This is a genomic window from Streptomyces abikoensis (assembly GCF_014648775.1).
Lineage (GTDB): Bacteria > Actinomycetota > Actinomycetes > Streptomycetales > Streptomycetaceae > Streptomyces > Streptomyces abikoensis.
Genome location: NZ_BMRT01000008.1, coordinates 1 through 226,481, shown reverse-complemented (window position 1 = coordinate 226,481; position 226,481 = coordinate 1). Strand labels below are relative to the sequence as shown.

Genomic DNA, 226,481 nt, shown 5'->3' with positions numbered 1-226,481 from the left:
ATCTCCATCCCCACGGTCAAGGTCACCCCGCCGCTGGTGGAGCGGCTGGGCCAGGTGCTCAGCCACCACCGGGGCTCCACCGAGGTGCGGATCAAGCTCCAGGGCGCCCGCAAGACGACCGTCCTCCGGCTCGACCGCCACCGGGTGACACCTGATCCGGCACTCTTCGGCGACCTGAAGCAGCTGCTCGGCCCGTCCTGCCTGGCCGGCTGAGCCATTGCGCGCGGATGAGGGGCGCGCCCGCTATCGGCGGGCGCGCCCCTCAAGCGCGTCCAAGCGCCGGTTCAGTTGTGACCGAACCGCTTCTGCTTGTTCTTGCGGGCCAGATCGCCCGGGGTGACCTGCGACGACCGCTGCTGGCTCTGCGCCTCCATCGACGACTTCTGGGCCTCCTGCTGGCCGCGCTCCGCGGCGCTGGTCTTCTGCTGGCTCCGGTCCTGCTTCTTGTTCTTCGCCATGCTGCTGTGCCTCCGGATCGGGGTGACGACCCCCCACGGCTCACCCTTGCACGCCCCCACGAAGGACGCATTTCGGGTCATTACCTTCGGTGACAGGGTTACTTCTCCGCCGCCGCCCGTATCCGCCACGCCGAAGATCCAGTTCGGACTGATAACCCCCGCGCGGTCGGGCAGACTCCTGGCAAACCGAGGAGACCGGGGCACGGCCGTGCCGGGGGACGACCGCACTTCCGAACTCAGACATCTGAACTCACGGAAAGAGGGTGGAACGTGGACCGCTGCGTCGTCCTGGTGGACGCCGGCTATCTGCTGGGCGCCGCCGCGAGCCTGCTGGCGGGGGAGCCCGCCAGGTCGCGCATCACCGTCGACCACGCGACCCTCATCCAGGGGCTGCGCGAGCGCGCCGAAGCCGACACCCAGCGTCCGCTGCTGCGGATCTACTGGTTCGACGGCGCCCCCGACCGGGTGCCCCAGCCCGAGCACCGGCGGCTGCGCGTCATGTCCCGCGTGACGGTCCGGCTGGGCGCCCTGACCCGCAGCGACGGCCGCTGGGCCCAGAAGGGCGTGGACGCGGCCATGCACGCCGAGCTCACCGAGCTCGCCCGCAACCGCGCCTGCTCGGACATCGTGCTCGTCACCGGCGACGGCGACCTCCTGCCCGGCCTGATGTCCGCCAAGGAACACGGCGTCGCCGTCCACCTGTGGGCCGTGCAGGCCGCCGACGGCGACTACAACCAGTCCGAGGACCTCGTCGCCGAGGCCGACGAGCGCCGCGTCCTGGACCGCACCTGGATCACCCGCGCCGTACGGCCCAAGGAGCTCACCGGCCCCTGCGCCCCGCCGCCCGCGCCCCGGCCCGAGATCGCGGCGATCCTCTCCGCGCCCCTGCCCGAGACCGCCGCGGCGGCCGCCGCGGCCGCGGCCGCCTCCGGGCACGGCGGGGAGAACCGCCCGGCCGCCGAGCGCAACGGCACCCGGCCCGCGACGACGGCCCCGGCGGGCGGCAACGACTCCCCCGCCACGCGCGGCGTGCCCACCCCGAAGGACCTCGCCGGTCTGGGGCGCGGCCCGGCGGGCACCCCGGCCCAGCCGGCCGGCGCCGCCGTGCCGGGCTCCGGCCCGTCCCCGGCCAACGGGCAGTCGGGCGCCGGGGTGACGCCCAACGCGACCCTGCGCTGGTCCTCCGACAAGGGCTGGATCGACCGCGGCGGCACGGGCAACGGCCTGGGCGAGTCCCCCGAGACGGCCTCCCTGCCCATGCTCGCCCAGCTGACCAGCGCCGAGCAGCGCTGGGCAGACCGCGAGGAGGACATCACCACCGTCGGCGGCGACCCGTTCGAGGTCGGCCAGGTCTTCGCCCGCCGCTGGGCCGAGCGCCTGACCGACTCCGTCCACCTCCAGCACCTGTCCACCGAATACCCGCGCATCCCCCACCGCATCGACGGCGAGCTCCTGCGCTACGCCGCCCGCTTCGGGCTCCTCGCCCACAAGGACGATCAGATCGACGAGCACGACCGTTACGCGATCCGGGCGGGCTTCTGGCGCGAGATCGACGCCCGGACGGCGGCGGAACACGCGCAGGCGGGGGACTGACCCGGCGGCCGGCGGCGTTCGGCTTTCGCCGGCACCCCAAAGCGAGCCGCGGGCGCCGGGGCGCGTACCCTCATAGCTCGTGAGAACGGTCGGGAAACAGGCGGAGCGTGCCGCGGGCGCCACGGTGTGCACCGTGCGGGGGCTCGTCAAGACCTACCCGGCCGCGCGCGGCCGCCGCGGCCGCCCGGGCCCGGATCCGGTCCGGGCCACCGACGGCATCGACCTCGACATCCGGCGCGGTGAGATCTTCGGACTGCTCGGCCCCAACGGCGCCGGCAAGACCACGCTCGTCCGCCAGCTCACCGGACTGCTCCGCCCCGACGCCGGCAGCGTCGACCTCCTCGGCCACGACCTCGTCCGCCACCCCGAGCGCGCCGCGCGCCTCGTCGGCTACCTCGGCCAGGAGTCGACCGCGCTGGACGAGCTGACCGTGTCCCTGGCCGCCGAGACCACCGGCCGGCTGCGCGGCCTGGACCTGCGCACGGCCCGCGCCGAGCGGGACGCCGTCCTCGACGAGCTGGGCCTCGCGCCCCTCGCCGACCGCCCGCTGAAGAAGCTCTCCGGCGGCCAGCGCCGCCTCGCCTGCTTCGCCGCCGCGCTGGTCGGCGACCGCCCCCTGCTCGTCCTGGACGAGCCGACCACCGGCATGGACCCCGTGGCCCGCCGGGCCGTGTGGGCCGCCGTGGACCGGCGCCGCGCCGAGCGCGGCACCACCGTGCTGCTCGTCACCCACAACGTCATCGAGGCCGAGACCGTGCTGGACCGGGTCGCGGTCCTGGAGCACGGGCGGATCATCGCCTGTGACACCCCGTCGGGGCTCAAGGAGCTCGTCGGCGACGAGGTGCGCGTCGACCTGGTCTGGCGCACCGAGCCGCCGCTGGACGTGCCCGAGGTCGCAGCGCTGCGCGACGCCGCCCTGGAGACCGGCCGCCGCTGGTCGCTGCGGCTCGGCCCGGCGGAGGCGCGCGCCGCCGTCGCCGCGGTGACCGGCGGTCCCGCCTTCGCCGCGCTGGACGACTTCACGCTCGCCACGCCGAGCCTGGAGGACGTCTACCTCGCCCTCGGCGGCGGCCGGGCGCAGGGGCTGGTGAAGGCGTGACGAGGTCCGTAGCGAACAGGAGCTGTGCCGCGTGAGTGCCGTATCCGCAGAGGCGGTGTCCGGGACGGTCCGGGGAAGGGGCGGGGAGCGGCCCGGGGCCGGGGCCGAGGACGGCGCCGCCGCCCCGCTCGCGCCCGGGGCGCGGCTGCTGCCCGCGCTGGCGGCCGTCTACCGGGCGCAGCTCTCGCGCGCCCGCGTGGCGCGGATCCCGCTGCTGTTCGTGGCGACGTTCCAGTCCGTCGGCATCATGGTGATGATGCGCGGCGTCGTCGACGGCGGCGACGAGGCGCGGTCCGTCGTGGCCGGCTCCAGCGTCCTGGTCGTGGCGTTCGTCGCGCTCAACCTCCTCGCCCAGTACTTCGGCCAGTTGCGCGCCGGCGGCGGCCTCGACCACTACGCGACGCTGCCGGTGCCGCCCGCGGCGGTCGTGCTGGGGGCGGCCGGGGCGTACGCGTCCTTCACCGCGCCCGGCACCCTCGTCACGGCGGTGGTGGGCAGCGTGCTGTTCAAGCTGCCGATGGCGCACCTGTGGGTGCTGGCGGCCGTGATCCCCGTCTCGGGCGCGGCCCTCGCCGGACTGGGCGCCGCCCTGGGGCTGCTCGCACCGCGCCAGGAGCTCGCCACGCTGGGCGGCCAGCTGGGCATGTCGGCGGCGCTGCTGCTGGGCGTGCTGCCGGCCGCGCACATGCCGGCGCCGATCGCGTTCGCGCGGGATCTGCTGCCGTCGACCTACGGCGTGGAGGCGCTCGCGCGGTCCTTCGACGCGCGCCCGGACTGGCTGCTGGTGGTGGCCGACCTCGGGGTGTGCGCGGCCGTCGGCGTCGTGTCGCTGGCCGTGGCCACCTGGGCCTACCGCCGGGCGGCGGTGCGGTGACGCGCCGCACCGACCCTCCTGGCGCCGGGGTGCCCACGCCGACCTGGCACGATGGCGGGGTGACCGCACCGCTGACTCCGCAGGACGACTCCTCCTCCGAGGGCCCGAGCCCCGAGCACGCCCCCGACCGGCAGGACGGCCAGGACGACCAGGCCGGCCAGGCCGACCCGGCGCGGGAGCAGGCCCGGGCGGAGGCGCGCGCCGAGCTGCGGCAGGGCGCGGTGATCCTCGCGGCGGTGACGCTGGCCGGTGTGCTGCTGGGCCTGCTGTGGGTGTGGCTGGCGCCCCGGGTGCCGCTGATCTCCGACGGCAAGGCCGTCTACCTGAAGAACACCGAGGGCGAGCAGGCCATCGGCGCGGACGGCTGGTTCGGCCTGCTGGGGCTGGGCTTCGGCGTGCTGAGCGCGGCCGTGGTGTTCCTCTTCCGCCGCGCCGGCGGCATCGCGATCGTCGTGGGCCTGGCCGTCGGCTCGCTGCTGGCCTCGCTGGTCGCCTGGCGGCTCGGCATCCGGCTCGGCCCCACCGGCGACGTGGCCGCGCACGCCCTGGCCGTGGGCAAGGGCGTCGTCTTCGACGCGCCGCTGCGGCTGGGGGCGAAGGGGATGCTGCTGGCGTGGCCGCTGGCCGCGATGGCCACGCACCTGGGCCTGACGGCCCTGTTCGGCCCGAGGGACCCGGAACCGCCGGTGGTTCCCCACTGGCCGGAGCGGTAGCCCCGGCCCCGCTGATCAGCCCGTCCGGCGTTTGAGGACCGGGGGTCCGGGGGCGGAGCCCCCGGGAAACGGGAAGGGGCGGGACCGGGGTAAAACCCCTGCTACGCCGGCCTACGGCCGTGGTTGGCGCGGCCCTTCCTCAGCCGCCAACGACGCTTCCGCGTGCGCTTCGACATCGGGCGTCCCCTCCCGTAGTGGACCGCTCGCGTGGCGGTCCCCTTCGGTCGTAACGACGGCGCGGACCGCCGTCAAGGGCGCGCGATCGCCGCCACCACCGCCCCCGTGAGCGCCGCCAGATCCTCCGGCGCGAGCTCGACCTCCAGCCCCCGCCTCCCCGCCGACACACAGATCGTGGCGTGCGCCCGCGCGGACGCGTCCAGCGCGGTCGGGAGGCGCTTGCGCTGCCCGAGCGGGGAGATGCCGCCCCGGACGTACCCGGTCGTGCGCTCCGCGGCGGCCGGGTCGGCCATCGCGGCGCGCTTGCCGCCGACGGCCGTGGCGAGCGCCTTGAGGTCGAGCGAGCCCGACACCGGCACGACCGCCACGGTCAGCGCGCCGTCGACCTCCGCGACGAGGGTCTTGAAGACCCGCCCGGGCTCCACCCCCAGCGCCTGCGCGGCCTCCTCGCCGTAGGAGGGGGTGGCCGGGTCGTGCTCGTAGGCGTGGACGGTGAAGGCGGCGCCGGCCTTCTCCAGGGCGACGATCGCGGGCGTCGAGCCCGCGCCCTGCCGTTTGCCGTTCTTCTTCGCCAAAACCTCGTCCTGTCGATCAGTTGGGGCTGGTGGGCCGCCGGGTGAGCTCGACGGCGGGCAGGGAGGGGAGCTTGCCCATGACGGCCGTCTCGGCGCGCAGCAGCCGCAGCTCGTCCGCGAGCCGCGAGGCGGTGTCGGGCGCCTGGAGCAGCCGCTGCTTGGCCGGGGTGTCCAGCACGGCGGCCGCCGCGACCAGGTAGGACAGCACCCGGGGCTCGCCCGGCAGCTCCGCGCGGCCCGCGAGCGAGGCGTCGTTCGCCCCGGCCAGCCGCTTCTGGTAGGCGCGGAAGGCCCGGACGACGCCCGAGGCGAGCGCCCCGGCGCCCTCGCCCTGCCGCTCCTCGACGTGCTCGATCTCGGCGGTGAGGTACGGGCCCGAGGCGTCGACGGACAGCAGCCGGAAACGGGTCGTGCCGGTGGCGAGGACCTCGTAGGAGCCGTTGGGGCGCTTGCGGATGGTGGCCGCGTCCGCGACGCAGCCCATGGCGAAGAAGGACGCCATCGGGTCGGGGCCGAAGCCGGAGGCGGGGCCCGGCTCGGGGCGGGCCTCCTCCGGCAGGCCCGGGGCGCTGGGGGCCACCTCGTGGCCGTCGCGGATGGCGACGACGCCGAAGCGGCGCGGTGTGTCCTCGGGCAGCTCCGCCAGGTCACGCATCAGCGTGCGGTACCGCCGCTCGAAGACGTTCAGCGGGAGCACGAGGCCCGGGAACAGCACCGAGTTCAGCGGGAACAGGGGAAGGCGCTCGGTGGTCACGGGCCGTAAGCCTAATGGCCGGGCGGCCCGGTGGAGCGGGGATTTCACCGGGGGCGGAGCGCCCCCGGCCGTCGGCTCACTGCCGGCTCACTGTCGGCGCAGCAGCCGGGAGGCGCCCGCCGCGACCGTGGTGGCGAGGATCCAGCCGAGCAGGGTGAGGGCCGCGACGACCCACTGGGCGGCGCCGGCGGGCCGCCACGCGGTGCCCTGGCCGAGGTCGATGACGGGCAGCAGCAGGTCCAGGGAGTACAGCTCGGGGTTCCAGACCGGGCCCTCGCCCTCCTTGACCGGCGGCAGCGGCCGGTAGGAGAAGTAGCAGGCGCCGATCGCCCACAGCACGGCCATCCACACGGCGGCCCGGCCCGGCCGGTAGCCGTAGGCCACCGTCCAGTCCTGGAGGTGGCCCCAGGCCCGGCCCGCCGGGGGCAGCGTCTCGCGTCTGCGGCGCTGCTTGGCGAGGAGGACCTCCCGGGCGTCGGCGTCCTCGCCGCTGGCGCGCAGGGCGCCCGCCAGCCGCTCGTAGGGCTCCGGCGCGTACTCGGGGGTGGCCGCCGCCACCCAGTCCAGGCGGCGGGCGAGGGGGAAGGAGCCCATCGGGATCAGGTTCTCGTAGGTGAAGCCGGCCATGGCCAGCCCGCCGGGGCCGGGCCAGCTGTCGAAGCGGTCGACCAGGTTGACCACGCGCGCCCCGGACAGCACCACCCGGCCGCGCTGCTGCCGCTCCCCGAGGAAGCGCAGCTCGGGCGTCTGCACCCGGCGCAGCGACAGCTCCTGGTCGGACTCCATCACGAAGCGGGCCTCGCTGAGGTCCACGGCGTCGCCGAACCGCCCGTCGTCCAACCGCGCCCCGCCCAGGCACTCGAAGCGCCGCTGCCGGGCGTTCTGCTCGGGCACGGAGGTGGCGATGCCGAACGGGGGAGTGGCGCCGCTGGTGTAGCGGGCGTAGCCGAGACCCGCCGAGGTCAGGTAGAGGGTGCGCTCGACCTTCAGCTGCGGGGCGTTGAGCGCGCGGCGGCCGAAGGGGTTGTTGAGGGTGGAGCCGCGCAGGCTCAGCGAGGCGCCGATCGTCGCGCCGCGCATGCTCAGCTCGCCGTGGGAGCGCATCATCTCGGCCTGGAGGTCCTGCCCCACGGTCATCCCGTCGGCGGCGATGGACAGCCCGCGCCGGTCGCGGCGCACCACCAGCTGGTTGAGCAGCAGGTCCGTGCCGATGTGGGCGTCCGTCAGCCGGATGCCGTGCTGGACGACGCAGCGCGGCAGGTGGAGATCGCCCTCGGTGCGGATCCGGGCGGCTTCCACCCGGGGGATGGCGCAGCCGACCAGGCGGAGGGTGGAGAAGGTGCTCTCGGGCAGCAGCAGCTGCTGTTCGAACCGGCAGTTGTGGAGCTCGACGTAGGGGGTGACGGTGCCGCCGGAGAGGTCCAGGGTGCCGGTGACCTGTACGCCGTTGAGCTTGAGCGCGGCGACCCGGCCGGGGTGCGGCGGCGGCCCGCTGAGCAGCAGCAGGGCCACGACCCGGGCGCGGACGGTGCGCTCGGGGCCCCAGGGGTGCTGCCCGCTGGGGTCGTTGAGCTCGGGGCGCGGGCCGCGCAGGTCGAGGGTGGCGCCCTTGCGGAAGGCCTCCCACATGTCCCGCTCGGCGGTGGTCAGCTCGAGATCGGCGGGCGGTGCGCCCACGGCTCCCTCGGTCACGGTCTCCCCCCTCTCGCGGCCTCTTCCGGCCCGAACGTCTTCCATGGCGACGCGCGTACGTTCGTAAGCGCCCCGCGTACCCGCCCCATTCCCGCCGGGTGACCGTTCGAACACCGGCGGTGAGTGGCGATTGTCCGTCCACCGTCAGCCAAAGATCAACTCATTGGCGGCATATCACTGGGTGGTACGGGGAGCGGTGCGACAGGACGGGTCTGAGACAATTGACGGCGTGATCTCCCGAATCGATCTGCGCGGCGACGCCTTCCCCGTGAACGGCATCGACCGCGACCTGCTGCCCCGTGCCGAGCTCGACGTCGAGGCCGCCCTGGAAAAGGTGCGGCCCATCTGCGACGACGTGCATCATCGCGGCACCGCGGCCCTGATCGACTACGCGGAGCGCTTCGACGGAGTGAAGATCGACCGGGTGCGGGTCCCCGCCGAGGCGATCGCCAAGGCCCTGGAGGAGCTCGACCCGGCCGTGCGCGCCGCGCTGGAGGAGTCCATCCGCCGCGCCCGCCTCGTCCACCGCGAGCAGCGCCGCACCGACACCACCGTCCAGGTCGTGCCCGGCGGCACGGTCACCGAGCGCTGGGTGCCCGTCCGGCGCGTCGGCCTCTACGTCCCCGGCGGCCGGTCCGTCTACCCCTCGTCCGTCGTGATGAACGTCGTCCCGGCCCAGGAGGCCGGCGTCGGCTCCATGGCCGTCGCCTCCCCGCCCCAGGCCGACTTCGGCGGCCTGCCGCACCCCACGATCCTGGCCGCCTGCGCGCTGCTGGGCGTCGACGAGGTGTACGCGGCCGGCGGCGCCCAGGCTGTCGCCATGTTCGCCTACGGCACCGACGAGTGCCCCCGGGCCGACATGGTCACCGGCCCCGGCAACATCTGGGTCGCCGCCGCCAAGCGGCTGCTCAAGGGCCGCATCGGCATCGACGCCGAGGCCGGCCCCACCGAGATCGCCGTCCTCGCCGACGCCACCGCCGACCCGGCGCACGTCGCCGCCGACCTCATCAGCCAGGCCGAGCACGACCCGCTGGCCGCCTCCGTCCTCGTCACCGACTCCGAGGAGCTCGCGGACGCGGTCGAGAAGGAGCTCGCGGTCCAGGTAGCCGCCACCAAGCACGTGGAGGACCGGATCCTCCCCGCGCTCGGCGGCCGCCAGTCCGGCATCGTGCTGGTCGACGGCATCGAGCAGGGCCTGGAGGTCGTGGACGCCTACGCCGCCGAGCACCTGGAGATCCAGACCGCCGACGCCGCCGCCGTGGCCGCCCGCGTCCGCAACGCCGGCGCGATCTTCGTCGGCGCGTACTCCCCGGTGTCCCTGGGCGACTACGCCGCGGGCTCCAACCACGTCCTGCCCACCGGCGGCTGCGCCTGCCACTCCTCCGGGCTGTCCGTGCAGTCCTTCCTGCGCGGCATCCACGTCGTGGACTACTCCCGCGAGGCGTTGGCCGACGTCGCGGGCCACGTGGTGACGCTCGCCGAGGCCGAGGACCTGCCCGCCCACGGCGCGGCGGTCAAGGCGAGGTTCGACTGGAAGGTTCCGGAAGGCAAGTGACCGGCATCGACGATCTCCCCATCCGGGACGAACTGCGCGGCAAGTCCCCGTACGGCGCCCCCCAGCTCGACGTGCCCGTACGCCTGAACACCAACGAGAACCCCTACCCCCTCCCCGAGCCCCTCGTGGCCCGGATCGCCGAGCGCGTCGCCGAGGCCGCCCGGCACCTCAACCGCTACCCCGACCGGGACGCGGTCGAGCTCCGCACCGAGCTCGCCAAGTACCTCACCCGCACCACGGGTCACGAGGTCACCATGGGACACGTCTGGGCCGCCAACGGCTCCAACGAGGTCCTCCAGCAGCTGCTCCAGACCTTCGGCGGACCCGGCCGCTCGGCCATGGGCTTCGAGCCCTCGTACTCGATGCACGCCCTGATCTCCCGGGGCACCGGCACCGGCTGGATCTCCGGCCCGCGGCGCGCCGATTTCACCATCGACGTCGACGCCGCAGTGGCCGCCATCGCCGAGCACCGGCCCGAGGTCGTCTTCATCTGCTCGCCGAACAACCCCACGGGCACGGCGGTCGACGAGGAGACGGTCCTGCGGCTGTACGAGGCCGCCCAGGCGGCCCGCCCGTCGCTGGTCGTCGTCGACGAGGCGTACGGCGAGTTCAGCCACCGCCCCTCGCTGCTGCCGCTGATCGAGGGCCGCCCGCACCTCGTCGTCTCCCGCACCATGTCCAAGGCCTTCGGCGCCGCCGGGCTGCGCCTCGGCTACCTCGCCGCGCACCCCGCCGTGGTCGACGCCGTCCAGCTCGTCCGGCTGCCGTACCACCTCTCGGCCGTCACCCAGGCCACGGCGCTCGCCGCCCTGGAGCACACGGACACGCTGCTCGGCTACGTCGAACAGCTCAAGGCCGAACGCGACCGCATCGTCACCGAGCTGCGCGCCATGGGCTGCGAGGTGACCGATTCCGACGCCAACTTCGTCCAGTTCGGGCGGTTCGACGACAGCCACGCCGCATGGCGGGCCATCCTCGACCACGGGGTCCTCGTACGGGACAACGGCGTCCCGGGGTGGCTGCGGGTGACCGCGGGCACCCCGGCCGAGAACGACGCGTTCCTGGACGCGGTCCGCGCCATTCGCAAGGAGAACAACACATGCTGAACTTTCCGGGGGAGGACCCCCGGGCCCCCAAGCGCGTCGGCCGCGTCGAGCGCACCACCAAGGAGACCTCCGTCCTGGTCGAGATAGACCTCGACGGCACCGGGCAGGTCGACGTGTCGACCGGGGTCGGCTTCTTCGACCACATGCTCGACCAGCTCGGCCGCCACGGCCTCTTCGACCTCACCGTCAAGACCGACGGCGACCTCCACATCGACACCCACCACACCATCGAGGACACCGCCCTCGCGCTGGGCGCCGCCTTCAAGCAGGCCCTCGGCGACAAGGTGGGCATCTACCGCTTCGGCAACTGCACCGTGCCCCTGGACGAGTCCCTCGCCCAGGTCACCGTCGACCTCTCCGGCCGCCCCTACCTCGTGCACACCGAGCCCGAGAACATGGCGCCGATGATCGGCTCGTACGACACGACGATGACCCGGCACATCCTGGAGTCCTTCGTCGCCCAGGCGCAGATCGCCCTCCACGTCCACGTCCCGTACGGGCGCAACGCCCACCACATCGTGGAGTGCCAGTTCAAGGCCCTCGCCCGGGCCCTGCGCTACGCCAGCGAGCGCGACCCGCGCGCGGCCGGGATCCTCCCGTCGACGAAGGGCGCCCTCTGACCGTGAACGGCACCTCCACCGCGCTCATCCTCGTCGGCCTGTTCCTGGTCGGCGGCATCTACTCGTTCGTCAAGCAGGGCATGCCCAAGGGCGTGATCGTGCTGCTCGGCATAGGCGCGGCCATGTCCCTGGCCGCCGGCGTGCTGCGTATCGAAGGACTCTGGTCATGAGCACCCCGAAGAAGGTCGTCGTCTTCGACTACGGCTTCGGCAACGTCCGCTCCGCCGAGCGGGCCCTCGCCCACGTCGGCGCCGACGTGGAGATCACCCGCGACTTCGACACGGCCATGAACGCCGACGGGCTCCTCGTCCCCGGCGTCGGCGCGTTCGACGCCTGCATGCGCGGGCTGCGCTCCGCGCGCGGCGACTGGATCGTCGGACGCCGGCTGTCCGGCGGCCGTCCCGTCATGGGCATCTGCGTCGGCATGCAGATCCTCTTCGAGCGCGGCATCGAGCACGGCGTCGAGACCGAGGGCCTCGACGAGTGGCCCGGCACGGTCGAGCCGCTCAAGGCCGACGTCGTCCCCCACATGGGCTGGAACACCGTCACCCCGGCCGAGGGCTCCGCGCTCTTCGCCGGCCTCGACGCGGACACCCGCTACTACTTCGTGCACTCCTACGCCGTGCGCGAGTGGAAGCTGGAGGTCGGCAACGCCAACATCCGCGCCCCCAAGGTCACCTGGGCCACCCACGGCGAGCCGTTCGTCGCCGCCGTGGAGAACGGCCCCCTGTGGGCCACCCAGTTCCACCCCGAGAAGTCCGGCGACGCCGGAGCGGTTCTGCTCCGCAACTGGCTGGACACGCTGTGACCGCAGCACCCCGCCGTCGCCGTGCCGACGGCCGTGACACCCGGCCGGCTCCCTCATCCGTAAGGTCCACTTCATGACCCACCGCCTCGAACTCCTGCCCGCCGTCGACGTCCGCGGCGGTCAGGCCGTCCGTCTCGTCCATGGCGAGTCCGGCTCCGAGACGTCGTACGGCGACCCGCTTGCCGCCGCTCAGACCTGGCAGCGCGCGGGCGCCGAGTGGCTCCACCTCGTCGACCTGGACGCCGCCTTCGGCACCGGCGACAACCGTGCGCAGGTGGCCGAGGTCGCCCGCTCGATGGACATCAAGGTCGAGCTGTCCGGCGGCATCCGCGACGACGCCTCGCTCGCCGCCGCCCTCGCCACCGGCTGCACCCGCGTCAACCTCGGCACCGCCGCCCTGGAGACCCCCGAGTGGGTCGCCAAGGTCATCGCCGAGCACGGCGACCGCATCGCGGTCGGCCTGGACGTCCGCGGCACCACCCTCCGCGGCCGCGGCTGGACCCGCGACGGCGGCGACCTCTACGAGACCCTCGCCCGCCTCGACTCCGAGGGCTGCGCCCGCTACGTCGTCACCGACATCGCCAAGGACGGCACCCTCCAGGGCCCCAACCTGGAGCTCCTGAAGAACGTCTGCGCCGTCACCGACCGTCCGGTCGTGGCCTCCGGTGGCGTCTCCTCTCTTGACGATCTGCGCGCGATCGCCACCCTGGTACCGGAGGGCGTCGAAGGAGCGATCGTCGGAAAGGCCCTCTACGCCAAGGCGTTCACCTTGGAAGAGGCCCTGGAGGCAGTGTCCGTATGAGCGATACCCCGGCCCGGCGGCACGTCCAGACGAACAGTCCTTGGGAAGCGGAGATCGGCTTCGCACGTGCCGTCGCGGCCGGGGACCGGGTGCACGTCGCGGGGACGATGCCGCTGGTGAACGGCGTCCTCCACGGCGAGGGCGACCCCTATGTCCAGGCCCGCACGGCCTTCGGCAACGCGCTCGCCGCGCTGAAGGAGTTCGGCCTCGGCACGGACTCCGTCGTCCGCACCCGGATGTATCTCACCCACGCGCGGGACGTGGACGCGGTCGGCCGCGCCCACAAGGAGCTCTTCGACGCCGTCCGGCCCGCCGCGACCATGGTCGTGGTCTCCGGCTTCGTCGACTCCCGCGTGCTGGTCGAAGTAGAAGTAGAAGCTTTCAGAGGAGCAACGGCGTGACCCTCGCGGTCCGAGTCATCCCCTGCCTGGACGTGGACAACGGCCGGGTCGTCAAGGGCGTCAATTTCCAGAACCTGCGCGACGCGGGCGACCCCGTCGAAATGGCCAGGATCTACGGCCAGGAGGGCGCCGACGAGCTGACCTTCCTCGACATCACGGCCTCCTCCGGCAACCGCGAGACCACCTACGACGTGGTGCGCCGCACCGCCGAGCAGGTCTTCATCCCGCTGACGGTCGGCGGCGGCGTCCGCACCGCCGAGGACGTCGACAAGCTGCTGCGCGCCGGCGCCGACAAGGTCGGCGTCAACACCGCCGCCATCGAACGGCCGGAGCTCATCCGCGAGATCGCCGAGCGCTTCGGCCGCCAGGTCCTCGTCCTGTCGGTGGACGCCCGCCGCACGGCCTCCGGCTCCTTCGAGGTCACCACCCACGGCGGGCGCCGTGGCACCGGCATGGACGCCGTGGAGTGGGCCCACCGCGCCGCCGAGCTGGGCGCCGGCGAGATCCTGCTGAACTCCATGGACGCCGACGGCACCAAGGACGGATACGACACGGAGATGATCACCGCCGTGCGCCGTCACGTCACCGTCCCCGTCATCGCCAGCGGTGGCGCGGGCCGCCTGGAGCACTTCGCCCCGGCGGTCGAGGCGGGCGCGGACGCGGTCCTGGCCGCGTCGGTCTTCCACTTCGGCGACCTGCGCATCGGCGACGTCAAGGAAGCCCTGAAGGGCGCCGGGCACGCTGTGCGCTAGCCGCGCGTGGGTCCGGGGGCTCCGCCCCCGGACCTACGCCCGGATCAGCAGGAAGATCGCCCCCACCACCAACGCCAACGCGATCGCCGCCACCCCGTACACCACCCGGTGCGCCCGCAGCACCGGCAGGTAGTGGTCCACCGCGTACGCCCCCGGCCCGGTCAGCGCCAGCGCCGCCGCGCTCACGGCCACCAGCAGCGTGAACTCCACCCCGCTGGGCAGCAGGAATCCGCCCTCCCAGGTCACCCCCAGCGCGTTGACCATCGTTCCCAGCACCGCCGCCGCGGCCAGCGGTGTGAGCAGCCCCAGGAACAGCCCGGCCCCGCCGAGCGACTCGCTCAGCCCGGCGATCACGGCCATCGCCTTCGGCGCCGGATAACCGGCCTGCTTGAAGTACTGGGCCGTGCCGTCGACGCCCGCCCCGTCGAACCACCCGAAAAGCTTCTGCGTACCGTGCGTGACCATGATGATCCCGAGCATCATGCGCAGCAGCAGAAGGCCCCAGGAGTAACCGGCCAGCGCTGACGACGGCTGGTCACGCCCCTGCCCGGCGAAGACGTGCGTCGTTCTGCTCCGAAAAGCCATGATCGGCACCTTCTTCCACCCTCGGTACCAGTGTCACCCCGGGCCACGGGGGTCCGCCATACGTCAGGAGGAGCGCGGGCGCCAGTCGACGGCCGCGCGTCGCTACAGCCCCAGCGACGCCGCCTTCAGCTTGGCGATCGCCGTGTCCTCGCCCGCCAGCTCCACCCGCGCCGCGTCCTGCCGGCCGAAGGCGAACAGCAGCAGCTCACCGGGCTCCCCGGTGACCGTCACGACGGGCGCGCCCTTCTGGGCGACCGCCGTCCGGCCGTCGGGGCGCCGCAGCACCAGGCCCACCGGCGACTTCCGGCCGACCAGCCGGGCGGTGCGCTCCAGCCGGCTCCACAGCGCGTCCGCGAAGACGGGGTCCGGCTCGCGGGGCGTCCAGTCCGGCTGGGCCCGGCGCACGTCCTCGGTGTGGACGAAGAACTCCACGGTGTTGGCCGCCTCGTCGATCTGCTTGAGGGCGAACGGCGAGGTGCGCGGCGGACCGGTGCGGATGAGCTGGATCAGCTCCTCGTACGGCTTGGCCGCGAATTCCGCCTGCACCCGCTCCAGCCGGCCGGCCAGTGGCTTGATCACGACCCCGGCGGCGGCGTCGGGCCGCCGCTCGCGCACCACGGTGTGGGCGGCGAGGTCGCGGGCCCGCCAGCCCTCGCAGAGGGTGGGGGCGTCGGGGCCGACCGTCTCCAACAGGTCGGCGAGGAGCAGACGTTCGCGCTGCGCGTGGGTTGACATGGCGTCAGCCTACGACGCGGGGGACAATGGGGCCATGACCGGCAACACCCGCCCCCTGTCCAACCTCGACCCCGCCATCGCCGCCCGGCTCAAGCGGAGCGTCGACGGCCTGATCCCCGCCATCGCCCAGCAGTACGACACCGGCGAGGTGCTCATGCTCGGCTGGATGGACGACGAGGCCCTCCACCGCACGCTCACCACCGGCCGCTGCACGTACTGGAGCCGCAGCCGCCAGGAGTACTGGGTCAAGGGCGACACCTCGGGGCACGTGCAGCACGTCAAGTCCGTCGCCCTGGACTGCGACGCGGACACGATCCTGGTCAAGGTCGACCAGGTCGGCCCGGCCTGCCACACCGGCACCCGGACGTGTTTCGACGCGGACCTGCTGCCCCTGGACCGCTGACCCCGCGCAGCCAGTAGGCTCCGCGCCATGGCTGCCACGTCCGCACACGCTTCCCACGGCCCCGGCGGAGCCGACGGGGATGTCACCCCCGACGCGGGGACCTTCCGCACGCTCGCGAAGGACCGCCGGGTCATCCCCGTCACCCGCCGTTTCCTCGCCGACGGCGACACGCCCGTGGGCCTCTACCGCAAGCTCGCCGCCGAACGGCCCGGCACGTTCCTGCTGGAGTCCGCCGAGAACGGCCGCACCTGGTCCCGTTACTCCTTCGTCGGCGTCCGCAGCGCGGCCACCCTGACCGTGCGCGACGGCGAGGCCCACTGGCTGGGCACCCCGCCCGTGGGCGTGCCGACCGACGGGGACCCGCTGGCCGCCCTGCGGGCCACCGTGGCGACGCTCCACACCCCCCGCGACCTCATCGAGGGCGAGGGGCTGCCGCCCTTCACCGGCGGCATGGTCGGCTACCTGGGCTACGACATCGTCCGCCGCCTGGAGAAGATCGGCGAGCACGGCGAGGACACCCTCGGACTGCCCGAGCTGACCATGCTCCTCACCTCGGACCTCGCCGTCCTCGACCACTGGAACGGCACGGTCCTGCTGATCGCCAACGCGATCAACCACGACAACCGCGAGACCGGCATCGACGAGGCGTACGCCGACGCCGTCGCCCGCCTCGACGCCATGGCCGCCGACCTCCGCCGCTCCGTGGACACCCGGCCCACCGCCCTGCCGGCCTCCGAGCTGCCCGAGTACACCGCCCGCTGGGGCGGCCCGGACTTCATGGCGGCCGTCGAGGACATCAAGGAGCGCATCCGCGCGGGGGAGGCCTTCCAGGTCGTGCCCTCGCAGCGGTTCGAGACCCCCTGCACGGCCTCCGCCCTCGACGTCTACCGGGTGCTGCGGGCCACCAACCCCAGCCCGTACATGTACCTGTTCCGCTTCCCGGACGGCGACGGGGGCGCGTTCGACGTGGTCGGCTCCAGCCCCGAGGCGCTGGTGAAGGTCCGGGACGGGCACGCGCTGGTGCACCCCATCGCCGGCACCCGCCCGCGCGGCGCCACCCCGCAGGAGGACGCGGCCCTGGCCGAGGAGCTGCTGGCCGACCCCAAGGAGCGCGCCGAGCACCTGATGCTCGTCGACCTCGGCCGCAACGACCTGGGCCGCGTCTGCGAGCCCGGCAGCGTCGAGGTCGTCGACTTCATGTCGATCGAGCGCTACAGCCATGTGATGCACATCGTCTCCACCGTCACGGGCCGGCTCGCCCCGGGGCGCACGGCCTTCGACGTCCTCACGGCCTGCTTCCCGGCCGGCACCCTCTCCGGCGCGCCCAAGCCGCGCGCCATGCAGATCATCGAGGAGCTGGAGCCGGCCCGCCGGGGCCTGTACGGGGGCTGCGTCGGCTACCTGGACTTCGCCGGGGACTCCGACACCGCCATCGCCATCCGCACCGCCCTCCTCCGCGACGGCACCGCCTACGTCCAGGCCGGCGCCGGCATCGTCGCCGACTCCGACCCGGCGGCGGAAGACGCCGAATGCCGCCACAAGGCCGGCGCGGTCCTGCGAGCGGTCCACACGGCGAACCGCCTGTAGGTGTGTGCGGGCAATCGTTCCGCAGGGCTGGGGGCACCTCCCAGCGGTAGCTGGGGGAGGGTGGGCGCACACACCCACGGCCCGCACCCGCCCACCGGCCCGTGCCCCCGACAAGGGATAGTGGTACCCGTGACCGCAGCAGTACCCAATCCCCGCACGGGCCGCCGCACCCTGGCCGCCGCCCTCCTCATGGGCGCCCTGGGCCCCGCCCTGGTCCTCCTGGCCACCGGCCGCACCTGGTCCGAGGGCACCGCCGCCGCCGAGCGCGGCATCAGCATGGCCCAGCAGGCCAGCGGCCAGGAGGTCACCGCCCTGCCCGGCGCCCTGGCGGTCGTCGGCCTCGCCGCGCTCGTCGCCGTCTTCGCCGTGCGCGGCGCGGCCCGCCGCTTCGTCGCCGGGCTGCTCGTGCTGAGCGGCGCCGGAGTGGTGGGCGCGTCGGTCACCGGGCTGAGCGACACCACCGCCCTGGAGGAGAAGGCCGCCAAGGTCGCGGGCCTGACCCGGGCCTCCATCGCCGACGTCGGGCACACCGCCTGGCCGTGGGTCGCCGTCGCCGGCGGCGTCCTGCTCCTCCTCGCGGGGCTGCTCGCCCTGCGCTTCGGGCCGCAGTGGCCCGCCATGTCCGGCCGCTACGAGCGCGGCGACGCGCCCGCCCCGCGCCGTGCCAAGGCCCCCGCCGACCCGGAGCGGCCCGAGGAGCTGTGGAAGGCCCTCGACCGGGGCGAGGACCCCACGGGCGGCCCCGCACGATGACACGCCCGGCCGGACGCCAACCCCGGCGCACGGCCGCCCGGCACGTCGGGGACAATGGCCCCAGCGATCTCCGCGCCCCCGGGCGCGCCACAGCAACGAGGAGTCAACTCATGTCGGGTACCGACCACGGACACACCCCGGCCGCCTGGACCGGTGTCACCATCGCCTTCATCGGCTTCTGCATCGCGGGCGCGTTCGTCGTCATGGCCAAGCCCGTCGGTTTCTGGGCCGGCATGGTCGTGGTGGTCCTCGGCGGCGTCGTCGGTGGGGTCATGCGGATGATGGGCATGGGCCAGTCCCCCAAGAAGGCCCCGCAGACCGCCGGGACCGGGGCCTGATCCGTCCCGTCCCTTCGGCGCCGAGGCGCGGCCCGGGCTCGTGCGGGGTACCCCGTACGGATGTCCTGAGCTGCGCCTTCGTGCTACCGGGCGGAAACTGCCCGGTATGACGCCCGAGTCCCTCCCGCGCCGCCTCGCCGCGCCGCTCGGCGTCGCCGCCGGGCTGGGCGCGGCCGTCACCCGGGTGGCCGTGGTGGACCCCAACCGTCCCGGCTCCTATCCGGCCTGCCCGCTGCTGCGCTGGACGGGCCTGTACTGCCCGGGCTGCGGCGGGCTCCGCGGCCTCCACGCGCTGGCCCACGGCGACCTCGGCACGGCGCTCGGCGCGAACGCCCTGGCGGTCGCCGGGTACGCCGCCTTCGCCGTGCTCTGGACGCTGTGGCTGGTCCGGGCGGCCCGGACGGGCGGGGGCATGCCCGTCGCGTTCCGGCCGGAACACGTCTGGGCGCTGGCCGGGATCGTGCTGCTGTTCACGGTCGTACGCAATCTGCCGTGCGGCTCGGCACTCGTGCCGTAGATCCCACCCGTCAGCCGTACGTTCGGTGACGGACCGGTTCCGCCGACGGCGCCGACCGCCAGGGACCGCAACGGACCGGCGCTGACCGGTAGGGATCGCTGTGGATCGACGCGGTCCGGTACGGACCGATCCTGATCGTTCGCGTACGGTGTACGTAACGTGAACACCGCGCGCGAACCCCGCACCACGCACCGTGCGCACCGGAGGGCGCCCCTCCGGTCGTCCGATGGGCGGGATGCGCGTCAACCGGATGCGAAACCTTCGCCCTCCGGCAAGTACCATCGCAATTGCCTGATGTGGTGAAGTCGTGCCGCACCAGACCTGACCAGCCGATTCCGGAAGGGGGCCGCTCGCGTGAGTGTGCTCGACGAGATCATCGACGGAGTCCGCGCGGACCTCGCGGAGCGGCAGGCGCGCGTCAGCCTCGACGATCTCAAGGAGCGCGCGGCCAAGGCCCCCCAGGCCAAGGACGGCGCGGCCGCCCTCGGCGGCGAGAACGTCAGCGTGATCTGCGAGGTCAAGCGGTCCAGCCCCTCCAAGGGCGCCCTCGCCGCCATCGCCGACCCGGCCGGCCTCGCCGCGGACTACGAGGCGGGCGGCGCGTCCGTCATCAGCGTCCTCACCGAGCAGCGCCGCTTCGGCGGCTCGCTCGCCGACCTGGAGGCCGTCCGCGCCCGGGTCGACATCCCGATCCTGCGCAAGGACTTCATCGTCACGGCCTACCAGCTGTGGGAGGCCCGCGCCTACGGCGCCGACCTGGCCCTGCTGATCGTCGCCGCGCTGGAGCAGGAGGCCCTCGTCTCCCTCATCGAGCGGGCCGAGTCCATCGGGCTCACCCCGCTGGTCGAGGTGCACGACGAGGAGGAGGTCCAGCGCGCCGTCGACGCCGGGGCCCGCATCATCGGCGTCAACGCCCGCAACCTCAAGACCCTCGAGGTGGACCGGGGCACCTTCGCCCGGGTGGCCCCCGAGATCCCCGACGGCATCATCAAGATCGCCGAGTCCGGCGTCCGCGGCCCCCACGACCTGATCGCCTACGCCAACGACGGCGCCGACGCCGTCCTCGTGGGCGAGTCCCTGGTCACCGGCCGCGACCCCCGGACGGCCGTGGCCGACCTGGTCGCCGCCGGCGCCCACCCCGCCCTCCGCCACGGACGGGGCTGACGAGCACGATGACCACCGGCCGCGCACGCCGCACGGGACCGGGCCGACGCCCGGCCCCCCTCGGCGTGCCCGCGGCCGGGGCCGGGCGGCCGGGCCAGGGCCCGGACTCCCCGCAACACTCCTACGCCGGGCTCGCGCGGGGCTGCCGCCCCCGCGGCTGCCGGGCGCCCGCGCGCCGCGTGCGCGGCCGCCGGGTGCGGTACCACATCGGCTGTGAGCCGGGTCAGATCAACGGGATGCGATGGCGTCGCGGCGTCCGGCCGTAACCTTCCGTCATCACCGGGCAGCGCGCCCGTAAGCGCGCCCCGCCCGGAACTTCCGCACATCCCAGGAGTGCTCACATGTCCTCCGGCTTCTTCGTACCCGACCCCGAGGGCCAGGTGCCGAACGCGTCCGGCTACTTCGGCGCCTTCGGCGGCAAGTTCATCCCCGAGGCCCTCGTCGCCGCCGTCGACCAGGTCGCCGCCGAGTACGACAAGGCCAAGGCCGACCCGGCCTTCGCCGCCGAGCTCGACGACCTGATGGTCAACTACGCGGGCCGCCCCAGCCCGCTCACCGAGGTGCCGCGCTTCGCCGAACACGCGGGCGGCGCCCGTGTCTTCGTCAAGCGCGAGGACCTCAACCACACCGGCTCCCACAAGATCAACAACGTGCTGGGCCAGGCGCTGCTCACCAAGCGCATGGGCAAGAGCCGTGTCATCGCCGAGACCGGCGCGGGCCAGCACGGCGTGGCGACGGCCACCGCCTGCGCCCTCTTCGGCCTGGAGTGCACCATCTACATGGGCGAGGTCGACACGCAGCGGCAGGCGCTCAACGTCGCCCGGATGCGGATGCTCGGCGCCGAGGTCGTCTCCGTGAAGTCCGGCAGCCGCACGCTGAAGGACGCCATCAACGAGGCCTTCCGCGACTGGGTCGCCAACGTCGACCGCACCCACTACCTCTTCGGCACGGTCGCGGGGCCCCACCCCTTCCCGGCCCTGGTCCGCGACTTCCACCGCGTCATCGGCGTCGAGGCCCGCCGCCAGATCCTCGAGCGCGCCGGCCGGCTCCCCGACGCCGCCGTCGCGTGCGTGGGCGGCGGCTCCAACGCCATCGGCCTCTTCCACGCCTTCCTGCCCGACGAGGGCGTCCGGCTGATCGGCTGCGAACCCGGCGGCCACGGCGTCGAGACCGGCGAGCACGCCGCCACCCTCACCGAGGGCACCCCCGGCATCCTCCACGGCTCGCGCTCCTACGTCCTGCAGGACGAGGACGGCCAGATCACCGAGCCGTACTCGATCTCCGCCGGCCTGGACTACCCCGGCATCGGCCCCGAGCACTCCTACCTCAAGGACATCGGCCGCGCCGAGTACCGGGCCGTCACCGACGCCCAGGCCATGGAGGCGCTGCGGCTCCTCTCACGCACCGAGGGCATCATCCCGGCCATCGAGAGCGCCCACGCGCTCGCGGGCGCGCTGGAGATCGGCCGCGAGCTGGGCGAGGACGGCCTGATCCTGGTGAACCTCTCCGGGCGGGGCGACAAGGACATGGACACCGCGGCCCGCTACTTCGGGCTGTACGACACCGCGGACGCTGCCGAGGGGGCCAAGTGATGGCGGGCAACATCGAACTCCTGAACTCGGTCCTGGCCGCGGCCAAGTCCGAGAACCGCGCCGCGCTCGTGGGCTACCTCCCGGCCGGCTTCCCGACCGTCGCCGACGGCGTCCGAGCCGTCACGGCGATGCTCGACGGCGGCTGCGACATCGTCGAGGTCGGGCTGCCGCACAGCGACCCGGTCCTGGACGGGCCGGTCATCCAGACCGCCGACGACATCGCCCTGCGCGGCGGCATCAAGATCAAGGACGTCATCCGCACGGTCAAGGAGGCGCACGAGATCACGGGCGCCCCCGTCCTCGTCATGACCTACTGGAACCCGGTCGACGCCTACGGCGTGGAGCGCTTCGCCGCCGACCTGGCGGCCGCCGGGGGAGCGGGCTGCATCCTCCCCGACCTGCCGGTCGAGGAGTCCGAGACCTGGCGCAAGGCCGCCGAACAGCACGGCCTGGCCACGGTGTTCGTCGTCGCCCCGAGCAGCCGCGACGAACGCCTCGCCAAGATCACGGCGGCGGGCAGCGGCTTCGTCTACGCCGCCTCGCTGATGGGCGTCACGGGCACCCGCGAGTCGGTGGGCCGCGAGGCCCAGGACCTGGTGCGCCGCACCCGGGCCGTCACCGAACTGCCGGTCTGCGTCGGCCTCGGCGTCTCCAACGCCACACAGGCCGAGGAGGTCGCCCAGTTCGCCGACGGCGTCATCGTCGGCTCGGCGTTCGTCAAGTGCCTGCTGGACGCGCCGGACCTGGAGTCCGGCATCGCGGCGGTCCGCTCCCTGGCGGGCGAACTGGCGGAGGGCGTACGCAAGCGCGCGTAACTCTTTTGAAGGAAACGGCGACCGGGGGCGCGTATGACCGCGCCCCCGGTTCGTTGTACGGGAATGTGAGCCAGAAGAACAGCGACGGTAAGCGCAGCGCCCGCGAACGGCTGCAGGAACAGCGCCGGAAGGAAGAGTCCCGCGCCAAGCGCAAGCGGACCCTGATCGCGGTCGTCGCGGTGGCCGCCGTCCTGGGCGCCGGCGTGGGCATCGCGGCGCTGGTGGCGGGCTCCGGCGGCGGCAAGGACAACAAGCGCAAGACCGCCGGCCCCCTCCTCGCCCCCCAGGGCGCCATCGGCAAGGACAGCCTCGCCATCCCCGTCGGCAACCAGGCCGCCAAGGCGAACCTGGTCGTCTTCGAGGACTTCCGCTGCCCCGGCTGCGGCCAGTTCGAGAACGGCTTCCGCGACACCCTCCACGACCTGGAGGGCAAGGGCGAGCTGAAGGCCGAGTACACCCTGGTCACCCTCATCGACAAGAACCTCGGCGGCTCCGGCTCCCTCTACGCCGCCAACGCGGCGGCCTGCGCTCAGGACGCCGGGAAGTTCCTCCCGTACCACGACGAGCTCTACAAGAGCCAGCCACCGGAGACGGTCGACGCCTACGGCAAGAAGGCCAAACTGCTGGAGATCGCGAACAAGGTCCCGGGCCTGAACACCGCGTCGTTCCAGAAGTGCGTCGAGGACGGCCCCCACAACAGCTGGGTCCAGAAGTCCCAGGACACCTTCAGCAAGTCCGGCCACCGCGGCACCCCCACGGTCATCCTCAACGGCAAGAGCCTCTACGACGACCCGACGCACCCCCTGACGCCCCAGAAGCTGCGGGAGCTGGTGACGGCGGCACAGAAGGGGTAGCGACGACCGGCCGCCGGAGTCGCTCGTTCCGCACGCCTCTACAGTTCTCCTCTGACCTGATGGAACGTTGGACAGAGAGCGTGCGGTGACCCGAAGACCGTCTGAGAAGAGCACCCCTCCCCAGTACCCCGAAGGCTGGCGCACCGGGCCCGCGTGGCGGGAGCTGGACGGGCGGGCCGCCCGCAGGCGACGGATACTCGGCGGCGCCGGCGCCGCCCTGGCCGTCGCCGTGGGGGCCGTGGTCGTGGTCGATCCCGGTGGGGTCCGGTCCCGGATACCCGGCGACTGGGGCAGGAAGAAGGAGACGACGACGGTGGCGGCGGACACCGTCACTCTCGACCACCCCTTCGCCGGGTCGCCGGCCGAGGAGTACGCCGACGGGGCGGCGGGGATTGTCATCCCCGAGGCGGCGGCCGTGGGGGAGTCGTCCAAGGAGCAGGTCGCCTCGGCGCTGAAGCTGACCAAGGACTTCCTCGTCGCCGCCAACCTCGACCCCGCGACGCTGCGCGGCGAGCGACCGGCCGCCGCGCTGGGGCTGATCGAGCCGGGGGACGATCTGATCGGCAAGATGAACGCCTCGCTGAGCAAGCCCGGCAAGGAGAACGACCCGCTCGCCTTCTTCAGCCGCTTCGACCCGAACCAGGTCCGCCTGGTGGGCGACATCGTCAAGACGCGCGGCCGGATGACCTTCGCCGAGCGCGAGGGCGGCGTCGTCACCGTCCACGCCGACTACACCTTCGTCTACCCCCTGACGAAGAAGGACAAGAAGTCCCGGCAGATCGCGCGCACCATCGTGCGCCGGGTCCTGGACGTCGAGGTTCCCGATCCCGCCCGCTTCCGGGTGGAACCCGGCAAGCTGGTCGTGCGCCGCCACGTGATGGACATCGGCAACACCACCTGTGAGATCCACGACGGATTCATCCACCCGGAATTCCCCCGGATCACCCGCCATGGTGACGGGCGGGACGGGTCGGAGCGGTCCGGGCCCGCCGTCGACCCCTACGACAGCAGCCGCGACCTGGGAAACCGTCACGACGAGTGCGGAACGGTCACCCGGACGTAGGCGTCCGGGCGCGGAGTCGCCCCGGTGTTACGCAGACGTTCCCCGGGTGGGGTGCCACCTGTGCGTTCCGGCAAGGTAGCGTCGGGGGTGCCATGAATCTCGCATACATCCCCAGCCCCTCGACCGGTGTCGTCCACCTCGGACCGATCCCGCTGCGCGGCTATGCCTTCTGCATCATCATCGGCGTCTTCGTCGCCGTCTGGCTCGGCAACAAGCGCTGGATCGCACGGGGCGGCCGGTCCGGGACGATCGCCGACATCGCCGTGTGGGCGGTGCCCTTCGGGCTCGTCGGCGGGCGGCTGTATCACGTGATCACGGACTACGAGCTGTACTTCGGCCCCGGCCGGGACTGGGTCGGCGCGTTCAAGATCTGGGAGGGCGGCCTCGGCATCTGGGGCGCCATCGCCCTCGGTGCCGTCGGCGCCTGGATCGGCTGCCGCCGGCGCGGGATCCCGCTGCCCGCGTACGCGGACGCCATCGCGCCCGGTATCGCCGTGGCGCAGGCCATCGGTCGCTGGGGCAACTGGTTCAACCAGGAGCTCTACGGCCGGCCGACCGATCTGCCCTGGGCGCTGAAGATCGACCCGGACCCGGCGATCGGCCGGATCGGCGGCACGTACCACCCGACGTTCCTGTACGAGTCGCTGTGGTGCCTCGGCGTCGCGGCCCTCGTGATCTGGGCCGACCGGAAGTTCAAGCTGGGGCACGGGCGGGCGTTCGCGGTCTACGTCGCCGCGTACACCGTCGGCCGGTTCTGGACCGAGTACCTGCGGGTCGACACGGCCCACCACTTCCTGGGCCTGCGGCTCAACGGCTGGACCGCCATCCTGGTCTTCCTCGCCGCCGTCGCCTACTTCGTGATCTCCTCGAAGCGGGTCCCCGGGCGGGAGCTCGTCGTCGAGCCCGGTGCGGCCGAGGACGACGCCACGGATGCCGTCGCGGATGCCGTCGCGGATGCCGCTGCGGACGCCTCCGAGGGTGCGTCCGAGGAGGGTGCCTCCGAGGGCGGTGCGTCGGGTGCGTCCTCCAAGACCGACCTCACCAAGCCCGCCTCCGGCGCCGACAAGCGCTGACAGCCAAGCGCTGACACCCACGCGCGTCACCTCAGCCCCCTGCGGCCCTCGCCGCAGGGGGCTTTTTGGTAAAGCCGCAGGTCAGCGAGGTAAGTTCGGCCTTCCTTGCTAGCGGATCATGCCCATTCGTGCGTACCTTCGACTCGTACGCGATACGCGAGAGGGAACGCGGGCGGGCCGTCCGCGTCCCTGGGGAAGGGAGCATCTGGAGACATGGCTGTCCTCGATACGGCCGCGGCAACGCACATAGCCCACCGCGACAATCACACCCACCGTGATGTGAACGGCGGCTGGCTGCGGCCCGCCGTGTTCGGGGCCATGGACGGACTGGTCTCCAACGTGGCCCTGATGACGGGCGTGGCCGGTGGCACCGCCTCGTCCAGCGCCATCGTGATCGCCGGCATGGCCGGGCTCGCGGCCGGCGCGTTCTCCATGGCCGCCGGTGAGTACACCTCCGTCGCCTCGCAGCGCGAGCTGGTCCTCGCCGAGCTGGACGTGGAGCGGCGCGAGCTGCGCAAGCACCCGGCGGACGAGCTGGAGGAGCTGGCCGCGCTCTACGAGTCGCGCGGCGTCGAGCCCGCGCTGGCCCGTGAGGTCGCCCGGCAGCTGTCGAAGGACCCGGAGCAGGCGCTGGAGATCCACGCCCGCGAGGAGCTCGGCATCGACCCGTCCGACCTGCCCTCGCCCCTCGTCGCCGCCGTCTCGTCGTTCGGCTCGTTCGCGCTGGGCGCCCTGCTGCCGCTGCTGCCGTACCTGCTCGGGGCCACCGAGCTGTGGCCCGCCGTGCTGCTCGCGCTCGTGGGGCTGTTCGCCTGCGGCGCGGTCGTCGCCCGGGTGACGGCGCGGACGTGGTGGTTCAGCGGGCTCCGGCAGCTGCTCCTCGGCGGTGCCGCGGCGGGTGTGACGTATCTCCTCGGTATTGCCTTCGGGACCGCCGTCGGGTAATTCTTATGCGCGCTGCCGTATAACGTGCGTGTTTCTCCCCGGTTTCATTTCCCCGGGGGCAGGGCACAATCCGGTAGCGCTGCGGGCAATGCCGCCCGTGCCGCACCACTTCTCGGGCGCGGCCGGGCCTGGCGATCCCAGGGAGCCCGGAGCGCCGCCCGAGTCCAGCCGGTGTCCACATGATGGACCACCCCTTCCGCTCTTCGAGAAGCGACCCATCATGTAAGCCTGAACAACCTTCTTCCGCGAGGGCCAACGTCGTCCCTCGGCACATGCGTCACGACATGACTGCCAGACGACGACGGGAGCGCCGATGCGCCACGCATCCCACCCCGCCCACCAGGGGATGTACGACCCGCGGAACGAGCACGACGCCTGTGGCGTGGGCTTTGTCGCGACTCTCACCGGCGAGGCGAGCCATGGGCTCATCGAGCAGGCGCTCACCGTCCTGCGCAACATGGAGCACCGCGGCGCCACCGGATCCGACCCCGACACCGGGGACGGCGCCGGCATCCTGATGCAGATCCCCGACGCGTTCCTCCGGGAAAGCGTCGAGAGCGTCGAGGGCTTCACGCTCCCCGCCGCCGGCGCCTACGCCGTCGGCATCGCCTTCCTCCCGGCCGACGAGCCGGCAGCGGCCACCGCCGTCTCGCGCATCGAGACGATCGCCGCCGAGGAGGGCCTGACCGTCCTCGGCTGGCGCACCGTCCCCGTCACCCCCGAGCTGCTCGGCGCCGACGCCCGCGCCACGATGCCCGCCTTCCGGCAACTGTTCGTCACGGACGGCGTCAACGAGGACCTCGCCCTCGACCGCAAGGCCTTCGCCCTGCGCAAGCGCTCCGAGCGCGAGGCGGGCGTCTACTTCCCCTCGCTCTCCGCCCGCACCATCGTCTACAAGGGCATGCTCACCACCGGGCAGCTCGAGCCGTTCTTCCCGGACCTCTCCGACCGGCGCTGCGCCACCGCCATCGCGCTCGTCCACTCGCGGTTCTCCACCAACACCTTCCCGAGCTGGCCGCTCGCCCACCCCTACCGCTTCGTCGCCCACAACGGAGAGATCAACACCGTCAAGGGCAACCGCAACTGGATGCGCGCCCGCGAATCCCAGCTGGCCAGCGACCTCTTCGGGGACAAGCCGCTGGAACGGACCTTCCCCGTCTGCACCCCCGGCGCCTCCGACTCCGCCTCCTTCGACGAGGTCCTGGAGCTGCTCCACCTCGGCGGCCGCTCGCTCCCGCACAGCGTGCTGATGATGATCCCCGAGGCCTGGGAGAACCACGCCTCCATGGACCCCGCCCGGCGCGCCTTCTACCAGTACCACTCCACCCTCATGGAGCCCTGGGACGGCCCGGCCTGCGTCACCTTCACCGACGGCACCGTCGTCGGCGCCGTCCTGGACCGCAACGGCCTGCGCCCCGGGCGCTACTGGGTCACCGACGACGGACTCGTCGTGTTCTCCTCCGAGGTCGGCGTCCTCGACATCGACCCCGCCAAGGTCGTCCGCAAGGGCCGCCTCCAGCCCGGCAAGATGTTCCTCGTCGACACCGAGGCCCACCGCGTCATCGAGGACGACGAGATCAAGGCCGCCCTCGCCGCCGAACAGCCCTACCAGGAGTGGCTGGAGGCCGGCCTCATCGACCTCGCCGACCTCCCCGAGCGCGAGCACATCGTCCACACCCACGCCTCCGTCACCCGCCGCCAGCAGACCTTCGGCTACACCGAGGAGGAGCTGCGCGTCATCCTCGCCCCGATGGCCAAGTCCGGTGCCGAGCCCATCGGTTCCATGGGCACGGACTCGCCGATCGCCGCGCTCTCCGAGCGGCCGCGGCTGCTCTTCGACTACTTCACCCAGCTCTTCGCGCAGGTCACCAACCCCCCGCTGGACGCCATCCGCGAGGAGCTCGTCACCTCGCTGATCTCCTCCCTCGGACCGCAGCGCAATCTGCTGGACCCCACCGCCGCGTCCTGCCGCAGCGTCACCCTGCCCTTCCCCGTCATCGACAACGACGAGCTCGCCAAGCTCATCCACATCAACGCAGACGGCGACATGCCGGGCCTCAAGGCCGCCACGCTCTCCGGCCTCTACCGCGTCGCCGGGGGCGGCGAGGCGCTCGCCGCCCGCCTCGCGGCCATGTGCGCCGAGGCCGACGCGGCCATCGAGAACGGCGCCCGGCTCATCGTGCTCTCCGACCGGCACTCCGACGCCGAGCACGCCCCCATCCCCTCCCTGCTGCTCACCTCGGCCATCCACCACCACCTCATCCGCACCAAGCAGCGCACCCAGGTGGGCCTGCTGGTCGAGGCCGGTGACGTCCGCGAGGTCCACCACGTCGCGCTGCTCATCGGTTACGGCGCGGCGGCCGTGAACCCGTACCTGGCGATGGAGTCCGTCGAGGACCTCGTCCGCGCCGGGACGTTCCTGCCGGACATCGCCCCCGAGGACGCCATCCGCAACCTCATCAAGGCGCTGGGCAAGGGCGTCCTGAAGGTCATGTCCAAGATGGGCATCTCCACCGTCGCCTCCTACCGGGGCGCCCAGGTCTTCGAGGCCGTCGGCCTGGAGGAGTCCTTCGTCGACGCCTACTTCCACGGCACCGCCACCAAGATCGGCGGCGCCGGCCTGGACGTCGTCGCCCGCGAGGTCGCCGCACGCCACGCCAAGGCCTACCCCGCCACCGGCATCCCCGCCACCCACCGCCGCCTCGACATAGGCGGCGAGTACCAGTGGCGCCGCGAGGGCGAGCCCCACCTCTTCGACCCCGAGACCGTCTTCCGGCTCCAGCACTCCACCCGCGCCCGCCGCTACGACATCTTCAAGCAGTACACGCGGCGCGTGGACGAGCAGTCCGAGCGGCTGATGACCCTGCGCGGACTGTTCTCCTTCAAGAGCGACCGCCCCTCGATCCCCCTCGACGAGGTCGAGCCCGTCAGCGAGATCGTCAAGCGCTTCTCCACCGGCGCCATGTCCTACGGCTCCATCTCCCAGGAGGCCCACGAGACCCTCGCCATCGCCATGAACCGGCTGGGCGCCAAGTCCAACACCGGTGAGGGCGGCGAGGACCCCGACCGCCTCTACGACCCCGCGCGCCGCTCCAGCATCAAGCAGGTGGCCTCCGGCCGCTTCGGCGTCACCAGCGAATACCTCGTCCACGCCGACGACATCCAGATCAAGATGGCCCAGGGCGCCAAGCCCGGCGAGGGCGGCCAGCTGCCCGGCCACAAGGTCTACCCCTGGGTCGCGAAGACCCGCCACTCCACCCCCGGCGTCGGACTGATCTCGCCGCCCCCGCACCACGACATCTACTCCATCGAGGACCTCGCCCAGCTCATCCACGACCTCAAGAACGCCAACCCCGCCGCCCGCATCCATGTGAAGCTGGTCTCCGAGGTCGGCGTCGGCACGGTCGCGGCGGGCGTCTCCAAGGCCCACGCCGACGTCGTGCTGATCTCCGGCCACGACGGCGGCACCGGCGCCTCCCCGCTCACCTCCCTCAAGCACGCGGGCGGCCCCTGGGAGCTCGGCCTCGCCGAGACCCAGCAGACCCTGCTCCTCAACGGCCTGCGCGACCGCATCGTCGTCCAGACCGACGGCCAGCTCAAGACCGGCCGCGACGTCGTGATCGCCGCCCTCCTCGGCGCCGAGGAGTTCGGCTTCGCCACCGCCCCCCTCGTCGTCTCCGGCTGCGTCATGATGCGCGTCTGCCACCTGGACACCTGCCCCGTCGGCATCGCCACCCAGAATCCCGTCCTGCGCGAACGGTTCAGCGGCAAGGCCGAATTCGTCGTCAACTTCTTCGAGTTCATCGCCGAGGAGGTCCGCGAGCTCCTCGCCGAACTGGGCTTCCGCACCCTTCAGGAAGCCGTCGGCCAGGTCGAGCTCCTCGACACCGCCCGCGCCGTCGGCCACTGGAAGGCCCAGGGCCTGGACCTGTCCCCGCTCCTCCACGTCCCCGACCTGCCCGCCGGCGCCGTGCGCCACCACACCACTCCCCAGGACCACGGCCTGGCCAAGGCGCTCGACAACCAGCTGATCAAGCTGGCCGCCGACGCCCTGAACACCGTCGGCGACGAGGCCCCCCAGCCCGTCCGCGCCCAGGTGGCCATCCGCAACGTCAACCGGACCGTCGGCACCATGCTCGGTCACGAGGTCACCAAGAAGTACGGCGGCGCGGGCCTGCCCGACGACACCATCGACATCACCTTCACCGGCTCCGCCGGCCAGTCCTTCGGCGCCTTCCTGCCGCGCGGCGTCACCCTGCGCCTGGAGGGCGACGCCAACGACTACGTCGGCAAGGGCCTCTCCGGCGGCCGTGTCGTCGTCCGCCCCGACCGGGGCGCCGACCACCTCGCCGAGTACTCCACCATCGCCGGCAACACCCTCGCCTACGGCGCCACCGGCGGCGAGATGTTCCTGCGCGGCAGCGTCGGCGAGCGCTTCTGCGTCCGCAACTCCGGCGCCACCGTCGTCTCCGAGGGCGTCGGCGACCACGGCTGCGAGTACATGACCGGCGGCCGCGCCGTCGTCCTCGGCCCCACCGGCCGCAACTTCGCGGCAGGCATGTCCGGCGGCGTCGCCTACGTCATCGACCTCGACCCGCGCAACGTCAACAAGGAACTGGCCGGAGCCGTCGAACCCCTCGACGACGCCGACCGCCGGTGGCTGCACGACGTGGTGCGCCGCCACCACGAGGAGACCGCCTCCACCGTCGCGGCCGGCCTCCTCGCCGACTGGGACACGGCGGCGAACCGCTTCCGCAAGGTCCTGCCCACCACCTACAAGGCAGTGCTCGCCGCCAAGGACGCCGCCGAGCTGGCCGGTCTGACCGAGACCGAGACCCACGAGAAGATGATGGAGGCGGCGACCCATGGCTGACCCGAAGGGCTTTCTGACCACCGACCGCGTCCTCGCCCGCACCCGCCCCACCACGGAACGGGTCCGCGACTGGAACGAGGTCTACGTCCCCGGCTCCCTCCTGCCCGTCATCAGCAAGCAGGCCGGCCGCTGCATGGACTGCGGCATCCCGTTCTGCCACAACGGCTGCCCCCTCGGGAACCTCATCCCCGAGTGGAACGACTACGCCTACCGCGACGACTGGCAGGCCGCCTCCGAACGGCTCCACGCCACCAACAACTTCCCCGAGTTCACCGGCCGCCTCTGCCCCGCCCCCTGCGAGTCCGCCTGCGTGCTCGGCATCAACCAGGCGCCCGTCACCATCAAGAACGTCGAAGTCACCATCATCGACAAGGCCTGGGAATCCGGCGACGTCACCCCCCAGCCGCCCGAGCGGCTCTCCGGCAAGACCGTCGCCGTCATCGGCTCCGGCCCCGCCGGCCTCGCCGCCGCCCAGCAGCTCACCCGCGCCGGCCACACCGTCGCCGTCTACGAGCGCGCCGACCGCGTCGGCGGCCTGCTCCGCTACGGCATCCCCGAGTTCAAGATGGAGAAGCGGCACATCAACCGGCGCATCGAGCAGATGCGCGCGGAGGGCACCAAGTTCCGCACCGAGGTGGAGATCGGGCGCGACATCGACGCGGCCAAGCTGCGCCGGCGCTACGACGCCGTCGTCATCGCCGCCGGCGCCACCACCTCCCGCGACCTGCCCGTGCCCGGCCGCGACCTCAAGGGCGTCCACTTCGCCATGGAGTACCTGCCCATGGCGAACAAGGTGCAGGAGGGCGACCTGACGGTCTCCCCGATCACCGCCGAGGGCAAGCACGTCGTCGTCATCGGCGGCGGCGACACCGGAGCCGACTGCGTCGGCACCGCCCACCGGCAGGGCGCGGCCTCCGTCACCCAGCTGGAGATCATGCCCCGGCCGGGCGAGGAGCGGAACGCGAACCAGCCCTGGCCGACCTTCCCCATGCTCTACAAGGTCACCTCGGCGCACGAGGAGGGCGGCGAGCGCGTCTACTCCGTCTCCACCACGCGCTTCGAGGGCGACGAGGACGGCAACGTCCAGTGGCTCCACCTCGTGGAGGTCGAGTTCACCGACGGCAAGCTCCAGCAGAAGCCCGGCACCGAACGTCGCATCCCGGCCCAGCTCGTCACCCTCGCGATGGGTTTCACGGGAACGGACCGGCAGAACGGTCTCGTCGAACAGTTCGGCCTCGAACTGGACGACCGGGGGAACATCGCACGCGACGCGGACTACGCCACCAACGTGCCGGGCGTCTTCGTCGCCGGTGACGCCGGCCGGGGCCAGTCCCTCATCGTCTGGGCGATCGCGGAAGGACGCTCCGCCGCGCGCGGCGTCGACCGCTACCTGACGGGTTCCAGCACGCTGCCCGCGCCGGTCCTCCCGACCGACCGCGCGCTGACGGTGTAACGGAACCGCACACCGGACGGGCTGACGAAGGGGTCAGCCCGTCCGGCGTTTGAGGACACAGCCCAGTGGCCCGTCCGGTCATTCCGCTGTTGCCGTCACTCCGCCGGCTCCGCCGCGATGTCGCTGAACACCACCCGGGCGTCCTCCGTGTACGCCCCGATGCTGCCCCGCAAGTAGGGGCGCTCCTTGTCCTCGTAGGCGACCAGGCCCTTGCCGTCGACGCTCACCTCCAGGTGCGCGCCGCGCTGGGCCACCTTCACCCCCGTCCACCGGCCGATTGGGAAGCCCTCCGCGCCCGTGGCCAGAAATCGCTGGCCACCGGGGTACGCCGGATCACGCTTGCCCAGCTCCCAGCCGTTGGGCTTGAGGGTGATGTAGTAGAAGTGCTCCGGGTCCGTGTACGCCCACACCAGCCACGGCACTTCCCAGGGATTGGGCTTGGGGGTGCGCAGCTGGGCGACCGTGCGCATCCGGGCCTGGAGGTTCATTTCCCCGTACTCCGCGGTCGACACGATCAGCCCGGCGTGGGTCTCGCCGGGCTCCCGCGAGGGCTTGGGGGAGAGGGCCAGGCCGTCGTGGCGGCCGATGTTCTCGCCGTGGCCGTCGAAGACCGACCGCCACGGGCCGTGGACCGATCCCTCGGCCCACGGCCGGGCCGGCTCGCCGTCCTCGCCGCCCCAGATCGCGTTCACCGCGAAGGCGAGCGCCGCCACCGCGGCGGCGCCGAACAGGGCGAGGGCGAGGAGCCGGTGAACTCTCGTCATGCCGTCGAGTATGACCCCGGACCGCCGGGCTGGGGGACGACCAGCGGCTCCGGCGTGGGCGCCGCACCGGCGTCCGCGCCGAAGTCCTCGGCCAGCTGGGCCACGATGCGCTCGGTGGCGAGCCCGTCCCCGAAGGGGTTACCGGCCTTCGCCATCCGCGCGTACGCCTCCTCGTCGTCCAGCAGCCGCGTCGCGGCCTCCAGGATGGCCTGCGGTTCGGTGCCCACGAGCCGGGCCGCGCCCGCCTCCACCGCCTCGGGCCGCTCGGTGGTCGTACGCAGCACCAGGGTGGGCTTGCCGAGGGTGGGGGCCTCCTCCTGGATGCCGCCGGAGTCGGTCAGGACGAGGTCGCAGCCGGCGAGCGTGGCGGAGAAGTCCACGTAGCCCAGCGGCTCGACGATCCGGACGGCCGGGTGGTCGGACAGCTCCGGCAGCAGGGCCTCGCGGACGGCGGGGCTCTTGTGGAGCGGCAGGACGATCTCCACGTCGCCCCGGTCGGCGAGGCGGCGCAGGGTGCGGCCCATGGCGCGCATCTTGTCGCCCTGGTTCTCCCGGCGGTGGAGGGTGACCAGGACGTGCCGCAGGTCGCTGTGGAAGAGGTCGCGGCCGTTGCCCTGGTCCAGCACCCACAGCAGGTTGTCGATGACGGTGTTGCCGGTGACGAACACCTCGGCGGCCGGTACCCCTTCCGCGGTGAGGTGGCCGGCCGCCCGGGTCGTGGGGGCGAAGTGCCAGCGCGCCATGCGGCCTATGAGCCGGCGGTTGAGCTCCTCGGGGAAGGGGTTGTCCAGCACTCCGGTGCGCAGCCCGGCCTCCACGTGGGCGACGGGGATGTGCTCGTAGAAGGCGGCGAGGGCGCCGGTGAGGGCGGAGGTGGTGTCGCCCTGGACGACGACGAGGTCGGGCCGGTGGGCGCGGACGACGTCGCCGAGGCCGTCCACCAGCCGGGCGGTGAGCTTGGAGAGTTCCTGCCGGTCGCGCATCACGTCGAGCTCGACGCTCGCGGGGACCTGGAGGAGCTCCAGCATCTGGTGGAGCATCTCGCGGTGCTGGCCGGTGGTGACGACGACGGGTTCGAAGAGCGGGGAGGCGGCCATGGCGCGGGCCACGGGCGCGAGCTTGATGGCTTCAGGCCGTGTGCCCAGGACGAGCATGGCGCGCACAGGCGTGGTGATGACGTTCGGGGACATGGTTCTCCCTCGGAAGGTGCGTGCTTGACCGATGAGTGGAGATGAGTGGAGGAGCCGGCGCGCGTCAGGTGCGCGCGGTCTTGAGCCAGGTCTGCTTGCCCGTGAGCATGCGCCACAGGCCCCACCAGCCGGCCGCGAACCAGATGTAGCCGTAGATGACGAAGAGGTGGGAGAGGAGGACGGCGCGGACGAGTCCGAGCCCCCGCTCGCGTCGTGAGTAGACCCAGCCGTAGGCGTACGCCGCGGTGAAGGACAGGACGTACGGGCCGATGATCCACATGGGGGACACCAGCGGGCGTCCGGCCTCGACCGAGCCGACGACCGTGCCGCCGACCGCGACGACGAAGGACAGCGGCAGCAGCGAGGTGAGCAGGATCAGCACCGGGCTGGAGAGGTGGTAGAGCAGGTCGACGGCGGCTTTGGTGGGCACCTCGCGCAGGATCATGGGGACCAGCCCGGCGGACTGGAGGTGCCCCTGGAACCAGCGGGAGCGCTGGCGCACCAGCCGGCGGACGTCGAGTACGGCCTGCTGGCTGACCGCGGCGGTGGTGCAGTGGTGATTGGTCCAGCCACGGGCGATCAGGCGCACTCCGAGATCGAGGTCCTCGGTCAGGGAGTCGCTCCAGGGGCCGTTGCCGTCCTTCATCAGGGTGTCGAGGGCGGCGAGCCGCATGAACTGGCCGTTGCCACCCATGCCGACGCTGCCGAAGTAGCGCCGGGCGGTCTGGAAGATGTCGCCGTAGATGACGAATTCCATGTCCTGGAGCCGGGCCAGGACGCCCTGGTGACGGTTGTACATCCGCACGCCGACCTGGGTGGCGCCGGTGCGCGGGTCGTCGAAGTAGGGGTCGACCGCCTGGACGATGTGGGGGTCGAGGCGGCCGTCGGCGTCCACGACGCAGACGATGACGTCGGACGGGTCGCGATCGGCGAGGATGCCGGATTCCCGCAGGTGGCGGATGCCCGCGTTGAGGGCGGCACCCTTGCCCTTGCGGGCGTTGGGCAGGTGCCGCTGGAGGAGTTTGACCCGGTCGGGGTCGGCGGAGCGGGCGATCTCGGCGGTGCGGTCGTCGGAGGCGTCGTCGATGACGAGGGCCATGAAGTTCCCGGCCGGCAGCGAGGTGATCCGGGCCAGGCTCTCGGCGAGCACCTTTTCCTCGTTCAGACAGGCGAGGAGAAAGATGTAGAGGCGTTCGGCCCGGGGGCCGCGGTCACGGCGCACCCGTTGTCTGGACAGGACGAACAGGGTGGAGTTGTAGCAGCCGGCCATCACGATGATGGCGATGCTGGACCAGAGAAGAACCTCCGTGATCATGAACGTTCACCGGAGTTCCGGAGAACGAACCAGAATTTTGCCGAAAGAAGTGCTGCGGCTATCGCGCAGTAGAGCAGGAATCCGGCACCGGCCGCTTCCTGCAGTCCCCTGGCAAAGGGTATGCCCGGTAGAACTTCTGGGGCTGCCGTCAGTCCGGCCATGGGCAGGACTGTCCCCAGAGCGGGTTTTCCGTACATGAGATCCCCCCGGATTGCGCCTCGTTCGTCGTGCCGAGGCGTGCGCAGGGAAGGTATCAGATGACTAGCAGCAATTAACCCTTCATGGTGAGAGATGTTGAATCGGAACAGAGAATTCTGTGGACCAACCGGTAGTTATGCCTGATCGCGTGGCGCATGTGACTGGTGGGATTGAAGGTCTGCACCAATTGGGCTGTCACTAATTGCACGGTCTGGACCATCGATGTCTATTGACACTCCTCTAACGGGGCACAAGAATCAGCCAACTGTCGGTACTTCACATCCGCGCGCACGCGTCATCGTCGGCGACGCCCCGGGTGAAGGACCGGCCAATAGCCGGCAAAGGCTGGTCAATCAGGGGGGAACAACAATGAAAAACAAGCGGGGGAGAGCACGGCTTTCCCGGGTGCCGCTCGTCCTGTCCGTCATCGCCGCCCTGCTGGGCGGTTTCGCTCTGTCGACGGGGGCCGAGGCCGCGATAGGCGGCGGCGGTGGCGGGAAGCCCCGCCCCTCCTACGGCCTCAAGGGCGTCGACAAGGCATCGCTCTCCGGGGCCAGCACCAACGACCTCAAGGCGTGGGTCGCCGCCCGGCTCGCGAACGACCGCAAGCGCCGCGCCCACACGCTCACCATCACTCCGGCCAAGGCCCCGGCGACGACGACCGTCAAGACGGCCTCCGTCCAGAGCCTCGCCGCCGCGGCCGGCCCCTCGGCCCTCGTCCTCTACGACAACACCGGGCCCTACGGCTACCTCGGTGAGCTCTACGCGATGGCGATCGCCAACCTCTCGGGCCACTTCGGCACCGTCACCTCCAAGCCCGTCTCCGCGTACACGGCGGGCATGGTGGAGCAGTACACCGCCACCGTGTACATCGGCTCGACGTACTACGGCGGGACGATCCCGGACGCCGTCCCGGCCGCCTTCTACCAGGACGCGCTGAAGACCAGTAAGCCCATCGACTGGATCGGCGACAACATCTGGAACATGGCCAACGCCGTGGGCATCGAGACCTTCAAGCAGAAGTACGGCTGGGACCCCACCAACTCGTACTTCGACAACGGGGGCGGCGTCGGCAACATCACCCAGGTCGCGTACAAGAACCAGACGCTGACCCGGAAGATCCCCACGGGCTACGACGGCGGTGTGCTCCACCCGGCCCTCTCCGGCGCCGGCTACCCGCAGGTCACCACCCTCGCCACGGCCACGGACGCCAACACCGGGGCCACCAGCCCCTGGGCGATCCGCACGGGCAACCTCACCTACGTCGGGGAGATCCCCTTCACCTACGTCTCCGAGTCGGACCGTGTGATCGTCTTCGAGGACCTCCTCTTCGACGCGCTCGCCCCGGCCACCGCCGAGCGCCACCGGGCGTTCATACGGCTGGAGGACATCAGCCCCAAGTCGGACCCGACGGAGCTGCGGGCGATGGCCGACTACCTGGCCTCGCAGAACATCCCCTACGGGATCAACGTCATCCCCGTCTACACCGACCCCAAGGGCGTCTACAACAACGGCAAGGCCGAGACGATCAGCCTGGCGCAGGCCCCGCAGGTCGTCTCCGCGCTCAAGTACATGCTCCAGCACGGCGCCGTCCTGATGAACCACGGCTACACCCACCAGTACAGCAACGTCAACAACCCCTACACCGGCGTCACGGGCGACGACTTCGAGTTCTTCCGCGCCCATGTCGACGCCAGCGACAACGTCATCTACGACGGGCCGCCCGCCGAGGACAACGCGATCTGGGCCCAGAGCCGGGTCACCTCGGCCCTCGCCGCCTTCACCGCCGCGGGCTTCCCCAAGCCCACCCTCTGGACGACCCCGCACTACGCCGCCTCGGCCGCGGACTACAAGGTCTTCGGGCAGAACTACACGGCACGGCTGGAGCGTTCGCTGTACTTCGCCGGAACGCTCAGCGGCGGAACGGTGAACCCCGCTCGATACATCGGCCAGTTCTTCCCGTACTCGGTCAAGGACGTCTACGGTACGACCGTGCTCCCCGAGAACATCGGGAACTACGAGCCCGTGCCCTACAACAACCACCCGGCACGGCTCCCCGCCGACCTGATCGCCTCCGCCAAGGCCAATCTGGCGGTCCGCGACGGAGTGGCCAGCTTCTTCTACCACCCCTACTACGCCGTGGACCCGCTGAAGCAGACGGTCGAGGGCATCAAGGCCCTGGGCTACACCTTCGTCGGCCCGACGGCCCTCGCTCAGTGAACAGGAGCACCGCTTAAGTGAACGTGATGAGGAGGACGGCCGCCGCCCTGGCGACGGCGGCCGTCCTCCTCGTCGCCGGATGCTCGTCGTCCGGCGGCGAGGACCCCAGCCCCGGCCCCTCCGCGAGCGACCGGAACGGCCGGCCCGACGACAGGAAGGTGAGCGGGTTGCGGGGCATGACGCTCCCCTCGTGGAACACCGACGACTACTCCCGCCCCCAGGCGGAAACGTATCTTCGGCAGATCGCCGCCACCGGCACCCGGTGGGTGACCTTCACCCCCACCTGGTACCAGGACCGCGTCACCGACTCGGCCATGCGCACCACCGGCGAGACGGCGAGCGACGACAGCCTGCGGCACATCATCCGGCTCGCGCACGACGCCGGGCTGAAGACCATGGTCAAGCCCCATGTCGACCTGACCAAGGGCGGCGACCGCGCCGAGATCAAGCCCAAGGACCGGGACGCCTGGTTCACGGCGTACGGACGCTTCATCACCCACTACGCCCAACTGGCCGCCGACAACGGTGTCGAGCAGCTCTCGGTCGGCACCGAGCTCGCGGGCACCTCGCAGGACGGCGAGCACTGGGGGAGGACCATCGCCGCGATCCGCGAGCACTACAAGGGCCCGCTGACGTACGCCGCCAACTACGACGAGTACCAGAAGATCCCCTTCTGGAAGGACCTCGACGTCATCGGCATCGACGCCTACTGGCCGCTGGCCGACAAGGCCACCACCGACGCGGCCCGGCTGCGGGACGCCTGGCGGCCCATCGTGGACGAGCTCGCCGCGTTCTCGGACCGGCAGCACCGGAAGATCCTCTTCACCGAGGCCGGCTACGTCAGCCAGCGCGGCACGACCACGGCCCCGTACTCCTGGACCGTCAGCAAGCGCGACGGCGAGGCCGAGCAGGCGGCCGCCTACGAGGCCCTGTTCGCCGCCTTCGACGGCAAGCCCTGGTGGGCGGGTGTGTGCTGGTGGATGTGGGACGACTGGCCGGACAGCGGCGAGACCGCGAAACGGCTGGCGTACACGCCGCACGGAAAGCCGGCGGAGAAGGTCCTGAAGAAGTGGTGGGGCGGACGATAACAGCGGGGGTCCGGGGGCGCGGCCCCCGGAAAACCTATGTGTCGCACTCCAGCTCCGTACGGCACAACCCGCACCGCGCCCGCACGTGCCCCCGCACCGGCACCCGGATCCGCTGACAGCACGTGGGGCAGTCGAAGACGACCTTCGAGGGCTCCGCGCCCTCGAAGGCGTACCCCGCCTCCGCCGAGGCGGCCCGGGCGCGCCGGTCCCGCGCGTACCGGTGGCGTCCCAGCCGCCCCGCCGCCGCCAGTGGCGGCCGCCGTTCGTCGCGGCGGGCCCGCTCGCGCCCCCGGGTGTACGCCTCGTACGCCTGCGGGCTGGTGAACCACGGCGAGGGGTCCTCGCCGAAGACCAGTGCCCGTTTGGCCAGCACGTACCCGAACTCCTCCGGCGTGAGGTAGCCGAGCTTCTGCGTGGCGGCCGACGACTCGCGGTACGCGTCCAGCAGCAGCCACCCCGCCCCCAGGTACGCGGCGACGGTGTCGGTGAGGATCTCGTTGTCCCGGGTGCCGGGGAACTCGAGGCCGAGCCGGTGGAGATAGACGTGGGTGACCTCGTGGGAGAGGGCGGCGCCGATGTCCCTGCGGTGCTCCTTGAAGCGGGAGTTGAGCTCGATGAAGTACTCGGGCCCGGCCGCCAGCTCGACGCTCCCGGCGTGCCGCATGTCGCGGAAGCTGACGATCATCCGGGCGTCCGGCAGCCGCAGGTGCCGCACCATCTCGCGGGCCACCCGCTGCACGCCGAGGTACGGGTCCTCGTCGTCGGCGAAGGCCACGTCCACCGGGAGGACGCTGGCGGCGAAGGCGTGGACGCCGTCGTAGGAGAGCCGCCGGTAGAGCGCCGTGATCGCCGAGCGCACGGTCTCGGCGTGCGGGAATCCGTGCTGGATCGCGATGCCGTCCGAGCCCACGCGTGACCACCCCCTGAGGTTGGCACTGCCCTTCCACTGTAGGGGCGGAACCGGGGCCTCGACTGTCCGAAAAGGCGGCTAGGTCGCAGCCGTCCCCCGGCCCGATAATCGCAACGCGCATTGTCATGAGCCCAACAAGGCCAGGGAGGGTCGTCCGGACCCGACGGGCCCGGCACCCCACCGCCCCCCGGCCCGCTCATCCGCGCGATGCGCACAACCTCCCACGAAAGGAAGAGCGTTGCGCAACCACCTCAAGACGCTCAGGAGATGCACGGCCGCCGGCGCGGTCGCCCTCGCCGCGCTCAGCCTCCAGCCCGGCACCGCCCAGGCGGATCCCGGCCCCGGCGTCGTCGGCGGCGTCCGCGCCGCGCAGGGCGAGTTCCCGTGGATGGTGCGGCTGTCCATGGGCTGCGGCGGCGCCCTCTACACCCGCCAGATCGTCCTCACCGCGGCCCACTGCGTCAGCGGCAGCGGCGCCAACACCTCGATCACCGCCACCTCGGGCGTCGTCGACCTGCAGTCCTCCCAGGCCGTCAAGGTCAAGTCCACCCAGGTCCTCCAGGCCCCCGGCTACAACGGCAAGGGCAAGGACTGGGCACTGATCAAACTCGCCAAGCCCCTCGACCTGCCCACCCTCAAGATCGCCGGCACCACCGCCTACAACCAGGGCACCTTCACCGTCGCCGGCTGGGGCGCCGACCGCGAGGGCGGCAGCCAGCAGCGCTTCCTGCTCAAGGCCGACGTGCCCTACGTCGACGACGGCACCTGCCAGGGCGCCTACGGCGACAGCCTCACCCTCGGCGAGGAGATCTGCGCCGGCTTCATGGACACCGGCGGCGTGGACACCTGCCAGGGCGACTCCGGCGGCCCCATGTTCCGCAAGGACGACGGCGGCGCCTGGATCCAGGTCGGCATCGTCAGCTGGGGCAACGGCTGCGCCCGCCCCGGCTACCCCGGCGTCTACACCGAGGTGAGCACCTTCGCCCCGGACATCGCCTCCGCCGCCGCGAGCCTCGGCGGCTGAACGGCCGACTGAACGGGCGGGCCGGGCGGTCGGCCGGGTGCCCGGCCCGGCGGCCCGGTCCGCCGACCGGCCGGGCCCCCGGCGCACCGGTGCCCGCACCGCGCGCCCGGCCCGTACCACGCGAACCGCGCCCCGACCGTCCCACCCGGCCGGTACCGCGCGGTCCTCACCCGTACGCGCGGCCCTCCGCACCCGGACGGACCAGCGCCGGCGCGGGTTCCGGCGGGCGCCCCCGACCCCGCCGAGCCGCACTTCGGGATGACACGGGAGGGTCCCCGTCATCCTTTCGGCCGAGACGAGAATGGTCGGACAGTCGAGGTGTGGGGCGGATAAACGTCCGTAACGTAGGGACGCGGCCGCCGGGCACCGGCGGCCGACCGAGCCGCCCGCCATGGAAAGGCACCCCGTGTCCGTCAAGTCCCGCCTCGCCGCCGCCACCGTCCTCGCCGCCGCCGTCGCGGCCGTGGCGTACCCGGCGGCGACCGCCGTCGCGGCGGACCGGGACGGCGACGTCATCGTCGTGGGCAAGCCCGCCGACGCCGCCCCCGCCGTGGCACCCGTACCCGCGCCCCCCGCCGCCGGCACGCCCGGCCGCGCCGACCACGACACCCGCCCGGGCCGCCCCGGCGCCACCGTCCGCCAGGTGCTCCTCCCCGACGGCAGCCGGGCCCGGCTGACCTCCGGCGACGGCCCCGCCAGCGTCACCGTCACCCACGGCGGACAGCGCCACACCATCGACGCGAGCCGCCCCTCGGCCGAGCTCGACCGGATCCACCTGCGGATCATCGGCGCCGACACCACCCACCCCACCCTGCGCGCCCAGCTGGAGGGCAGCCGGCTGCCCAACTACTACGACTTCGCCTCCGGCTCCCTGCGCCACACCCTCGACGGCACCGACCTCGACCGCCTCGCCGCCACCGGCGACACGATCAAGGACTACCGCAAGGCCCCCGCCGCCGGGCACACCACCCACGCCGCCCACCCCGGCGACGCCCGGGCCAAGACCTCACAGTCCTCCCAGTCCTCCCGCGACGTCCACGTCAAGGGCCGGGCACACGCCAAGCCGCCCCACGACACCTCCGGCAACCCCGTCAAGCGCGTCGTCGAGGCCGGCCAGGTCATCAAGGCCAGCCACGACGCCGGCGAGGTCGGCACCCCCGTGATCGTCGGCGGCATCGCCCTGCTGGCCGCCGGCGGCGCCTACGGCGTCCGCGTCGCGCTGCGCCGCAACGGCCGCAGCGCCGACTGACCGGACCGCGTCGATACGGACACCCGCCGGCCGGGCCGGAGGCGCTGCGGTTGCGGCGCCCCCGCACCCCCGGTGACATGGAGGGACCCGGCAGCGCGGCCACGGCTCCCCGAGCGACACCCGTGGCGACGGCGCCATGGCTTCTTCCGAGGCTTCCGAGGAGCGAGGGCACAGTATGTCGACCAGCGTGGTCATCGCGGACGACCAGGAGATGGTCCGCACCGGGTTCCGGATGATCCTGGAGAGCCAGCCCGACATCGAGGTCGTCGCCGACGTCGTCGACGGCGAGGCCGCCCTGGCGGCCGTCGAGGAGCACGACCCCGACGTCCTCCTCCTCGACATCCGCATGCCCAAAGTGGACGGGCTGGAGGTCACCCGCCGGCTGTCCGCGCGCGCCGCCGGGCACCCCGACCGCGCGCAGCGCCCCCGCATCGTCATCGTCACCACCTTCGACCTCGACGAATACGTCCACACCGCGCTGCGCAACGGCGCCTCCGGCTTCCTGCTGAAGGACGCCAGCCCCGCCATGCTCGTCGAGGCCGTCCACGCCGCCGCCGTGGGCGACTCCCTGATCTCCCCGGCGATCACCGTCCGGCTGCTGCGCGACATGGCCCCCGGCGGCACGGGCACACCCTCCACAGCCCGGCGGCCCTCCGAACCCCTCACCGACCGCGAGGCCGACGTCGTGCGCTGCCTCGCCCGCGGCGCCACCAACGCCGAGATCGCCGCCGAACTGTTCGTCTCCCTGTCCACGGTCAAGACCCACCTGGCCAACGTGCAGCTCAAGCTCGACGCCAGGAACCGCGTCGAGATCGCCGCCTGGGCCTGGGAGAGCGGGCTGGCCACGGGCGGCACATGAGCAGATGGGCCGGATGGGCCGTCCGGTACCCCCGGCGGGCCACAGTCGCCAAGGCCGCCCTGGGGACGGTCCTGCTCGGCCTCGTCGCCTTCGAGGGCAGCAGGCTGGCCAGCCAGCCGAGCACCCCGCACGCCGTCGTCCTCGCCTCCGGCGTCCTCGTCTGCCTCTGCGCCGTCCCCTACGGCTGGATCCCGCTGACCGTCCGCGCGAGCGTCGCGGTCACCGTCTCCCTCACCGCCTCCGCCGTCCTGATGATCGGCCGGCACCCCCGGATCGTCTGGGGCATGGGCGAGGACGTCGCCCTGCTCGTGCTGCTCACCGTCGTCGTCAGCCGCGCCACCGCCCGTGCCGCGGGCGTCCTCGGGCCGCTGCTCGCCGTCGCGATCGTCGCCGCGCCCATGCGCGACCTCAACCCCCAGTGGTTCACCGCGATCTTCTCCCTGCTGCTGGTGGTCGTCGGCACCTACTCGCTGCTGCTGCGCGGCCACGCCCGCCAGCGCGTCCGCGACCTGGCCGCCGTCCGCACCGCCGAACGGCTCGAACTCGCCCGCGAACTCCACGACCTCGTCGCCCACCACGTCACGGGCATCGCGGTGCAGGCCCAGGCCGCCCGCTTCACCGCCCTGGAGGGCCCCGCGGCGGCCGACGCCTTCCAGCGCATCGAGACGTCGGCGGGCGAGGCGCTGGGCGCCATGCGCCGCCTGGTCGGCGTGCTGCGCGAGGGGGAGGCCGAGACCGAGCCCGTCGCCGGGCTGCCGGAGGTCCGCGCCCTGACCGAGGACTTCGCCCGGACGGGCCCGCCCGTCGCCCTGTACATCGAGCGGGGCATGGAGAACTGGATCCCGGGCGAGGTCGCGGCGGGCGTCCACCGCGTCGTCCGCGAGTCCCTCACCAACATCCGCAAGCACGCCGCCGACGCCACGGCCGTACGGATCGGGGTGCGCGGCGTCCCCTCGGGCGTCGAACTGCGCATCGCGGACGACGGCGGGCGGGGCGCGCAACTGCCGGAGAAGGCCCGGGGCGGCGGCTTCGGGCTCGTCGGGCTGGCCGAGCGCGCCAAGGCGATGGGCGGCTCGCTGAAGGCCGGTCCGGCGCCGGAGGGCGGCTGGCAGGTGACGGCGCTGTTCCCGGTGGACCGGGCGGGGCGGGCCGGGCAGGCCGGGCAGGCGTGACGTTCGTGCGTTCGCCGGGGGCTCAATCCGCCGACGGCGCAAAGGCTGGGGCCTTCGCGTGGCGCGCGCCTAGCGTGACCGTATGACGGAGACGAAGATCGAAACCTCTCAAGTGACCCCCGATATCTGGATGATGACGTTCACCGTGGGCCAGGCGTACGCGGTGCGCCTGCCGGGCGCGGAGGGCTGGGCGCTGGTGGACACGGGGCTGCCGGGGCACGCGGAGCGCGTGCTGGACGAGCTGGCGAAGCTGGGCGCCCGCCCGCAGGACGTCCGGGACATCGTGCTGACCCACTCCCACCTGGACCACATGGGCTCGGCGGCCGAGCTGGCCGAGGCCACGGGGGCGAGGGTGCTGGCGGGCGCGGGGGACGCGGCCGTGATCCGGGGCGAGGTGCCGGAGCCGCCGCCGGTGTTCGAGGAGTGGGAGATACCGCTGTTCGAGTCCGTGCAGGAGGGCCTCGTGGGCGTGCCGGCGCCGCGGCCGTGCCGGGTGGACCGGGAGCTGGGGGAGGGGGACGTCCTGGACTGGGGCGAGGAGGTCCGGGTCGTGCCGGTGCCGGGTCACACGGAAGGCAGCACGGCCCTGCACCTGACGCGCTCCGGGGTGCTGTTCACGGGTGACACCATCGCCAACGTGGGGCAGCTGATGATGGGCGTCTTCAACGTCGACCGGCCGCGGGCCGTCGCCTCCTTCCGCCGTCAGTCGACGCTGGGAGTTCGAACGGCCTGTTTCGGCCATGGCACGCCGATCGTGGGCGGTGCGGGGGAGGCCCTGAAGGCCGTGGCCGACAAGCTGACGGCGTAGCACGGCTCAAAGCCGAGCGGGGACGCCCGAAGGCGCCCCCGCTCGTCACCCGTTCGTGGGTCAGATCTTCCAGATCTGGTCGGACCAGGCCGGGTTGCAGTCGTGCTGGGCGGCCGGGGAGCCGTTGTCCTGGCCGTTGGCGTAGACGACCAGGCAGCGCTTGCTGTAGGTGTTGCGGATCTGGTAACCGCCGCTCGCGACCGGCACGAGGTCCCACACCTGGTCGGACCAGGCGGAGTTGCAGTCGTGCTGGGCGGCGGGGGAGCCGTTGTCCTGGCCGTTGGCGTAGACGACGAGGCAGCGCTTGCTGAGCGAGTTGCGGATCTGGTAGCCGCCGGTCGCGACGGACTCCAGCTCCCACACCTGGTCGCCGTAGGCGGGGTTGCAGTCGTACTGCGTGGCCGGGGCGCCGTTGTCCGGCGTCCGCCAGGACACCACCAGGCAGCGCTTGCTGAAGTCGTTCATCAGGGACGCGGTCTTCAGCCGGGCCTGCCGGACCCACGGGCCGAGGTCGTCCACGCGGGTCTCGGTGACGCCCTTGCGGGTCTCGGTGGAGCCGAGGCAGCCGGTCTGCCAGGAGGCGGTGCTGATGGCCGTCAGCTCGGCGCGGCCGTCCTTCTCCCGGAACGCCGGGCCGCCGCTGTCGCCCTTGCAGACGCTCGCGTCGGCCGGGGCCTTGGCGGCGAGGCCGATCGTGGTGCCCTGGACCGACGCGACGGTGAAGGCGGCCGAGTGGAGCCGGGAGGGCACCCACTCGTCCTTCGTCCGGCCGTAACCGGTGACGCGCAGCGCCTCGCCCTGGGCGGGCGCGGTCGCGCCGATGGCGATCGGGGCGACGTCGGTGACGGGCTCGGCGAGCTTGGCCAGGACGACGTCGCGGTCGTCGCGGGTGAGCAGCTCGGTGACCGCCACCGTGCGGCCCTTGTCGGTGCCGAGGTCGGTACGGCCGACGGTCACCGTGGTCTTGAGCTTCGGCGCCCCGGCGGTGGGCTTGGTGGCGCCGTCGGCGAAGCAGCCCGCCGCGGTCATCACCCAGCGCTGGTCCACCAGCGCGCCCGAGCAGCTCCGCTTGCCGTCGCCGATGTCCACCTTCGCGGTGAACGCGTAGGCGCCGTCGGCGACCGGGTCGCCGACGACGGCGTGCGCCGGCGCCGAGGTGAGCAGGCCGGCCGCGAGGGCGGCGGGGAGGAGAGCCGTGAGCCACGCGGCGCGCGGACGTCTGCCAGACATCATCTCGAGGTCCTTAGAGGTGCGAAGTGCGGGAGAAGCTGGCACGGTCCGGACGGCCGGAACGATGATCCCAGAAGTGGATCAAGCTCGGCTAGCCACCGGAAACAAGTGATATGGCGCATTCCTTATCCCCGGGGCCGACCTCGGGCCGACCTCGGGACGGCCCCGGGACGTCTCAGGACGGCACCACTCCCGGCTGCCCGTAGCAGAGGCAGAAGGGATGCCCGGCAGGGTCTCCGAACGCTCCAGAACCACCGTTCTGGAGGACCCCGGTCATGGCGGTAACGAAGCAGGTCAGCGCGGACAGGAAGCCCTTGCGCTCCAGCGAGGGTATGACGCTTCCTTCTCAGGCCAGCGCGGGCGGGCGTTCGACTCGCTCGAAGGTGTCCATGGACACCGACACGCAGACCGGTCCGGCCGGGCGATCGACTCACCAGACCTCCGGCATGGAGACCCTTGCCCGCCTCAGAGGCGTACGCGCCGTGCGCCTGTCCGTGCTGACCGACGAGACGACTTCCCCGGAGCGGCAGCGCGAGGCTGACGACCTTGCCGCTGCCGCTCTCGGCATCGACTTCGACGGACGCGAGGCTGTCGACCTGGACGTGAGCGCGTCCAAGGTGGGGCCGTTCGACCGACCGGAGCTGGGCGCGTGGCTCGCGCGACCGGACGAGTTCGACGCCATCGTGTGGTGGCGCTTCGACCGTGCTATCCGCTCCATGAGCGACATGCACGACTTGGCGAAGTGGGCCAAGCAGCACCGCAAGATGCTGGTCTTCGCCGAGGGGATAGGCGGGGGTCGACTGGTCTTCGACTTTCGGAATGCCATGGACCCGACCGCAGAACTCATGATGATGATGCTTGCCTTCGCGGCTCAGGTGGAGTCGGCGAGCATCCGTGATCGCGTGTTGGGTGCTCAGGCAGCCATGCGAAAGATGGCGTACCGCTGGAAGGGCGGGCGGCCGTCGTACGGATACATGATCGTTCCCATGCCCAAGGAGCATGGAGCGGGTAAGACCCTGGTTCCTGATCCTGACGCGGTAAAGGTTATTGAGCGGATTATCCGGGACCTTCTTTCAGGCATGACGATCACGAAGCTTTGCCAGGATCTCAGGGCGGATAAGGTTCCGACTCCGCGTGATCACTGGTCTCTGAAGGCAGGGCGTAAGACCGGGGGAAAGACTGGCGGCGCCAAGGGGGAGACGACTGTCAGGGATAAATTCTGCTGGGTGCCCTCGGTGATCCGTAAGGTACTCACCTCTCCGGCATTGCTCGGATGGAAGCTGCATGACAACAAGCCTGTTCGGGACAGTGAAGGCGCGCCGATCATGGCGACCGAACATCCGATCCTTACACGCGAAGAATTTGATGCGATCGGCAAGCTCTTTGAAGACCGAAAGATCGGGCCGCATGATCGCGTGGATCAGAAGTCCAAGCTGTTGCGTGTCATCCATTGTGCGGGTTGTGGAAGTCGCATGTATCACATGTCCAACAAGCGAGGGGGTGTGCAGCGCGAGAGCTACAAGTGCACGGCACACCTCACGGGGATCGTGTGCCCCGCGCCTGTTGCCATTCGGGCTGACTGGGTCGAAGAGTATGTAGAGCGCGAGTTCTTGTCCCTGATCGGGGATCTCCAGACGCAAAAGACGATCGTCACGCCTGGATATGACCCTGCCCCTGAAATCTCCGCCACGTTGGCTGAGTTCAACGCGCATCAGGAGGAGAAGGGGCGACAGAGGTCGGCAGCGGCAAAGCGTGCGTGGCAGGAGCGAGCGGAGGCGTTGGATAACCGGCTCGCAGTGCTGGAGAGCACCCCGGCGCGCCCGGAGAAGCGGGAATCGGTACCGACTGGGCGCACGATCCGTGAAGTCTGGGCAGACTCAGATGATCAGCAGAGGCGGCACCTTCTCCTTGAGGCAGGGGCGCGATTGCTGATCAAGAAGGGGACGCGGGGTGGCTGGCGACGGCTGGACGAGTCCCGCGTGTCTTTCGCTCTGGGCAATGGCTTCTTCCGTGAAGCCGCCGATGCCCTCATAGCGCTTCGTGAGGAACTTGCCTATGAGACTCGGCCAGACGTACCTACCGCGCGTGGCACAGGTCTGCGGTTGGCGGAGATGGCTGACTTTGAGGCGGCTGCATAGCCGCTGAGGCGTCGAACAGGCCCCGTCGACTCCCTATGTCGGCGGGGCTTCTCCATGCCCGTGAGCCGGGGCCTGGAAGCCCTCGTGCTCTATCGGGAGGGGCGGGCAATCGACTCGCTCTAGGGGTGTGGCATGGCGGGCGTGTCACTCGCTCTCTCCTCACTGAGGGAAGGCAACCCGCTCCCTAGACCCAGGGAGAGGGCAGGGCTCACCACCTACTCAAGTTAGTAGGTGGTGAGCCGGTGTCCCCCTGTCCCCTTCTGTCCCGCCTATAGACCGGCCAACACCAAGCAACGAGAGAGGGCACAGGCCCAATGACGATTACTCACAATCAGGCGCTCCGGCGTGTTGCCGAGCGGCTGAATGCTCCGCGCCCGGAGGGGGAGAAGTGGTCAACGGACTTCTTCCCACACCATCGCGATGTGCTGCTGAACTACCTTGCCCGACAGGGACGTTCTGGCGACTACGGCAGCCACTACGAGGACCTTGCCGACCCACACGCCGTGCACGTCCCCGGATGTGCTGAGCGGTCCGTATCCGCACTGCTGGACGCCGTTGCCGACACAGGGCTACCCGTGGCCGTCGAGGCGAAGCCGGGGAAGCCCCCGCGCTTCGGGTTGGGCGGCAAGCACGCCACAGCGGGGCTCATGGACCTTCGCGGCGTCGTCCTGGCCCTTGTGGTCGAGTACGCGGAGAACGGCCGTCAGGCGCCCGCTGAGCTGGTCTACGCGGCAAGCCGGATCAGCATGTCTGGAACGCATACCGGGGGTGTGGCGTACCGATTCGGCAAGGCACTCAAGCAGGTGGTCCGCGCGTGACCGACTCCCTTACGGACGTGCTCAAGGCTCAGGCCAAGGTGACCGCCGGCGGCGCTGAAGCCCTCACTCAGACTGAGGCAGCACTTCGGCGCTTCGTGTGGTTCCCCGAGCCCCGGCATTTCGACGTGGTGACCCTCTGGACGGCGTACACGCACCTCCTCACGCGCTGCCCTGATCTCCCCATTGCCCCGCGACTCGGTTTCTTCTCCGGATCACCTGGCAGTGGGAAGACACGCGCTCTGGAAATCCTTAGCTGTCTTGCTGCTAACGGTCAGGATGTGGGCTCACTGTCTGCGGCTTCCATGCTCCGCATCATCAGTGCGGCGGCGTCGGCAGATGAACCGGGCGAATACCCGGTGACCCTGTTCCCGGATGAGCTTGACCGCACCTACTCCGCGAACTCTGCTGGAAACCAGGATGACTTGACCATCATCTTGAACTCTGGTTACAAGCGCGGGGCGGTGGTCGTGCGAGCACATAAAGACAAGCAACAGGAGGTGATCCGTTACCCGTGCTTCGGGCCGGTCGCATTCGCCGGACTTGCCACGGCCCGACTCCCGGACGCACTGCTGACGCGGACTTTTGTGGTTCACACGAAGCGCGCCCGTAGCGAGGAACGGCCTGACTCGTTTCTTCCCGTGGCGCACGGCGGCCAATTGGAGAAAGTCCGCACTGCGCTTGCGGATTGGGCGGCACAGACAGCAGTGCGTATCACCGATCCGACAGACATGCTTGCGGTATTGCTGGACGAGCGGATTACCAGCGTCACGGACGGGCGCGACCATGAGATTTGGTCCTGCCTGTTTCTGACTGCCGTCCTCGCGGGTGGGGTCTGGCCTGAGCGCTGCCTGGCGGCGATTGAGGCAGCCAAGGAGGACGCTGCGGAGCGAGTAGATGGCTCAGCTTCCGCGCGACTCCTTACGGCGCTCAGGCTGCATCATGCGGCCCGTCCAGCTCATGTCTGGCCGGTCGCCATCAGCAAGGACGATATTGCCTCTGCCGCAATCGATTTGGACCCGCTGACCTTCCAGCGTTTCAGCGGACCCGACGAGCTACGTGCCGAAGACGTTGCCGCCCTTTTGCGTGAGCACGGGCTCAAACAGGTTCGCGTCCGGACGGCACACGGCCGCTCGTACGGCTACCGCTGGTCGGCCCTTGCGGATGCGTGGGAACGCGCCTTGCCGCCGCTTGTGGCTGAGTACGACGAAGAGCACGAAGGCGAAGAGCCGGAAGAGAAGACCGGGTCGCTCTTCCGTCAGTAGGCGGGACCGGCCGGGACACAGGGACGCGGAGCAAAAACAGCAGGCTAACGCCTTGCCCCGCGTCCCTTTCCCATGCTCTGTCCTGCTCCGCAACCAGGACCCGACGAGAGGAAAATGACTTTGCCCAACACAGAGATCCAGAGGCGGACCGCTCCGCACGCCGTGTCGCTCCGAAGTTTCGGGGGCGTGAACACGATCAGCGGTTACGCAATCCGATTCAACGAGCTGAGCCACGACCTAGGGGGATTTCGGGAGCGAATCTCTCCGTCCGCGTGGAACCCGGCGACGGCCCGTAATGACGTACTGGCCACGTTCAACCACAGCGTTGACAACGTGCTCGGGCGTCGCAGTTCGGGAACGCTTCGCCTTACCGCTGACTCGGAAGGCGTGCGGTATGAGATCGATATCCCGAATACTCAGGCTGGCCACGACGTAGCGGAATTGATCAAGCGTGGTGATGTGGTCGGTAGCTCATTCACCTTCCGCGTCAATCCGGGAGGCCAGGAACGGGCAAGTGACGACGACCCGGAAACCGGCCTGCCCATTCGTGTCGTGACGTCGATGACCGTTTACGAACTCGGACCTGTCACGAATCCCGCCTACCCGACTACGACGGCGGGCGCTCGCGCGCTTGATGCCCTGTACCCAATTGAAAGTGAGTCCCGTATGACCAGTGCCTCTATCCGTACTGCTGACGGCTTCCTGCCGGTGAACCGGCGTCAGATCCCGGACGGGTCTCAGTGGACGGCCACAGAACCGGCTGCGCTGTGGGCCAACATGATTGGCCCGAAGTCCCGGTTCCTGGCCAATATCCCATCGTCCAACAAACTGCCCATGCGTGAGGCTGCGATGATGCTTCCGGCTATCAAGACAGGCGATGGCGGCTACGTGGACGCCCACACCCCGATTCCAGATCCGGGCACGGATATCACGTCTCGGACTTCCCGGTCAGTCAAGTTCGGCGCCCTTGAGCGCGCATCCTCGGAGGTACTTCAGGACGCACGCCCGGATCTTGTAGCCGGTATCAACCAGTCCCTTGCCGCCGCCCTGGCTCGCGGAATCGACAAGGGCCTGTTTAACGGCGCCGGTCCGGCCGACCCGAACGACAACCGGCGCGTGATCGGTCTGCTTGCTCAAGGCGATACGAAGCACATTGCCCCGTCTGTGGCTGAGATCAGTGCGGCTCTTGAGCGTATGGAAGCGACCGGCGCAGAGGCCACGACCCTTTGGGTTGATCCGATTGCGGCAAAGTCTCTTCGTGCCGAAGTGCCCGCCACTGAGTGGCCCAAGGGAATTTATGGCCTGACGCCGGTTGTTTCGCAGTACCTCCCCGCCAACACGGCGGTTGTTGCAGATGCTTCCCGAATATTTGTCGGGCTGCGCAGTGACATTTCCATTGCCGCCTCTCGCGTTGCGCCGGGAGCTTTCGGTGAAGACCGCGCGCTCTTCCGTGCACTTGCCCGCGTCGCTGGCGTATGGGTGCAGGAAGCGGGGTCAGTTCAGATTCTGAGCGCCACCCTGCCCGACAACACCCCCGACCTTATGGTGTTCGCGGACAAGGCAGAGCTTGATCTAAATCACCCGACGGTGCTTGCCGATGAGGCTGCCAAGCACGCCGCCGAACTTGAAGCACGGCAGGCGGGGGTCCAGAAGTGAGGGGGGAGTCTGAAGAGGGGGGCACCCCGAAAAAGTGGAGTGCCGTTCTCGTCGGGCACCTTCGTTGGCTTGGCCGTTCGCCTGAGCGCGAGCCGGAGATCATCGCGGCGTGTGCTCGTCTCGCCCGACTGAGAACAGATGTGCTTCGCTGCGAACCATGTGATGCGTTCGGGCCGTCCAAGGCGGTCGGGGTTGGGTGGCGAACACCAATTCAGCGCGGCGGGAAGCGCACCCGGGAAAACCTGAGAGTGATGTGCCGGGGCTGCTGGATTGAGTCAGGCCGGACTGACTGGCTCGCGGTCCCCACGGGCGCACGTCTCCATGAGCGGACGACGCCGAACAATTTGCCCATCCAAGTGATCGAGCTCTGACGGCCGGCTCGCAGGGAAGGGGTAACCGCTCCAAAAGTTCGCAGCGGGCACCTTCCCCGATCCCGGCCCCAGCTCGCCTTTCGTGTCCGTCCCGGACACGAGAAATCCAAAGTGTCCGCCGAACCACAGGAGAAAATTGAAGAGACGATGCGCTCACGCGCCATGCGACGTGGAACTACCCGCCGATGCCGACCAGCGGACCCGTTATTGCGGCGACGCGCACCGGAAGGCGGCGGCACGCGCCCGGAAGGCTGCCGACAGAACGGCCGCGACAAAGCCCGAGACGGCCCCCGAGGGCGACAGGGAGCGTTATGAGGACCTTCGGGCCGTGTGGGGCGCCCTGGTAGCCCAGATCGCCAGGGACGGGGTTCTTGTGCCAGGTAGCGCCGGGGCGCCGGTCGCCCATCCGGGCCTCCGCTTCCTGGCCCAGCTCGATGCCGCCCTGTCGGCCCATGAGCGAGCAACAGACGCCGGAGACATCGACCCTCTTGCCGCCATGAGGGCAGCCGCCCGCGCTGCCGTAGAGGAGTCTCGCCGTGTCGGAGTCCTTGCACGAACGCCAACGTCGCTGGGCGGACAACTTGCCGCCTCTGAGTGACGAACTGCGGGAACTGGCTTGCCTGTTGGGTGGCGGAGAGACCCGGAGGATCGGCGTGCACCCGCTGTGGCCGCTCTTCTCGGAGCTGTTCCGCGCTGAGGCCGGGTGCGACCCTGACCCGACTGCCCTGGGCGTCATCTGCGGTTGCCCAGAGCACTTCTGACCACTGCCCCCGACGACTGCCCGCGCTGGGCTGCCGTCGGGGGCTCTTTGCGTTGGGCGCGAACCCGGGCTATCCCCGATTAGGGACGGCAGGCGTTACCTCATTCCCCGGGCGACCGGTTGTACTCGGCCATTGTGGGCTTAGAGGTTGAGGCGTCCTTGAAGGTCAGTTCCCATGGGCCAGTGTTCACGTCGAAGTCCTTGCCGAAGCCGACCCACTTACCGCTCATCTTCCGGCCCGTAGGTTCGACAAGGAGCTGAATAGCCCCGTGGTAGACGGCCCCGGCGTAGTAGCCATCCCGTGCCGTTTCCTCGCGCCACGTTCCCGTGACTACGTTTCCTTCAACGGTCAGGTCGAGCGTCAGCGGAGAATTCGGGTTCGAAGAGCCTTCCGGCAGCGAGCGCGCCGTCAGCTTGTTGCCGTGCTGGAGTACCACTACATAGTGCTCTCCGATGAAGTCGGATTCCCGCCCCGACGAGTGGTACTCGTATCGGGACAGCCAGATGCCGGACAGGGTTCCGTGATCGTTGTGCTTGGTCATGGGGGCGATACCTCCTGGGGCTGTTGCGGCTCGCGCCTTCGCCGCCTCTCGCTGTTCTGGTTCACGACCGTTCAGCACGGCTGACTCTGCCGCTCGTGCGTTCGGCCCCGGTGGGGCGAACCCTAAAGCCTCGATCGGTAGACCTGTTACGCGCTCCAGGGCCCTGGCGTAGACGGGGCGGGGATTGAGGACCTTCCCTGACTCCCATCGCTGAACGTTGCGTTTGGCGCAGTCGTTCGGTTCACCTGATTCCTTCCCCGCCTGACGTATGGCGAGAGCTAGATCATCTTGCGACATGCGCAGGCTGATCCTGACGGCGCGAAGGATCGTGTTGGGTTCGGCCACGCCTTCGACAGTAGGGCGCTGGGCGACAGTTGGTCACCGGTTTTGACCGATGAATGACGCCGGTATGACGCCTTGACGGTCGCCGCGCTGCCCATGCGACCGGCGGTACACCTGTGGCACTGACGGGGGCAACGCCCGAAGGGATTGGCCTGCATGAGCACACGTGCCGTGATCACACACGCTGATTGGACCGTTCGGCCCGACCCTGAGCCGGACGCGAAGCCCCACACCTACGCCCAGGAGTGCGAGGTGTGTGGCGAGGGCTCCCCCCGGAGCACCGGCCAGGAGGCTGGTTCGGTCTGGATCTTGGAGCACGTCAGGGCCAACCCGTCGCACCACTCCTACACGCAGATCGTCAAGCGCCCGTTCCACGCGTGGATGAGGTAGCCGTGATTCGACGCGCAGTCCTCAGATGGGCCGGTGCGATCTGGGCCACGACGGTCGTCGTCTCCGTCGCCCTGGTGATCCCGCTTGCGATCATCAGCAATCCGTACCACCGGTGAGCCCGCCGCGATGGCTGAGGCGGCAAATACACGCAACCGAAAAGGAGAGTGCAGTGGTGAACGCAACCCTTGTTCGTCCGGCTCCCGAGAGGGTGTCCGAGCGTGCACGAGAGATTCTCTCGGCAATTGAGGCCGACCCGGAGTTCGAGCGTCTGCGCACCGGGTGCGCCAAGTACGACAAGGACTGGCAGAGCTTCACGGGCTATGCGCTCGTCGACGGCTTCGACGTCGAGAAGGACACCGTTCCGCTGTTCCCGGAAGCCCTCCGGGCAATGGCGATCAAGTCGGCCGTCTACGAGATGACGGATGGCGACGAGTACGCGGCAGAGATTCCCGTCTCCGTCCCCGTGGATGAGATGATCCACGCCCTTGCCGCTCAGTTCACCGTGCTGAGCCGTGTTCAGGAGCGGACTGGGATCAAGTTCGTTCACGCCACGGACCGCGAGGAAATCGGCGGCTGGGACCACGGCGACTACACGCACCAGGTCTACCGGGCCGCATGGGGGCCGGTGAACGAGCGGTTCTGGATCGGCAAGGACGAGACCGAGAAGCGGCGCGCTGCCGCCATCAAGAAGTATGAGCCGCTGGGCATCTTCGAGGGTGGACGCAGGTTCGCCCCCGGCTTCGCTACGGCGAGCTAGCTGAGAGCGCGGCGCAGCGTCGTGATGACGTCCACTTCGGGGAAGGTACGGGGAATCTCGGTGGTGGCTTGCTCGATCAGCAATTCGAGCACTCCCGGCGCTGCGCTGTGCATCACGTCGCGCAGATACGAATCCAGTTCGGCAACGTCGCCAGGCAACGCAAGCTTCGTGGCCACGGGCAAGCCATCGGTCTTGTATCTCCCCGCAGGGATGCCCACCTTCTCCGGATGCACGCACACGGGCACACCACCAGTGGTGTACCGGTGCCCGTCGTCGGGCCTGAACGGGCAGTCGCGCGAGGGCCGTTCGAACACGTCGAAGGCTCCGAGGGGGAAGCGGCGTGACGGGCAGATCCCGCATGCCGGGTGCTCGTCGCTGGTGACGTAAGCCTCAGCCATGGCACCGAAGCCTAGGCCCCTGGCCGCCCCGCTCGTGCGTTTCTCCCCCGAGGCGCATGGGCGGGGCTTCTTGCTGCCGTCGACCGCCCGGTACCGTAGAACGGTAAGTCGAGAGCGTTCGGGTCGGAGAACACGACGAACCCCCGTTCCCGCCCACCGCTGTCGTGCAGGAACGTCGCACCGAGCGCGAGAACCTCCCGCTGGGCGCGCTCCACGTCCGCGCGGGTGTCGACGTCGAAGTCCAGGTGCATCTGCTGCGGATGCGCCGGATCCGGCCACCGGGGCGGGACGTACGCGCTCTCCACCCGCTGGAAGGCGATCCGCTGCCGCGTGGCCGGATCGGTCAGCCACACCCAGCCGGGGTCGCTGTCGTCGGCCTCCACCCGCCAGCCGAGCACGGCGGAGTAGAAGCGCGCCAGGGCGAGCGGATCGGGACAGTCGACGACGACACACTGCAATTTCGCGATCATGAAGCCATGATGCCGCGCCGCCCGTGGAATTCCACAGCGTCTTCTCGATAGTCCAAGACGACAACAGGCTTTGTCCATGGTCACCTTCGCCCCTGCCGTCACACAGTGACGGCGTGACCGTAGAAGCCACAGGCCCCAGCCGTCGCGCCGTCGTCGTCACCGCCGCCGCCCTCGCGGGCGCCGGCGCGTTCCCGGCCCGCGCCACGGCCCGCGGCACCGAGGCCCTCCTGCGCTCCGAGACCCTGGACGTACGCGTCGATACGGCCTTCCCCCGGATCGTCTCCTACACCGACCGCGCCACCGGCGCCGTCCTCCACGGCCAGGAGGACCCCGTCACCTCCCTGCTCGTCGACGAGACCGAGCACACCCCGCACGTCACCGCGTCCCTCACCGCCGACCGCGCCGCGTACACCCTCACCCTCCCCGCCGGCACCCGGATCGACGTCGAGATCCACGTCCACGGCTCCCGCGTCGACTGGCGCGTCACCCGTATCACCGAGGCCCCCGGACTCCCCGTCGGCACCCTGCGAATCCCCGGCCTCGCCTTCCTCTCCGTCCGCAGCACCCAGCCCGGCGCGGAACTCCTCGCCGCCCGCCTCCAGCTGGACGCCGCCAAGAGCGGCGACACCCACATCCGCCCCACCCCCACCACACCGCCCGACGCCACGCCCACCGGCTGCGCCTACGCCGTCGTCGCCACCGGCGAACTCGGCGGCGGCATCGAGACGAACACCGTCCACGACCGGCCCGACGCCGCCACCGCCTGGGAGAACGGCCGCTTCCGCCGACAGGTCCTCACCCGCGACGGCTACACCAAGGCACAGATCACCTGCGGCCAGTGGACCCACCGCGCCGCCGGCGCCCCTGTTCACGACACCGAGCCCCTGCCGTACGTCCACGTCGTCGTCACCCGCGACCGCAACGGCGACGGACACGCCGACTGGCAGGACGCGGCCATCGCCACGCGCGACATCATGACCGACCCGCTCGGCGCCGACGAGCAGCACCTGCGCGTCGTCCCCCACATTCCCTTCAACTTCGCCAGCCAGGCCACCAACCCGTTCCTCGCCGTCCTCGACGACGTCAAACGGATCCACCTCGCCACCGACGGACTGCGGCAGTTCACCCTCCTGAAGGGCTACCAATCCGAGGGCCACGACTCCGCCCACCCCGACTACGGCGGCAACTACAACACCCGCGCCGGCGGTCTCACCGACCTCAACACCCTGCTGCGTGCGGGAAAGCGCTGGAACAGCGACTTCGCCGTCCACGTCAACACCACCGAGTCCTACCCCGTCGCCCACGCCTTCTCCGAGACGCTCGTCGACCGGAACAACCCCCAATGGGACTGGCTCGACCAGTCCTACCGCATCGACCCCCGCCGCGACCTGCTCTCCGGCGACATCGTCCGCCGCTTCCGCCGGCTGCGCGAGGAGACCGACCCGGCACTCGACACCCTCTACATCGACGTCTTCCGCGAATCCGGCTGGACCTCCGACCGCCTCCAGCGCGAACTGCGCGCCCAGGGCTGGCGGATCACCACCGAATGGGGGCACGGACTCGAACGCTCCAGCCTCTGGTCCCACTGGGCCACCGAGACCGACTACGGACCCGACACCTCACGCGGCGTCAACTCCCGGCTCATCCGCTTCCTCCGCCACCACCAGAAGGACGTCTTCGCCGACAAATGGCCCCTCCTGGGCACCGCCCGCCTCGGCACCTTCGCAGGCTGGCAGGGCAAGACCGACTGGACGGCCTTCCACCGCCTGATCTGGACCCACAACCTCCCCGCCAAATACCTCCAGGCACACCCGATCCTCACCTGGACCGACCACGAGATCACCTTCGCCGGCCCGGCCAGGACCTCCGTCTCGGACACCGACGGCACCAGGACGATCACCACCGACGGACGCGTCGTCCTCCGCGGCGACACCTACCTCCTGCCCTGGGAACCCCGCCGCGCCACCGACCCCGGCAGGCTCTACCACTACAACCCGCACGGCGGCACCACCACCTGGACCCTGCCCCGCGCCTGGTCCCGGCTGCGCACCGTCGCCCTCCACCGCCTCACCGACCGGGGCCGCGCCGACACCCTCCGGCTGCCCGTACGGGACGGCCGCGTCACCCTCCGGGCCGCCCCCGACCAGCCCTACGTCCTGACCCGCCCGGACGAACGCCCGCGCCGCCGCGACCCCCGCTGGGGCGAGGGCACCCCGCTGCGCGACCCGTCCTTCACCTCCGGCACCCTCGACGCCTGGCGGGCCAGCGGCCCCGCCCGCGTCGAGCGCAGCGCCCTCGGCGACTGGGAACTGGTGATCGGCGCGGGGGAGGCGGCCACCGTCGGCCAGCGGCTCGCCCGGCTGCGGCCCGGTACCTACGCGGCGTCCGTCCAGGTCGAGGTCGGCGCGGTCGCGGGGGAGCGGCGCCGGGCCGCGCTGAGCGTCCGCACGGCCGACGGGATCACCGCGACGAACTGGACGGACACCTCCACGGCCGTCAACTTCGTGGCCGCCGACCGCAAACACGGCACCCGCTTCCAGCGGATGTTCACCTGGTTCACCGTGCCGGAGGGCGGCGGGCCCGTCACCCTCGCCCTGACCGCCGGCCCCGGGCGCGCGCGGGTGCGGTTCGACGCCGTCCGCGTCGTACCCGGCCGCAGGGCCGACACCGAGGGCGCCCTCGTCCTCGAGGACTTCGAGAACGTGCCCCAGGGCTGGGGCCCCTTCGTCAAGGGGGACGCCGGCGGGGCCACCGACCCGCGCACCCACATCGCCCAGCGGCACGCGCCCTACACCCAGCGCGGCTGGAACGGCAAGGCCGTGGACGACGTCATAGACGGCACGCAGTCGCTGAAGTCGCGCGGTGAGAACCCCGGGGTGGTCTACCGCACCGTCCCCCACACCGTGCGCTTCGCGGCGGGGCGCCGTTACCGGGTGTCCTTCCGCTACGAGAACGAGCGGGCGGGCCAGTACGCATGGGTGACGGCCGTCGACGAACCGGGAGCGCGCGAACTGGTCCGTACGCCCCTGTCCGTCGCCGTGCGACCGGCCACGTTCTCATACGAGTTCACGGCACCGGAGACGGGTGAGGCGTGGGTGGGACTGCGGAAAGTGGGGGACAACGGGACTGCTGAGTTCTGCCTGGACCGCTTCATCGTGCAGTTAGTAGGGCAATAAACCACCACGGGGTTCCGTCCCGTTGGCCACCGTCATCGGCCGGTGACCAGCGGGACGCACGCTCAGCCCCCGTCGTGGCCGGGCACTCCGCCCAGCCGGACCTCCGGCTCGCCCGGCCCCTCCAGCTCCAGCACCAGCACCTCGTTCGCCCCCTCGCGCAACACCGGCCCCGGAACGTACAGCGGACGACGCGGACCCCGGTCCCAGTAACGCCCCAGACAGAAACCGTTGACCCACACGAACCCCCGTACCCAGCCGGGCACCTCCAGCACCGCGTCCCCCACCCCCACCACCCACAACGTCCCCCCGTACAGCCCCGGCCCCCCACCCGGCCCCGCCCGCCACGGCACCCGCGCCGACGCCCCGGCCTCCTCCAGCGCCGCCAGCCGCAGCCCCCGCGCCCGCACCCCGTGCACATACTGCCGCTCGTGCAGCAGCCCGCCCGTGACGCCCTTGGCCTCCCCGAGCCGCGGCCCGTAATTGACCCGGCCCAGCGACTCCACCCACAGCTCCACCACGGCCGGCCCCGCCACCTCACCGATCAGCACCGGATCCCGGGCGCCCTCGACCACCGCCACCCGCGCCCCGTCCACGAGGACCGTCGCCAGATCGCGCAGCCCCAGCACCCACAACGGGGACGCCTTCCGGGGCCCCGGGACCTCGAAGCGGTACCGCACCAGCCCCCGGTCCACCCCCAGGTCCTCGAACACCGGCGGCAGAGCCGTCTCGCTCTCCACGCCCCCCAGCGCGTCCACGACCCCGTCCAACGGCACCCACCGCTCCAGCCGCCCCACCACCGCGGCGCCCAGCACCGGCGGCGCCGGCGGCGGCTCCGGCACCGGCCCCGCCGCCCCGGCCGCCCCCTCGCGGAAAGCGGCCAGCACCTCACGGAACGCCCAGAACTTCGCCGTCGCCCGCCCGTACTCGTCCACCGGCGCGTCGTAGTCGTACGACGTCACCGTCGGCAACAACGCGCCGAGATGATCCTCACCGGCCCGGTTCGCCCCCGCCCAGCCACCGAAACTCGTCCCCCCGTGCGCCATGTACAGATTCACCGACGCCCCGCACTCCAGGACCTCCCGCAGCGCCCCCGCCGCCTCCTCCGCCCCGCGCACGGCCTCCTCCGCGCCCCAGTGCGTGAACCAGCCGCACCAGAACTCCATGCACATCAACGGACCACCCGGCCGGAACCGCCGCAGCACCCCGAACGCCTCACGCGCCCCCGAACCGAAATTCACCGTCGCCAGAACGCCGGGCACCGAACCGCCCGACAGCATGTGCTCCTCCGGACCGTCCGACGTCACCAGCGGAACCGTCACCCCCGACGCCTTCCACCGTTGGACGAGCCACCGCAGATAAACCCGGTCGCTGCCGTACGACCCGTACTCGTTCTCCACCTGCAGCAGCACCACCGGACCGCCCCGGTCCACCTGCCGCCCCACCACCTGCTCCGCCACCCCGGCCAGCCAGCCGTCCACCGCCCGCAGGAACCCCTCGTCCCGCGTCCGCACCCGCGCCCCCAGCCCCCCGGTCACCCACGCCGGCAGCCCACCGTTCTCCCACTCCGCGCAGATGTACGGACCCGGCCGCACGATCGCGAACATCCCCGCCGCCGCCACCGCGTCCAGGAACCGCCCCAACGGCCCCATGTCCACCGGCCCACCCTCGACCGGAGCATGCCAATTCCAGGGGACGTACGTCTCCACGCACGTCAACCCCATCGCCCGCAGCATCCCCAGCCGATGCGCCCACAGCCCCTCGTGCACCCGGAAGTAATGCAGCGCCCCCGACAACAGCCGCACCGGCCGCCCGTCGAGCTCGAAATCCCCGTCCCCCACCACGAACCGCGGCACGAGCCCCGCCTCCCCACACACCGCCCGGACAGCGCGAACGCCGACCATCCTCGCCCTCTGGCGGCGGCGAAGGCCATGGACAAAGATCAGCCCTGATTGGACACCCGGACACCGGACACCCCACACCCGGAGACGGGACACCCGGCAGCCGCGGAGGGCGGACACGCGTGTACCACACCTGGATGCGCTACTTCACGCCCGGACCGGTCCACCACCGGCTCGGCCTCGTCTGCCTCGGCGTCGGCCTCCAGCACGGCGCCCTCCCCACCGTCGGCCCCCGCACCCTCGACCACCACGTCGCCGTCGTCATCAGCGCGGGCACCGGCTGGTACCGCACCCCCGACCACCGCCTGACCACCATCACCGCCCCCGCCCTCATCCAGCTCCTCCCCGGCGTCCCCCACCACTACGGCGCCTCCCCCGGACCCGGCTGGGACGAAAGCTTCGTCGACTTCACCGGCCCCGCCGTCACCGCCTACACCGAACTCGGCTACATCGACCCCGACCGCCCCGTCCTCCCCCTCACCGACACCACCGCCGCCCGCGCCGCCGTCACCCGCATCGCCCGCGCCGCCCGCCGAGGCAACCCCCACCTCGAAGTCGAGACCTCCGCCGCCGTCCACGAACTCCTCGTCGCCCTGCGCCGCTCCCGCGCCGACACCACCGGCGACACCGACCCCCTCCTCCACGCCCTCGCCCGCGACGCCTTCCTCCCCCTGACCGTCGCCCAGCACGCCGCCCGCCACGGCATGACCCCCGCCGAACTGCGCACCGCCGTCCGCCGCGGCGCCGGATGCAGCCCCAAGGACTACCTCCTCGGCATCCGCCTCGGCCGCGCCAAGGAACTCCTCGCCGCCACCGAGCTCCCCGTCGCCGCCGTCGCCCGCCGCGTCGGCTACACCGACCCCGCCTACTTCAGCCGCCTCTTCACCCGAAGGGTGGGCACCGCCCCCGTCCGCTTCCGCGAACGCCAGGGCCGAGCCGTACCGGGCGGCTGGAGCAGCACCGTCCCCGATCCGGAGCACCCACCGGTCATCGGACCACGCCCGTCCGCATAGGGTCGTCACCGTGGAGAAGAACAACAACGTCATCGACGAGTCCGTACGCGCCGAGCTGAGCCGGCTGCGCGACAGCATCGACAACATCGACGCGGCGGTGATCCACATGCTCGCCGAACGGTTCAAGTGCACCCAGCAGGTCGGTCACCTCAAGGCCGAGCACAAGATGCCGCCCGCCGACCCCTCCCGCGAGGCCCGCCAGATCGCCCGGCTGCGCGAGCTCGCCGAGAACGCCAAGCTCGACCCGGCCTTCGCCGAGAAGTTCCTGAACTTCATCATCGCCGAGGTCATCCGCCACCACGAGACCATCGCCCGCGCCTGACCCGAAGGCCCCCTCGGGCCCAGCCGGGCCCCCGGACGCGTGGGGCGGCCCGGCCCCCGGGGACCACAAAAAGCCGCCCCCGGAGACGACAAAAGGCTCCCGCGCCCCTCCAGGGGCACGGGAGCCTCAAGGCCTATGGCTGGCTCCGCCGCCGTCAGCCGCGCGCTTCGCCCGCCGCGTCCGACGCCTTCGCCGTGCGCAGCTCGTCCAGGTAACGGTCGACGACGCCGCTCTGCCGGGCGTAGTCCGCCATCGGCTCGCCGACGATCCGGCCCGCCAGCTCCGTGGCCAGCGCGCCCACCTGCTCGCGCAGCTCGGCCTCGGCCACCGCGCGCTCGGCGTCGATCACCGCGTGACCCGCGGAGATGATCTCCTCGCGCTGACGCTGACCCTCGGCACGCAGCTCCGCGATGATCGCGTTGCCCTGCTCGAGGGACTCCTGGCGCAGCCGGGCGGCCTCGTGACGGGCCTCCGCCAGCAGCTCCTGGTACTCGGCGTGGACCCGCGCCGCCTCGGCGCGCGTCTCCTCCGCCTCGTCCATCCGGCCGTCGGTGGCCTGCTCGCGCTCGACGAGGACCTTGTTGATCCGGGGAAGGATCGCCTTCGCCATCACGGCGAAGACGAGGAAGAACAGCACCAGGCCCAGAACGAGCGGGGCGAGGTCGGGCTTCAGGGGCCCTACGTCGAGAGCGAAAGTCATGGCCATGGTGTGCACATTACCTTGCGGCGCCGCCCCGCCCCGCCCCCGACCCTGCCGAACACCGCCCGAGGCCCCCCGCCCGGCCCCGCCCCCCACACCCCAACTCGCCCCCGCCACAAGGCCAGGGCACCCAATACCCACCATCGGGCGAAACCTCCCGCACCCCGGGTCACGGCACGTGTACAGCCGGTAGCTTGGCCGGTCGGTGCTGCCCGTGCCCGTTTGACACTCGTGGAAGGCCACTCGCCCCGATGACCACCCCCCAGACCCCCGCATCCGCCCCCGACCAACCCCTGGACCTCGTGGGCATCGGCATCGGCCCCTTCAACCTCTCCCTCGCCGCCCTCGCCCATCCCCTCACCGACCTCCGCGTCGCCTTCTACGACCAGAACCCCGCCTTCCACTGGCACCCCGGCCTGCTCATCGACGGCACCACCCTCCAGGTCCCCTACCTCGCCGACCTCGTCACCCTCGCCGACCCCACCAGCCCCTGGTCCTTCCTGAACTACCTCAGGACCCGAGAGCGCCTCTACCCCTTCTACTTCTCCGAGCGCCAGCACATCCACCGCGCCGAATACGACGCCTACTGCCGCTGGGTCAGCCAGAACCTCCCCGGCCTCCACTTCAACCACCACATCGACGCCGTCCGCTGGAACCCCGAACGCGTCCTCTTCGAGATCGACTACACCCAGCTCGACCCCGAAGGCGAAGCCGACGCCCTCGGCCGCGCCTACACCCGCAACCTCGTCCTCGGCGTCGGCACCGCCCCCTACATCCCCGAACCGCTGCGCCCCCTCGCCGAAGCCCCCAACGTCCCCGTCACCCACTCCGCCGACTACCTCGACCACCGCGACAAGATCCTCGACGCCGAACACATCACCGTGATCGGCTCCGGCCAGTCCGGCGCCGAGATCTTCCTCGACCTCCTCCGCCGCCGCCCCGAAGGCCGCGAACGCCTCCACTGGCTCGCCCGCACCCCGGCCTTCGCCCCCATGGAATACAGCAAGCTCGGCCTGGAGCACTTCACCCCCGACTACACCCACTACTTCCGCGCCCTGCCCGAACCCGTCCGCGACCAGGTCCTGCCCCAGCAATGGCAGCTCCACCAGGGCATCGACCGCCACACCATCGCCGACATCCAGGACGAGCTCTACCGCCGCAGCCTCCACGGCGGCTGGCCCGACGCCGTCCTCACCCCCGGAGTCTTCGTCCGCACCGCCGGCCGCGTCGGCACCACCCGCGTCGAACTCCACCTCGAACACACCCAGCAGGGCAGCCGCTCCCGCCTCACCACCGACGCCGTCGTCCTCGCCACCGGCTACCGCGAACGCCGCGTCGACACCCTCCTCGCCGCCCTCGACCCCTACATCCGCCGCGACTCCAACGGCCGCGCCCGCGTCGACGAACACCACCGGCTCGTCCTCGACCCCTCCGTCAAGGGCGCCATCCACGTCCAGAACGCCGAAACCCACACCCACGGCGTCGGCGCCCCCGACCTCGGCCTCGCCGCCTGGCGCAGCGCCGTCATCCTCAACGCCCTCATCGGCCGCACGGCATACCCCCTGCCCCACCGCACCGCCTTCACCACCTTCGGCCTGGAGCCGCGGACCCAGCCACGGCCCCAGCACGCCGTCGGCGGCACCGGTTCAGGCGCCACCGGCCCAGGCGCCACCGGTTCAGGCGGTACCGGCTCAGAAAACCGGCACACCATCCCGCGTCAGCTTCCAGTCCACTGACGCGAACGCCCCCACATCAATGGAACCCTTGGCCTTCACCCAGCCGATGATCGTGTTACGGATCTCCTCGGAATTCGCCCACAGCTGCTTCGACCGCGCGACATGCGGGAAATTCCCACCACCACTCGCCCGGTAATTGTTCACCGCCAGCACGAACTCCGCCGCGTCATCGATCGGCTTCCCCCGGAACGACAGATTCACAATCCGCGAACCCGGCTCCTTCGCGATGTCGATCTCATACGAGAGACCACTCACCACGTCATAGTTGTAATCCGGAATCGACTCGGCGTTCGTCAGCTTCGCCGGGTCGACCGGAGCACCGGGAGCCGTCCGCACGTAATAGCGCGCCGAGAACTCCAGATACGCCCGCAACTGCGCACCGGTCAACAGCCGGGCCTCCAGCGTGTTCTCGAACGGATACAGCCCCGCCACCTCGCGAATCGTCACCTTCCCCGCCGGCACCGACGCCGTCCGCGAGAAACACGACGCCTGCGACAGAACGGGGAGCGAGGCATAGGTAGTGCCCGCCAGAGCCGCCTTCACCGTCTCCGCCTGCACATGATTGATGAAATCGATGATCGGCGTGTCCTTGTACGCCGCCTCCGCCGCGCTCATCACCGCCGACGACGTACCGATCACCTGATTCACATACGCCACGACCTTCCGGTGCTCCTTGACCAGAAGACCCGTGATCCGGCGGTCCTCCGCCACGGTGTTGGAATTCAGCACCTTCGCCGAAACCGACTCCACCTGCCAGCGGCCCCGCTCCCACACCAGACCGAAGTCGAACAACGTCAACCGCTGCCCCCACTTCAGCGGCTCCGAAAGCACCACCTGCTTACCGGACTCCTTGTTCGTCACCCGGTACTCGGGAATCTCCGTGTGCGCGTGCCCCACCAGAATCGCGTCGATACCCGGCACCCGCTCCGCCACCAGCGCCGCGGCGTTCTCCACATACGGCAACTGATCACCGTACGACGACGTACCACTCGAACCCGAATGCGCCGCCACGATCACCACGTCCGCACCCATGGACCGCAGCTTCGGCACCCACTTCGCCGCCTGCTCCTCCAGCCCCGGGAACACCATCTTCCCCTGCACATTCGCCTTGTCCCAGATCGCGATCCCCGGATTGGTCAGACCCAGAATCGCCACCCGCACATCACGACCGTGCGGAGTGCACACCCGCTTGATCACATACGGACGGAACGCCGGCCGCAGCGACTTGGCGTCCAGCGCGTTCGCCGCCAGCAGCGGAAAATCACACTGCTCCTCGAACTTCCGCAGCGTCGGAATACCGTAATTGAACTCATGGTTGCCGACCGCCGCCGCGTCGTACCCGATCGCGTTCATCGCCCGCGCCATCGGATGCACCGGGCCACCCGCACCCGTGATCGGATCCACCTTGGCGTAGTAGTACGACAACTGGGTGCCCTGAATCGTGTCACCCGCGTCGATCAGCAGAGTGTTCCGCCGACCCTTCTCGGCCCGCACCTGCCCCACCAGCGTCGAAATCTTGGCAAGACCGACGTCATTGTGCGCCTTGTCGTCGAACTCGGCATCCGTGAAGTAATCCCAGTTGAAGACATTGCCGTGCAGGTCGGTCGTCCCCATCACGGTCAACGCGTACCGCTTCTTCCGGCGAGCACCCCCGTCCCCGGCGAGCCCCTCCGCCGCGGCCGGCACGGCCCCCACGGCCCCCGCCAACGCCACACCGGCGCCCGTCACGGCCGTACGCTCCAGGAAATTCCTACGGTTGAGCGGCATATGTTCTGTTCTCCCCATTCATATCCAGAACCAACGCGCGTAGATTCTGACCCACCCCCCACGCCCACCAACACCCTCAACCCCCTGCGATCCCCATCACCACGCGCCATCCCTCCCCACCCCCACCCCCGCCTGAGACGCTGACCCCATGACCGACCTCCCCTACGGAACCCCCGACGCCCCCCGCGTCGCCGTCCGAGGCGAAGCCCGCCTCGAAGTCGACCCCGAGATCGCCGGCATCGGCATCACCGTCAACGCCCGCGGCACCGACCGCCGCAACGCCCTCCAGGACCTCACCCGCCGCAACAACCAGGTCCTCGACCTCCTCAAGTCCTACGGCGACGGCGTCGAGAAGACCGAGACCGGAACCTTCAGCATCACCCCCCAGCTCACCGACAAGGGCCGCCACGAACGCGTCCGCGCCTACCACGGCCACGTCCGCATCACCGCCACCCTCGCCGACTTCACCGCCCTCGGCGAACTCGCCACCCGCCTCGCCGAACTCGACCTCACCAGCGTCGACGGCCCCTGGTGGAGCCTCCGCCCCGACTCGCCCGCCCACGGCGAAGCCCGCCGGCAAGCCGTCCGCGAAGCCGTCCAGCGCGCCCGCGAATACGCCGCCGCCCTCGGCGCCGAACTCGCCGCCGTCGTCGAGATCGCCGACATCGGCGCCGAGAACACCGTCCCGGCCATGCCCGTCGCCCCCGGCGGCATGATGCGCTCGGCCGGCTACGGCGGAGCACCCACCCCGCCGCCCGCGCTCGACCTCCAACCCCAGCGCCAGACCGTCTACGCCAGCGTCAACGCCCGCTTTACGATGACCCGCCCGACGCTCTGAGGGGTGTGCCGGCGGTGCATGGCGGTGCATGGGGGTGCTCATCAGAGCACCCCCATGCACGTTTCACAAGGTGTCAACAAGCTTTTACCGAAAGGTCGTTGGCCAGTTGCGGAGGGCCAATTCTCTACCCACCGGTAGGTCATAAGGTCGTGCCATGCGCCGAGCGAAAATCGTCTGCACCCTTGGGCCCGCCACCGACTCGTACGAGCAGATCAAGGCACTCGTGGAAGCCGGCATGGACGTAGCCCGCTTCAACCTGAGCCACGGCACGTACGCCGACCACGAAGCGCGCTACCAGCGGGTACGCAAGGCAGCGGAGGAAACCGGCCGCAACGTCGCCGTACTCGCCGACCTTCAAGGCCCGAAGATCCGCCTGGGCCGATTCCGCGAAGGCCCCGTACTCCTTGAACGCGGCGACGAATTCACCATCACCGTCGAAGACGTCGAAGGCGACCGCCACCAGTGCGGCACCACCTACAGCGGCCTCGCCTCCGACGTCGCCAAGGGCGAACGCATCCTCGTCGACGACGGACGCGTCACCCTCGAAGTCGTCCAGGTCACCGGCCCCCGCGTCAAGACCCTCGTCCTCGAAGGCGGCATGGTCTCCGACCACAAGGGCCTCAACCTCCCCGGCGTCGCCGTCTCCGTCCCCGCCCTCTCCGAAAAGGACGTCGACGACCTCCGCTGGGCCATCAGGACCGGCGCCGACATCATCGCCCTCTCCTTCGTCCGCAGCGCGAGCGACATCGAGGACGCCCACCGCGTCATGGCCGAGGAAGGCCGCCACCTCCCCGTCATCGCCAAGATCGAAAAGCCCCAGGCCGTCGACAACCTCGACGGCATCGTCGCCGCCTTCGACGGCATCATGGTCGCCCGCGGCGACCTCGGCGTCGAAATGCCCCTGGAATCCGTCCCCATCGTCCAGAAGCGCGCCATCAAACTCGCCAAGCGCAACGCCAAGCCGGTCATCGTCGCCACGCAGATGCTCGACTCGATGATCGAGGCCTCCCGCCCCACGCGCGCCGAGGCCTCCGACGTCGCCAACGCCGTCATCGACGGCACGGACGCGGTGATGCTCAGCGGCGAGACGAGCGTCGGGAAGTACCCCGTCGAGACGGTCCGCACGATGGGGCGCATCGTCATCGCGGCGGAGGAGGACATCCTGGCGAAGGGCCTCCCACCACTGACCGAGCGCAGCAAGCCCCGGACGCAAGGCGGCGCCGTCGCCCGCGCGGCGGCCGAAATGGGCGACTTCCTCGGCGCGACGTTCCTTGTGGCCTTCACTCAATCCGGTGATACGGCTCGCCGGCTTTCGCGCTACCGCTCGCCGATTCCGCTCCTGGCGTTCACGCCGGAACCGGCGACTCGGGCGATGCTCAACCTGACGTGGGGCGTGGAGACGTTCCTCGGCCCGGTGGTCGAGACGACGGACGAGATGGTCGACCAGGTGGACGAGTACCTGCTGAGGATCGGGCGCTGCCGCCAGGGCGACATGGTCATCATCACGGCGGGCTCCCCGCCGGGCATGGCGGGGACCACGAACCTGGTGCGGGTGCACCACATCGGGGAGGACGACGCGCCGAAGGAGTAGGGGTCAGTATTTCGGGCCTATGTGGGCGTCCATGAGGGCGACGGAGTCTTTGCGGGCGACGGAGACGTTGAAGGGGTCGCTGCCACGCGCCAGCACGGTCCACTCGACGCCGACCTGCGTGAGAGTGTCGCAGTACAACTGACGGATGTCGTCGGACTTGTTGGCGAACACGTACCTCGGGTACTCGTAGCGTTTGGGCACCCCGCCCACGATGCGTGTGGTCCAGTTGGTGATGCGGCAGCCGTCGGAGTGGATGAGCCCGCGCAGGAACTCCCACGGGTGAGTGTCCACGATGCTCTGCTGCCAGGCCTCCAGCTCGATCCGTCGTTCATGCTTCTTGCCGGGGCCGTGCTGGGGGAACATGCACCACAGGTGTTTCGAGTAGACCTTCACGTTGTGGCAGCCGATCCTTCGGACTCGGCACACCGAGTTGTCGGGGAAGACGGCTTCCATCGCCGTATGGCACGCGTCCATCAGCCCCGGCCACGTGTCACCGCAGGTGATCATCAAGCTGGGTACTCGGTGCTGCGAGTACTGGACGATGTGCCCGTCGCCCAGATACAGCCCCAGAAGGTATGAGTAGGCGGCTTCGTCGAGATCGCGGCCGTCGCATCGTGGGCAACTGGATCTGTGGGGGCCTGGGCAGTCCCCGCGTCTGGATCGGTCCACGTGGAGCCAGTAGCTGACCGTGCCCGGCGGGACGCCGAGTCGTCTTGCGACTTCCGCATTGGTGACGCCGGAGGCGATGAGATCGAGTGCTCTCTGGCGCGTCGCGGCGCCGTGAAACTTCATGCCCTCACTGTGCGTGACAGGAGCTTCGCTGTGTGGCGATTCTGTGAAGGTTCACGCGATGGTGAAAGTCCGCTTTGCGGACCTATGGTGCCCGGTGTGGGATTCGAACCCACATGCCCAAAGGGCACGAGTGTTTGAGACTCGCGTGTCTGACCAGTTCCACCAACCGGGCGGGTTGCTCGGACACAATACCGCGTGCGCGGGGGAAGCCGCTGCTAGGTAGGCTCGTAGAGCAGCACCTGCCCGTACCAAGGAGACCCGTGACCGCCGCCGAGCCCACGCCGCCCGTCGACGACGAGCCGCAGCACACCCCTCCGCACGTCACCCGTGTCGTGATCGCCGAGGACGAGGCCCTGATCCGTCTCGACCTCAAGGAGATGCTCGAGGAAGAGGGCTACTCCGTCGTCGGTGAGGCGGGCGACGGTGAGACCGCCGTGGCGCTGGCCCGCGAGCACAAGCCGGATCTGGTGATCCTCGATGTGAAGATGCCCGTCCTCGACGGGATCTCCGCCGCCGAGCGGATCGCGTCCGAGTCGATCGCCCCCGTGCTGATGCTCACCGCCTTCTCGCAGCGCGACCTCGTGGAGCGGGCCCGGGACGCCGGGGCCATGGCCTACCTCGTGAAGCCGTTCAGCAAGAGCGACGTCGTGCCCGCCATCGAGATGGCGGTCTCCCGCTTCACCGAGATGAAGGCGCTGGAGCAGGAGGTCGCCGACCTCGCGCAGCGGCTGGAGACGCGGAAGCTGGTGGACCGGGCGAAGAGCATTCTGCAGACGCAGTACGGGCTGACCGAGCCCGCCGCGTTCCGGTGGATCCAGAAGACGTCGATGGACCGCCGGCTGTCCATGCAGCAGGTGGCCGAGGCGGTCATCGAGGACGCCCGGGAGAAGAAGGCGGCCAAGGAGCAGTAGGCCTCAATGCCCATGCGGAAGGGCCCGTGTCCGGTAGACCGGACGCGGGCCCTTCCGCATGCCTGCGCGCGATCAGTCCTCGCCCAGGTACGCCTTGCGCACCGACTCGTCGTGGAGCAGCTCGGCCCCCGTCCCGGAGAGGACGATGCGGCCGGTTTCCATGACGTGCCCCCGGTCGGCGAGACCCAGCGCGGCCTGGGCGTTCTGTTCGACGAGGAGGATCGTCGTACCGCTCGCCTTGAGCTCGGCGATGGTGTCCATGATCTTCTGCATCACGATCGGGGAGAGGCCCATGGAGGGCTCGTCGAGCATGAGGAGCTTGGGGCGGGACATCAGGGCGCGTCCCATCGCCAGCATCTGTTGTTCGCCGCCGGAGAGGGTGCCGGCCGCTTGGCGGGCGCGTTCGCCGAGGATCGGGAAGAGCTCGTAGACATGCCGGATGTCGTGGGCGATGCCGTCGCCGTCCTTGCGGAGGAACGCTCCGAGCTGGAGGTTCTCGGCGATGGTGAGGCGGGGGAAGATGTGGCGGCCTTCGGGGGAGTGGGCGAGGCCGAGGGCGACGACGCGGTGGGCGGGGATGCCGTGGAGGGGGCGGCCGTCGAAGCGGATGGTGCCGGAGCGGGGGGTGAGGAGGCCGGAGAGGGTGCGGAGGGTGGTGGTCTTGCCGGCTCCGTTGGTGCCGATGAGGGTGACGATCTGGCCGGTGTCGACGGTGAACGAGATGCCTTTGACGGCTTCGATCTTGCCGTAGGCGACGTGGAGGTCCTCGACTTCGAGGAGGGCGGTCATCGGTCGGTCTCCTCTGCGGCGTGGGCTTCGGCCGCCTGTACTTCCGCGGCTTCGGCCTCGCCCGGTGCGCCGTCGAAGGGGGTGCCGAGGTAGGCGGCGATGACGCGTTCGTCGCGTTGGACGGTTTCCGGTGTGCCTTCGACGAGTTTCTCGCCTTGTACCAGCACGGCCACGTGGTCGCAGAGGTTGAAGATGAAGCGCATGTCGTGCTCGATGACGAGGACGGCGGTGCCCTGGTCGCGGATGGCGAGGACGAGTCCTTCGGTGTCGCGGGTCTCCTGGGGGTTCATTCCGGCGGTGGGTTCGTCGAGGAGGAGCAGGCCGGGGTCGCTGGCGAGGGCGCGGGCTATTTCGAGTCTGCGTTGTTCGCCGTAGGGGAGGTTGCGGGCGAGGTGGTCGCGTTTGGCGGCGAGTCCGGTGAATGCGAGGAGTTCCGTGGCGCGGTCCTCGGAGGCCTTTTCGGCGCGGCGGAAGGCGGGGCCGCGGAGGAGGGCGGAGAGGAGGCCTTCTTTGGTGCGGGTGTGGCGGCCGACGAGGACGTTTTCGAGGACGGTCATATTGGCGAAGAGGCGGATGTTCTGGAAGGTGCGGGCGATGCCGGCCTGGGTGACGAGGTGGGGTTTGGGCGGGAGGACGGTGTCGCGGAAGGTGACGGTGCCTTCGGTGGGGGTGTAGAGGCCGGTGAGGCAGTTGAAGAAGGTGGTTTTTCCGGCGCCGTTGGGGCCGATGAGCCCGACGATCTGACCTTCTCGGACGGTGAGGTCGACGGCTCGTACGGCGGTGAGTCCGCCGAAGCGCATGGTGACGCCGGTGGCGGTGAGCACGGGGGCCGTGGTGGCGGTCGTGGTCGTCATGGTGGTTATGCCTCCGCCTTGGTGAGCCGTATGCCGTTGCCGTCGGCGCCCGGGCCCGGGTCGGTCGAGGCTTCGTGGAACTCCAGCTGCCGGCGGCGGTTGGGGATGATTCCTTCGGGCCGGAAGCGCATGAGGAGGATGAGGGCGAGGCCGAAGGCGAGGAGTTGGTAGTCCTGGAGGAACTGGAGTTTGGCGGGGATGAGGTAGAGCAGCGCGGCGCCGAGGAGGGGGCCGGTGATGGTGCCCATGCCGCCGAGGATGACGGCGGCCAGCAGGAACGCGGAGTTGGGCGGTACGGGTCCGGCGAAGACGTATTGCTCGGGGACGACCGTGTAGGCGACGTGGGCCTGCACGGTGCCGGCGAGTCCGGCGAGGGTGGCGCCGAGGGCGAAGGCGATGAGTTTGAGGCGGAAGCCGTTGATGCCCATGGCGGTGGCGGCGGTTTCGTCCTCGCGGATGGCGACCCAGGCGCGGCCGATGCGGGAGTTTCCGGCGCGGCTGAAGACGAGGACGACGAGGGCGGTGAAGAAGAGCATCAGGAGGTAGTAGTTGGCGAAGGGGGTGAGGGTGAGGCTGCCGAGGGAGTGTTTGGTGCCGAAGTCGTAGCCGAGGATGACGAGGTCGGGGATGTTGGGGATGCCGTTGGGGCCGTTGGTGAGTGAGGGGCCGGATTCTCCGTTGAGGTTGCCGACGGTGATGCGGAAGATCTCGCCGAAGCCGAGGGTGACGATGGCGAGGTAGTCGCCGCGGAGCCGGAGGGTGGGGGCGCCGATGACGACGCCGAAGACGAGTGAGGCGGCGGCGCCGGTGAGGACGGCGGCCCAGAAGGGGAAGTGGATGTGGAGGGTGGAGGCGGTGGAGCCGGAGACGAGGGCGGCGGTGTAGGCGCCGACGCCGAGGAATGCCACGTAGCCGAGGTCGAGGAGGCCGGCGAGGCCGACGACGACGTTCAGGCCGAGGGCGACGGTGGCGAAGATGAGGATGTTGACGATGATGAGGGTGTATTCGTCGGTGTCCTGGGTGAGGGGGAAGAGGACGGCGGTGACGAGGGCCGCGGTGAGGGTGACGCGGCGGTGCCGGTGGGTGAGGGTGGTGAGCCGGGCGCCCAGTCCGCCGGCGAAGAGGGCGGCGGTGGTGAAGCCGGTGAGCAGGAGGAAGCCGGTGAAGAGTTCGCCGTAGGCGGTGCCGATGCCGTAGGTGAGGACGCGGAGGGCGAGTCCGAACACGGCGGCGATGACGGCGATTTCGGCCCATGCGGGGAGGGCGCGGGCCGGCGGTAGGGGGCGTGCGGGGGTGTGGGGGAGGGCGAGGGCGCCGGTGAGGGTGGTGAGGGCGGCTGCTCCGGCGAGGTAGCCGCCGGGTTCGAGGTTGACGAGTCCGCCGAGGCGGGCGGCGATGGCGATGAGGGTGTACCAGGTGGTGGCCAGGGTGCCGGCGGCCAGGAGGAGGGTGGCGGTGTGGCGGCCGGAGGGGTTGAGCCAGCGGAGGCCGGGGAGGCCGGTTGGGGCGGCAGTGGCGAGGACTTGGGTCAGGGTGAGCGCCGCGCCGGTGAGGGTGAGGATCTGGAGGCCGCCGGGGTAGCCGGTGACGGTGAGGTTGCCGGGGAAGGCGCGGGTCCAGGTCCAGGGGAGGAAGGTGGAGAGGAGGGTGAGGAGGGCCCCGCAGGCCGTGAGGATCTGGGCGGTGGTGGCGGGCAGCGGGATGAGGGGAAGACCGAGCCGGGGGACGGCGCGGTGGCCGGTGCCGGTGCCGGCGTCGATCCGGTGGTGTTGTGGGGTCATGGTTCTCACGCCCGATCCGCGACGCGTTCGCCGAGCAGTCCTTGTGGCCGCACGAGGAGGACGACGATGAGCAGGACGAAGGCCCAGACGTCCTTCCAGCCTCCGCCGCCGAGTTGCTGCATTCCGGGGATGTGCTGGATGTAGGTGGTGGAGGCGGTCTCGGCGATGCCGAGGACGACGCCGCCGAGCATGGCGCCGTAGATGTTGCCGATGCCGCCGAGGACGGCGGCGGTGAAGGCCTTGAGGCCGAGGATGAAGCCCATCTCGAAGTTGATCTGTCCGGCGCGGAGTCCTTGGGCGACGGCGGCGACGGCCGCGAAGGCGCCGCCGATGGCGAAGGCGAGGACGATGATCCGGTCGGTGTCGATGCCCATGAGCCGGGCGGTGTCGGGGTCCTGGGCGGTGGCCTGCATGGCGCGTCCGGTGCGGCTCTTGGCGACGAAGAGGCCGAGGGCGAGCATGCACAGGGGTGCGGCGACGAGGACGAAGACGTCGTCGCGCTGGAGGTGGACATTGCCGGTGAGTTCGAAGGCGTCGCCGTGGAACTGCGGGAAGCTGCGGGATTTCTTGGCGTCGGGGTAGAAGGCCCAGACGAGTTGCTGGAGGGCGATGGACAGGCCGATCGCGGTGATGAGGGGGGCGAGGCGGGGGGCGTCGCGGAGGGGGCGGTAGGCGAAGCGTTCGGCGGCGGTGGCGACGGCGACGGAGGTGAGGGCGCCGCCGAGGAGCATGAGGGGGAGGGCGGCGGTGAGGGGGACGGTGTCGGGGAGCCAGAGCCGGACGGTGAGGGCGCCGAAGCCTCCGATCATGACGATCTCGCCGTGGGCGAAGTTGATGAGCTGGACGATGCCGTAGACCATCGTGTAGCCGATGGCGATGAGGCCGTAGAGCGTTCCGAGGGCGAGTCCGCTGACCAGTGTCTGCGGCAGTTCGTGCACCGCGTGCCTCCCCGTGGGGTGTGTGGGCGGTGCCGCGCGAGGGGTGCGCGGGTGCGGGTGCCTTCGCGCGGGTGGCCCGGTCAGTCCTGGAAGGTGGCGCTCTTGAGGGATTTCCAGGTCTCGCCTACGACCTGGTAGACGGTGAGCTGTTTGTTGGTGGTGTCGCCGTACTGGTCGAAGGAGACCTTTCCGGTGACGCCGTCGAAGGAGACCTTGGCCATGGCGTCCCGGACTTTGTCGCGGGCGTCGGCGGGGAGTTTGCCGTTGTTGTCCTCGACGGTTTTCTTGACGGCCTGGACGATGGCCCAGGCGGCGTCGTAGGAGTATCCGCCGTAGGTGGCGTAGGCGTCCTTGTAGCCGGCGTCCTTGTAGCCCTGGACGAATTTCTTGGCGGAGTCGAGTTCTTCGACGGGGTAGCCGACGGAGGTGGCGAGGTCGCCGTCGTTGGGTTCGCCGGAGGCGGTGATGAAGCCGGGGTTGTAGATGCCGTCGCCGCCCATGAGGGGGATGCGGGCGCCGGCCTTCTTGACCTGGTCGGAGAGGAGGCCGGCTTCGGGGAACTGGCCGCCGAAGTAGACGGCGTCGGCTCCGGAGTTCTTGATCTTGTTGGCGATGCCGGAGAAGTCGGTCTCCTTGACGGTGAGGTGGTCGGTGCCGGCGATCTCGCCGCCGAGGCGTTTGAATTCCTCGGCGAAGATGGTGGCGAGGCCGACTCCGTAGGTCTGTTTGTCGTCGACGACGAAGGCCTTTTTCTTCTTGGCTTCCTTGTAGAGGTGCTGGGCGGCGAAGCGGCCCTGGATGATGTCGGTGGTGGCGGTGCGGAAGTAGGTCTTGAAGGGACGGTTCTTCTCGCCCTTGGCCCAGTTGTCGCCCTGGGTGAGGGCGGGGTTGGTGTTGGCGGGGGAGACCAGGGTGAGGCCGGCTTTCTCGAAGACGCCCTGCATGGACTGGGCGACGCCGGAGTTCATGGGGCCGACGACGCCGAGGACGTCCTTGTCGGCGGCGAGTTTGGCGGCGTTCTGCTGTCCGGTGCCGGGGACGGCCTGGTCGTCGAGGGCGGTGGTCCGGAAGGTGACGCCCTTGACCTCGTTGTTCTTGTTGGCGGTGCGTACGGCGAGGTCGACGGAGTTCTTGATGCCCTGCCCGAAGGGGGAGAGCGAGCCGGTCAGCGGGGCGTCGACGCCGATGGTCACGGTGGTCTTCGCGCCGCCGTCGCCGGAGCCGTTGTCCTTGCCGTCGCCGGCGTCGCGTGATCCGCAGGCGGTGAGGGCGAGGGCTCCGGTGGTGAGCGCGGCGGTGAGGATGGTGAGGGAGCGGTGGCGCACGCTGGGTCCTTTCCCTGGCGCGGTGGCCTCTGGAGAGGTGCCGTGTCACTCGCCGGGCGGCTTGGGGCGCGGGGTGGGAAGGTGCTGTGCGGGATGGCTGCGGTGTGCTGGACGAACGGCCCGGCGGTCACGATGTGCCGCGACTGTAGGGGGTGGGCGCGGGGATCGGGCAGAGGTGACGACGAGGCTGTGACTTTCTTGTTATGACGGAGATCACACTCCGCTTTTCGGTCGTCGTCGGGTGTCCGGGTGCGCGACGGCCGGCCGCGGGGTTCCGCGGCCGGCCGTCGTCAAGGGTGGGGTGCGTCTCTCGGCGGGCGGTCAGCCGGCCGTCTGCTCGCGGATGACGCAGGTGAGGCGGGCGGAGCAGACGCGGCGGTCCTGCTCGTCGGTGATGGCGATCTCGTAGGTGGCGGAGGTGCGGCCGCGGTGGACGGGGGTGGCGACGCCGGTGACGAGGCCGGAGCGGACGCCGCGGTGGTGGGTGCAGTTGAGGTCGACGCCGACGGCGATCCGGGCGGGTCCGCCGTGGAGCATGGCGCCCACCGAACCCAGGGTCTCGGCGAGGACGGCGGAGGCGCCGCCGTGCAGCAGGCCGTAGGGCTGGGTGTTGCCCTCGACGGGCATGGTGCCGACGACGCGTTCGGGGGAGGCCTCGACGACGGTGACGCTCATCCGCTCGCCCAGGTGGCCGGCGGAGAACAGGGCGTTGAGGTCGAGCCCGCTGTCGGCCCACTGGTCGAGGATGTCCTGCGGGAACGTGGTCTTGCTGTGCTCGCCCATGTGCTGCGGCTCCGATCGCCCGTGGTCATTGTGTTGTGAACGTTTTTTCAGCCGGACCGTCCTGTCGTCAACTGCCGTTAACGCCCGTGGACGCGGCCGCCGGTTCGAGCCGGATGACGACGGACTTGCTGGCGGGCGTGTTGCTGGTGTCGGCGGTGTGGTCGAGCGGGACGAGCACGTTCGTCTCGGGGTAGTAGGCGGCCGCGCAGCCGCGCGTGGTGGGGTAGTGGACGACGCGGAAGCCGGGCGCGCGGCGTTCGGTGCCGTCGGTCCACTCGCTGACGAGGTCGGCGTACGCCCCGTCGTCGAGGCCGTGCTCGCGGGCGTCGTCGGGGTGGAGGAGGACGACGCGGCGGCCGTTCTTGATGCCGCGGTAGCGGTCGTCGAGGCCGTAGATGGTGGTGTTGTACTGGTCGTGCGAGCGCAGGGTCTGCAGCAGCAGCCGTCCTTCGGGCACCCGCGGGTACTCGACGGGGGTGGCGCTGAAGTTGGCCTTGCCGGTCGCGGTGGGGAAGCGGCGGGCGTCGCGGGGGGCGTGGGGGAGGGTGAAGCCGCCGGGGCGGGCGACGCGGGCGTTGAAGTCCTCGAAGCCGGGGATGACGCGGGCGATGCGGTCGCGGATCGTCGCGTAGTCGCGTTCGAAGTCTTCCCAGGGCGTGGGGCTGGCCTCGCCGAGGGTGCGGCGGGCCAGGCGGCAGACGATGGCGGGCTCGGAGAGGAGCTGGGGGCTCGCGGGTTCGAGGCGGCCGCGGGAGGCGTGGACCATGCCCATGGAGTCCTCGACGGTGACGAACTGGTCGCCGGTGTGCTGGCGGTCGCGTTCGGTGCGGCCGAGGGTGGGGAGGATCAGGGCGCGGGCGCCGGTGATCACGTGGGAGCGGTTGAGCTTGGTGGAGACGTGCACGGTGAGCCGGGCGCGCCGGACGGCGGCTTCCGTGACGTCGGTGTCGGGTGTGGCGGCGACGAAGTTGCCGCCCATGGCGAAGAAGACCTTGGCCTGTCCGTCGCGCAGGGCGCGGATGGCGCGGACGACGTCGAGGCCGTGTTCGCGCGGCGGGGTGAAGCCGAATTCCTTCTCGAGGGCGTCGAGGAAGGCGGGGGCGGGGCGTTCGAAGATGCCCATGGTGCGGTCGCCCTGGACGTTGCTGTGGCCGCGGACGGGGCAGACGCCGGCGCCGGGGCGGCCGATGTTGCCGCGCAGGAGGAGGAAGTTGACGACTTCCTTGATGGTGGGGACGGCGTGCTTGTGCTGGGTGAGGCCCATGGCCCAGCAGACGATGACGCGCCGGGAGTCCAGGACCATGCGCAGGGCGGTTTCGATCTCCTCGCGGCGCAGACCGGTGGCGCGGAGGGTCTCGTCCCAGTCGGCGGTGCGGGCGGCGTGGGCGAATTCCTCGAAGCCGTGGGTGTGCTCGTCGACGAAGGCGGTGTCGACGGCGCCTTCGGTCTCCAGGATCAGGCGGTTGAGGAGGCGGAAGAGGGCCTGGTCGCCGCCGAGGCGGATCTGGAGGAAGAGGTCGGTGAGGGCGGTGCCGCCGGCGGCGAGGCCGCGGGCGTTCTGGGGGTTCTTGAAGCGTTCCAGGCCCGCTTCGGGGAGCGGGTTGACGGTGATGATCCGGGTGCCGCCGCGCTTGGCCTTCTCCAGGGCGCTGAGCATGCGGGGGTGGTTGGTGCCGGGGTTCTGGCCGGCGACGATGATCAGGTCGGCCTTGTAAAGGTCGTCCAGCAGGACGCTGCCCTTGCCGATGCCGATGGTCTCGGTGAGGGCGGAGCCGGAGGACTCGTGGCACATGTTGGAGCAGTCCGGCAGGTTGTTGGTGCCGAACTCGCGGGCGAAGAGCTGGTAGAGGAAGGCGGCTTCGTTGCTGGTGCGGCCGGAGGTGTAGAAGACGGCTTCGTCGGGGGTGGCGAGGGCCTGGAGTTCCTCGGCGACGATGTCGAAGGCGCGTTCCCAGGTGACGGGTTCGTAGGTGGTGGCGCCCTCGGCGAGGTACATGGGGTGGGTGAGGCGGCCCTGCTGGCCGAGCCAGTAGCCGCTGCGCTCGGCGAGGTCGGCGACGGGGTGGGCGGCGAAGAAGGCCGGGGTGACGCGGCGGAGGGTGGCTTCCTCGGCGACGGCCTTGGCGCCGTTCTCGCAGAATTCGGCGGCGTGGCGCTTGTCGGGCTCGGGCCAGGCGCAGCCGGGGCAGTCGAAGCCGTTCTTCTGGTTGACCTTGAGGAGGGTCAGGGCGGTGCGGCGGACGCCCATCTGCTCGTGGGCCATGCGCAGCGAGTGGGCGATGGCGGGAAGCCCGGCGGCGGCGTGCTGCGGGGCGGTGACGCTGGGTGCGTCCTGTACGGGGTCGCCGGTGGGCGGCTTGCCTGCCATCTCGCTCTCCCTTGAGCGGTCGGTGGATCTTGGGACGTGCGTACGGGCCGATCCTGTCACGGGGCCGGGACGGTGGCGGTGGTGAGGGTGACCGGTGTGCGGGGCGGTCGGGATTGTCAGTGGGGCGTGGCAGGATCGGGGGCGTGGCATCCAAGGCATCGAATACCCCGACCGAAGCGAACGACCCGACCGGCGACGCCGGGGGAGGCCGTCCCCGTCTGCTGTTGATGGACGGGCACTCCATGGCGTACCGGGCGTTCTTCGCGCTGCCCGCCGAGAACTTCACGACGTCTGCCGGTCAGACGACGAACGCGGTGTACGGCTTCGCGTCGATGCTGGCCAATACGCTGCGTGATGAGCGGCCCACGCATTTCGCGGTGGCGTTCGACGTGTCGCGGAAGACGTGGCGCTCGGAGGAGTTCCCCGAGTACAAGGCGACGCGTTCGGCGACGCCGGACGAGTTCAAGGGTCAGGTGAAGCTGATCGGTGAGCTGCTGGACGCGATGAACGTGCGGCGTTTCGCCGTGGACGGCTTCGAGGCCGACGACGTCATCGCCACGCTGGCGACGGAGGCGGAGGCCGAGGGCTTCGAGGTCTCGATCGTCACGGGCGACCGCGATTCCTTCCAGCTGATCACCGACGCGGTCACGGTGCTGTACCCGACGAAGGGCGTCTCGGAGCTGACGCGCTTCACTCCGGAGAAGGTCCAGGAGAAGTACGGGCTGTCCCCGTCGCAGTATCCGGACTTCGCGGCGCTGCGCGGCGACCCGTCGGACAATCTGCCGGGCATCCCGGGTGTCGGTGAGAAGACGGCCGCGAAGTGGATCAACCAGTTCGGTTCGTTCGCGGAGCTCGTCGAGCGGGTGGACGAGGTCAAGGGCAAGGCCGGGCAGAATCTGCGCGACCATCTGGAGGCGGTCAAGCTCAACCGCCGGCTGACCGAGATGGTGCGGGACGTGGCGCTGTCCACGCATCCGGACGATCTGGAGCGCCGGGCCTACGACCGGAACGCTCTGGTGGCGTTCCTGGAGGGCCTGGAGATCCGTAACCAGGGTCTGCGGGACCGGCTGCTGGCGGCCGACCCGGGCGCCGACGCGGCCGAGGAGCCGGCTCCGGAGGCGGGCGCCGAGGTCGACGGCGTGGTGCTGGGCACGGGTGCCCTGGCCCCGTGGCTGGCCGAGCACGGTGCGGGCCCGCTGGGTGTGGCGATCACGGATTCGTGGGCGAAGGGCAGTGGCCGGGTCGCGGAGATCGCGCTGGCGACGGGCGAGGGCCCGGCCGCGTGGTTCGACCCGGCGGAGCTGGACGAGGCCGACGAGCGGGCGTTCGCCGAGTGGTGCGCGGATCCGGCGCGTCCGAAGGTGATGCACGACGCGAAGGCCGTGATGCGGGTCTTCGCCGATCACGGCTGGTCGGTCGAGGGCGTGACGATGGACACGGCGCTGGCCGCGTACCTGGTCAAGCCGGGGCGCCGGTCGTTCGCGCTGGACGCGCTGTCGGTGGAGTACCTGGGGCGCGAGCTGGCGACGGCCGCGGCCGGTGACGGCCAGCTGGCCTTCGGGGCCGACGAGCAGGCCGAGGCGGACGCGCTGATGGGCCGGGCCCGTACCGTTCTGGATCTGGGCGGCGCGTTCGCCGGGCGGGTCGAGGAGGTGGGCGCGGCGCGGCTGCTGGCCGATGTGGAGCTGCCGACGAGTGCCGTGCTGTCCGCCTGTGAGCGGGCGGGCATCGCCGCAGACCGGGGCTGGCTGGAGCGCATGGAGCAGCAGTTCGCCGCGGCCGTGCAGCAGGCGGTGGAGTCGGCGCATCTGGCGGCGGGCCGCGAGTTCAACCTGGGCTCGCCCAAGCAGCTGCAGGAGGTCCTCTTCGGTGAGCTGGGCCTGCCGAAGACGAAGAAGACCAAGACGGGCTTCACCACGGACGCGGACGCGCTGGCCTGGCTCGCCGCGCAGACGGACAACGAGCTGCCGGTGATCATGCTGCGGCACCGTGAGCAGTCCAAGCTGCGGTCCACGGTCGAGGGCCTGATCAAGGCGATCGCCGCCGACGGCCGGATCCACACCACGTTCAACCAGACCGTGGCGGCCACGGGCCGGCTGTCCTCCACCGACCCCAACCTCCAGAACATCCCGGTGCGGACGGACGAGGGCCGGGCCATCCGCCGGGGCTTCGTGGTCGGCGAGGGCTTCGAGTCGCTGATGACCGCCGACTACAGCCAGATCGAGCTGCGGGTGATGGCCCACCTCTCGGAGGACGAGGGCCTGATCGAGGCGTTCACCTCCGGTGAGGACCTCCACACGACGGTCGCCTCCCAGGTGTTCGGCGTCGCCAAGAGCGAGGTCGATCCCGAGATGCGCCGGAAGATCAAGGCGATGTCGTACGGCCTGGCGTACGGGCTGTCGGCGTTCGGGCTCTCGCAGCAGCTGAACATCATGCCGGACGAGGCGCGTCGTCTGATGGACACGTTCTTCGAGCGGTTCGGCGGTGTGCGCGACTACCTCCAGCGCGTCGTGGAGGAGGCCCGTGCCACGGGCTACACCGAGACGATGCTGGGCCGGCGCCGGTACCTGCCGGATCTCAACAGCGACAACCGGCAGCGGCGCGAGATGGCCGAGCGGATGGCGCTGAACGCCCCGATCCAGGGCACGGCCGCCGATATCGTCAAGATCGCGATGCTGCGGGTGGCCGAGGCCCTGGCGGCGGAGAAGCTCACCTCCCGGATGCTGCTCCAGGTGCACGACGAAATCGTGCTGGAGATCGCGCCGGGGGAGCGGGAGAAGGTCGAGGAGCTGGTCCGTCGTGAGATGGCCGGCGCCGTCGAGCTGCGCGCCCCGCTGGACGTGTCGGTGGGCGTCGGCGGGGACTGGGAGTCCGCCGCGCACTGACGCCCGCGCGTACGGCGTTGTTCTCTTCCGCGCCGGGCGTTGCTACCGTGCCCCCTCACCTGACGTCTCGTCAGGTGAGGGGAATCCGCCGGGAGGCTCCGCATGCGCGCACTGGCCGCCGCGGCCATCGGACTGGCCGCGGCCCTCGCCCTCGTCCTCGCCGTCACGGCCGTCGGCCCGCCCCGGGGCGAGACCTCCCCCGAGCCCCTGCTCACCTCCGCCCCCGCCCGCCCCTAGCGGAGCGGCCGCCATGCGCCGACGGGCGAGCCTCGTACTGCTGGCCTTCGCGGTCTTCTGCGCCGCGCTGTCACCCCTGCTGCGCTGGTACGCCTTCCCCCGCCTCGCCAAGGTCCCGGCCGGCCAGTACCGGACCGTCGTCATGGAGGCCGAGAACGCCACCCTCATCGACTACGGCACCCTCAAGCCCCGCACCGTCCCCCGCCTCACCGTGGTCCAGACCCTCAAGGGCAACGTCGAGAAGGCCCGGGAGGTCGGCGCCGAGACCGGCCGCGACGTCGTCGTCTGGGACACCCTCTCCTACGCCGCCGGCCCCGACGGCGCCATGGTCTCCATGATCCCCGAGCGGTACGTCTTCGACGCCCACAGCCAGGAACCCGTCCACGCGGGCGGCGAACACGTCGACGGCACCCCGGTGCGCCGCGACGGCATCGAGTTCAAATGGCCGTTCCTCGTCGAGAAACGCGACTACCGCTACTTCGACCTGATGACCCGCACCTCCGCGCCCATCCACTACAAGGGCACCCGCGTCTTCCACGGCCTGGACGTCTACTACTTCGAGCAGACGATCCCCTGGACGAAGGTGCCCCTGCCCAGGAAGCTGCCGCTCGGCATCAGCCCCGACACCGTCCGCCGGCTCGGCCTGGAACGCTGGTACACCACCCGGCGCATGTTCTGGATCGACCCCGTCACCGGCGCCCCCGTCAACGGCGAGGAGATCCACAGCGAGGAGATGCGCTGGACCGGCGACCCCGGCAAGGAACCGATCCCCGCCTTCTCCGGCCATGTGAAGATGCGCCCCGACTACGTCGACTCGACCGTCGCCCTCGTGGCCTCCCAACGGCAGCTGGTCCTCCTGCTCACCAGCTACCTCCCCTGGGGTCTCCTCGCCCTCGGCGGCGTCCTGCTCGCGCTCTCCCTCGCCCTGGAGGCCCGAGATCGGCGTGCGGTCGCGGCGGACCGGGCACACGATGGAGGGAAACCCGAACGGGTGACCCCGGAAGGGGTCGCCTGAGCAGAGGAGGCCCGCCGTGAAGGATTCCCCGGAGGACGCGTCCACCCCGTCCCGCCCCAGCCGGCTCTACACCGGCGGCGAGCGGCCCTTCGATCCCGAGGACCTCGTCATGGCCTCCGGCCACGACGTGACCCCCGAACGCGTCGAGGCGGCCAGGCGCCACATAGAGGAAAAGGGAGCCGCCGCCCTGGAGCGGTACCTCCCCTGACGACGGAGCCGGCGGACGGGACGCACCACGAAGCGGACGGGACGCACCACGCACGGCCACCCGCGAGGCGACGCGCTGGCGCCTAGCGCCTGGCGTTGGCGCGCCGCGTCGCGGTGGCCGTGGCCGGGTCCTCCGGCCAGGGGTGCCGCGGATACCGGCCGCGCAGCTCGGCCCGTACGGACCGGTAGCCGTCCCGCCAGAACGACGCCAGATCCGCGGTGACCGCCGCCGGACGCCCCGCCGGGGACAGCAGATGGACGAGCACGGGCACCCGCCCTCCCGCGACCCGGGGCGTCTCGTGCAGCCCGAAGAGCTCCTGGAGCTTGACCGCCAGCACGGGCTGCTCACCGCCGTAGTCCACCCGGATCCGTGAGCCGCTCGGCACCTCGATGCGCTCCGGCGCCAGCTCGGCCAGCCGCACGGCGTCACCGCTCGCCCACGGCAGCAGCCGCTCCAGCGCCGACCCCGCGTCCAGCCGCTCCAGGTCCGCGCGCCTGCGGGCCCGGTCCAGCTCCACGCCCAGCCATTCGTCCGCCCGCGCCAGCAGCGCCTCGTCGGACACGTCCGGCCACGGCTCGCCCAGCTCACGGCGGAGGAACGCCAGCCGCTGCCGCAGCGCCGCCGCCTCCGCGCCCCACCGCAGCAGCCCCAGGCCCTCGCGGCGCAGCCCCTCCAGCAGCGCCGCCCGCACCAGCCCCCGGTCCGGCGCGCCCAGCACGCTCGCGGTCAGCTCCACCGCGCCCAGCCGGGCCACGCGGCGCGCCACGACGTCGCGCCGCTCCTCCGACCAGCGCACCTCCTCGCCCTCGTCGAGCAGCGACCCGGCGGCGGCCCGCGCCGTCTCCTCGTCGATCACCGCGCCCAGCCGCACCCGCGCCGACGCGGCGGCGACGGGCCGGTCCGCGACGGCCACCGCGAGCCAGGGCGCGGTGCGCAGCCGGGACCCCTCACCCAGCTCGGCGCCGGTGCCGGACACCATCAGGTACGAGGCCCCGCCGCGCAGCCGCGCCACCCGCTCGGGGAACGCGAGCGCGGCGATCAGGCCGGCGACGGCGTCGTCGCTGTCCACACGGGACGCGGCCGCGGCGGGCTCCCCGGAGACGCCCCGCAGCGCGCTCTCCAGCCTGCGCGCCTCCACGCGCCAGCGGGCGCCGTAGGCGTCGTTCCCGCGCCGGGCGGAGCGCCACGCCGACGCCAGATCGTCCCCGTACTCCCTCGGCGGTTCCTCGCTCAGCAGTGCCACGACCTCCGCCGCCCGGCGTGCGCCGACCTCGCGCGCGCCGTCCAGCAGGGCGCGTGCGAGCCGGGGGTGCACACCCAGGCGCGCCATGCGCCGGCCCCGGTCGGTGGGCCGCCCGTCGGCGTCCACCGCGCCCGTGGCCGCCAGCACCGACCGCGCGGCCGCCAGGGCGCCGGCCGGCGGGGCGTCGAGCAGCGCGAGGCCGCTCGCGTCGGGATCGCCCCAGCAGGCGGCCTGCAGGGCGAACGCCGTCAGGTCCGCCACCGTGATCTCCGCCGCCGGGAACGCGGGCAGCCGCGTCTCGTCCGCCTCCGTCCAGCAGCGGTACACCGCCCCCGGGGCCTCGCGCCCCGCGCGGCCCGCCCGCTGGCGGCCGGACGCGCGGGACGCCCGTACGGTCGTCAGCGCGCTCAGCCCCCGGGCGTGGTCCGTGCGCGGCTCCCGGGCCAGCCCGGCGTCCACGACGACCCGTACGCCCGGCACGGTCAGGCTCGACTCGGCCACCGAGGTCGCCAGCACCACGCGCCGCGTCCCGGTGCCACCGGCCAGCACCGCGTCCTGCACGGCGGCCGGGGCCCGCCCGTGCACCTGGAGCACCTCGGCCCCGCCGGGCGCCCCGCCCAGCAGCCCCGCCACCCGGCCGATCTCGCCCACGCCCGGGAGGAAGCAGAGCACGTCGCCCTCCCGCTCGCGCAGCGCCCGCCGCACCACGGCGGCCACGTGCTCCAGCAGCACCGGATCCACGCGCATGCCGTGCGGCGGCCGTATCGCGCGCTCCGGCGGCGCCCACACCACCTCCACGGGGTGCGACACGCCCGCCGCCTCCACCACCGGCGCGCCGCCCAGCAGCCGCGCCCAGCCCTCGGCGTCCGTCGTCGCCGACGCCGCCACCAGCCGCAGCTCCGGGCGCAGCGCGGCCCGGACGTCCAGGAGGAAGGCGGCGGCGGTGTCGGCGTCCAGATGGCGTTCGTGGCACTCGTCGAGCACGACGACGTCGACACCGGCGAGCTCGGGGTCGCGCTGGAGGCGCTGGAGCAGGACACCGGTGGTGACGACCTCCACCACGGTCGAGGGCCCGGCCCGGCGCTCGCCGCGCACGGTGAAGCCGACCTTCCCGCCGACCTCCTCGCCCAGCAGCCACGCCATCCGCCGCGCGGCGGCGCGCGCGGCGATCCGGCGGGGCTCGGCGACCAGGACGCGGCGCACGGGCCCGGAGCCGGTCAGCCCCGCCAGCGCGAGCGGTACGAGCGTCGTCTTCCCGGTCCCGGGCGGCGCGCACAGCACGGCCGCACCGTGCCCGTCCAGCGCCTCCCCGAGCGCGGGGAGCACGGACCGCACGGGCAGCTGAGCAAGAGCGTCATCACGGATCACGCCCCAAGTCTCACCCACCTACCGAGACGCCCTGTAAGGGGCGCGAGGAACTGCGCGACAAGCCACAGACGGCCGGCAGCCGACAACCCGCCGTCCCCGGAAGCCGCCCGCAGGGTCAGTCGTCCCGCTCACACACGAAGATCGCCGTCCCCGGGATCACATGCCCCCGCAGCGGGGACCAGCCACCCCACTCCTGCTGGTTCCACGCGGGCCACTCCGGCTCGACCAGGTCGACCAGCCGGAAGCCCGCGGCCACGACATCCCGCACCCGGTCCCCGACCGTCCGGTGGTGCTCCACGTACACCGCCCGGCCCGTCTCGTCCTGCTCCACGTACGGCGTGCGGTCGAAGTAGGACGCGGCGACGGACAGCCCCTCGGGCCCGGGCTCGTCCGGGAACGCCCAGCGGATGGGGTGGGTCACCGAGAACACCCAGCGGCCCCCCGGCCGCAGCACCCGCCGCACCTCGCGCATCAGCCGCACCGGGTCGGCGACGAACGGCACCGCGCCGTACGCGGAGCAGGCCAGGTCGAAGGAGCCGTCCGCGAAGGGCAGGGCGCAGGCGTCGGCCTCCACGAGGGGGAAGTCCGCGCCGATCCGCAGGGCGTGCTGGAGCTGCCGGTGGGAGAGGTCGAGGGCGACCGGGCGGGCGCCCCGCGCGGCCAGCCAGCGCGAGCACTGGGCGGCGCCGGCGCCGATCTCCAGGACGTCGCGGCCCCTGAGCGATTGCGCCGGGCCCAGCAGGGCGGCCTCCGCCTCGTCGAGGCCCTCCGGCCCCCAGACGAAGCGGTCGTCGCCGAGGAAGCCGCCGTGCTCGTTCTGGTACTCGTCGGCGTTCCGGTCCCACCAGCCGCGACTGGCCCGGCTGCTCTCGGCCTCGCCGGTCTCACGGCGGGTGGCCTCGGGCTCGTATTCTTGGATCATCTGATCATCCCGGCGGTCGCGCCTGGGCCGTGTGCCGGCCGGCGGTGGGGTGGTCGGTCGGTGGTGCGCGGCGGGCTCGGAGGCGGGTCGACGCGGCACGGGGACCCGATCTTCGCAGGTTCCCTTCCGGAGCGTGACGCCAAGGGGTCGGCGGGGCCGCCCGGGGGTGGCGCGCCGGGGCGCTTCGGGACCCCCGTGGCCTCGCACAACCCGAGTTGTGCCGGATTTGCCGCGATTCGTCCCGGGTGTGCGCCTTCGCGCATTGACCGTGTCCGGCTGCCCCCGTATGCTACAAGTTGCGCTGCGAGCCTGCGCGCCTCAGACGGAGCAGGTCGCGCTCGCACTTGTTGTATGTCCCCTCGGTTGTCGAGGCGCTCCCGGTTCCGCCGGGTCAAAAGCTCTTCACGGAGAGTGCGCCTCCAAGGCTGTCCGGCTTCGGCAGTGTGATACGGGCTCTCGGCGTAGCAGTACCTACGACTTCAATGTCCGTACCGGAGCCCTTTCCCACATGACGAGCAGCACCGAGACCACCGCCACCACCCCGCAGGTTGCGGTCAACGACATCGGTAACGAGGAAGCCTTCCTCGCCGCGATCGACGAGACGATCAAGTACTTCAACGACGGCGACATCGTCGACGGCGTCATCGTGAAGGTCGACCGGGACGAGGTCCTGCTCGACATCGGTTACAAGACCGAGGGTGTCATCCCCTCCCGCGAGCTCTCGATCAAGCACGACGTCGACCCGAACGAGGTCGTCAAGGTCGGCGACGAGATCGAGGCCCTGGTTCTCCAGAAGGAGGACAAGGAAGGTCGCCTGATCCTCTCGAAGAAGCGCGCCCAGTACGAGCGCGCCTGGGGCACCATCGAGAAGATCAAGGAAGAGGACGGCATCGTCACCGGTACCGTCATCGAGGTCGTCAAGGGTGGTCTCATCCTCGACATCGGCCTCCGTGGCTTCCTGCCGGCCTCCCTGGTCGAGATGCGTCGTGTCCGCGACCTCCAGCCCTACGTGGGCAAGGAGCTCGAGGCCAAGATCATCGAGCTGGACAAGAACCGCAACAACGTGGTCCTGTCCCGCCGCGCCTGGCTGGAGCAGACCCAGAGCGAGGTCCGCCAGACCTTCCTCACCACCCTCCAGAAGGGTCAGGTGCGCTCCGGCGTCGTCTCCTCCATCGTCAACTTCGGTGCCTTCGTGGACCTGGGCGGCGTCGACGGTCTCGTCCACGTCTCCGAGCTGTCCTGGAAGCACATCGACCACCCGTCCGAGGTCGTCGAGGTCGGCCAGGAGGTCACGGTCGAGGTCCTGGACGTCGACATGGACCGCGAGCGCGTCTCCCTGTCGCTCAAGGCCACCCAGGAAGACCCGTGGCAGCAGTTCGCCCGGACCCACCAGATCGGTCAGGTCGTCCCGGGTAAGGTCACCAAGCTCGTTCCGTTCGGTGCGTTCGTCCGCGTCGACGAGGGCATCGAGGGCCTGGTCCACATCTCCGAGCTGGCCGAGCGCCACGTGGAGATCCCGGAGCAGGTCGTCCAGGTCAACGACGAGATCTTCGTCAAGGTCATCGACATCGACCTCGAGCGTCGTCGCATCAGCCTCTCGCTGAAGCAGGCCAACGAGTCCTTCGGTGCCGACCCGTCCGTGGTCGAGTTCGACCCGACCCTGTACGGCATGGCCGCGTCCTACGACGACCAGGGCAACTACATCTACCCCGAGGGCTTCGACCCCGAGGCCAACGACTGGCTGCCGGGTTACGAGAAGCAGCGCGAGGAGTGGGAGCGCCAGTACGCCGAGGCGCAGCAGCGCTTCGAGCAGCACCAGGCGCAGGTCATCAAGTCCCGCGAGGCGGACGCCGAGGCTGCCGCCGCCGGCGACCAGGCCGCTGCCCAGGCCGCTCCGGCCGGTGGCTCGTACTCCTCGGAGTCGGCCGACACCTCCGGCGCCCTGGCGTCGGACGAGGCTCTCGCCGCCCTGCGCGAGAAGCTCGCCGGCGGCCAGAGCTGAGGCTCTGACCGACCGCGCTCAGCTGAATAGCTGACCGATGTAAGGCCCGCTCTCCTTGGAGAGCGGGCCTTACGCGCGTCTGCCGCCCCTTTTTCACCCCCGTGCTCCGGCCCGGACGGGAATGGTCGCGGTCCCCAAGAACGTTCTCCCTCAAGGAACATGAGGAGGAACGGTCACCGTGTTGGATCCGCAGGGTTTGTACGAATGGGAGCCCAAGGGGCTCGCCGTCGCCGACCTGGCTCTTGCCCAGGACACGGCCGGACTGGTCATGCTCTACCACTTCGAGGGCTACATCGACGCCGGTGAGACGGGCGAGCTGATCGTCAAGCGGCTGCTGGGCGACCTGCCGCACCAGGTCGTGGCCCGCTTCGACCACGACCGGCTCATCGACTACCGCGCGCGGCGCCCCCTGCTGACGTTCCAGCGCGACCGCTGGACCGCCTACGAGACGCCGAAGCTGGAGCTGTACCTGGTGCAGGACGCCACGGGCGCCCCGTTCCTCCTGCTCACCGGCCCCGAGCCGGACGTGGAGTGGGAGCGCTTCGCCGCCGCCGTACGCCTGCTCGTGGAGCGGCTCGGCGTACGGCTGTCCGTCAACTTCCACGGCATCCCCATGGGCGTCCCCCACACCCGGCCCGTCGGCATCACCCCGCACGGCAACCGCACCGACCTGATGCCCGGACACCGCAGCTACTTCGACGAGGCCCAGGTGCCCGGCAGCGCCGAGTCGTTCGTCGAGTACCGCCTCGCGGAGGCCGGCCACGACGTCCTGGGCGTCGCCGCCCACGTCCCGCACTACGTCGCCCGCTCGTCCTACCCCGACGCGGCGCTGACGGCCCTGGAGGCGGTCACCGCCGCCACGGGGCTCGTCCTGCCCGACGCCGCGCACGCCCTGCGCACCGCGGCGCACCGCACCCAGGAGGAGATCGAGCGCCAGCTCGGCGAGGGCGACGAAGAGCTGATCACGCTCGTCCGGGGCCTTGAGCACCAGTACGACGCGGTGGCCGGGGCCGAGACCCGGGGCAACCTCGTCGCCGAGCCGGTCGAACTGCCCTCCGCCGATGAACTGGGCGCCGAATTCGAGCGTTTCCTCGCCGACAGGGAGGGCGACGGCGGCCGCTGACACCTCGCCCGATAGCGTGGGCCCATGCTGAAGGTGGGCCTCACGGGCGGGATCGGCGCGGGCAAGAGCGAGGTGTCTCGGCTCCTCGCGTCGTACGGAGCGGTCGTCGTCGACTCGGACCGCATCGCGCGGGAAGTGGTGGAGCCGGGCACGCCCGGACTGGCGGCGGTCGTCGCCGAGTTCGGCCCCGGCGTCCTCACCCCGGAAGGCGCTCTCGACCGGCCCGCGCTGGGCGCGATCGTCTTCGCCGACAAGGGCAGGCTCGCCGCCCTCAACGCCATCGTGCACCCCCTCGTGCGCGCCCGCTCGGCCGAGCTGGAGGCCGCCGCCGGCCCGGACGCCGTCGTCGTCCACGACGTGCCCCTCCTCGCCGAGAACGGGCTCGCCCCCCTCTACGACCTGGTGGTCGTCATCGACGCCGGCACCGAGACCCGGCTGGACCGGCTCGTCCGGCTGCGCGGCATGACCCCCGACGAGGCCCGCGCCCGGATGGCGGCCCAGGCCACCCGCGAGGAGCGACTGGCCGTCGCGGACCTGGTCATCGACAACGACGGCCCGCTGGAGGCGCTGGAGCCCCAGGTCAGGGCCGTCTGGGAGCAACTGCGCGAGCGGGCGGCGACGCACTCCGACTGAGTCGTTCACCAGATCGGGTGAGACCGTGCGCGCCCCGCCGGTAGGCGACGGCGCCCGGTGAGCCCTTGGTACGGGCCTTCCGGGCCCGTACCCCGCGGCCGGTGGCCGCGCGTACCGCGTCGGCACCCCTCTGCGCGTCCTCTCCGCGTCGCTAGCGTGTCGCCTCGAACGGCGTCACCGCGCGGCTGCTCCGAGGGGGAACGACGACCATGGCCATGCCGGAACTGCTCGGCGCGAGCCCCTTCGCGCCCACTCCCCGGCCGAGGCTCAAGACCCGCCTCGGCGGGGTCTGCCTCGTCGCGGCCGGACTGCTGCTCATGGAGTTCACCGCCACGTCCGCGGTGAAGGCCGCCGGCTACGCGGACCACCAGGGGACCATGACCATCGGCCACTGCCGGGTCACCCGGCAGGGCAGCGGCCACGAAGGCACCAGCTGCGACGGCGTGTTCCGCCCCCTGGACGGTGGCGCCGTGCGCACGGACGCGGAGATCGACGGCTCGTACGTTCCCGGTGAGCGGGTGAAGGTGTACCGGGAATGGGGCTCCTACTCGCTCGTCAGCGCGCGTGCGTTCTGGGGGTGGCTGATCCTGCTCTTCACGGCGCTTCCCGTCATGGCCCACGGGGTCCTGATCACCGTCGCCGGATTCCACCCCAGGACCGCCGGCCAGTTCAAGGCGGTCCGGGAAATGCTGCGCAGGGCCATGGTGGCCGAACACGTCCGGTGGCTGCGCCGGGTGGGAGGCGTGGGCATGCTGGCCTGCTTCCTGCTCGCGTGCGTATCGCCGTGACGCCCGTTCGGGCCTCCGAGTTCTTTTAGACCTACGAGGTCATTCCGACCTCCGAGTTCATTGCGAAAGGGAAAGGGCTGCCGTGTCCGGACGACTTCGGGTGGAGACGGAACGGTTGGCGGAATTCTCCCGGCAGGTGGGCCGGGGCGCGGAGGACGCCTCGGAAATGACCGCCTACACCAGGGGATTCACCTCGTTCGACTTCATGGAACACGGGCTGCTGGGATTACTCGCGGGGCAGCACACCGACGTACGGGACACCGTCCTGCGCACGCTCGACCGGCTGACCGCCGTGCTCCGGGAATCGGCGCGGGAACTGGACGCCGCCGCCTCGTACTACCGGCGCACCGACCTCGGAGTCGCCGCCGAGACGGACGCGGCCTACGGCCGGGCGAGGCGCTGACCCGGACATGGACTCCGCCGACATGGTCTTCGCCGACGTGGCCGAGCCGACCCGCCACCTCACCCCGCCCCAAAAGCCCGCGGAGTTCGTCCATCCACTGAAACCCGTCAACGACGTCGGGGATTTCCTCAGCCCGGCCGGATGGTTCCTGAAACTGGCCGAGCTGATGGTGCCGGGCGACCCGGTGGAATACGCGAAGCACGCCCTCGCCGGGGACTGGGAGTCGTACGCGCGCTGCGCCGACGTCTGGCGGAACCTGGGCCGTTCCTGCGACGACCTCGCCCGGAACCTCGGCTCCGGCACCGGCGCCGTCCGCGCGACCTGGCAGGGGAACGCGGCCGACGCCGCGCACGGCTACTTCGACGCCCTGCGCAAGAACCTGGAGGACGCGCGGGACGCCCTGTACGCGATCGACGACGAATACCGGGAGATCGCCCGCTCGGTGGCGTACACCGGCGAGGCCGTCGCCGCGTGCGTCAGCGCGATCCTCGACGCGCTCATCACCGTCTCCATCGCCGTCGCGGCCTCCGCCGCCTCCGGATGGACCGGATGGGGCGCCGCGATGGGGTACGCGCTCGGCGCCGCCGAGGCGAAGACCATCCTCGCGGAATGGGCCGCGATGACCAATCTCCTCAACGCGGCGCAGGTGGCCATGAACGTCAGCTGTGCGGCGATCGGGCGGACCGGTGGCGAGATCGCGGCCTCGCTCGGTGCCTTTCCGCTGCCGCGTACGGGTTACGACCACCCGGCCGTCTGACGCCGGAACAAAAAGAGGGGCCGGGCGATGCCGGAACAGCACGTCGGATTCGAGGAGTTCGTGACCCCAGGGCGTGATCGGGCCCGGGCCCGCGTCGTCCACGAGGCGCTCCGGCACCTCGCCGACGGCAGCGGTGGTGAGGTCCTGCGGGAGATGGCCCAGGAGGTGCTCTCCGGCCGGATGCGCCTCCACGAGGCGGTACGGGTGGGCGCGTACTCGGAAGCGCTCACCGAGAGCGTGGAGACCGCCCGGGCGGCCTGGGAACGCCTCTCGCCGGAGGAGCGGGAGCGGGGGACGGCCGAGGCCCGCCGCTTCCTGGCGGCCCGCGCCGAGCCGCCGGGCCCGTCGTGAGGCTCGCGCGGCCGCGGAGGGCTAGGGAGCTGCGGAGGGCTAGGGCTGCCGTTTTCCCTCTCCGGGGTGGTTTGTGTTCCTGACGGCCTCATACGGCGGGACGTCCCGGCCGGGCTGGTAGTGCGGCCCCTGCCGGATGTGCCGGATGATCACGACCAGGTCGATCACGGTCACGAGCATCACCACCCCGCACGCGATCGCCCACCCCGGCCGCCCCGCCAGCGCGAAGAACGCCGTCCCGGCGGCCGTCCACACCAGCCCGAAGGACGCCAGCCCGAACCGCAGCCGCAGCGGGCTGCGCGCCGTCATCGGTTCGTTGCCCGTACGCATGGCGCACCATCTCCCGCTTCCAGGATCCCTCGGGGGCGGGCCTCAGAACAGCGGCTCCGGAAGGACGCCCTCCAGCGACAGCAGGACCCGCTTGGCCTCCAGGCCGGGGCCGAAGCCGCCCAGGCCGCCGTCGCTCCCGATGACGCGGTGGCAGGGGACGACGATGGGCAGCGGATTGCTTCCCATGGCCGTGCCCACCGCGCGGGCCGCGCCGGGGTCGCCCAGGCGGATGGCGAGGTCCTGGTAGGCGACGACGGTGCCGTAGGGGACGTGGGCGAGGAGCTCGCGCAGGGTGCGGCGGTTGAAGCCGGAGGTGAGGGACCAGTCCAGGGGCACGGAGAAGGCGCGGAGGCGGCCCGCGAAGTAGTCCCGGAGCTGGTCCGCGGCCTCGGCGAGGACGTCGTGGCAGGCGGAGGGCGGAGTCGCGGGGGCGGCGCCCAGGTGCCGTTCCAGCTCGGACAGGGTCCGCTCGGTCCTGCCGGCGTCGGCGTGGAAGACGACGGTCAGCAGGCCGTCCGGGGTCGCGGCGAGGCCCAGGGGACCCACGGGCGAGTCGGTCGTCGACCAGGCCCAGGCCCGGGGGCCGGGCGGCAGGGGGCGCTCGGAGTCCGTCACGCCCTCCAGCCTAGAGCGTGGCGGGGCGCCCCCTGCCGGGGCCCCGGCCCTCGGACGGCGGCGTCTCAGACGGCGTCGTCCAGGGGCGCGTCCTCGTCGGCGGAGGCGTCGGCCGGGTCCGGGCCGGGCCGGTCGTCGTCGTTCAGGAAGGACGGGTCGTCCGCGTCGTCGTCCAGGGCGGCCGCGATGACGTGGGGGGCGTTGGTGATGACGCCGTCCACGCCCATCCGGGCCAGGCCGACCGCCTTGTCCTCGTCGTCGACGGTCCACGCGCAGACCTCGAGCCGCCGCCCGTGCGGGCCCTTGAGGGCGTGGGCCGCGTCGAGCCACTCGGCGGTGATCCGGGTGTGGTCCGGGTTGATCTGGTCGGCGAACGCGGCGTACGAGGGGAGGTCGGCGGCCTTCGGGGCGCCCAGGAAGCCCTTCTTGAGGTCGGGGCGGAGCTTGTGCAGCGTCTTCAGGGACGGCGCGCTGAAGCTCTGGACGACCAGTGCCTCGTCGATGTGCCGCCGGTCCAGCCAGCCGGAGCGGCGCAGCTCGGCCACTATCTGCCGCTCGATCCCCGGGTAGAGCTCCGGGGCCTTCACCTCCAGCAGCAGCTTCTGGTGGTTGTCGTCGACCCGGCGCAGATAGCGGTCGAGCGTGGGCACCCGCTCGCCGGTGAAACGGCTGTCGTACCAGCTGCCGGCGTCCAGCTTCTCGATCTCGTCGAGCGTGAAGTCCGCGACCTTCCAGGGAGCGCGTCCGGGGAAGCGCCGCTTGGCGTCCGTGGTGCGGTCCAGGGTGGTGTCGTGCATGACGATCAGGGCGCCGTCCTTGGTGCGCTGGACGTCGTTCTCCACCCAGACGGTGCCCAGCCGGGCCGCTCTGTCGATCGAGGCCAGGGTGTTCTCCGGCGCCTCGACGGGCACCCCGCGGTGACCGATGACGACGGGCGCGGCCGGGCCCTCGGCGGCGGTGGGCGCGGGTGCCGCGGCGACCCCGGGGGCGGGCACGCAGGCGAGCGTCGAGAGGGACAGACCGGCGAGCACACCGGTCACGGCGGAGGCGATGCGGATGCGCATGGGGGCTCCTCGCGGCGTCCGGGGCCGGGACGCCCGTCGCGCCACCGGCCCTCGCGTACGGAACGTCGTACCTGGTGCACGGAAAGTGGTACAGCAAACGTCTACGTGATCGCGAGCGCGGGGGCAGCCGGAGCCGGAGAGCCTTTGCCCACATTTCGCCCGGCGTTCGCCCCGTGACCGGCGGGAAAACGGGGGCGGCGGGCCGGGGGCGAGGCCGTTGTCAGTGGTGGGCCGTACGGTGGTCTCATGCGGCCCGTATCCAAGATCGAACGCAAGGTGGCGCCCTTCGAGGTCGTCAGCCCCTTCCAGCCCAGCGGTGACCAGCCGACGGCCATCGCGGAGCTGGAGCGGCGCATCCGCGCGGGTGAGAAGGACGTCGTCCTCCTCGGCGCGACCGGCACCGGCAAGTCGGCCACCACCGCGTGGATGATCGAGAAGCTGCAGCGGCCCACGCTCGTCATGGCGCCCAACAAGACCCTCGCGGCGCAGCTCGCCAACGAGTTCCGCGAGCTCCTGCCCAACAACGCCGTCGAATACTTCGTGTCGTACTACGACTACTACCAGCCCGAGGCGTACGTCCCGCAGTCGGACACCTACATCGAGAAGGACTCCTCGATCAACGAGGAGGTCGAGCGGCTGCGCCACTCCGCGACCAACTCGCTGCTCACCCGGCGCGACGTCATCGTCGTGGCATCGGTCTCCTGCATCTACGGCCTGGGCACGCCGCAGGAGTACGTGGACCGCATGGTGCCGCTGAAGGTCGGCCAGGAGATCGATCGCGACACGCTGCTGCGCCGCTTCGTCGAGATCCAGTACACGCGCAACGACCTGGCCTTCACCCGGGGCACCTTCCGCGTGCGCGGCGACACCATCGAGATCTTCCCGGTCTACGAGGAACTGGCCGTCCGCATCGAGATGTTCGGCGACGAGATCGAGGCGCTCTCCACGCTCCACCCGCTCACCGGCGAGGTCATCTCCGACGACCAGGAGCTCTACGTCTTCCCCGCCAGCCACTACATCGCCGGCGCGGAGCGGATGGAGAAGGCCATCGCGGGCATCGAGCGCGAGCTGGAGGAGCGCCTGGCCCAGCTGGAGAAGCAGGGCAAGCTCCTGGAGGCCCAGCGGCTGCGGATGCGCACCACCTACGACATCGAGATGATGCGCCAGGTCGGCTCCTGCTCGGGCATCGAGAACTACTCGCTCCACATGGACGACCGCGAGCCCGGCTCCCCGCCCAACACCCTCCTCGACTACTTCCCCGAGGACTTCCTCCTCGTCATCGACGAGTCGCACGTCACCGTCCCGCAGATCGGCGCGATGTACGAGGGCGACGCGTCCCGCAAGCGCACGCTCGTCGAGCACGGCTTCCGCCTGCCCTCCGCCATGGACAACCGCCCGCTGAAGTGGGAGGAGTTCACCGAGCGCATCGGCCAGACCGTCTACCTCTCCGCGACGCCCGGCCCCTACGAGCTCTCGCGCGGCGACGGCTTCGTCGAGCAGATCATCCGTCCCACCGGTCTCGTCGACCCCGAGGTCGTCGTCAAGCCGACCGAGGGCCAGATCGACGACCTGGTCCACGAGATCCGCACCCGCACCGAGCGCGACGAGCGCGTCCTCGTGACCACCCTCACCAAGAAGATGGCCGAGGACCTCACCGACTACTTCCTGGAGCTCGGCATCCAGGTGCGCTACCTCCACAGCGACGTCGACACGCTGCGCCGCGTCGAGCTGCTGCGCGAGCTGCGCGCCGGCGAGTTCGACGTCCTGGTCGGCATCAACCTGCTGCGCGAGGGCCTCGACCTGCCCGAGGTGTCGCTGGTGGCCATCCTCGACGCCGACAAGGAGGGCTTCCTGCGCTCCGGGACGTCCCTGATCCAGACGATCGGCCGCGCGGCGCGCAATGTCTCCGGACAGGTCCATATGTACGCCGACAAGATCACTCCCGCGATGGAGAAGGCCATCGACGAGACCAACCGCCGCCGCGAGAAGCAGATCGCCTACAACAAGGAGCGGGGCATCGACCCGCAGCCGCTCCGCAAGAAGATCGGTGACATCGTCGCCTCCCTCGCCCGCGAGGAGCTCGACACCGAGGAGCTGCTGGGCACGGGCTACCGCAAGGCCGGCAAGGACCAGGCGAAGGCCCCCGTCCCGACGGCTCCGGCCGGCAAGGGGAAGAGCAAGGCCAAGGGCAAGGCCGGCAAGGCGGGCAAGGCCGAGGCGGCGGTGCTCACGGACCGCCCCGCCACGGAACTGGCCCAGCTCATCGAGGACATGACCGACCGTATGCGCGCCGCCGCGGCGGAGCTCCAGTTCGAGGTCGCGGCGCGGCTGCGCGACGAGGTGGGCGAGCTGAAGAAGGAGCTGCGACAGATGCGCGAGGCGGGGCTGGCCTGACGAGCCGACCGGCCCGGCGAGGGGTGCGACAGCATAGCCCAGCCTGTCCGACCTGGTACGGAGCATGTTGCAAGACCGCCACAAACCCTTCCCGGAGGCGTACGCGACCGGCGCGTGTGCATAGGGTCGTATGTGAAGACGGCCGTACGGAACACGTGCGGCCACGGGGGCACAGCCAACGAGAGAGGGACTGCGCGTGACGGTCAACTTGTCCAAGGGCCAGGGCATCAGCCTTCAGAAGGCCGACGGGGGCACCCTGACCGCGGTGCGGATGGGGCTGGGCTGGCAGGCGGCCCCCCGCCGCGGGCTGTTCGGGACGCGGACGAAGGAGATCGACCTCGACGCCTCGGCGGTGCTCTTCGCCGACAAGCAGCCGGTCGACGTGGCCTTCTTCCAGCAGCTCGTCAGCAAGGACGGCTCGGTGCGCCACACCGGCGACAACCTTGTCGGCGGCGCGGGCCAGGGCGGTGACGACGAGTCGATCCTCGTCGACCTCCAGCGCGTCCCGGTGCACGTCAACCAGATCGTGTTCACGGTGAACTCGTTCACCGGCCAGACCTTCGCCGAGGTCCGCAACGCCTTCTGCCGCCTGGTCGACGAGACCACCGGCCAGGAGCTGGCCCGCTACACCCTGGACGGCGGCGGCCCGTACACCGCGCAGATCATGGCCAAGGTCCACCGCGCGGGCAACGGCTGGCAGATGACGGCCATCGGCACCCCGGCCAACGGCCGGACGTTCCAGGACCTGCTGGCGGAGATCCAGGCCGTCCTGTGACCGCCCCCGGCGGACGCGGGCGGCACGACACGATGAGCACGGCATAGGACGAGCACGACACGGGGGGAAACGGCGATGACGGCCGAGCTGGTGCGGGGGCAGAACCACCCGCTGCCCGGTACGCGACTGGAGATCCGGGTCTCGGCGGGCCACCCGGTGGTGGCGGGCGCGACGCTCGGTGACGCGGACGGCAGGGTGACCGACGCCCAGTGGGTCGCGCACCCCGCCTCGCCGCGTCTTCCCGGGCTGGAGGTGTCCGGGCAGGCCGCCGCCGAGCACCGGCTGGCGGTCGACCTGGACGCCGTCCCGGAGGCCGCCCACCGGCTCGCCGTGGTGCTCGCCCTCCCGTCCGTGGCCTCGGCCCCGGCGCGCTTCGGCGCGATCGCGTCCCCCTTCCTCGCCGTGACGGACACGGACGGCACGGAGATCGCCAGCTACACGGTCACCGGACTGGACGCCGAGTCGGCGGTCGTCGCCCTCGAGCTCTACCGCCGGCAGGGCGCGTGGAAGGTGCGCGCGGTCGGCCAGGGGTACGCGGGAGGACTGGCCGCGATGCTCCACGACCAGGGTCTGCCGGACGCGGCGGAGTTGGCCGCCGGCATCGAGGAGGCGGTCGCCCGGGGCATGGCCCGTGCGGTCCAGGCACCGCTTGTCCAGGCGACCTCGGCCCGGGGGGAGGGCGCGCGTGCGGAGTCGGTCCGCGCGGAGTCCGGTCAGGACGAGGCCGCTCGTGGCGGGACCGCTCGCGCCGAGGCCGCCCGCGCGGAGTTCGCGCACGCCGAGCACGCTCGCGTCGAATCCGGTCAGGCCGAACCCGCTCGCGTCGAGCCCGCTCAGGTCGAGCCCGCGCCCGGCGACGGCGGGGCCGGGGCGGCCGACGAGCCGGGGCGGGACGACGCGGCCGGGGCGGGTGCCGTACCCGAGTCCGCCGCCACGCAGGACCGGGCAGCGGTAGGGGCCCAGGCGGCCCCGGCCTCCTCCGGGCCCATCGACTACCGGCATCCACGCCGCCGGAGCGGCCCGCAGGCCCCGGCGGCGGACCCGGAACAGCCGTCCTCGGCGCCGCGCGAACCGGCACCGGCACCGGCACCGGCATCGACACCGGCACCGGCATCGACACCAGCCGCTCCGGCCGACGGGCCGGGAGCGTCCGGGCCCGTCGCGGGCGACGCGACCGGCTGGTCCATGGACGAGCGGCTCTACAACCAGGTCTGGGGCATGTTCGAGGACCTGACCCGGACGGTCGCCGCCTACCGCAGCGCGGTCGACTTCGCGGAGTCCCGCCTGGAGCGCGAGCTGGACCAGGTCCTCTCCGACCCCGCCACCCGCGTCGGCCCCGCGGCGGACACGGCCCGTGAGGAGGCCCGCGCCCGCCACGCCGAGCTGGTCGACCAGGCGCGGGCCGTGCTCGACCGGGACCTCGCCCAGCTCGTCGCGGAGGCCGAGGTCGTCGAGCACGCCCTGCCGCCCGCCTACGCCCGCTGGGACAGCCCCGTCTGGCAGGGCTACCAGGTGCCGCTGTCGGCCCCGATGGCGCTGCGACTGGGCGATCTGCACCTGCCGGAGCGCCCCGGCCTGCGCATCCCCATGCTGGTGCGGCTGCCGCTGGAGCGCGGCCTGTGGATCGACGCCGGCCGGGCCGGCGGCCCGGACGCGGGCATGCCCGACTCGGCCGAACTGCGCAGGCTGGCCGTGGACTGCGCGGTCGCGCACGCCGTGCGGCTGCTGGCCGTCCACCCCGTGGGCGACTACACCCTCCACGTCATCGACCCGGCCGGCGCGGCGGGCCCGGCCCTGGCGCCGCTCCTGGAGAGCGGGGCGCTGAAGGAGCCGCCGCCCACCGGGGCGCACGGCGTGTCGGACGTGCTGGCGCGTCTGACACGCCGGGTCGACCTGGTGCAGATGGCGGTGCGCAACCGCGCCCTGGACTCGCTGCCCCCGGACCTCGACACGGGCGAGCAGCTCCTGATCGTCAACGACTTCCCGCACGGCTTCGACGACCGCGCCGTCACCCAGCTGCGCTACCTGGCGGACGAGGGGCCGTCCGTGGGCGTCCACCTGCTGATGGTGGCCGACCGGGACGACGCGCGGGCCTACGGGCCCGTCCTCGACCCGCTGTGGCGCTCGCTGCTGAGGGTCACGCCGGTGCCGGACGACCACCTCGCCGACCCGTGGGTGGGGCACGCCTGGACGTACGAGCCGTCGCGGGTGCCCGCGGGGAGCGATGTCGTCCGGCAGGTGCTCCGCCAGGTCGGCCAGTCGCGGCGCGCGTACGGCATCTGACCCTCTCTAACCGGGCTCTGACCTGCAGATTTGGTTGTCTCTTTACTATTCCTTGGCTCTTCCTGTACTGTTCTGAGGACTGCCGTACGCCCGTACGACGTGCCGGAGGAACAGTGGACGTCTCCTTGACCCTGTGGGTGCTGACCGTCCTCGGTCTGTGCGCCCTCGTCGCCGCCGACTTCTTCATCGGGGGCCGCAAGCCCCATGAGGTCTCCCTCAAGGAGGCCGGGGTCTGGACGGCGGTCTGGATGGTCCTGGCCGGGCTCTTCGGGCTGGGGCTCCTGGTCTTCGGGGGCGGGCAGCCCGCCGGCGAGTTCTTCGCGGGCTTCATCACCGAGAAGTCCCTGAGCGTCGACAACCTCTTCGTCTTCGTCCTGATCATGGCGAAGTTCTCGGTGCCGTCGATCTATCAGCAGCGAGTGCTCATGGTCGGCGTGCTCATCGCCCTGGTGCTGCGGGCCGTCTTCATCGGCGCCGGCGCCGCGATCATCGCCAACTTCTCCTGGATCTTCTATCTCTTCGGCGCCTTCCTGATCTGGACGGCCTGGAAGCTGATCCAGGAGGCGCGGGGCGGCGAGGAGGAGGAAGAGTTCGAGGAGAACCGCTTCCTGAAGCTGGTCGAGCGCCGCTTCCCCTCCACCGACCGCTACCACGGCACCAAGCTGTTCATCGTGGAGAACGGCAAGCGGCTGATGACCCCGATGCTGATCGTGATGCTGGCGATCGGTACGACGGACGTGCTCTTCGCCCTCGACTCCATACCGGCGATCTTCGGCCTCACCCAGGACCCGTACATCGTCTTCACCGCCAACGCCTTCGCGCTCATGGGCCTGCGGCAGCTGTACTTCCTGATAGGCGGGCTGCTGAGGAAGCTGGTCCACCTCTCCTACGGCCTGTCCGTGATCCTCGGCTTCATCGGCGTCAAGCTGGTGCTGCACGCCCTGCACGAGAGCGGCGTCGCGGTCCCCGAGATCAGCATCCCTGTCTCGCTCGGCGTCATCTGCGCGGTGCTGGTCGTCACCACGATCACCAGCCTGCGCGCCTCGGCCAAGGAGTCGGCGGAGATACCGGAGGCCCGCTCCCCGGAGGGGGAGCGGGACAAGGAGAGCGCCCGCGCCTGACGGCCGGGACGGGACCGGGCCGAAACGGGTCAGGCCGGGGCGGGGTCGGTGGCCGGGCGGGAGGCGATCGTGGCGGGTCGGGTCTCGGGCAGCAGCACGAAGCAGCCCAGGCTCAGCAGGGCGATGCCGGTGAGATAGGCGGCGACGCCCCAGGGCGGCCCGCCCGAGCCGGCGGTCGCCGTCGCCACCAGCGGGGTGATGGCCCCGCCGAGCACTCCGGCGAGGTTGTAGCCGACGGAGGCGCCGGTGCAGCGCACTCTGGCGTCGTAGAGCTCGGGCACATAGGCGCCGACCACGCCGAAGGCGGTGATGAAGGCCAGCATCGCGACGACGAAGCCCAGCAGCATCAGCGCGGGGCGGCCGGTGCGCAGCAGGGCCATGAGGGGGAACATCCACAGGGCCACGGCGGTGCAGCCGGTCAGGCACAGGGTGCGGCGGCCGAAGCGGTCGCCGAGGAGGGCGACGACGGGGGTGGCCGCGCCGGAGACGGCGACCGACGCCATGACGCAGCCGAGCATGAGCGTGCGGTCGACGCCGAGGCGCTCGGTGCCGTACGACAGGGACCAGGTGGTGACCGTGTAGAAGACGGAATAGCCGATGGACAGGCCGCCGGCGGTGAGCAGGACGAGCCGCCAGTGGCCGCGGACGACCTCGGCGAAGGGGAGGGCCGCGCGGCTCTCGTTCTGGGCGAGGGCCTGGAAGTCGGGGGTTTCCGCCAGTTGGGTGCGCAGCAGTAGGCCGGCCGCGGCCAGGACGCCCGCCGCCCAGAACGGCACGCGCCAGCCCCAGGACAGGAAGAGGTCGTCGGGGAGGGTGGCCGAAAGTGCCAGGGTGATGCCGTTGGCCAGCAGGAATCCCACGGACGGGCCGGTCTGGGGGAAGCTCGACCACAGCGCGCGGCGGTGGGCGGGGGCGTGTTCGACGGCGAGCAGTACGGCGCCGCCCCATTCGCCGCCGACTCCCAGGCCCTGGAGGAAGCGCAGCACGAGCAGGAGCAGCGGGGCGGCCATGCCGATCCGCTGGTAGGTGGGGACGAAGCCGACGGCGACGGTCGCGAGGCCCGTCAGCAGCAGGGAGAAGACGAGTACGGGGCGGCGGCCCAGCCGGTCGCCGATGTGGCCGAAGAGCACCGAGCCCAGCGGGCGGGCGATGAAGCCGACGCCGAAGGTGCCGAAGGCGGCGAGGGTGCCGACGAGGGGGGAGACGGTGGGGAAGAACAGCGGGCCCAGGACGAGGGCGGCCGCGGTGCCGTAGGCGAAGAAGTCGTAGAACTCGATGGTGGTTCCGACCATGGACGCCGCCGCGAGGCGGAGCAGGGCCGGGGGGCGGTCGCGATTCATGTACTGCCCAACTTCCCCCGGGGGCGGGGGAAACGGGGCGTGCGGGGGCGTTGCCGGGGGCGCACCGGAAGGGCGCCGTCCGCCTGGTGTGCGGACGGCGCGCTACCGGCGGTCCGTCATCGGCGGCGGGCCCGGCCGCCGGGCGTCACCAGCCGCGCTCGCGCCACTCCGCGAGGTGCGGGCGCTCGGCGCCGAGGGTGGTGTCGTTGCCGTGGCCCGGGTAGACCCAGGTCTCGTCCGAGAGCTCGCCGAAGATCTTGGTCTCGACGTCGTGGAGGAGGCTGGCGAACGCCTTGGGGTCGTCGTGGGTGTTGCCCACGCCGCCGGGGAAGAGGCAGTCGCCGGTGAACACGTGGGCGTGGCCGTGCGGGTCGTCGTAGACCAGCGCGATGCTGCCCGGGGTGTGACCGACCAGGTGGCGGGCCGTCAGCTCCACCCGTCCGACGCGGATGACGTCCCCGTCGTCGACGAGCACGTCGGTCGGCACCGGAATGCCCTCGGCGTCCTCACGGCCGGCGTAGGTACGGGCGCCGGTGGCGTCCACGACCTCGCGCAGCGCGCCCCAGTGGTCGGCGTGCTGATGGGTGGTCACCACGGAGGCGATACCGCTGTCGCCGATCAGGGTGAGCAGGGTGTGGGGCTCGGCGGCGGCGTCGATCAGCAACTGCTCGTCCGTCGCGCGGCAGCGCAGCAGATAAGCGTTGTTGTTCATGGGTCCGACCGCGACCTTGGAGATCATCAGATCGGCCAACTCGTGTACGTCCGCAGGTCCGCCGACCTCTACCGCTCCGCTGTACATCATGGTCGACAGCCTATAGCGCGGGCAGAACGGGCAGCGGAGCGCCACCTGTTTCGAGTTCCGCGCCGTCCCGGCGGCCCGCCAGCCAGCCCAGCAGTGCGGGGGCCGTGCCGGTCACGGTGAGGGGTTCGCCCTCCGCGCGGCCGGAGGTCCAGGTGCCGCCGTCGGTGGAGACCAGCCGGAGCGCCGGGACGTCGGGGTTGCCGGAGAAGCGGTCCGCGAGGAAGCCGATCTCGCGGGTGGTGAAGCCGGCGGGCAGGTCCTCCAGCTCGTAGCCGATGCCGAGGTCGATGTGGTGGAGCTCGACCTCGATCAGCCGGCGGAAGGGGACGTTGGCGGCGGTGTCGGTCACGCCGTTGCGCAGGGTGACGGTGCGGTTCCAGTCGGCGGGGGCGTTCGCCGTGTCCAGGAAGCGGGCGGCCGCCGACCGCAGGTCGTCGAGCTGGACGGTCAGCTCGCGGGGCGCGCCGTCGTCGATGTCGGCGTCACGGGCCTCGGCGCTCGCGTACATGGGACGGCCCTCCAGCACGTTCACCAGAGCGTCCGCGTTGCGCGCGAGATGGGCCAGGACGTGGCCCCGGGTCCAGCCGGGCAGCCGTGACGCCTGGGCCACGGCGGCGTTGTCCAGCGTGCCGGCGGCGGTGAGCAGCCGGTCGGTCGCCTCACGTACAGCGTTCAGGTCGTGCACATGATCAGTCATGGCGCCGACGATAGCCCCGCCATTCCTTCGGGTGAAGGAGGTCGATCCGGCCCGTAAATCGAATGTGCGTGCTATAGGCTCGTGGGTGGCATCGCTGACGACTTTCGTGCGGCCCCTGGTTGTCAGACCTCCCCCGTACTCTGGATCGGGGGCGAGGATCAGCCCCCTTCAGCTCTCCAGAGCCGACTCTCAAGAAAGGTGCCGACTGGCGTGGCAGACCGTCTCATCGTCCGTGGCGCTCGCGAGCACAACCTCAAGAACGTCTCGCTCGACCTTCCGCGCGACTCCCTGATCGTCTTCACCGGACTCTCGGGGTCGGGCAAGTCCTCCCTCGCGTTCGACACGATCTTCGCCGAGGGGCAGCGCCGCTACGTGGAGTCGCTCTCCTCCTACGCCCGGCAGTTCCTCGGGCAGATGGACAAGCCCGATGTGGACTTCATCGAGGGCCTCTCCCCGGCGGTCTCCATCGACCAGAAGTCGACCTCGCGCAACCCGCGCTCGACGGTCGGCACCATCACCGAGGTCTACGACTACCTCCGGCTGCTCTTCGCCCGGATCGGCAAGCCCCACTGCCCGGAGTGCGCGCGCCCCATCTCCCGGCAGTCGCCCCAGGCGATCGTGGACCGGGTGCTGGAGCTGCCCGAGGGCAGCCGCTTCCAGGTGCTCTCGCCGCTGGTGCGCGAGCGCAAGGGCGAGTTCGTCGATCTCTTCTCCGACCTGCAGACCAAGGGCTACAGCCGGGCCCGGGTCGACGGGCAGACGATCCAGCTCACCGACCCGCCGAAGCTGAAGAAGCAGGAGAAGCACACCATCGAGGTGGTCGTCGACCGCCTCACCGTCAAGGACAGCGCCAAGCGCCGGCTGACCGACTCCGTCGAGACCGCGCTGGGCCTCTCCGGCGGCATGGTCGTCCTCGACTTCGTCGACCTCGCCGAGGACGATCCCGAGCGTGAGCGGATGTTCTCCGAGCACCTCTACTGCCCGTACGACGATCTGTCCTTCGAGGAGCTGGAGCCGCGCTCCTTCTCCTTCAACTCGCCCTTCGGCGCCTGCCCCGAGTGCACCGGCATCGGCACGCGCATGGAGGTCGACCCCGAGCTGATCGTCCCCGACGAGGACAAGTCCCTCGACGAGGGCGCCATCAGCCCCTGGTCGCACGGCCACACCAAGGACTACTTCGGCCGACTGGTCGGCGCGCTCGCCGACGCGCTGGGCTTCCGCACCGACATCCCCTGGGCCGGGCTGCCCCAGCGGGCCAAGAAGGCCCTGCTCCACGGCCACAAGACCCAGATCGAGGTGCGCTACCGCAACCGCTACGGCCGCGAGCGCGCCTACACCACCGCCTTCGAGGGCGCGGTGCCGTTCGTCAAGCGGCGCCACTCCGAGGCGGAGAGCGACACCAGCCGTGAGCGCTTCGAGGGCTACATGCGCGAGGTGCACTGCCCCACGTGTGAGGGCACGCGGCTCAAGCCCATCGTCCTCGCGGTCACCGTGCAGGGCCGGTCCATCGCGGAGGTCTCCGCGATGTCGATCAGCGAGTGCGCGGACTTCCTGCGCGACATGAAGCTCACCGGCCGTGAGAAGAAGATCGCCGAGCGGGTGCTCAAGGAGGTCAACGAGCGCCTGAAGTTCCTCGTCGACGTCGGCCTGGACTACCTCTCGCTCAACCGCGCCGCAGGCACCCTCTCCGGCGGCGAGGCCCAGCGCATCCGGCTGGCCACGCAGATCGGCTCCGGCCTCGTCGGCGTGCTCTACGTCCTGGACGAGCCCTCCATCGGCCTCCACCAGCGCGACAACCACCGGCTGATCGAGACCCTCGTCCGCCTGCGCGACATGGGCAACACCCTGATCGTCGTCGAGCACGACGAGGACACCATCAAGGTCGCCGACTGGGTCGTCGACATCGGCCCCGGCGCCGGTGAGCACGGCGGCAAGGTCGTCCACAGCGGACCCCTCAAGGAGCTGCTGGCCACCGAGGCGTCGATGACCGGCCAGTACCTGTCCGGCAAGAGGTCCATCGCCCTCCCCGACGTCCGCCGCCCCGTGGACCCCGGCCGCAAGCTCACCGTGCGCGGCGCCCGGGAGAACAACCTGCGCGACATCGACGTGTCGTTCCCCCTGGGCGTGCTCACGGCCGTCACCGGTGTCTCCGGCTCCGGCAAGTCGACGCTCGTCAACGACATCCTCTACACCCACCTGGCACGCGAACTGAACGCCGCCCGGGCGGTTCCGGGCCGGCACACCCGCGTGGAGGGCGACGACCTCGTCGACAAGGTCGTCCACGTCGACCAGTCGCCCATCGGCCGTACGCCGCGCTCGAACCCCGCCACGTACACCGGCGTCTTCGATCACGTCCGCAAGCTCTTCGCGGAGACGATGGAGGCCAAGGTCCGCGGCTACCTGCCCGGCCGCTTCTCCTTCAACGTCAAGGGCGGCCGCTGCGAGAACTGCGCGGGCGACGGCACCATCAAGATCGAGATGAACTTCCTGCCGGACGTGTACGTGCCGTGCGAGGTCTGCCACGGCGCGCGCTACAACCGGGAGACCCTGGAGGTCCACTACAAGGGCAAGTCCATCGCCGAGGTGCTGGACATGCCCATCGAGGAGGCCCTCGAGTTCTTCGAGGCCGTCCCGACGATCGCCCGCCACCTGCGCACGCTCCACGAGGTGGGGCTCGGCTACGTCCGCCTGGGGCAGTCGGCGCCGACGCTCTCCGGCGGCGAGGCCCAGCGCGTCAAGCTCGCCAGCGAGCTGCAGAAGCGGTCGACGGGACGGACGGTGTACGTCCTGGACGAGCCGACGACCGGTCTGCACTTCGAGGACATCAGCAAGCTGATCAGCGTGCTGTCCGGGCTGGTCGACAAGGGCAACACGGTCATCGTCATCGAGCACAACCTCGACGTGATCAAGACCGCCGACTGGGTTGTCGACATGGGCCCCGAGGGCGGCTCCGGCGGTGGCCTCGTCGTCGCGGAGGGCACGCCCGAGGAGGTGGCGGCGGTACCGGCCAGCCACACGGGCAAGTTCCTGCGCGACATGCTGGGGGATCGCGTGAGTGACGCGTCGGTGCCGGCGCGGAAGACCGCGAAGCGGGCGCCTGCGAAGAAGACGGTGGCGGCGAAGGCCGCTGCCGCGAAGAAGACGGTCTCGGCGAGGACGACGGCCGCTACCGCGAAGAAGACCGCGGCCCGTAAGAAGGGCTGAGGCGGTTCGGCACCGCCGGGCTCCCCGGCGGTGGCCGATCGCCGTCGCGGCGGGGTGGGGTGCCCCAGTCCCGCCCCTTCCCGTTTCCCGGGGCTCCGCCCCGGACCCCGGGGGCTGGGGCTTGCCCCCAGGAAACGGTGAAAGGGCGGGACCGGGGCATCCCACCCCCGCCGGTATCGTCGCTACGTCGCACCGCCCCCGTACCACCGCTGGAGCTCCCCATGACATCCCCCTCGGCTTCCTCCGCCTCCTCCGCGTCCCGTCGTACCGTGCTGCGCGGAGCCGCTCTGGTGGGGGCCGCCGGGGTCGGCGCCGCCGCCTGCTCCGGGGGTACGGGTGCCAAGGGGCCGGCCACCCCCACCGCGCCCGTCGACCTGGGGGCGGCCGGTGAGATCCCCGCCGGTGGCGCGCGGCTCTACCGGGAGCAGAAGCTCGTCGTCTCGCGGTCCGCCGAGGGGGAGTACAAGGCGTTCAGCGCGGTGTGCACCCACGCGGGCTGCGTCGTCACCAAGGTCGAGAACGGGAAGATCAGCTGCCCCTGCCACGGCAGCACGTTCGACGCCGCCACCGGCAAGGTCCTCCAGGGCCCGGCCGGCGCGCCCCTGCCCGCCGTCCCCGTCAAGGCCGACGGCGGCAAGCTGATCGCCGGTCCCTCCGCCTGAGCGAGCCCCTCCGCCCGAGCCCCGGGCCGTTACGACCAGTCCCAGGCGATCCCCACTATCCCCGGCCGGACCCCCTGCTCCACCAGGTGCACCTCCCGGTGCCGTCCCGCCAGGGTCAGTTCCTGCTGACCGGAGCGCGGCGCCCCCGCCGCGCTCTGGCTGAAGCGGCGGCACCGCACCGGCAGCGCGGCCTCGTCGAAGCGGACCCGCAGCACGTACTGCCCGCCCGCGAAGCTGAACCCCCGCACGTACTCGCCGCTCGGGCCGCCCGTGCCGTCGTCGAAGCCGTAGCCGAAGACGTGGGTGTCCCCGGCGCGCAGCCGGGCGTCGAAGAGCAGCTCCGCGACGAGGACGCCCGCCGTCGCGTGCCACCGGACCCGGCCCACCCGGCAGTTCTCCCCGGCCCTTACGGTCATCCGGCCGGGGTCGCAGCCCTCGTCGCCGTGGTGGATGGCCACATAGCGGTCCACGCCGTCGCGGTGCGCCCGCACCACGTGGTGCGAGTCGCGGGCGCGCATCTCGCGGCCCGCGCCGATGGACACCCGCTCCAGATGGCAGACGGTGTGGAGGCCGCCGTCCTCCGGCGACTCCAGCTCCGCCAGCAGCCGCTCCAGGGCCCGGGACTCCTCCACCAGCGAGCGGTACGAACGCGCGGCCGGCCGGTCCGGCGCGGTGCCCGACGGCGCCGGGGCGGCGAGTAACCCGGTCAGGGCCCGTTCCGGCAGGTCGAGCACGTCCTCCAGCAGCCGTACGGCCCGCAGGGACTCCGGTCGCCGGGGTCTGCGGAGGCCCTGCTGCCAGTAACTCAGGGTCGTCACCCCCACCTTGACCCCGCGCTGCGCCAGCCGGTGCTGCACCCGGTGCAGTGCCAGCCCGCGCACCGACAGCGCCGTGCGCAGCGCCAGGTGGAAGGGGCCCGATCGCAGCGCCCGGGCCAGCTCGCTCTCGGCGACGCCCGCGCTGGTGCGCGCTGTGCTGGTGCGCGTCATTCCGTTTGCTCCTCTGTCCGCGCTCTCCCGCTGTGAAGTCCGCTGTGAAGCCCCCGTGCGCCTGTGAATATTCACGATCGGCAGGTGCCTCGGACGTGCCTCGGCGTGCGGCTTTCCTACTGGACGGCCACGGGCCGTTCACATCCGGCGGGATTCGTTCACATCCGGGCCTCAGGCCGTATTGAAGCCGGTTGACCAGCCCCCGACAACACCCGATGCTCCTCACACGCGTCCGGACGCGCTCCTCCATCAGCACCCCCCACCCCACGGGAGGAACGCGAAATGTCCCGTGCTTCGGCATCGGCAACCATAGAAAAGCCCCGCATACGCGGCAGACGGCTGTCCCTGACGGCCTTGTTCGCCGCCGTCCTGTTCGCCGTCCCCACCACGGCGAGCGCGGCGACCGGTGAACAGCACGCGCTGCGGGCGACGAACAGACTGAACATCGGCATGCAGGCCCAGCAGAAGACCAACTGGTGCTGGGCCGCCTCCGGCAACACCATCGCCACCTGGTTCGGCCGCAACTACAGCCAGAACCAGTTCTGCAACGCCGCCTTCAACCGCGCCCAGGGCTCCACGTGCCCCAACAACCAGGCCACGCTGGGCAATGTGCAGAACGCCCTCGACTGGGCGGGCATCAACGAGGGCCGGTACGTCAACGGCTGGCTGCGCTACCCGACCGTCAAGTCCGAGATCGACGCGGGCCGTCCGGTCGAGACCCGCATCCAGTGGCAGTCCGGCGGCGGCCACATGCACGTCATCTACGGGTACGACGACGCGAACAGCATGGTCTACTGGGGCGACCCCTGGCCCTCCAGCAACCGCTACAACTGGGCGTCGCACAACTGGTACGTGAACAACAACCAGTTCTCCTGGACCCATTCGCTCTACGGGATCGGGGCGTGAGGGCCATGACCGACCGGTACACATCGAGGAACGCCGCCCGCGTGGCCGCCGCCGGCGCCCTGACCGCCGCGCTGCTGGGCCTCGCCCCGCTCGCCCACGCCGCGCCGCCCCCGGCCGTCCCCGCGCCGCCGTCGGCCGCCGGGGTCGCCGAGGCCCACGACGCGGCCGCCGCGCCCGGCACCCTGGCCACGCTCTCCCGCTTCTTCGCCCGGGACGGCGCGAACCGGGACGGCGCGCCCGCGAAGACCGGCCGGCTCGCGAAGACGGACGCGCGTCCGAGGATCGACGGGGCGACCGTCCCCGTCTACACGCTCGACCCGGAGTTCGTGGCGGGCAAGGAAGGCGCCCCGATCGCGCGGCTGGACTTCCTCGCCAGCACCGCCGTCTCGGCCGACGGGCAGAAGGCGTCGGTGTGGACCGCGCGCACCGGGAACACCTGGAGCGTCGTCAACATCGCCACCGGCGACGACGAGACCCGCTACGCGGCCGCCGGCGCCCGCAAGCTCAGCGGCGGCACGGTCTTCCGCGAGCCGCAGATCAACGCCTGGTACGTCCAGCGCGGCGACCGCGTCCTGCCGCTCGACGAGGACGCCGTGCGGGCGGTCGGCGAGCAGGGCACCACGGTCGGCGCCTACCGGGACCGGGTGCGCAAGGCCTACGGCGCCAAGCTGCCGGGCTCGGCCTACGACAGGAAGGGCGTGGCCGGCGGTTACGACGCGAACGGCGACGCGGCGTCCGTCGCACCGGGGACCGATGCGGACCGGTCGGTGACCGCGGCACCGGAAGGTGACGGCGGCTTCCCGATCGCGGCCCCCGCCGCGACGGCCGGCGGGGCGGCGGCCCTGGCCCTCGGGCTGGGAGCCGTGGCGGTGCGCAGGCACAGGCTGCGGCGCCGCTGACGGCACCCCCCACGGGGTCCGTCCCCCGCTTCCGCTCCGGCCCCGGCGGCCACCACCGCCGGGGCCGGAGTCGTGCCCGTTCCCGGGCCGCCGCCGGACGGTGGAGTTGTCAGTGCCCGCAAGTAGGGTGTGTGACATGGCCGACCCCAGCAGCTACCGACCCAAGCCGGGACAGATCCCCGACTCGCCGGGGGTGTACAAGTTCCGCGACGAGCACGGCCGGGTGATCTACGTCGGGAAGGCGAAGAGCCTCCGCCAGCGGCTCTCGTCGTACTTCCAGGACCTCGCCGGACTCCACCCGCGCACCCGCACCATGGTCACCACGGCCGCCTCCGTGGAGTGGACGGTGGTCTCCACCGAGGTCGAGGCGCTCCAGCTGGAGTACTCCTGGATCAAGGAGTACGACCCCCGCTTCAACGTGAAGTACCGGGACGACAAGAGCTACCCCTCCCTCGCGGTCACGCTCAACGAGGAGTTCCCCCGCGTCCAGGTCATGCGCGGCCCCAAGAAGAAGGGCGTGCGCTACTTCGGCCCCTACGCCCACGCCTGGGCCATCCGGGAGACCGTCGACCTGATGCTGCGCGTCTTCCCCGTGCGCACGTGCTCCGCCGGGGTGTTCAAGCGCTCCCACCAGATCGGCCGCCCCTGCCTCCTCGGCTACATCGGCAAGTGCTCCGCCCCCTGCGTCGGCCGCGTCACCCCCGAGGAGCACCGCGAACTGGCCGAAGAATTCTGCGACTTCATGGCCGGGCGTACCGGCGCGTACATCCGCCGTTTGGAACAGCGGATGCATGATGCCGCCGAGGAGATGGAGTACGAGAAGGCCGCCCGGCTGCGGGACGACATAGAGGCGCTCCGCCGCGCCCTGGAGAAGAACGCCGTCGTCCTGGCCGACGCCACCGACGCCGACCTGATCGCGGTCGCCGAGGACGAGCTCGAAGCGGCCGTGCAGATCTTCCATGTGCGCGGCGGCCGGGTGCGCGGCCAGCGCGGCTGGGTCACCGACAAGGTCGAGGCCGTCGACACGGCGGGCCTCGTCGAGCACGCCCTCCAGCAGCTCTACGGCGAGGAGAGCGGCGACGCCGTCCCCAAGGAGGTCCTCGTCCCCGCCCTGCCGGATCCGGTGGAGCCCGTCGCCCAGTGGCTGACCGGCCGCCGCGGCTCCCGCGTGGACCTGCGCATCCCCCAGCGCGGCGACAAGAAGGACCTGATGGCCACCGTCCAGCGCAACGCCCAGCAGGCGCTCGCGCTGCACAAGACCAAGCGCGCCTCCGACCTCACCACCCGCTCCCGGGCCCTGGAGGAGATCACCGAGGCCCTCGGTCTGGACTCGGCGCCGCTGCGCATCGAGTGCTTCGACATCTCCCACCTCCAGGGACAGGACGTCGTGGCGTCCATGGTCGTCTTCGAGGACGGCCTGGCCCGCAAGAGCGAGTACCGCCGCTTCCAGATCAAGGGCTTCGAGGGCCAGGACGACGTCCGCTCGATGCACGAGGTCGTGAGCCGCCGCTTCCGCCGCTATCTGCGGGAGAGCCTGAAGACGGGGGAGTGGGCCGAGGAGGCCCCGGGCGACGAGCCCGGCGGCGAGGTCCCCGCCGAGAACGGCGACCGGCCCAAGCGCTTCGCCTACCCGCCGCAGCTCGTCGTGGTCGACGGCGGGCAGCCGCAGGTGGCCGCCGCCCAGCGGGCGCTGGACGAGCTCGGGGTCACCGACGTGGCCGTGTGCGGTCTCGCCAAGCGGCTGGAGGAGGTCTGGCTGCCCGGCGAGGACGACCCGGTCGTCCTGCCCCGCACCAGCGAGGGCCTCTACCTCCTGCAGCGCGTGCGCGACGAGGCCCACCGCTTCGCGATCGCCTACCAGCGCGGCAAGCGCTCCAGAAGCATGAAGGCCGGACCGCTGGATACGGTCCCCGGCCTGGGCGAGACCCGCAAACAGGCGCTGCTCAAGCACTTCGGCTCGGTCAAGCGGCTGCGCGCCGCGACGGTCGAGGAGATCTGCGCGGCGCCCGGCATCGGCCGCAAGACGGCCGAGACCGTCGCCGCGGCGCTGGCCGCGACGGCACCACCCGCCCCGGCCGTCAACACGGCCACGGGCGAGATCATGGACGACGCGGAGGAATGATGGACCTGACCGCACAGGACGGACCCGGCGGAGCGCGCCCGGACCGGCGCGGTCCGTCGTCCGGGCCGCACGCCCGGGAAGGCCTCAGTATGGAAGGGAAGACGACGCCGGTGGCGCCGTCGGCAGAACGGGGGAAGACAGAATGAACGTGACCGACCGGGACGGAGCACAGGTGAGTACGGGCACGACGGTGGACGCGACCGGCGAGACGGCGGGCATCCCCGAGCTGGTCATCATTTCCGGCATGTCGGGGGCGGGCCGCAGCACCGCCGCCAAGTGTCTGGAGGACCTCGGCTGGTTCGTCGTGGACAACCTGCCGCCCGCCCTGATCCCCACCATGGTGGACCTCGGCGCCCGCTCCCAGGGCAATGTGGCCCGCATCGCCGTCGTCGTGGACGTCCGCGGCCGGCGCTTCTTCGACAACCTCCGCGAATCGCTCGCCGACCTGGAGGCCAAGAAGGTCAAGCGCCGGGTGATCTTCCTGGAGGCGTCCGACGACGCCCTGGTGCGCCGCTTCGAGTCCGTGCGCCGCCCGCACCCCCTCCAGGGCTCGGGCCGCATCGTCGACGGCATCGCCGCCGAGCGCGACCTGCTGCGCGAGCTGCGCGGCGACGCCGACCTCGTCATCGACACCTCCAGCCTCAACGTCCACGAGCTGCGCGCCAAGCTGGACGCCCAGTTCGCCGGCGAGGAGGAGCCGGAGCTGCGGGCCACCGTCATGTCCTTCGGCTACAAGTACGGCCTGCCCGTCGACGCCGACCTCGTCGTCGACTGCCGCTTCCTCCCCAACCCCCACTGGGTGCCCGAGCTGCGCCCCTTCACCGGCCTCAACGAGGAGGTGTCCGGCTACGTCTTCAACCAGCCCGGCGCCAAGGAGTTCCTCGACCGCTACACCGAGCTCCTCCAGCTCATCGCCGCCGGCTACCGCCGCGAGGGCAAGCGCTATGTGACGATCGCGGTCGGCTGCACCGGCGGCAAGCACCGCTCCGTCGCCATGTCCGAGAAGCTCGCCCATCGTCTCGTCTCGGAGGGTGTCGAGACCGTCGTCGTCCACCGGGACATGGGGCGCGAGTGACCGGCCGGACCTTCCGGATGCGTCGCGTCCGCAAGCTGGTGCCCGGCCGCGCGAGCGGCCGGGCCGAGCGCCGTGCCTACCGGGGCGCCCAGCCCAAGGTCGTCGCCCTCGGCGGCGGCCACGGCCTGTCGGCCTCCCTCGCCGCGCTGCGCCGGATCACCGGCGATCTGACCGCCGTCGTCACCGTCGCCGACGACGGCGGCTCCAGCGGCCGGCTCCGTGACGAGCTGGGCGTGCTGCCCCCCGGCGATCTCCGCAAGGCCCTCGCGGCGCTCTGCGGCGACGACGACTGGGGGCAGACCTGGGCCCGGGTGGTCAAGCACCGCTTCGAGAGCCGGGGCGAGCTCCACGGCCACGCCGTGGGCAATCTGCTGATCGTCGCCCTCTGGGAGCAGCTGGGCGACCACGTCCAGGCGCTGGACCTGGTCGGCAAGCTGCTGGGCGCCCACGGCCGGGTGCTGCCGATGTCGGCGGTCCCGCTGGAGCTCCAGGCGCTGGTCAAGGGCCACGATCCGGCCGCCCCCGACGACATCACCACCGTGTGCGGCCAGGCCACCGTGGCGCTCACCCCGGGCGAGGTGCAGTCCGTGCACGTCGTCCCGGAGGACCCGCCGGCGGTGCCCGAGGCCGTGGCGGCCGTGCTGGACGCGGACTGGGTGGTGCTCGGCCCGGGCTCCTGGTTCTCCTCCGTCATCCCCCACCTGCTGGTGCCCGAGCTGCTGGAGGCGCTCCAGGAGACCAAGGCCCGCCGGGTGCTCTCGCTGAACCTCGCCCCGCAACCCGGGGAAACCGATGGCTTCTCCCCGCAGCGTCATTTGGAGGTTTTGGCCCGACACGCCCCTAAACTCGCCCTGGACGTGGTGCTGGCCGACGAGGCCGCCGTGCCCGACCGGGACAGCCTCGAGGACGCCGCCAAGCGGCTCGGGGCCACGGTCGAGCTGGCGCCGGTCGCCTCGCCCGACGGCTCCCCGACGCACGACCCGGAGCTGTTGGCCGCCGCGTACGACCGTATTTTTCGGATGCATGGAAGGATCGGCCCATGGCGATGACGGCAGCGGTGAAGGACGAAATCTCCCGGCTCCCCGTCACCCGGACCTGCTGCCGGAAAGCAGAGGTCTCGGCGGTCCTGCGTTTCGCCGGCGGGCTGCACCTGGTCAGCGGGCGCATCGTGATCGAGGCGGAGCTGGACACCGGGATCGCGGCCCGGCGGCTCCGCAAGGACATCCTGGAGATCTTCGGGCACGCCTCCGACCTGGTGGTCATGGCCCCGGGCGGGCTCCGCAGAGGCAGCCGGTACGTGGTGCGGGTGGTGGCGGGCGGTGACCAGCTGGCGCGCCAGACCGGCCTGGTCGACGGCCGCGGCCGGCCGATCCGCGGGCTGCCCCCGCAGGTCGTCTCCGGGGCCACCTGTGACGCCGAGGCCGCCTGGCGCGGCGCCTTCCTGGCCCATGGCTCCCTCACCGAGCCCGGCCGGTCCTCCTCCCTGGAGGTGACCTGCCCCGGCCCGGAGGCGGCGCTGGCGCTGGTGGGCGCGGCCCGCCGGCTCCAGATCGCGGCCAAGGCCCGCGAGGTGCGCGGTGTGGACCGGGTCGTCGTCCGCGACGGCGACGCGATCGGCGCGCTGCTGACCCGGCTCGGCGCCCATGAGTCCGTGCTGGCCTGGGAGGAGCGGCGGATGCGCCGCGAGGTGCGGGCCACCGCCAACCGGCTGGCCAATTTCGACGACGCCAACCTGCGCCGCTCGGCGCGGGCCGCCGTCGCCGCGGGCGCCCGGGTGCAGCGGGCGCTGGAGATCCTCGGCGAGGAGGTCCCCGAGCACCTCGCGGCCGCCGGCCGGCTGCGGATGGAGCACAAGCAGGCCTCCCTGGAGGAGCTCGGCGCGCTCGCCGACCCGCCGCTGACCAAGGACGCCGTCGCCGGCCGGATCCGCCGGCTGCTGGCCATGGCCGACAAGCGCGCCCAGGACCTGGGCATCCCCGGCACCGAGTCGAACCTCTCCGACCTGTCGGACCTGTCGGAGGAGATGGCCGAGGGCATGGTCGGCTGAGCCGATGAACCGCCGGAGGGGCCGCGTGAGCGGCCCCTCCGGCGTATGGGCGGCGCAAAACGCGCCGTTGACATGGCCATGAGGTCCCTAGAACCCTGGCGTCCGCACTGACGTGGCAGACAACGGCAAGGGGGGCTCATGAGACGCAAAACGAGACCGATCGTCGCGGTGGCTTCGCTGTTGCTGGGCGGCCTCGCGGCGGCACCCTCGGCGTACGCACAACCGGCCGCCGACACCCTGACCGCGTGGACCGCCCGGGTCACCGGCGCGCAGGTCCCGCTCCTCCTCCGGGCCGGCGTCGACGGCCATGAACTGGGCCGGCGCGTGGCCGGCGGCGAGAAGGCGCCCGTCGAGGTCGTCCTCACCGCCGCACAGGCCGGGGAGCTGCGCCGCCAGGGCGTCGACATCACCGAGAAGCGCGTGCGCGGCCGGCAGGGCCTGGGCGCCACGGGCGACGGGGTCTTCCGCCCGTACAGCGGGAAGAACGGCCTCCAGCAGGAGATCACCGACACCGCCCGCACCCACCCCGGCCTCACCAAGGTCGTCAGCATCGGCAAGACCGTACGCGGCCAGGACATCCTCGCCCTCAAGGTCGCCAAGGACGCCACCGCGCGCCACGACGGCGACCGGCCCGCCGTGCTCTACCTGTCCAACCAGCACGCCCGCGAGTGGATCACCCCGGAGATGACCCGGCGGCTGATGCACCACTACCTCGACCGCTACGGCAAGGACGACCGGATCACGAAGCTCGTGGACTCCACCGAACTGTGGTTCGTCCTCTCCGCCAACCCCGACGGCTACGACTACACCTTCCAGAGCCCGGCCACCCGGCTGTGGCGCAAGAACCTCCGCGACAACGACGGCGACGGAAAGATCACTCCGGCGGACGGCGTCGACCTCAACCGCAACTTCCCCTACAAGTGGGGCTACGACAACGAGGGTTCGTCCCCGCGCCCGGCCTCCGGGACGTACCGCGGGCCCGCCGCCGCCTCCGAACCGGAGACCAAGGCGCTGGACTCCTTCGAGAAGGAACACCGCTTCACCTACGCCATCAACTACCACTCCGCCGCCGAACTCCTGCTCTACGGCGTCGGTTGGCAAGTGGCCACGCCCACTCCCGACGACGTCCTCTACAGGGCGCTCGCCGGCACCCCCGAGAAGTCCGCGATACCCGGCTACCGGCCCCAGGTCTCCTCGGAGCTCTACACCACCAACGGCGAGGCGGACGGCCACGCGGCCAACGTCAACGGCACCATGATGTTCACCCCGGAGATGTCGACCTGCGAGACCGCCTCGGCGGTCGACCCCAACGACCGCTGGGACCCGGCCGACTGCCGCTCCTCCTTCAACTTCCCCGACGACGAGAAGCTGATCCAGCAGGAGTTCAGCAAGAACATCCCCTTCGCCCTCTCCGTCGCCGAGTCCGCGCACCACGCCGACCGCCCCTCCTCCTCGGTCGGCCTCGACGCCCCCGACCTCACCCCGCACGCCTTCACCGCGTCCCACGCCCGTGACGGCGAGCAGACCGTCGCCGTCACCGCCCGCAAGAGCCTCACCGGCATCCGCGCCCACTACAGCGTCGACGGCGAGCCCGAGACCACCGTGCCCGTCAAGGCATGGGACGGCGGCGACCGCTACGGCGGCGAGGACAACCTCCGCTTCGACCAGTACCGCGCCACCCTCCAGGGCGCCCACGCGGGCTCCACCGTCCGCGTCCGGTTCAGCGGACAGACCCGCGACGGGCACGGGACCACCAGCGAGTCGTTCACCTTCACCGTGGCCGACACCCCGCGCGCCGACACCCTCGTCGTCACGGACGAAGGCCCCGGCGGCGCCTCCCGGCACGCCCCGGACTACGTCAAGGCCCTCACCGACAACGGCCGCAAGGCCACCGTCTGGGACGTCGCCACCCAGGGCGCGCCGCCCGCGCTGGGCGTGCTCAGCCACTACGACACCGTCCTGTGGAACTCCGGGGACGCCCGCCCCGACGGCGCGACCCTCCTCGCCGTGCGCGACTTCGTCAACGAGGGCGGCAAACTGATCGCCGCGGGCACCAAGGCGGGCGGCGAGTCCCGGGTCGGCGACGCCGACACCGACGACTTCGCCCAGTACTACCTGGGCGCCGGCGCCCGCACCTCGTTCGACCGGGCCACGCGCTTCACCGGCGCCGGAGAGCTCACGGGCACCACGGCCGCCCTCGGTACCGGCGGGAGCCCGCTGGCGCTCGCCGGGGCCTACCGCCCGATCTCCGACGAGTTGCCGCCCGACACCTTCCCGCAGTTCCGCACCGCCGCGGCCGGTGAGTACCGCTCACCGGTGACGCAGGGTGACGGATCGGAGGTGCGGGTCGGCGGTGCCGCGGCCCTCACCACCCGGGACACCGTCCTGCTGGGCTTCGGTCTTGAACACGTGTCCGACCCGCGCGAGCGGGCCGGGCTGATCGGTGCCGCACTGCGCGCCATCGGCGGTTGACCTGCAGCTGAGCGCGATTGGGCACGACTGAGCGCGCCTGACGGCCCCCGCCGCCAATGTCACGTACCTCCCCTGTTAGAGGTAGGGTCGGTGATGGTCGGGGACATCCCAATACAGCCGCCGGGCAGTCCCGGCACACCAACGAGGAGATCGGTTCGTGACGATCCGCGTAGGCATCAACGGCTTTGGCCGTATCGGTCGTAACTACTTCCGCGCGCTCCTGGAGCAGGGTGCGGACATCGAGATCGTCGGTGTCAACGACCTGACCGACAACGCCACCCTGGTGCACCTGCTGAAGTACGACTCGATCCTGGGTCGCCTCAAGCAGGAGGTCAGCCACACCGACGACACGATCACCGTCGGCGACATGACCTTCAAGACGATGGCCGAGCGCGACCCGGCAGCGCTGCCGTGGGGCGAGCTGGGCGCCGACATCGTCATCGAGTCCACCGGCATCTTCACCAAGCGTGAGGACGCGGCCAAGCACCTGGCCGCCGGCGCGAAGAAGGTCCTCATCTCGGCTCCGGCCAAGAACGAGGACATCACCATCGTGATGGGCGTCAACCAGGACAAGTACGACGCGGCCAACCACCACGTCATCTCCAACGCCTCCTGCACCACCAACTGCGTGGCGCCGATGGCCAAGGTTCTCGACGAGAACTTCGGCATCGTCAAGGGCATGATGACGACGGTCCACGCGTACACCAACGACCAGCGCATCCTGGACTTCCCGCACTCCGACCTGCGCCGCGCCCGCGCCGCCGCGGAGAACATCATCCCGACCTCGACGGGTGCCGCCAAGGCCACCGCCCTGGTCCTCCCGCAGCTCAAGGGCAAGCTGGACGGCATCGCCATGCGCGTCCCGGTCCCGACCGGCTCGGTCACCGACCTGGTCCTCGAGCTCGACCGCGAGACCAGCAAGGAAGAGATCAACGCCGCCTTCCAGAAGGCCGCCGAGGGTCAGCTCAAGGGCATCCTCGACTACACCGAGGACGCGATCGTCTCCTCCGACATCGTGAACTGGCCGGCCTCCTGCACCTTCGACTCCTCCCTGACCATGGTCCAGGGCAAGCAGGTCAAGGTCGTCGGCTGGTACGACAACGAGTGGGGCTACTCCAACCGCCTGGTGGACCTGACGGTCTTCGTCGGCGGCCAGCTCTGACCTTCGCCTGACCGGCAGTCCGCACTACTGTCACCAGGCACCGAGTGTGGGGATGGGGCTCGCACGACGCGACGACGCGTCGTACGGGCCCCGTCTTATGACTAACGAAGTCACGGAGTCACTGCATGAAGACGATCGATGAACTGATCGAAGGCGGCATCGAGGGGAAGCGGGTCTTCGTCCGCGCCGACCTGAACGTGCCGCTCGAGGGCAGCACCATCACCGATGACGGCCGCATCCGCGCCGTCGCGCCGACGATCGCCAAGCTCGCCGCCGCGGGCGCCAAGGTGATCGTCGCCTCCCACCTGGGCCGTCCCAAGGGCGCCCCGGAGGACCGCTTCTCCCTCGCCCCGGCCGCGAAGCGGCTCGGCGAGATCCTGGGCAAGAGTGTCTCGTTCGCCACCGACACGGTCGGTGACAGCGCGAAGGCCACCGTCGCCGCACTGGCGAACGGCGAGGTCACGCTGCTGGAGAACCTCCGTTTCAACGCGGGCGAGACCAGCAAGGACGACGCCGAGCGCGGCGCCTTCGCCGACGAGCTCGCGTCGCTCGCCGACCTCTACGTCGGCGACGGCTTCGGTGCCGTGCACCGCAAGCACGCCTCGGTCTTCGACCTCCCCAAGCGGCTCCCGCACGCCGCCGGCGACCTGATCGCCACCGAGGTCGGCGTCCTGAAGAAGCTCACCGACGAGGTTCAGCGGCCCTACGTGGTCGTGCTGGGCGGCGCCAAGGTCTCCGACAAGCTGGGTGTCATCGACAACCTGCTGAAGAAGGCCGACCGCATCCTCATCGGCGGCGGCATGTCGTACACCTTCCTGGCCGCCAAGGGCCACGAGGTCGGCATCTCGCTGCTCCAGGAGGACCAGAAGGGCACGTGCCTGGAGTACCTGGCGGAGGCCGAGAAGCGGGGCGTGGAATTCGTCCTGCCGGTCGACGTGCTGGTCTCGGCCGACTTCCCCGACCTGAAGACGAAGGCCCCGGCCAACCCCGAGGTCGTCGCCACGGACGCCATGCCCGCCGACAAGGAGGGCCTGGACATCGGCCCGAAGACGCGTGAGCTCTACGCGGCCAAGCTGGCCGACGCGGGCACCGTCTTCTGGAACGGCCCGATGGGCGTCTTCGAGCACCCCGACTACGCCAACGGCACCAAGGCCGTCGCCCAGGCCCTGCTGGACTCGGACGGCTTCACCGTCGTCGGTGGTGGCGACTCGGCCGCGGCCGTGCGCATCCTGGGCTTCGACGAGAACGCTTTCGGCCACATTTCGACCGGTGGCGGCGCCAGCCTCGAGTACCTCGAGGGCAAGACGCTCCCCGGCCTCGCCGCACTGGAGGACTGAACCACCGTGAGTGCACGCACCCCGCTGATGGCGGGCAACTGGAAGATGAACCTCAACCACCTCGAGGCCATCGCCCACGTCCAGAAGCTCGCCTTCACCCTCGCGGACAAGGACTACGAGGCCGTTGACGTGGCCGTCCTGCCGCCCTTCACCGACCTCCGCTCGGTGCAGACCCTGGTCGACGGCGACAAGCTGAAGATCATGTACGGCGCCCAGGACATCTCGGCGTACGACTCCGGCGCGTACACCGGTGAGATCTCCGGTGGCATGCTCGCCAAGCTCAAGTGCTCCTTCGTCGCGGTGGGCCACTCCGAGCGCCGCCAGTACCACGGCGAGTCGGACGAGCTCTGCAACGCCAAGGTGAAGGCCGCCTTCAAGCACGGCATCACCCCGATCCTCTGCGTCGGCGAGGGCCTGGACGTCCGCAAGGCGGGCAACCAGGTCGCCTACACCCTGGCGCAGGTCGAGGGCGGCCTCGCGGACATCCCGGCCGAGCAGGCCGCGACGATCGTGATCGCCTACGAGCCCGTCTGGGCCATCGGCACCGGCGAGGTCGCCACGCCCGAGGACGCCCAGGAGGTCTGCGGTGCCATTCGCGGCCGTCTGGCCGAGCTGTACGACCAGGAGCTGGCCGACAAGGTCCGCATCCAGTACGGCGGCTCCGTGAAGTCCGGCAACATCGCCGCGATCATGGCGCAGCCGGATGTCGACGGCGCCCTGATCGGCGGGGCCTCGCTCGACGCGGACGAGTTCGTCAAGATCGTCCGCTTCGCCGACCAGTAGCGGCTATGACGGCGGCCCCCCGCCGTCGTACCCTGTCGGGGCCGGGACCGGCGTGAACGCGCCGCTGCCCGGCCCCACACGCGTTTTCCATCCAGTCAGTCCGAGAGAGTTGGTCCAGCCGTGGTCATCGGGTTCTCGATCGCCCTCATCGTCTTCAGCTTGCTGCTGATGATGCTGGTGCTCATGCACAAGGGGAAGGGCGGCGGCCTGTCCGACATGTTCGGCGGCGGCATGCAGTCCTCCGTCGGCGGTTCCTCGGTCGCCGAGCGCAACCTCGACCGGATCACCATCGTGATCGGTCTGCTCTGGTTCGCGTGCATCGTCACGCTGGGCGTGCTGATGAAGGTCGGCAGCTGACGCTCCGTCGCGGACGCGGCCTATGATTGAGGGCGCGTCCTCGCGGCCGGGCTGTAACTCCTGCCACTGGACGCGCGTTGGGCCTTACGTAGACTGAGGCGCCCGCAGCGGAGCGGACTGTCGACCCCGCGGCGCAGCCGCTGTTCGGCACAGTGCAGCACCATCACGCAGGGAGTTACGACCGTGGCAAGTGGCAACGCGATCCGAGGAAGCCGGGTCGGGGCGGGGCCCATGGGAGAGGCGGAGCGGGGCGAATCGGCACCCCGACTGCGGATCTCCTTCTGGTGCTCCAACGGGCACGAGACGCAGCCGAGCTTCGCCAGCGACGCCCAGGTGCCCGACACCTGGGACTGCCCCCGCTGTGGCTTCCCGGCCGGCCAGGACCGGGACAATCCACCGGACCCGCCGCGCACGGAGCCGTACAAGACCCACCTCGCCTATGTGCGCGAACGGCGCAGCGACGCCGACGGCGAGGCCATCCTCGCCGAGGCGCTCGCCAAGCTCCGTGGGGAGATCTAGAGCGACGAAAGCGGCCCGGCCGGACACCTGTGGAAGGTGTCCGGCCGGGCCGCTCGTCGTTTGCGCCGGGAATCGACGGCTGATCAATTAGGTTGGAGACAGCGGGGAAATTACGAGGAGAAGTGGACCGATGTCCGAGATGAACGCAGAGAGCCGCACCAGGCTGGACCGCACTCCCGAGTGGAACGCGCTCGCCAAGCACCGTGACGAGCTGGGGGAGGTGCACCTGCGCGAGCTGTTCGCCGACGACCCGGGCCGGGCCGACAAGTACACCGTCTCCGTCGGCGACCTCCACCTCGACTACTCGAAGCACCTGGTCACCGACGAGACCCTGCGGCTGCTGCGCGAACTGGCGGCGTCGGCCGACGTCGCCGGCCTGCGGGACGCGATGTTCCGCGGCGAGCGGATCAACACCACCGAGGACCGCGCGGTGCTCCACACCGCCCTGCGCGCACCGGAGTCGGCCGTCATCGAGGTCGACGGCGAGAACGTCGTGCCCGCCGTGCACGCGGTCCTGCGGAAGATGCAGATCTTCACCGACCGGGTCCGTTCGGGTGAGTGGAAGGGCCACACCGGAAAGCGCATCAAGAACGTCGTCAACATCGGCATCGGCGGATCCGACCTCGGACCGGCGATGGCTTTCGAGGCGCTGCGCGCCTACACCGCCCGCGACATGACGTTCCGTTTCGTCTCCAACGTGGACGGCGCCGACCTCCACGAGGCTGTCCGCGACCTCGACGCCGCCGAGACGCTCTTCATCGTGGCCTCCAAGACCTTCACCACGATCGAGACCATCACCAACGCCACCTCCGCGCGGAACTGGCTCCTCACCGAGCTGCGCGCCGGCGAGGACGCGGTCGCCAAGCACTTCGTCGCGCTGTCCACGAACGCGGAGAAGGTCGCCGACTTCGGCATCGACACCGCCAACATGTTCGAGTTCTGGGACTGGGTCGGCGGTCGTTACTCGTACGACTCCGCCATCGGCCTCTCCCTGATGCTCGCCATCGGCGGCGACCGCTTCCGCGAGATGCTGGCCGGCTTCCACCTGGTCGACGAGCACTTCCGGTGCGCGCCGCCGGAGGAGAACGCACCGCTGCTGCTCGGCCTGCTGGGCGTCTGGTACGGCAACTTCCACGGCGCGCAGTCGCACGCGGTGCTGCCCTACAGCCACTACCTGTCGAAGTTCGCGGCCTACCTCCAGCAGCTGGACATGGAGTCCAACGGCAAGTCGGTGGACCGTGACGGACAGCCCGTCAGCTGGGAGACCGGCCCGGTCGTCTGGGGCACCCCGGGCACCAACGGCCAGCACGCGTATTACCAGTTGATCCACCAGGGCACGAAGCTCATCCCGGCGGACCTGATCGGCTTCGCCCGGCCGGTGGACGACCTCCAGCCCGGTCTGGTCGCCCAGCACGACCTGCTGATGGCCAACCTCTTCGCCCAGGGCCAGGCCCTCGCCTTCGGCAAGACCCCCGAGGAGGTCGCGGCGGAGGGCGTCCCGGCGGAGCTCGTCCCCCACAAGACGTTCAAGGGCAACCACCCGACGACGACGATCCTCGCGAGCGAGCTGACGCCGTCGGTGCTCGGTCAGCTCATCGCGCTGTACGAGCACAAGGTCTTCGTCCAGGGCGCGATCTGGAACATCGACTCCTTCGACCAGTGGGGCGTCGAGCTCGGCAAGGTCCTCGCGAAGCGGGTGGAGCCGGCGCTGACGGAGGGCACGGACGTGCCCGGTCTCGACGCGTCGACGGCGTCGCTGGTTTCGCGGTACCGCGAGCTTCGCGGGCGCTGACGGCCCCCGGCCGAGGCCGGTTCGGCACCGCCGGGCCGGTACGTCGTGGCTGGCCGCCGTCGTGGCGGGGATGGGCGCCCCGGACCCGCCCCTTCCCGTTTCCTGGGGGGCAAGCCCCCCAGCCCCCCGGGGGTCCGGGGCGTAGCCCCGGGAAACGGTGAAAGGGCGGGACCGGGGCACCCCACCCGCCGCAACCACATACGGCGATGGCCCGCTCCCCTTCGGCAAGGGGAGCGGGCCATCGCCGTATCAGGTGAAACGCCGTCAGGGCGACGCCGGGGGGTACAGGTCGCGGGGGAGGCGGGCCGCCGCGGCCTGGTCCAGGAGCCAGAGCGTACGGCGCGAGCCGTACGCGCCGGCGGCCGGCGCCTGCACCTCACCCGCACCGCTCAGGGCCAGGGCCACCGCCCCGGCCTTGTCCTCGCCCGCGGCCAGCAGCCAGACCTCCCGGGCCGCCCGGATCGCCGGGAGGGTCAGGGAGACCCGCGTCGGCGGGGGCTTCGGCGCGCCGTGGACGCCGACGACCGTCCGCTCCGTCTCCCGTACGCCCGGAAGCTCCGGGAAGAGGGAGGCGACGTGGGTGTCGGGACCGACGCCCAGCAGCAGGACGTCGAAGGCCGGCACGGGGCCATGGTCCTCCGGGCGGGCCGCGGCGGCGAGCTCGGCCGCGTAGGCCTCCGCCGCCGCGTCCGCGTCGTCGTACGTGCCGTCCGCCGCGGGCATGAAGTGCACCCGCTTCGGGTCCAGCGGCACCGCGTCCAGCAGGGCCTCGCGGGCCTGCGTGGCGTTGCGCTCGGGGTCGCCCTCCGGGAGGAAGCGCTCGTCGCCCCACCACAGGTCCAGCCGGGACCAGTCGACCGCGTCCCGGGCGGGCGCCGCGGCGAGGGCCGCGAGCAGCCCGTTGCCGTTGCGCCCACCGGTGAGGACGACGGACGCGGAGCCGCGGGCGGCCTGGGCGTCCACGATCTTCGTGATCAGCCGGGCCGCCGCGGCCTGGGCCATCAGCTCCTTGTCCCGGTGCACGACGATCTGGGGCGTGCTCACTTCTTCGCCGCTTTCTTGCCCTGGGACTGCCCCTGGGCCTGGCCCTGACCCTGGGTCTGGCCCTGGGAGGGCGCGGAGGGCTTGGGCGCGGCGGAGGACTCGTCCGTCTTCGGCGCCGCCGGCGCCTGGTTCAGCCGGTCCACGCCGTACTTGACCGAGGACGCGTAGATGTCGTCCGGGTCCAGCCGGCGCAGCTCCTCCGCGAGGAGCTCGGCCGTGTCGCGGCGCTTGAGCGCCACGGCCCGGTCGGGCTGGCCGCGCATGGAGAGCGTGGCCAGGGAGCCGTCGGGACGGTCCAGCGTGACGACGCCCGTCTTGGTCTCCAGACGGACGGCCGTGAGGCCGGGGCCGTTCGAGACCGAGCGCGTCACCGGCGCCCCGAGGCGGTCGGCCAGCCACATGGCCAGCAGCTCGCCGCTGGGGTTGTAGGGCTCGCCCTCGACCTCGGCGGAGGTGATCTCGATGCCGGGCTGCTGGTCCAGGGCGGCCGCGAGCATGGAGCGCCACGGCGTGATCCGGGTCCAGGCCAGGTCGGTGTCGCCGGGCGCGTAGTGCGCGGCGCGGGCCGACAGCTCGGCGACGGGGTCCTCGGCGGTGTAGGCGTCGGTGACCCGGCGCTGGCCGAGCGCGCCGAGGGGGTCCTTGGCCGGGTTGGCCGGGGAGCCGACGGGCCACCAGACCACCACGGGGGCGTCCGGCAGCAGCAGCGGCAGCACGACCGACTGGGCGTGGTCTATGACCTCGCCGTACAGCCGCAGCACCACCGTCTCGCCGGCGCCGGCGTCCACGCCCACCCGCACCTCGGCGTCGAGGCGGGCCTGGGCGCGCTCGCGCGGCGAGCGGCTGACGCGCTTGATGACGACGAGCTTGCGCGAGGGGTGCTCGCGGGAGGCGTTGTTGGCCGCCTTGAGCGCGTCGTAGGCGTGCTCCTCGTCGGTGACGATGACCAGGGTCAGCACCATGCCGATGGCGGGGGTGCCGATGGCCCGGCGGCCCTGGACCAGCGCGTTGTTGATCTTGCTGGCCGTGGTGTCCGTAAGGTCGATCTTCATGGCCGACGCCAGCTCCGTCCGTCTCGTGCGAGCATCTCGTCCGCCTCGACCGGCCCCCAGGTGCCGGCCGGGTACTGCGCGGGCTTGCCGTTCTTGTCCCAGTACTCCTCGATCGGGTCGAGGATCTCCCAGGAGAGCTCGACCTCCTTCAGGCGCGGGAAGAGGTTCGACTCGCCGAGCAGGACGTCGAGGATGAGCCGCTCGTACGCCTCGGGGCTGGACTCGGTGAAGGACTCGCCGTAGGCGAAGTCCATCGAGACGTCCCGGACCTCCATCGAGGTGCCCGGCACCTTCGAGCCGAAGCGCACGGTCACGCCCTCGTCCGGCTGCACCCGGATGACCAGGGCGTTCTGCCCCAGCTCCTCGGTGGCGGTCTGGTCGAAGGGGGAGTAGGGCGCGCGCTGGAAGACGACCGCGATCTCGGTGACGCGGCGGCCCAGCCGCTTGCCGGTGCGCAGGTAGAAGGGGACGCCCGCCCAGCGGCGGTTGTCGATCTCCAGCTTGATCGCGGCGTAGGTGTCGGTCTTCGACTTGGGGTCGGTGCCGTCCTCTTCCAGGTAGCCGACGACCTCCTCGCCACCCTGCCAGCCGTGGGTGTACTGGCCGCGCACCGTCTCCTTGCCGAGGTCCTTGGGCAGCGAGACCGCGCCCAGCACCTTGGTCTTCTCCGCGGCCACCGCGTCGGCGTCGAAGGAGGCGGGCTCCTCCATCGCGGTCAGCGCCAGCAGCTGCAGGAGGTGGTTCTGGATGACGTCACGGGCGGCGCCGATGCCGTCGTAGTAGCCGGCGCGGCCGCCGATGCCGATGTCCTCGGCCATGGTGATCTGCACGTGGTCGACGAACGACCGGTTCCAGATCGGCTCGAAGAGGGTGTTGGCGAACCGCAGCGCCAGGATGTTCTGGACCGTCTCCTTGCCGAGGTAGTGGTCGATGCGGAAGACCGCCTCGGCCGGGAACACCTCGTGGACGATCCGGTTGAGCTCCTGGGCGCTCTTCAGGTCGTGACCGAAGGGCTTCTCGATGACGGCGCGCCGCCACGAGCCCTGCTTCTGGTCGGCCAGGCCGTGCTTCTTCAGCTGCTGGACGACCTTGGGGAAGAACTTCGGCGGGACGGACAGGTAGAAGGCGAAGTTGCCGCCCGTGCCCTGCGCCTTGTCGAGCTCCTCGATGGTGGTGCGGAGCGTGTCGAAGGCGTCGTCGTCGTCGAAGTCGCCCGAGACGAACCGGCAGCCCTGGACCAGCTGCTGCCAGACCTCCTCGCGGAAGGGGGTGCGCGCGTGCTCCTTGACGGCGTCGTGCACCACCTGGGCGAAGTCCTCGTCCGCCCACTGCCGGCGGGCGAAACCGATCAGGGAGAAGCCCGGCGGCAGCAGGCCGCGGTTGGCCAGGTCGTAGACCGCGGGCATCAGCTTTTTACGGGACAAATCGCCCGTGACGCCAAAGATGACCAGGCCCGACGGCCCCGCGATACGCGGGAGCCGTCGGTCCAGAGCGTCACGCAGCGGATTGCTGCTGCTCAATTCATGCCTCCGGAGCGAGGCGCTTGAGCTCCGCCTCAGTGGACTTCAGCAGGTCGTTCCACGAGGCCTCGAACTTCTCGACGCCCTCGTCCTCCAGCAGCTGGACGACCTCGTCGTACGAGACGCCCAGCTTCGCGAGCGCGTCGAGCTCGGCCTTGGCCTGCTCGTACGTGCCGCGCACCGTGTCACCGGTGATCCGACCGTGGTCGGCGGTGGCCTCCAGGGTGGCCTCCGGCATGGTGTTCACCGTGTTCGGCGCCACCAGGTCGTCCACGTACAGCGTGTCCTTGTAGGCCGGGTCCTTGACGCCGGTCGAGGCCCACAGGGCGCGCTGCTTGTTGGCGCCGGCCTTCTCCAGGGCCAGCCAGCGGTCCGAGGAGAAGACCTCCTCGTACGCCTGGTAGGCCAGGCGGGCGTTGGCCAGGGCGGCCTTGCCGCGCAGCTCCTTGGCCTCGGCGGTGCCCATGGCGTCCAGCCGCTTGTCGATCTCGGTGTCCACGCGGGACACGAAGAAGGACGCGACCGAGTGGATCAGGGAGAGGTCCTGGCCCGCGGCCTTGGCCTTCTCCAGACCGGTCAGGTAGGCGTCCATCACCGCGCGGTAGCGCTCGAGGGAGAAGATCAGCGTGACGTTGACGCTGATGCCCTTGCCGATCACCTCGGCGATGGCCGGCAGGCCCGCCTTGGTGGCCGGGATCTTGATCAGGGTGTTGGGGCGGTCCACCAGCCAGGCCAGCTGCTTGGCCTCGGCGACCGTGGCGACCGTGTTGTGCGCCAGGCGCGGGTCGACCTCGATGGAGACCCGGCCGTCCTGACCGCCGGTGGCGTCGAAGACCGGGCGCAGGATGTCGGCGGCGTCGCGGACGTCCGCCGTCGTGATCATGCGGATGGCCTCTTCGACGGTGACCTTGCGGGCGGCGAGGTCGGCGAGCTGCTGCTCGTAGCCCTCACCGCTGGAGATCGCCTTCTGGAAGATCGACGGGTTGGTCGTGACACCCACCACGTGGCTCTGGTCGATGAGCTCGGCCAGGTTGCCGGACGTGATGCGCTTGCGGGACAGGTCGTCCAGCCAGATCGCGACGCCTTCGTCGGAGAGGCGCTTGAGTGCGTCTGTCATGGGTTCTGCATCTCCTACAGGTTGTATACGGGCGCCGTCAGCGACGGGCGGCGTCGGCGATCGACTCGCGGGCGGCCTCGACCACGGCGTCCGCGGTCAGGCCGAACTCGCGGTAGAGCACCTTGTAGTCGGCGGAGGCGCCGAAGTGCTCCAGCGAGACGATCCGGCCGGCCTCGCCGACGTAGCGGTACCAGGTCAGGCCGATGCCCGCCTCGACGGCCACCCGGGCCTTGACGTCCGGCAGCAGCACGCCGTCGCGGTACGCCTGGTCCTGCTCCTCGAACCACTCGACGGACGGCATCGAGACCACGCGGGTCGGGACGCCGTCGGCCTGCAGCGCCTCGCGGGCCTCGACGGCCAGCTGGACCTCGGAACCGGTGGCGATCAGGATCACCTGCGGACGGCCGCCCTCGGCGTCGAGCAGGACGTAGCCGCCCTTGGCCGCGCCCTCGTTGGCCTCGTACGTCGGGACGTTCTGGCGGGTGAGGGCCAGACCGTGCGGCGCGGGCTTGGTGGTGTGCCGCTTGACGATCTCGCGCCAGGCGATGGCCGTCTCGTTGGCGTCGGCCGGGCGGACCATGTTCAGGCCCGGGATGGCGCGCAGCGCGGCCATGTGCTCGACCGGCTGGTGGGTCGGGCCGTCCTCGCCGAGACCGATGGAGTCGTGCGTCCACACGTAGGTGACCGGCAGCTTCATCAGCGCGGCCAGGCGCACGGCCGGGCGCATGTAGTCGGAGAACACCAGGAAGGTGCCGCCGTACACGCGGGTGTTGCCGTGCAGCGCGATGCCGTTCATGGTCGAGCCCATGGCGTGCTCGCGGATGCCGAAGTGGATCGTGCGGCCGTACGGGTTCGCCTCCGGGAGGGGGTTGCCCTCGGGGAGGAAGGACGACGACGCGTCGATCGTGGTGTTGTTCGAGCCGGCGAGGTCGGCGGAGCCGCCCCACAGCTCGGGGATCACGCCGCCCAGCGCCTTGAGGACCTCGCCGGACGCCTTGCGGGTCGCGACGTCCTTGCCGGCCGGGAAGACCGGGAGGGCCTTCTCCCAGCCGTCGGGCAGCTCGCCCGCGACGATGCGGTCGAACTCGGCGGCGCGCTCCGGGTTGGCCTCGCGCCACACCTGGACCTGCTTGTCCCAGGCGGCCCGGGCCGCGCGGCCGCGGTCGACGACCTGACGGGCGTGCGCCAGGACCTCGTCCTCGACCTGGAAGTGCTGCTCGGGGTCGAAGCCCATGACCTTCTTGGTCGCGGCGACCTCGGCCTCGCCGAGCGCCGAGCCGTGCGAGGCCTCGGTGTTCTGGGCGTTCGGGGCCGGCCAGGCGATGATCGTGCGGGCCGCGATGATCGACGGGCGCTCGGTCTCGGCCTTGGCGGCCTGGAAGGCCGCGTACAGCGCCTGGATGTCGAAGTCGCCGTTGGCACCCTGCTCGATGCGCTGGACGTGCCAGCCGTAGGCCTCGTAGCGCTTGAGGACGTCCTCGGAGAAGGCGGTCTCGGTGTCGCCCTCGATCGAGATGTGGTTGTCGTCGTACAGGGCGACGAGGTTGCCCAGCTTCTGGTGACCGGCCAGCGAGGACGCCTCGGCGGAGATGCCCTCCTCCAGGTCGCCGTCGGAGACGATCGCCCAGACGGTGTGGTCGAAGGGGGACTCGCCCTTCGGGGCCTCCGGGTCGAACAGGCCGCGCTCGTAGCGGGCGGCCATGGCCATGCCCACGGCGTTGGCGATGCCCTGGCCCAGCGGGCCGGTGGTGGTCTCCACACCGACGGTGTGGCCGTGCTCCGGGTGGCCCGGGGTCTTGCTGTCCCAGGTGCGGAAGGCCTTGAGGTCCGCGAGCTCCAGTCCGTAACCCGCCAGGAAGAGCTGGGTGTACAGGGTCAGGCTGGTGTGGCCCGGGGAGAGGACGAACCGGTCCCGGCCGACCCAGTCGGCGTCACTGGGGTCGTGCCGCATCAGCTTCTGGAAGAGCAGGTAGGCCGCGGGAGCCAGGCTCATGGCCGTGCCGGGATGGCCGTTGCCGACCTTCTGCACGGAGTCCATGGCCAGGACACGGGCGGTATCGACTGCCCTCTGGTCCAGTTCGGTCCATTCGAGGTCTGTGGTGGTCGGCTTGGTGCTCACCCTCGGATCAGGGCTCCTCTCCACATATGCGATCTGCCGGGGGCGGTATGTTCCGCCACGACGCGGCGCTGACGAGCCTACCCCCGCCTGGACGGGCGTTTTTTCGACTCACAGTCGTGCTGCGCGGCTCTCATTTGATCGTCGAGTTCCGGTCGAGTGATCCTCGATCATCTGATCGCCGACCCGGGCAACCGCACCCGGGCGGGATTCATTCCCGCCCCGCTGCGGGGGCCTCCACTCCAGCCTGCCGGGCCCGGCGCCCGCCCGCCTCCCGGAGGGGACCGTTCTGCCGGGTTCGGCCCCGTTCGGCCCGCCGGACCCGGCGTCTCAACACGACCCCACCCCGGCGGAGGCCCCGCTGTCCCCTGCGTCTAGAGTGGCGTAGTACGCGCAAGCCTTTACCCGGGATTCACGCCCGGACGAGCTTGCTGGCCTTATCTCTCTCAGGGGTGTGCGTGACGGCCGTCGAATCCCGTCCTGCGGGGGTGCTCGTCGAGAGCCCTGGTCACCGGCCGTTCGGGGCCCGGGTCAAGGGTTTCGTGGCACTGACGAAGCCGCGCGTCATCGAGCTGCTGCTGATGACGACGGTGCCGGTGATGTTCCTCGCGGCCGAGGGCGTCCCGGACCTGTGGCTGGTGCTGGCCACCTGCGTCGGCGGTTACCTGTCCGCCGGTGGCGCGGGTGCGTTCAACATGTACTACGACCGTGACATCGACGCGATGATGGACCGTACGTCCCAGCGTCCGCTGGTCACGGGCATGGTGTCCCCCCGCGAGTGCCTGGTGTTCGCCAGCGCGCTGACCGTCGGCTCGACGATCTGGTTCTGGTTCCTGGTCAACCCCCTGTCGGCGATGCTCTCGCTCGGCGCCAACGCGTTCTACGTCGTCGTCTACACGATGATCCTCAAGCGGCGTACCGCGCAGAACATCGTCTGGGGCGGCATCGCGGGCTGCCTGCCGGTCATCATCGGCTGGTCCGCGGTGAAGAACGAGGTCTCCTGGGCCTCCCTGATCCTCTTCCTCGTCATCTTCTTCTGGACGCCGCCGCACTACTGGCCGCTGTCGATGAAGGTGAAGGACGACTACGAGCGCGTCGGCGTGCCGATGCTGCCGGTCATCGCGGGCAACAAGGCCGTGGCCAAGCAGATCGTCCTCTACAGCTGGGTGATGGTCGGCGTGTCGCTGCTGCTCCAGCCGCTGGGGTACACCGGCTGGTTCTACACGGCCGTCGCCGTGCTGTGCGGCGCCTTCTGGCTGAAGGAGGCCCACGCCCTCCAGGCCCGCGCCAAGGCCGGCATCACGGGCGCGAAGCTCAAGGAGATGCGGCTCTTCCACTGGTCGATCACCTACGTGTCGCTGCTGTTCACGGCGGTCGCGATCGACCCGTTCCTCCGGTAGGACCGCGGACCGTCCGATGGGCGGCGCGTGGTGGCCAAAGCCACCCGCGCCGCCCATCGCCGTTTGTGCTACCCGTCGGTAGCATCCTGGCCATGGCAGACGACACCAAGCAGGCAGCGGCCGACGCCCCGCAGGCCGACAACAAGCGGGCGGCCAAGCTGGCCAAGCAGATCACGGCCTTCGCCAAGAGCCACGGCGGTGGCGCGGAGGGCCAGCTCGCGCACATCGCCCGCGGCACCACCCGGATCGCCCTCGTCGGCGCCAACGGCGAATGGGGCAACCTCGTCGCCCGCGACATGGAGACCGCGAAGGAAGCGGCCAGGCTCGCCGGGATCACCCTCCACGACGACTTCGACGGGGAACTGGCCGCCAAGGTCCGCACGGGCCCCTACGAGTGGTCCCGCATGGCCGGCATCCAGATCGGCGGGCCGAGGAACCCCGGCGATAACTGACGGCCCCCTCGTCCGTTAGACCCACCGGGAGCGGCGCCCCGGCGCCGCGCGGTGGGGACCGGCGAGGAGGGGGCGCGATGGACGGCAGGATGGACGGCGGCATACCGCCGCTCGTCGACCAGTACAGCCACGGCGCCGTCCACGCGGACCTCGGGCTCGGGGAGTTCGAGACCCACCTGGCCGAGGCCGCCGGGGCCACCGGGCCCGCACCGCCCGGCACCACCTTCTTCGACAGCCGCGCCGGCCTGGCCGTGCGCCGCTGGTGCCCGCCCCTGCTGGGGCTGGAGCCGCACTGCGCGCCCGTGAGCTATCTGGCCCGCCGCCGCGAACTGGGCGCCTACCGCGCCGGCCGTCTCCTGCTGCGCGGCGCGGGCATCGGGACGTTCCTGCTGGAGGCGGGCGCCACGGCCGCCCTCACCTCGCCGGACGAACTGGCCCACGCCGCCGAGGGCCGCGCCCACGAGGTCGTCCGGCTAGAACCGCTGGCCGCCCGGATCGCCGACACGACCGGAGGTTTGGACGCCTTCCTCGCGTATACGGCCGAAGCGCTCTACGCGGCCTCCGGAAGTGCCACCGCCTTCGCCACCGGCGTCACCTTCTGCGACGACAGCCCCCCGGACGCCACCGAGGTACGCGAGGCCGCCGGACGCTGGCTGCGCACGCGCCGCACGGGCGACACGCCGGACGACCCCGTGCTTGTCCGGCATCTGCTGTGGAGCGCGGTCGCCACGGGACTGCCCGTCCAGCTGCACTGCGCGCGGCCGCAGCGGCTGGCCGGCTTCCTGCGGGCCACCGCGAGCCGGGGCGTGGACCTGGTGCTGCTCCCGGACCCCTGGCACCGGCGGCAGGCGGCCCAGCTGGCCGCCGCCTTCCCGCACGTCTACGCGGACGTCGGGGCCCGGCCGGAGGAGACGCTGCGCGAGGCGCCGTTCGGCAAGCTGCTGTTCTCGACCGGGGCGCGGGCCCTGGCGGAGCTCTATGTGGTGGCCGCCCGGCTGTTCACACGCGCCATGGACAAGCTGATGCGCGACTGGGTGGCCGACGGCTGGTGCCGGGCGGCGGAGGCGGCACGGATCGCCTCCCTCGTCGCGGCCGGCACCGCGCGCAGGGTCTACCGGCTGGACGCGGCGGCCGTCTGAAGCGCCTCGTGCTCACCGGCGGGAGCGGGCAGCACCGGCGCCTCGCCGCGCTCGCGCAGCGACAGGAAGACCCGCAGCACGGCGATCCACATCAGGCAGGAGCCGAGCATGTGGGCGCCGACGACGACCTCGGGCGAGTCGTTGAAGTACTGCACATAGCCGATCACGCCCTGCAGCATGATCACGACGAACAGCTCGACGACCTTGCGGCGCGGCCCCTCGGGGGACTTCACGGCCCGCAGCGCGAACCACAGCGCCACGGTGAGGCCGACGACGACGTAGACGAAGTCGACGTGCAGCTGGGTGACCTCGTGCCAGTCCAGGGGGATGCGGTGGACGTCCTTGGAGGCGTCGCCCGCGTGCCTGCCCGAACCCGTGACCACCGTGCCCGCCACGATCAGCAGCGCGCTCGCGACCACCAGCACCCAGCCGAGCTGCCGCACCGGCCGGGCCACCACGTCGCGCGGCTCGTCGTCGCCCTCACGGGTCCGCAGCCACATGATCGTGGCCACCGTCAGCAGCGAGGTCGCCGCCAGGAAGTGCGCGGCCACGATGTACGGGTTGAGGCCCGTCAGCACGGTGATGCCACCGATGATGCCGTTGCTCGCGACGATCCAGAACTGCGCCCAGCCCAGCTTCGTCAGGCTGCGGCGGCGCGGGGCACGCGCGCGTGCCGCCACGATCGCCACACCGACCACCGCGCACAGCACGTACGTCAGCATGCGGTTGGTGAACTCGATGACGCCGTTGATGCCCATCGCGGGCGTGGGCGTCAGGCTGTCCTCGGTACAGGTCGGCCACGTCGGGCAGCCCAGCCCGGACTGGGTGAGCCGCACCGCGCCGCCCGTCACGACGATGATCACGGACATGACCACGCAGGCGAGCGCGGCCCGCTCGACGAAGCGGGCGGAGGGCTGCCAGCGGTCGGCGACGAGCTGGAGGGGGTTCAGCGTTTTCGGCACGAAGTCATCGTAAGGGGGTGCTTGTGCACGGATTCACGAGGGTCCCGCGTGCCCCGGCCGCGTCCTACTCCCAGCGGAAGAAGCGCGCCGCCGCGCCCAGGCCCAGGACGGCCCACACACCGAGGATCCCGAGGTCGGCCCAGGGCACGCCCGCGCCGTCGCGCAGCACGTCGCGCAGGCCGCCGGAGAGGGCCGAGATCGGCAGCGCCTCCAGTGCCGCGCGGACCGCGCCCGGGAACTTCTCCAGCGGGACGATCACCCCGCCGCCGACCAGCAGCAGCAGGAAGACCAGGTTGGCCGCCGCGAGCGTCGCCTCGGCCTTGAGCGTCCCGGCCATCAGCAGGCCGAGCCCCGAGAACGCGGCCGTCCCCAGGACGAGCAGCAGGACGACGGCGAGCGGGTTGCCGTGCGGCGACCAGCCGAGCGAGAACGCGACGGCCGTCAGCAGCACGATCTGCAGGACCTCGGTGACCAGCACGGCGGCCGTCTTCGCGGTCATCAGCCCCCAGCGCGGCAGGGGGGACGCGCCGAGCCGCTTGAGCACGCCGTAGCGGCGCTCGAAGCCCGTCGCGATGGCCTGCCCGGTGAAGGCCGTGGACATCACGGCCAGAGCGAGCACACCCGGGGCCAGGAAGTCGACGGACTTCCCCTCTCCGCCCGTCTTTGAAGTCGGCACAGTGATGATGTCGACGGCGCTGAAGAGCACCAGCAGGAGCGTGGGGATGACCACGGTCAGCAGCAGCTGCTCGCCGTTGCGCAGCAGCATCCGGGTCTCCAGCGCGGCCTGCGCGCGGATCATCCGCGACAGCGGCGCCGCCCCGGGCCGGGGGGCGAAGGTGCCGGTGGCGGTCATGCGCGCAGCTCCCTACCAGTCAGTTCGAGGAAGACGTCCTCAAGTGTGTGCCGCTCGACCGTTATGCGGTCCGGCATGACCCCGTGCTGGGCGCACCAGGTCGTCACCGTCGCGAGGAGCTGCGGGTCGACCGTGCCGTTGACGCGGTAGGAGCCGGGGGCCGGCTCGGCGGCGGCGGAGTCGGCGGGCAGCGCCTTGAGGAGCGAGGCGAGGTCCAGGCCGGGCCGGCCGCTGAAGCGCAGGGTGTTCTCGGCGCCGCCCTTGCAGAGCTGCTCCGGGCTGCCCTGGGCGATGACCTTGCCGCCGTCGATGATGGCGACGTCGTCGGCGAGCTGTTCCGCCTCGTCCATGTAGTGGGTGGTCAGGACGACCGTGACGCCGTCGGCGCGCAGCTCGCGCACCAGGTCCCAGGTGGCGCGGCGGGCCTGCGGGTCCAGGCCGGCCGTCGGCTCGTCGAGGAAGACCAGCTCGGGGCGGCCGACGACGGCCATGGCGAGCGAGAGGCGCTGCTGCTGGCCGCCGGAGAGCCTGCGGTACGTCGTTCGGCCGCAGTCGCCCAGCCCGAGGCGCTCGATCAGCATGCCCACGTCCAGCGGATGGGCGTGGAGGGACGCGGTGTGGCGCAGCATCTCCTCGGCGCGGGCGCCCGCGTAGACGCCGCCGCTCTGGAGCATCACGCCGACGCGGGGGCGCAGGTCCGCGGCGTCGGCGAGGGGGTCCAGGCCGAGGACGCGGACGGTGCCGGCGTCGGGCCGCCGGTAGCCCTCGCAGGTCTCGATGGTGGTGGTCTTGCCGGCGCCGTTGGGGCCGAGGACGGCGGTCACGCCGCCGCGCGCGACGGTCAGGTCGAGACCGTTCACCGCGGTCTTCGTCCCGTACCGCTTGACCAGGCCGTGGACCTCGACCGCGGGCTCTTCATGCATGCGGGGAAGTGTACGGAGGGCGGGGCGGAACGGACCCCGGCGGGGGTCGCGGTTAGGTGACCCTAAGTGATCAAAGCCACCGTTCCGTGACCCGGTGGAGCTTGTCGCCCTTCGGGCAATTACGCAACAATGGTGTTGTGAAATACGCGGGCGAGGCTTCGCAGGGCCCCGTGGCCGAGGTGGCCGCCGGGTCGCGCCCGGTGCTGCCCGCGCCGTCGCGGGGGGCGCCGGCTCCCGAGCAGCGCGCTCATGACGAGCAGCACGGCACCCGCAATCGCGTCGCCCGGTCCATCCTCGATCACGGGCCCTCCACCGCCGCCGAGCTGGCCGTGCGGCTGGAGCTGACCTCCGCCGCCGTCCGCCGCCACCTCGACACCCTCGTCGCCGACGGTGTCGTCGAGGCCCGTGAGAAGCGCGTCTACGGGGCGCGCACCCGCGGCCGGCCCGCCAAGGTCTTCGCCCTCACCGACTGCGGCCGGGACGCCTTCGACCAGGCCTACGACAAGCTCGCCCAGGACGCCCTGCGCTGGATCGCCCAGTCCGCCGGAGGCGGCGAGATGGGCGAGGCCGCCGTCGCCGCGTTCGCCCGGGCCCGGATGGCCGCCCAGGCCGAGGGGTATCGCGAGGCCCTGGAGGCCGCCGCCCCCGAGGACCGCGCGGAGGTGCTCGCCCGGGCATTGACCGCGGACGGGTACGCTGCTACGGCGCGTAGCGCACCGGTCGGCGAACAGCTTTGCCAGCACCACTGCCCGGTCGCCCATGTCGCCGAGCAGTTCCCGCAGCTGTGCGAGGCGGAGACCGAGGTCTTCTCCCGCCTGCTCGGGACACATGTGCAGCGTCTTGCCACCATCGCCCACGGCGACGGGGTGTGCACGACGTTCATCCCCAAAAAGACCACCACCGCATCCACCAGCACGGCCGGGAGGAACCCCGCATGACTCTCCCCACGGAGACTGCCCACCCTGAGCTCGAGGGCCTGGGCACGTACGAATACGGCTGGGCCGACTCCGACGAGGCCGGTGCCGCGGCCAAGCGCGGCCTCTCCGAGGAGGTCGTCCGCGACATCTCGGCCAAGAAGTCCGAGCCCGAGTGGATGCTCAAGCTCCGCCTGAAGGGCCTGCGGCTCTTCGACAAGAAGCCCATGCCGACCTGGGGCTCCGACCTCTCCGGCATCGACTTCGACAACATCAAGTACTTCGTGCGCTCCACCGAGAAGGCCGCGGCCTCCTGGGAGGACCTGCCGGAGGACATCAAGAACACCTACGACAAGCTGGGCATCCCCGAGGCCGAGAAGCAGCGCCTGGTCGCCGGTGTCGCCGCCCAGTACGAGTCCGAGGTCGTCTACCACCAGATCCGCGAGGACCTGGAGGAGCAGGGCGTCATCTTCCTGGACACCGACACCGCCCTGAAGGAGCACCCCGAGCTCTTCCAGGAGTACTTCGGCACGGTGATCCCGGTCGGCGACAACAAGTTCGCCTCGCTGAACACCGCCGTGTGGTCCGGCGGCTCCTTCATCTACGTCCCGAAGGGTGTCCACGTCGACATCCCGCTGCAGGCCTACTTCCGTATCAACACGGAGAACATGGGCCAGTTCGAGCGGACGCTGATCATCGTCGACGAGGACGCCTACGTCCACTACGTCGAGGGCTGCACCGCCCCGATCTACTCCTCCGACTCGCTGCACAGCGCCGTGGTGGAGATCATCGTCAAGAAGGGCGGCCGCTGCCGCTACACGACGATCCAGAACTGGTCGAACAACGTCTACAACCTGGTCACCAAGCGCGCCGTGGCCTACGAGGGCGCGACCATGGAGTGGGTCGACGGCAACATCGGCTCCAAGGTGACGATGAAGTACCCGGCCGTCTACCTGATGGGCGAGCACGCCAAGGGCGAGACCCTGTCCATCGCCTTCTCCGGCGAGGGCCAGCACCAGGACGCCGGCGCCAAGATGGTCCACATGGCGCCGAACACCTCCTCCAACATCGTCTCCAAGTCGGTGGCGCGAGGTGGCGGCCGCACCTCCTACCGCGGTCTGATCGAGATCGGCGAGGGCGCCCACGGCTCCAAGTCGAACGTGCTCTGCGACGCCCTGCTGGTGGACACCATCTCCCGGTCGGACACCTACCCCTACGTCGACGTCCGCGAGGACGACGTCTCCATGGGCCACGAGGCGACCGTCTCCAAGGTCAGCGACGACCAGCTCTTCTACCTGATGAGCCGCGGCCTGTCCGAGGACGAGGCCATGGCCATGATCGTGCGCGGCTTCGTCGAGCCGATCGCCCGCGAGCTGCCCATGGAGTACGCGCTGGAGCTCAACCGGCTGATCGAGCTGCAGATGGAAGGCGCGGTCGGCTAGCCCCGCCACCGCCCCCCGCAGCGAACCCTTTGTGACAGGAAGAGAGCACGACGACAGCCATGGCTGACAACACTCCCGCCGGCAGCACGACCGACGGCGCCATCCAGGTGGGCGGCCCCCGGCAGCCCATCGACGCCCGGGTGAGCGCGCCCGCCTCCTTCGACGTCGCGGACTTCCCCGTGCCCCACGGCCGCGAGGAGGAGTGGCGCTTCACCCCGCTGGCCCGCCTGCGCGGTCTGCACGACGGCACGGCGGTGGCGGACGGCGCCGGCGTCAAGGTCGAGGTCGAGGCCCCCGAGGGCGTGACCGTGGAGACCGTCGGCCGGGACGACGCCCGGCTGGGCCGCTCCGGCAAGCCGGTCGACCGGGTCGCCGCCCAGGCGTACAGCTCCTTCGAGAAGGCCTCGGTCGTCTCGATCCCCAAGGACACCGTGCTCTCCGAGCCCGTGCGGATCTCCGTGCGCGGCGAGGGCGGGGTGGCCTTCGGCCACCAGGTCGTCGAGATCGGCGCCTTCGCCGAGGCCGTCGTCGTCATCGACCACACCGGTGACGCCACCCTCGCCGCCAACGTCGAGTACCTCGTCGGCGACGGCGCCAAGCTCACCGTCGTCTCCGTCCAGGACTGGGACGACACCGCCGTCCACGCCGCCCAGCACACCGCGCTGGTCGGCCGCGACGCCTCCTTCAAGTCCGTGATCGTCACCTTCGGCGGCGACCTGGTCCGCCTCCACCCCCGGGTCGTCTACGGCGCCCCCGGCGGCGAGGCCGAGCTCTACGGCCTGTACTTCACGGACAACGGCCAGCACCAGGAGCACCGCCTCTTCGTCGACCACGACACCCCGCACTGCCGCAGCAACGTCGTCTACAAGGGCGCGCTGCAGGGCAAGGACGCCCACGCGGTCTGGATCGGCGACGTCCTCATCCGCGCGGCGGCCGAGGGCACCGACACCTACGAGCTCAACCGCAACCTCGTCCTCACCGACGGCGCCCGCGTCGACTCCGTCCCCAACCTGGAGATCGAGACCGGTGAGATCGTCGGCGCCGGCCACGCCTCGGCGACCGGCCGCTTCGACGACGAGCAGCTCTTCTACCTGATGGCCCGCGGCATCCCGGAGCAGGAGGCCCGCCGCCTGGTCGTGCGCGGCTTCTTCGCCGAGCTCGTCCAGCAGATCGGCATCCCCGAGCTGGAGGAGCGCCTCATCGCCAAGATCGAGGCAGAGCTGGAGGCGGCGGTCGCATGAGCGAGTTCGTGAAGGTGGCCTCCCTCGGCGAGCTCGAGGAGGACACGCCCAAGCGCGTCGAGGTCGACGGCACCCCGGTGTCGATCGTCCGCACCGAGGGCGAGGTGTTCGCGATCAACGACATCTGCTCGCACGCGAACGTCTCCCTCTCCGAGGGCGAGGTGGAGAACTGCCACATCGAGTGCTGGCTCCACGGCTCCAGCTTCGACCTGCGCACCGGCAAGCCCGACTGCCTCCCCGCGACGCAGCCCGTCCCCGTTTACCCCGTCAAGATCGAAGGGGACGACGTGCTCGTCTCCGTCACCCAGGAGTCCTGAGTTCCCCATGGCAACGCTTGAGATCCACGACCTCCACGTCTCCGTCGAAGCCGAGAACGGCCCCCGGGAGATCCTCAAGGGCGTCGACCTGACCGTGAAGCAGGGCGAGACCCACGCCATCATGGGCCCCAACGGCTCCGGCAAGTCCACCCTGGCCTACTCGCTGGCCGGCCACCCCAAGTACACGATCACCGGCGGCACCGTCACCCTCGACGGCGAGGACGTCCTGGAGATGTCCGTCGACGAGCGCGCCCGCGCCGGCGTCTTCCTCGCCATGCAGTACCCGGTCGAGGTCCCCGGCGTCTCGGTCTCCAACTTCCTGCGCACCTCCGCCACCGCCGTGCGCGGCGAGGCCCCCAAGCTGCGCACCTGGGTGAAGGAGGTCAAGGAGGCCATGGCGCGTCTCCAGATGGACCCCGCCTTCGCCGAGCGCAACGTCAACGAGGGCTTCTCCGGCGGTGAGAAGAAGCGCCACGAGATCCTCCAGCTGGAGCTCCTCAAGCCGAAGATCGCGATCCTCGACGAGACCGACTCCGGCCTGGACGTCGACGCCCTGCGCATCGTCTCCGAGGGCGTCAACCGCGTCCGCGAGACCGGTGAGGTCGGCACCCTGCTGATCACCCACTACACGCGCATCCTGCGCTACATCAAGCCCGACTTCGTCCACGTCTTCGCCAACGGCCGCGTCGTCGAGTCCGGCGGCGCCGAGCTCGCCGACAAGCTGGAGAACGAGGGCTACGAGGCGTACGTGAAGGGTGGCGTAACGGCGTGACGATACTGCTGCCGGGCCTCCTCGACACCGACGCGATCCGCAAGGACTTCCCGATCCTGGACCGCGTGGTCCACGACGGGAAGAAGCTGGTCTACCTGGACAACGCGGCCACCTCCCAGAAGCCGCGTCAGGTCCTGGACGTGCTCAACGCCCACTACGAGCGGCACAACGCCAATGTCCACCGCGGCGTGCACGTGCTCGCCGAGGAGGCCACGGCGCTGTACGAAGGCGCCCGCGACAAGATCGCCGCTTTCGTCAACGCCCCGAGCCGCGATGAGGTGATCTTCACCAAGAACGCCTCCGAGTCGCTCAACCTCGTGGCGAACATGCTCGCCTGGGCCGACGAGCCCTACCGGGTCGACCACGACACCGAGATCGTCATCACGGAGATGGAGCACCACTCCAACATCGTGCCGTGGCAGCTGCTCTCGCAGCGCTCGGGCGCGAAGCTGAAGTGGTTCGGCCTCACCGACGACGGCCGCCTCGACCTGTCGAACATCGACCAGGTCATCACGGAGAAGACCAAGGTCGTCTCCTTCGTCCTGGTCTCCAACATCCTGGGCACCGTCAACCCGGTCGAGGCGATCGTCCGCCGCGCCCAGGAGGTCGGCGCGCTCGTCGTCATCGACGCCTCCCAGGCCGCCCCCCACATGCCCCTGGACGTCCAGGCGCTCCAGGCCGACTTCGTGGCCTTCACCGGCCACAAGATGTGCGGCCCGGACGGCATCGGCGTCCTGTGGGGCCGCCAGGAGCTGCTGGAGGACCTCCCGCCGTTCCTCGGCGGCGGCGAGATGATCGAGACCGTCTCGATGCACTCCTCCACCTACGCCCCCGCGCCCCACAAGTTCGAGGCCGGTACGCCCCCGATCGCCCAGGCCGTCGGCCTCGGCGCCGCGGTGGACTACCTCACCTCGATCGGCATGGAGAACATCGCCCGCCACGAGCACGTGATCACGGAATACGCGATCCGCCGGCTCCAGGAGGTCCCCGACCTCCGCATCATCGGCCCCACCACGGCCGAGGACCGCGGCGCGGCCGTCTCCTTCACGCTCGGCGACATCCACCCGCACGACGTGGGCCAGGTCCTCGACGAGCAGGGCATCGCGGTCCGGGTCGGCCACCACTGCGCCCGTCCCGTCTGCCTGCGCTACGGAATTCCGGCGACCACGCGAGCGTCGTTCTACCTGTACTCCACCCCCGGCGAGGTCGACGCGCTGGTCGAGGGCCTGGAGCACGTACGGAACTTCTTCGGGTGACAAGGGCTGACTGTGAAGCTTGATTCGATGTACCAGGACGTGATCCTGGACCACTACAAGAATCCCCACGGGCGCGGCCTGCGGGACGGCGACGCCGAGGTCCACCACGTCAACCCCACCTGCGGCGACGAGATCACGCTGCGCGTGCGGCTGTCCGGTGAGACGATCGAGGACGTCTCCTACGAGGGCCAGGGCTGCTCCATCAGCCAGGCGAGCGCCTCGGTGCTCAACGAGCTGCTGGTCGGCAAGGACCTCGACGAGGCCCGCCGGATCCAGGAGACCTTCCTGGAGCTGATGCAGTCCAAGGGCCGGCTCGAGCCGGACGACGCCATGGAGGAGGTGCTGGAGGACGCGGTCGCGTTCGCCGGCGTCTCCAAGTACCCCGCACGCGTCAAGTGCGCTCTGCTGAGCTGGATGGCGTGGAAGGACGCGACCGCCCAGGCGCTGGGCGAAGGACCCGAGAACACGGCGAGGAAGACCGCATGAGCGACAACGCAGACGCGACGACCGAGGAAGCGGCCGGCGAGGTGACCACCAAGCCGGCCACCGAGGAGGAGGTCCGCGAGGCCCTCTACGACGTGGTCGACCCGGAGCTGGGCATCGACGTCGTCAACCTCGGTCTGATCTACGGCATCCACATCGACGACGCCAACATCGCCACCCTCGACATGACGCTGACGTCCGCGGCCTGCCCGCTGACCGACGTCATCGAGGACCAGGCGAAGTCCGCGACCGACGGCATCGTCAACGAGCTCCGGATCAACTGGGTCTGGATGCCGCCGTGGGGCCCCGACAAGATCACCGACGAGGGCCGCGAGCAGCTCCGCGCGCTGGGCTTCAACGTCTGAGCGACACGCCTTCGACAGCAGCGGCCCGCCTCCTGAAGCGTCAGGAGGCGGGCCGCTGCTGTGTGGCGCAGTGGATCCCGCCTCCGCCCTCGGCGAGCGCGGAGATGTCCACGGTGCGCACCTCGAGGCCCGGGTGGAGGGAGCCGATGATCGAGGCCGCCTCCTCGTCGGCGCCGCGGTCGCCGAAGCGCGGGACGACCACGGCGCCGTTCGCCACGTAGTAGTTGACGTAGGAGCCCAGGAAGTCCGGGCCGCGCCTGCCCAGGGCGGCGGGCTCGGGCTCCGGGAGCTCGATGATCTCCAGGGTGCGGCCGTGGGCGTCGGTGGCCGACTCCAGGGCCGCGCGGGCCTCTTCGTACACCCGGGTCCAGACCGCGGGAGTGTCCACGGGCGGGCGGCTGAGGAGCACGGTGGCGGGCCCGGCGAAGCGGGCGAGGGCGTCGACGTGGCAGTCGGTGATGTCCTCGCCGCGCACACCCGGAAGCCAGATCACCTTCCGGACGCCGAGCAGCCCGGTGAGGGTCCGCTCAATGTCGTCGCGGGAGCGGCCCGGGTTGCGGTTGTCGTTGACCAGCGAGCTCTCCGTGACGAGCAGGGTGCCGTCGCCGTCGGTCTCCAGGGAGCCGCCCTCGGCCACCAGGGGAGCCTCGATCCGGGGGACGCCGGCCCACTCCAGCAGCCGGCGGGCCACCAGGCCGTCCCGGGAGTGTTCCTGTTTGCCGCCCCAGCCGTTGAAGCCGAAGTCGATCCCGGAGAGCGTGCCGTCCTCGCCGGTGACGAACACAGGCCCGGAGTCGCGCAGCCAGAGGTCGTCCACGGGCAGTTCCACGACCTCCGCCGCGCCGCCGCACGCCCGCCGGGCGCCCGCCGCGTCCTTGGGCGAGGCGAGCAGCACGACCGGCTCGTGGTCGGCGATCGTCCGGGCGATGGCGACGACGTCCTCCCGCACGGCGGCCGTCCACTCGCCCCGGACCGGGCCGGCCGGAGGCCAGCCCATGAAGGTCGCGGCGTGCGGCCGTGTCTCGGAGGGCAGGTGATTCGTCGCCGGATGCCCGTGATCGTCCATCCCGCGATTGTCCGTCAGAGGCCGCCCGTGTACAGCAGCCGGTTGGGCGTGCCCGGCTTGATGTCCGTCACCACGTCCTTCGTCGACTGCGCGACGAGCCAGTTGACGACCGTCGCCGAGCTCGCGGCGGGGTTCTGCGCCTTGTACAGGGCCGCGACGCCCGTGACGAACGGGGTGGCCTGCGAGGTGCCGCTCTTGGTGGTGGTGCCGCCGCCCACCCGCAGCGAGAGGATCTCGTCGCCCGGGGCGAGGATCCGCGCGCACGGCCCGTAGCTGGTGAAGTCCGTCATCTGGTCCATGCGGTTCGTCGCGCCCACGGCCAGGGCCTGGAGGGCGGCGGCCGGGGAGTGGTTGCAGGCGCTGTCGTTGGAGTTGCCGGCCGCGACCAGCGGCGGCGTCCCCTTGGCCGCCACGCTGTTGGCGGCGTTGTCCATGGCCTGCGACACCGGGCCGACGAGCGAGGCGTTGAGCACCGAGGCGGGCGGCGCGCTCGTGGACACGTACTCGAAGCCGGACACGATGGCCGAGGTCGTGCCCCGCCCGGCGCAGTCCAGCACCCGCACGCTGACCAGCGACGCCCGGCGTGCCACCCCGTACGTCGCGCTGCCCACCACCCCCGCCACGTGGGTGCCGTGGCCGCTGCCGGTGGCGCAGTCCCGGGCGTCGCCGCCCGCCGTCACCTCGTCGACGCCCTTGCGGGCCCGGCCGCCGAAGTCGGGGTGGGAGTAGTCGATGCCGGTGTCCATGATGTAGGCCGTGACGCCCTCGCCGGTGCCGTTGACGGTGAACCGGCCGTCCAGGGGCAGGGTGCGCTGGTCCACGCGGTCCAGGCCCCAGGAGTCCGTCGCCGCCCGGGGGCGTATGGACGGGGGACCCTCGGCCGCCTGGGCGTAGACCGCGTCCTCCTCCACGGCCTCGACCTCCGGGGAGCTGCGCACGGCCTCCAGTTGCTGCGGGGTGAGCCGGGCGGCGAAGCCGGTCAGGGTGTGGGTGTAGATGCGGTCCGGGACGACGCCCAGCACGCTCGTCAGCGTGCGCGGGCTGGCGCCCTTGCGCAGGGTGACGATGTAGTGCCCGGGCACCGGCTCGCCGGCCGTCCTGCGCAGCGGCGCCAGGTGCGCCGGGTGCGCCCGGTGCGCCGAGCGCCCGGGGCCGGGGCGGTGGTCGGCCGCCGCGACCGGGGCGGCGGCGGTGAGCGGGAGGGCCAGGACCAGGGCCGTGGTCAGGCAGCGCCGGAGCTGTCTCATGCGGCATCCGTTCACGACGGGACAGTGGACAGTTGGAGTGGGCGGGACCGCCCACTCCACTGGATATGCCGGTTCATCCGGGCGGGCGACGCGAGCGCGGCCGACCGGCTGGCAGGGCTGCGCCATCCGCGTGACCGGTGTGTGGCGGGGCCGGTAAGGGGTGCGGGTGGGGCGGCCGGTTCGCCTTGGGCGGGCCCGTCCGGTTAGGTTTCCGGACATGACCGATGCTGTTGTTTCCCGTACCACCGGCGCCGTCGCCGCCGGCCTCGCCACCATCGCCGCGGACGGTACCGTCCTCGACACCTGGTTCCCGGCCCCCGAGCTGACCGACGCCCCCGGCCCGGCCGGCACCGAGCGGCTGACCGCCGAGCGGGCCGCGGAGCTGCTCGGCGAGGTCGTCCTCAAGGCGGTGGGCCCGGACCCGCGCCGCGGGGTCGAGGTCGTCGCCGTCCGCACGGTCATCGCCTCGCTCGACGACAAGCCGGCCGACGCGCACGACGCCTACCTGCGGCTGCACTTGCTCTCCCACCGTCTGGTCAAGCCGCACGGCCAGAACCTCGACGGCGTCTTCGGCCTGCTCGCGAACGTCGCCTGGACCTCGCTGGGCCCGGTCCCCCTCGACCGGGTCGAGGCCGCGCGCCTTGCCGCCCGCGCCGAGGGCCTCCACCTCCAGGTGACGAGCGTCGACAAGTTCCCGCGCATGACCGACTACGTCGTCCCCTCCGGCGTCCGCATCGCCGACGCCGACCGGGTCCGCCTGGGCGCCCACCTGGGCTCCGGCACCACCGTCATGCACGAGGGCTTCGTCAACTTCAACGCCGGCACGCTCGGCACGTCCATGGTCGAGGGCCGGATCAGCGCGGGCGTCGTCGTCGGCGACGGCACCGACATCGGCGGCGGCGCCTCCACCATGGGCACCCTGTCCGGCGGCGGCAAGCAGATCATCTCCATCGGCGAGCGCTGCCTGCTGGGCGCCGAGTCGGGCATCGGCATCGCGCTGGGCGACGAGTGCGTCGTCGAGGCGGGCCTCTACGTCACCGCCGGCACCCGGGTCACGATGCCGGACGGCGAGATCGTCAAGGCCCTGACCCTGTCGGGCGCCGACAACATCCTCTTCCGCCGCAACTCCACCACGGGCGCCGTCGAGGCCCGCCCGTACAAGAGCACGTGGGGCGGGCTCAACGAGATCCTGCACAGCAACGACTGACGTGAGCGGGGGCGGGGTTCACCACCCCGCCCCTCTCCGGGCGCCCGGACTACCGCGCGCCCACGCTCTCGTAGGCCGTCAGCAGCGCCTCGGTGCGCTCCTTCGTCGCGTCGCGCAGCGGCGCCCGCACCGGCCCGCCCGGCAGGCCCAGCGCCCGCAGCAGGGCCTTCGCCGTGACCGTGCCGGGCAGGCCCGCGCCCATCATCCGTTCCGCCAGGGGCAGGACGCGCTGGTGGAGCCGGGTCGCCTCGGCGTTCTCGCCCCGGTCGAACGCGTCCAGCACGGCGGCCAGCGCCGGGCCCGCGACATTGGCCACGGTGCTGACATAGCCCGTTCCTCCCACCGCCCGCAGCGGAAGGTTGAGCTCCTCGCAGCCGGAGTAGTAGGCGAGGCCCGTCGCCGCGATCACCTTCGAGCTGCCGAGCAGGTCGTACGCGCAGTCCTTGACCCCGGCGACGCGCGGGTGCTCGGCCAGTCGCAGCATGGTGTCGGGCTCGATGCGGGTGCCCGTGCGGCCCGGGATGTCGTAGAGCATCACCGGGACGCCCACCGCGTCGGCCACCGTGCGGAAGTGCTCCGCGATGTCCTCCTGCGGCGGCCTGCTGTAGTACGGGGTGACCACCAGGACGCCGTGGGCGCCGGCCCGTTCGGCGGCCCGGGCCAGTTCGACGGTGTGCCGGGTGTCGGCCGACCCCACCCCGGCCGTGATCCGGGCGCGGTCGCCCACGGCCTCGGCGACGGCCGTGACGAGAGCGGTCTTCTCCGCGTCGGTGGTGGTCGGCGACTCGCCGGTGGTGCCGCTGAGGACGAGGCCGTCGCAGCCGCCCTCCGTGACGAGGTGGTCGGCGAGCCGCTGCGCGCCGTCGAGGTCGAGTGCGCCGTCGGCGGTGAACGGGGTCACCATCGCACAGACCGTACGGCCGAAGGGCTCGGTGGTGGTTGACATGACGTAAACGCTCCGGGTTTCAGGTGCCTCCCCGGATTCTGGGCCCTTCGACCGTACAGGTCTATTTAAATATTCTGAGCAAATCGCTCAAGCGATGCTACGGCTTCCAGCGCAGCACCTGCGGGTCGTGGTCGCTCGCCTGGTCGGCGAACTCGGCGTTGATGTGGACGATGTCGTAGTCCACGCGGCTCACATGGCGGCTGGTGAGGATGTGGTCCAGCACCTGGGAGTTGCCCTGGAAGACATAGCCGTACCGTTCCTTCGCGGGCAGCTTGGTGACCTGGTCGGTCAGGGCGCCGCCGGCGGTGAGGGCCTTGAGGGCGGGGGAGAACTGGTAGTCGTTGAGGTCGCCCGCGACGATCACGTTGGCGTTGCGGTCGGCGGCGAGGAGCTGCTTGACGAAGCCGTTGACGAGCTTCGCCTGGGCCAGCCGCTGGGTCTCGGACGTCCGGGCCGGGGGCTGGAAGCGGCTGTCGAGGCCCTGGTCGCCGCCCTTGGAGTTGAAGTGGTTGGCGACGACGAAGACGTCCTTGCCCCGGAAGGAGAACTGGCCGGCCAGCGGCTTGCGGCTGTTGGTCCAGGCGGCGTCCTCCGGCGCGATCCGGCCGGGGGAGGCGGAGAGGCCGGCCTTGCCGCCCTCCCGGACCACCCGCACGGCCGTGGTGGAGTCACCGCCGGGGACGTCCTTGAACGACACCCGGGCGGGGTTGAAGAGGAAGGCGGTGCGGATGTTGCCGCCCGGCTGGCCGCCGTCCTTGCCGTCGACGGGGTCGATCTGCCGCCACACGTACTTGGGGCCGCCCGCGGCGGCGATGGCGTCGGTGAGCTTCGTCAGCGTCTGCGTGGCGTCCACGACGCCGCCGTTGGTCGTGCCGTCGTTGTCCTGCACCTCCTCCAGGGCGACGATGTCGGGCGAGGCGAGGTTGGTCACCAGGGCCCCGGCGAGGCGGTCGAACTTCGCCTGCGGGGTCTTGGGGGAGAGGTTCTCCACGTTGTAGGTGGCGACGGCCAGCTCGTCGTTCCGCTGCTTGCGCGTGGTCTCGCGCTGGAGCTTGTGGTCGACGAGGGCGCCCAGTTCGGTGGCCTGGATGGTGTAGCCGCCGTGGTTGTCGTAGTCGAGCGGGCCCGCCGTGGTCCCGGAGAGCTCGTCACCGACGTTCGCGACCGGGAAGGGGTGCTGGGCGTAGGGGAGCAGGGAGGCGATCTTCACCCGGCCGGCGTTGGGGTCGGCGTAGGAGCCGTAGAGGGTGCCGCCGCGCGCGGTGCGGTCGTGCCGGGGCGCCGCGGTGACCCACAGGTCCTTGTACTCGCTGGTGGCGCCGACGACGGGGGCGTCGACGACCTCGACCCGCATGCCCTCCAGGGACTCCAGGCGGTCCAGCGCGTAGCGGCGGGGCTTCAGCGGCAGCTTCTCGATGGAGCCGCCGTGGGCGTCGGGCGCGTAGCGCGCGGGGATGGCGGCCGCGTTCAGCCGGACGGCGGCGGGCAGGGCGTTGCCGGAGGACTTCACGGTCACGGTGGGCTTGGTCAGCTGGGTGACCGACTGGCCGCCCGCCGCCTCGCCGCCGGGGTAGTACTCGGTGACGGTGCCCGAGACGAGCACGGAGTCGCCGACGGCGACGGCCGGGGCGGTCGCCCCGGTGAAGACGAAGACCGCCTCGCTGGTGGCCTCGTCGCGGTCCGGGTTCGGGTCCTGGACCCAGAAGCCGCGGGCGGAGCCGAAGTTCTTCACAGCCGTGACGACACCCGGCACGTCCGTGACCTGCTTGCCGGCGAACGGCGAGATACGCGTGGTGCCCTGGATGTCATGGATGCGGACACCGGCGTCGGCGGCGCTCGCGGACTGGGCCGGGGCGATCAGCCCGGCCGCGAGCGCGCCGGCTATGAGGGAGCCGACGGTCGCGGCACGGCGGCGGTGGGACAGCACAAAGTCCTCCGGTGGGAGCGATGAGGGGGCGACCTGCTTGCCGATCGGATGAGATCACATACCGTCATCCGAGCGACGAGTGATCTACGCGCGTCAATGTCCGCTGATTTCCAGCCAGTTGTCAAGGGTTCGCGGGCAACCCGTGGACGAACCGCCGGTAACGGTCCCCGCGACGCGCGAGCCGGCGCGGAAAACCCGTCTAAGGTGGGGCACTGCGCGCCCGGGACCGCGGCGCGGCCGTCACGACGAGGAGATGCCCCCCTGATGTCAGGAGACCGCCCGACCATGCCGCCGGTGCGGCTCCCCTCCGACGCGGAGCTCGCACGCGACGCGCTGTCCGCGCCGCTGTTCGCCCGCGCCGCGAAGCTCGCCCGCTGGGCCGGCGAGGGCACCCCGGTCGGCGCGGGCGGCGAGCTCCTCGCCGGGCAGCTGAAGACGGCGACCGGGCTGCTCGGCCTGGAGGACGACGAGGACGGCCCCGCCTACGCGGCCGAGGCCTGGCAGCTGGCCCTCGACACGGGCCTGGTCGAATTCACCGAGTCCCCCGACGAGTCCGCCGACGCCTCCCCGGACGAGCCCCAGGGCACGGCCGTCGCCGGCGAGGAGCTGGCCACGCTCACCTCCGGCAGCCCCCAGGACATCCTCGACCTGTGGCTCGGCGGCCTGGAGACCGTCCTGGCCGACGCCGCCGCGCCCGACCTGGGCGACCTCGTCGAGCAGCTCTCCGAGGGCGGCGACGGCGACCTCGACCTCGACGCGATCGACTGGAACCCCGAGGAGGAGGCCGACTTCCTCGACGGCGTCCTCGGCAACCTCTACCTGCTGACCGCGCTCGACGAGGGCTCGCCCGACCGCCCCGTCCCGCTGCCCGCGCTCGCCGCCTCCATGATCGTCCCGGATGACATGGACGAGCCCACGGACGACGTCCTCGAAGAGGTCTCCGACGCGATGATGCGCCTGGACGACCAGTTCCGGATCCTCGCGCCGACCGGCCTGGTGCGCTACCAGCCGGTGGACGAGTCCCTGATCGAGGTCGTCGACGGCGAGGGCCACATCCGCGAGTCCGTCGACGGCGTGACCTCCGACCTGCCCGAGGAGGAGGACGTCAGCCGCTACGGCATGGTGGCCCTCACCCCCCTCGGCCTCTTCGCCGTACGGTCCCGCATGCTCGACGCCGGCATCGACGCCCCGGCCGTCGGCGACCTCGCCGACTCCCCCGCCGAGGACCTCCTCGCGGCGCTCCCCGGTCACCCCGGCTTCGCCGTGCGCGCCGAGGCCGAGCTGTGGCTCGCCCGCCGCACGCCCCTCGACGCGGCCCGCGAGCTGCTCGCCGCCGCGCGCGGCGCGGACGACGAGGCGCCGGCGCGCCGCCTCGTCTGCCAGCAGACGCTCTCCCTCGTCGGCGCCGAGGCCGAGCCCGCCCTCCGCGAGGTCCTCGACGACCTCCAGCTCGGCGGCCTCGCCCGCGTCTGGCTCGCCGAGCACGGCGCGACGGACGTCCCGCCGCCCGGCGAGGACATGATCTTCTGGCTCACCGTCGACACGATCGCCGCCCGGCTCGACACGGAGGCCGACGACCCGGAGGAGCTCCGCGAGCTCGTCGAGAGCCTGGTGAGCGGGCACAGCGGCTTCTTCGACGCGGTCTGGCGGGTGGAGCACCCGGCGACGGCGGACGTCCTGGAGGCGATGGGCCGCCTTCACCCGGACAAGGCGACGGCGAAGGCCGCCCGCAAGGCGGCCTTCAAGGCCCGCTCGCGCGGCTGACGGGCGCCTCCCGCGCGGGGTGGGGTGGGGTGGGTGCGGGGAATCCCGGGCAGCCCCCAGCGTTGACCTGTACGTGACGTACAAGCTCTCCGTACTCGACCGTTCCCGCACCCGCCAGGGCGACGAGCCAAGCGCGGCGCTGCGCGACACCGTGGCGTTCGCCCAGCAGGTCGAGGACCTCGGCTACCACCGCTTCTGGGTGTCGGAACACCACAGCGTCCCCGGCGTCGCCGGCTCCGCCCCCACCGTCCTCGCGGCCGCCGTCGCCGCCGCGACCTCCCGCATCCGCGTCGGCACCGGCGGCGTGATGCTGCCCAACCACCGCCCCCTCGTGGTCGCCGAGCAGTTCGGCGTCCTCGCCTCCCTCTTCCCCGGCCGGATCGACATGGGCCTCGGCCGCTCGGTCGGCTTCACGGACGGCATCCGGCGGGCCCTGGGCGTGGAGAAGGACGCGATGGGCGACTTCGAGGACCGGCTGGCGGAACTGGCGGGCTGGTTCACGGGGGAGCCCGCCCCCTACCCCGGGGTGCACGCCCTGCCCGCCGAGGGCCTCCGGCCCCCGCTGTTCGTCCTCGCCAACGAAGCGGGAGCCGACGTGGCCGCCCGCGCCGGCGCGGCACTGGTCATCGGCGGCCTCAAGGGCGAAGGGGCGATGGCGGCCGCCATCGAGCGCTACCGCGCGGGCTTCGTCCCCTCCGCGTGGCGGGAGAAGCCCTATGTGATGGTCGCGGGGAACGTGGCCGTCGCGGAAACGAGGGACGCGGCCCACCGGCTGCTCGTCCCCGAGGCGTGGGCACTGGCCCACTCACGGACGCACGGCGTGTTCCCGCCCCTCCGCCCAGCCGAGGAGATCGAGGGGAAACTGATCCCCTCGATGTCACAGCGGGAGCGCGGCTTCTACGAAGCCGCGCTGCGCGGCCACATCCACGGCACCGAGGGCGACGTGACGGCCGCCCTCGACGCCCTCGTGGCCCGCACCGGGGCCGACGAGGTGCTGGTCACGACCAGCACGTACGACAGGGCCGCGCTCCTGGACTCCTACCGGCGGCTGGCCGCGGCGACAGGGGCCACGGCGGCGGCCGCGGCGACAGGGGCTACAGCGCCTGCGCCGCCGGCTTCACCAGATCCCGCACCGTCTTGGCCTTGACGAAGTCGCCCAGGGCCGTCATCTCCCACTCGCCCGAGTACTGGCGGATGAACTTGCACATCAGGACGCCCGTCTGGGCCTCGGCGCCGGTCAGGTCGAAGCGGACCAGTTCCTCGCCGGTCTGGGCGTCCATCAGGCGGCAGTACGCCTTGGCGACCTCGGTGAACTTCTGGCCGTTGAAGGAGCTGACGGTGAAGACGAGGCCCGTCACCTCGGGCGGCAGGCCGCCCATGTGCACGGTGATGGTCTCGTCGTCGCCGGAGCCCTCACCGGTGAGGTTGTCGCCGGAGTGCTGGATGACGCCGTTGAGGATCTGGAGCCGGCCGAAGTAGCAGGCGTCGATCATGTTGCGGTCGGGGCCGTAGGCGATGACCGAGGCGTCGAGGTCGATGGCCCGGCCGTTCCAGGCGGGCTCCCAGCCGAGGCCCATCTTGACCGAACGGGTCAGTGGCTGACCGCCCTTGACCAGGGAGACCGTCTCGTTCTTCCGGAGGCTCACCCGGCCCTTGTCCAGGTTGATCTTCCCGGGGACGGCGGGTGGGGCGGCCGGAACCGGCGGCACGACGGGGGCCGCCGCGACGGGGGCGACCGGAGCCGGGGCGGCGGCCACCGGGGCGGCCGCCGGCGCCGCCGGCTCGTCCACGCTCACGCCGAAGTCCGTGGCGATGCCCGCCAGACCGTTGGCATACCCCTGACCCACAGCGCGGAGCTTCCACGCGCCGTTGCGCCGGTAGATCTCCACGACCACCAGTGCCGTCTCCGTGTCCAGCCGGGGCGGGGTGAACGTGGCGATCACCGCGCTGTCGTCCGCGCCGCGCACGGTCGCCGTCGGCTCGGTGCCCGCGAAGGTGGCGCCCTGGGCGTCCGGGCTCGCGGTGACCACGATCTTGTCGATGCCGGCGGGGACGGCCGCCGTGTCGACGATGATCGCGTCGGGCGTGGCGCCGGAGGCGGCACGGTGCGTCACACCGGGGGCGCTGGGCTGGTTGTAGAAGACGAAGTCGTCGTCGGAGCGCACCTTGCCGTCGGCGGTGAGCAGCAGGCCCGAAACGTCGAGCCGCACGGGGGCGGTGACGTCCACCGTCACACGGGTGACGGAGAGCGGGATGTTCGAGCCGGGTGTCATAGCGGTCATGTACGAGGTAACGAGCCATGACCCTTTGCGGTTCCATGACCCGGGGGTCGAATCGGGCCGGGAATATTCGAACGCGGTCGGAGGCTGTGCAACCCGTCAATCGACTTTGATCATGGGGGAGCACATGTCGGACAACGGCAACGCGCACATCGCACAGGGGACTGTCGCCGAGGGCTTCGAGCCCGTGCGCGAGGCGTTCGAGGCCACGCTGACGCAGGAGCGCGCCGGGCACTCGGCGCAGCTGGCGGCGTATGTGGACGGCAGGCGGGTCGTGGACCTGTGGGGCGGTCCGGAGATCACGGGGGAGTCGCTCACCGGCGTCTTCTCGTCCAGCAAGGGTGCGGCGCACCTCGTCGTGGCCCTGCTGGTCCAGGACGGCACGCTGGACCTGGACGAGGAAGTGCGCCACTACTGGCCCGAGTTCGGCTCGGCGGGCAAGGAGCACGTCACCCTGCGCGACCTGCTGGCCCACCGTGCGGGTGTCGTGGGCGTCGAGGGCGGGTTCCCTCTCAAGGAGCTGGCCGACGACCGGCTCATCGCCGAGCGGCTGGCGGACCGGCGCCCGTTCTGGCGTCCGGGCACGGCCTTCGGCTACCACGCGCTGGTGATCGGCGCCCTGACCGGTGAGGTCGTCCGCCGGGCCACGGGGCGGACGCTCCAGGAGGTGTACGAGGACCGGATCCGCGCCCCGTACGGCCTGGACTTCTACCTGGGCCTGCCCGAGGAGCAGGAGCACCGCTGGCTCTCCACGCAGCCGATGGATCCCACCCCCGAGCAGAAGCGGGAGTTGGCGCAGGGCGCCGTCGGGCCCGACAGCCTCCAGGGCATAGCCTTCAACGCCGGTGACCCGCAGTTCGCGAACGGCATCCAGTCCCTGCCCAACTTCCGTGAGGTGCGGGCCGGGGGGCAGGCCTCCGCCGGTGGTGTGGCCTCCGCGCGGGGGCTGGCCGGGATGTACGCGGCGGCGATCAGCGAGGTGGACGGGAAGGCGCCGCTGCTGACGGCGGAGACGGCGGCCCGTTTCGCGGAGATCCACTCCTTCGGGCCCGACGTGGCCCTGGGCGGCATGACCCACGCGTTCGGTCTGGGCTTCGCCGCGACGAGCGTGGACTATCCCTTCCTGGGGGCGCGTTCCTTCGGGCACGGCGGTGCGGCGGGCTCGCAGGCCTTCGCGGACCCGAGCGTCGGCCTGGCCTTCGGCTACAACCGCCGTCGCTTCGCGTACCCGGGGGGTGCGGCGCCGGAGGCGGGGGTGCTGGCGAAGGTCGTTCGCGACTGCGTCGTCCGCGGCTGACGAAGCCCCCCACCCACCCGCCCCCTACCCGGGCAATCCGTGCCGGGCAATCGGGCGGGCGGGTGGGGTGGAACCCGCGCCGAAGGCGCGGGCACCCCACGGCGGGGCAGCCGGAAAGCCGACCGGACCGTCAGCCGGGGCTGACGAAGCCGCATTCGTAGGCGGCGATGACCGCCTGCGTACGGTCCCGTACCCCGAGCTTGGCGAGGATCCCCGCCACGTGCGTCTTGACCGTGGCGGCCCCGAGCACCATCCGCGCGGCGATCTCCGCGTTCGACAGGCCGGTCGCCAGCAGCCGCAGCACCTCCGCCTCCCGTTCGGACAGCGCTTCCCGCAGCGCCGCCGCCCTGTCGTCGCTCCGGGGCGCCGCGTGGGCGGCGGCCAGGGCGCGTACGGCGGCGGGGAAGAGCAGCGAGTCGCTGTGGGCCACCAGCTTCACGGCCTGGACGAGTTCGTCGGCGCCCGCGCGCTTGAGGAGGAAGCCGGACGCCCCGGCGCGCAGCGCGTCGTAGACGTAGGCGTCGTTCTCGAAGGTGGTGACGACGATGACGCGCGGCGGGTCGTCCGTCCCGGCCAGGATCCGCTCGGTGGCGCGGATGCCGTCGACCTCGGGCATCCGGACGTCCATCAGCACGACGTCGGGCCGGAGCGCGCGCACCACCGACACCGCTTCGGCGCCCGTGGCCGCCTCGCCGACGACCTCCACGCCCGGCTCGGCGCCCAGGATCGCCCGCAGGGCGGTGCGGACGAGGTGTTCGTCGTCCGCGAGGACCACGCGTATCGGCTCGGTCGTGGTCATCGCGCCTCACCCCGCAGCGGCAGCCGGGCCGAAAGGCGCCATACGCCGTCGTGCTCGCCGGCCTCGCTGGTGCCGCGCAGCAGCCGGGCGCGCTCGGCGATGCCGGTGAGGCCGCGGCCGCCCCCGGGGCGGGGGACGCCGGCCCGGGCGCCGGGTTTCACGGGGTTCTCCAACACAATCTCCAAGGTGTCGTCGTGCACGGCGACGCTCAGCCGCACGGGCACGCCGCCCGCGTGCCGCAGGGCGTTGCCGAGACCTTCCTGAACGATCCGGTACGCCTCGCGGGAGGGCACCGGGGGGATCTTCTCCAGGCCGCCGGGCGGCAGGGCGCACTCGACCGTGCCGCCCGCCGCGCGGGTACGTTCCAGCAGCCCGCCGACGTCGGCCAGGGTGGGCGCCGGGGCGGTGGGGGAGGAGCCGTCCTCGCGCAGCAGGCCCAGCACCGCGTCGAGTTCGCCGACCGCCTCGCGCGCGGCCTCCTCGATCGCGGCCAGGGCCTGCCGGGCGAACTCCGGGTCGTGGTCCAGGACCCGGCGCGCGGCGCTCGCCTGGAGGCTCACCGCGCTCAGCGCGTGCCCGACCGAGTCGTGGAGTTCGCGCGCCAGCCGGTTGCGCAGGGCGAGCCTGTGGGCGTGCTCCTCGGCCGCCGCGAGCCGGTCCGCCGCCGTGGGGCCCAGCAGGACGGGCGCCCAGCGCGCCAGCAGCGAGCCCGCTGCCCAGGACGTGCCGACGACCAGCGCCAGCAGCGCGCACCCGGCCACGGGCGCGAGCAGCACGCCGGGCCCGGTGAAGACGCGCAGCCAGGCGACCTCGGCGAGCTTGCCCGGCCCGTCCAGGAAGGGCAGGACGATCAGGTACAGCGCCGCCGGCGGCGTGGCCAGCGACATCCCGCTCACGACGGCTCCCGCCGCCAGGTGCAGCGCGCACCACGCCGCCGTCCGGCCCCGGGCGGCCCACGACCGGCCCGGCTCCAGGGCCAGCTCCTCCCGGGGCACCCCGCACAGCACCCGGGCCGCCTCGCCCTCGAAGGGCCGGACGAGCGGGTGCAGCGCCGTGACGGCCACCGGGCCGAGCGCGAGGAAGAGCACGCCGAACTGCCGGACGAGGGAGGAGGAGAAGAGGATGTTGCCGTCCGGCCGGAACAGCGACACCAGCGTGTTCGTCAGCAGGTAGAACGGCATCGACAGGGCGCCGCCCAGCAGCAGGTGCACCCACCGTAACCGGGCGCGTCGGCCCAGCACCGCGCTCATCGGGCGCCGGAGCGCGGCCGTCACCATCACGCGCACAGGGTAGATCACTTGCGTCCGGCGGCTCCGGTGAGGGGGACCTCGTACAGTGCCTGCATGGACGACGGCGCGGTGTTGCACATCAAGGGACGGATACTCGTCGGACCGGACCCGCTGGACGGGGTGCGCGACGAGCTGTGGGTGGTGGGCGGGCGGATCACCTTCGACCGGCCGGCCGGGGCGCGGGACGTCACCACCGTCGCGGGGTGGGTGCTCCCCGGCCTGGTGGACGCCCACTGCCACGTGGGGCTCGACGCGCACGGCGCGGTCGACGAGGCGACGACCGAGAAACAGGCGCTGACCGAGCGTCACGCGGGCGCGCTGCTGCTGCGCGACGCCGGGTCGCCCTCCGACACCCGCTGGATCGACGAGCGCGAGGACCTGCCGCGCATCATCCGCGCGGGCCGGCACATCGCCCGCACCCGCCGTTACATCCGCAACTACGCGCATGAGATCGAGCCCGAGGACCTGGTGGCCTATGTGGCGCGCGAGGCGCGGCGCGGGGACGGCTGGGTGAAGCTGGTGGGCGACTGGATCGACCGGGAGACGGGCGACCTGGGGGCCTGCTGGCCGCGCGGCGCGGTCGAGGCCGCCATCGCCGAGGCCCACCGGCTGGGCGCCCGGGTCACGGCCCACTGCTTCGCCGAGGAGACCCTCGCCCCGCTCGTGGAGGCGGGGATCGACTGTATCGAGCACGCCACGGGACTGACCGAGGAGACGATCCCGCTCTTCGCCGAGCGGGGCGTGGCCATCGTCCCGACGCTGGTCAACATCGCCACCTTCCCCCGGCTCGCGGACGGCGGCGAGGGCAAGTTCCCGCGCTGGGCGGACCACATGCGCCGGCTGCACGCGCGCCGCTACGCGACCGTGGGCGCCGCTTACGACGCGGGAATCCCCGTCTACGTCGGCACCGACGCGGGAGGTTCGCTGCCGCACGGCCTGGTCGGCCAGGAGGTCGAGGAGCTGGTCAAGGCGGGCGTCCCGACGGCGGCCGCGCTGTCGGCGGCCACGTGGGGAGCACGGGCGTGGCTGGGGCGGCCGGGCCTGGAGGAGGGCGCCCCGGCGGACCTCGTCGTCTACGACGCCGACCCGCGCGCGGACGTACGGGTGCTCGGCGCGCCGAGCAGGGTGGTGCTGCGGGGGCGCGTGGTGGCCTGAGCGGTGGGCTCACTGTGCCGTGCGGACACTCCTGCGGCCGTTGGCTCGAATACGAGCACGAAACCCACCCTTTGGAGTGAACTGGCGGTAGAGGGCCGCCCGTTCACCCTCCCGGCCCCGAACATTGCGGAGTCAAGCCGTCAGCGCGCGATGTCCCCCATTGGCGCGCCGGCGGCTCCTTTCTCCCGTGGGGGTTCCACACACGTGTTCAGCACCACCAGCTCTTCCTTCGGCATGCCCGCGCACCGGTTCGCCGCCCTGGCCGCGACGGTCACCGCGACCGCGCTCGCCCTGGGCGCCACGTCCGTGCCCGCGAGCGCCACCGACACCGGATCCGGCTCCGGGACCGGCCGGGCCGACGCGACCGTCCTGCGGACCGGGCTTGACGTCTCCCTGCTCGGCAAGGCCGCGCACGTCCCCGTCGAGGCCGCCATCGACGACGTCCACGCGCCCGCCGACGCCTCGAAGACCGCGCTCACCGTCACCCTCGACGGCATCGAGGGCGGCAAGGCCGTCGACATCCTGCGCGCCGAGGCCGCCACCTCCCGCGCCACGGCCGACCGCCGGGCCGCCAAGGGCTACGCCAACCTCGTCCACGCCAAGGTGCACCTGCCCGGCCTGCCCCTGCGCTCGCTCATCGAGCTCCAGCAGGTCACCTCCGAGGCCGTCTGCGAGGCGGGCGCGAAGCCGAAGGCCACCGCCAACCTGCTGGGCTCGGTCTCCGTGCTCGGCAAGAAGGTCACCCTCACGCCGAACGGCCCGACCAAGGTGACCGTGCCGGGGGTGGGCGACGTGCGGCTGGACCTGTCGAAGACCGTCACCACCTCCCGCACCGCCGCCGCCACCGCGCTCGACCTGGACGTCTCCGTAGACCCGCTGGCGCTGGGCGTGGCCAAGGTGGTGGGCAAGGTGACGCTGGTACGGGCCTCCTGCGAGTCCCCGGCGGACCGGCCCTCCGACCCGGTGAAGCCCGGGGACGACGGCCCGGGCGCGCCGGCGAGGACCGGCACCGGCGTCGGCACGGAGGCGAAGCAGGCGTCCGCCGAACGGACCGCCGAACCGGCCGGCCACGACCTCGCCGAGACCGGCGGTGGCTCCGCCACCCCCTACGTCGCCGCCGCGGCCGGGCTGCTGGTCGTCGGGGGAGGAGGCGCCCTCATCGCCGCACGGCGCCGCAAGGAGAGCCGACGGGAGGAGAGCCAGGGCTGAGCGGACGGCAGCGGGGCGGCCGCCGGACGGCCGCGCGCCCGGGGGCGCTCAGCGCGTCTCCTGCGCCTCGGTCAGGTCGTTGCCCGATCCGGCCGCCGGCCCGGACGTGCCGCGGGCCGCGCGCGGGGTGTCCGGGCCGTCCGTCGCGGCGGACCGGCCGCTCAGGTCGTCCAGAGCGGTCCGCAGGGCCGTGGCGAAGCGGTCCGACGTCGCGCGGTCCCGGACCGCGAGGCGGAGGTAGTCCGGGCCCAGCCCCGGGAACGTGTCGCCCCGGCGCACCGCGAAGCCGAGGCCGCGCAGCCGCGACCGCACCGCCGCCGCCCCCGGCAGCCGGACCAGGACGAACGGCCCCGCCGCCGGGCCCTGCACGGTCAGCTCCGGGAACTCCGCCAGCCGGGCCAGCAGATGGGCCCGGTCGGCGGCGGTCACGTGTGCCGCGAGCGCGGCCTCGGCCATCGCGCGCGGCGCGCTGCACGCCTCCGCCGCCACCAGCGCCGGTGACGAGACCGGCCACAGCGGCTGGGCCCGTTCCAGCAGGGCCACGGTGTCGGGCGCGGCGAGCACGTAGCCGACGCGCAGCCCCGCCAGCCCCCAGGTCTTGGTGAGGCTGCGCAGCACGACGAGCCCCGGCAGGTCGGTGCGGGAGGCCAGCGACTCCCGTTCGACCGGCACCGCGTCCATGAACGCCTCGTCCACCACCAGGATCCGGCCCGGCCGCGCCAGCCGGGCCAGGACGCCGGCCGGGTGGAGCACGGAGGTGGGGTTGGTGGGGTTGCCGACGACCACCAGATCCGCGTCCCCGGGCACCGCGCGCGGGTCGAGCCGGAACCCCTCCTCCGGGGTCAGCACGACGCGCTCCACCGCGTGCCCGGCGTCCCGCAGGGCCGCCTCCGGCTCGGTGAACTGCGGGTGCACCACCACGGCCCGGCGCACCGGCAGGGCCCGCGCCAGCAGGACGAACGCCTCCGCCGCCCCCGCCGTCAGCAGCACCCGCTCCTCCGGCAGCCCGTGCCGCGCGGCGACGGCCCGCCGGGCGGCACGCCCGTCGGGGTACGCCGCGAGCGTGCCCAGCGACTCCGCTATCCGCTCCCGCAGCCACTCCGGGGGCGTCCCGGTCCGCACGTTGACGGCGAGGTCGGTCAACTCGGCGCCCATGCCGCGTACTTCCACGTCCCCGTGGTGCCGGAGGTCGGGCTCGGGAGTCGGCGCGTGAGCGGTGCGCGCGGATTGGGATATGTGCATGAAATCAGACGGTACAGGCGATCGCGCACGTCGCTCGCGCGGACTTCCGCTTCCCCACGAGAAGGACGGCCCCCGGCCCGGCCGACAGGAGCGCGGCCGCCTCCGCGACGCTCGCCACTCCCACCGCCGCGCGGGCGGCGTCGGAGGGGTGGGGCACGGGCTGGGCGGCGAGGGCGCCGGGGCCGTACGCGGTCAGGGGCACCCCCAGGCGGCGGGCCGCCGCGCGCAGCCCGGGCTCGTCCGCCTTGACGTCGATGGTCGCGAGGGCGGCGATCGCGGCGCCGACGGCGCCCGCCTCCTCGATGGTCCGTTCGACGAGTGACACCACTTCGTCGCGGGACACGTCCCGGCAGCCGCCGACGCCGATGTGGAGCGCGCCCCTCATCGCCGGGCGCGCGCGACGAGGCGGGACGCCGTGCCGGGGACGCCCGCCCAGTGGGTGTGGAGGTAGGAGGCGTGCACACCGTCCTGGACGAAGCCCTCCACCTGACGGCGGGGGTGGGTGAACCCCCACGCGGGAGTGGCGCCCGCCGCCGGCTCGATCACCGTGCGGTGGAACTCGTGGCCCCGGACGCGGGTGCCCGCGGCGGCGAGCGGGTTGTCGGCGATCGCGACGGCGTCGCGGTAGCCGAGCGTGAGCCGCTCCGACATCCGGGCGTCGGCGTCGAGGACGCCGCACATCGGCTTGCCGTCGAGCGTGCGGGCCAGGTAGAGCAGGCCCGCGCACTCGGCGGCGATCGGGGCCCCCGAGCGGGCCAGCTCCGCCACGGCCGTGCGCAGGGGTTCGTTGGCGGACAGCTCCGCGGCGTACATCTCGGGGAAGCCGCCGCCGATGACGATGCCGCTGGTGCGGTCGGGGAGGGCCTCGTCGTGGAGGGGGTCGAAGGTGACCACCTCCGCGCCGGCGGCTCGGAGCAGCTCCGTGTGCTCGGCGTACGAGAACGTGAACGCAGGACCGCCGGCCACGGCGATCACGGGGGCATATCCAGCCCCTCCGGCGTTTGAGGAGCGGGGGTCCGGGGACGGGGCCCACGGCTCCTCCGCCAGCGGCGGGGCGCTGTGGGCCAGGGCGAGGAGGGCCTTCAGGTCGCAGCCTTCGCGGATGCGGTCCGCCTGGGCCGCCACGGATTCCAGCGCCTCCGCGCGCCGTTCCGCCACCGGGATCAGCCCGAGGTGGCGGCTCGGCGTGGCGACCGTACGAGCCCGCCGCACGGCGCCCAGCACCGCCACCCCCGACTCCTCCAGCGCCTCCCGCAGCAGCGTCTCGTGGCGGTCCGAGCCGACCTTGTTGAGGATGACGCCCGCGACCCGGACCTCCGGGTCCCAGGAGGCGAAGCCGTGCACCAGCGCCGCCACCGACCGCGACTGCGACGACGCGTCGACGACGAGCACCACCGGCGCCCGCAGGAGCTTCGCCACATGGGCCGTCGAGGCCAGCTCGCCCTGCCCGGCCGCGCCGTCGTACAGGCCCATGACGCCCTCGACGACCGCCACGTCGCAGCCCGCCGCCCCGTGGAGGAACAGCGGGGCCACGCGCTCCGGGCCGCACATGTAGGCGTCGAGGTTGCGGCCCGGACGGCCGGTCGCGAGGGCGTGGTAGCCCGGGTCGATGTAGTCGGGGCCCACCTTGTGGGGGGAGACCGCGAGCCCCGCGTCCGCGAAGGCCCGCATCAGGCCGGTGGCCACCGTGGTCTTGCCGCTGCCGGAGGCCGGCGCGGCGATGACCAGGCGGGGGACGTGCGTACTCACCACTCGATGCCCCGCTGGCCCTTCTGGCCGGCGTCCATCGGGTGCTTGACCTTGGACATGTCCGTCACCAGATCCGCGAAGTCCAGCAGCTTCTCCGGGGCGTTGCGGCCGGTGATGACGACGTGCTGGGTGCCGGGGCGGTCCCGCAGCACCTCGATCACCTCGTCCGTGTCGATCCAGCCCCAGTGCATCGGGTACGCGAACTCGTCCAGCACGTAGAGCCGGTACGTCTCCGCCGCCAGGTCGCGCTTGACCTGCTCCCAGCCCTCGCGGGCCTTCTCCTCGTTCGACAGCTCGCTGTCGCGCTGGATCCAGGACCAGCCCTCGCCCATCTTGTGCCAGTCGACCGTGCCGCCCTCGCCGGAGGCGCCCAGCACCCGCAGCGCGTTCTCCTCGCCGACCTTCCACTTCGCGGACTTCACGAACTGGAACACCCCGATCGGCCAGCCCTGGTTCCAGGCGCGCAGCGCCAGCCCGAAGGCCGCCGTCGACTTGCCCTTGCCGATGCCGGTGTGGACGAGGACCAGCGGCCGGTTGCGGCGCTGACGTGTGGTGAGCCCGTCGTCGGGTACGACGGTCGGCTGTCCCTGGGGCATTACGCGGCCCTCCGTGAGTCGGTGTTCCGTACGGTGCGTACCAGCGCGGAGACATTCTCCGCGCGCAGGTCGTCGAGGGTCACGACCGGCCCGCCGAGCGCCCGGCCCAGCTCGCCCGCCAGGCCGAGCCGCACCGGGCCGGCCTCGCAGTCCACGACCACCGACGCGATGCCGGAGCCCGCGAGCAGCCCGGCCGCGCGCGCGGCGCGCGCCAGCGGTTCCACGCCGCCCGTCGCCCGTCCGTCGGTCACGACGACCAGCAGCGGACGGCGCGACGGGTCGCGCATGCGCTCCACGCGCAGTACCTCGTGGGCCTGGAGCAGGCCCGCCGCCAGCGGCGTCCGGCCGCCCGTCGGCAGCTTCTCCAGCCGGGCCGCGCCCGCCTCGACGGACGACGTCGGCGGCAGCGCCACCGTCGCGCCGGTGCCCCGGAACGTCACCATCCCGATCTTGTCGCGGCGCTGGTAGGCGTCCATCAGCAGGGAGAGCACCGCGCCCTTGACCGCGCTCATCCGCTTGCGGGCCGCCATGGAGCCGGAGGCGTCCACGACGAACAGCACCAGGTTCCCCTCGCGTCCCTCGCGCACGGCCTCGCGCAGGTCGTCGCGCCGGACGACCAGCCCGGGACCGCCCCGGCCCCGCGCCCGCTGGTGCGGGGCGGCGGCCTGGACGGTCGCGGCGAGGTGCAGCTTCGACAGCGCGCCCCCGCGCGGGCGGCGCGCCCCCGTCGTCCGGCCGTGCGCCGTGAGCGCGCGCGAGCGGCGCCCGTCGGCGCCCTCGCCGAGGCCGGGGACGGTGAACCGCCGGGTCCGGAACGGCTCGGAGGCTGCGACAGCGGGGGCCTCCCCGCCGTCGTCGCTCCCGGAGGCCGACGCCTCCTGCCGGGCGGGCTCGTGTCCGGGCTCCTGACGCTGCGGCGGTACGTCGTCCGTGGTGGTGGCGGCCGGTCCGTCGCCCGCGTCCCGCGGAGGCCGGCCACCGCCGTCCGGGCCGCCACCCGGTCCGTCGTCCGGTCCGTCGTCCGGGCCCTCCGGGCCCTCGGGGCCGTCACCGTCCGGCTCAGGACCGTCCGGCTCCGGCTCCGGTTCCGGCTCGGGCTCCTCGTCCTCGAACCCGGCGAGGATCTCGTCCAGCCTGTCCTCGTCCAGACCGGGCGCGTCGAAGGGGTTCCGGCGGCGCCGGTGGGGCAGCGACAGCAGTGCCGCCTGCCGTACGTCCGCCGTCGTCACATCGGTTCGCCCCGCCCACGCGGCCAGCGCGGCGGAGGTGCGCGCTGTCACGATGTCCGCGCGCATCCCGTCCACCTCGAACCCGGCGCACACCGCCGCGATCCGGCGCAGCGCGCCGTCCCCGAGCCGTACGCCCGGCAGCAGCGCCCGCGCGGCCGCGATGCGCTCGCGCAGCGCGTCCTCCTCCGGCGCCCACTTGGCGGCGAAGGCCGCCGGGTCCTCGTCGAAGGCGAGACGCCGGCGCACGACCTCGACGCGCTCCTCGGTCTCGCGCGAGGCCGCGACCTCGACGGTCAGTCCGAAGCGGTCGAGGAGCTGCGGGCGCAGCTCGCCCTCCTCGGGGTTCATGGTGCCCACGAGGAGGAAGCGGGAGGCGTGGCGGACGGAGACGCCCTCGCGCTCGACGGAGGAGACACCGGTCGCCGCCGCGTCCAGCAGCGAGTCGACCAGGTGGTCGCCCAGCAGGTTGACCTCGTCGACGTAGAGCACGCCCCGGTGCGCGGCGGCCAGCAGACCGGGCTCGAACGCCTTGACGCCCTCGCCCAGCGCCCGCTCGATGTCGAGCGAGCCGACGAGGCGGTCCTCGGACGCGCCGACGGGCAGCTCGACCATCCGGGCGGGGCGGACGGCCTGTTCACCGCCACCGTGCGGCCCGTCCGGGCAGTGGGGGTCCGGGGCCGCCGGGTCGCAGGAGAACCGGCAGCCCGTGACGGTCACGACCTCGGGCAGCAGCGCCGCCAGGGCCCGGACCGTGGTGGTCTTCGCGGTGCCCTTCTCGCCGCGCACGAGGACGCCGCCGATCGACGGCGAGATCGCGTTGAGCAGGAGGCCCAGCCGCATGTCGTCCATACCGACGATCGCGGTGAACGGGTAGGCGGACGGATAGGTGGACGAGGACATCAGCGGTTGCCTCCCTGGAGGGAACGGGTCAGTGGCGGCGCCCCGGGCGGTATGAACGGCAGCCCGCCCGGCACCCCGTCCTCGATCAGGCGCAGCAGCGCGTCCGTGTCCGCGTGCTCCTCGATCAGGTCGCCCAGCCGGTCGAGCTGCTCCTCCCGCAGCGCCCCGAACGACGTGTCGGGCGCGGGGACGAACGCCCGTCCGGCCGCCTTCGCGACCTCGCGCAGGAACGCCCGGCGGAAGCCGTCGCTCTCCAGCGAGCCGTGCCAGTGCGTGCCCCACACCGCGCCCACCCGGCAGCCGTCCAGGAACGGCTCGTCCCCGCCCGGCACCTCGGCCACGCCGTGATGGATCTCGTAGCCCTCCACGCGCTCGCCCAGGGCCTCGCCGACCGGCCGGGCCAGGGTCTTCTCCACCGCGAACCGCACGCGCACCGGCAGCAGGCCCAGGCCCTCGACCGTGCCCGCCTTCGATTCGACGTCGTCGTCGATCCGCTCGCCCAGCAGCTGGAAGCCGCCGCAGATGCCCAGCACCGGGCGGCCCTCCGCCGCCCGCCGCGCGAGCGCGTCGGCGAGCCCGCGTTCGCGCAGCCACGCGAGCGCCCGTACCGTGCCGCGCGTGCCCGGTACGACGACCAGGTCGGCGTCGGCGAGCTCCTCGGGGCGGTCCACGAACCGCACGACGACGCCGGGTTCGGCGGCCAGCGCGTCGACGTCCGTGAAGTTCGACATCAGCGGCACCGCGCACACGGCGACCCGCAGGACGTCCGCGCCGTGCGGCGGGGCGACCACGGACTCGCGGACCGCGCCGCGCAGGGACACCCGCAGGCCGTCCTCCTCGTCGATGCCCAGGCCGTGGGCGAACGGCAGCACGCCGAACGTCCGCCGGCCCGTCAGGTCGCGCAGCATGTCCAGCCCCGGCTCCAGCAGGCTCACGTCGCCCCGGAACTTGTTGACCACGTAACCCGCTATCAGCTCCTGGTCCTCGGGGGAGAGCAGCGCTGTCGTACCGAAGAAGGAGGCGAAGACGCCACCCCGGTCGATGTCGCCGACGACGACCACGGGCAGGCGCGCGGCGCGGGCGATGCCCATGTTGACGATGTCGGAGCGGCGCAGGTTGATCTCGGCGGGGCTGCCGGCGCCCTCGCAGATCACGGCGTCGTGGGTGCGCCGCAGCTCGGCCAGGCACTCCGTCACCGTGCCGAACAACTGCTCCTGGCGTCCCGCGTGGTAGCCGCGGGCGCTGAGTTCGCCCACCGGCTTGCCCATGAGGACGACCTGGCTGCTGCGGTCGCTCCCGGGCTTGAGCAGCACCGGGTTCATCAGGGCGCTGGGCTCGACGCGGGCGGCGGCGGCCTGCATGGCCTGCGCGCGCCCTATCTCCGCGCCGTCGCGCGTCACGAAGGAGTTGAGGGACATGTTCTGCGCCTTGAACGGCGCGACCTTGACGCCCTTGCGGACCAGCCAGCGGCAGATGCCGGCCGTGACCACGCTCTTGCCCGCGTCCGAGGTGGTCCCGGCCACCAGCAGGCCCCCGCCCGGCGGGCCCGTGCGCCCGCTCCTGTCGGCTGTCACCGAGACTGTCACCGATTCCTCCCCGTGTTCCTGAACAGGCTGCCCACCGTACGGGCCGTGACCGCCGTCCCCAGGGCCAGCAGCGACACCCGGCGCGAGAGCCGGACCGCGCGCTCGATGTCGGCCGTCCGCACCGGACGGTTCTCCTCGCCCAGCACCGGGCGGTGCTCGACGCGCCCCGCGTAGGCGAGGGTGCCGCCCAGCCGTACGCCCAGGGCCCCGGCGAAGGCGGCCTCGACCGGCCCGGCGTTGGGGCTGGGGTGGCGGGAGGCGTCGCGCCGGGCCACGCGCAGCGCGCCGCGCGGGTCGGGCCCGGCGAGGACCGTGAGCGCGGCGGTCAGCCGGGCGCCCGGCCAGCCGACGACGTCGTCGAGCCGGGCCGACGCCCAGCCGAACCGCCGCAGCCGGGGCGACTTGTGACCCACCATGGCGTCGAGCGTGTTGACCGCCCGGAAGCCCACGAGCCCGGGCACGCCCCCCAGGGCGCCCCAGACGAGGGCGCCCACGACGGCGTCGGAGGTGTTCTCGGCGACGGACTCCACCACGGCCCGCGCGATCTGCTGGGCGTCCAGCGCCTGCGGGTCGCGGCCGCACAGGTGCGGCAGCCGCTCCCGGGCGACCTCCACGTCCCCGGCGGCCAGCGCGCCGCCGATGGCCCGGGCCTCCCGGCCCAGGGACGTGCCGCCCAGGACGGACCACGTGGCGGCGGCGGTCAGCGCGATCTCGGCCGCGCGGTGGCGGCGCGCGGCGCGGGTCAGCAGCCCGGCCCCGGCGACCGCGCCACCGGCGCAGAGAAGGGTGTGGAGCGTGCCGTACCCCCGGTGGTCGCGCCACAGCCGGCGTTCGACGGCCTGCGCGGCCCGGCCGAACGCGGCGACGGGATGGCCGCGGCGGGGGTCGCCGAGGAGCAGGTCGCAGGCGAACCCGAGGGCGGCGCCGTACGCGAAGGAGAAGCGATCGCGGCCGGGCATGGCGAAGCGGTGTCCTCACTCAGGGTCCGCGCCCTGGCTCGACGTGACGGCGACCAGAGTCTCCTGGCTCCCGGATCCGCGCCGCCCCCGGCCTTCCGGCTCGCGCCGTGGCCATCGGTTGGGGGGACACTCCCCGGTGACAGTGGCGGGACCGCGCCGGATTCGCACCGGCTTCCTCTGCTGTCGCCGTTTGGCTCCGGAAGTCCACCACGCGGTGGGAAGGGGCGTCAACTCGCCCTGACCTGCGCCCCCGCCGTCGCCACGGGGGAGGGGCGCCGACGGCGGCGAGCGGGGCGGAGCCCCGTCACCCCACCCGTTCCGCCCGGTGCCGCACGGCCCGCAACCGCACCTCCGCCGGGAGGCGCGTCAGCCCGGCCGACACCCGCGCGTGGCGCAGCACTTCCTCGCGCAACCGCGCCAACGCCACCCCCGGTGCCCCGCGCGCCCCCAGCGTCAGGACGATCCGTGCCCGGGGCGCCGTCCGGCGTCCCGACAGCACGACGGCCGCCCGTTCCACCCCCGGTACGTCCTCGGCCTCCGCCTCCATCACTTCCTCCAGCGCCCGCCCCCGCACCGACGCCACCTCTCCACCGCCGCTGTGGACCACCACCTCGCGCAGCCGGCCCCGGCGGGCCTGGGCCGAGAGCCACCACGCGGACAGCAGGACGACGACGGCCAGGACGGCGATGACCACCGGCCACCACCATCCCCTGCCGCGCCACCTCCGCAGGTCCGCGCCGGGCAGCAGCACGTCGTCCGGGCCGGTGAACGGCCAGGCCGACGGCAGCTCGAAGCCCCAGCGGCGCGGCAGGTCCAGCGCGCCGATCAGCACGGCGGCGCCGAGCGCCACCAGCAGCGCCCCGGCGAGCCCGGTCAGCAGCCGGTTGACGGTCCTCAGCATCGCGAGAACCCCCCTGGACATCGTGAGGACCGCCCCGGGCCACGCTCGGACCACCCCACCCCGGTCACCTCTTCGCCGGGCGTCGTACGTGCACGGACAGGGACGGCTCCCGGGCGAGCCCCAACTCCCGGACGCCCTCGGCCAGTACGGTGTTCACGTCCGTCCGCACCTCGTCCAGGTCCCGGAAGTGGGAGCGGGCCCGGGCGCGGACCACGCGCCGGCCCACGTCGACGCGGACGGCCTGGACGCCGGGGACCTCCATCACCCGGTCGCGCAGCACCAGGGCCGCCGCCCCGCGCTCCAGCCCGGCGTGGACCCCGTCGTCGCCCGCGCCCTCCGCGCGGCGCATCGGCAGCACTCCGCGCAGGCCCGGGGTGAGGGCGAGGACGAGCAGCCAGCAGCCGGCGAGGACGGCCACCACCGCGCCGGCGACCACCAGTCCGTCACCGAGGTGACGGGTCGCCAGCTCATGGGCCAGGTGCCGGCGCCAGGCCATGGCGGGGCGGCCGGCGCGAACGGCGGCGACGTCGTAGAGGAAGAGCCCGGCGACGGTCAGGGTCACCGCCGCGACCAGCGCGGCTGGCAGCCTGCGCGCGGACCGGAAGCGGGGGACGCGGCCGCCCCCGACGGCCCGGGGCGCCTCCTCCTCGGCCGTCTTCTCCAGTGACACGGGACCGCTCATCGCACCCGCACCCCCGACAGCCGGCCGGTGTGCGCGGAGTGCAGCCGCTCGACCGTGATCAGCACCTCGGGCACCTCCATGCCCGTCAGTTCCCCGACGCGCTGGGCGATCCGCTCGCGCACGGCGCGGCAGCGGGCGCCGATGTCGGCGGGGTAGTCCAGCTCCACGAGGACCCGCACCCGGGCGGAGCCGTCATGGACGATGACGCTGGCGCGCGGGGGCGCGTGGACCTCGGCGGGGGCCGTGGCGCCCAGCGCCTCCAGGGCCGCCCGGGAGGCGATCTTCGCGACGACACGGTCGGCGATCCGGGTGGCGCCGCGCTCGGCGGGCACCACCGCGCGTCCTCCCCCCACGCCCTACCTCCCGTGCCGGTCGCGGTCGCGCGGGCGCAGCAGCCGGGAGAACTCGCCCGGCTCCACATCGCCGTCCAGGAGCCGCCCGCCCACGAAGCCCACGATGCCCAGCGCCGCGACCAGCAGAAAGGCGCCGAACCCCCCGAAGTAGCCGGCGAATCCGAGAGCCATGCCGGCGATCATGCCGGCCACGGCCATGCTCATCACGCGCTCCTCACTGGAGCCTGGGCTCCGGCTCTTCCTCTTCCTCGTCCGGCAGCTTGACGTCGGTCACGGCGATGTTGACCTCGACGACCTCCAGGCCCGCCATCCGTTCCACCGCCGAGATGACGTTTTCCCGCACCGCGCGGGCGACATCCGCGATGGCGACGCCGTACACCACGACGATCTCCAGATCGAGGGCCGTCTGGACCTCGCCGACCTCCGCCTTCACCCCCCGGGCGACGGACCGTCCGCCGGGCACCCGGTCGCGGACGGCCCCGAAGGTGCGGGACAGCCCGCTGCCCAGGGCGTGGACGCCGACCACGTCGCGGGCCGCGAGCCCGGCGATCTTCTCCACGACGCCGTCGGCGATGGTGGTGCGGCCCCGCTCGGCGGGAGCGGGCAGCTCCCTGCCCGAGCCGGGGTGCCGGCCCGGGGCGGGTCCGGACTTCTGACCGGTCTGGTGGGGCTGACTCGATGTGTCCGTCATCGGCGCTCGCCTCTCTTCCCGTCACTAGCCACCATAGGCGGGGTCGCCGCGCCCCGCTCGGTCGATGGTGGGCGAGTCCGGGCCGCCGCCGGTCAGCGGGACGGGGCGCGCGAGGCGCGCGTCGTCACTCCCCGAGGCCCGCGAGGTCGCGCAGCCGGCGCGCCTGCGCCGCGCGCTCCGCGACGCGCTGCTCCTCGTACGTACGGTCGAGTGCGCCGCGCAGCAGGGCCTTGGTCTCGACGACCGCGTCGCGCGGGGCCGCCAGCAGGGCGGCGGTGAGGTCGGCGGTGGCGGCGGGGAGCTCCGCGAGGGGGACGACCACATTGGCCAGGCCGATGCGCTCGGCCTCGGCGGCGTGGACGAAGCGGCCCGTGGCGCAGATCTCCAGCGCCCGGGCGTAACCCACCAGCGACACCAGCGGGTGAGTGCCCGTCAGGTCGGGCACCAGGCCCAGGCTGGTCTCGCGCATGGCGAACTGCGCGTCCTCGGCACAGACGCGCAGGTCGCAGGCGAGGGCGAGCTGGAAGCCCGCGCCGATGGCATGGCCCTGCACGGCGGCTATGGAGACGACGTCGGCGCGCCGCCACCAGGTGAACGCCTCCTGGTACGCGGCGATCTCGGCGTCCAGCGCCTTGTCGCTGCCGCGTGCCAGATCCAGGAAGGACGGCTCGCCGTCGAAGCCCTCGGGCGTGAACGCCTGCCGGTCGAGGCCGGCGGAGAAGGACTTGCCCTCGCCCTGGAGCACCACGACCCGCACGGTGCCCGGCAGTCGCCGTCCCGCCTCGGTCAGCGCCCGCCAGAGCGCGGGCGACTGAGCGTTGCGCTTGGCGGGGTTGGTGAGGGTGACGGTGGCCACCGCGTCATCGACGGTGAGCCGTACGCCGTCCTGGTCGAGCAAGGTGTCGCTGGCAGTCATGGGGGCCTCCGTATTGCCCGCAGTCATCTTGGTTGACTGCACAGTAACCACCCGGACGGCCGGTCGGCCGACCGGGTGGGACTGTCCTGACCGCTGTTCTCACAAGGTGCGCGGCGTCAGGCCGAGGCGGCCTTCTTGCCGCGCGTCGCTCCACCGCGGCCCCGCAGGACCACGCCGGATTCGCTGAGCATCCGGTGGACGAAGCCATAGGAGCGACCGGTCTCTTCGGCCAGCGCCCTGATGCTCGCACCGGAGTCGTACTTCTTCTTCAGGTCTGCCGCGAGCTTTTCGCGCGCGGCGCCGGTCACCCGGCTGCCCTTCTTCAGAGTCTCGGCCACCCGTGCCTCCTCATGGGAGATGCGCCTCTTGTCTCTCATGATCACCCCTAGGCGGCCTCCTGGCCACCCATTCGGCAAGGTCCATAAGAAGTCCAAGGGAACGGACGTCCGTGTTTTCCGGCCGCGACAGGCCCTGGAGCAGGCAATTCCACATGATCCGGCTCGTACGGCCGTACGGGTGGCGGGACGAATCGGCAGGTCAGACAGGGCCCCGCCACGCGCGGCGCGAACGGCGCCCGGCATCCCGCACAGCGCGTGCGCCGGAGCGACGGACCGTGACGGGGTACGAGCCGCCCTCACACAGATGGTGGATCACGCCTCGGCCGAATGATCGGGACCGCACTGATCAAGAGCGGCCCCGGCGCCGGTCAGGCGAGCGCCACCAGGTCCGCGTAGTCCGGGCCCCACAGGTCCTCGACGCCGTCCGGGAGCAGGATGATCCGCTCCGGCTCCAGCGCGTCCACGGCGCCCTCGTCGTGCGTCACCAGCACCACGGCGCCCTTGTAGGTGCGCAGCGCGCCGAGGATCTCCTCGCGGCTGGCCGGGTCGAGGTTGTTGGTGGGCTCGTCGAGGAGGAGGACGTTGGCGGAGGAGACGACGAGCGTGGCCAGCGCCAGTCGCGTCTTCTCACCGCCGGAGAGCACGCCCGCGGGCTTGTCGACGTCGTCGCCGGAGAACAGGAAGGAGCCCAGCACCTTGCGGACCTCGACCAGGTCGAGGTCGGGCGCGGAGGAGCGCATGTTCTCCAGGACCGTGCGGTCCGGGTCCAGCGTCTCGTGCTCCTGGGCGTAGTAGCCCAGCTTGAGGCCGTGACCGGGGGTGACCGCGCCCGTGTCGGGCTTCTCGGCGCCCGCGAGCAGCCGCAGCAGGGTGGTCTTGCCGGCGCCGTTGAGGCCGAGGATGACGACCCGGGAGCCCTTGTCGATGGCCAGGTCGACGTCGGTGAAGATCTCCAGCGAGCCGTAGGACTTGGACAGGCCCTCGGCGGTGAGCGGGGTCTTCCCGCAGGGCGCCGGCTCGGGGAAGCGGAGCTTGGCGACCTTGTCGGAGACGCGCACCGCGTCCAGGCCCGACAGCAGCCGCTCGGCGCGCTTGGCCATGTTCTGCGCGGCCACGGTCTTGGTGGCCTTCGCGCGCATCTTGTCGGCCTGCGAATTGAGCGCGGCGGCCTTCTTCTCGGCGTTCTGCCGCTCGCGCTTGCGGCGCTTCTCGTCGGCCTCACGCTGCTGCTGGTAGAGCTTCCAGCCCATGTTGTAGACGTCGATGACCGAGCGGTTGGCGTCCAGGTAGAAGACCTTGTTGACGACCGTCTCGACGAGGTCGACGTCGTGGGAGATCACGATGAAGCCGCCGCGGTAGGACTTGAGGTAGTCCCGCAGCCAGGCGATCGAGTCGGCGTCGAGGTGGTTGGTGGGCTCGTCGAGCAGCAGGGTGTCGGCGTCCGAGAAGAGGATCCGGGCCAGCTCGACGCGGCGGCGCTGACCACCGGAGAGGGTGTGCAGCGGCTGGGTGAGGATGCGGTCCGGCAGCCCGAGGCTGGCGGCGATCGTCGCGGCCTCCGCCTCGGCGGCGTAACCGCCCTTGGTCAGGAACTCCGTCTCCAGGCGCTCGTACTTCTTCATGGCCTTCTCGCGGGTGGCGCCCTTGCCGTTCGCCATCCGGTCCTCGTTCTCCCGCATCTTGCGCAGGACGACGTCGAGGCCGCGCGCGGAGAGGATGCGGTCGCGGGCGAGCACGTCCAGATCGCCGGTGCGGGGGTCCTGCGGGAGGTAGCCGACCTCGCCGGAGCGGGCGATGGTGCCCGCGGCGGGGATGCCCTCACCGGCGAGGCACTTGGTGAGGGTCGTCTTGCCCGCGCCGTTGCGGCCGACCAGGCCGACGCGGTCGCCCTTGGCGATGCGGAACGAGGCGGACTCGATGAGGACGCGTGCGCCGGCGCGCAGCTCGATGCCGGAAGCGGTGATCACGGGGGTTCTACTCCTGGGCAGTGATGGACGGCGGAAGGACGGACTGGGTCGCGATGACGCCGTCTAATGCACGAGGAGGAATGCCATGCGGACCAGTCTAACGGGGGCGCGCAAGCCGATTCGCGGGGTCGCCCGCCACGCCGGACGAGCCGGAGAGCGCGGTGCGGGGGCGATTCGCCGATACTCGGGGTGGACAGCCCTTACCGGTGAGCGGTGGAGCCGAGAGGCGGTGGGCACGTGCAGTTCGACGACGACGCGGACCTCGACACCTCGCAGGTGCAGGACCAGCGGGGCGGTGGGATCCCGGGCGGTGGGCTGACCATCGGCGGGGGCATCGTGGGGCTGATCGCGCTGGCCCTGGGCCTCTTCTTCGGCATCGGCCCGAACGAGCTGGGGCTGAGCTCCCAGGGGCCGGGCACGACGCCCTCGCCCAGCACCGACCAGCAGGTCTCCCGGACCTGCCGCACCGGCAAGGACGCCAACACCCGCCAGGACTGCCGCGTCGTCGCGATCGTCAACAGCGCCCAGTCCTTCTGGAGCCAGGAGCTCCCCCGCCACTCCCTGACCTACACGCCCGCCTCCACGGTCCTCTTCACCGGCCGGGTGAACACCGCCTGCGGGGCCGCCACCTCGGCGGTCGGCCCGTTCTACTGCCCCGGCGACCGCAAGGTCTACCTGGACCTGGGCTTCTTCGACGAGCTGAAGACGAAGTTCGGCGCGAGCGGCGGCCCCTTCGCCCAGGCGTACGTCGTCGCCCACGAGTACGGGCACCACATCCAGAACCTCCAGGGCACCCTCTCCCGCGCCCAGGACCGGCTCACCGGCGCGGGCAGCAACTCGGTCAAGGTCGAGCTCCAGGCCGACTGCTACGCCGGGGTCTGGGCCAAGCACGCGACGAGCACCCCGGAGAAGTCCACCGGCCGGCCGCTGATCAAGCAGCTGACCACGGCCGACATCGACGACGGGCTCTCCGCGGCGGCCGCGGTGGGGGACGACCGCATCCAGGAGAAGTTCCAGGGGCGGGTCACCCCCGAGAGCTGGACCCACGGCTCGGCCGCCCAGCGCCGGCAGTGGTTCACCACCGGCTACACCACGGGCGACATGGCCCGCTGCGACACCTTCCGCTGATCCCCCCGGAGGAGGGAACGCCATGGCAGAACCGCGCACCGTGGCGCCGGCCATCAGCCCGGCGCTGCTCTACCACGACGCGAAGGCGGCGATCCGCCTGCTCACGGAGGCCTTCGGCTTCGAACAGAGCGCGCTCTACGAGAGCGAGGACGGCACCGTCCTCCACGCCGAGCTCGTCTACGGCAACGGCATCGTGATGATCGGCTCCAAGGGCCGGGGCGGTGTCTTCGACGAGGCCATGGCGGGCGGCGGCCCCTCCGGCGTCTACGTCGTCGTCGAGGACACCGACGCCCACCACCGCCGGGCCGTCGAACACGGCGCGGAGATCGTCATGCCCCCGACGGACCAGGAGTACGGCTCCCGGGACTACATGGCCCGGGACGCCGAGGGCAACGTCTGGAGCTTCGGCACCTACGCCCCGAAGGGGGCTCGAATCAGCCCGTCCGGCGTTTAGCCAACCCAGCCCCGGCGTTCAGCCAACCCAGCCCCTCCGGCGTTTGAGGAGCGGGGGTCCGGGGGCGGAGCCCCCGGGAAACGGTGAAAGGGCGGGACCGGGGCCCCCTACGCCCCCCCGGTGTGCACCTGGAACGCGGCCCGCCGCACCGCCTTCGCCAGCGCCGGATCCGGATGCGCCGCCGCCAAGGCGACCAGCACCTGCACCGTCCGGGGATGCCCCACGGCCCGCACCTCCTCCAGCAACCCCGGCACGGTCCCCTGCACCGCCGAATCCAGATGCCGCACCAGCAGCCGCCCCTCCCCGTGGTCCGCGACCGCGGCCGCCGTGTCCACCCACAGCCAGGTCGCCTCCTCCCGGCTGAGCACCTCGGAGGCCTCCTCCGGGTCGTGCCCCTCGTGCTCGGCGAGCCACAGCAGGGCGTACGGGCGCAGCACCGGCTCCTCGGCCGCCGTGCGGACCGCCGGCTCGGCGGGCGCGCCCACCGCGCGCAGGGCCTCGAAGGCCTGGCCGCGCACCATCGCGTCGTCGCCCCGGGCGGCGTCCAGCAGCTCCGTGACGGCGCTGCGCACGGGCCGGGCGGCGAGCCAGGCGCGGTACTCGGCGCGGGCGGGGCCGGGGGTGAGGTCGGCGCAGCCGCGCAGCATGGCCTCGGCTGAGAGCTCGATGTTCCCGGCGGGGCTCTGGGCGGCCACGCAGATCTGCTCGAGCTTGACCCACACCGCCCAGTTCCCGAGCGGCGTGAGCAGGGCCTCGGCACGGGGGCCGGTGCCGCCGCGCATGACGAGCGCGCCGACGGAGGCGAGCCCTTCGAGGGCCCAGTCCAGCAGCCCCGGCAGGGGGTCGCCGGCGGCGGGGCCGGGCGGGACGGCGGGGCAGGCACCCGCCGGGACGGGCGCGTCGTAGGGGATCTCGCAGCGCTCGGCGCGGATCTCGGCCACCCGCTGCTGGAGGAGGTCGAGGAGCATCGCCACGGAGACGGGCCCGGCCGACAGGTGCATGACGGACAGCAGCTGGGGCGCGGCCTCGACGACCTCGGCCGCGACGGTGGAGTCGGTGCCGGGGGGCTCGGGGTGGGCCAGGGACCAGGCGTCGAAGAGCGCGACCCAGCCGCGCAGCACGGCGCTGTCGTCCCGTTCCCAGGCGGTCAGCCGCCAGCCGGGGCGGGCGGTGCCGCCGTGCAGCTCCAGCAGCCCGGCGAGCCGGGCCCGGTCCCATTCGGTGCGCACCGAGGCGGGGGGCAGGTCCAGGGCGGCCGCGGCGCGCTCGGCCGCGCCGTCGGCGAGGCCGCCGCCGGTGCCCGGTCGCAGGGTCGTGCCCCGGGAGCACTCGTCGGCCGCCCAGCGGGCCAGGCGGACCGCGCCGGCCAGCCAGGCTCTCGCCTGACGGGCGAGTTCCGGCCGGGCCGGGGTGCCGGCGGGCGGGCGGGGCGCCGGACGGGCGCCCCGGTTCGCCACGGCCCGGCGGGCGGCGGTGATCGGCTGTCGGGGAACGAGTCTGAGCCGGGAGTCGCGCGGAGTACGGGACGTCACAGGAGCAGTCTTGCCGTTCACGCTCCGAAAACCCAATCGGAATCAACTATCCAGCCGTCGGCGACCCGTGGTGGGGCGTCATGCGGGGGGTGCGTGAACAGGGCGAGCGCCCTGTTCACGCCCTACATCAGGGGGATCAGGAAGCGCCGCAGGGCCTCCTCGTAGCCCGTGGGATCGACGTTCCAGGAGGCCGCGTGACCCGCTCCGCGAACGGTGCGCAGCGTTATCAGTTCCGGCCGCCGGGCGGCGAGTTCACGGGAATGGAGGAGGGGCGCGACGGGGTCGTCGGTGCCGTGGACGACGAGGGCGGGGACGTCCAGCAGGGTGGGGTCGGCCGCGGTGAGCAGGCCCTCGGGGGCCAGACCGGTGCGTCCCTCGGTCGCCCGGACCGCAAGCGGAATGAGCGAGGCCGGGAGCCGGTGGGCGGCCAGGGCGCCCAGGGCGGCGGGCCAGTCGAGGAGCGGCGCGTCCAGGACGACGCCCGCGACGCGGTCGCTCAGCGCGGAGCCCGTGTCCCGCAGGGCGGCGAGCAGCGCCATCGTCGCGCCCGTGGACCAGCCGTACAGGACGACGCGGCGGGCGCCGTTGCGGAGGGCGTAGCGGATGGCGGCATCGAGATCCCGCCACTCCCGGGCGCCGAAGTGGCTGATTCCGTGCGATGGGCGGGGTGCGCCGGGGTCGCCCCGGTAGGCGAGGGCGAGGACGGGGAGGCGCTGCCGGTGGAGGAAGGGCAGCACGGTCAGGGTGTGCTCCCGGGTGGTGCCCAGGCCGTGGACGGCGAGCACCCAGGTGTCACGGGCGCCGGGCACGAACCAGGCGGGCAGCGGGCCCAGCTCGCCGGGCACGTCCACGTCGGCGTGGTCGAGGCCGAGGGCGTCGCGCGGGTTGCCGCGGTGCGTCTGCGGGGTGAGCCAGACCCGGTCGCCGGGGGCGGGGGCGCCGTGGGTGACGCGCGCGAGGCGCCGGACCACGCAGTCGTGGGGGTGCGAGACGTCGGCGACGACGTCCCCGACGACGGCGTGCAGCCCCCGGCCGGCCAGGCCGTAGGTGCCGGGGCGCAGCGTGGCCGGGGCGCGGGTGAGCGTGATCGCGCCGGGGGCGGCGCCGGTGCCGGGGATGACGTCGTGGACGGTGAGCCGGTGCTCGCCCGGCGGCGGGTGGCCGGGCACGGTCCGCAGGGCGGCGTCGCCGGCGTACCGCCCGGCCGCCACGGCGGCGGCCCCGGCTCCGATCAGCGTGGTGGCGGCGACGGCCGCCGCTCTCTTCAGACCCATCCCCTCCAGTCTGGTCCCGTGCGGGCCGCCGGGCGACTCGGCTCAGCCGGGCTGTCCGTAGCCCCGGTACTTGGCGGTGACTTCGTCCAGCTGGGCGGGCGTGAGGAGGGTGGGGGCGCGCCCGGGGACGGCGGAGGCGGCGAGCCAGACCCGGCACATCCACTCCAGTTGGGCGGTGCGGTCGTAGGCCGCCTCCAGGGTGGCGCCGTGGGTGAGGGTGCCGTGGTTGCGCAGCAGGCAGCCGGTGCGGCCGTCGAGGGCCCGCAGCGTGTGGGCGGCGAGCTCGTCGGTGCCGTAGAGGGCGTAGGGGGCGACGCGGACGGGCCCGCCGAGGGCGGCGGCCATGTAGTGGATCAGCGGCACCTCGTCGACGAGCGTGGAGACGGCGGTGGCGTGCGGGGCGTGGGTGTGGACGATCGCGGCGGCGTCGGTGGCGCGGTAGACGGCGAGGTGCATGGGCAGTTCGCTGGTGGGGGCGAGCTCGCCGAGCACCTGGCGGCCGTCCAGGTCGACGCCGACGGCGTCGCCGGGTCCGAGCCGGTCGTAGGGGACCCCGCTGGGCGTGACAAGGACCACGTCACCGACCCTTGCGGAGACGTTGCCGGAGGTGCCGACGACCAGGTGGTCGGCGGTGCTCCGGCGGGCCGTGGCCACGACATCGGCCCAGGTCCGGCCGATGTCGTCGGGTGCGGCGGGGGTCCGTTCGCCGGTCTTCATGATCTTCGCCTCCGGGTGGTGTCGTCCGTGTGCCCGAGCCCGTTCACCTTCCGTTCACCCGGAGTCCCTACGGTCGCCGCGTACTGACCTTCGAATCTGATTGCCTGGGTGAATGGAAAACATCACGCTTCTCATCGGGATCGTGATCGTCACGGCCTTGGTGTTCGACTTTACGAACGGCTTCCACGACACGGCCAACGCCATGGCCACCACCATCTCGACCGGAGCGCTCAAGCCCAAGACCGCCGTGGCCATGTCGGCCGTCCTCAACCTGGTCGGGGCGTTCCTGTCCGTCGAGGTCGCGAAGACGATCTCCGGAGGCATCATCGACGAGAGCGCCGGCATCAGACCAGAGGTGATTTTCGCCGGACTGGTCGGCGCGATCGTCTGGAACCTTCTGACGTGGCTGGCGGGCCTGCCCTCCAGCTCCTCGCACGCCCTCTTCGGCGGTCTGATCGGCGCCACCGTCGCGTCGGTGGGCTTCGACGCGGTCAACGCCGACAAGGTCGTCATGAAGGTCCTCATCCCCGCGGTCGCCGCCCCGATCGTGGCGGGCATCGCCGCCTGGGCCGCCACCCGCCTGACGTTCCGCCTGGCCAAGGGCCGCGACGAGGCGGACACCGCGAAGGGCTACCGCGCGGGCCAGATCGCCTCGGCCGCCCTGGTCTCCCTCGCCCACGGCACCAACGACGCCCAGAAGACCATGGGTGTCATCACCCTGGCCCTGGTCACCGGCGGCGTCGTCGCCCCGCACTCCGACCCGCCGCTGTGGGTCGTCGTCTCCGCGGGCCTGGCCATCGCGCTCGGTACGTACCTGGGCGGCTGGCGCATCATCCAGACGCTCGGCAAGGGCCTCGCCGACATCAAGCCGGCGCAGGGCTTCGCCGCCCAGACCGGTGCGGCGACCGTCATCCTCGCCTCCTCGCACATCGGCTTCGCGCTCTCCACCACCCAGGTCTGCTCCGGCTCGATCATGGGCTCCGGCCTGGGCCGCAAGGGCGGCGTGGTGCGCTGGTCGACGGCCGGCCGCATGGTCGCCGCGTGGGGCCTGACCCTCCCGGCCGCGGGCCTGGTCGCCGCCGGCGCCGCGCTCCTGGCCGACCAGGGCGACTGGGGCATCGCCGCGGTCGCCGTCCTCGGCCTCGGGGTCTCCGGCGCCATCTGGGCGGCCTCGCGCCGCAAGCCGGTCACCCACGACAACGTCAACGACCTCAACACGCCGCAGGGCCTCCCCGAGGAGCCCGTCGGCGTGGTCACGGCCGCCCTGCAGGCCGTCGCCCCGCCGCCGGCCGCCCCCTCGGCCCCGGTCACCACCGCGGCCGCTCCGGCCGCTCCCGCCGCCGCGACGACCGGCTGACGCCGGGCAACGGAGGAAGAACCACCATGCACATCGACTGGGCAGCTCTCGGCCAGGTCTTCGGCGTCAGCCTCGTGGTCACCGTCGGCCTCGTGGGCGTCTTCACGCTCGGCATCCTCGGCACGTCCCGCAAGCCGGCGACCACCACGTCGGCCCCGGCCGACACGGCCGGCACCACCGCCCTGGCCCGCACGGGCGCGTACGCGTGCTTCGCCCTGTGCGCGGCGGCGGTGGGCTACGGGATCTATCTGATCGTCGCCTGACGCCACATCGCGTTACGAACGCACGAAGCGCCGGTCCGGCCCCGCCGGACCGGCGCTTCTTCGTTTCCTCAGAACCCGTGCCGGGCGCCGCCGTCCACCGGGAGCATCACGCCCGTCACGTACGACGCCGCCGGCGACAGCAGGAACGCGGCCGTGCGGCCGAATTCGTCCGGCTCGCCGTACCGTCCCAGCGGGATCGTCGCCGAGCGGCGGGCGCGGGCGGTTTCGGGGTCGCCGGAGAGGGCGTCGAGCTCGCGCATGCGGTCCGTGGCGATGCGGCCCGGCAGGAGGCCGACGACGCGGATGCCGCGCGGGGCGACCTCGGCCGAGAGGGACTTGGCGAAGCCCGCGAGGCCCGGGCGGAGGCCGTTGGAGATCGTCAGGCCGGGGATCGGCTCGTGGACCGACGCCGAGAGGACGAAGCCGATCACGCCGCCCTCGCCGAGCGCGGCGGCCGCCGCGCGGGCCAGCCGGACCGCGCCGAGGAAGACGGATTCGAAGGCGGCCCGCCACTGGGCGTCGTCGTTGTCGGCGGCCGAGCCGGGCGGTGGGCCGCCGACGCTGATGAGCACGCCGTCCAGGCGGCCGAAGCGCTCCCGGGCGGTGGCCAGGAGCCGCTCGGCCGAGGCGGGGTCGGCGTTGTCGGCGGCCACGCCGACGGCGCCCGCGCCGAGTTCCCCGGCCGCCGCCTCGGCCGTCTTCGCGTCCCGCCCGGAGATCACCACGCGGGCCCCGTCGGCGACCAGCGCGCGGGCGGTGGCGAAGCCCAGGCCGCGGCTCGCGCCGGTCAGTACGTACACCCGGCCCTCAAGTCCAAGATCCATGACGTCAGTCTGCCGTGCCGTGCCCTGTCAGCAGAAGGGCCGTGCCCACCAGACCGATGTGGCTGAAGGCCTGCGGGAAGTTGCCGAGCTGCCGGCCGGCCTCGGGGTCGTACTCCTCGGCGAGCAGGCCGACGTCGTTGCGCACGGCGAGGAGCCGCTCGAAGAGCTCGCGGGCCTCCTTCGTCCGGCCGGTCAGGAACAGCGCGTCGGCCAGCCAGAACGAGCAGGCCAGAAAGGCGCCCTCGCCGCCGGGCACGCCGTCCACCGGCTCGCCCTCGACGCTGTAGCGGCGGACGAAGCCGTGGTGCAGCAGCTCGCGCCGGACCGTGTCGACCGTCGAGACGACGCGGGGGTCGTCGGGCGGCAGGAAGCCGACGCGGGGGATGAGGAGCGTGGCCGCGTCGAGCTCGCGCGAGCCGTAGTACTGCGTGAACGTGCCGCGCTCGGTGTCGTAGCCCCGCTCGCAGACCTCCCGGTGGATCTCCTCGCGCAGGACCCGCCAGCCGTTGAGGTCGCCGCGGAGCGACGGGTCCTCCTCCAGGGTGCGCACCGCGCGGTCGGCGGCGACCCAGGCCATCACCTTGGAGTGGGTGAAGTGCCGGCGCGGGCCGCGGACCTCCCACAGCCCCGAGTCGGGCTCGCGCCAGTGATCACGGAGGAACTCCAGGAAGCAGCGCTGGACGCTCCACGCGTGCGGCCGGTCGCCCAGGCCGCCGCGCCGCGCCGCGTGGAAGGAGTCGATGACCTCGCCGTAGACGTCGAGCTGCAGCTGGCCCGCCGCCAGATTGCCGACCCGGACCGGGTAGGACCGCTCGTAGCCCGGCAGCCAGTCCAGCTCCGACTCGGGCAGCCGGCGCTCGCCCGCCAGGCCGTACATGGTCTGCAGGTCGGCGGGGTCGCCGGCGACCGCGCGCAGCAGCCAGTCGCGCCACGCCCGGGCCTCGTCCTCGTAGCCGAGCGCGAGCAGCGTCTCCAGGGTGAGGGTGGAGTCGCGCAGCCAGCAGTAGCGGTAGTCCCAGTTGCGCACGCCGCCGATCTCCTCGGGCAGCGAGGTGGTGGGGGCGGCGACGATCCCGCCGGTGGGCCCGTAGGTGAGGGCCTTGAGGGTGAGCAGGGAGCGCAGCACGGCCTCGCGGTAGGGGCCCCGCAGCGGGCAGCGCTCGGCCCACGCGCGCCAGTCGGCGACGCTGCTGCGCAGGGCGTCGTGGGGGTCGACGAGCGCGGGGCGCGGCTCGTGGGAGGGGTGCCAGGTCAGGACGAAGGCGACCTTCTGCCCGGCCTCGACCGTGAACTCGGAGCGGGTGCTGAAGTCCCGGCCGAACGTGGACACGGGGGGCTCGCTGCGCAGCCAGACGGAGTCGGGGCCGGCGACGGCGACGTGGTGGTCGTCGTCGCGGCGCATCCAGGGGACGACCGCGCCGTGACCGAACCGCAGCCGCAGCACGCCCAGCATCTCGACGGACCCGCTGACGCCCTCGACGATCCGGACGAGGTCGGGGGCGCGGTCGCGCTGCGGCATGAAGTCGGTGACCTTGACGGTGCCGGCGTCGGTCTCCCAGACGGATTCCAGGACGAGGGAGTCGCCGGCGTAGGAGCGGTGGGCGCACTCGTCCGCGCCCACGGGCGCCAGCCGCCAGTGGCCGTGGTCCTCGTCGCCGAGCAGCGCGGCGAAGCAGGCGGCCGAGTCGAAGCGGGGCAGGCAGAGCCAGTCGACGGAGCCGTTCCGGCCGACGAGGGCGGCGGTCTGGAGATCGCCGATGAGCGCGTAGTCCTCGATGAGTGCTGACACGCGGGGCGTCCTTCCCCGGCCCCGCGCGGGCTACTCCGCAGACGCGGCTGTCCGGGCGACCTCGCCGCCCTCGGCGGGGGCTTCGGTGGCCGCGGCGGCCGCCGCGGCGGCGTCGGCGGCGCGGTCGCGGCGCTCGCGCCGGACCAGGATGAACCAGCCGACGGGCACGCACGCGCTGAACAGCCACCACTGGACGGCATACGCCATGTGGTTGCCGATGCTGCTGTGGTCCGGGGCGGGCACGGGCTGGGGCTGTCCGCTGTCTCCGGCGGGGGAGACGAGCTCGACATAGCCGCCGATGACCGGGCGGTGCAGCTCCTTGGCCTGGCGCTCGCTGTTGATGAGCATGATCATGCGGGGCGGCAGGCCCTTGGTGTCCTTGATGCCGCTGCCCGGTGTCTCGTCGGCGCGCAGCCGGCCCATGACGGTGACCTTGCCGGAGGGCGCGGCGGGGACGGCCGGGAACGTCAGCTGGCCGCCGTCGGCGGGGATCCAGCCACGGTTGACGAGAAGTGCCGTGCCGTTGTCCAGCACCAGCGGCGTGATCACCATGAAGCCGGACTTGCCCGACTCGTCCGTGCGGTAACGGACGACGACCTCGCCCTTGGTGTCGTAGGTGCCGGTCGCGGTGACCCTGCGCCAGACGTTCTCCTGCGGTACCTCGCGGCCGGGGGCGCTCAGCGTGCCGACGGGCACGGGGGCGTACGCCAGGCTGTGGGCGACCAGGTCGTTGCGCGCGACCCGCTGCTCATGGCGGTGGAGCTGCCAGAAGCCCAGTTTGATCATCGCCGGAATGAGGGCGAGCCCCACGAGCGTGAGGATCACCCACTGCCGGGTCAGCAGGAAGCGGTACACGCGTTTGACGGTACCTGGTGGGGTTCGCCCCCCTTGCGACGGGGGCCCGGCCCCCGGCTCAGGCGCCGCCCTCCGCCGGGGTGACGTGCGACAGGAGCTGGACGAACGCGGCCTCGTCGATCACGGGCGTGCCGAACGAGCGGGCCTTGACGACCTTGGAGGTGGGGGAGCCCGGGTCGTTGGTCACCAGCACGCTCGTGAGCCGCGAGATGCTCGTGGCCACATGGAGACCCGCCTCGACGGCCCGGTCCTCCAGCAGCTCCCGGTCGATGGAGGTGTCCCCGGAGAACGCCACCCGCATCCCCTGCTTGAGCTGCCCGCCCGGCGCGTACCGGCCGGGGTTGGGATAGGGGCACGCCGGGCGCTTCCGGCTCGCCCGCCAGGTGCCGGCGCCGTTCCGGTAGGACGGCTGATAACCGACCCTCGCCGAGTACGCGGGCGCGGCCGTCGGGCCGTCGGACCACTCGGTCAGCGGCTGGCAGGCCAGCAGCGGCAGCCGCAGCCCCGCCCCCGCCGCCAGGTGGAGGCTCGGCCGGAACGCCTCGGCCAGCACCCGGGCGTCGTCCAGCGCGTGGTGGGCGCGCTGCTGTACGACGCCGTAGTGGGCGGCGAGCGACTCCAGCTTGTGGTTCGGCAGGGGGAGCTTCAGCTCCTTCGACAGCGCGATGGTGCACAGCCGCTGCCGCACCGGGGCGGTGGTGCCCGCCCGGGCGTACTCGCGGGCGATCATCGACCAGTCGAAGGCCGCGTTGTGCGCGACGAGGACCCGGCCGTCGAGCCGCTTCGCGAACTCGCCCGCGATGTCCTGGAACAGCGGCGCGTCCGCGAGCACTTCGGACGTCAGCCCGTGGATCCACACCGGACCGGGGTCGCGCAGCGGGTTGACCAGCGTGTACCACTGGTCCTCCACCTGCCCTCGGGCGTCCAGCTGGTAGACCGCGGCCGACACTATCCGGTCGTCCCGGGCGAGCCCGGTGGTCTCCACGTCGACGACCGCGTACCCGTCGGGATACGCGGCAGGCCACGGGGTGGGCGATGCGGCGGCGGTGCGGTCTTCGAGCATGGTCCAAGAGCTTACGGGCCACCGCTGACAACGCGGGATCCGGCCGGTCCCGGCGCCGGGATCAGGCCAGCTCCGCCAGCAGCCCGGCGGCCGTCACCCGCTCCGTCCCCGCGCACGCGTCGACGGCACCGGGGAAGAGCCGGTAGACCGTGCCGGTCGCGCCGACCGGGGACATCCCGTCCCCCTCGACGAACGCGAGGAAGACGCGCCGGCCGTCCGCGTCCGCGTCCGCCCCGCCGGCCGGCTCCCGCGACTCCGGCGCCCCCAGCGCGCGCAGCCGCGCGGCGAAGGCGGCGACGCCCTCGCCGTCCCGGCGGCGGTAGCGCCACATCTCGGCACGGACGCCACCGCCGCCACCGTCGGCGGCGGGCCCGGACGGACCCGGGGCGGGCGCGCCCGCGCTGCCGCCACACGAGCCGTCCACGCCCGGGCGGTCCGCGCCGGAGGCGGGCCCGGCCGTGGGGCGGACGATGTGGCGGACGACGAGTGTCTCGTCGCATCGTGCCGCCGCGTGCCAGCAGGCGACGTCCCACAACGTCACCCGGGCCCCGCCCGTGAAGTGGGTCCACAGGTCCCGCGCGAGAGCGCCCGTCGCGTTTCCGTGGCGGCCCAGGTCGTGGACGCCGCTGTCACCCGGAAGGTGGACATCGGTCCACAGCGCGCGTCCGTCCGCCAGGTCCACGATCATCGGCGCGCAGATCCGCGACTCCCCGGCCAGGTCGAAGCGCTGCCGCACCGCCCGGGGGTCGTACGCCGCGTCCAGCGCCCCCGCGCCGGAGACGGTCATGAACCCCGCGAAGGCGTCCGGCAGCTCGTCGAAGGGCACGTCGTTGTAGCTGAAGACCACCGGCACGGCATAGCGCGCCCCGGCCTCGGCGAGCGCCGGCAGGTCCAGGTCGACGTACTCGGTCGCGCCGTCCGGCGGTGGCGCCGAGGTCAGGTCGCCGGAGTGCACGGCGGCGTCGCCCCGGTACCGCAGCCGTGTGTAGTCGCACAGCCCGACCGCCCGCCACCGCTCGTCGAAGAACGCCACCGCCAGGTCGAGGTCCACCCGGGTGCCCTCGGGCTCCCTCCAGTGGAGGAACAGCCGCAGCACCCCGCCCCCGGGCACCCGCAGCTCGCTGCCGCGCGGCACCGCGACGAGCGACGCCGCCGAGGACCGCTCGGCGAACGGCGCCGCCAGGGCCGCCAGCCCCGGGTCCAGCACGGCGAGCTCGTAGCGGGACGCGGCACCGAGGCGCCGCACCACCTCGGCCTCCAGCAGCCCGGCGACCCGGGCCACCAGCGGCGCGGGCAGCGGCGGCCGCACGTCGTCCACGCCCTGGGCGCGGCCCACCCGGCCCCGGGGGAAGAACACCCGCCGCGACGACGGCAGATGCCGCCCCCGCAGCGCGCCCAGCGCCCCGAGCAGCGGACCGGGACCCACCGAAGGCAGCCCGCGCTCCAGCGCCGCGCCCAGCTCGGGCGCGAGCTCCTCGCCCCCGTACAGACGCAGCAACTGATCCAGCCGCCGCACCAGCTCGCCGGGCCGCCGCGCCAGCAGCGCCACGGCTCCGGCGGGGTCCCCGCGACGCAGCGCCTCCTCGACCCGTCCGGCCCAGGTGCGCGCGACGATCCGGACACCCCGGACGGCCACCGCCTCCGGGTGCTCCGCCGCCGTCCGCAGCAGCGCCTCGCCCAGCGCCCCCGCGCCCGACACGTCCGTACCCCGCAGCGCCGCGAAGGCCAGGGCCGCTCGCGGGTGCCGCGCGTGGCCCTCGAACGGATGGAGGAGCTCCGCCGCGCGCCTCCACGCCCGCGGGTGCCGGAGCAGGTCCTCGACGAGCGAGGGCGTCGCCAACCCGTCGAGGACGGCGAGCAGTTCGCGCCGCAGCCCGCGCGGCACCCCGCGCAGCCGGGGGGCCGACAGCAGGTCCGCCTCGCCGCCGGACCACACCCACAGCAGGCGCAGCACGTCCGTGGCGGTCGTCAGCAGCTCCGGAAGCCGTTCCCGGACGGCCGTCACCGTCGCGGGGCCGCCGTCGCGCAGCAGCGTGCCGAACACCAGCGCCCTGGTCTCGCGCACGGGAACGCCGTCGGGCAGCCAGCCCAGGCCGCCCGGCTCGGCGTGCGCCAGGAGGACCTTGACGTCGTCGCGCTCCTGCGGGGAGAGCGGCGTGGCGCGGGCCAGCAGCCCGGCCAGCTCGGCGGCCGCGTCCGCCGTCCGCGAGGTGCCCAGCACGAGCAGCCGCAGCGGCCCCTCGGGGAACGACCGCCCGCCGCCGGTCCCGGCGGACTCGGCGAGCCGCAGAAAGGGATCCGTACGGTCCACGCGCCGGTGGCACAGCGGGCAGCCCGTGTAGTCCGCGCCGTCCCAGCAGGAGCGGCACACCAGGTGCGCGCACGGCGAGACGGGCAGCACGGCCCCGACCGTCCCGCACAGCACGCACGGCTGCTCCGGCCGCTGGAGCAGCAGGCTGAAGACGCGGTCGACGAAGAGGGCGTCCGTGTCCTTCGGCACCGACGCCGGGAAGCCGCGGAAGAGCGGCATGTGGGTGCGGTCGGCGCCGAGCTGCGCGTCGATCGCGTGCAGCAGGCTCCGCCCGGTGTCGGCGAGGGCCCGCGCCCCGGCCCCCGCCAGCGCCGTGCGCAGCGGCTCGGTCAGCGCGTGCCCGCGGTCCAGCAACTCGCCCTCCAGCGCGGTCAGCCCGGCCGCGACGGCGGGGTCGCTCACCGCGGCGGGCGGCGACGGCTCGTGGTCGACGTAGACGGTCCGGGCACGGCGGAGCAGCACGGCGTGGAGTGTGGACACGAAGAGGTTCCCCCTGGAAAAGCGCGAGCGGGGGCGGAGAGTGGGCGCGCTCGGAATCCGTTTATCAGAACGAGTGAGAAGGAAGCACACCGCGGAGCCGCCCCCGCGCCACGATTCTAGGCAGGGGCCGATCAACGCGGCCAACCCTTTTCCGACCCTTTCCCCAACTGCGGTACCCGAGGGTAACAACCCCTAGCGGCACGCCCTCCGGCGCGCTTATGGTGCGGCCATGCCGCACCTACCCGACGTGGTCCTGTGGTCCATACCCGCCTTCGTCCTGCTCACCGCACTGGAGTTGGTGAGCTACCGGCTGCATCCCGACGACCGCTCCGAGGGCTACGAGGCCAAGGACGCGGCGACCAGTATCGGCATGGGACTGGGCAGCCTCCTCTTCGACGCGCTGTGGAAGATCCCGATCGTCGCGATCTACACGGCCCTCTACGAACTCACCCCCCTGCGCGTGCCCGTGCTGTGGTGGACGCTGCCACTGATGCTGCTCGCGCAGGACTTCTTCTACTACTGGTCCCACCGGGGCCACCACGTCGTACGGATCCTGTGGGCGTGCCACGTGGTGCACCACTCCAGCCGCAAGTTCAACCTCACCACCGCGCTGCGCCAGCCGTGGACGACGCTGACGGTGTGGCCGTTCTACGTGCCGATGGTGCTCGCCGGGGTGCACCCGGCGGCGGTGGCGTTCTGCTCGTCGGCCAACCTCGTCTACCAGTTCTGGGTGCACACCGAGCGGGTCGGCAGGCTGCCCCGGCCGTTCGAGTACGTGCTGAACACGCCCTCGCACCACCGGGTCCACCACGCCTCGCAAGGCGGCTACCTGGACCGCAACTTCGGCGGCATCCTCATCGTCTGGGACCGGATGTTCGGGTCCTTCGTGCCGGAGGGCGAGCGTCCGGTCTACGGCCTGACCAAGAACATCCACACGTACAACCCGCTGCGCGTGGCCACCCACGAGTACGTGGCCATCGGGCGCGACGTGAAGGCGGCGCGGAGCTGGCGGGAGCGGTTCGGGCGCGTCTTCCGGGGCCCCGGCTGGCAGCCGGGCCGGCCGGCCGAGGAGCGGACGACACCGGCGGCGGTCCCCGAGCGGGTCGCGTGAGCGGGAACCGGGAGCGCGCCGCCGCGGCGGCGCTGGCGGCCTTCGGCGCCACCGCGGTGGTCCACCTGAGCGCCCTGCTCGCGGGCGCCACGCTCCTCGCCCACGTCACCAAGCCCGCGCTGATGCCGCTGCTGGCCGCCCACGCGCTGCTGCGCGGCGGGCCGCCCCTGCTCGTGGGCGCGCTGCTCCTCGGCTGCGGGGGCGACACCCTGCTCCAGGTGGGCGGGGACACCGTCTTCCTGCTGGGCATGGGGTCCTTCGCCGCCGGGCACGTCTGCTACTTGCTGCTCTTCGCCCGGCACGGCCGCCCCGGCGGCGCCCGGACGTACCGGCTGGCGGCCCTCTACGCCGCCGCGTGGCTCACCGTGGTCGTCCTGCTGTGGCCCGGTCTGGACGGGGAGCTGCGGGTCCCGGTCGCGTGCTACAGCCTGCTGCTGACGGCGATGGCGCTCGGCGCCACCCGCGCCCGGCTCCTGTCAGGGGCGGGCGGGGCGCTGTTCCTGCTGTCGGACACGCTCCTCGCGAGCGGGCTGGCAAAGTGGCCGCAGGCGCCCGCACCCCAGTTCTGGGTCATGCTCACGTATATCGCCGCGCAGTGGCTGCTGGCCCAGGGAGTGCTGCTGTGCCACGGCGGACACCGCGTGCGTACGGAAGAAGAGGCCGGCCGGTCGCCGGCCGGCCCCTCCACCCGGCGCGGGTCGGATCAGCTCCGGACCGCCGCCAGGGCGTCGACGATGCCGAAGCCGTAGAAGCCGTTCACGTGCTTGGTACCGGCGCAGGTGGCCTTCCACTTGCCGGTGCCGTCAGGGTCGTACGCGGCCGTGGGGCAGCCCGGGTTGTTCGCCTGGGCCTTCATCAGCCACTGGATCTCCTGCGGGCTGGACTTGGGGTGGGCGCTCTTCAGCAGCGCCGCCACACCGGCCACGTGGGGGCTGGCCATCGAGGTGCCCTGGAGGTACGCCCAGTCGCCGCCCGGCATCGTGGAGAGGATGCGGCCGTCCTTGGCCGGCAGCTCGGGAACCTGGAGGATGTCACCGCCGGGGGCGGCGACGTCGACGGAGTTCAGCCCGTAGCTGGAGTAGAACGACTTCGCCCCGCGCACACCGGTCGCGGAGACGGTGATGACACCCGGCAGCTGCGAGGGGACGTCGAGGCAGACCTTGGGGTCTATCTTCCGGGGCAGCGGCTTGGAGTCGTTCGGGCTGGAGGCGTCGGCTATCTCCTTGGACGCCAGGTCGAAGTTGGAGTTGCCCGCCGCGGCGACGTTGACCACGCCCTTGTCCTGGGCGTACTGCGCGGCCCGGCCGACCGCGTCGGCTATCGCCTTCTGGTCGGCGTGGTCCGGGCAGTTGAACATCCACGGGTCCACGTAGTAGCTGTTGTTGGTCACCCCGGCGCCGTGGTCGGCGGCGAAGACGAAGGCGCAGACGACGCTCTCGGCGTAGAAGAAGGCGTTGTCGTCCGGGGTGCTCACCTTGATGGCGGAGACCTTCGCGCCGGGAGCGACGCCCGCGACGCCCACGCCGTTGCGGGCCGCGGCGATCGTGCCGGCGACGTGGGTGCCGTGGTAGTCCTTGGCCGGGTTGTGGGGGCGCCACGCGCCGGGGCTGGTGTCGGCCTTGCCGGAGACGCAGCTGGCCGACTTGTCGGCGGCGAAGTTCGGGGCGAGGTCGGGGTGGGTGTCGTCCACGCCGGTGTCGATGACCGCGACGGTCACCTTCCGGCTGCCCGGGTTGATCTTCGCGGCCTTGTCCGCGCCGATCGCGCCGAGGTCCCATTGGAGGCCCTCCAGCGGCTCCTTGCCGGCCGCCGCGTCGCGGGCCGCCGCCAGCGCGCCCTCCTTGGTGAGCTCGAGCTTCTCCGGCTTGCCGTAGTCGGTCGTGGCGGCCGACCGCAGCGGCGCGGTGCGCGTGGCGCCCGCCGAGGCCACCCCCGGCACCAGGCGCAGCGTCTCCGCGAAGTGCGGGTTCTTCGAGTGGGCGACGATCACGCCGATCCTGTCGTACGAGACGACGATGGTGCCCCCGGCTCGTTCGATCGACCGCTTCACCAGACCCGTCGTGGGCGCGCCGGGCTTGATGTTGACGACGTACGAGAGCAGCGGGCCGTCCGTGGTGACGGCGGCCTTCGCGGGAACGCCGGCCGAGGGGGCGGCCGATGCCGCGCCCGGCAGGAAGCCGAGGGAGGCGGTGAGTGCCAGACCGAGCGGGGCCGCCAGCAGGGCGCGGCGTCGTCTGAGTCGCAGATGAGCCATGGAGTTCTCCACATCATCCGGAAAACCGCCCGTGCGCACGGGTGTGCGGGGGCGGGGTGTGACGAGTGAAGCTAGCGCCGATCAGCGGGCCCGGGCAATGAATTCCTCAAGAATGCCGGTGGAGCCGAGGACTCCGGGAGCGTCAACGCGAAGCCTTTCCACGGCAGTCGGCCGTATGAAGGGCAGGGACTGTCGCATACTGCGGTGTCGCTCTACGATGCGTGATCCCAGTCACAGGCTCGGCTCGCGCCCCCGCACCCACTCGTTCAGGAGAGGCCGTGGACTCAGAAGAGGCCGTGGGTATCCCACCGACCGCACCCGACGGGCCGGTCGAGCCGGCTCGCCCCACCATCCCCGCCCAGCCGGACAACTTCCTCGATGTGCAGTCGAGCGCCGAGTTCGGCGAACTGCGCAGTGCGCACCGCTCGTTCGCCTTCCCGCTCACCGTCGCCTTCGTCAGCTGGTACCTGCTCTACGTCCTGCTGTCCAACTACGCCGGCGGGTTCATGGACACCGTCGTCGTCGGCAATATCAACATCGCCCTCGTGTTCGGGCTGGCGCAGTTCCTGACCACCTTCCTGATCGCCTGGTGGTACGCCCGCCACGCGGAAGCGAAGATCGATCCCAAGGTCGAGGCCCTCAAGGCCCGTCTGGAGGCGGGCGAATGACGCCGCGCACCACCGTCCTGACCGCCGCCGCCCACCCGCTGGCGGCCGGCGGCGCGAGCGAGCACCGCACACTGATCATCACGCTCTTCTCGGTCTTCGTCGCCGCCACCCTCGGCATCACCGTGTGGGCGGGCCGGCAGACCAGGGACGCCACCGACTTCTACGCCGGCGGCCGCTCCTTCACCGGCTTCCAGAACGGCCTGGCCATCTCCGGCGACTACATGTCCGCCGCCTCCTTCCTGGGCATCGCCGGGGCCATCTCGCTCTACGGCTACGACGGGTTCCTCTACTCCATCGGCTTCCTCGTCGCCTGGCTGGTCGCCCTGCTGCTCGTCGCCGAGCCGCTGCGCAACTCCGGCCGCTTCACCATGGCCGACGTTCTCGCCCACCGGCTCAAGCAGCGGCCCGTGCGCACCGCCGCCGGGACGTCCACCATCGTCGTGTCGATCTTCTACCTGCTCGCCCAGATGGTCGGCGCGGGCGCGCTGGTGGCCCTGCTCCTGGGCGCCACCGGCGAGGGGGCCCGGCGCTGGATCATCGTCCTCGTCGGCCTGGTGATGGTCCTCTACGTGACCATCGGCGGGATGAAGGGCACCACCTGGGTGCAGATCGTCAAGGCGGTCATGCTGATCGCGGGCACCCTGCTGATCACCCTCCTGGTGCTCAACAAGTTCCACTGGAACCTCTCCACGCTCCTCGGCCGCGCCGCCGACGCCAGCGGCAAGGGCCGGGCCTTCCTCGAACCCGGCCTCCAGTACGGCAAGGACGGCACCTCCAAGCTCAACTTCGTCTCGCTCGGCCTCGCGCTCGTCCTCGGCACCGCCGGACTGCCGCACATCCTCATCCGCTTCTACACCGTGCCCACCGCCCGGGCCGCCCGTAAGTCGGTGAACTGGGCCATCGGCATCATCGGCGCGTTCTACCTGATGACCATCGCCCTGGGCTTCGGGGCCGCGGCCCTGGTCGGCCCCAAGGCGATCACCGCCTCGAACGAGTCCGGCAACACCGCGGCGCCGCTGCTCGCCCAGGAGGTCGGCGGGGGAGCGGGCTCCACCGGCGGGGCGATCCTGCTGGCCGTGATCTCCGCGGTCGCCTTCGCGACGATCCTCGCCGTCGTCGCCGGGCTGACCCTGGCCTCCTCGGCCTCCTTCGCCCACGACCTGTGGGCCAACGTCATCCGCAAGGGACGCACGAGCGAGAAGGAGGAGATCCTCACCGCCAAGCTCGCCGCGGTCGTCATCGGCGCCGTCTCCATCGCCCTGGGCATCTTCGCCCACCGGCTCAACGCCGCCGCCCTGGTCGCCCTGGCCTTCGCCGTCGCCGCCTCCGCGAACCTGCCGACGATCCTCTACAGCCTGTTCTGGAAGCGCTTCACCACCCAGGGCGCCCTCTGGTCGATCTACGGCGGACTGATCTCCTCCGTCACCCTGGTGATCCTCTCCCCGGTCGTCTCGGGCAACCCCAAGGCGCTCTTCCCGGGCATGAGCTTCGACTACTTCCCGCTCGGCAACCCCGGCCTGGTCTCCATCCCCCTGGGCTTCGCCCTCGGCTGGCTGGGCTCCCTGCTCTCCAAGCCGGCTCCCGACCAGGAGAAGAAGTACGCCGAACTCGAGGTCCGCTCCCTGACGGGCTACGGGGCGCACTGACCCCGGCCCCTTCGGAAGGCGACAGCCCCTTCGGGCGGCAACGACCCGGCCCCTCCCGCGCGCGATCGCGTACCCTGCGACCAGCGAACGAACGTTCAAGTCCGGCGGGAGGGGCCGCACCGTGCTCATAGACACCTACGGCCGTACCGCCACCGACCTGCGGGTCTCCCTGACCGACCGGTGCAACCTCCGCTGCGTCTACTGCATGCCCGAAGAGGGCCTGCAGTGGCTCGCCAAGCCCGGTCTGCTCACCGACGACGAGATCGTCCGCCTGGTCTCCGTGGCCGTCACCGCCCTCGGCGTCACCGAGGTCCGCTTCACCGGCGGCGAGCCCCTGCTGCGCCCCGGCCTCGTCTCCATCGTCGAACGCTGCGCCGCCCTCGCGCCCCGCCCCCGGCTGTCGCTGACCACCAACGGCATCGGCCTGGCCCGTACCGCGTCGGCCCTGGCGGCCGCCGGGCTGGACCGGGTCAACGTCTCCCTCGACACCCTGCGCCCCGAGGTCTTCACCGCCCTGACCCGCCGCAAGCGCCACCAGGACGTCCTCGACGGCCTGGCCGCCGCCCACGCCGCCGGCCTGGCCCCCGTCAAGGTCAACGCCGTGCTGATGCCCGGCCACAACGACGACGAGGCCCCCGACCTGCTGGCCTGGGCCATCGAGCACGGCTACGAACTGCGCTTCATCGAGCAGATGCCGCTCGACGCCCAGCACGGCTGGAAGCGCGACGGCATGATCACCGCCGGGGAGATCCTGGCGAGCCTGCGCACCCGCTTCACCCTCACCCCCGAAGGGGAGGACGCCCGGGGCTCCGCCCCCGCCGAGCGCTGGACCGTCGACGGCGGCCCCGCCCGCGTCGGCGTCATCGCCTCGGTGACCCGGCCGTTCTGCGCCGCCTGCGACCGCACCCGGCTGACCGCCGACGGACAGGTGCGCACCTGCCTGTTCGCCACCGAGGAGTCGGACCTGCGCGGGGCGCTGCGCTCGGGCGCCACGGACGAGGAGCTCGCCGGGCTGTGGCGGACGGCCATGTGGGGCAAGAAGGCGGGCTCGGGCATCGACGACCCGTCGTTCCTCCAGCCCGTGCGCCCGATGTCGGCGATCGGCGGCTGAGGCAAGCGGCTGAGGTCAGCGCTCGGCGGCCGACGCCTCCCACTCCGCCAGCGTCACCACGTCCTTCAGGAACCCGCGCAGGGAGAGGAAGTTGGACAGGTGCTCGCGGTGTTCGTCACAGGCCAGCCAGGTCTTGCGGCGCTCGGGGGTGTGGAGCTTGGGGTTGTTCCACGCCAGTACCCAGACGGCGTCGGCGCGACAGCCCTTGGCGGAGCAGATCACGGCGCTCTCGGGGGAGTTCGGGGAGGAATTCGGGGAGTTCACCCCTCGACTCTACGTGGCCGGACACGGCGACGCCGGGCAGCCACGGGGGGAGCCGCCCGGCGTCGGTCTGTCGCTCCGACGGGGGATGCGGAGCGCCTACGAAGTATGTCACGGGGGGCCCGGAACGGGGCACCGATCCACATGATTGATCTGAGGTTTTCTTGAGCTTGTCGCACCGCCCGGCCGGCCGTCGCCCGGAACCGGAGGGTCAGCCGTTGTCGCGCCCCTGATCGGGCTGGCCCGGCCCGCCCGCTTCCGCGACGGGTTCCGCGGGCGCGCCCGAGGGCCGCTCCGGGGCCCCGCCCAGCATCGGGCGCGTCGGCGCCGGTATGAACGTACCGGGCAGCGAAGGGGCGTTCTCCCGGCCCGCGTTGGCGATGACGACGGCCACATACGGCAGCAGCGCGCCCAGGACCAGCGTGCCCATCGCCACGTAACGCTCGATGTTCCACAGGATCACGGTGAGCACCACCGAGAGCGTCCGGATGCCCATCGAGACCACGTACCGGCGCTGCCGCCCGCGCACGTCCTCCGCGAGGCCCTGGCGGGCCCCGGTGATCCGGAAGACCTCCGACCCGCCCAGCTTCCGCATCACGTTCCACCACCCGACTGCCGCACCGACTCGCTCGGTCCCGTACGTACACAACGTTACGCCGCGGCCTTCCGGCGGACGAGACCGGGTCGGTCGCAGGACGGCTCACCGATGGGCGCCCGAAGTGCGCATACGGCGTACGGGCGGATCCGACGTGCGCCGTAGGAGGGACGGCCCCAGAATGGCGGAGCACCCATGTCGCTCCGCACGAGGAGGCGAGATGAACTGGTTGTGGGCAATCGTCGTCGGACTCGTCCTGGGCCTGATCGCCAAGGCGATCATCCCCGGAAAACAGCAGATCCCCCTCTGGCTCACGATCCTTCTCGGCCTGGCCGGGGCCCTCCTGGGCAACTGGCTGGCGGGCGTGCTGGGCGTCCGCCACACCAGCGGCATCGACTGGATCCGGCACCTGCTCCAGCTGCTGGGAGCGGTGATCTTCGTCGCGATCGGCGACCGGCTGTGGGTCGGCGTCCGGGGGGACAGGCGCGGCAGGGTCAGCTGAACGGACCCGGAAGCCGGGAGAACGAGAGTGGCCGGTGCGCGGAACCGCGCACCGGCCACCCGTCTCGCTCAGGGCCGCCTACCGACAGGGCCGCTTACAGACCGCGCAGCTCGGCGATCTTCCGGCCGGCCTTCAGGTAGACGGTCGCCTCCCGGCCGGCCAGCAGCTCACGGGCCACCTCGCCCAGCGGCCGGATGGCCTCGGCCTCGGGCAGCACCACGGCCTCCTGGCCCTCGGCGGTCTCGAAGACCAGCCGCAGACCGTTCTGCTTGGCCACCCGGCGGGCGGCCGAGGCGCTCGGCTGGAAGCCCAGCACCTTGCTGAGCACGGCCGTGGCCGGCTCCTCGCCGTGCTCGGCCAGCTCCACCACCGGCGTCTCCACGTCGGTGAAGTTCTTCTTGGAGAACTGCGCGACGAAGCCCGCGCGGGCCGCCATCGCCGCCTCCATGCCGTACAGCGCGGCCACGACCTCACCCGCGAGGATCTTCTTCAGGTCCATCGGGTGCAGCGACTTCTCCTCGACGCGGGAGAGGACCTGCGCGATCTCCGCGTCCGTCCACTCCGTCCACGCCTTGAGGTACGGCTCCATCAGCCGGTCCGGCACCGACATGATCTTGCCGAAGACGTCGTCGGCGGACGCCGACAGCCCCACGTAGTTGCCCTTGGACTTGGACATCTTCGCGCCGGTGCCGTCCGTGCCCTCGATCAGCGGCATGGTGACGACCAGCTGCGGCTTCTGGCCGTGCACCTCCATCAGCTTCCGGCCCATCTGGAGGTTGAGCAGCTGGTCGGCGCCGCCGAGCTCGACGTCGCAGTTCAGCGCCACCGAGTCCAGGCCCTGCGCGATCGGGTACAGCATCTCCGTCATGGTCAGGCCGGAGCCCGCCGCGAGCCGGTTGCGGAAGTCCTCGCGCTGGAGCAGCTGCGAGACCGGCACCTGCGCCAGCAGGCCCAGCAGCTCCGGGAAGGTGTACGGCGCCAGCCACTCGCTGTTCTGCCGGAAGCTGACCCGGTCGAAGTCGAAGAACGGGCGGACCTGCTCCCGGTAGCTCGCCAGGTTGTGCGCGATGTCCTCGTCGGTCAGCGGCGGGCGCTCGGCCGTACGGCCCGTCGGGTCGCCGATCTTGGCCGTGAAGTCACCGATGATCAGCGTGACGTCGTGGCCCAGCCGCTGGAACCGGCTGAGGATGATCAGCGGCACGGCGTGGCCCAGGTGGACGTCCGTGGCCGTCGGGTCGATGCCCAGCTTGATGTGGAGGCCCTTGCCCTCGGCCCGCCGCGCCTCGATGCGCTCGGCCAGCTTGGCCACGCCCGGCAGCACCTCGACCGTACGCGAGGCGATCAGCTCCGCCTGGTCCTTGGGCGAGAGGTCCGACAGGTCCAGATAGCGCCGCGCCTTCGTCTCCGTGAGCAGCTGCTCCACGGCCGAGTCGGTGGAGAGGTCCTGCGCCAGCAGAGCGCTGGCGCGCGCGACGGAGTCGCCGAGGCGTGTCATCGTGGCGTTCCTGTAGTGGGTTGTCGGACAAAGGACAGGACGAGTCTATTTGCTACGGCCGCCGGTCAGACGCCCCGGCTGACCGAACTCATGTTGAAGTCCGGAATCCGCAGCGCCGGCATCGCCGCCCGGGTGAAGTAGTCGCCCCACTCGCGCGGCAGCGTCGGCTCGGTGCGCCCCGCCTCGGTCGCCCGGGACAGCAGCCCCACCGGGGACTCGTTGAACCGGAAGTTGTTGACCTCCCCGACGACCTCGCCCTTCTCCACCAGATACACCCCGTCCCGGGTCAGGCCCGTGAGCAGCAGCGACGCCGGGTCCACCTCGCGGATGTACCACAGGCACGTCAGCAGCAGGGCGGGACCGTCGTGGCCGCTCGCGGCGACCATCTCCGCCAGCGACCGGGTGCCGCCCGCGTCCAGGATCAGGTTGTCGGTGTACGGGGTGACGGGCAGGCCCGTCAGCTCCGCGCTGTGCCGCGTGGTGAGCAGGTGCTCCAGCACGCCGTCGCGGATCCAGTCGGTCGCGGCGATCGGCAGGCCGTTGTCGAAGACCGACGCGTCGTCGCCGGAGCTGCCCGTCAGCACGAACGGGGCGCACTCCAGCCCCGGCGCGTACGGGTCGCTGCGCAGCGTCAGCGGCAGCCCCGACAGCTTCTCGCCGATCCGGGTGCCGCCACCGGCCCTGGAGAAGACCGTGCGGCCCTCGGCCGCGTCCCGGGCCGCCGCCGACCACTGCTGGTAGACCAGCAGATCGGCCACCGCGGAGGGCGGCAGCAGCGTCTCGTACCGCCCGGCGGGCAGCTCGACCTTCCGGCCCGCCCACGCCAGCCGCTCGGCCAGTTCGGCGTCCAGCGCACGCGGATCGACGTCCGTGAAGTCACGCGTGGCCCGCCCCGCCCACGCCGAACGGATCCGGTCCGGGGACTTGGCGTTGAGCTCCAGCGTGCCGGTGGGCTGGTCGTGGCGCAGCCGCAGCCCGGTGGACGTGCCCAGATAGCTGGAGACGACCTCGTGGTGGGCGAACCCGTACAGCTGCCGCCCCTCCGCCCGGGCCCGCGCGAAGGCCTCCCCGAGGGCGGGCGCGAAGCCGTCGAAGACGGCGGACGAGGTCTCCGCGGGGGCCCCGGTGAACTCCGGCGCCTCCGGCACGCCCGTCACCAGCGGCTGCGCGTCCTCGGCCGGCCCGGCCTCCCGCGCCGCCGCCTCCGCCGCCCGCACCAGCGGCTCCAGCTCGGCGGCGGTGACCGCCGACCGCGAGACGACCCCCGACGCGGTGCCCCGGGCACCGTCGACGGTCGCGATGACCGTGACGTCCCGGCCACGGGTGACCCCGTTGGTCGTCAGGGCGTTCCCGGCCCAGCGCAGATTGGCGGTCGACCGCTCCTCGGCGATGACGACGCACCCGTCGGCGCGCGAGAGCTCCAGCGCGCGCTCGACGAGCTCGTGGGGCTTGTGCTGGCGAGGACTCATCGACCGGCCTCCTGCGTCGTGTTCAGAATGTTCACGCCCCGGAACAGGGCCGACGGGCAGCCGTGCGAGACCGCGGCGACCTGCCCCGGCTGCGCCTTGCCGCAGTTGAACGCCCCGCCCAGGACATACGTGTCCGGGCCGCCGACCGCCTCCATGGATCCCCAGAAGTCGGTGGTGGTCGCCTGATAGGCGACGTCCTTCAGCTGGCCGGCCAGTCGGCCGTTCTCGATCCTGAAGAAGCGCTGACCCGTGAATTGGAAGTTGTACCTCTGCATATCGATGGACCACGACCGGTCGCCCACCACATAGATGCCGCGCTCCACCCCGGAGATGAGCTCCTCCGTCGACGGCCCGTCCGCCGCCGGGCGCAGCGAGACGTTCGCCATCCGCTGCACGGGCACGTGCGAGGGCGAGTCCGCGTACGCGCAGCCGTTGGAGCGGGCGAGGCCGGTGAGGCGGGCGATACGGCGGTCGGTCTGGTAGCCGGTGAGGACGCCGTCCTTGACCAGGTCCCAGGACTGGGCGGCCACGCCCTCGTCGTCGTAGCCGATGGTGGCCAGGCCGTGCTCGGCGGTCCGGTCCCCGGTCACGTTCATGATCTCGGAACCGTACTTCAGGGTGCCCAGCAGATCGGGCGTGGCGAAGGACGTGCCCGCGTACGCGGCCTCGTAGCCCAGCGCGCGGTCCAGCTCGGTGGCGTGGCCGATGGACTCGTGGATGGTCAGCCACAGGTTGCTCGGGTCGACCACCAGGTCGTACGTCCCCGCCGTGACGCTCGGCGCGCGCATCTTCTCGGCCAGCAGCGCGGGGATCTCCTCGAGCTCGGCGTCCCAGTCCCAGCCGCCGGCGCCCGTCAGGTACTCCCAGCCGCGCCCGGCGGGCGGGGCCAGGGTGCGCATGGAGTCGAAGCCGCCGGTCCCGGGGTCCACGGCCACCGCGGTCAGCTGGGGGTGGAGCCGCACCCGCTGCTGGGTGGTCGTGGTGCCGGCGGTGTCCGCGTAGAACTTGTTCTCGTGGACGGTCACCAGCGACGCGTCCGCGTGGGCCACGCCCTCCGCCGCCAGCAGCCGCTCGCTCCACTCGGCGAGCAGCCCGGTCTTCTCGGCGTCCGGCACGTCGAAGGGGTCGATCTCATAGGACGACACCCACGTCCGCTCCGCGTGCACCGGCTCGTCGGCGAGCTCGACCCTCTCGTCCGACCCCGCCGCCGCGATCACCTTCGCGGACAGCTTCGCCATCGCCACCGCCTGCGAGGCCACCCGCGCCGCGGCGTCCATCGTCAGCTCCACACCGGAGGCGAAACCCCACGTCCCGCCGTGCACCACCCGTACCGCGTACCCCAGATCGGTGGCGTCCGAGGAACCCGCGGGCCGGGCGTCCCGCAGCCGCCACGAGGCGCTGCGCACCCGCTCGAAGCGGAAGTCCGCGTGCTCGGCTCCCAGGGCCCGCGCCCGCGCGAGGGCCGCGTCGGCGAGGGGGCGCAGCGGCAGCGCGAGGAATGACGGATCGATCTCATGCGCCACGGTCCACGCTCCTTATCGGTTTCTTTGTCGATGTGTGTCGCATTGACTGCTCCCGCGCCGGAAGGCGGGGATTCCCGCCCGTCCTTATGGACGTGCACCCTTATGGGCACCTCTGGCATGCGTGGGGATTCGTGGCTCAGGCTGCCTCCTGGGGCGGCGCCCCAGGAGGTCCTATGCCCTCAGCGCCAGCCGGGTTCAGACCTGCCCGGACGAGCATCACGCGTGCGGAGTTCTTGTCCCGTGGGGAGACGGTTCCGCATGTGGTGCAGGTGTAGGTGCGCTCTCCCAGCGGCAGTGCGTGCTTGGCTCTCGCTCCGCAGTGCGCGCAGTCCATCGTGGTGTGCGCGGGGTGCACCAGGTGCACGGTGCGCCCGTGCTTGCGGGCCTGCTCGATCAGGGCCGTCTTGGTGGCGCCGATGGCGGCGTCGGCGGCCTTCTTGGCCATGGTGGTCTTGGCCAGGAACTTCGGTTTGAAATCCTCAACCGCTATGTGGTCGTGGTCGCGGGCCACGGACTTCGCCCACTTGCGGCCGGTGTCCTGTCGCTGGCGTGCGACTTTCTTGTACAGCTTGGCCCGCAGCCGTTTCGCCTCGCGGTAGCCCTTCGATCCGGCTCGCCCCTCCTTCGGCTTGCGGCGGGCCATCATCCGGTCGTACCGGGCCAGCTTCTCCCTGGCCTTCCTGCCGTGCTCGACGTGCGGGAGGTCGTGGGCGTCGCTGGTGGTGGTCGCGGTCTCCTTCACACCCCAGTCCACCCCGATCACACGGCCCGTGACGGAGAGCGGCTGCACCTCGGCGGCCCGGCGGTGCACCGGGACGCGTTCCTTGATGTCCTTCTGCGCCTTGGCGCGGGACCTGCCGAAGTCGCGGATGATCTGCTGCTGGGGAACGCTGGAGCCCTCGGCCAGCCACGGGGCTGTACGCCGGGCCTCAGTCAGCATCTTGTCGAGCTGCGCCGGACCACACGTCCGTTTGCCTCCGGTGGCATTGTTGCGCAGGTGCACGGCCTTGGACTTGGCCACGCACTCGTTCCACACCCACCGGCACCGGCCCCACTCGGCCATCAGGGCTCTGTGGGCGGTGGGTGACACGCGAAGCCGGAATGTCCACCGGGCGTGCCCGGCGGCCTCGGCTACCTTTGGTGTCACCATGGAGTCATAATAGCACCATGAGTGATGAAGTCCGCATGACCTTGCGTCTTCCTGAAGACCTTCGTGACCGGCTGCGCGACCACGCAAAGTCCGAGCGGCGGTCCCTCAACTCCGAGCTGGTGTACATGCTTGAGGTCGGCCTCCGCGCCGCCGGGGTGGACACAGAATCGTCCGATGGCGATTCGACTGTCTCTGTCCCGCTGCGCGGGAACCCGGATTCCTCCCCGGCTTGAGGGGTGGGCGTTCTCCGGTCGGTCATCTGGTGAAACCTGCCGTTAGGGTGTTATGGCCTGCCACCGCGTAACCCACCGGCAGCACCCGCCATGCGAGAGGAACCCCACGCGCAGTGTCCGCCATACGTGAAGACGCCGCCCCCGGCGCGGACCGCACCGCGCTCAAGGGCGACTGCGGGAACTGCTTCGGGCTGTGCTGCGTGGCCCTGCCCTTCGCGCGCTCGGCGGACTTCGCCCGCGACAAGGACGCCGGCACGCCCTGTGGCAACCTCCAGCGGGACTTCAGCTGCGGCATCCACGCCCGGCTGCGCGACAAGGGCTACCAGGGCTGCACCGTCTACGACTGCTTCGGCGCGGGCCAGAAGGTCTCCCAGGTCACCTTCGGCGGCCGCGACTGGCGCGCCGCCCCCGAGACCTCACGGACGATGTTCGAGGTCTTCCCGGCGATGCGGCACCTCCACGAGCTGCTGTGGTACCTCACCGAGGCCCTCACCCTGAAGGACGCCCGCCCCGTCCACGCCGACCTGCGGCGCCTGCTGGCGGAGACCGAGCGCCTCACCGAGGGCGACGCCGCCTCGCTGGCCGCCCTGGACGTGGGGGAGCACCGCCAGAAGGTGAACGTGCTGCTGCTGCGCACCAGCGAACTCGTCCGGGCCAAGGGCGGCCGCAAGGCGAGGAACCACCGGGGCGCGGACCTCATGGGCCGCCGGCTGCGCCGCGCGGACCTGCGCTGCGCCAATCTGCGCGGGGCCTATCTGATCGCCGCCGATCTCTCCGGCGCCGACCTGCGGGACGCCGACATGATCGGCGCGGACCTCCGCGACGCGGACCTGTCCGGCGCCGACCTCACCGGCGCCTTCTTCCTCACCCAGCCGCAGCTCAACGCGGCCCGCGGCGACGCCGCCACCAGGCTGCCCGCCGGGCTCACCCGACCGGGCCACTGGTCGGCGTAGCCCGTCCGGGGACTGTAGAGATCCAACAGTGACCACCGGCCGCCGCTGTCGCAGGTCGCTTCTCACTTCCATGACCTCTACCGCTACGTTCGGTGTAGTCCCGCAGATCCATGGATACGACATCGGAAGGGTGATCCTTTGAGCCGCTCGGTTCTCGTCACCGGAGGTAACCGGGGCATCGGCCTCGCCATCGCGCGCGCCTTCGCCGAAGCGGGCGACAAGGTCGCCATCACCTACCGCTCGGGCGAGCCGCCCACCGGCTTCCTGGCCGTGAAGTGCGACATCACCGACCCCGAGCAGGTCGAGCAGGCGTACAAGGAGATCGAGGAGAAGCAGGGCGCGGTCGAGGTGCTGGTGGCCAACGCCGGCGTCACCCGCGACCAGCTGCTGCTGCGGATGTCGGAGGAGGACTTCACCTCGGTGGTGGAGACCAACCTCACCGGCACCTTCCGCGTCGTCAAGCGCGCCTCGAAGGCCATGCTGCGCGCCCGCAAGGGCCGCGTCGTCCTGATCTCGTCGGTCGTGGGCCTGATGGGCTCGCCGGGCCAGGCGAACTACGCCGCCTCCAAGGCCGGCCTCGTCGGCTTCGCCCGCTCGCTCGCCCGTGAGCTGGGCTCCCGCAACATCACCGTCAACGTCGTCGCGCCCGGCTTCGTGGACACCGACATGACCCGCGTGCTCACCGACGAGCAGCGCGCCGGCATCGTCGGCAACGTCCCGCTGGGCCGCTACGCGCAGCCCGAGGAGATCGCCGCCTCGGTCCGCTTCCTCGCCTCCGAGGACGCCGCATACATCACTGGAGCCGTCATTCCTGTCGACGGCGGATTGGGCATGGGTCACTGATCGCCATGAGTGGAATCCTCGCAGGCAAGCGCATCCTCGTCACGGGTGTCCTCACCGAGTCGTCGATCGCCTTCCAGGCCGCGAAGGTCGCCCAGAACGAGGGCGCCGAGGTCATCCTCACCGGCTTCGGCCGGCTCTCGCTCGTCGAGCGCATCGCCAAGCGCCTGCCGAAGCCCGCGCCGGTCATCGAGCTGGACGTCACCAACCAGGAGCACCTCGACGGCCTGGCCGACAAGGTGCGCGAGCACGTCGACGGCATCGACGGCATCGTCCACTCCATCGCCTTCGGCCCGCAGGGCGCCTTCAACTTCCTGGAGGCGAGCTGGGAGGACGTCTCCACGGCCGTCCAGGTCTCGGCGTACTCCTACAAGTCGCTGGCGATGGCCCTGCTGCCGCTGATGCGCGAGGGCTCCTCCATCGTGGGCCTGACCTTCGACGCGCAGATCGCGTGGCCGAAGTACGACTGGATGGGCGTGGCCAAGGCCGCCCTCGAGGGCACCAACCGCTACCTGGCCCGCGACCTCGGCCCCAAGGGCATCCGCTGCAACCTGGTCTCGGCCGGCCCGATCAAGTCGATGGCCGCCAAGTCCATCCCGGGCTTCGAGGAGCTCGCGGACGTGTGGAACCACCGCGCCCCCATCGGCTGGGACCTGGCCGACCCGGAGCCGGCCGGCCGCGGCGTCGTCGGCATGCTGTCGGACTTCTTCCCGCGCACGACGGGCGAGATCGTCCACGTCGACGGCGGCGTGCACATGATGGGTGCCTAAGCGCTCCGCTGGAAGTGCGGTCCTGCGGCTGCGGGCCGTCCATGGCTGGTCGCGCAGTTCCCCGCGCCCCTGACGGGGCGCGTACCGGACTTCGACAAGCCCGTGCAGGAGCACACACCTCCGCGATGCCCGTTCCGGCCCACCCGCCGGGGCGGGCATCGCGCGTCTCCCGGGTCGTGCGGCGCGACGCGCGCCCGCACACTGGGGGAGGAGGGAGGTGGACGGGCATGAGCCCCCCGATACGGCGTGCGGCGGTGCTGCTGTTCGCCACCCTCGCCCTGCTGGGCACCACCGCGATCGCCCCCGCGCCGCCGACGCCCCGCGAGGCCGAGTGCCACACCCGTCTCCACGGCTCCCACGCCGTCACCCACTGCTTCAACGGCAACGCCACCCCCGACCGCGTCCAGCTGCACGTCGAGTGCGTCCACTGGTGGGACCCGGCGATGGACACCGCCCCCGTCACCGTCGGGCCCGCCCGGCACGTCGTCCTCGCCCAGCGCTGCTGGCTGGGCATCCGCCGGGCCTGGGTCACCCACGCACCCGGGTGACCGGCGGTTCGGCGCGGGTGGGAGACTTGTCCGCATGCCGGTCCTCGAAGAGAACCCCAATCCCAAGAACGGCCAGAAGGCCCTGCTGACGATCCTCGGCGTGATGCTCGGCATCACCGTCGTCATCAGCGTGATCGCGACCCTCGCCTCCCCCTGACGCCACCGGCCCGACGCCGCCGGCCCGTCCGCCCGGCCGGGGTGGGGCTGGCCCCACCGTCCCCTAGGGGGCGGAGGTCAGGGTCGATTGGGTGGAAGGCCGGATGGGGGAAGGTGGCGGGTCTCCGTAGGTTCGTAGTACGCCGCGACGGCGCGGCGCACCCGACCTCCCAGGAGACCCCCATGACCGCCGGCCCGCAGCCCCCCGCCGCCGTCCCCCGGCGGAACCGGACCCGGCTGACCTGGTGGGCCGTGGCCCTGCCCACCGCCGCGCTCGCGGTCTTCCTCCTGCTGCTGACGTTCCTGCTGACCGCCTCGCCCGCCTCGGCCGACGGCCCCTCCGACGCCGGCGCCTCAGGGGGCGGCGCGGTCGCGCAAGTGGTGCGCTTCGCGCGGTACGCCGCGGAGCGTCTGGCGCCGTGAGCGCCCGCGCGTCGAAGGCCGCCGCCCGGAGGGGGCGAGCCCGCCAACACCCCGCGCCTCGCCGCGCGTTTCATGCGAAGCTGGACGGCATGAGCTCCGACCCGACCCGCAGGATCGTCATTCTCCGGCATGCCAAGGCCGAGTGGTCCGACGGCGACGACCACGAACGTCCCCTCGCGGACCGCGGCCGCAAGGACGCCCCGGTCGCCGGCCGCTGGCTCGCCGGCTCCGGTGTCACCCCCGAACTGGCCCTCTGCTCGACCGCCGCGCGCACCCGCGAGACCTGGAAGCTCGCCGTCTCCGAGCTGCCCGAGCGCCCCCGTACGGTCTACGAGGACCGGATGTACGAGGCGTCCCTCGGCGAGCTGATCGCCCTGCTCAACGAGGTCTCCGACGAGGTGGCCGACCTGGTGCTCATCGGGCACAACCCCGGGATGCACGCCCTGGCCGACGCCCTCGCGGGCGAGGCCGACGGCGATCTCCTCGCCCGGATGAACCGTTCCGGCTTCCCCACCGCCGCGGTCGCGGTGCTGACCTTCAGCGGGTCCTGGAAGTCCGTCGAGCACGGCGTGGGGCGGCTCGTCGCCTTCTGGACGCCGCACGCCTGACGGCCGGCGGACGGGGCGGTCGTCACTCGTGGGTGTTGGCCGCCTCGACCTCTTCGCGGGTGACACCCAGCAGGTACAGCACCGTGTCCAGGAACGGCACGTTCACGGCCGTGTGCGCCGCCTCCCGCACCAGGGGCTTGGCGTTGAACGCCACCCCGAGCCCGGCCGCGTTGAGCATGTCCAGGTCGTTGGCGCCGTCGCCGATCGCCACCGTCTGCGCCAGCGGGACTCCCGCCTCCGCCGCGAACCGGCGCAGCAGCCGGGCCTTGCCCTCCCGGTCCACGATCTCCCCGGTGACCCGGCCGGTCAGCTTGCCGTCGACGATCTCCAGCGTGTTGGCGGAGGCGAAGTCCAGCCCCAGCCGCTCCCGCAGATCGTCCGTGACCTGCGTGAACCCGCCCGAGACCACACCCACCTGGAAGCCCAGCCGCTTCAGCGTCCTGATCAGCGTGCGGGCGCCCGGCGTCAGCCGGACCTCCGCCCGCACCTTCTCCACCACCGACGCGTCCAGCCCCGCCAGCAACGCCACCCGTTCGTGGAGGGACTCCTCGAAGTCCAGCTCGCCCCGCATCGCCCGCGCGGTCACCTCGGCCACCTCGGCCTCACAGCCCGCGTGCGCCGCGAACAGCTCGATGACCTCGTCCTGGATGAGAGTGGAGTCCACGTCCATCACCACCAGCCGCTGCGCCCGGCGCTGAAGCCCGGCGGCCACCACGGCCACGTCCACGCCCAGCGCCGCCGACTCGGTGGCCAGTGTGGTGCGCAGCTTCTCCGTGTCCGTGCCCGAGACCGCGAACTCCACGGCCGTCACGGGGTACTTGGCGAGCCGGAAGATGCGGTCGATGTTGCCGCCGGTGTCGGTGATGCGGGCCGCGATGGCGGCGGTCGACTCGGCGGTCAGCGGGTGCCCGAGCACGGTGACGTGGGAACGGCCGACACCGCGCGGTCTGTTGTCGCCCCGGCCGGAGATGATCTCCGTCTGAAGGTGCATCGACTCCGCCCAGCTGTGCACGGTGGCCCGCAGCCCGCCCTCGGTGGCTCCGCCGCCGACGGGGGCGGTGACCAGGGCGCACAGCGTGATCCGTCCCCGGGTGACGATCTGCTCGATGTCTATGACGTCGACGGCGTAGGCGGCGAGGGTGTCGAAGAGGCCGGCCGTGATGCCCGGCCGGTCCTTCCCGAAGATCTTCACAAGGAGAGTGGGGACATCATCGCCGGTGGCGACGGCGGCAGCGGGGATCTGCGATGCGCTCATGGTGGTCCTACGGTATCCGCACACCTGTCCCGGCTGACAACTCAGCCCGCCCATGGCGCCCCCACGACGCCCCCATGACGGCTCCCCGGCGGGTCCTACGGACGCCGCCACGGCGCGGGCGGCGGCTCGTCCGGCGGCGGCACCGGCGACGACCCGTACCGGTACGGCGACCCCGGCCGCCGCCGGGGCGGGGGCGGCACCGGCGGACGGCCGGTCTGCGTCGGCGCGGTGAAGGGGTCCTGCCCGCCGGAATCCCCGGAGGGGCCGGACGCACCGGGCGCCCCCGAAGGCCCGCGCGCACCGCGCTCCCCACCGGGAGGCCCCCCGCCTGCAGGCCCCCCGCCGGGAGGGGCCTCCCCGGGCCGGCCCTCCCCGGGCGGTCGCAGATACGGGTTGGTGTCCGGGCGTGAGGGCCGGTACCCCGGCGAGGGGGCGTACGGCCCCGGAACGTACGCCAGGTCCGGGTAGCTGCGGCCCTCTCCCGGGCGGCCCTCCTCGGGGCGCCGGGCGCGCGCGTGGGCCGAGGCCCGCCGCCCCGCCGCCCCCGTCGCGTACGCCAGCAGCCCGCCGAACGCCCCCGCGCCCAGTCCCCACACGGCCCCCAGGGCCAGGGCGAGGGGCACGCTGCCGGACAGCTCCAGCCCGGCCCCCAGGGCGTCGACGCCCAGCACCGACAGGCCGGCGTCCGCCTTGACCCGCGTCGCCAGCACCAGCAGGGGCAGCGCCACCGCCGTGGCCACGCCCAGCGCCAGCCCGCACCGCCACGCGTACGCCCCCGGCCCGGCCCCGTCCCGGGGCGTACGGGCCCCGGTCAGCACCCCGGCCGTCAGCATCAGCAGCACACACCCCACCGGCAGCAGCCACACCAGCGGCTCCAGGTCGGCGATCCGGCCCACCGTCACCGACTGGTCCGTCCCGGCGCGCAGCAGTTCGTCCAGCGGATGCGGCAGCACCTGGAGCAGCGACCCGCTCGCCGTGCCCCGCAGGGGGACGAACAGTCCCAGCGGCACCCCCAGCCACACCCCGTTCGGCGCCCCGAGCACGGCCGCGCCCAGCACCCGCCGGGGGTGGGCGTCGCCCGCCGCCGCGACCCCGGCGGCCGCCAGGCCCGCGACGACCGCCAGCACCAGCACCGAGCGCAGCGCCGAGGCCGCCGGGCGGACCGCGCGGTGGGCCGCCTGCCAGCGGCGGGGGAGCGGGGCCCGGCGGGCGGACAGCAGCGTCACCAGCAGGACGCCCAGCACCCACACCAGGCCGCCGAGCAGCGACGCCCCGGGCCGCACCGAGAAGCCCACCGACGCCTTGGCCTGCGCCAGATCCCCGAGCCGGCCGGGCAGACCGCCCCCGATGTCCCCGATGTCGCCCAGCCCCGGGATCCGCGTGGTGCCGCCCGCTCCGCCGAGGCCCAGATCGCCGCCGTCGAAGGTGACGGTGGAGGAGGCCGCCCACACGAGCCCGCCCAGGACCAGCAGGAACAGCAGGGCGACCGCGGCCGCCCGCGCGAGGAGCTCGGACCCCCGCACCGCGGGCCCCAGCGGCCGCAGCGACCGGGCGAACACCATCCCCAGCGACAACGCCCCCACCAGGCTGACGCCCAGTGGCGCGATGTCGATGGTGGTGTGCGCCCCGGCGCCCGTGAGCCCGAATGCTTCGACCGAGCCCGAGGGAGTGATGGAGCCGCCGACCGCGAGGACGACCACCGCCGCCGTCAGCGGGCCCAGCGACCCCGCCGCGTCCGCGCCCAGCAGATGCAGCCCCAGCGCCGCGACTCCCGCCATGGCGAGAAAGGCCCAGCTCACCGCGGCTATCGCGGTGAGTACGAGATCGGCGCCGCGCGCCGCGCGGCTGCCGCTGGTCAACGTCATCACGGCCCCCCGGTCCCTACCAGTCACCCCGGAAGCGGACGATCCGCGACGATCCCGCGCATCCCCGGGCGGTTACTACTGTCAGGGCGCGTTTCGCATCGGTCAACGGCGCCTGTTACAGGGCCGGTACACGGTCGTGAGGCTCCCGACTTTTGGTTGGGGGACTGCGCCTGAAATAGTTCCTCCCGATGTTCGCCATCCCTAGACTCCCCCGTGCAGGGGGCTCATCGGGGGACAAATAGTGGGGCATGGAGTGCCGGAACTCGTACTGGAATTGAATGGACAGACCTGGACGTTGGACCCGTCCCGGTCGTACACCCTCGGGCGCGACCCGCAGGGTGACATGGTCCTGGAGGACGCCCGCGTCTCCTGGCGACACGCCACCGTCCGGTGGGGCGGCCACGGCTGGCTCATCGAGGACCACGGCAGCACCAACGGCACCTATGTGCAGGGCCAGCGTGTCCACCAGATGGAAATCGGCCCCGGTGCGGCCGTCCACCTGGGCAACGCGACGGACGGCCCGCGGCTGAACCTCTCCGCCGCCGCCCCGGCCGCCCCCGCCGCGCCGGCCGCCGACATCTACAGCGCCCAGACGGCGATGGCCCCGGCGGTTCAGCCCGGCCAGCCGGCCCCGCAGCAGTACCAGCAGCCGGGCGCCCAGGGCTGGGGGCACCAGCCTCCGCAGCAGTACCAGCAGGTGCCGCAGCAGGGCGGCTGGCAGCAGCCGTACGCGCCGCAGCAGCAGGCCGCCCAGCCGCAGGGCCAGGCGCCCGGCACGGGCGGCGGCGACAGCCCGACCCGCTTCCACCAGATGGCCGTCGGCCGGGTGATGCGCATCGGTCGTGCCCTCGACAACGACCTGGTCGTCTCCGACCTCCAGGTCTCCCGTCACCACGCCGAGTTCCGGGCCACCCCCGGCGGCTTCGAGATCGTCGACCTCGGCTCCCACAACGGCACGTACGTCAACGGTCAGCCGGTCCGGCAGCAGCTGATCGGCCCCCAGGACACCGTCGGTGTCGGTCACTCGACCTTCCGGCTGGTCGGCGACCGCCTCGAGGAGTTCGTCGACACCGGTGACGTCTCCTTCTCGGCCCGCCATCTGACGGTGACGGTCGACGGCGGCAAGCAGATCCTCAAGGACGTCTCCTTCGGCGTCCCCGAGAAGTCGCTGATCGCCGTCATCGGCCCCTCCGGCTCCGGAAAGTCCACCCTCCTCAAGGCGCTCACCGGCTACCGGCCCGCCAACCAGGGTGACGTCCTCTACGACAACCGGAACCTGTACAAGCAGTTCGCCGAGCTCCGCCAGCGCATCGGCCTGGTCCCGCAGGACGACATCCTCCACAAGGAGCTCACGGTCCGTAAGGCCCTGCGCTACGCGGCCAAGCTCCGCTTCCCCGGCGACACCGCGGCCTCCGAGCGCGAGGCCCGCATCGACGAGGTGCTGCGCGAGCTCAAGCTCGACATCCACAAGGACAAGAAGGTCACCGCCCTCTCCGGCGGCCAGCGCAAGCGCGTCTCGGTCGCCCTGGAGCTGCTGACCAAGCCGTCGCTGATCTTCCTCGACGAGCCCACGTCCGGCCTCGACCCGGGCATGGACCGCGACGTCATGCAGCTGCTGCGCGGCCTCGCGGACGACGGCCGCACGGTCCTGGTGGTCACCCACTCCGTGGCCGAGCTGGCGCTCTGCGACAAGCTGCTGGTGATGGCCCCGGGCGGCTCGGTGGCCTACTTCGGCCCGCCGGAGGAGGCGCTCAACTTCTTCGGCTACGAGACCTGGGCCGACGTCTTCTCGGCGTTCGAGAACTACCGCGACTACGACTGGGCGGGCCGCTGGAAGGGCTCGCAGCACTACCAGATGTACGCGGCCGACATCGACGCCGTCGCCCCGCAGTCCGTCCACGTCCAGCCGCAGGTGGTCCGCCCGCCGGTGCCGCAGAGCTGGGGCTCCCAGCTGTGGACGCTGATGCGCCGCTACTGCTCGGTCATCGCCTCCGACCGCGGCTTCCTGGCCCTGATGCTGCTCCTCCCCGCCGTCCTCGGCGGTGTGAGCACCGTCATCCCGTCCGACTACGGACTGGGCGCCCCCGCGCCGCGCCACTTCAACCAGGACGCCGGCACGATCATGCTGATCCTCGCGGTCGGCGCGTGCTTCTCCGGAGCGGCCAACTCCGTCCGTGAGCTGATCAAGGAACGGGTCATCTACGAACGGGAGCGGGCCGTCGGCCTGTCCCGCTCGGCGTACCTGATGTCCAAGGTCGTCGTCCTCGGTGTGATCACCGCGGTGCAGGGCGTCCTGATCTGCGCGATCGGCTTCTCGGTCCGCAAGCTCCCCGAGCACGGCGTCATCATCAAGGCCCTGCCCGCCGCCGAGCTCTGCCTGGTGATCATCGCTCTGGGCTTCACCTCGATGATGATCGGCCTCGTGATCTCCTCGCTGGTGAAGACCTCCGAGAAGACCATGCCGCTGCTGGTGATGTTCGCGATCGTCCAGGTCGTCTTCACCGGCATCATGTTCAAGATCTACGACTCGCCCGGCATCGAGCAGGTCGCCTGGCTGATGCCCTCCCGCTGGGCCATCGGCGCCGCCGGCGCCACGCTGGACCTGTCGCACATCATGGCGCCCATGGACAAGAACGACCCCAAGAACCTCGACCCGCTGTGGGAGCACTCGGCGGGGATCTGGGGCCTGGACATGATCGCGCTCATCGCCATCGGCGTGGTCTGCGGCATCGCGGTCGCCCGCCTGCTGCGCCGCCACGAGCCGGAGGTCATGCGCAAGTGACGGCCTGTCCATGAACACGCCGAAGGGCGGCACCCCGCACGGGGGTGCCGCCCTTCGGCGTAGCTGTGTCCTCCGGCCGTCAGTAGGCGGAGTTCACGTTGTCCATCGAGCCGTACACCTTGGCCGCGTAGTTGCAGGCGGCGGTGATGTTGGCGACCGGGTCGTAGATGTTCCAGGAGGTGCCCTCGACGTGGTACGCCTTGAAGGTCGGGTCGATCACCTGGAGCAGGCCCTTGGAGGGGATGCCGGCGGCGGCGTTGGAGTCCCAGTTGTTGATGGCGTTGGGGTTGCCCGTGGACTCCCGCATGATGTTGCGGTAGATGCCGTTGTAGGTGCCCGGGATGCCCTTGGCCTTCATGATGTCCAGGGATTCCTTGATCCAGCCGTCAAGGTTGTTGGCGTAGACCTTGGGGGCGGGCGCGGCGGGAGCGGCGGCGGCAGCGACCGGCTTGCGCTCCTCGGACCGGCTGGCGGCCTCCTTCTCGGCGCGCTCCTTGTCGGCCTTCGCCTTGGCCTGGGCCTCCGCCTCGGCCTTCTTCTTGTTCTCGGCGTCCTTCTTGGCCTGCTCGGCCGCGCGGTCCGCCTGCTTGTTCAGCTCGGCCTGCTGGGTCTCGCCGAAGGCGGAGGCGTTCCACGCCACCGGCTTCACCGCCTGGGACTGCTCGGCGTCGGCGGAACCGTTCGGCACGACCGCGAACGCCAGGGCGGCGACACCGGCCGCGGCGATCCCGGCCGCGGAGAACGTGTGGACCTTGGTCAGGCGGGTATAGCCAGAGATGGGGGAACGCATGCTGAGCTGAACCTCTTCCGATCGCGTGAGTCGCACCGGCCCGTCCTGGCGCGCTGAGAGCGCCGTTCCTCGGTTCGCGGCGCCGTGCGACGGAGCAAATTCTTAGCGGCAGCAAAATGCCCTGGCAAAGGTGTGACGTACTAAGCCGCTTCGTTGCGGCGCCCTTCGCGGGGCCGGGCCCAGAGGGCGCGCCACCTGCTCGAACCGCTCCTTATGGGCGTCTTATCCGTCCACTAGGCCGCTTCGTACGTGATGTGCGTCCCATGAGCGGGCTCACACCGGGCGTGCTCGTTCCTCACCCGGTGTGGCCGCTTCCCTGCGGAGCGTTTGCGATCAGAAACGTTGCTTTGAGGTGCCCTCGACCCGGCCCGGGGTCAGACCTCCACCAGCACCTGGTCCAGGCTCTTGCGCACCAGGTCCGGTACCTCGCAGTCCGCCGCCGGATAGCCCACGGGGATCACCGCGAACGCCTTCTCGTTCACCGGCCGCCCCAGCACCTCCGACAGGAACCGCATCGGGCTCGGCGTGTGCACCAGCGCCGCCAGCCCGGACAGATGCAGCGCGGACAGCAGCATCCCGACCGCGATGCCGACCGACTCGTCCACGTAGTAGTGCTTGCGCCGGCTGCCGTCCTCGCCCAGCCAGTAGCGCTGCTGGAAGACCACGATCAGCGCGGGCGCGTCCGTCAGATGCGGCTTCACCTCGTCCGTGCCCAGCGGACGCAGCGCCGCCAGCCACTCCTCGCCCAGCCGCCCCGCGTAGGAGACGCGCTCCTCTTCCTCCGCCGCCTCCCGGATGCGCCGCCGCACCTCCGGGTCCTTCACCAGGACGAACGTCCACGGCTGCTGATGCGCCCCGGAGGGCGCGGTCGCCGCGCACGCGATCGCGTCCCTGACCACCTGATCCGGCACGGGATCGGCCGAGAACCGCCGCACGGTCCGCCGCTCCGCCATCCGCTCCCGTAACTCCGCCGCCCGCCCGACCGACTCCTCGGCCCCCATCCGCACGGGCCGGTACGGCACGGCCCGGTACGGCTCGCCGTGGATGGGGGTCCACCGTCCTATTGGTATAGACATGAGGAGAGCGTGCCCCCGGGCCCACCGGCCTAAGCCGGACGACCGAGACCCGGCCGCCCCGAGGCCGATCCCCCGCGCGGGCGCCCTGTATACGGTGATCCCATGACCCATGGCCCCCGCTCCGGCCTCACGGCCGTAAGCACCGCCCTGCTCGCCATGAGCCGCCATCTGGAGGTGCGCGACGTCCTCAAGACGATCGTCGTCTCCGCCCGGGAGCTCCTCGACGCCGAGTACGCCGCCCTCGGCGTCCCCGACGACCACGGCGGCTTCGCCCAGTTCGTCGTCGACGGCGTCAGCGACGACCAGTGGAAGGCCATCGGCCCGCTGCCCCGCCAGCACGGCATCCTCGCCGCCATGCTCAAGGAGGCCACCCCGCAGCGCCTCGCCGACGTCCGCCTGGACCACCGCTTCGAGGGCTGGCCCGACGCCCACCCCGACATGAGCGACTTCATCGGGATGCCCGTCGCCGACGGCGACGAGATCCTGGGCGCCCTATTTCTCGCGAACAAGAGGTGCCCCAAGCCCGCCGGCGGCTGCGGCTTCACCGCCGAGGACGAGGAACTGCTGAGCGTCCTCGCCCAGCACGCCGCCATAGCCCTCACCAACGCCCGCCTCTACGAGCGCAGCCGCGAGCTGACCATCGCCGGGGAGCGGGCCCGCCTCGCCCACGAGCTCCACGACGCCGTCTCCCAGAAGCTCTTCTCCCTACGGCTGACCGCCCAGGCCGCGGCCGCCCTCGTCGACCGCGACCCGGCCCGCGCCAAGGGCGAGCTCCACCAGGTCGCCCGGCTCGCCGCCGAGGCGGCCGACGAGCTGCGCGCCGCCGTCGTGGAACTGCGCCCGGCGGGGCTCGACGAGGACGGCCTCGTCGCCACCCTGCGCACCCAGGTCAAGGTCCTCGACCGGGCCCAGTCGGCCGCCAGGGTCACCTTCGCCGCCCAGGGCGTGAAGGCCCTGCCGGCCGCCCAGGAGGAGGCGCTGCTGCGGGTGGCCCAGGAGGCCCTCCACAACGCCCTGCGCCACTCCGGGGCGCGCACCGTGGACGTCAGCCTCACGCGCCGGGGCCACGGCGCCGCCCTGCGCGTGACCGACGACGGGCAGGGCTTCGACCCCTCCGCCGTGCGCAGGGCCGGCCGGCACCTGGGCCTGGTCTCCATGCGGGACCGGGCGAACGGCGTCGGCGGCGGCCTGACCGTGGATTCCGCGCCCGGCAAGGGCACGACGATCGAAATGGAGGTGCCCGGTGGCTGAGAGCCGCGCGATCCGGGTGCTGCTGGTGGACGACCACCAGGTGGTCCGCAGGGGGCTGCGCACCTTTCTGGAGGTACAGGACGACATCGAGGTCGTCGGGGAGGCCGCTGACGGCGTCGAGGGCGTCGAGCGGGCCGAGGAGCTGCGGCCGGATGTCGTCCTCATGGACGTGAAGATGCCCGGCATGGACGGGATCGAGGCGCTGCGCAGGCTCCGGGAGCTCGACAACCCCGCCCGGGTGCTGGTCGTCACCAGCTTCACCGAGCAGCGCACCGTCATCCCCGCCCTGCGGGCGGGCGCGGCGGGCTACGTCTACAAGGACGTGGACCCGGACGCCCTCGCCGGCGCCATCCGGTCCGTGCACGCCGGGCACGTCCTGCTCCAGCCGGAGGTGGCGGACGCCCTGCTGGCGCAGGACGAGGGCGGCGGCGGGGGCCAGGGGAGAGGCAACGGGCTCACCGAGCGGGAGCGCGAGGTGCTGGCCCTGATCGCGGACGGGCGGTCCAACCGGGAGATCGCCCGGGCGCTGGTCCTGTCCGAGAAGACCGTCAAGACCCACGTGTCGAACATCCTGATGAAGCTGGACCTCGCCGACCGGACGCAGGCGGCGCTGTGGGCCGTCCGACATGGGATCGGAGCCTGACGCGCGACCGGCCCCGGCCGGTTGCGGAACGTCGCGTTCTGATCAGAGATTCATGCGGTCGTGTGATAACCCACCCGCCCCAGCAACCCGAATGGCCCTGGCCCGTTTTCCATGGCGTAACCGCGGCGGGAGCCGTGGCGACGCTCTGGCAAAACACTCAGGAAGGTCATAGGAAGAGTGAACAACATCAAGAAGGCCGCTGCTGTCACGCTCGCCGTCGGCGGTCTCGCCCTCGCCGGCGCCGGTGCCGCCTCCGCCCACGGGGCCCACGGCGCGCACGGCGTGGCGGAGAAGTCGCCCGGCGTCGCCTCCGGCAACGTCGTCCAGGTCCCGGTCGAGGTCCCGGTCAACTTCTGCGGCAACACCATCGACGTCGTCGGCGTCCTGAACCCGGCCGCGGGCAACCTCTGCGTCAACGAGTAATCAGCTCGTCGCTTTAGCCCTCGCCACCTCGTAGGCAGGTCGGCTCCGCATCCGGCGGAGCCGACATCCGGGTGGTGGTCAATCGTCCGAAAGAGGGCAAACACCGTCGATGGCCGTGCCGTCGGCGGTGCATTGGCGTTCATAGGTGCAGGGCCCCGTGGCAGGGGTCGATCAGGTCAGTCATCAGAAGGAAGAGCACCTATGAACAGTGCCAAGAAGGCCGCCCTCGCACTGGCTGCGGCCGGCGTCGCCCTCGGCGCCTCCGTCGTCCCCGCCGCCGCCACCGACGACGGGTTCGACGGAGCGCTGGCCTCCGGTGTCGCCAAGGGCTCGCCGGGTGTCGTCTCCGGCAACGTCATCCAGGTTCCGATCCAGATCCCGATCAACCTCTGCGGCAACACCATCGACATCGTCGGCCTCCTGAACCCGACGTTCGGCAACACCTGCATCAACGGCCCCGTCGGCGAAGACCACCACATGACCGAAGAGCACCACTTCAGCGAGCACAACAGCAGCCACCACCACGGCGGCCACCACGACCGCGACTGACCCACGGCACCCGGCGAGGCCCCGCGGACCCCTCGGCCCGCGGGGCCTCGCCGTCGCCCGGCCGGCGCGGGCGCGGATCAGTGCCGCCCGCGATCCCGCTCCTCCACCATCGCGTTGTACGCGGCCACCCGCGCCCGCCGGGCCGTACGCTCCACCGGCCGCAGCGCCGCCGCCCGCGCCGCGATCTCCGACGCGCTCACCGCGCCCCCGTGCTCACGCCCCTGGACGTCCCCCGGCTCGTAGGCGATCCCGATCAGCGCCCCGACCCGCTGCGCCAGCTCCAGCACCCGCGCCGCCCGCGGCGGATACCCCGGCGCCAGCACCTCCCGGCTCCGCTCCGCCCGCGCCCGGTACGCCTCCAGCGCCGCCCGGGCCACCGGGCCCGAGCCGGCCACGTCCAGCCGGGTCAGCACCTCGGTCGCCTCGCGCAGCGCCTCGGCCAGCTCCCGCTCGGCCTCCGACAGCGACGGCACGTCGGCGGGCGGCGCGTCCCGCACGGCCAGGCAGTGCCACACCACCTCGACGTGGACATCGCCCTCGGGCCCCGCCTCGTACACCTCCGGCACCAGCCCCAGCGCCGTCCCCGGGACGACGACCGCCTCCTCGGCCTCCATGGCGCGGGCGTTGAACTCCGGCGGGCCGCTGAGCCCCAGCGGATGCCCCGGCACCGGCAGCGCCAGCCGCAGTCCCGTCGCCCCCAGCGCCCTCAGCCGGCCCAGCGCGAGGGTGAGTCCCACCGGCCCGGACTCCCCGGGCAAACCGACGACACGGTGGACCGCGTCACTTCCGGTGATGTGGTGTGCGGCGTCATCCGGGGCGGCAAATCCGGCAAGGAGGGCATTTCCCCACGCCGTGAGCCGTCCTGAGCGATTCTCATCGAGCATGGCCCCCAGCCTAGGGACTGCCATCGGTAACCGGTGGCGTAGGTTTTTCCCAGGGGACTGCGCCGACAGGCGCAAGCGACGAAGCGACTGCAATGGGAGACAACGCGCTCATGAGCGATGTGCTGGAACTGGTGGACGTATCCGTGGTCCGCGAGGGCCGGGCTCTGGTGGACCAGGTCTCCTGGTCGGTCAAGGAAGGCGAGCGCTGGGTGATCCTCGGCCCCAACGGCGCCGGCAAGACCACCCTTCTCAATGTCGCCTCCAGCTATCTCTTCCCCACCAAGGGCACCGCCCGGATCCTCGGTGAGAAGCTCGGCTCGGTCGACGTCTTCGAGCTCCGCCCGCGCATCGGCATGGCCGGCATCGCCCTGGCCGACAAGCTGCCGCGCAGCCAGACCGTCCTCCAGACGGTCCTCACCGCCGCCTACGGCATGACCGCCGGCTGGCACGAGAACTACGAGGAGGTCGACGAGCAGCGCGCCCGCGCCTTCCTCGACGTCCTCGGCATGACCGAGTTCCTCGACCGCAAGTTCGGCACCCTCTCCGAGGGCGAGCGCAAGCGCACCCTCATCGCCCGCGCGATGATGACCGACCCCGAGCTGCTGATGCTCGACGAGCCCGCCGCCGGCCTGGACCTCGGCGGCCGCGAGGACCTCGTCCGCCGCCTGGGCCGGCTCGCCCGCGACCCGCTCGCCCCCTCCATGGTCATGGTCACCCACCACGTCGAGGAGATCGCCCCCGGCTTCACCCACGTCCTGATGATCCGCCAGGGCAAGGTGCTCGCCGCCGGCCCCATCGAGCTGGAGCTGACCTCCCGCAACCTCTCCCACTGCTTCGGCCTGCCGCTGGTGGTCGAGCAGCGCGGCGACCGCTGGACGGCCCAGGGCCTCCCGATGGCCTAAGGGAGCCCGAGCTCCCTCCGCACGCCCTGTCCGCCGGGCGGCCACCCCCCTACCATGACCATGTGGACACATGGGTGTGGTGGCTCGTGGCCGCCGTCGGACTGGGAATTCCGCTGGTCGTGACCGCCATGCCGGAGTTCGGCATGCTCGCGGTCGGGGCCGTCGCGGCCGCGGTCACCGCGGCCGGATTCCATGCCGGCGTGGTGGCCCAATTCGTGGTCTTCGCCGTAGTCTCCGTCGCTCTCATCGCCGTCGTCCGCCCGATCGCCAACCGCCAGCGCGCCCGCCGCGGCGAGACGGCGATGGGCATCGACGCGCTCAGGGGCCGGCAGGCCGTCGTCCTCGAACGGGTCGACGGCGCCGGCGGCCGCATCAAGCTCGCGGGCGAGATCTGGTCCGCCCGCTCCCTCCACGCCGACCGCTCCTACGAGGTGGGCCAGCAGGTCGACGTCGTCGAGATCGACGGCGCCACGGCCGTCGTCATCTGACCGTAGGCCGGAACCGGCCGCATCCGACGAGCTGGGCCCAACGCCTGCACGCGGGCACCCGGTTCTGGAAGACTGATCAAGACCATTGCGGCCACGCACTGGTCACGACCCACGAGACCTACGACAGCGGCACGGGGAGCTGAGCCACGATGGAACCGATCATCATCGTCCTGATCATCCTGGTGGTGCTCGTCTTCATCGCCCTCATGAAGACGGTGCAGGTCATCCCGCAGGCCAGCGCCGCCATCGTGGAGCGCTTCGGCCGCTACACCCGGACCCTCAACGCGGGCCTGAACATCGTCGTCCCGTTCATCGACTCCATCCGCAACCGCATCGACCTCCGCGAACAGGTCGTCCCGTTCCCGCCGCAGCCGGTGATCACCCAGGACAACCTCGTCGTCAACATCGACACAGTCATCTACTACCAGGTGACCGACGCCCGCGCCGCGACCTACGAGGTCTCCAGCTTCATCCAGGCGATCGAACAGCTCACCGTCACCACCCTGCGCAACATCATCGGCGGCATGGACCTGGAGCGGACGCTCACCTCCCGCGAGGAGATCAACGCGGCCCTGCGCGGCGTCCTCGACGAGGCCACCGGCAAGTGGGGCATCCGCGTCAACCGCGTCGAGCTCAAGGCCATCGAGCCCCCCACCTCCATCCAGGACTCGATGGAGAAGCAGATGCGCGCCGACCGGGACAAGCGCGCCGCGATCCTCACCGCCGAGGGCATCCGGCAGTCGCAGATCCTCACGGCGGAGGGCGAGAAGCAGTCCGCGATCCTCCGCGCCGAGGGCGAGGCCCGGGCCGCCGCCCTCCGCGCCGAGGGCGAGGCCCAGGCGATCCGCACGGTCTTCGAATCCATCCACGCCGGTGACGCCGACGAGAAGCTGCTCGCCTACCAGTACCTCCAGATGCTCCCGAAGATCGCCGAGGGCGACGCCAACAAGCTCTGGATCGTCCCCAGCGAGATCGGCGACGCGCTCAAGGGCCTCAGCGGCGCCGTCGGCAGCTTCGGCGCCCCGGGCGGCGGAGGCGGCGGCGCCCCCAAGGTCACCAAGGAGAGCCCGCGCCGCGAGCAGCCCCCGATCGACTGAACGATCAACATCAGGACTCTCCCTCCCCATGCATGATCCGTTCATGCATGATCAGTGCGGCCCCCCGACCCCCTCAGGGCGGGGAGGCGACACACTGAAGCGAAGGAGATGGCCTTGTCCATCTGGGAAGCACTCGCGGTCCTCGCCGCCGGCGTCGGCGCGGGCACCATCAACGCGATCGTCGGCAGCGGCACCCTCTTCACCTTTCCGGTGCTCCTCGCCACCGGCCTGCCACCCGTCACCGCCAACGTCTCGAACACCATCGGCCTCGTCACCGGCAACATCAGCGGCGCCGTCGGCTACCGCCGCGAGCTCCGCGGCCAGCGCGCCCGCGTCATCCGCTTCGGCATCACCGCACTGATCGGCGGCCTCACCGGAGCCGTGCTGCTGCTCGCCCTCCCGTCGAAGGCCTTCGACGCGATCGTCCCCGCGCTCATCGCCCTCGCCCTGGTGCTCGTCGTCCTCCAGCCCCGGCTCGCCCGGGCCCTCGCCCGCCGCCGCGAGCGCAACGGCACCGAGGCCCCCACCGACGGCGGCCCCGCCCTCCTGGCCGGACTTCTCCTGGCCAGCGCCTACGGCGGCTACTTCGGCGCGGCCCAGGGCGTCATGTACCTCTCCCTCATGGGCCTGCTCCTCCACGACGACCTCCAGCGCGTCAACGCCCTCAAGAACACCATCGGTGTCGTCGTCAACGGCGTCGCCGCGCTCTTCTTCGTCTTCGTCGCCGACGTCGACTGGACGGCCGTCCTCCTGATCGCCGCGGGCTCCACCATCGGCGGCCTGATAGGCGCGAAGGTCGGCCGCAGGCTCTCGCCCACGGTCCTGCGGGGCGTCATCGTCGTCGTGGGCGTCGTCGCGATCGTGCAGATGCTGCTCAGGTAAAGCAGACGCAGCTCGGGTGAAAGAGCTCGGGCAAAAGAGCTCGGGTGAAAGAGAACGCTCCGGGCCCTTCCCCCGTGAAAAACACCGGGCCCGGAGCGTTCCAGCAGCAGGCGCGGCCACCCGGCTGACGAGCCGGACTCCGGCAGGCGGCCGGCGCACCAGCGCCCCACCGCCCCCGCGACTGCGGTACCCGCTGCCCGACGGCCGCATGCGAAGCCGTCAGTCAGGCACCACCACTCTGCGATCCCCGCCCGCCAGGCGCAACGGAATTTCCGGTCGCCGCCCCCGTGCGACGGGGCGCGGGAACGTCAGCCGGCCGCCGGAACCTCGTACTCACCGATCAGCTGCGCCCGCCCCAGCGCGTGGAAGCGCAGGTGGAAGCCGACCACGGCCGGCGAGGCGTCCTCGTCCGGGCCCAGCTTCTCCCGGTCCACCGCGTACACCGTGAAGACGTACCGGTGCGGACCGTCCCCGGCCGGCGGCGCGGCGCCGCCGAAGTCACGGGTGCCGTAGTCGTTGCGCACGTGCACGGCGCCCTCCGGCAGTCCCTTCATCCCCCCGCTGCCCGCACCCGCCGGCAGCTCGGTGACGTCGGCCGGGATGTCGAAGACGACCCAGTGCCAGAAACCGCTGCCGGTCGGCGCGTCCGGGTCGTAGCACGTCACCGCGAAGCTCTTCGTCCCCTCGGGGGCGCCCTCCCAGCGCAGGTGCGGCGACACATTGCCACCGGCGAGGACCTGATCCTCCTTCAGCCTCGCCCCGGACGTCACGTCATCGCTCACCACGGGGAACGAGGGCACCGGCGGATGAAAATCGTGGGGGAGCGGCCGACGCTTCTGCTCGGACACCAGGACACCTCCAGTACGCGCGGACAGCTGAAAGCGCCAGCCTAGCGACGCCCGGACCACCGGCACTGCGACCATATGGAGTGTGCTTCATGTACTTCGACACATCGGACGACGGCAGAGCCGCCTCATGCGCGCCCTGACCCTCCTGCTGGCAGCCCTGCCACTGCTGTTGCTCCCCGCCTGCTCCTCGTCGGGGAGCCAGAAGGCGGCGAAGCCCCGGACCCCGGCCGCCACGACGCCACCACCGGGCTCCGTGCCCGCCTGGGCGAAGGGCATGAAGACCGTCACCGAGGACCAGCTGCCGCCCGAGGCACGCCGTACCCTCGAACTCATCGCCAAGGGCGGCCCCTTCCCGTACGACAAGGACGGCACCGTCTTCGGCAACTACGAGAACCGGCTGCCCAAGCAGACCCGCGGCTACTACCACGAGTACACCGTCCCCACCCCCGGCGCCCGCAACCGCGGCGCCAGACGCGTCATCACCGGCGAGCACTCCGAGCGCTACTACACCGGCGACCACTACCAGACCTTCGAAGCGGTGGTGCACCCATGACCCGTCCGCTGCCCGCCCCAGGGCTCCCCGGCATCCTCAACGGAACGATCCCCCCGGGCATCTACCACCTGCCCTCCACCGAAGCCCCGACGGACGTCATGGCCCGCGCCGCCGAGGCCGACTGGCGGGGCGCCAGACTCCAGCTCTCCGGGGTCCACGACAAGGCCGCCTTCCTCGACCGCTGCGCGACGGACCTGGAGTTCCCCGAGTACTTCGGCCGCAACTGGGACGCCCTCGCCGACTGCCTCACGGACCTGTCGTGGTGGGGCTCCGGCAAGTTCCGCGGCTATCTGCTGCTCGCCGAGGACTGGGAGACCTTCCGCAAGGCGGCACCGGGCGACGCCCGGACCGCGGAGACGGTGCTCGACGACGCCGTCGGCCACTGGGCGGGTACGGACTCGCCGCTGGTCGTCCTGCTGGGCTGACCGACGACCGCCTGCCGGGGGCCTTGCCGGGCCGACCCCGGCAGGCTCCCGGCAGGCCCCGGCTCAGAGCCAGTTCCGCTTGCCGCCCACCTCGGCGAGCCACTGGTGGAGGTAGGCCGCCCAGTCGGTCCGCTCGTACGCCTGCAGGTCGACCGTGAACGAGCGGTAGGTGTCGCTGCCCGAGCTGAACAGCCCCGGCTTCTTGTCCATCTCCAGCACGACGTCCATCTCGCGGTCGTCCGCGACGAACGACAGCTCCACCTCGTTCAGCCCCCGGTACTCGGCGGGCGCGTGGAACTCGATCTCCTGGTAGAAGGGCAGCCGCTGCCGCGTGCCACTGATGCGGCCGCGCTCGAGATCGGCGGACTTGAAGGAGAAGCCGAGTCGGCCGAAGGCGTCGAGGATCGCCTGCTGGGCCGGGAGCGGGTGGACGTTTACCGGATCGAGGTCGCTCGAGTCCACGGCGCGGGCGATGGCGAGGTGAGTGGTCACCCCCACGTTCATTCCGGTGAGGTGCCGGCCCAGGAACATGGTGATCGGCGTCTCCCAGGGGATCTCCAGCCCGAACGGCACCACGTGCGCCGCCCCCGCCTGCACCTCGAAGGCCCCGCCCAGCCGTACCCGGGTGAACTCCACGTCCTGCTTGTACTCGCCGTCGTTCCCCTCGACCTCGACCCGCGCCTGGAGCCCCACGGACAGCCCCTCGATCCGCTGCGGCACCGAACCGCCCTGGATGCGCACCTCGCCCTGCACCACACCGCCGGGCACGACGTTCTCCTCGAACAGCACCGTCTCCACCGAGGCCCCGCCCGCGCCCAGGCTCGCCATCAGCTTCTTGAACACCATCGCGCTCATCCTCCCCGGACCCGGCCGCCGGGCCCTTCCACTACGCTCGACCGGCATGACTGCCGCGCCTGACCGTATGCCACTCGACCGGGAATTCTTCGACCGTCCCGTACTGGAGGTCGCACCCGAGCTCCTGGGCCGCATCCTCGTCCGGACGACCCCCGAAGGCCCGATCGAACTGCGCATCACCGAGGTCGAGGCATACGCGGGGGAGAAGGACCCCGGTTCGCACGCCTTCCGTGGCCGCACGGAGCGGAACGCATCGATGTTCGGTCCGCCCGGACACGCGTACGTCTACTTCATCTACGGCATGTGGTTCAGCCTCAACCTGGTCTGCGGCCCCGAGGGCACCGCCAGCGGTGTCCTGCTGCGCGGCGGCGAAGTGATCAAGGGCGCCGACCTGGCCCGCTCCCGTCGCCCGAAGGCCCGCCACGACCGCGAGCTGGCCCAGGGCCCGGCCCGCCTCGCGACCGCCCTCGACGTGGACCGTTCACTCAACGGCACGGACATCTGCGCCGGCCCGGACGCGCCCCTCTCCGTCCTTCGGGGCACCCCCGTCCCCACCGACCGGGTGCGCAACGGCCCCCGCACGGGCGTGGGCGGTGCGGGGGCCACCCACCCCTGGCGCTTCTGGGCGGACGGCGACCCGACGGTCAGCCCGTACCGGGCCCATGTGCCGCGCGACAGGAGCAAGCGCGGACAGGGGCAGGCCGGTGCTTGACTCTCGCGCGGAGAGGGCCTAACGTAGGCAAGCCGCTTGAGACGGGCAGCGCTTTGGGCGCGTCCGAGACGAGCGGCGACCACCACCACAGCGAGAAACTTTCCCGGATCGGGTCTATTTCGGCGTGCCGAAATATTCTTCCGGTGGCTCGATTAGGAGCCGGAAGGGAAATCCGCTAACGTAGTGGTCAACGCCGGAGGCCGAAAGGCCGAAAGCGAAACCCCGCTCCAACAGGGGGCCGGAAAAGGAATC

Annotated in this window: 210 protein-coding genes, 1 tRNA gene, 1 pseudogene and 1 riboswitch (1 of these 213 running past the window's edge); of the genes and pseudogenes, 124 read left to right on the top strand and 88 right to left on the bottom strand. The window is 71.9% G+C overall.

The genetic code is table 11. From position 1 onward, the window contains the following. Positions 1–213 carry the 3' portion of a DNA polymerase III subunit alpha gene (dnaE, locus tag IE096_RS24345; RefSeq protein WP_189455182.1) on the top strand. 3,327 nt of this gene lie to the left of the window's left edge, so only the last 213 of its 3,540 coding nucleotides appear in the window; the start codon falls outside the window, past its left edge; its stop codon occupies positions 211–213. Between the two features lie 71 nt (positions 214–284). Here the strand turns inward: dnaE and IE096_RS24340 are convergent, their stop codons facing one another. Continuing rightward, complete coding sequence (locus IE096_RS24340) at positions 285–458, bottom strand: hypothetical protein (protein WP_189455180.1); 174 nt, start codon at positions 456–458, stop codon at positions 285–287. Between the two features lie 270 nt (positions 459–728). Between IE096_RS24340 and IE096_RS24335 the strand changes: the two genes are divergently transcribed. From IE096_RS24335 to IE096_RS24320, 4 genes are all read left to right on the top strand, one after another. Further along, a complete protein-coding gene (locus IE096_RS24335) occupies positions 729–2,051 on the top strand; it encodes an NYN domain-containing protein (protein ID WP_189455178.1) in 1,323 nt (440 codons plus the stop codon). Positions 2,052–2,175: 124 nt separating this feature from the next. Beyond that, positions 2,176–3,150: an ABC transporter ATP-binding protein gene (locus IE096_RS24330; RefSeq protein WP_189455366.1), complete on the top strand. Its 975-nt coding sequence runs from the start codon at positions 2,176–2,178 to the stop codon at positions 3,148–3,150. Between the two features lie 31 nt (positions 3,151–3,181). Continuing rightward, positions 3,182–4,024, top strand: coding sequence for an ABC transporter permease (locus IE096_RS24325; RefSeq protein ID WP_189455176.1), 843 nt, complete (start codon positions 3,182–3,184; stop codon positions 4,022–4,024). A gap of 59 nt (positions 4,025–4,083) precedes the next feature. Then, positions 4,084–4,737, top strand: a complete 654-nt coding sequence (locus IE096_RS24320) for a hypothetical protein (RefSeq protein WP_229820566.1) — start codon at positions 4,084–4,086, stop codon at positions 4,735–4,737. 101 nt (positions 4,738–4,838) lie between these two features. On the opposite strand, the gene IE096_RS32275 is transcribed toward IE096_RS24320, so the two are convergent. The 4 genes from IE096_RS32275 to IE096_RS24305 form a co-directional block, all read right to left on the bottom strand. Beyond that, complete coding sequence (locus tag IE096_RS32275) at positions 4,839–4,913, bottom strand: hypothetical protein (RefSeq protein ID WP_483409768.1); 75 nt, start codon at positions 4,911–4,913, stop codon at positions 4,839–4,841. A 72-nt stretch (positions 4,914–4,985) separates the two neighbouring features. Further along, positions 4,986–5,489 (bottom strand): Cys-tRNA(Pro) deacylase, encoded by a 504-nt coding sequence (ybaK, locus tag IE096_RS24315; RefSeq protein WP_189455174.1) that lies wholly within the window; start codon positions 5,487–5,489, stop codon positions 4,986–4,988. A gap of 16 nt (positions 5,490–5,505) precedes the next feature. Further along, positions 5,506–6,243 carry an LON peptidase substrate-binding domain-containing protein gene (locus tag IE096_RS24310; protein WP_189455172.1) on the bottom strand — a complete coding sequence of 246 codons (738 nt, stop codon included), beginning with the start codon at positions 6,241–6,243 and terminating at the stop codon, positions 5,506–5,508. 87 nt (positions 6,244–6,330) lie between these two features. Then, the gene (locus tag IE096_RS24305; RefSeq protein WP_189455170.1) at positions 6,331–7,935 is read right to left on the bottom strand and encodes an oxidoreductase; all 1,605 of its coding nucleotides are present in this window, start codon (positions 7,933–7,935) and stop codon (positions 6,331–6,333) included. Between the two features lie 229 nt (positions 7,936–8,164). On the opposite strand from IE096_RS24305, the gene hisD reads away from it, so the two are divergent. From hisD to hisF, 8 genes are all read left to right on the top strand, one after another. Continuing rightward, complete coding sequence (gene hisD, locus IE096_RS24300) at positions 8,165–9,490, top strand: histidinol dehydrogenase (RefSeq protein ID WP_189455168.1); 1,326 nt, start codon at positions 8,165–8,167, stop codon at positions 9,488–9,490. Further along, a complete protein-coding gene (locus IE096_RS24295; protein ID WP_189455166.1) occupies positions 9,487–10,596 on the top strand; it encodes a histidinol-phosphate transaminase in 1,110 nt (369 codons plus the stop codon). The genes hisD and IE096_RS24295 overlap by 4 nt, the downstream gene beginning before the upstream one ends. Continuing rightward, a complete protein-coding gene (gene hisB / locus IE096_RS24290) occupies positions 10,590–11,216 on the top strand; it encodes an imidazoleglycerol-phosphate dehydratase HisB (RefSeq protein ID WP_189455164.1) in 627 nt (208 codons plus the stop codon). Before IE096_RS24295 ends, hisB begins: the two co-directional genes overlap by 7 nt. A gap of 2 nt (positions 11,217–11,218) precedes the next feature. Continuing rightward, positions 11,219–11,386 (top strand): CG2302 family histidine operon protein, encoded by a 168-nt coding sequence (locus tag IE096_RS24285; protein ID WP_189455162.1) that lies wholly within the window; start codon positions 11,219–11,221, stop codon positions 11,384–11,386. Further along, entirely contained in the window at positions 11,383–12,024 is a 642-nt protein-coding gene (gene hisH / locus IE096_RS24280; protein ID WP_189455159.1) for an imidazole glycerol phosphate synthase subunit HisH, read from the top strand. Before IE096_RS24285 ends, hisH begins: the two co-directional genes overlap by 4 nt. 73 nt (positions 12,025–12,097) lie before the next feature. Then, on the top strand, positions 12,098–12,826 hold the full coding sequence (priA, locus tag IE096_RS24275) for a bifunctional 1-(5-phosphoribosyl)-5-((5-phosphoribosylamino)methylideneamino)imidazole-4-carboxamide isomerase/phosphoribosylanthranilate isomerase PriA (RefSeq protein ID WP_126913701.1): 729 nt from the start codon (positions 12,098–12,100) through the stop codon (positions 12,824–12,826). Beyond that, the gene (locus tag IE096_RS24270; protein WP_189455158.1) at positions 12,823–13,227 is read left to right on the top strand and encodes a RidA family protein; all 405 of its coding nucleotides are present in this window, start codon (positions 12,823–12,825) and stop codon (positions 13,225–13,227) included. Before priA ends, IE096_RS24270 begins: the two co-directional genes overlap by 4 nt. After that, positions 13,224–13,979, top strand: coding sequence for an imidazole glycerol phosphate synthase subunit HisF (hisF, locus tag IE096_RS24265; RefSeq protein ID WP_189455155.1), 756 nt, complete (start codon positions 13,224–13,226; stop codon positions 13,977–13,979). Before IE096_RS24270 ends, hisF begins: the two co-directional genes overlap by 4 nt. Before the next feature lie 33 nt (positions 13,980–14,012). Here the strand turns inward: hisF and IE096_RS24260 are convergent, their stop codons facing one another. After that, entirely contained in the window at positions 14,013–14,564 is a 552-nt protein-coding gene (locus IE096_RS24260; protein ID WP_189455154.1) for a DoxX family protein, read from the bottom strand. A 102-nt stretch (positions 14,565–14,666) separates the two neighbouring features. Continuing rightward, entirely contained in the window at positions 14,667–15,299 is a 633-nt protein-coding gene (locus tag IE096_RS24255) for a TIGR03085 family metal-binding protein (protein WP_189455152.1), read from the bottom strand. A gap of 34 nt (positions 15,300–15,333) precedes the next feature. On the opposite strand from IE096_RS24255, the gene hisI reads away from it, so the two are divergent. The 14 genes from hisI to IE096_RS24185 all read left to right on the top strand — a co-directional run bounded on the left by hisI (position 15,334) and on the right by IE096_RS24185 (position 32,729). Then, positions 15,334–15,702 carry a phosphoribosyl-AMP cyclohydrolase gene (gene hisI, locus IE096_RS24250; protein WP_189455150.1) on the top strand — a complete coding sequence of 123 codons (369 nt, stop codon included), beginning with the start codon at positions 15,334–15,336 and terminating at the stop codon, positions 15,700–15,702. Between the two features lie 27 nt (positions 15,703–15,729). After that, positions 15,730–17,289 (top strand): anthranilate synthase component I, encoded by a 1,560-nt coding sequence (locus tag IE096_RS24245; RefSeq protein WP_189455148.1) that lies wholly within the window; start codon positions 15,730–15,732, stop codon positions 17,287–17,289. 129 nt (positions 17,290–17,418) lie between these two features. Then, positions 17,419–18,042 (top strand): TIGR02234 family membrane protein, encoded by a 624-nt coding sequence (locus IE096_RS24240; RefSeq protein ID WP_189455146.1) that lies wholly within the window; start codon positions 17,419–17,421, stop codon positions 18,040–18,042. Between the two features lie 110 nt (positions 18,043–18,152). Then, positions 18,153–18,380 (top strand): HGxxPAAW family protein, encoded by a 228-nt coding sequence (locus IE096_RS24235; RefSeq protein WP_189455144.1) that lies wholly within the window; start codon positions 18,153–18,155, stop codon positions 18,378–18,380. 106 nt (positions 18,381–18,486) lie between these two features. Beyond that, complete coding sequence (locus IE096_RS24230; RefSeq protein WP_189455142.1) at positions 18,487–18,897, top strand: DUF2752 domain-containing protein; 411 nt, start codon at positions 18,487–18,489, stop codon at positions 18,895–18,897. A 354-nt stretch (positions 18,898–19,251) separates the two neighbouring features. Continuing rightward, a complete protein-coding gene (gene trpC, locus IE096_RS24225) occupies positions 19,252–20,061 on the top strand; it encodes an indole-3-glycerol phosphate synthase TrpC (RefSeq protein WP_189455140.1) in 810 nt (269 codons plus the stop codon). A 341-nt stretch (positions 20,062–20,402) separates the two neighbouring features. Further along, positions 20,403–21,653, top strand: coding sequence for a tryptophan synthase subunit beta (gene trpB, locus IE096_RS24220; protein WP_189455138.1), 1,251 nt, complete (start codon positions 20,403–20,405; stop codon positions 21,651–21,653). After that, a complete protein-coding gene (trpA, locus tag IE096_RS24215; protein WP_189455136.1) occupies positions 21,653–22,468 on the top strand; it encodes a tryptophan synthase subunit alpha in 816 nt (271 codons plus the stop codon). Before trpB ends, trpA begins: the two co-directional genes overlap by 1 nt. Before the next feature lie 65 nt (positions 22,469–22,533). Further along, positions 22,534–23,322, top strand: coding sequence for a DsbA family protein (locus tag IE096_RS24210; protein ID WP_189455134.1), 789 nt, complete (start codon positions 22,534–22,536; stop codon positions 23,320–23,322). Between the two features lie 85 nt (positions 23,323–23,407). Next, positions 23,408–24,385, top strand: coding sequence for a hypothetical protein (locus IE096_RS24205; RefSeq protein ID WP_189455132.1), 978 nt, complete (start codon positions 23,408–23,410; stop codon positions 24,383–24,385). Between the two features lie 92 nt (positions 24,386–24,477). Next, the gene (gene lgt, locus IE096_RS24200) at positions 24,478–25,458 is read left to right on the top strand and encodes a prolipoprotein diacylglyceryl transferase (protein ID WP_189455130.1); all 981 of its coding nucleotides are present in this window, start codon (positions 24,478–24,480) and stop codon (positions 25,456–25,458) included. A 213-nt stretch (positions 25,459–25,671) separates the two neighbouring features. Next, entirely contained in the window at positions 25,672–26,403 is a 732-nt protein-coding gene (locus IE096_RS24195) for a VIT1/CCC1 transporter family protein (protein ID WP_189455128.1), read from the top strand. A gap of 313 nt (positions 26,404–26,716) precedes the next feature. After that, on the top strand, positions 26,717–31,276 hold the full coding sequence (gene gltB, locus IE096_RS24190) for a glutamate synthase large subunit (protein ID WP_189455126.1): 4,560 nt from the start codon (positions 26,717–26,719) through the stop codon (positions 31,274–31,276). Next, positions 31,269–32,729 carry a glutamate synthase subunit beta gene (locus IE096_RS24185; protein WP_189455123.1) on the top strand — a complete coding sequence of 487 codons (1,461 nt, stop codon included), beginning with the start codon at positions 31,269–31,271 and terminating at the stop codon, positions 32,727–32,729. Before gltB ends, IE096_RS24185 begins: the two co-directional genes overlap by 8 nt. A gap of 95 nt (positions 32,730–32,824) precedes the next feature. Here the strand turns inward: IE096_RS24185 and IE096_RS24180 are convergent, their stop codons facing one another. The 3 genes from IE096_RS24180 to IE096_RS24170 all read right to left on the bottom strand — a co-directional run bounded on the left by IE096_RS24180 (position 32,825) and on the right by IE096_RS24170 (position 35,998). After that, complete coding sequence (locus IE096_RS24180; RefSeq protein WP_189455122.1) at positions 32,825–33,493, bottom strand: calcium-binding protein; 669 nt, start codon at positions 33,491–33,493, stop codon at positions 32,825–32,827. Further along, entirely contained in the window at positions 33,490–34,683 is a 1,194-nt protein-coding gene (gene wecB / locus IE096_RS24175) for a non-hydrolyzing UDP-N-acetylglucosamine 2-epimerase (RefSeq protein ID WP_229820564.1), read from the bottom strand. Before wecB ends, IE096_RS24180 begins: the two co-directional genes overlap by 4 nt. Positions 34,684–34,747: 64 nt before the next feature. Then, positions 34,748–35,998, bottom strand: a complete 1,251-nt coding sequence (locus tag IE096_RS24170) for a glycosyltransferase (RefSeq protein WP_189455120.1) — start codon at positions 35,996–35,998, stop codon at positions 34,748–34,750. 567 nt (positions 35,999–36,565) lie between these two features. On the opposite strand from IE096_RS24170, the gene IE096_RS24165 reads away from it, so the two are divergent. Both IE096_RS24165 and IE096_RS24160 read left to right on the top strand, forming a co-directional pair. Then, positions 36,566–38,416: a DUF2334 domain-containing protein gene (locus IE096_RS24165; RefSeq protein WP_189455118.1), complete on the top strand. Its 1,851-nt coding sequence runs from the start codon at positions 36,566–36,568 to the stop codon at positions 38,414–38,416. Positions 38,417–38,442: 26 nt separating this feature from the next. Further along, on the top strand, positions 38,443–39,504 hold the full coding sequence (locus IE096_RS24160; protein WP_229820580.1) for a glycoside hydrolase family 113: 1,062 nt from the start codon (positions 38,443–38,445) through the stop codon (positions 39,502–39,504). 34 nt (positions 39,505–39,538) lie between these two features. On the opposite strand, the gene IE096_RS24155 is transcribed toward IE096_RS24160, so the two are convergent. Continuing rightward, positions 39,539–40,414 carry a hypothetical protein gene (locus IE096_RS24155; protein WP_189455113.1) on the bottom strand — a complete coding sequence of 292 codons (876 nt, stop codon included), beginning with the start codon at positions 40,412–40,414 and terminating at the stop codon, positions 39,539–39,541. Positions 40,415–40,652: 238 nt separating this feature from the next. Between IE096_RS24155 and IE096_RS24150 the strand changes: the two genes are divergently transcribed. The 5 genes from IE096_RS24150 (at position 40,653) to IE096_RS24130 (ending at position 45,526) form a co-directional block, all read left to right on the top strand. After that, positions 40,653–41,438, top strand: a complete 786-nt coding sequence (locus IE096_RS24150; RefSeq protein WP_189455111.1) for a S1 family peptidase — start codon at positions 40,653–40,655, stop codon at positions 41,436–41,438. A gap of 406 nt (positions 41,439–41,844) precedes the next feature. Further along, a complete protein-coding gene (locus tag IE096_RS24145; RefSeq protein ID WP_189455109.1) occupies positions 41,845–42,687 on the top strand; it encodes a hypothetical protein in 843 nt (280 codons plus the stop codon). Between the two features lie 175 nt (positions 42,688–42,862). Next, complete coding sequence (locus IE096_RS24140; RefSeq protein WP_189455107.1) at positions 42,863–43,546, top strand: response regulator; 684 nt, start codon at positions 42,863–42,865, stop codon at positions 43,544–43,546. Beyond that, the gene (locus IE096_RS24135; RefSeq protein ID WP_189455105.1) at positions 43,543–44,718 is read left to right on the top strand and encodes a sensor histidine kinase; all 1,176 of its coding nucleotides are present in this window, start codon (positions 43,543–43,545) and stop codon (positions 44,716–44,718) included. Before IE096_RS24140 ends, IE096_RS24135 begins: the two co-directional genes overlap by 4 nt. Positions 44,719–44,800: 82 nt before the next feature. Beyond that, positions 44,801–45,526 (top strand): MBL fold metallo-hydrolase, encoded by a 726-nt coding sequence (locus IE096_RS24130; RefSeq protein ID WP_189455103.1) that lies wholly within the window; start codon positions 44,801–44,803, stop codon positions 45,524–45,526. Positions 45,527–45,586: 60 nt separating this feature from the next. Here the strand turns inward: IE096_RS24130 and IE096_RS24125 are convergent, their stop codons facing one another. Next, the gene (locus IE096_RS24125) at positions 45,587–46,756 is read right to left on the bottom strand and encodes an RICIN domain-containing protein (protein ID WP_189455101.1); all 1,170 of its coding nucleotides are present in this window, start codon (positions 46,754–46,756) and stop codon (positions 45,587–45,589) included. Positions 46,757–47,145: 389 nt separating this feature from the next. Here IE096_RS24125 and IE096_RS24120 point away from each other — a divergent pair, with 389 nt between their 5' ends. From IE096_RS24120 to IE096_RS24105, 4 genes are all read left to right on the top strand, one after another. Further along, on the top strand, positions 47,146–48,894 hold the full coding sequence (locus IE096_RS24120) for a recombinase family protein (RefSeq protein ID WP_308430374.1): 1,749 nt from the start codon (positions 47,146–47,148) through the stop codon (positions 48,892–48,894). Positions 48,895–49,208: 314 nt separating this feature from the next. Next, positions 49,209–49,712: a hypothetical protein gene (locus IE096_RS24115; protein WP_189455099.1), complete on the top strand. Its 504-nt coding sequence runs from the start codon at positions 49,209–49,211 to the stop codon at positions 49,710–49,712. Beyond that, positions 49,709–50,974 (top strand): DUF3631 domain-containing protein, encoded by a 1,266-nt coding sequence (locus IE096_RS24110; RefSeq protein WP_189455097.1) that lies wholly within the window; start codon positions 49,709–49,711, stop codon positions 50,972–50,974. The genes IE096_RS24115 and IE096_RS24110 overlap by 4 nt, the downstream gene beginning before the upstream one ends. A gap of 186 nt (positions 50,975–51,160) precedes the next feature. Next, positions 51,161–52,630, top strand: coding sequence for an HK97 family phage prohead protease (locus IE096_RS24105; protein WP_229820562.1), 1,470 nt, complete (start codon positions 51,161–51,163; stop codon positions 52,628–52,630). Between the two features lie 1,232 nt (positions 52,631–53,862). Here IE096_RS24105 and IE096_RS24100 read toward each other — a convergent pair. Further along, entirely contained in the window at positions 53,863–54,600 is a 738-nt protein-coding gene (locus tag IE096_RS24100; protein ID WP_189455360.1) for an XRE family transcriptional regulator, read from the bottom strand. A gap of 201 nt (positions 54,601–54,801) precedes the next feature. Between IE096_RS24100 and IE096_RS32250 the strand changes: the two genes are divergently transcribed. Continuing rightward, positions 54,802–55,035 (top strand): DUF7848 domain-containing protein, encoded by a 234-nt coding sequence (locus IE096_RS32250; protein ID WP_444544784.1) that lies wholly within the window; start codon positions 54,802–54,804, stop codon positions 55,033–55,035. A gap of 169 nt (positions 55,036–55,204) precedes the next feature. Then, complete coding sequence (locus IE096_RS24095; RefSeq protein WP_229820561.1) at positions 55,205–55,792, top strand: hypothetical protein; 588 nt, start codon at positions 55,205–55,207, stop codon at positions 55,790–55,792. On the opposite strand, the gene IE096_RS24090 is transcribed toward IE096_RS24095, so the two are convergent. Continuing rightward, positions 55,789–56,190, bottom strand: a complete 402-nt coding sequence (locus IE096_RS24090) for a hypothetical protein (RefSeq protein WP_189455094.1) — start codon at positions 56,188–56,190, stop codon at positions 55,789–55,791. The two genes, IE096_RS24095 and IE096_RS24090, sit on opposite strands and share 4 nt — an antisense overlap. Positions 56,191–56,201: 11 nt before the next feature. Further along, entirely contained in the window at positions 56,202–56,660 is a 459-nt protein-coding gene (locus IE096_RS24085) for a VOC family protein (protein ID WP_189455092.1), read from the bottom strand. Positions 56,661–56,773: 113 nt separating this feature from the next. Here IE096_RS24085 and IE096_RS24080 point away from each other — a divergent pair, with 113 nt between their 5' ends. After that, a complete protein-coding gene (locus IE096_RS24080; RefSeq protein WP_189455090.1) occupies positions 56,774–59,836 on the top strand; it encodes an endo-alpha-N-acetylgalactosaminidase family protein in 3,063 nt (1,020 codons plus the stop codon). Positions 59,837–59,898: 62 nt separating this feature from the next. On the opposite strand, the gene IE096_RS24075 is transcribed toward IE096_RS24080, so the two are convergent. Then, a complete protein-coding gene (locus tag IE096_RS24075; RefSeq protein ID WP_189455088.1) occupies positions 59,899–61,689 on the bottom strand; it encodes a glycoside hydrolase family 35 protein in 1,791 nt (596 codons plus the stop codon). 167 nt (positions 61,690–61,856) lie between these two features. Between IE096_RS24075 and IE096_RS24070 the strand changes: the two genes are divergently transcribed. Both IE096_RS24070 and IE096_RS24065 read left to right on the top strand, forming a co-directional pair. After that, entirely contained in the window at positions 61,857–62,747 is an 891-nt protein-coding gene (locus IE096_RS24070; protein ID WP_189455086.1) for a helix-turn-helix domain-containing protein, read from the top strand. 10 nt (positions 62,748–62,757) lie between these two features. Then, on the top strand, positions 62,758–63,069 hold the full coding sequence (locus IE096_RS24065) for a chorismate mutase (protein ID WP_126913669.1): 312 nt from the start codon (positions 62,758–62,760) through the stop codon (positions 63,067–63,069). A 154-nt stretch (positions 63,070–63,223) separates the two neighbouring features. Here IE096_RS24065 and IE096_RS24060 read toward each other — a convergent pair whose 3' ends face one another. Continuing rightward, positions 63,224–63,775, bottom strand: a complete 552-nt coding sequence (locus IE096_RS24060) for a F0F1 ATP synthase subunit B (protein WP_189455084.1) — start codon at positions 63,773–63,775, stop codon at positions 63,224–63,226. Between the two features lie 245 nt (positions 63,776–64,020). On the opposite strand from IE096_RS24060, the gene IE096_RS24055 reads away from it, so the two are divergent. Continuing rightward, positions 64,021–65,505, top strand: a complete 1,485-nt coding sequence (locus tag IE096_RS24055; protein ID WP_189455082.1) for a lysine N(6)-hydroxylase/L-ornithine N(5)-oxygenase family protein — start codon at positions 64,021–64,023, stop codon at positions 65,503–65,505. On the opposite strand, the gene IE096_RS24050 is transcribed toward IE096_RS24055, so the two are convergent. Continuing rightward, positions 65,461–67,272 (bottom strand): bifunctional metallophosphatase/5'-nucleotidase, encoded by a 1,812-nt coding sequence (locus IE096_RS24050; RefSeq protein ID WP_189455080.1) that lies wholly within the window; start codon positions 67,270–67,272, stop codon positions 65,461–65,463. The genes IE096_RS24055 and IE096_RS24050 overlap by 45 nt on opposite strands. A 148-nt stretch (positions 67,273–67,420) precedes the next feature. Here IE096_RS24050 and IE096_RS24045 point away from each other — a divergent pair, with 148 nt between their 5' ends. Both IE096_RS24045 and pyk read left to right on the top strand, forming a co-directional pair. Continuing rightward, on the top strand, positions 67,421–68,110 hold the full coding sequence (locus tag IE096_RS24045) for an SIMPL domain-containing protein (protein ID WP_189455078.1): 690 nt from the start codon (positions 67,421–67,423) through the stop codon (positions 68,108–68,110). Between the two features lie 154 nt (positions 68,111–68,264). After that, positions 68,265–69,701, top strand: coding sequence for a pyruvate kinase (pyk, locus tag IE096_RS24040; RefSeq protein ID WP_189455076.1), 1,437 nt, complete (start codon positions 68,265–68,267; stop codon positions 69,699–69,701). Between the two features lie 3 nt (positions 69,702–69,704). On the opposite strand, the gene IE096_RS24035 is transcribed toward pyk, so the two are convergent. Both IE096_RS24035 and IE096_RS24030 read right to left on the bottom strand, forming a co-directional pair. After that, positions 69,705–70,493: a helix-turn-helix domain-containing protein gene (locus tag IE096_RS24035; protein WP_189455074.1), complete on the bottom strand. Its 789-nt coding sequence runs from the start codon at positions 70,491–70,493 to the stop codon at positions 69,705–69,707. An 85-nt stretch (positions 70,494–70,578) separates the two neighbouring features. Beyond that, positions 70,579–70,665 (bottom strand) — tRNA-Leu (locus IE096_RS24030). 88 nt (positions 70,666–70,753) lie between these two features. Here IE096_RS24030 and IE096_RS24025 point away from each other — a divergent pair. After that, a complete protein-coding gene (locus tag IE096_RS24025) occupies positions 70,754–71,404 on the top strand; it encodes an ANTAR domain-containing response regulator (RefSeq protein WP_126913662.1) in 651 nt (216 codons plus the stop codon). 72 nt (positions 71,405–71,476) lie between these two features. Here the strand turns inward: IE096_RS24025 and IE096_RS24020 are convergent, their stop codons facing one another. The 7 genes from IE096_RS24020 to IE096_RS23990 form a co-directional block, all read right to left on the bottom strand. Beyond that, positions 71,477–72,193, bottom strand: coding sequence for an ABC transporter ATP-binding protein (locus IE096_RS24020; RefSeq protein WP_189455072.1), 717 nt, complete (start codon positions 72,191–72,193; stop codon positions 71,477–71,479). Continuing rightward, positions 72,190–73,047, bottom strand: a complete 858-nt coding sequence (locus tag IE096_RS24015; RefSeq protein WP_189455070.1) for an ABC transporter ATP-binding protein — start codon at positions 73,045–73,047, stop codon at positions 72,190–72,192. Before IE096_RS24015 ends, IE096_RS24020 begins: the two co-directional genes overlap by 4 nt. A 5-nt stretch (positions 73,048–73,052) precedes the next feature. After that, entirely contained in the window at positions 73,053–74,828 is a 1,776-nt protein-coding gene (locus IE096_RS24010) for a branched-chain amino acid ABC transporter permease (protein ID WP_189455356.1), read from the bottom strand. Positions 74,829–74,833: 5 nt separating this feature from the next. Beyond that, positions 74,834–75,766 carry a branched-chain amino acid ABC transporter permease gene (locus tag IE096_RS24005; protein ID WP_189455068.1) on the bottom strand — a complete coding sequence of 311 codons (933 nt, stop codon included), beginning with the start codon at positions 75,764–75,766 and terminating at the stop codon, positions 74,834–74,836. An 80-nt stretch (positions 75,767–75,846) separates the two neighbouring features. Next, a complete protein-coding gene (locus tag IE096_RS24000; RefSeq protein ID WP_189455066.1) occupies positions 75,847–77,091 on the bottom strand; it encodes a branched-chain amino acid ABC transporter substrate-binding protein in 1,245 nt (414 codons plus the stop codon). A gap of 321 nt (positions 77,092–77,412) precedes the next feature. Continuing rightward, on the bottom strand, positions 77,413–77,874 hold the full coding sequence (locus tag IE096_RS23995) for a PaaI family thioesterase (protein ID WP_189455064.1): 462 nt from the start codon (positions 77,872–77,874) through the stop codon (positions 77,413–77,415). A 67-nt stretch (positions 77,875–77,941) separates the two neighbouring features. Next, positions 77,942–80,242, bottom strand: coding sequence for an FdhF/YdeP family oxidoreductase (locus IE096_RS23990; protein WP_189455062.1), 2,301 nt, complete (start codon positions 80,240–80,242; stop codon positions 77,942–77,944). Between the two features lie 227 nt (positions 80,243–80,469). On the opposite strand from IE096_RS23990, the gene polA reads away from it, so the two are divergent. The 4 genes from polA to IE096_RS23970 all read left to right on the top strand — a co-directional run bounded on the left by polA (position 80,470) and on the right by IE096_RS23970 (position 84,587). Next, complete coding sequence (polA, locus tag IE096_RS23985) at positions 80,470–83,127, top strand: DNA polymerase I (RefSeq protein ID WP_189455354.1); 2,658 nt, start codon at positions 80,470–80,472, stop codon at positions 83,125–83,127. A gap of 102 nt (positions 83,128–83,229) precedes the next feature. Further along, a complete protein-coding gene (locus IE096_RS23980; protein ID WP_189455060.1) occupies positions 83,230–83,364 on the top strand; it encodes an SPW_0924 family protein in 135 nt (44 codons plus the stop codon). A 13-nt stretch (positions 83,365–83,377) separates the two neighbouring features. Then, a complete protein-coding gene (gene pgfA / locus IE096_RS23975) occupies positions 83,378–84,379 on the top strand; it encodes a cell envelope lipid trafficking protein PgfA (protein ID WP_189455058.1) in 1,002 nt (333 codons plus the stop codon). 16 nt (positions 84,380–84,395) lie between these two features. Then, positions 84,396–84,587: a hypothetical protein gene (locus IE096_RS23970; RefSeq protein WP_126913652.1), complete on the top strand. Its 192-nt coding sequence runs from the start codon at positions 84,396–84,398 to the stop codon at positions 84,585–84,587. Between the two features lie 82 nt (positions 84,588–84,669). Here IE096_RS23970 and hrpB read toward each other — a convergent pair whose 3' ends face one another. Together hrpB and IE096_RS23960 are read right to left on the bottom strand one after the other, a co-directional pair. Further along, entirely contained in the window at positions 84,670–87,198 is a 2,529-nt protein-coding gene (gene hrpB / locus IE096_RS23965; RefSeq protein WP_189455056.1) for an ATP-dependent helicase HrpB, read from the bottom strand. A gap of 115 nt (positions 87,199–87,313) precedes the next feature. Next, positions 87,314–88,120 (bottom strand): class I SAM-dependent methyltransferase, encoded by an 807-nt coding sequence (locus IE096_RS23960; protein ID WP_189455054.1) that lies wholly within the window; start codon positions 88,118–88,120, stop codon positions 87,314–87,316. A gap of 508 nt (positions 88,121–88,628) precedes the next feature. Between IE096_RS23960 and rpsA the strand changes: the two genes are divergently transcribed. From rpsA to IE096_RS23925, 7 genes are all read left to right on the top strand, one after another. After that, positions 88,629–90,122, top strand: coding sequence for a 30S ribosomal protein S1 (rpsA, locus tag IE096_RS23955; protein WP_189455052.1), 1,494 nt, complete (start codon positions 88,629–88,631; stop codon positions 90,120–90,122). 178 nt (positions 90,123–90,300) lie between these two features. Beyond that, the gene (locus IE096_RS23950) at positions 90,301–91,245 is read left to right on the top strand and encodes a PAC2 family protein (protein ID WP_126913648.1); all 945 of its coding nucleotides are present in this window, start codon (positions 90,301–90,303) and stop codon (positions 91,243–91,245) included. A 24-nt stretch (positions 91,246–91,269) separates the two neighbouring features. Next, the gene (coaE, locus tag IE096_RS23945) at positions 91,270–91,878 is read left to right on the top strand and encodes a dephospho-CoA kinase (RefSeq protein WP_189455050.1); all 609 of its coding nucleotides are present in this window, start codon (positions 91,270–91,272) and stop codon (positions 91,876–91,878) included. 209 nt (positions 91,879–92,087) lie between these two features. Next, positions 92,088–92,666, top strand: a complete 579-nt coding sequence (locus IE096_RS23940) for a hypothetical protein (protein ID WP_189455048.1) — start codon at positions 92,088–92,090, stop codon at positions 92,664–92,666. Positions 92,667–92,748: 82 nt separating this feature from the next. Beyond that, positions 92,749–93,069 carry a type VII secretion target gene (locus IE096_RS23935; protein WP_189455045.1) on the top strand — a complete coding sequence of 107 codons (321 nt, stop codon included), beginning with the start codon at positions 92,749–92,751 and terminating at the stop codon, positions 93,067–93,069. A 7-nt stretch (positions 93,070–93,076) separates the two neighbouring features. Further along, positions 93,077–93,826: a WXG100 family type VII secretion target gene (locus IE096_RS23930; protein WP_189455043.1), complete on the top strand. Its 750-nt coding sequence runs from the start codon at positions 93,077–93,079 to the stop codon at positions 93,824–93,826. 27 nt (positions 93,827–93,853) lie between these two features. Then, on the top strand, positions 93,854–94,177 hold the full coding sequence (locus tag IE096_RS23925; RefSeq protein WP_189455042.1) for a hypothetical protein: 324 nt from the start codon (positions 93,854–93,856) through the stop codon (positions 94,175–94,177). Positions 94,178–94,216: 39 nt separating this feature from the next. Here IE096_RS23925 and IE096_RS23920 read toward each other — a convergent pair whose 3' ends face one another. The 3 genes from IE096_RS23920 to IE096_RS23910 form a co-directional block, all read right to left on the bottom strand. After that, on the bottom strand, positions 94,217–94,507 hold the full coding sequence (locus tag IE096_RS23920) for a DUF6343 family protein (RefSeq protein WP_189455039.1): 291 nt from the start codon (positions 94,505–94,507) through the stop codon (positions 94,217–94,219). Between the two features lie 42 nt (positions 94,508–94,549). Continuing rightward, the gene (locus tag IE096_RS23915; protein ID WP_229820559.1) at positions 94,550–95,122 is read right to left on the bottom strand and encodes a methylated-DNA--[protein]-cysteine S-methyltransferase; all 573 of its coding nucleotides are present in this window, start codon (positions 95,120–95,122) and stop codon (positions 94,550–94,552) included. A gap of 65 nt (positions 95,123–95,187) precedes the next feature. Then, positions 95,188–96,186, bottom strand: a complete 999-nt coding sequence (locus IE096_RS23910) for a glycerophosphodiester phosphodiesterase (RefSeq protein ID WP_189455037.1) — start codon at positions 96,184–96,186, stop codon at positions 95,188–95,190. A gap of 246 nt (positions 96,187–96,432) precedes the next feature. Between IE096_RS23910 and uvrB the strand changes: the two genes are divergently transcribed. From uvrB to IE096_RS23890, 4 genes are all read left to right on the top strand, one after another. Next, positions 96,433–98,580, top strand: a complete 2,148-nt coding sequence (gene uvrB / locus IE096_RS23905) for an excinuclease ABC subunit UvrB (protein ID WP_189455035.1) — start codon at positions 96,433–96,435, stop codon at positions 98,578–98,580. A 196-nt stretch (positions 98,581–98,776) separates the two neighbouring features. After that, complete coding sequence (locus IE096_RS23900) at positions 98,777–99,355, top strand: TerD family protein (protein WP_189455033.1); 579 nt, start codon at positions 98,777–98,779, stop codon at positions 99,353–99,355. Between the two features lie 75 nt (positions 99,356–99,430). Next, positions 99,431–101,638, top strand: coding sequence for a TerD family protein (locus tag IE096_RS23895; protein WP_189455031.1), 2,208 nt, complete (start codon positions 99,431–99,433; stop codon positions 101,636–101,638). 113 nt (positions 101,639–101,751) lie between these two features. After that, positions 101,752–102,759, top strand: a complete 1,008-nt coding sequence (locus tag IE096_RS23890; protein ID WP_189455029.1) for a TerC family protein — start codon at positions 101,752–101,754, stop codon at positions 102,757–102,759. A 29-nt stretch (positions 102,760–102,788) separates the two neighbouring features. Here the strand turns inward: IE096_RS23890 and IE096_RS23885 are convergent, their stop codons facing one another. The 3 genes from IE096_RS23885 to IE096_RS23875 form a co-directional block, all read right to left on the bottom strand. Continuing rightward, complete coding sequence (locus IE096_RS23885) at positions 102,789–104,099, bottom strand: MFS transporter (RefSeq protein ID WP_189455027.1); 1,311 nt, start codon at positions 104,097–104,099, stop codon at positions 102,789–102,791. A 145-nt stretch (positions 104,100–104,244) separates the two neighbouring features. Further along, a complete protein-coding gene (locus IE096_RS23880) occupies positions 104,245–104,901 on the bottom strand; it encodes an MBL fold metallo-hydrolase (protein ID WP_189455026.1) in 657 nt (218 codons plus the stop codon). Between the two features lie 10 nt (positions 104,902–104,911). Then, positions 104,912–105,598, bottom strand: a complete 687-nt coding sequence (locus IE096_RS23875) for a maleylpyruvate isomerase family mycothiol-dependent enzyme (RefSeq protein ID WP_189455024.1) — start codon at positions 105,596–105,598, stop codon at positions 104,912–104,914. A gap of 210 nt (positions 105,599–105,808) precedes the next feature. Here IE096_RS23875 and uvrA point away from each other — a divergent pair, with 210 nt between their 5' ends. Beyond that, entirely contained in the window at positions 105,809–108,802 is a 2,994-nt protein-coding gene (uvrA, locus tag IE096_RS23870) for an excinuclease ABC subunit UvrA (RefSeq protein WP_189455021.1), read from the top strand. A 221-nt stretch (positions 108,803–109,023) separates the two neighbouring features. After that, the gene (locus IE096_RS23865) at positions 109,024–109,464 is read left to right on the top strand and encodes a Rieske (2Fe-2S) protein (protein WP_189455018.1); all 441 of its coding nucleotides are present in this window, start codon (positions 109,024–109,026) and stop codon (positions 109,462–109,464) included. 29 nt (positions 109,465–109,493) lie between these two features. Here the strand turns inward: IE096_RS23865 and IE096_RS23860 are convergent, their stop codons facing one another. Then, on the bottom strand, positions 109,494–110,453 hold the full coding sequence (locus tag IE096_RS23860) for a hypothetical protein (RefSeq protein WP_189455016.1): 960 nt from the start codon (positions 110,451–110,453) through the stop codon (positions 109,494–109,496). A 309-nt stretch (positions 110,454–110,762) separates the two neighbouring features. Here IE096_RS23860 and IE096_RS23855 point away from each other — a divergent pair, with 309 nt between their 5' ends. From IE096_RS23855 to pgi, 13 genes and pseudogenes are all read left to right on the top strand, one after another. Continuing rightward, positions 110,763–111,359 carry a papain-like cysteine protease family protein gene (locus IE096_RS23855; RefSeq protein WP_189455351.1) on the top strand — a complete coding sequence of 199 codons (597 nt, stop codon included), beginning with the start codon at positions 110,763–110,765 and terminating at the stop codon, positions 111,357–111,359. Positions 111,360–111,364: 5 nt separating this feature from the next. Then, positions 111,365–112,258 carry a hypothetical protein gene (locus tag IE096_RS23850; RefSeq protein WP_189455014.1) on the top strand — a complete coding sequence of 298 codons (894 nt, stop codon included), beginning with the start codon at positions 111,365–111,367 and terminating at the stop codon, positions 112,256–112,258. Positions 112,259–112,394: 136 nt separating this feature from the next. Next, positions 112,395–114,380: an excinuclease ABC subunit UvrC gene (uvrC, locus tag IE096_RS23845; RefSeq protein ID WP_189455012.1), complete on the top strand. Its 1,986-nt coding sequence runs from the start codon at positions 112,395–112,397 to the stop codon at positions 114,378–114,380. Between the two features lie 142 nt (positions 114,381–114,522). Continuing rightward, positions 114,523–115,455, top strand: a complete 933-nt coding sequence (gene rapZ / locus IE096_RS23840; RefSeq protein WP_189455010.1) for an RNase adapter RapZ — start codon at positions 114,523–114,525, stop codon at positions 115,453–115,455. Further along, positions 115,452–116,504, top strand: coding sequence for a gluconeogenesis factor YvcK family protein (locus tag IE096_RS23835; RefSeq protein WP_189455008.1), 1,053 nt, complete (start codon positions 115,452–115,454; stop codon positions 116,502–116,504). The genes rapZ and IE096_RS23835 overlap by 4 nt, the downstream gene beginning before the upstream one ends. Continuing rightward, on the top strand, positions 116,495–117,502 hold the full coding sequence (gene whiA, locus IE096_RS23830) for a DNA-binding protein WhiA (RefSeq protein WP_126913628.1): 1,008 nt from the start codon (positions 116,495–116,497) through the stop codon (positions 117,500–117,502). Before IE096_RS23835 ends, whiA begins: the two co-directional genes overlap by 10 nt. Positions 117,503–117,640: 138 nt before the next feature. Next, positions 117,641–119,821, top strand: a pseudogene (locus IE096_RS23825) (M14 family metallopeptidase); the annotation flags it as partial. A gap of 310 nt (positions 119,822–120,131) precedes the next feature. Beyond that, positions 120,132–121,136: a type I glyceraldehyde-3-phosphate dehydrogenase gene (gene gap, locus IE096_RS23820; protein WP_189455004.1), complete on the top strand. Its 1,005-nt coding sequence runs from the start codon at positions 120,132–120,134 to the stop codon at positions 121,134–121,136. A gap of 125 nt (positions 121,137–121,261) precedes the next feature. Next, entirely contained in the window at positions 121,262–122,473 is a 1,212-nt protein-coding gene (locus tag IE096_RS31590; protein WP_229820557.1) for a phosphoglycerate kinase, read from the top strand. A gap of 6 nt (positions 122,474–122,479) precedes the next feature. Then, the gene (gene tpiA / locus IE096_RS31585; RefSeq protein ID WP_229820555.1) at positions 122,480–123,256 is read left to right on the top strand and encodes a triose-phosphate isomerase; all 777 of its coding nucleotides are present in this window, start codon (positions 122,480–122,482) and stop codon (positions 123,254–123,256) included. 120 nt (positions 123,257–123,376) lie between these two features. Beyond that, the gene (gene secG, locus IE096_RS23810; protein WP_126913623.1) at positions 123,377–123,613 is read left to right on the top strand and encodes a preprotein translocase subunit SecG; all 237 of its coding nucleotides are present in this window, start codon (positions 123,377–123,379) and stop codon (positions 123,611–123,613) included. A 183-nt stretch (positions 123,614–123,796) separates the two neighbouring features. After that, positions 123,797–124,132, top strand: a complete 336-nt coding sequence (locus IE096_RS23805; RefSeq protein ID WP_003957010.1) for an RNA polymerase-binding protein RbpA — start codon at positions 123,797–123,799, stop codon at positions 124,130–124,132. Between the two features lie 139 nt (positions 124,133–124,271). Next, on the top strand, positions 124,272–125,924 hold the full coding sequence (gene pgi / locus IE096_RS23800; protein WP_189455349.1) for a glucose-6-phosphate isomerase: 1,653 nt from the start codon (positions 124,272–124,274) through the stop codon (positions 125,922–125,924). Positions 125,925–126,188: 264 nt separating this feature from the next. Here the strand turns inward: pgi and pgl are convergent, their stop codons facing one another. From pgl to tkt, 5 genes are read right to left on the bottom strand one after another with little or no spacing between them, the layout of a single operon-like run. Next, positions 126,189–126,968, bottom strand: a complete 780-nt coding sequence (gene pgl / locus IE096_RS23795) for a 6-phosphogluconolactonase (protein ID WP_189455002.1) — start codon at positions 126,966–126,968, stop codon at positions 126,189–126,191. Then, positions 126,965–128,020, bottom strand: coding sequence for a glucose-6-phosphate dehydrogenase assembly protein OpcA (opcA, locus tag IE096_RS23790; RefSeq protein ID WP_189455000.1), 1,056 nt, complete (start codon positions 128,018–128,020; stop codon positions 126,965–126,967). Before opcA ends, pgl begins: the two co-directional genes overlap by 4 nt. After that, positions 128,017–129,540, bottom strand: coding sequence for a glucose-6-phosphate dehydrogenase (gene zwf / locus IE096_RS23785; RefSeq protein ID WP_189454999.1), 1,524 nt, complete (start codon positions 129,538–129,540; stop codon positions 128,017–128,019). Before zwf ends, opcA begins: the two co-directional genes overlap by 4 nt. A gap of 1 nt (position 129,541) precedes the next feature. Beyond that, positions 129,542–130,657 (bottom strand): transaldolase, encoded by a 1,116-nt coding sequence (gene tal, locus IE096_RS23780; RefSeq protein ID WP_189454997.1) that lies wholly within the window; start codon positions 130,655–130,657, stop codon positions 129,542–129,544. A gap of 37 nt (positions 130,658–130,694) precedes the next feature. Continuing rightward, entirely contained in the window at positions 130,695–132,776 is a 2,082-nt protein-coding gene (gene tkt / locus IE096_RS23775; RefSeq protein ID WP_189454994.1) for a transketolase, read from the bottom strand. A gap of 455 nt (positions 132,777–133,231) precedes the next feature. Between tkt and IE096_RS23770 the strand changes: the two genes are divergently transcribed. From IE096_RS23770 to IE096_RS23760, 3 genes are all read left to right on the top strand, one after another. After that, positions 133,232–134,173, top strand: coding sequence for a heme o synthase (locus IE096_RS23770; RefSeq protein ID WP_189454992.1), 942 nt, complete (start codon positions 133,232–133,234; stop codon positions 134,171–134,173). Positions 134,174–134,265: 92 nt separating this feature from the next. Continuing rightward, positions 134,266–134,625: a hypothetical protein gene (locus tag IE096_RS23765; protein WP_189454990.1), complete on the top strand. Its 360-nt coding sequence runs from the start codon at positions 134,266–134,268 to the stop codon at positions 134,623–134,625. Positions 134,626–134,702: 77 nt separating this feature from the next. After that, on the top strand, positions 134,703–135,764 hold the full coding sequence (locus IE096_RS23760) for an amidohydrolase (protein WP_229820553.1): 1,062 nt from the start codon (positions 134,703–134,705) through the stop codon (positions 135,762–135,764). Here the strand turns inward: IE096_RS23760 and IE096_RS23755 are convergent. The 3 genes from IE096_RS23755 to IE096_RS23745 all read right to left on the bottom strand — a co-directional run bounded on the left by IE096_RS23755 (position 135,737) and on the right by IE096_RS23745 (position 138,502). Further along, positions 135,737–136,726, bottom strand: coding sequence for a COX15/CtaA family protein (locus tag IE096_RS23755; RefSeq protein ID WP_189454988.1), 990 nt, complete (start codon positions 136,724–136,726; stop codon positions 135,737–135,739). The two genes, IE096_RS23760 and IE096_RS23755, sit on opposite strands and share 28 nt — an antisense overlap. A gap of 64 nt (positions 136,727–136,790) precedes the next feature. Continuing rightward, positions 136,791–137,579 carry an ABC transporter permease gene (locus IE096_RS23750; protein WP_189454986.1) on the bottom strand — a complete coding sequence of 263 codons (789 nt, stop codon included), beginning with the start codon at positions 137,577–137,579 and terminating at the stop codon, positions 136,791–136,793. After that, positions 137,576–138,502: an ABC transporter ATP-binding protein gene (locus tag IE096_RS23745; RefSeq protein ID WP_189454984.1), complete on the bottom strand. Its 927-nt coding sequence runs from the start codon at positions 138,500–138,502 to the stop codon at positions 137,576–137,578. Before IE096_RS23745 ends, IE096_RS23750 begins: the two co-directional genes overlap by 4 nt. A gap of 137 nt (positions 138,503–138,639) precedes the next feature. On the opposite strand from IE096_RS23745, the gene IE096_RS23740 reads away from it, so the two are divergent. From IE096_RS23740 to IE096_RS23705, 8 genes are read left to right on the top strand one after another with little or no spacing between them, the layout of a single operon-like run. Then, positions 138,640–139,440, top strand: a complete 801-nt coding sequence (locus tag IE096_RS23740) for a helix-turn-helix transcriptional regulator (RefSeq protein ID WP_189454982.1) — start codon at positions 138,640–138,642, stop codon at positions 139,438–139,440. Then, on the top strand, positions 139,437–140,858 hold the full coding sequence (gene sufB / locus IE096_RS23735; protein ID WP_189454980.1) for a Fe-S cluster assembly protein SufB: 1,422 nt from the start codon (positions 139,437–139,439) through the stop codon (positions 140,856–140,858). The genes IE096_RS23740 and sufB overlap by 4 nt, the downstream gene beginning before the upstream one ends. A 59-nt stretch (positions 140,859–140,917) precedes the next feature. Further along, positions 140,918–142,099 (top strand): Fe-S cluster assembly protein SufD, encoded by a 1,182-nt coding sequence (sufD, locus tag IE096_RS23730; RefSeq protein WP_189454978.1) that lies wholly within the window; start codon positions 140,918–140,920, stop codon positions 142,097–142,099. Further along, positions 142,096–142,416 carry a non-heme iron oxygenase ferredoxin subunit gene (locus IE096_RS23725; protein ID WP_189454976.1) on the top strand — a complete coding sequence of 107 codons (321 nt, stop codon included), beginning with the start codon at positions 142,096–142,098 and terminating at the stop codon, positions 142,414–142,416. Before sufD ends, IE096_RS23725 begins: the two co-directional genes overlap by 4 nt. A 7-nt stretch (positions 142,417–142,423) precedes the next feature. Beyond that, positions 142,424–143,188 (top strand): Fe-S cluster assembly ATPase SufC, encoded by a 765-nt coding sequence (sufC, locus tag IE096_RS23720; RefSeq protein WP_126913609.1) that lies wholly within the window; start codon positions 142,424–142,426, stop codon positions 143,186–143,188. A 2-nt stretch (positions 143,189–143,190) separates the two neighbouring features. Then, on the top strand, positions 143,191–144,444 hold the full coding sequence (locus IE096_RS23715; protein ID WP_189455345.1) for a cysteine desulfurase: 1,254 nt from the start codon (positions 143,191–143,193) through the stop codon (positions 144,442–144,444). Between the two features lie 12 nt (positions 144,445–144,456). Beyond that, positions 144,457–144,930 carry a Fe-S cluster assembly sulfur transfer protein SufU gene (gene sufU / locus IE096_RS23710; RefSeq protein WP_189454974.1) on the top strand — a complete coding sequence of 158 codons (474 nt, stop codon included), beginning with the start codon at positions 144,457–144,459 and terminating at the stop codon, positions 144,928–144,930. Continuing rightward, a complete protein-coding gene (locus tag IE096_RS23705; protein WP_189454972.1) occupies positions 144,927–145,292 on the top strand; it encodes a metal-sulfur cluster assembly factor in 366 nt (121 codons plus the stop codon). The genes sufU and IE096_RS23705 overlap by 4 nt, the downstream gene beginning before the upstream one ends. Positions 145,293–145,332: 40 nt before the next feature. Here IE096_RS23705 and IE096_RS23700 read toward each other — a convergent pair whose 3' ends face one another. Next, the gene (locus IE096_RS23700) at positions 145,333–146,358 is read right to left on the bottom strand and encodes an agmatine deiminase family protein (protein WP_189454970.1); all 1,026 of its coding nucleotides are present in this window, start codon (positions 146,356–146,358) and stop codon (positions 145,333–145,335) included. A 14-nt stretch (positions 146,359–146,372) separates the two neighbouring features. Beyond that, the gene (locus IE096_RS23695; protein ID WP_189454968.1) at positions 146,373–147,605 is read right to left on the bottom strand and encodes a S8 family peptidase; all 1,233 of its coding nucleotides are present in this window, start codon (positions 147,603–147,605) and stop codon (positions 146,373–146,375) included. A 217-nt stretch (positions 147,606–147,822) separates the two neighbouring features. On the opposite strand from IE096_RS23695, the gene dapD reads away from it, so the two are divergent. After that, on the top strand, positions 147,823–148,812 hold the full coding sequence (gene dapD / locus IE096_RS23690) for a 2,3,4,5-tetrahydropyridine-2,6-dicarboxylate N-succinyltransferase (RefSeq protein WP_189454965.1): 990 nt from the start codon (positions 147,823–147,825) through the stop codon (positions 148,810–148,812). Positions 148,813–148,861: 49 nt separating this feature from the next. On the opposite strand, the gene dapA is transcribed toward dapD, so the two are convergent. Both dapA and IE096_RS23680 read right to left on the bottom strand, forming a co-directional pair. Continuing rightward, positions 148,862–149,758: a 4-hydroxy-tetrahydrodipicolinate synthase gene (dapA, locus tag IE096_RS23685; protein ID WP_189454963.1), complete on the bottom strand. Its 897-nt coding sequence runs from the start codon at positions 149,756–149,758 to the stop codon at positions 148,862–148,864. A 97-nt stretch (positions 149,759–149,855) separates the two neighbouring features. Continuing rightward, a complete protein-coding gene (locus tag IE096_RS23680; protein WP_189454961.1) occupies positions 149,856–151,685 on the bottom strand; it encodes a DUF8508 domain-containing protein in 1,830 nt (609 codons plus the stop codon). Positions 151,686–151,949: 264 nt separating this feature from the next. Between IE096_RS23680 and IE096_RS23675 the strand changes: the two genes are divergently transcribed. Both IE096_RS23675 and IE096_RS23670 read left to right on the top strand, forming a co-directional pair. Beyond that, positions 151,950–153,449: a hypothetical protein gene (locus IE096_RS23675; protein WP_189454958.1), complete on the top strand. Its 1,500-nt coding sequence runs from the start codon at positions 151,950–151,952 to the stop codon at positions 153,447–153,449. 67 nt (positions 153,450–153,516) lie between these two features. Then, entirely contained in the window at positions 153,517–154,596 is a 1,080-nt protein-coding gene (locus IE096_RS23670; RefSeq protein ID WP_189455343.1) for an MsnO8 family LLM class oxidoreductase, read from the top strand. On the opposite strand, the gene IE096_RS23665 is transcribed toward IE096_RS23670, so the two are convergent. Next, complete coding sequence (locus tag IE096_RS23665; RefSeq protein WP_189454955.1) at positions 154,544–155,731, bottom strand: TerD family protein; 1,188 nt, start codon at positions 155,729–155,731, stop codon at positions 154,544–154,546. The genes IE096_RS23670 and IE096_RS23665 overlap by 53 nt on opposite strands. 112 nt (positions 155,732–155,843) lie before the next feature. Between IE096_RS23665 and IE096_RS23660 the strand changes: the two genes are divergently transcribed. Continuing rightward, positions 155,844–157,025, top strand: a complete 1,182-nt coding sequence (locus IE096_RS23660; protein WP_229820551.1) for a serine hydrolase domain-containing protein — start codon at positions 155,844–155,846, stop codon at positions 157,023–157,025. A 130-nt stretch (positions 157,026–157,155) separates the two neighbouring features. Here IE096_RS23660 and IE096_RS23655 read toward each other — a convergent pair whose 3' ends face one another. After that, a complete protein-coding gene (locus IE096_RS23655; protein ID WP_189454953.1) occupies positions 157,156–157,824 on the bottom strand; it encodes a response regulator transcription factor in 669 nt (222 codons plus the stop codon). Beyond that, positions 157,821–159,101, bottom strand: a complete 1,281-nt coding sequence (locus IE096_RS23650; protein WP_229820578.1) for a sensor histidine kinase — start codon at positions 159,099–159,101, stop codon at positions 157,821–157,823. The genes IE096_RS23655 and IE096_RS23650 overlap by 4 nt, the downstream gene beginning before the upstream one ends. Before the next feature lie 66 nt (positions 159,102–159,167). Here IE096_RS23650 and IE096_RS23645 point away from each other — a divergent pair, with 66 nt between their 5' ends. Both IE096_RS23645 and IE096_RS23640 read left to right on the top strand, forming a co-directional pair. Further along, complete coding sequence (locus IE096_RS23645; protein WP_189454952.1) at positions 159,168–160,268, top strand: amidohydrolase family protein; 1,101 nt, start codon at positions 159,168–159,170, stop codon at positions 160,266–160,268. A 204-nt stretch (positions 160,269–160,472) separates the two neighbouring features. Next, on the top strand, positions 160,473–161,477 hold the full coding sequence (locus tag IE096_RS23640) for an SCO1860 family LAETG-anchored protein (protein WP_229820550.1): 1,005 nt from the start codon (positions 160,473–160,475) through the stop codon (positions 161,475–161,477). Between the two features lie 48 nt (positions 161,478–161,525). Here IE096_RS23640 and cobC read toward each other — a convergent pair whose 3' ends face one another. From cobC to IE096_RS23565, 15 genes are all read right to left on the bottom strand, one after another. Beyond that, the gene (gene cobC / locus IE096_RS23635; protein WP_189454950.1) at positions 161,526–162,719 is read right to left on the bottom strand and encodes an Rv2231c family histidinol phosphate aminotransferase CobC; all 1,194 of its coding nucleotides are present in this window, start codon (positions 162,717–162,719) and stop codon (positions 161,526–161,528) included. A gap of 4 nt (positions 162,720–162,723) precedes the next feature. After that, the gene (locus IE096_RS23630; RefSeq protein WP_189454948.1) at positions 162,724–163,104 is read right to left on the bottom strand and encodes a cobalamin biosynthesis protein; all 381 of its coding nucleotides are present in this window, start codon (positions 163,102–163,104) and stop codon (positions 162,724–162,726) included. After that, positions 163,101–164,471, bottom strand: coding sequence for a cobyrinic acid a,c-diamide synthase CobB (locus tag IE096_RS23625; RefSeq protein ID WP_189454946.1), 1,371 nt, complete (start codon positions 164,469–164,471; stop codon positions 163,101–163,103). Before IE096_RS23625 ends, IE096_RS23630 begins: the two co-directional genes overlap by 4 nt. Beyond that, the gene (cobO, locus tag IE096_RS23620) at positions 164,465–165,064 is read right to left on the bottom strand and encodes a cob(I)yrinic acid a,c-diamide adenosyltransferase (protein ID WP_189454944.1); all 600 of its coding nucleotides are present in this window, start codon (positions 165,062–165,064) and stop codon (positions 164,465–164,467) included. Before cobO ends, IE096_RS23625 begins: the two co-directional genes overlap by 7 nt. Further along, positions 165,064–167,193 carry a putative cobaltochelatase gene (locus IE096_RS23615; RefSeq protein WP_189454942.1) on the bottom strand — a complete coding sequence of 710 codons (2,130 nt, stop codon included), beginning with the start codon at positions 167,191–167,193 and terminating at the stop codon, positions 165,064–165,066. The genes cobO and IE096_RS23615 overlap by 1 nt, the downstream gene beginning before the upstream one ends. After that, complete coding sequence (locus tag IE096_RS23610) at positions 167,193–168,779, bottom strand: cobyric acid synthase (RefSeq protein ID WP_229820548.1); 1,587 nt, start codon at positions 168,777–168,779, stop codon at positions 167,193–167,195. The genes IE096_RS23615 and IE096_RS23610 overlap by 1 nt, the downstream gene beginning before the upstream one ends. Beyond that, positions 168,776–169,738 carry a cobalamin biosynthesis protein gene (locus tag IE096_RS23605; RefSeq protein ID WP_189454939.1) on the bottom strand — a complete coding sequence of 321 codons (963 nt, stop codon included), beginning with the start codon at positions 169,736–169,738 and terminating at the stop codon, positions 168,776–168,778. The genes IE096_RS23610 and IE096_RS23605 overlap by 4 nt, the downstream gene beginning before the upstream one ends. Positions 169,739–169,795: 57 nt before the next feature. Further along, positions 169,796–169,915: riboswitch (cobalamin riboswitch) on the bottom strand. A gap of 127 nt (positions 169,916–170,042) precedes the next feature. After that, positions 170,043–170,639 carry an alkaline shock response membrane anchor protein AmaP gene (gene amaP, locus IE096_RS23600; protein ID WP_189454936.1) on the bottom strand — a complete coding sequence of 199 codons (597 nt, stop codon included), beginning with the start codon at positions 170,637–170,639 and terminating at the stop codon, positions 170,043–170,045. Between the two features lie 64 nt (positions 170,640–170,703). After that, on the bottom strand, positions 170,704–171,321 hold the full coding sequence (locus tag IE096_RS23595; protein ID WP_229820547.1) for a DUF6286 domain-containing protein: 618 nt from the start codon (positions 171,319–171,321) through the stop codon (positions 170,704–170,706). Further along, complete coding sequence (locus IE096_RS23590; protein ID WP_229820545.1) at positions 171,318–171,674, bottom strand: Asp23/Gls24 family envelope stress response protein; 357 nt, start codon at positions 171,672–171,674, stop codon at positions 171,318–171,320. Before IE096_RS23590 ends, IE096_RS23595 begins: the two co-directional genes overlap by 4 nt. 3 nt (positions 171,675–171,677) lie before the next feature. Then, on the bottom strand, positions 171,678–171,878 hold the full coding sequence (locus IE096_RS23585) for a hypothetical protein (protein ID WP_189454933.1): 201 nt from the start codon (positions 171,876–171,878) through the stop codon (positions 171,678–171,680). A 10-nt stretch (positions 171,879–171,888) separates the two neighbouring features. Next, complete coding sequence (locus tag IE096_RS23580; RefSeq protein WP_189454930.1) at positions 171,889–172,365, bottom strand: Asp23/Gls24 family envelope stress response protein; 477 nt, start codon at positions 172,363–172,365, stop codon at positions 171,889–171,891. Between the two features lie 124 nt (positions 172,366–172,489). Then, positions 172,490–173,281 carry an enoyl-CoA hydratase/isomerase family protein gene (locus IE096_RS23575; protein WP_189454928.1) on the bottom strand — a complete coding sequence of 264 codons (792 nt, stop codon included), beginning with the start codon at positions 173,279–173,281 and terminating at the stop codon, positions 172,490–172,492. A 116-nt stretch (positions 173,282–173,397) separates the two neighbouring features. Further along, positions 173,398–173,619 (bottom strand): helix-turn-helix domain-containing protein, encoded by a 222-nt coding sequence (locus tag IE096_RS23570; protein WP_006606369.1) that lies wholly within the window; start codon positions 173,617–173,619, stop codon positions 173,398–173,400. A 368-nt stretch (positions 173,620–173,987) separates the two neighbouring features. Beyond that, the gene (locus IE096_RS23565; RefSeq protein WP_189454925.1) at positions 173,988–175,586 is read right to left on the bottom strand and encodes an ABC-F family ATP-binding cassette domain-containing protein; all 1,599 of its coding nucleotides are present in this window, start codon (positions 175,584–175,586) and stop codon (positions 173,988–173,990) included. 237 nt (positions 175,587–175,823) lie between these two features. Between IE096_RS23565 and ypfJ the strand changes: the two genes are divergently transcribed. Together ypfJ and IE096_RS23555 are read left to right on the top strand one after the other, a co-directional pair. Then, entirely contained in the window at positions 175,824–176,714 is an 891-nt protein-coding gene (ypfJ, locus tag IE096_RS23560) for a KPN_02809 family neutral zinc metallopeptidase (RefSeq protein WP_189454924.1), read from the top strand. A 22-nt stretch (positions 176,715–176,736) separates the two neighbouring features. Then, entirely contained in the window at positions 176,737–177,168 is a 432-nt protein-coding gene (locus IE096_RS23555) for a VOC family protein (RefSeq protein WP_189454922.1), read from the top strand. A gap of 107 nt (positions 177,169–177,275) precedes the next feature. On the opposite strand, the gene IE096_RS23550 is transcribed toward IE096_RS23555, so the two are convergent. The 3 genes from IE096_RS23550 to IE096_RS23540 form a co-directional block, all read right to left on the bottom strand. Then, positions 177,276–178,700, bottom strand: a complete 1,425-nt coding sequence (locus tag IE096_RS23550) for a hypothetical protein (protein WP_189454920.1) — start codon at positions 178,698–178,700, stop codon at positions 177,276–177,278. A 122-nt stretch (positions 178,701–178,822) separates the two neighbouring features. Continuing rightward, positions 178,823–179,974, bottom strand: a complete 1,152-nt coding sequence (locus IE096_RS23545; protein ID WP_189454918.1) for an alpha/beta hydrolase — start codon at positions 179,972–179,974, stop codon at positions 178,823–178,825. A 42-nt stretch (positions 179,975–180,016) separates the two neighbouring features. Continuing rightward, positions 180,017–180,691 carry a class II aldolase/adducin family protein gene (locus tag IE096_RS23540; protein ID WP_189454916.1) on the bottom strand — a complete coding sequence of 225 codons (675 nt, stop codon included), beginning with the start codon at positions 180,689–180,691 and terminating at the stop codon, positions 180,017–180,019. Positions 180,692–180,803: 112 nt separating this feature from the next. Here IE096_RS23540 and IE096_RS23535 point away from each other — a divergent pair, with 112 nt between their 5' ends. Beyond that, on the top strand, positions 180,804–182,048 hold the full coding sequence (locus IE096_RS23535) for an inorganic phosphate transporter (RefSeq protein WP_189454914.1): 1,245 nt from the start codon (positions 180,804–180,806) through the stop codon (positions 182,046–182,048). Positions 182,049–182,074: 26 nt separating this feature from the next. Beyond that, a complete protein-coding gene (locus tag IE096_RS23530) occupies positions 182,075–182,311 on the top strand; it encodes a hypothetical protein (protein WP_189454913.1) in 237 nt (78 codons plus the stop codon). A gap of 68 nt (positions 182,312–182,379) precedes the next feature. Here the strand turns inward: IE096_RS23530 and IE096_RS23525 are convergent, their stop codons facing one another. The 5 genes from IE096_RS23525 to IE096_RS23505 form a co-directional block, all read right to left on the bottom strand. Continuing rightward, positions 182,380–183,135: an SDR family oxidoreductase gene (locus IE096_RS23525; protein ID WP_189454911.1), complete on the bottom strand. Its 756-nt coding sequence runs from the start codon at positions 183,133–183,135 to the stop codon at positions 182,380–182,382. A 4-nt stretch (positions 183,136–183,139) separates the two neighbouring features. Further along, entirely contained in the window at positions 183,140–184,924 is a 1,785-nt protein-coding gene (locus IE096_RS23520; RefSeq protein WP_189454909.1) for a glycoside hydrolase family 15 protein, read from the bottom strand. Positions 184,925–184,954: 30 nt separating this feature from the next. Continuing rightward, positions 184,955–185,779 carry an SURF1 family cytochrome oxidase biogenesis protein gene (locus IE096_RS23515; protein WP_189454907.1) on the bottom strand — a complete coding sequence of 275 codons (825 nt, stop codon included), beginning with the start codon at positions 185,777–185,779 and terminating at the stop codon, positions 184,955–184,957. 58 nt (positions 185,780–185,837) lie between these two features. After that, entirely contained in the window at positions 185,838–186,842 is a 1,005-nt protein-coding gene (locus tag IE096_RS23510; RefSeq protein ID WP_189454905.1) for a DEDDh family exonuclease, read from the bottom strand. A gap of 61 nt (positions 186,843–186,903) precedes the next feature. Beyond that, positions 186,904–189,633 carry an MXAN_6230/SCO0854 family RING domain-containing protein gene (locus IE096_RS23505; RefSeq protein ID WP_229820543.1) on the bottom strand — a complete coding sequence of 910 codons (2,730 nt, stop codon included), beginning with the start codon at positions 189,631–189,633 and terminating at the stop codon, positions 186,904–186,906. A gap of 229 nt (positions 189,634–189,862) precedes the next feature. On the opposite strand from IE096_RS23505, the gene IE096_RS23500 reads away from it, so the two are divergent. Both IE096_RS23500 and IE096_RS23495 read left to right on the top strand, forming a co-directional pair. Continuing rightward, complete coding sequence (locus IE096_RS23500; RefSeq protein WP_189454903.1) at positions 189,863–190,744, top strand: sterol desaturase family protein; 882 nt, start codon at positions 189,863–189,865, stop codon at positions 190,742–190,744. Next, positions 190,741–191,493, top strand: coding sequence for a lysoplasmalogenase (locus IE096_RS23495; RefSeq protein ID WP_189454900.1), 753 nt, complete (start codon positions 190,741–190,743; stop codon positions 191,491–191,493). The genes IE096_RS23500 and IE096_RS23495 overlap by 4 nt, the downstream gene beginning before the upstream one ends. Here IE096_RS23495 and IE096_RS23490 read toward each other — a convergent pair. Continuing rightward, positions 191,448–192,998, bottom strand: a complete 1,551-nt coding sequence (locus tag IE096_RS23490; protein ID WP_189454898.1) for a S8 family serine peptidase — start codon at positions 192,996–192,998, stop codon at positions 191,448–191,450. The genes IE096_RS23495 and IE096_RS23490 overlap by 46 nt on opposite strands. 350 nt (positions 192,999–193,348) lie before the next feature. Here IE096_RS23490 and IE096_RS23485 point away from each other — a divergent pair, with 350 nt between their 5' ends. The 3 genes from IE096_RS23485 (at position 193,349) to moaA (ending at position 196,423) form a co-directional block, all read left to right on the top strand. Next, positions 193,349–193,666: a DUF485 domain-containing protein gene (locus tag IE096_RS23485; RefSeq protein WP_229820577.1), complete on the top strand. Its 318-nt coding sequence runs from the start codon at positions 193,349–193,351 to the stop codon at positions 193,664–193,666. Then, on the top strand, positions 193,663–195,312 hold the full coding sequence (locus IE096_RS23480) for a monocarboxylic acid transporter (protein ID WP_189454894.1): 1,650 nt from the start codon (positions 193,663–193,665) through the stop codon (positions 195,310–195,312). The genes IE096_RS23485 and IE096_RS23480 overlap by 4 nt, the downstream gene beginning before the upstream one ends. A 121-nt stretch (positions 195,313–195,433) precedes the next feature. Beyond that, entirely contained in the window at positions 195,434–196,423 is a 990-nt protein-coding gene (gene moaA, locus IE096_RS23475) for a GTP 3',8-cyclase MoaA (RefSeq protein ID WP_229820541.1), read from the top strand. 15 nt (positions 196,424–196,438) lie between these two features. On the opposite strand, the gene IE096_RS23470 is transcribed toward moaA, so the two are convergent. Then, positions 196,439–196,687 (bottom strand): hypothetical protein, encoded by a 249-nt coding sequence (locus IE096_RS23470; RefSeq protein WP_189454892.1) that lies wholly within the window; start codon positions 196,685–196,687, stop codon positions 196,439–196,441. 208 nt (positions 196,688–196,895) lie between these two features. Continuing rightward, positions 196,896–197,279 carry a DUF3099 domain-containing protein gene (locus IE096_RS23465; protein ID WP_189454891.1) on the bottom strand — a complete coding sequence of 128 codons (384 nt, stop codon included), beginning with the start codon at positions 197,277–197,279 and terminating at the stop codon, positions 196,896–196,898. Positions 197,280–197,499: 220 nt separating this feature from the next. Here IE096_RS23465 and IE096_RS23460 point away from each other — a divergent pair, with 220 nt between their 5' ends. Next, positions 197,500–197,781, top strand: a complete 282-nt coding sequence (locus tag IE096_RS23460; protein ID WP_189454890.1) for a GlsB/YeaQ/YmgE family stress response membrane protein — start codon at positions 197,500–197,502, stop codon at positions 197,779–197,781. 94 nt (positions 197,782–197,875) lie between these two features. Here the strand turns inward: IE096_RS23460 and tyrS are convergent, their stop codons facing one another. The 4 genes from tyrS to IE096_RS23440 form a co-directional block, all read right to left on the bottom strand. Then, positions 197,876–199,276 (bottom strand): tyrosine--tRNA ligase, encoded by a 1,401-nt coding sequence (gene tyrS / locus IE096_RS23455; RefSeq protein ID WP_189454888.1) that lies wholly within the window; start codon positions 199,274–199,276, stop codon positions 197,876–197,878. 65 nt (positions 199,277–199,341) lie between these two features. Further along, positions 199,342–200,745, bottom strand: coding sequence for a metallopeptidase TldD-related protein (locus tag IE096_RS23450; RefSeq protein WP_189454886.1), 1,404 nt, complete (start codon positions 200,743–200,745; stop codon positions 199,342–199,344). Then, the gene (locus IE096_RS23445; protein WP_189454884.1) at positions 200,742–202,268 is read right to left on the bottom strand and encodes a TldD/PmbA family protein; all 1,527 of its coding nucleotides are present in this window, start codon (positions 202,266–202,268) and stop codon (positions 200,742–200,744) included. The genes IE096_RS23450 and IE096_RS23445 overlap by 4 nt, the downstream gene beginning before the upstream one ends. A gap of 136 nt (positions 202,269–202,404) precedes the next feature. Continuing rightward, the gene (locus IE096_RS23440; protein ID WP_189454882.1) at positions 202,405–203,418 is read right to left on the bottom strand and encodes an RNA-guided endonuclease InsQ/TnpB family protein; all 1,014 of its coding nucleotides are present in this window, start codon (positions 203,416–203,418) and stop codon (positions 202,405–202,407) included. A 17-nt stretch (positions 203,419–203,435) separates the two neighbouring features. Here IE096_RS23440 and IE096_RS32010 point away from each other — a divergent pair, with 17 nt between their 5' ends. The 8 genes from IE096_RS32010 to IE096_RS23405 all read left to right on the top strand — a co-directional run bounded on the left by IE096_RS32010 (position 203,436) and on the right by IE096_RS23405 (position 207,949). After that, a complete protein-coding gene (locus IE096_RS32010; RefSeq protein WP_189454880.1) occupies positions 203,436–203,651 on the top strand; it encodes an Arc family DNA-binding protein in 216 nt (71 codons plus the stop codon). A 113-nt stretch (positions 203,652–203,764) separates the two neighbouring features. Continuing rightward, positions 203,765–204,604 (top strand): pentapeptide repeat-containing protein, encoded by an 840-nt coding sequence (locus IE096_RS23430; protein ID WP_189454878.1) that lies wholly within the window; start codon positions 203,765–203,767, stop codon positions 204,602–204,604. Positions 204,605–204,742: 138 nt separating this feature from the next. Then, positions 204,743–205,447 (top strand): 3-oxoacyl-[acyl-carrier-protein] reductase, encoded by a 705-nt coding sequence (fabG, locus tag IE096_RS23425; RefSeq protein ID WP_189454876.1) that lies wholly within the window; start codon positions 204,743–204,745, stop codon positions 205,445–205,447. Between the two features lie 5 nt (positions 205,448–205,452). After that, positions 205,453–206,214, top strand: coding sequence for an enoyl-ACP reductase FabI (gene fabI, locus IE096_RS23420; protein WP_189454874.1), 762 nt, complete (start codon positions 205,453–205,455; stop codon positions 206,212–206,214). 227 nt (positions 206,215–206,441) lie between these two features. Then, positions 206,442–206,762: a hypothetical protein gene (locus IE096_RS23415; protein ID WP_189454872.1), complete on the top strand. Its 321-nt coding sequence runs from the start codon at positions 206,442–206,444 to the stop codon at positions 206,760–206,762. A 34-nt stretch (positions 206,763–206,796) separates the two neighbouring features. Beyond that, positions 206,797–206,919 carry an SGM_5486 family transporter-associated protein gene (locus IE096_RS31885; RefSeq protein ID WP_268248345.1) on the top strand — a complete coding sequence of 41 codons (123 nt, stop codon included), beginning with the start codon at positions 206,797–206,799 and terminating at the stop codon, positions 206,917–206,919. A 182-nt stretch (positions 206,920–207,101) separates the two neighbouring features. After that, positions 207,102–207,341, top strand: coding sequence for a hypothetical protein (locus IE096_RS23410; RefSeq protein WP_189454870.1), 240 nt, complete (start codon positions 207,102–207,104; stop codon positions 207,339–207,341). 89 nt (positions 207,342–207,430) lie between these two features. After that, positions 207,431–207,949: a SixA phosphatase family protein gene (locus IE096_RS23405; RefSeq protein WP_189454868.1), complete on the top strand. Its 519-nt coding sequence runs from the start codon at positions 207,431–207,433 to the stop codon at positions 207,947–207,949. A 22-nt stretch (positions 207,950–207,971) separates the two neighbouring features. Here IE096_RS23405 and serB read toward each other — a convergent pair whose 3' ends face one another. Continuing rightward, the gene (serB, locus tag IE096_RS23400) at positions 207,972–209,204 is read right to left on the bottom strand and encodes a phosphoserine phosphatase SerB (RefSeq protein ID WP_189454865.1); all 1,233 of its coding nucleotides are present in this window, start codon (positions 209,202–209,204) and stop codon (positions 207,972–207,974) included. Between the two features lie 95 nt (positions 209,205–209,299). Further along, positions 209,300–211,069, bottom strand: coding sequence for a streptophobe family protein (locus tag IE096_RS23395; RefSeq protein ID WP_189454863.1), 1,770 nt, complete (start codon positions 211,067–211,069; stop codon positions 209,300–209,302). Positions 211,070–211,310: 241 nt separating this feature from the next. Between IE096_RS23395 and IE096_RS23390 the strand changes: the two genes are divergently transcribed. After that, positions 211,311–213,851: an ABC transporter ATP-binding protein/permease gene (locus IE096_RS23390; RefSeq protein ID WP_189454861.1), complete on the top strand. Its 2,541-nt coding sequence runs from the start codon at positions 211,311–211,313 to the stop codon at positions 213,849–213,851. Between the two features lie 79 nt (positions 213,852–213,930). Here the strand turns inward: IE096_RS23390 and IE096_RS23385 are convergent, their stop codons facing one another. After that, on the bottom strand, positions 213,931–214,641 hold the full coding sequence (locus IE096_RS23385; protein ID WP_189454859.1) for a transglycosylase SLT domain-containing protein: 711 nt from the start codon (positions 214,639–214,641) through the stop codon (positions 213,931–213,933). Positions 214,642–215,015: 374 nt separating this feature from the next. Then, on the bottom strand, positions 215,016–215,717 hold the full coding sequence (locus IE096_RS23380) for a nitroreductase family protein (RefSeq protein ID WP_189454856.1): 702 nt from the start codon (positions 215,715–215,717) through the stop codon (positions 215,016–215,018). Positions 215,718–215,819: 102 nt separating this feature from the next. On the opposite strand from IE096_RS23380, the gene IE096_RS23375 reads away from it, so the two are divergent. From IE096_RS23375 to IE096_RS23360, 4 genes are all read left to right on the top strand, one after another. Continuing rightward, positions 215,820–216,968: a GAF domain-containing sensor histidine kinase gene (locus tag IE096_RS23375; protein WP_189454855.1), complete on the top strand. Its 1,149-nt coding sequence runs from the start codon at positions 215,820–215,822 to the stop codon at positions 216,966–216,968. Continuing rightward, the gene (locus IE096_RS23370; protein ID WP_189454853.1) at positions 216,961–217,611 is read left to right on the top strand and encodes a response regulator; all 651 of its coding nucleotides are present in this window, start codon (positions 216,961–216,963) and stop codon (positions 217,609–217,611) included. The genes IE096_RS23375 and IE096_RS23370 overlap by 8 nt, the downstream gene beginning before the upstream one ends. Before the next feature lie 177 nt (positions 217,612–217,788). Further along, entirely contained in the window at positions 217,789–218,034 is a 246-nt protein-coding gene (locus IE096_RS23365; RefSeq protein WP_189454850.1) for a chaplin, read from the top strand. A gap of 201 nt (positions 218,035–218,235) precedes the next feature. After that, positions 218,236–218,583, top strand: a complete 348-nt coding sequence (locus tag IE096_RS23360) for a chaplin (protein ID WP_189454848.1) — start codon at positions 218,236–218,238, stop codon at positions 218,581–218,583. Between the two features lie 77 nt (positions 218,584–218,660). On the opposite strand, the gene IE096_RS23355 is transcribed toward IE096_RS23360, so the two are convergent. Beyond that, positions 218,661–219,467, bottom strand: coding sequence for an Rv1486c family protein (locus IE096_RS23355; RefSeq protein ID WP_189454846.1), 807 nt, complete (start codon positions 219,465–219,467; stop codon positions 218,661–218,663). 92 nt (positions 219,468–219,559) lie between these two features. On the opposite strand from IE096_RS23355, the gene IE096_RS23350 reads away from it, so the two are divergent. From IE096_RS23350 to IE096_RS23335, 4 genes are all read left to right on the top strand, one after another. Then, the gene (locus IE096_RS23350; RefSeq protein ID WP_126913552.1) at positions 219,560–220,369 is read left to right on the top strand and encodes an ABC transporter ATP-binding protein; all 810 of its coding nucleotides are present in this window, start codon (positions 219,560–219,562) and stop codon (positions 220,367–220,369) included. 62 nt (positions 220,370–220,431) lie between these two features. Further along, the gene (locus IE096_RS23345; protein WP_189454844.1) at positions 220,432–220,857 is read left to right on the top strand and encodes an NfeD family protein; all 426 of its coding nucleotides are present in this window, start codon (positions 220,432–220,434) and stop codon (positions 220,855–220,857) included. Positions 220,858–221,006: 149 nt separating this feature from the next. Then, a complete protein-coding gene (locus IE096_RS23340; RefSeq protein ID WP_126913550.1) occupies positions 221,007–221,954 on the top strand; it encodes an SPFH domain-containing protein in 948 nt (315 codons plus the stop codon). 108 nt (positions 221,955–222,062) lie between these two features. Continuing rightward, positions 222,063–222,836, top strand: a complete 774-nt coding sequence (locus tag IE096_RS23335) for a sulfite exporter TauE/SafE family protein (protein ID WP_189454843.1) — start codon at positions 222,063–222,065, stop codon at positions 222,834–222,836. Between the two features lie 308 nt (positions 222,837–223,144). On the opposite strand, the gene IE096_RS23330 is transcribed toward IE096_RS23335, so the two are convergent. Next, positions 223,145–223,684, bottom strand: a complete 540-nt coding sequence (locus tag IE096_RS23330; RefSeq protein ID WP_189454841.1) for a YbhB/YbcL family Raf kinase inhibitor-like protein — start codon at positions 223,682–223,684, stop codon at positions 223,145–223,147. A gap of 127 nt (positions 223,685–223,811) precedes the next feature. On the opposite strand from IE096_RS23330, the gene IE096_RS23325 reads away from it, so the two are divergent. Both IE096_RS23325 and IE096_RS23320 read left to right on the top strand, forming a co-directional pair. Next, positions 223,812–224,237: a guanyl-specific ribonuclease gene (locus tag IE096_RS23325; protein ID WP_189454839.1), complete on the top strand. Its 426-nt coding sequence runs from the start codon at positions 223,812–223,814 to the stop codon at positions 224,235–224,237. Further along, positions 224,234–224,662 carry a barstar family protein gene (locus tag IE096_RS23320; RefSeq protein WP_189454837.1) on the top strand — a complete coding sequence of 143 codons (429 nt, stop codon included), beginning with the start codon at positions 224,234–224,236 and terminating at the stop codon, positions 224,660–224,662. Before IE096_RS23325 ends, IE096_RS23320 begins: the two co-directional genes overlap by 4 nt. Positions 224,663–224,725: 63 nt before the next feature. On the opposite strand, the gene IE096_RS23315 is transcribed toward IE096_RS23320, so the two are convergent. Beyond that, a complete protein-coding gene (locus IE096_RS23315) occupies positions 224,726–225,508 on the bottom strand; it encodes a sporulation protein (RefSeq protein WP_189454835.1) in 783 nt (260 codons plus the stop codon). Positions 225,509–225,563: 55 nt separating this feature from the next. Between IE096_RS23315 and IE096_RS23310 the strand changes: the two genes are divergently transcribed. Beyond that, the gene (locus IE096_RS23310; RefSeq protein WP_189454831.1) at positions 225,564–226,229 is read left to right on the top strand and encodes a DNA-3-methyladenine glycosylase; all 666 of its coding nucleotides are present in this window, start codon (positions 225,564–225,566) and stop codon (positions 226,227–226,229) included. Positions 226,230–226,481 lie beyond the last annotated feature (252 nt).

What these genes read in the sequence shown, in the direction of transcription:
- IE096_RS24340 (WP_189455180.1), bottom strand. Translation starts at nt 458, where the DNA reads ATGGCGAAGAACAAGAAGCAGGACCGGAGCCAGCAGAAGACCAGCGCC.
- hisB (WP_189455164.1), top strand. Translation starts at nt 10,590, where the DNA reads ATGCTGAACTTTCCGGGGGAGGACCCCCGGGCCCCCAAGCGCGTCGGC.
- hisH (WP_189455159.1), top strand. Translation starts at nt 11,383, where the DNA reads ATGAGCACCCCGAAGAAGGTCGTCGTCTTCGACTACGGCTTCGGCAAC.
- priA (WP_126913701.1), top strand. Translation starts at nt 12,098, where the DNA reads ATGACCCACCGCCTCGAACTCCTGCCCGCCGTCGACGTCCGCGGCGGT.
- IE096_RS24270 (WP_189455158.1), top strand. Translation starts at nt 12,823, where the DNA reads ATGAGCGATACCCCGGCCCGGCGGCACGTCCAGACGAACAGTCCTTGG.
- IE096_RS24260 (WP_189455154.1), bottom strand. Translation starts at nt 14,564, where the DNA reads ATGGCTTTTCGGAGCAGAACGACGCACGTCTTCGCCGGGCAGGGGCGT.
- IE096_RS24255 (WP_189455152.1), bottom strand. Translation starts at nt 15,299, where the DNA reads ATGTCAACCCACGCGCAGCGCGAACGTCTGCTCCTCGCCGACCTGTTG.
- hisI (WP_189455150.1), top strand. Translation starts at nt 15,334, where the DNA reads ATGACCGGCAACACCCGCCCCCTGTCCAACCTCGACCCCGCCATCGCC.
- IE096_RS24245 (WP_189455148.1), top strand. Translation starts at nt 15,730, where the DNA reads ATGGCTGCCACGTCCGCACACGCTTCCCACGGCCCCGGCGGAGCCGAC.
- IE096_RS24235 (WP_189455144.1), top strand. Translation starts at nt 18,153, where the DNA reads ATGTCGGGTACCGACCACGGACACACCCCGGCCGCCTGGACCGGTGTC.
- IE096_RS24230 (WP_189455142.1), top strand. Translation starts at nt 18,487, where the DNA reads ATGACGCCCGAGTCCCTCCCGCGCCGCCTCGCCGCGCCGCTCGGCGTC.
- trpB (WP_189455138.1), top strand. Translation starts at nt 20,403, where the DNA reads ATGTCCTCCGGCTTCTTCGTACCCGACCCCGAGGGCCAGGTGCCGAAC.
- trpA (WP_189455136.1), top strand. Translation starts at nt 21,653, where the DNA reads ATGGCGGGCAACATCGAACTCCTGAACTCGGTCCTGGCCGCGGCCAAG.
- lgt (WP_189455130.1), top strand. Translation starts at nt 24,478, where the DNA reads ATGAATCTCGCATACATCCCCAGCCCCTCGACCGGTGTCGTCCACCTC.
- IE096_RS24195 (WP_189455128.1), top strand. Translation starts at nt 25,672, where the DNA reads ATGGCTGTCCTCGATACGGCCGCGGCAACGCACATAGCCCACCGCGAC.
- gltB (WP_189455126.1), top strand. Translation starts at nt 26,717, where the DNA reads ATGCGCCACGCATCCCACCCCGCCCACCAGGGGATGTACGACCCGCGG.
- IE096_RS24185 (WP_189455123.1), top strand. Translation starts at nt 31,269, where the DNA reads ATGGCTGACCCGAAGGGCTTTCTGACCACCGACCGCGTCCTCGCCCGC.
- IE096_RS24180 (WP_189455122.1), bottom strand. Translation starts at nt 33,493, where the DNA reads ATGACGAGAGTTCACCGGCTCCTCGCCCTCGCCCTGTTCGGCGCCGCC.
- wecB (WP_229820564.1), bottom strand. Translation starts at nt 34,683, where the DNA reads ATGTCCCCGAACGTCATCACCACGCCTGTGCGCGCCATGCTCGTCCTG.
- IE096_RS24170 (WP_189455120.1), bottom strand. Translation starts at nt 35,998, where the DNA reads ATGATCACGGAGGTTCTTCTCTGGTCCAGCATCGCCATCATCGTGATG.
- IE096_RS24165 (WP_189455118.1), top strand. Translation starts at nt 36,566, where the DNA reads ATGAAAAACAAGCGGGGGAGAGCACGGCTTTCCCGGGTGCCGCTCGTC.
- IE096_RS24160 (WP_229820580.1), top strand. Translation starts at nt 38,443, where the DNA reads ATGAGGAGGACGGCCGCCGCCCTGGCGACGGCGGCCGTCCTCCTCGTC.
- IE096_RS24140 (WP_189455107.1), top strand. Translation starts at nt 42,863, where the DNA reads ATGTCGACCAGCGTGGTCATCGCGGACGACCAGGAGATGGTCCGCACC.
- IE096_RS24135 (WP_189455105.1), top strand. Translation starts at nt 43,543, where the DNA reads ATGAGCAGATGGGCCGGATGGGCCGTCCGGTACCCCCGGCGGGCCACA.
- IE096_RS24130 (WP_189455103.1), top strand. Translation starts at nt 44,801, where the DNA reads ATGACGGAGACGAAGATCGAAACCTCTCAAGTGACCCCCGATATCTGG.
- IE096_RS24125 (WP_189455101.1), bottom strand. Translation starts at nt 46,756, where the DNA reads ATGTCTGGCAGACGTCCGCGCGCCGCGTGGCTCACGGCTCTCCTCCCC.
- IE096_RS24120 (WP_308430374.1), top strand. Translation starts at nt 47,146, where the DNA reads ATGGACACCGACACGCAGACCGGTCCGGCCGGGCGATCGACTCACCAG.
- IE096_RS24115 (WP_189455099.1), top strand. Translation starts at nt 49,209, where the DNA reads ATGACGATTACTCACAATCAGGCGCTCCGGCGTGTTGCCGAGCGGCTG.
- IE096_RS24100 (WP_189455360.1), bottom strand. Translation starts at nt 54,600, where the DNA reads ATGTCGCAAGATGATCTAGCTCTCGCCATACGTCAGGCGGGGAAGGAA.
- IE096_RS32250 (WP_444544784.1), top strand. Translation starts at nt 54,802, where the DNA reads ATGAGCACACGTGCCGTGATCACACACGCTGATTGGACCGTTCGGCCC.
- IE096_RS24090 (WP_189455094.1), bottom strand. Translation starts at nt 56,190, where the DNA reads ATGGCTGAGGCTTACGTCACCAGCGACGAGCACCCGGCATGCGGGATC.
- IE096_RS24085 (WP_189455092.1), bottom strand. Translation starts at nt 56,660, where the DNA reads ATGATCGCGAAATTGCAGTGTGTCGTCGTCGACTGTCCCGATCCGCTC.
- IE096_RS24060 (WP_189455084.1), bottom strand. Translation starts at nt 63,775, where the DNA reads ATGGCCATGACTTTCGCTCTCGACGTAGGGCCCCTGAAGCCCGACCTC.
- IE096_RS24055 (WP_189455082.1), top strand. Translation starts at nt 64,021, where the DNA reads ATGACCACCCCCCAGACCCCCGCATCCGCCCCCGACCAACCCCTGGAC.
- IE096_RS24050 (WP_189455080.1), bottom strand. Translation starts at nt 67,272, where the DNA reads ATGCCGCTCAACCGTAGGAATTTCCTGGAGCGTACGGCCGTGACGGGC.
- IE096_RS24045 (WP_189455078.1), top strand. Translation starts at nt 67,421, where the DNA reads ATGACCGACCTCCCCTACGGAACCCCCGACGCCCCCCGCGTCGCCGTC.
- pyk (WP_189455076.1), top strand. Translation starts at nt 68,265, where the DNA reads ATGCGCCGAGCGAAAATCGTCTGCACCCTTGGGCCCGCCACCGACTCG.
- IE096_RS24035 (WP_189455074.1), bottom strand. Translation starts at nt 70,493, where the DNA reads ATGAAGTTTCACGGCGCCGCGACGCGCCAGAGAGCACTCGATCTCATC.
- IE096_RS24020 (WP_189455072.1), bottom strand. Translation starts at nt 72,193, where the DNA reads ATGACCGCCCTCCTCGAAGTCGAGGACCTCCACGTCGCCTACGGCAAG.
- IE096_RS24015 (WP_189455070.1), bottom strand. Translation starts at nt 73,047, where the DNA reads ATGACGACCACGACCGCCACCACGGCCCCCGTGCTCACCGCCACCGGC.
- IE096_RS24010 (WP_189455356.1), bottom strand. Translation starts at nt 74,828, where the DNA reads ATGACCCCACAACACCACCGGATCGACGCCGGCACCGGCACCGGCCAC.
- IE096_RS23995 (WP_189455064.1), bottom strand. Translation starts at nt 77,874, where the DNA reads ATGGGCGAGCACAGCAAGACCACGTTCCCGCAGGACATCCTCGACCAG.
- IE096_RS23990 (WP_189455062.1), bottom strand. Translation starts at nt 80,242, where the DNA reads ATGGCAGGCAAGCCGCCCACCGGCGACCCCGTACAGGACGCACCCAGC.
- polA (WP_189455354.1), top strand. Translation starts at nt 80,470, where the DNA reads ATGGACGGGCACTCCATGGCGTACCGGGCGTTCTTCGCGCTGCCCGCC.
- IE096_RS23980 (WP_189455060.1), top strand. Translation starts at nt 83,230, where the DNA reads ATGCGCGCACTGGCCGCCGCGGCCATCGGACTGGCCGCGGCCCTCGCC.
- pgfA (WP_189455058.1), top strand. Translation starts at nt 83,378, where the DNA reads ATGCGCCGACGGGCGAGCCTCGTACTGCTGGCCTTCGCGGTCTTCTGC.
- IE096_RS23960 (WP_189455054.1), bottom strand. Translation starts at nt 88,120, where the DNA reads ATGATCCAAGAATACGAGCCCGAGGCCACCCGCCGTGAGACCGGCGAG.
- rpsA (WP_189455052.1), top strand. Translation starts at nt 88,629, where the DNA reads ATGACGAGCAGCACCGAGACCACCGCCACCACCCCGCAGGTTGCGGTC.
- coaE (WP_189455050.1), top strand. Translation starts at nt 91,270, where the DNA reads ATGCTGAAGGTGGGCCTCACGGGCGGGATCGGCGCGGGCAAGAGCGAG.
- IE096_RS23940 (WP_189455048.1), top strand. Translation starts at nt 92,088, where the DNA reads ATGGCCATGCCGGAACTGCTCGGCGCGAGCCCCTTCGCGCCCACTCCC.
- IE096_RS23930 (WP_189455043.1), top strand. Translation starts at nt 93,077, where the DNA reads ATGGACTCCGCCGACATGGTCTTCGCCGACGTGGCCGAGCCGACCCGC.
- IE096_RS23925 (WP_189455042.1), top strand. Translation starts at nt 93,854, where the DNA reads ATGCCGGAACAGCACGTCGGATTCGAGGAGTTCGTGACCCCAGGGCGT.
- IE096_RS23920 (WP_189455039.1), bottom strand. Translation starts at nt 94,507, where the DNA reads ATGCGTACGGGCAACGAACCGATGACGGCGCGCAGCCCGCTGCGGCTG.
- IE096_RS23910 (WP_189455037.1), bottom strand. Translation starts at nt 96,186, where the DNA reads ATGCGCATCCGCATCGCCTCCGCCGTGACCGGTGTGCTCGCCGGTCTG.
- uvrB (WP_189455035.1), top strand. Translation starts at nt 96,433, where the DNA reads ATGCGGCCCGTATCCAAGATCGAACGCAAGGTGGCGCCCTTCGAGGTC.
- IE096_RS23895 (WP_189455031.1), top strand. Translation starts at nt 99,431, where the DNA reads ATGACGGCCGAGCTGGTGCGGGGGCAGAACCACCCGCTGCCCGGTACG.
- IE096_RS23885 (WP_189455027.1), bottom strand. Translation starts at nt 104,099, where the DNA reads ATGAATCGCGACCGCCCCCCGGCCCTGCTCCGCCTCGCGGCGGCGTCC.
- IE096_RS23880 (WP_189455026.1), bottom strand. Translation starts at nt 104,901, where the DNA reads ATGATGTACAGCGGAGCGGTAGAGGTCGGCGGACCTGCGGACGTACAC.
- IE096_RS23875 (WP_189455024.1), bottom strand. Translation starts at nt 105,598, where the DNA reads ATGACTGATCATGTGCACGACCTGAACGCTGTACGTGAGGCGACCGAC.
- IE096_RS23865 (WP_189455018.1), top strand. Translation starts at nt 109,024, where the DNA reads ATGACATCCCCCTCGGCTTCCTCCGCCTCCTCCGCGTCCCGTCGTACC.
- IE096_RS23860 (WP_189455016.1), bottom strand. Translation starts at nt 110,453, where the DNA reads ATGACGCGCACCAGCACAGCGCGCACCAGCGCGGGCGTCGCCGAGAGC.
- IE096_RS23850 (WP_189455014.1), top strand. Translation starts at nt 111,365, where the DNA reads ATGACCGACCGGTACACATCGAGGAACGCCGCCCGCGTGGCCGCCGCC.
- uvrC (WP_189455012.1), top strand. Translation starts at nt 112,395, where the DNA reads ATGGCCGACCCCAGCAGCTACCGACCCAAGCCGGGACAGATCCCCGAC.
- rapZ (WP_189455010.1), top strand. Translation starts at nt 114,523, where the DNA reads ATGAACGTGACCGACCGGGACGGAGCACAGGTGAGTACGGGCACGACG.
- whiA (WP_126913628.1), top strand. Translation starts at nt 116,495, where the DNA reads ATGGCGATGACGGCAGCGGTGAAGGACGAAATCTCCCGGCTCCCCGTC.
- IE096_RS31590 (WP_229820557.1), top strand. Translation starts at nt 121,262, where the DNA reads ATGAAGACGATCGATGAACTGATCGAAGGCGGCATCGAGGGGAAGCGG.
- pgi (WP_189455349.1), top strand. Translation starts at nt 124,272, where the DNA reads ATGAACGCAGAGAGCCGCACCAGGCTGGACCGCACTCCCGAGTGGAAC.
- opcA (WP_189455000.1), bottom strand. Translation starts at nt 128,020, where the DNA reads ATGAAGATCGACCTTACGGACACCACGGCCAGCAAGATCAACAACGCG.
- tal (WP_189454997.1), bottom strand. Translation starts at nt 130,657, where the DNA reads ATGACAGACGCACTCAAGCGCCTCTCCGACGAAGGCGTCGCGATCTGG.
- IE096_RS23765 (WP_189454990.1), top strand. Translation starts at nt 134,266, where the DNA reads ATGGCAGACGACACCAAGCAGGCAGCGGCCGACGCCCCGCAGGCCGAC.
- IE096_RS23760 (WP_229820553.1), top strand. Translation starts at nt 134,703, where the DNA reads ATGGACGGCAGGATGGACGGCGGCATACCGCCGCTCGTCGACCAGTAC.
- IE096_RS23750 (WP_189454986.1), bottom strand. Translation starts at nt 137,579, where the DNA reads ATGACCGCCACCGGCACCTTCGCCCCCCGGCCCGGGGCGGCGCCGCTG.
- IE096_RS23745 (WP_189454984.1), bottom strand. Translation starts at nt 138,502, where the DNA reads ATGCATGAAGAGCCCGCGGTCGAGGTCCACGGCCTGGTCAAGCGGTAC.
- sufB (WP_189454980.1), top strand. Translation starts at nt 139,437, where the DNA reads ATGACTCTCCCCACGGAGACTGCCCACCCTGAGCTCGAGGGCCTGGGC.
- sufD (WP_189454978.1), top strand. Translation starts at nt 140,918, where the DNA reads ATGGCTGACAACACTCCCGCCGGCAGCACGACCGACGGCGCCATCCAG.
- IE096_RS23725 (WP_189454976.1), top strand. Translation starts at nt 142,096, where the DNA reads ATGAGCGAGTTCGTGAAGGTGGCCTCCCTCGGCGAGCTCGAGGAGGAC.
- sufC (WP_126913609.1), top strand. Translation starts at nt 142,424, where the DNA reads ATGGCAACGCTTGAGATCCACGACCTCCACGTCTCCGTCGAAGCCGAG.
- IE096_RS23705 (WP_189454972.1), top strand. Translation starts at nt 144,927, where the DNA reads ATGAGCGACAACGCAGACGCGACGACCGAGGAAGCGGCCGGCGAGGTG.
- IE096_RS23700 (WP_189454970.1), bottom strand. Translation starts at nt 146,358, where the DNA reads ATGGACGATCACGGGCATCCGGCGACGAATCACCTGCCCTCCGAGACA.
- IE096_RS23695 (WP_189454968.1), bottom strand. Translation starts at nt 147,605, where the DNA reads ATGAGACAGCTCCGGCGCTGCCTGACCACGGCCCTGGTCCTGGCCCTC.
- dapD (WP_189454965.1), top strand. Translation starts at nt 147,823, where the DNA reads ATGACCGATGCTGTTGTTTCCCGTACCACCGGCGCCGTCGCCGCCGGC.
- dapA (WP_189454963.1), bottom strand. Translation starts at nt 149,758, where the DNA reads ATGTCAACCACCACCGAGCCCTTCGGCCGTACGGTCTGTGCGATGGTG.
- IE096_RS23675 (WP_189454958.1), top strand. Translation starts at nt 151,950, where the DNA reads ATGTCAGGAGACCGCCCGACCATGCCGCCGGTGCGGCTCCCCTCCGAC.
- IE096_RS23665 (WP_189454955.1), bottom strand. Translation starts at nt 155,731, where the DNA reads ATGACCGCTATGACACCCGGCTCGAACATCCCGCTCTCCGTCACCCGT.
- IE096_RS23660 (WP_229820551.1), top strand. Translation starts at nt 155,844, where the DNA reads ATGGGGGAGCACATGTCGGACAACGGCAACGCGCACATCGCACAGGGG.
- IE096_RS23655 (WP_189454953.1), bottom strand. Translation starts at nt 157,824, where the DNA reads ATGACCACGACCGAGCCGATACGCGTGGTCCTCGCGGACGACGAACAC.
- IE096_RS23650 (WP_229820578.1), bottom strand. Translation starts at nt 159,101, where the DNA reads ATGGTGACGGCCGCGCTCCGGCGCCCGATGAGCGCGGTGCTGGGCCGA.
- IE096_RS23645 (WP_189454952.1), top strand. Translation starts at nt 159,168, where the DNA reads ATGGACGACGGCGCGGTGTTGCACATCAAGGGACGGATACTCGTCGGA.
- cobC (WP_189454950.1), bottom strand. Translation starts at nt 162,719, where the DNA reads ATGCACATATCCCAATCCGCGCGCACCGCTCACGCGCCGACTCCCGAG.
- IE096_RS23630 (WP_189454948.1), bottom strand. Translation starts at nt 163,104, where the DNA reads ATGAGGGGCGCGCTCCACATCGGCGTCGGCGGCTGCCGGGACGTGTCC.
- cobO (WP_189454944.1), bottom strand. Translation starts at nt 165,064, where the DNA reads ATGCCCCAGGGACAGCCGACCGTCGTACCCGACGACGGGCTCACCACA.
- IE096_RS23615 (WP_189454942.1), bottom strand. Translation starts at nt 167,193, where the DNA reads ATGTCCTCGTCCACCTATCCGTCCGCCTACCCGTTCACCGCGATCGTC.
- IE096_RS23605 (WP_189454939.1), bottom strand. Translation starts at nt 169,738, where the DNA reads ATGCCCGGCCGCGATCGCTTCTCCTTCGCGTACGGCGCCGCCCTCGGG.
- amaP (WP_189454936.1), bottom strand. Translation starts at nt 170,639, where the DNA reads ATGCTGAGGACCGTCAACCGGCTGCTGACCGGGCTCGCCGGGGCGCTG.
- IE096_RS23595 (WP_229820547.1), bottom strand. Translation starts at nt 171,321, where the DNA reads ATGAGCGGTCCCGTGTCACTGGAGAAGACGGCCGAGGAGGAGGCGCCC.
- IE096_RS23585 (WP_189454933.1), bottom strand. Translation starts at nt 171,878, where the DNA reads ATGAGCATGGCCGTGGCCGGCATGATCGCCGGCATGGCTCTCGGATTC.
- IE096_RS23580 (WP_189454930.1), bottom strand. Translation starts at nt 172,365, where the DNA reads ATGACGGACACATCGAGTCAGCCCCACCAGACCGGTCAGAAGTCCGGA.
- IE096_RS23575 (WP_189454928.1), bottom strand. Translation starts at nt 173,281, where the DNA reads ATGACTGCCAGCGACACCTTGCTCGACCAGGACGGCGTACGGCTCACC.
- IE096_RS23555 (WP_189454922.1), top strand. Translation starts at nt 176,737, where the DNA reads ATGGCAGAACCGCGCACCGTGGCGCCGGCCATCAGCCCGGCGCTGCTC.
- IE096_RS23545 (WP_189454918.1), bottom strand. Translation starts at nt 179,974, where the DNA reads ATGGGTCTGAAGAGAGCGGCGGCCGTCGCCGCCACCACGCTGATCGGA.
- IE096_RS23540 (WP_189454916.1), bottom strand. Translation starts at nt 180,691, where the DNA reads ATGAAGACCGGCGAACGGACCCCCGCCGCACCCGACGACATCGGCCGG.
- IE096_RS23535 (WP_189454914.1), top strand. Translation starts at nt 180,804, where the DNA reads ATGGAAAACATCACGCTTCTCATCGGGATCGTGATCGTCACGGCCTTG.
- IE096_RS23530 (WP_189454913.1), top strand. Translation starts at nt 182,075, where the DNA reads ATGCACATCGACTGGGCAGCTCTCGGCCAGGTCTTCGGCGTCAGCCTC.
- IE096_RS23525 (WP_189454911.1), bottom strand. Translation starts at nt 183,135, where the DNA reads ATGGATCTTGGACTTGAGGGCCGGGTGTACGTACTGACCGGCGCGAGC.
- IE096_RS23510 (WP_189454905.1), bottom strand. Translation starts at nt 186,842, where the DNA reads ATGCTCGAAGACCGCACCGCCGCCGCATCGCCCACCCCGTGGCCTGCC.
- IE096_RS23500 (WP_189454903.1), top strand. Translation starts at nt 189,863, where the DNA reads ATGCCGCACCTACCCGACGTGGTCCTGTGGTCCATACCCGCCTTCGTC.
- IE096_RS23490 (WP_189454898.1), bottom strand. Translation starts at nt 192,998, where the DNA reads ATGGCTCATCTGCGACTCAGACGACGCCGCGCCCTGCTGGCGGCCCCG.
- IE096_RS23480 (WP_189454894.1), top strand. Translation starts at nt 193,663, where the DNA reads ATGACGCCGCGCACCACCGTCCTGACCGCCGCCGCCCACCCGCTGGCG.
- IE096_RS23465 (WP_189454891.1), bottom strand. Translation starts at nt 197,279, where the DNA reads ATGCGGAAGCTGGGCGGGTCGGAGGTCTTCCGGATCACCGGGGCCCGC.
- IE096_RS23460 (WP_189454890.1), top strand. Translation starts at nt 197,500, where the DNA reads ATGAACTGGTTGTGGGCAATCGTCGTCGGACTCGTCCTGGGCCTGATC.
- tyrS (WP_189454888.1), bottom strand. Translation starts at nt 199,276, where the DNA reads ATGACACGCCTCGGCGACTCCGTCGCGCGCGCCAGCGCTCTGCTGGCG.
- IE096_RS23450 (WP_189454886.1), bottom strand. Translation starts at nt 200,745, where the DNA reads ATGAGTCCTCGCCAGCACAAGCCCCACGAGCTCGTCGAGCGCGCGCTG.
- IE096_RS23440 (WP_189454882.1), bottom strand. Translation starts at nt 203,418, where the DNA reads ATGGTGACACCAAAGGTAGCCGAGGCCGCCGGGCACGCCCGGTGGACA.
- IE096_RS32010 (WP_189454880.1), top strand. Translation starts at nt 203,436, where the DNA reads ATGAGTGATGAAGTCCGCATGACCTTGCGTCTTCCTGAAGACCTTCGT.
- fabI (WP_189454874.1), top strand. Translation starts at nt 205,453, where the DNA reads ATGAGTGGAATCCTCGCAGGCAAGCGCATCCTCGTCACGGGTGTCCTC.
- IE096_RS23415 (WP_189454872.1), top strand. Translation starts at nt 206,442, where the DNA reads ATGAGCCCCCCGATACGGCGTGCGGCGGTGCTGCTGTTCGCCACCCTC.
- IE096_RS31885 (WP_268248345.1), top strand. Translation starts at nt 206,797, where the DNA reads ATGCCGGTCCTCGAAGAGAACCCCAATCCCAAGAACGGCCAGAAGGCC.
- IE096_RS23410 (WP_189454870.1), top strand. Translation starts at nt 207,102, where the DNA reads ATGACCGCCGGCCCGCAGCCCCCCGCCGCCGTCCCCCGGCGGAACCGG.
- IE096_RS23405 (WP_189454868.1), top strand. Translation starts at nt 207,431, where the DNA reads ATGAGCTCCGACCCGACCCGCAGGATCGTCATTCTCCGGCATGCCAAG.
- serB (WP_189454865.1), bottom strand. Translation starts at nt 209,204, where the DNA reads ATGAGCGCATCGCAGATCCCCGCTGCCGCCGTCGCCACCGGCGATGAT.
- IE096_RS23395 (WP_189454863.1), bottom strand. Translation starts at nt 211,069, where the DNA reads ATGACGTTGACCAGCGGCAGCCGCGCGGCGCGCGGCGCCGATCTCGTA.
- IE096_RS23385 (WP_189454859.1), bottom strand. Translation starts at nt 214,641, where the DNA reads ATGCGTTCCCCCATCTCTGGCTATACCCGCCTGACCAAGGTCCACACG.
- IE096_RS23380 (WP_189454856.1), bottom strand. Translation starts at nt 215,717, where the DNA reads ATGTCTATACCAATAGGACGGTGGACCCCCATCCACGGCGAGCCGTAC.
- IE096_RS23375 (WP_189454855.1), top strand. Translation starts at nt 215,820, where the DNA reads ATGACCCATGGCCCCCGCTCCGGCCTCACGGCCGTAAGCACCGCCCTG.
- IE096_RS23360 (WP_189454848.1), top strand. Translation starts at nt 218,236, where the DNA reads ATGAACAGTGCCAAGAAGGCCGCCCTCGCACTGGCTGCGGCCGGCGTC.
- IE096_RS23355 (WP_189454846.1), bottom strand. Translation starts at nt 219,467, where the DNA reads ATGCTCGATGAGAATCGCTCAGGACGGCTCACGGCGTGGGGAAATGCC.
- IE096_RS23350 (WP_126913552.1), top strand. Translation starts at nt 219,560, where the DNA reads ATGGGAGACAACGCGCTCATGAGCGATGTGCTGGAACTGGTGGACGTA.
- IE096_RS23340 (WP_126913550.1), top strand. Translation starts at nt 221,007, where the DNA reads ATGGAACCGATCATCATCGTCCTGATCATCCTGGTGGTGCTCGTCTTC.
- IE096_RS23335 (WP_189454843.1), top strand. Translation starts at nt 222,063, where the DNA reads ATGGCCTTGTCCATCTGGGAAGCACTCGCGGTCCTCGCCGCCGGCGTC.
- IE096_RS23325 (WP_189454839.1), top strand. Translation starts at nt 223,812, where the DNA reads ATGCGCGCCCTGACCCTCCTGCTGGCAGCCCTGCCACTGCTGTTGCTC.
- IE096_RS23320 (WP_189454837.1), top strand. Translation starts at nt 224,234, where the DNA reads ATGACCCGTCCGCTGCCCGCCCCAGGGCTCCCCGGCATCCTCAACGGA.
- IE096_RS23315 (WP_189454835.1), bottom strand. Translation starts at nt 225,508, where the DNA reads ATGGTGTTCAAGAAGCTGATGGCGAGCCTGGGCGCGGGCGGGGCCTCG.
- IE096_RS23310 (WP_189454831.1), top strand. Translation starts at nt 225,564, where the DNA reads ATGACTGCCGCGCCTGACCGTATGCCACTCGACCGGGAATTCTTCGAC.